Raw genomic sequence first — 230,686 nt, forward strand, 5'->3', positions numbered from 1 at the left:
TCACCGCGAACATCATTGAAAAAGGGATAGAGGCAGGCGAATTCGTCCCACGGTTCGATCCACAGGTCATTGCCAGATACATCATTTCCTATGTCGACGGCCTCGCCGTGGATCACGCCATCCTCGATTCCGAAAGCATAAAATTGAAAGAACAAACCGAATTACTGATCGAATACCTCAGATGGGGTTTGAATGTGAAAGACTGACCCTTCATCCTTCATCACGCTAAAGGCCCGTCCCTCGCTGCGCTGACGCATCAGCGCGCCGGGGGACGGGCCCTGTTTTTTCAGTGGTTCTTATGGTATGATGATGAACTTAAAGACATGCAGCAGATAAGGAGGAGGGAACGTATGAGCAAACCGAAGAAAAAAAGCGGCACGGGTCAAGGGACGGGCAAGAAAGGCTGGAATCGCTGGCAGGCGGGAGCCAATAAGGCAAAGAGCAACAAACCTTATAAGAGTAAAGGTGTCAAGCACGGAAATAAATCGGATGCAGAGAAATAAGTGCAGCTCGAACAACAGGCTGCAGCCAACTATTTTCAAAATGATTTGCTTTTAGCTTCATTACCTGTTAAGGTTAGGAAGAATTATTTTTGTTCGGTCTGTAAGGAATGAAAGTATTTAAACTTTTCGCCTTTGATATCTAACTTGAGCAACAATAGTAATAACATGTGGACTCGAATCCACGCAGGAGGAAACAATTATGCAACAAGGTACAGTAAAATGGTTTAACGCAGAAAAAGGTTTCGGTTTCATCGAAATCGAAGGTGGAGAAGATGTATTCGTACATTTCTCAGCTATCCAAGGCGAAGGATTTAAATCTTTAGACGAAGGTCAAAAAGTAACGTTTGACACTGAACAAGGTCAACGCGGACTTCAAGCGGCTAACGTAAACAAAGCGTAACAGCTTTAAACGAAGGACTCTCTCGCAGAGTCCTTTTTTTATGCGAATATTTTGTAATAAAAATTAAAATGAGGGTGTTATATGAATACGAAACGATTTGCCGATTTCGGACTTAGCGTGGAAATTACCAGGGCCTTAACGGAATTAGGGTATGAAACTCCGACTGAAGTGCAGTCAAAGGTACTGCCTGTGGCGTTGGAAAAGAAAGATCTTGTCGTGAAATCGCAAACCGGAAGCGGAAAGACGGCGTCATTCGGGATTCCGCTTTGTGAAATGGTGGAGTGGGAAGAGAACAAGCCACAGGCACTGGTTCTCACACCTACCCGCGAACTGGCGGTCCAGGTGAAAGAAGACATCACCAATATAGGAAGATTTAAGCGGATCAAAGCCGCTGCCGTATACGGGAAATCCCCTTTTCACCGTCAAAAGCTTGAATTGAACCAAAAAACGCACGTGGTCGCAGGTACACCCGGCCGTGTACTTGATCATATCGAAAAAGGGACATTTCCGCTGGACAAGCTGAACTATCTTGTCATCGATGAAGCGGACGAGATGCTCAACATGGGCTTTATCGAACAGGTTGAAGCGATCATTCAGGAACTCCCTGCCGATAGAGTTACATTGACATTCTCAGCCACGCTGCCGGAGGATGTCGAATCGCTCTGCCACAAATACATGAAAGACCCCGTGAACATCGAGGTGAAAGCCAAAGGCATCACCACTGATAAAATTGACCACTCTGTCATACAAGTGGAGGAGAAAGATAAGTTTTCACTGCTGACGGGTGTGACAACCGTTGAAAATCCGGATAGCTGCATCATTTTTTGCCGGACCAAAGAGAATGTGGATAAGGTCTGTGACGAGCTGTTTGATAAAGGATATCCTGTCGATAAGATTCATGGAGGAATGAATCAGGAAGCCCGTTTTGAGGTGATGGATGAATTTAAACGGGGAGAATTCCGTTACCTGGTCGCAACAGATGTGGCGGCAAGAGGGATTGATGTCGAGCGGATTTCACACGTTATCAATTATGATCTTCCACTTGAAAAAGAAAGCTACGTCCATCGAACCGGGAGAACCGGCAGGGCGGGGAACGCTGGAAAAGCGATCACGTTCATTACTCCTTATGAAGAAAAATTCCTGGAGGAGATTGAAGCGTATATTGGATTTACGATCGCGAAAGTTCAGGCGCCTTCAAAAGACGAGGTTGTGAGGGCGGCAAGTGCTTTTGAAGAAAAACTGAATCAAATGCCGGATATCAAATCGGATAAAAGCGAACGATTAAACAAAGAAATCATGAAGCTTTATTTCAATGGCGGGAAGAAAAAGAAGCTCAGGGCAGTAGACTTTGTCGGAACTATCGCCAAAATCGAAGGCGTGACCGCAGACGACATCGGCATCATCACCATCCAGGAAAACCTGACCTATGTCGATATCCTTAACGGAAAAGGTCCGCTCGTCCTCCAAGCCATGAAAATCACTACCGTTAAAGGGAAAAAACTAAAAGTCCACGAGGCAAGAAACTAAAGAAGCCCGTCCCGCGGCACGCTGACGCATTAACGCGCCAAGGGACGGGCTTTTGCATTTTGGCATTCAGGACAGTAGTAAAGTCTCCTGGAAGCAGCTTGTGTTTTTTCGATTTCGGTGCCGCATATAAAACATGATGTGCCTTCCCGGTTGAAAACCCAGTGACGATAGCTGGAGCGTTTGACTCCTTCAGCCTTCAATTTTTCTGCGAGCTTAAGATCATTTGTGATTCCTCCTGTCCGGTAAGATTGTTTCATCAATCGGATGATGGCTCCTGCAGCTTTTACAAGTTGTTCTTCACTGCAGTCAACAGGACGGAGCGAAGGATGGATACCTGCAGCAAATAGTATTTCAGATCTCAAATAATTCCCGATCCCTGCTGCAAAGCCTTGATCCAACAGAAGGATCGCCCACTTTCTTCTGAAAAACTTCTTATCTTTTATCCTCAGCAGCAGATCCCGAGCGGTAACCTTTTCACTCAAAATATCAGGGCCGACCTTCGCAATGAAAGGATGATCGCTGACCTCCTCGTCACGCAGCACTTCGATATCAGAAGCACTGTACAACAGTGCAGACTTCTTTTCATTATGTAACGCCAAGCGGAGCTGCCTGTTCGTTTTGGGGTAATTGTATACGTTTCTGACATACCATTTCCCATAAAGCTGATTATGAGAATAGATGGTGTAGCCATTATCGAAACGGATCAGCATAGCTTTCCCTTTGGTGTCGACCCTCGTCACAATAGCACCCTGCAAAATCTCCTCATAAGCCTGCAGTTCCGGAAAAGCAAAATAAACATCCGCCACCTGTTTGTGCTGAAGGGCACGTTCCACTTTATCGGCCGCCCTTCTGATTTCTGGACCTTCCGGCATGAATTCCCCTCCTTTTTAATATAGATGTTCCCTGATTAAACCCAATGTAATCCCTGAAGGCCCGTCCCTTGATTCAGTAACGCATTAACGCATCGAGGGACGGGCCTTTAAGACGATAAGACGGCAGTTTACACTAGTGGTACAATGGAGAAATAACAGCTTTCGAAGAAATAAACGATCACACGGAGATGAAACGATGAAAACAATAGCAATCGAACCAAGTTCGTATCTATATACTTTTACCTGGGAACCAAATGAGGAAGGCTTATGTGCATTGGAGAGGAGAGCTTTATTTGGTGTGGACTCCCAATCCGATATTCTTGAAAGCTCTTCTGAAATTGATCCAAGCAGAAGCCCGTTCATAAAAGAGAGGCTCGGCGTCGTCTGCGAGGGTGCCAGTTTAGAAGAACTAATAGAAGAAGTGAAAAAACTAGAGTCATTTGATGGCTTTAAAATCGTTTTTATACAAAATCCCGATCTCGAAAAAGTCGGCTTTAAAAAGCTGCGCAGCATCGAGAAGGAAGTCGGCCTTCATATGAAAGGCGAAGCGGAACTGGTCGACCCATCCATCTGGCTTGGCATCCTGAACACGGGTGAGAAATGGGTACTGGGGGAATACTCAAAAAACGAAGCGATCTGGTTAAAGCATCAGTGGAAGCCGAATAGTTACTCAACTGCCCTCGGCACACGCGTTGCAAGAGCAGTCGTGAACATTGCTGCCCCAAACCCGGAAGGCCTAAAGCTGATCGATCCATGCTGCGGCATCGGAACGGTACTTGTCGAGGCATTATCGATGGGAATCGATATCGTGGGGAGCGATCGTAACCCCCTGATTCTTTCAGGTGTAAGGGAGAACATCGCTCATTTCGGGCTCGAGGGCGAAGTGACATTGAGGGATATCCGCGAAGTGACCGGCCATTATGATGCAGCCATCATCGACCTTCCTTATAATCTATGTTCGGTGATCACAGTGGAGGAGCAGCTGGAAATGCTTCAAAGTGCAAGGGGCTTTGCTTCCAGGGTTGTCATCGTAACCGTCGAGGATGTCGATACGGTCATCAATGAAGCAGGCTTCACGATCACGGACCGGTGTGAGGTCACAAAAGGACGGTTTGTCCGTCAGGTTATCGTTTGCGAGTAGACCCCCTTGAAAAAGGGAGTACTGATAGAAATTACTAAAGGGTCCAAAGTTGAACTCCCTGAGTGATAAATGCTATATTGTTGCGAATAACATATATATGAATAGCTTTAGTTGTACGTTTGAGAAGATTGAATGAGGTGGCTGCACGTGCTTTATCCAACTCGAGTTGTCCAACCTCAGATAACACTTTAGTGCAAACCAAATAGTATGCGAAAGAGCTAATCATAAAACAGAGCATTTACTCAATCGAAGGGAGAATCACATGAATACTGATTGGGAAGCTGCAATCCATTCTCTCTCCCAGGTGACGGTTACTTCTAATCCCAACAATGAACCTGTCACCATCACGGGAGGGCATGATCGTCTTCGTTGTATCGGTGTGGGCACAGATGCAGCCGTTTTCCAGCATCTCGATGTCCCGCAATTTGCCTTTAAACTATATGCGGAAGAAAAAGCATCTAAAATAAAAATCGAAGAAAAAGTATACAGCATGATCGGGGATTCACCATACTTCTCCACATGCTATGCTGCCTATGATACATTCCTCGTCTTGAGTTATGAAGAAGGGATTACGCTTTTTGACTGCATCCTGCAAGGCGTCCACATACCGGAGCAGGTGGTGAAAGACGTTGAGGATGCACGGGAATATGTTCGGGAAAAGGGCTTGAATCCAAGGGACATTCACCTGAAAAATATCCTGATGAAAGAAGGCCGGGCCAAAATCATCGATGTCTCTGAATATGTGCTTCCCGGCAATGATTTTCGTTGGGAGCATTTAAAAAAGGGGTATGAGGACTATTACCATCTGATCGACGGGAAGGCAGTCCCGTTCTGGCTGGTCGAAACAGTCCGGAAATGGTATAACCAGTGGAATTCTTCATATGAGGAATTCATGAAAATTGTACTGAAATTTACTTCGTTCAGGAAAGAATGAAACATATATCAAGGCGCTTCACTGTTTTACAGTGGGGCGTCTTTTTCGTCATGCGGGACGGCGCGGGGAAATCCCAAAAATGATTGACGTTATAGCAACAGGTCAATCTTGCAGCATAATGATTTTTGGTAAATAGAGGATATGAACGTGGAATGGAGAAAGATTTAGGTATATAGAATCAGGGAGGGATTCGGTTGAATGGTTTTGATTATAAGCAATATGACGGGTTAGGTCTTGCAGAATTAGTGAAACAAAAAGAGGTTCATCCAAAGGAGCTGGTGGAGGAGGCGATAAACGCCGTTGAGTCACTCAACCCGGCATTGAATGCCGTTATCCATAAAATGTACGAACAGGCGAAAGATGCTGCCGCAACGGAGCTAAAGGGGACATTTGCCGGTGTACCGATGTTGTTGAAGGACATCACTCAGGAAATCAAAGGCGAGCCGATTACTGCCGGATCAAGAGCGTTTCAAAACTATCGCGCCAAAACGGATTCGGAATATGTGAAAAAATTGAGGAATGCTGGAGTGATTTTTCTCGGGCAGACCAATGTACCCGAGTTTGCCCTGGTGGCTGTCACCGAACCTGTTCACTACGGGGCAACAAAAAATCCATGGAACCACTTGCATACGCCAGGCGGTTCAAGTGGAGGATCTGCTGCTGCGGTGGCTTCAGGGATGGTCCCGATTGCAGGGGCCAATGATGGCGGGGGTTCCATTCGCATTCCTGCGGCGTATTGTGGTCTGTTTGGATTGAAGCCTACAAGGGGGAGGACGCCGGTCGGTCCTAGCTACGGAAGGTTTTGGCAGGGGGCGTCGGTTGAACATGTGTTGACTCGGTCGGTGCGGGACAGCGCAGCCATGCTTGAAGAATTAAAGACCTATGAAAAAGCTGCAGCTTACCACGCCCCTCCATATGAGGGGAGTTATGTACAGGCAGCAAAAACGCCCTTGAACAAAAAAATGAGAATCGCCTTCTCAACAACATCGCCGATCGGGACGAAAGTGGATCCGGAGTGTAAAGCTGCTGTCCTGAATACAGCAAAATGGTTAGAGGAGATGGGTCATGAAGTAGAAGAGATAGAGGCACCGGTGGACGGTCTGAAAATAGCAAAAAGTTACTTGACCATGTATTTCGGAGAGACGGCTGCTATGTTAGCTTCTCTCGAGGCTGTCCTTGGACGAAAAGCGTCTCCTGCCGATGTTGAGCCCACGACATGGCTCTTGGGGCTGCTAGGGAAAGCGACCTCTGCCGAAGAATTTGTCCTCGGCATCCGGGAATGGGACAAAGCGGCCTATCAGATGGAAATATTCCATGAAACCTATGATTATTATCTAACTCCAACAACTGCATTCCCCCCGGCAAAAATAGGGGATCTGGAACCAAGCTCCACCGAAAAGTTCATGATCAGCACCATCGGTAAATTGGGGCTAGGAGGGCTTTTAAAAAAGGTTGGAATCGTGGACGGCCTCGCTGAGAAGAACTTGATGCGCACACCGTTCACCCAGCTTGCCAATTTGACAGGACAGCCGGCCATGTCAATCCCGGTGCATCAAACGCCAGACGGCCTTCCCGTGGGCGTCCAAGTGACTGCCGCAAAAGGGCGTGAAGATTTGCTGTTGCAATTGGCGGGGGAGCTGGAGCGGACGGAACATTGGAAGGAAATCATTCCATGTTCTGCTGGAACTAAACGAAAATAATCCTCAAGCCCCCATTATTTCTGATAAACTAGTAATGTATTTTCTGGAAAAAATAGTAGTCAGGAGAGATGATGGTGGCGTCTTTATTTGAATTTGTAAAGGATTTTTCAATAGAATTAGCGGACCTTGCCTCACGCATTGAGGAGAAGATGTTTGATGAGCCTCAGGCTGCGTTGATGCAGGCCCGTTTATATAATGAAGAGATTGTGAAATTTATCAGTGAAGCAGAAGAGATCGAAACGGGTTACGGGCTGAAGCACTCAGAGCGCATACATAGATTATTTCGTGAGAATGCGATTGATGAAGAACTTTACATGAAGTTTGAGTGGATTCGAAAGAAAGGGAATAAAGCGGTGCATGAAGTGACGAAAGCAAATGTGACGGACATGCTCCAAGCCCATCGCTTTTTATATGATATCAGTGTTTGGTACATGCAGGTCTATGTGTCTCATACGTTTAAGGAACCCCTCTATAAAGTTCCGGTCCCTTCTCGTTCGAAAGCAGTGAATGTCGAGGAGTTGGAGGAGTTCATCAAACCTTATGTAGACCAGAAACTCGACAGCATGTGGTCAGAAATTCAACGACAGCTTGAAGAAGCAAGAGCCGAAAAGGAAGCAGATTCGATTGTCCCTGTTCAAAAAAAGAAACCAGTCCTACTGCTGCGCTTTGGAAGTGATACTCTTTCCATCCCTGAAGAGATTGTCAATACACCGGTCAATGAGCTTCCGATAACCGGATGCAAGTATCTGCTATCGGAATTGTCAAGAGTTGGAATGGATTCCCTGGAAAAACTTCCAGCTTCCCTCGACACTTTGCATATGAATTTGATCGGCATTGGTACACATTCAATGGAAAAGTTCTGGGAGCAGCTTATTCAAATGACTGGCACCGAACTTGTCCTTGTTGAGAAAAAGGCGGTCAATACGATTCAAATAAACAATGACGTGCATAGTGCTTTTACTGATGCGGGATTTGTATTAGTGAATAAAACAAAAAAAGCTGCAGAGTTTGAGCATAAGGTGAATAATGAAATTGTTTATCTGCTTCCAAATAAGCAAACGACGGTCGTACTGCATCCGGAAACGGCTGCCAGTCATTTTGACCTTCCTGAAAAACCAAGCTACAGTACTGCACTGAAACGCTTTCCTAAGAACCAGGAAAACAGGAAAACCCCAATCAGCTATGGTTATTCATTTAAGTTTGATGAAGCAGCAGATTTACGTGAATTATTGATGAATATCAGGAATCTCAAACAAATTAAATAAAATACAAATGTATTCGCTTGATTCCGGGCACGCTAAAGCAAGATTATAACCGGAATCAGGCGTTTTTTTATGAATTTCCTATCAAAATATGACACTTGTCATATCCAAGCTATGACACCTACTACTAAAAATATGTTTCTTCTTCCTATATAGTTGTTCTTACAACCCAACGAAAAGGGGATCTGGACAAATGACAAACCTTAAAACACTAAAAAAACAAGTAGCACCCTTTGAAAAAGGGACAACAAAAGAAAGTATTTGGCAGCTGATTAACACGGTGATTCCGTTTATTATCTTATGGGTTCTTGCCTATCAAAGTCTTTCCGTTTCTTATTGGTTAGCGCTGGTGCCTATGGTGATTGCGGCGGGATTCTTGACAAGGATCTTCATCATCTTCCATGATTGCACACACTATAACTTCTTCAAAAGCCGACGTACGAACCGGATTGTGGGGACTGCACTGGGTGTCATCACCGTGTTCCCGTTCGATCAATGGGGGCATGACCATACTGTTCACCATGCAACAAGCGGTAACTTGGATAAACGCGGGACCGGGGATATCTGGACGCTGACGGTAGATGAATATAAAGCTGCGCCTCTTAAATTGCGCCTTGCTTATCGTTTCTACCGTAACCCGATCGTCATGTTTGTATTAGGGCCGATATGGGTTTTCCTTATTAAAAATAGGTTTAACCGCAAAGGTGCAAGAAAGAAAGAACGTATGAATACGTATCTTGTAAATATTCTGATCGCTGCTGTCACTGTTCTTCTCTGTGTGACAGTAGGATGGCAGCAGTTCCTGATCGTACAGGGATCCATCTTCATGATCTCAGGTGCAGCCGGCATCTGGCTGTTCTACGTTCAGCATACATTTGAAGACTCTTATTTTGAAGAAGACAAAGAGTGGGAATATGTATTAGCCGCGGTAGAAGGGAGCTCTTACTATAAGCTTCCGAAATTGCTTCAATTCCTGACTGGAAACATCGGCTATCACCATATTCACCATCTAAGTCCGAGAGTGCCGAACTACAGACTTGAAGAGACTCACAACAGCATTCCTGAACTGCAGCATGTACCTACGATCACACTAGCTACAAGTTTGACATCCCTTCGTTTCCGCCTTTGGGACGAAGATCGAAAGAACTTTGTAAGTTTTAAAGACGTCAAGTCTTTAACGAAAACAAAGATCTCGACTGAAGCGAAGCCTGAACTATAAGATTACAATGACTCTCCTTCTCTAAAGGGGAGTCATCTTTGTAAACGCCGGGAATGAAGGAGAGACTTACATGATTCGAATTGTCATTGCAGAGGATCAAGAGTTGCTGCTGGGAGCGATTGCATCCCTTCTCGATTTAGAAGAGGATATGGAAGTAGTGGGTCTTGCGAAGAGAGAGAGAGAGAGAGAGAGAGAGAGAGAGAGAGAGAGAGAGAGAGAGAGAGAGAGAGAGAGAGAGAGAGAGAGAGAGAGAGAGAGAGAGAGAGAGAGAGAGAGAGAGAGAGAGAGAGAGAGAGAGAGAGAGAGAGAGAGAGAGAGAGAGAGAGAGAGAGAGAGAGAGAGAGAGAGAGAGAGAGAGAGAGAGAGAGAGAGAGAGAGAGAGAGAGAGAGAGAGAGAGAGAGAGAGAGAGAGAGAGAGAGAGAGAGAGAGAGAGAGAGAGAGAGAGAGAGAGAGAGAGAGAGAGAGAGAGAGAGAGAGAGAGAGAGAGAGAGAGAGAGAGAGAGAGAGAGAGAGAGAGAGAGAGAGAGAGAGAGAGAGAGAGAGAGAGAGAGAGAGAGAGAGAGAGAGAGAGAGAGAGATCTTTCTTCCGAAATTGCTTCAATTCCTGACTGGAAACATCGGCTATCACCATATTCACCATCTAAGTCCGAGAGTGCCGAACTACAGACTTGAAGAGACTCACAACAGCATTCCTGAACTGCAGCATGTACCTACGATCACACTAGCTACAAGTTTGACATCCCTTCGTTTCCGCCTTTGGGACGAAGATCGAAAGAACTTTGTAAGTTTTAAAGACGTCAAGTCTTTAACGAAAACAAAGATCTCGACTGAAGCGAAGCCTGAACTATAAGATTACAATGACTCTCCTTCTCTAAAGGGGAGTCATCTTTGTAAACGCCGGGAATGAAGGAGAGACTTACATGATTCGAATTGTCATTGCAGAGGATCAAGAGTTGCTGCTGGGAGCGATTGCATCCCTTCTCGATTTAGAAGAGGATATGGAAGTAGTGGGTCTTGCGAAGAATGGGGAAGAGGCTGTCTGGCTTGTGAATCAAATGAATCCCGATGTCTGTATCATGGACATGGAAATGCCAAAGAAGACCGGTATTGAAGCAGCGGAGGAATTGAAACACCTTGAATGCAAAGTGATCATCTTAACCACCTTCGCAAGGAACGGGTGTTATAAGCGTGTCATCGACGCGGGTATCAGGGGATACCTGTTGAAGGACAGTCCGGGTGAAGAGCTTGCCGGCTCGATTAGAAGCATCATGAATGGAATCAAAATCTATACCCCTGAACTGATGGATCAAGAGGATATTCCGGATACACAGGCTCCATTGACAGCAATGAAATCAGTCAAAACCTACTTCTCAACCCTAAAAGATAAAATGAAATTGCCAGCCGGATAAATAAAAGGCCCGTCCCGCACTGCTTTAACGCATTGCTGGACGGGCCATTTTTTATTTCGCCCTCCTGGCAAGACCTCTTTCGAATGCAGCAAGGTGATTCACTGACGCATTGCGCAGGTTCGTAAACACCAATCTGACATCAGCGGGCAGGTCATAGGTTAAAAACCTGTCATACATGGCGATATTTTCAATTTCTCCCTGAACGCCTTGGGCAAATGCTGCTTTTACCGAAGCCGGGGTTTGAATGAAAGACTGTGATACATCCGGAGGCAAAGGGATTCCGTACATGTTAAATAGTTGTACCAGTGCAGAAATATGCCTTAGCTCCGCTTCTTTAATTCGTTCGAATGTACGGATCGATCCGAATGTTCCAAGAATTGCATTGTATCTCGATTGAGCCAAATATTCATCTTGCATGGCATAAGTAAGCATTTCAGGCAAGGTGAGGGTAGGAGCGTTCAGGGCGCCCTTTGCCCCGTGATTTTCTGCCCCTTGCCTATTCCAATAAGAAAAGGAACTTGCGGAAATAGGTCCAAACTGGTAAGGGAATCTATCCATAAACAAACATCCTCCTGCTATTTCTCTTGTCACCTTATCGTATGTAAATGGTAGTCTGTAAAGTGCATATATCATCAGTATTCCATTCTAAAAAATTCCTTCCGTTGCAGGCGTTGAATGTTGCATTCATAATAGTATAAGAATTATACTGTCAGGAACATGATCGATGGATTAAGGAAATCAGGTCACGTTAAGCCTGCAAAAACCGGCAGGAACTGTCGGATACACCTATAAAATTCCTGCTATTCTATGAGTGTAAAGGAGGTCATTCACTTGGATTCACTTCAGAAAATGAATGAGGCTTTAACCTATGTTGAAGCGAATTTGTCGGATGAAATTGACTTGAAGGAAGTCGCTAAGCGTGCGGTTTGTTCCGAATACCACTTTCAGCGGATGTTTTCTTATTTGTCCGGCATCAGCCTGTCGGAATACATCAGGCGGAGAAGATTGACTCTGGCTGCTCAAGAGCTGAGAGATCATAATGTAAAAGTGATCGATGCTGCGGTTGCATTCGGATACCGTTCACCTGACTCATTTACGAGGGCCTTCAAAGAATTTCATGGGTGTACCCCGACAGAAGCAAGGGAAAACGGCAGTTCCCTTAAAGCCTTTCCAAAAGTGACCTTCCAATTAACCATAGATGGAGGGAAAGAAATGAATTATCGTATTGTAGAAAAGGAAGCCTTTCGCATTGCTGGAATAAAGAAAAGGGTTCCGATCATATTCAACGGGGTCAACCCGGAGATTGCTTCCATGTGGAAAAGTTTGAATGAGGGGATGATCAACGAGATGAAGAGCCTTTCTGATATTGAACCTTCCGGATTGATCAGTGCCTCGGTCAACTTCTCGGAAGGGAGGATGGAGGAAAAAGGGGAACTCGATCATTACATCGGTGCAGCCACCACAAAAGAATGTCCGGGACACTTTGAAAAGCTGGAGGTGCCGTCATTGACTTGGGCAGTATTTGAAGCCGTTGGACCATTCCCGGATACGCTTCAAAATGTGTGGGGACGCATCTACTCTGAGTGGTTTCCGTCTTCGAATTATGAACAGGCGGTGGGCCCTGAGATCCTCTGGAATGAGCATAAGGATGTCAGTTCACCTGATTTTAAAAGTAAGATCTGGATACCGATCCGGAAAAAATGATGGATGAAAAGAGAGCAGGATTCGACCCTGCTCTTTTTTCTATGCATTCAATGGCTTCAATTCATAATAATGGAGGATCTCGTTTACAGTGTGGAGGTCGTGAATCTTTTTATTCAGGCAAAATTGGATGATCAAATCAAATGTCTCACTCTCGGACAGGGAATATCCTGCTGTACTTAACAGATCTTCTGTGTTGTCCCTGTCTAGCTCAAGGGCGAGGGCAAGGGAGATCAGGGTGGATTTCTTAGGGTGATAGTCAGGATTTGAGCGGATCTTTGAGAAATGCCTGCGGTCCAATCCCGCCTTCTTATAAACCGTAGAATCGCTGACCCCTTTTTCATCAATGAATTGGAATAGTACCTGATTAAGCGTCGGCTTACGGTTGATGGTGATAAAATCCTCCAATTCATTGGGAACAAGCTCTTCCTTATAGATATTCTGTGGAGCTTCGAGGCAAAAGTCAATGCTGTTATGAAGATGAAGAGAAATGTATACTTCGATTTCATTTATCAATTCTTTTTGGAGCAAAGGAAAAGACCCCCTTTTGAAAATGTCGCTTTCCAGGCGACCAAATATTGGATGAATTTCATTATGATTATAGCATGAACCAACAGGGAGGAAGATGAAGATGAATAAGAATTTGACTGAAATTATTTTCTTGCTGGACAGAAGCGGGTCCATGGGGGGACTGGAAAGCGATACAATAGGGGGTTTCAATGCATTTATCGACAGGCAGTGCGGGAATGGGGATACGCGCCTTACAGCCGTACTTTTCGATGACCAGACAGAGATCCTTTGGAACGGTATCGATGCCAATCATGCCAGATTGACAGATGAGGAGTACTTTGTAAGAGGATGCACGGCATTGCTTGATGCCGTTGGTAAAACGATTTCGGAAGCAGGGAGAAGGCTGTCCCAGACGAATGACGGCGTGAAGCCCGGCAAGGTGATCTTTGTCATAACGACTGATGGAATGGAAAACGCCAGCCGGGAGTATACCTATGAGAAAGTAAAAGGGATGATCCAACATCAGAAGGAGAAATACAGCTGGGAATTCATCTTCATGGGTGCTAACATAGATGCAGCAGAAGAAGCGGAATCACTCGGTATTCATAAACAAGATGCATTCTCATTTGAGGCTTCCAATGAAGGTGTCGTGAAGATGTATGACATGGTTTGCGATGCGGTGTCAGAGAAAAGGATAGACTAAGGTGAGAAACGATTTGGAGAACCACTTGTACTGCAATGTAGATGAAGGAATTTGTGAATTTTTTAAAAATACCCCTTTACCTTCACGCGGCGTCAAGGTGTACAGTTATATTGTCAGGAGGTGAGATCATTGGAATATACCGTGAATAAGCTCGGAAAATTAGCGGGAGTCAGCACCAGGACCCTTCGGTATTACGATGAAATCGGGATCCTGAAGCCGGCCAGGATCAATTCATCCGGATACCGGATTTACGGGGAAGAGGAAGTCGATAAGCTGCAGCAAATCCTCTTTTACAAGGAACTTGGCGTTGAACTTCAACAAATAAAGGATATTCTTGAGGATCCCACTTTTGACGTATCAAGCGCATTGGCTGAACACCGCGATCAATTACTGTCAAAGAGAAAACAGCTCGATCTTCTGATAGCCAATGTCGATAAAACCATTGCCGTAAAGGAAGGGAGAACGACGATGTCTGATAAAGAAAAGTTTGAAGGGTTCAAGAAAGACATGATCGATGAAAATGAACGTAAATATGGAAAAGAAATAAGAGAGAAGTATGGCGGCGATACCGTTGACCAATCGAACGCCAAACTTCAAAATATGTCTCAGGCAGAGTATGAGAAAGCGAACAAACTCGCCGACGATATTCATAAAACGTTGGCAGAAGCCATCAAAACCGGGGATCCAGCAAGTGATGCTGCCCAGAAAGCAGCAGATCTGCACAAACAATGGATTTCCTTGTACTGGCCGCAATATAGCAAGGAAGCACACGCCGGCCTTGGAGATATGTATGTAGCGGATGAACGCTTCAAAGCCTACTATGATAAAGATCAGAACGGAGTGGCAGCATTCCTGAGAGACGCGATCTATATTTACACAGGCATGAAGAAATAGAGAAATAAGGGGGAAGTGCAAGGGCTCCTTGTAGTGCCCCTTTCAAATTAAAAGTCTGGGTTCCTATACCGATAAAATAATCGACCACATAGACAATAGAACTGAAGCTCTGAACAAAAGAGTCTATAAAATCGAAACAGATATTGAACGATTAAGCAGACAGTAAAGAACGCACTGCCGCATAACTTACTGTCTGCTATTTTTGTGAAATAAAATTCCTGCTGCATCCGGAAGATAAACTTCCACTATCCATTTAATGAATCGAAGGAAACTTGATTTTCACCATGAACGACTCATCCTTATGGATAAAATCCAAATAGCCTCCATGTTTCTTCACAACATCATCTATAATCATCGTCCCGAGCCCTTCATGATTCCCTGTTTTCGTCGTATGCCCCTGACTCACATAAAGTTTATCTAGGATGTGAGGCGGAATCACCAATGAGTCATTTTTACAGATCAATATGTACAATCCGCTTCTCTTATAGAATTGTAATGAGAGCCCTGCCTGCTTCCCTTTACTTTGCTGATACTCTTCACAGCCATCCAGGCTGTTTGACAAGAGATTTCCGAGAAGGCTAACGATATCCTTGTCTGATAACGGGAGAGTGGAAATAGGCGTATCAAGATCATAGATTATATCGATTCCCAACTTCCTTCCTTTTTTGTACATGGTATGAAGAATGCCGGCGACGCTGCCTTTTTCTCCTTTTATGGACAGGTTCGTTTCTTCATATCCGTCCACCAAATCATCCAGATATGTTTTTGCTTCTTTTACCTCGGAATGTTCCAGCATGAAATGAAGAGCTGAGATATGTTTGAGGAAGTCATGCCGTTCACTGCGGACCATCCTGAAGGTTTCATTCAGCTTTTTTTGTTCTTCTTCGAACTGCTTGACGGACTGAGTCAACCCGGAAATCTTTTTGGATCCAGCTAATCTAATAACTTCAAATCCTATAAAAATTGTAAAAAGGGCACCGTATATGGGTGCGGGTTCCGTCCCAAGATAAACAGCTGCGATGACACACTGCCAAATGAAAATACTGTAGTTCCACCGAGCACCCAGCCCCGATAGTGATACCCGGATGTTTCGATAAAGAAGAAATGTGACGGACAAGATAACGAGAATACTAATCAAATAATGAAGCTCGACCTGAAATCCCCTAACGAAAAAATGTAAATGAATAAAGCTGAATATGGCGAAATAAGTCCAATACCAAAGATTCTGATGCTTCAACGCTCTACCACCTTTTAAAAGTAATGTTGTTGCAGGTAGTCGACCTTTTCCTTTGTGATCATTGCTTGTGTCTCCATGCCTTCAAACCTGATGATGTACGAGTTCTTGGTATAGAGTGAAAAGTTCTTTACATAGTGGATATTGATGATGAATGAACGGTGAGAGCGGATGAAATCACGTTCCCTCAGCTCGCCTTCGAGTTCATTGAGTGTTAAGTATGTCTTGATTTCCCCGTCTTTTGTATGTATGGTGGTCGACCTTCCAGACCGTTCGATAAAGACGATATCTTTTTTCTGTACGATGTGGATGTCGTTTTTCTGTTTAAGATATAACCTTCCCTTCATTTCGGCTGATTTCGTTTTCTCTTTCAGCCGTTCAATCGAACCGATCAGCCGATCCTTCCCATAAGGCTTCATAATATAATCGTGAACATTCAGCTCGAACGCATGGACCGCGTACCCGCTGTTGGCGGTTACGAAGATAACGGAAATATTCAATGCATGGGAATGGATGATATCAGCCAGTTCATAACCGGAAAGATTCGGCATCTCGATGTCCGCGATCAACACGTCCACCGTTTCCCTTTTGATCTGTTCATAGGCTTCTTCCGCGGATGTCGTCGAAAAAATAATTTCAACTCCTGGCATCCCTGACACGATTCCATTCAATTTATCCAAATCAATCAGCCGGTCATCAACCAATCCAATCTTCATTTCATTCAGCCTTTCATGTACATAAAGATAAAATATTCCAATTAAGGATACATTTATCTTACCACGTTTTCAGCCGGATTTGACCTTTTCGCGACATGAAATGGAATATTCACGACAAAAGGGCAGATTCCTCCACAGATTGTTTGTAAGATAATGACAAGAATACAAAAACACGAGGTGGATGGAATGATTGAAATTCAAGAAGTGACAAAGCAGTTTAAAGATAAAAAGAATTATGTAACTGCACTGAAACACGTATCTTTTTCAGTGAAGGAAGGGGAGGTCGTCGGCCTGCTCGGGGAAAATGGCGCCGGGAAAACAACGCTGCTCCGAACGATTGCCACTCTCCTGACTCCGACTGAAGGAACGGTGACGGTTTCTGGATATGACACTGTCAAGAGCCCGAACGAGATCAAAAAGCAGATCGGTGTTTTATTTGGCGGTGAAACCGGTCTGTATGAACGGTTGACAGCACGTGAGAATCTGGAATACTTCGCAAGCTTATACGGGATGGGAAAACACGATACGAAGGTCAGGATCGATGAACTCGCTCGAATGCTCGGGATGAGGGACTATCTTGACCGGAAAGTGGGGGGCTTCTCAAAAGGGATGAGACAAAAAGTCGCCATCTCGAGGACGCTGATTCATAATCCGGATATCATCCTGTTCGATGAACCCACCACAGGGCTTGATATCACCTCTTCCAATGTATTCAGGCAGCTTGTTCATCAGCTGAAGAGGGAAGGGAGGACGATCATCTTCTCGAGTCACATCATGGAGGAAGTAGCGATGCTTTGCAGCAAGGTGGCGATGATTCATAAAGGGGAGCTCATCTATGATGGGGATATCGAAGAGCTCTATAAAAATGAAAAAAGCCGGGATTTGAATTATATCTTTATGAGTAAGCTTGTCAGGGGGAATGAGCACTATGCTTCGTAGAATCTATTTGAAAGAAATGAAAGACAGTTTCCGGGACAGGAGGACATTATTCCTGATCGTTCTCCTTCCGATTCTGATGATGAGCGGATTGACTTTTTTCTATGAAAATATGCTGAACGATGATAACGGTGAAACGTATACGCTGGCGGTCAATCAGGATGCCGACGAAGAAGTCCTTGCAAGACTCGCATCTTATGAAAGTGTAGAAATCGATAAAACGTCCGATCCCGCAAAGATGGTCAGTGACGGGGATGCCGTTGCTGCTATGATTGTAAGCCCGGATTTCATGGTGAGAGTGAATGGAGGCGAAAAGGCGGATGTTACTTTAATGGGAGACTCATTCAGTCAAAAGTCCTCAAGCTTACTCACCATCGTTACAAATGAGCTGACATCTCTTGAAAAGGAAGTCACTGCACAGCGGTTGGAAGCAGAGGGAACCGACATCTCCCTTATTCAGCCTTTTACCATCAATCAGGAAGAACTATCTGAAGATATCAGTGTGAACATGCTGGCATTACTTGTTCCGTTGATTCTGTCGATCGCCATTGGTATAGGGGCAAGTCCTTCTGCAGTGGAGTTTTTTGCAGGGGAAAAAGAGAAGAAGACGATGGAAGCCTTATTGATGACACCCGTCAATCGGTCGACCCTCGTGATGGCGAAGTGGCTGGCCATCTCAAGCTTGAGCACACTCATGGGCTTCATCACTTTACTGGTCATGATGGTAGAAATCACTTTATTCACAGAGAAATTGAAGAGCGCGATTTCATTCGGGGAGAATCTTTACTTGATTGCAGGTCTTTCTTTAATCGTCATCCTTGTTTATGCGGTCTTCAATTCTTCTCTTTTAATGATTACCAGCATCATGGGGAAAACCGTAAAAGAAGCACAAAGCTACTATACGCCGATTTCAATGCTGGCTATCTTTCCCGGTATGATCATCAGCAGCCTGGGAGTGAACGAACTAGAAATCCATCACTTTGCCATCCCGATTTTGAATCTATTCAGCCAGATGAAAGAGCTGCTGTTTGGAATTGTCGATTATCAGCATCTGGCGATCACGATTTCCAGCAACTTGATTGTAATGCTAGTGATCTTTGTCATCGGGCGGATTCTGTTTATGAAGGATAAGTGGGTCTTAAATTAAGGGTAGATCGGGGAGTGGTATCGCGGTTCACCTTATGGTCGGGAAAGGAAGGTCAGTATGAAAACAGGGACGAAAATAGCTCTTTTTACGGCACTATTCGTATTAGTCGGTTTTCCGATTATCTTCATCGTCATTTCCGTGTCGACTGGTGACTGGAAGTATCTATTATACAGTCTGCCTGGTTCGTTTACGGCAGGATTTACCGGTCTTATTTTGACTCTAAAGGAAATCAGGAAAGAGCGTGATAGTGCAGAGAGATAACTTTCGCTCTAAAAAACTTCTACTCTTTCCCTCTCCTTTTGTTATATAATCTTATAGAATTGAACTGTAAAATATATACAAAATCAACTGAAGAGGAGAAACTAAATGAAGTCGTCACCGGTATTAGGGAAAGAACGGATGATTACGCTCGATATCATCCGCGGTTTTGCATTATTTGGGATATTCCTGGTGAATATGCCGACGTTCCATTCACCCGATTTCATGAAATCGATGTATGGAATTCCTTTCGATTACAGTGGAGTCGACCATTGGATCGATGTGTTTTTTGCTTTGTTTGTCGACATGAAATTTTTCACGATCTTTTCTTTTCTGTTCGGGCTCGGATTTTATATTTTCATGACCAGAGCCGAGGAGAAGGGCCTCCGTATGAACAGGCTGTACCTGAGAAGGATCTTCGCCTTGTTGCTTTTCGGAGTGGCGCATCTGATTCTGCTTTGGTTCGGGGATATCCTTCATACGTATGCCGTCGCAGGTTTACTGCTTCTTTTCTTCTATAAAAGAAAGATCAAGACGATGATCATCTGGGCGTTCAGTCTCTTGTTTGTCATCAATGCATTATTCAGCCTGATGCTCCTGATTCCGGCAAGTTTTCTTGAAGAAACGGAATCAGCATCGGCCGCAAGCATGCTGTACGGCAGTATGGAAGATTATTTGCATGTGTATGAACATGGCAATTACATCGAGTGGGTATCCTACCGGCTTGGAACAGAAGTGCCTGCCATGCTGGCAAATCTGATTCCTGCCATGTTCCCGGTGCTCGCGATGTTCCTGTTCGGATTGGCAGCTGGAAAAGCCGGCATTTTCCGTGACGTGGAAAAGCATGTCTCGTTCATTAAGAAAGTCCGCACCCTTTCCCTCGTGATCAGTATTCCTTTGGTTGTCGTTCTGGCCATGTACATGACGAAGGTATGGAATCTAGGGGTGAAACAGGAATTTGTCGTACAGGTGTTCACAAGCTTGAGCGGGTTGACTCTATGCTTCTTTTACATTTCATCCCTCACGCTTTTGTTGAGAAAAGAGAAGTGGCAGCATACGCTTCGTCCACTTGGATACACTGGTCAGATGGCGCTGACCAATTATCTCATGCAGACGATTCTGTCAGTTGGACTATTTGTAGGGTTGGGTTTTTATGGAGATGTAAGCCTATGGCTTGGAACGGTGATTTGTCTTGTCATCTTCTCTCTCCAAATGGTTTTCAGCACATGGTGGCTGAAGAAATTCAGGTTCGGTCCATTCGAGTGGCTGTGGAGATCTTTCACGTACCTTCGATTCCAGCCGATGGCGAAACAAGATGAATCGGTAGATAATGGGAAAGAAAGAGCCGTTTAAACGGTGTACTGCAGGGAGTCGCTGATTATTTAAATGATTTCCTATCGTCCAAAACGAATTTCCGTAAAATAAAGTTTGCTATTTCATTCAATACCTGTTAGTCTAAGGGAGAATTATTTTTGTTCGGTCTGTAAGGAATGAAAGTATTTAAACTTTTCGCCTTTGATATCTAATTGAGCAATAATAGTAATAAATTGTGGAACGATCCACACAGGAGGAAACAATTATGCAACAAGGTACAGTAAAATGGTTTAACGCAGAAAAAGGTTTCGGTTTCATCGAAATCGAAGGTGGAGAAGATGTATTCGTACATTTCTCAGCTATCCAAGGCGAAGGTTTCAAAACTTTAGAAGAAGGTCAAACTGTTACATTTGACACTGAGCAAGGTCAACGTGGACTTCAAGCGACTAACGTCGTTAAAGCATAATAACTTTTGCTGGAAAAGGACTCTCATTCGAGGGTCCTTTTTTTATTTGCTAAAATATGACACCTTGTCAATACTGATGGAGTCTATATCATAGCCTCAGTGGTACACAATAATAAGAACAAATCAGGCTCAAGCCCTTTTTTTAAAAAAATAAATCAAAATGATTGACTATGATCGATTACAGTTGTAAACTCTAAGTATAAGTTGATTACAAGTGTAAACGAAATTGGAGGTGACACCCTTGCCCAATGAAGAAAAGCCGGAGATTACGGATTCCGAATGGGAAGTGATGCGGGTCGTATGGGCTCTTGAAGAAGTGACCAGCAAGGAAATCAGTAAAGTCCTTGAAGACAAAAGAGATTGGAAGCCGGCGACGACCAAGACGTTTATTGGGAGACTGGTCAAAAAAGGCATGCTTCATACAAAAAAGGTCGGCAACCGGTTTATCTACACCGCTGCTGTCAGTGAGGAAGAAAGTCTTAAAACATTGAAGGAAGGACTGTTTCATCATATTTGCAGCCGTGCAGTCGGCAAGATGATTGCCGATCTCATCGGAGATGCAACCCTTAGTCATGACGATATCGCGATGCTCGAGGAAGTTTTACAAACCAAGAAAAATGACGCTGTCGACGAGGTCGCATGCAATTGCGTCCCTGGCCAGTGCACCTGTAAGAAAGATCACGGCATGAACTGCCAGCATTAATAAAAGATTCTTTGAGTAATGATAGGTTCCATCAATCTAAACTGACATTTGGCTAGTTTGATTTTTAGCTAGTTCCAGCGGTTGATTGGAGTGGAAGACGAAGACTCCTGCGGGAGAAGTGGCCAATGTGAGACCCCGCAGGCAAAGCCGAGGAGGCTCACGGGTCACCCGCGGAAAGCGAAGTCTTCCACGGAAATCAACAGCGGTGTCCAAAATTCAACCAAAATTAAGGAGTGTTCAAACATGGAAAAAACATTATTAAAAGTAACAGGAATGACTTGTGGTAATTGCGTGAAGAAAGTAGAAACGACACTTTATGGACTGGATGGAGTGGAAAAAGCAAAAGTCGATCTTGAGAATGCATCGGCTAAAGTGAAGTATGACGAAACGAAGCAATCCCCCGAAAGCTTAAGCAAAGCAGTCACTGAAGCTGGATACGAATCAGAACCAATCAAATAAGAAAAGGTGGTCTCACACGATGACAGAAAAAACATTAAGCATCGAAGGGATGACATGTGCGTCGTGTTCGCAGGCAGTGGAAAAAGCGACCGGGAAACTGATGGGCGTTCAGGAAGCCAGTGTAAATCTGGCCACTGAAAAAATGAAGGTTAGATTTGATGAAAATCAAATCACGTTGAAAGAAATAAAGGACGCTGTGGATGATGCGGGCTATAAAGCCGTCACGGAAATGGAAAAGAAAACATTCACCGTCTCCGGCATGACCTGCGCTTCATGTGTACAGTCTGTTGAAAAGGCGACCGGAAAACTCCAGGGAGTGAAAGAATCAAACGTCAACATGGCAACGGAAAAAATGGTAATCGAATATGATCCGTCCATGGTCACAGTGTCCGACATCAGAAAAGCGGTATCCGATGCCGGATATGAAGCAGAGGAAGATGTCGATGCAGGCGATACGGTCGATGAGGACAGAGAAAAGAAAGAACAGCATATCAAGCATATGTGGAAACGTTTCTGGGTATCAGCTATCTTCACGGTTCCGCTTCTGCTCGTTTCAATGGGCCATATGTTCGGTATGCCGCTGCCGGATGCCATCGATCCGATGATGAACCCGACAGGATTTGCACTCATTCAGCTCGTCCTGACCATTCCTGTCATGGTGATGGGGAAGCCATTTTTCACTGTGGGATTCAAGACGCTGATCAAGCGGCATCCCAATATGGATTCCCTGGTGGCGCTGGGTACTAGTGCAGCTTTTGTATACAGCGTGATTGCCTCCATATTCATCGTACTTGGAAATGAAAGCTACGCGCAGGACCTCTATTATGAGTCCGCAGCGGTCATCCTGACACTCATTACATTGGGTAAATATTTCGAAGCCCTTTCAAAAGGGAAAACGTCCGAAGCGATCAAGAAGCTGATGGGGCTTGCCCCTAAAACAGCGACCGTCGTCAGGGACGGGAAAGAAGCTGAAATCTCGATTGAAGAAGTGGAAGTCGGCGACATCATCATTGTCAAACCCGGTGAAAAGCTGCCGGTAGATGGTGTAGTAGTGGAAGGGAAGACTTCCGTGGACGAATCGATGCTGACAGGTGAAAGCATCCCGGTTGAAAAAGAAGCCGGTGCATCTGTCATCGGGGCCAGTATCAATAAAAACGGAACGATTCGTTACGAAGCTACAAAGGTAGGAAAGGATACCGCCTTATCCCAGATCATCAAGCTCGTAGAGGAAGCACAGGGTTCCAAAGCCCCGATTGCAAAAATGGCGGACGTCATTTCCGGTTATTTCGTGCCAATCGTGATTGTGCTGGCGATCCTCTCAGGTTTCGCCTGGTACTTCGGCGGGGAATCAGGTCTCTTCGCATTCACCATCGCCATATCGATATTGGTCATCGCCTGCCCTTGCGCACTCGGACTTGCAACACCGACCGCGATCATGGTCGGTACCGGAAAGGGTGCTGAAAACGGCGTCTTGATCAAAAGCGGAGGAGCACTCGAAACGACGCATAAAATAGATACAATCGTGTTTGATAAAACGGGTACGATCACGGAAGGGAAGCCGGTCGTGACCGATATTGTGACGGTTGACGGCATCTCCGAAGAAGAACTCCTGATCCTTGCCGCTTCAGCAGAAAAAGGATCTGAGCATCCACTAGGTGAAGCGATCGTCAGGGCTGCGGAGGAAAAGGAACTTTCCCTTCTAAAAACAGAATTCTTTGACGCCATCACAGGTCAGGGACTCGAAGTGACGATCGATGGGAAAGACCTGCTGCTTGGTAACCGCAAACTCATGGAAGAAAATGATGTTGAGATGGGAGACTTGGAGGATACTTCAGACCGCCTGGCATCAGAAGGTAAAACGCCGATGTATATTGCGATCGAAGAAGAAATCGCAGGCATCATCGCGGTTGCAGACACGGTCAAGGAAACAAGCTTCAAAGCGATTGAAAAGCTTCATAAAATGGGTATCGAAGTTGCCATGATCACAGGAGACAACAAACGTACGGCAGAAGCAATCGCGGAACAGGTCGGAATCGACCGCGTCCTCAGTGAAGTGCTGCCTGAAGATAAAGCGAATGAAGTCAAAAAGCTTCAGGAAGAAGGCAGAAAAGTCGCCATGGTCGGTGACGGCATCAACGACGCACCTGCCCTTGCACAGGCCGATATCGGGATCGCCATCGGCTCCGGGACGGATGTGGCAATGGAATCAGCCGATATCGTCCTCATGAGAAGCGACCTGATGGATGTCCCCACGGCTGTCGAGCTAAGTAAAGCGACGATCCGGAACATCAAACAGAATCTATTCTGGGCATTCGCCTATAACATCCTGGGGATCCCGATTGCAATGGGCGTACTCTACCTATTCGGAGGGCCGCTTTTGAATCCGATGATCGCAGGTGCTGCGATGAGTTTCAGTTCCGTATCGGTATTGCTCAATGCCCTCCGTCTGAAAGGATTCAAACCATCCAGCACGTAAGGAGTGATGAAGACGATGAATAAGGACTTGATCTTGGAACTATATACACGGCCTACCTGCTCCGACTGCCAGGCTGCTAAAGAATATTTGGCGGAGCACAACATCGATTACGTTCATAAAGACGTCGCTGATGATGAATCAATAGAAGAAGAACTGAAAGAACTAGCCGGCTCCCGCATCGTCCCATCTTTTGCTTTTTATAAAAAAGGACTGCTTGGTAAGAAAAAGCTAGTGAAAAATTTGATCGGGTTTGAGAATAATAGGGAAGAAATTGAACAATTAGTAGCCGATATCAAGGAATGAGAGGTGGCCTCCAACTGGATTGGAGGCCATTTTTTTAATGGGGAGTTACTAATGCCATTCTGGGCTTCTATGCAAAATAGCTTCCTGCTGATGGAAGTGTCATTGGAATAGTGGAAATTCGACAAGAGGCACGTATTTTTAGGAAAGTGGCTTGAATTTCGAAAAAGTGGAACGTAAATTTTAAAAGTGGCACGTATATTTAGAAAGTGGAACGAATATATGGAAATCTGGCTTATAAATTAAACGAGAAGTGAATTGTACTGCGAAAACAAGCTTTAATTAACCTCAAAATGCCTTTATATGGCATACTGAAGACTAAAATACTGCAATTCAATCCTTACCAGGCGAATAAAGGAGCGATTTGCCCTCATTCAACAAGGTTATCTGCATCCGGACTCCACAACTCTTTTTCTCTTATTATGAAACTATTCTCCATACTCATCCGTATAAGTAGGTAGAACACACTAACGAGGAGGATCTCATGAAGAAATTACTTGGACTTGGATCAGCGGTACTTCTGACAATCGGACTGACTGCATGCGGAACGACAACGAGCGGAAAAGATGTGGAAGAAATCATCAATTCTTCTATTTCTGCGTCAGAAAAGCTGAAAAGCTTTCACGTGAAGATGGAGATGGAGCAGGATATCATTCCGGAGGCTGAGGATGCGGGAAAAGTGACACAGTCGTCCATTATTGAAATGGATTATGTGACGGATCCGCTCGGCATGTATCAGACGACAGAGATGACCATGATGGGGATGCCGATTGAAGCGGAAACCTATTTTACAGAAGAGGGGCTTTACACGAAGGATTCAATGAGTAAACAATGGCAGTCTGCACCGAAGGAACTGTCGGATTCCTTCGTGGAAATGAGCAAGAATCAAGCGGATGTAACTGAGCAGCTCAAGCAATTAAAGGAATATACCAAAGATGTGAAAGTAGAAGAAAAAGAGGATCATTACCTGATCTCTTTCTCAGCTTCCGGTGAAGAATATCAACGTTTAGTAGAAGAGACGGTAGAATCTACGATGCCAGAAGGAATCATGCCGAAAGAACTGCTGGAAGGCTTGAAAGTGAACAAATTGAGCTATACCTATGAAATCGACAAGAAGACATATCACCCCATGAATTTTACAGTCGATATGGATTTTAATATGGAGATCGAAGGCGAGAAGATACAATCACTTCAGAAGATGAAGGGAAGCTACTCGAAAATCAATGAGATTGATGAAATCAAAATTCCTGCGGACGTAAAAGAGAGTGCTGTTGAAATTGATGAGTCAGCATTGCAGAGTGAATAATGGCTGAATGGCGTGTGGAGATCCACACGCTATTTTTATAAAAAAATATATTTCGAAATCGAGAGTTCCAATTTGTGATACAACGATAAAGCTAGTACGATAGTCTTATAAATAGAAGTTATGAGAAGTTTGGCTGGTGCCTGGATTGAAGGTAAAGGCATCTTAATATGAAAAGAGGATGAATACAATGCTAAGAACTGAAAAATCAGGATGTAAACTGGGAATGGAACCAGCACAGGTAGTGGCCGCGATTGAACGATCACTCGCGATGATTCAATTCGACCCAAACGGGAACGTCTTATGGGCGAATGAGAATTTTGCCAATACCGTTGTATATAGAGTAGATGAGATGCCGGGGATGATGCACAGGCAATTCTGTACACCCGGTTTCGCAGAAAGCCGGGAGTATCAGCAGCTTTGGAGAAACCTGCGGAACGGAAAAAGTTTTCAGGAAAAGATTCAGCGTGTGACAAAACAGGGGAAACTCATATGGCTTGAAGCTACATACACCCCGGTTTATGATGATGGGGGGAAGGTCATCGGCGTGGTGAAAGTAGCAACGGACATAACAGAGCGTGAGAATGCTGCCTTCAAGGTGGCCTCTGGATTGCAGAAAATGTCTGCGGAGCTCAGTGAAAAAGCAGAAGCTGGGATAGCGAGAAGTGAAGAGGCAAGCCTTGCCATAGGAAGGCTCGTGAAGGAGTCAGAAGAAAATCTTGAAATCATGGAAACTCTTAAATCCCAGGCAAAATCGATCGAAAGCATTGTGAAAACGATCAGGGAAATCGCAACGCAAACGAATCTCCTGGCATTGAATGCAGCCATCGAAGCGGCCCGAGCAGGGGAGCATGGGAGAGGATTCAATGTTGTTGCCGGAGAAGTAAGGAAGCTTGCCACCCGGGTGCAGGACTCCATCGGGGAAGTCAATGCCCGTATCGAGGGGATCACTGGCGAAATCAACAAAATCAGCGAAGGCACGATCCGCTCGCAGTCAGGGATTTCAAACAACCAGGCCATCAATGAACAAGCAGTGGCGGCTTTTAAAGAGATCGGAAGTGCTGCCCGCCAGCTTGATCAGCAGGCAAAGGATTTTCAACATATCCTATAAACGTACAAAGGCCTGTCCTCCATCGCGTTAAAGCGATGAGGAACGGGCCTTTAGTACGTTCATGGGGTCTGGGACGGACCTTCATGTGTGGTCAGATGTTCCGTCTGATGTCATGACCCCTTGACGGATTTACGTTCGATGAGTTCTGTCGTCAATTTATAATTCGGATCCACTTTTTCCTTTGACAGCACCTGGAAGATCAAGTGTACGGCAAGGGCACCTGCTTCGTACTTTGGCTGGCGCATGGTGGTAAGCGGGGGAGAGACGTATTCTGAAAGCTGGATATCATCGAATCCGATGATGGAAATATCATCAGGGACAGAGAGTTTCTTTTCATTCAGCGCCTGTAGACCGCCTATCGCCATTTCGTCATTCGCATAGAAGATGGCTTGCGGGACATCCTTTTGGGCGATGATCATCTTCGTTGCCTGATAGCCGCCTTCCCTTGTGAATCCGCCTGATACCTTCCATTTTGAACGGTATTCGATTCCATGCTTTTCAAGTGCGGACTGATAGCCTTTGAATCTGAGTTCATTGTCGTGAGAGTTGTAAGGTCCGCTGACGTACGCGATTTCACGGCTGCCTTTTTCTATCAGGTGCTCGGTCGCCATGAATGCACCGTGCTCGTTATCGACTTCTATTTGGACGACGTGTTCACTTTGTACGCTGCGGTCAAGAACTACAATCGGGAAACCTTCCCGTGCAGAGTCAAGAATTGTTTTGTCATCGATGTTATGAGCAAGGATGATGACGCCGTCCACACGTTTTTCCCTCAGGAATTTTATGGCGGTGGATTGAGCACCTCCAATTGAACTGCAGGCGATGAGATCATATCCGTTCGTCGAAGCCACATCCTGAACGCCTTTGATCAGTTCGGAATAGTAAGGACCCGACAAGTCGCTCAGAATCAGTGCGATCGTATTCGTGCTTGTCCGTTTAAGGTCGGAAGCGAGTCCGTTTTTCTGGTAATTCAATTCTTTTGCTGCGGCCAATACTTTCTGCCGGGTTTCCTCGCTGACCTTTGTGCTGTTGTTCAGCGCGTAGGAAGCGGTGGATACCGCGACGCCGGAAAGTTTAGCTACGTCTTTTATGGTTGCCATGTGTTCACATCCTCTTAAATAGGGCAAACCCTTATCGTTATCGTTGTCTTATACGTTTCATTATACATTTATTGGTGTGGTTTGAAAGCGTTTTAGTTGCTGATCAAATATACAGTCGCCTCGTATGGGCGTAATTTTGTTAACTCAGAAGGACGGCTCGCTGTGCCGGAATAGTTGCTGATCAGTATTTCGCAATTCCCGTCATCAAGACCTGTTGGCAGTTTGAATTCCGGTTGATGCGCATTGAAATTCGTAATGACTAGAAGCGTTTCATTCCCCAGCTTTCTCGTATAGGCGAATATTTCAGAATGATCTTCCAAGATCAGTTCATACTCCCCATACACGATGATGTCGTGTTCTTTTCTTAAGCGAATCAATTTTTTATAGTGATGGAAGATGGAATCTTCATCTTTCAGCGCATCTTCAGCGTTAATGTTCTTGTGATTCTCATTTACTTCGAGCCATGGTGTTCCGGTTGTGAAACCGCCGTGAAGACTCGGATTCCATTGGAAAGGCGTACGTGCATTGTCCCTCCCTTTTACATGGATTGATTTCATGACGTCTTCGTGGGGAGTGCCTTCTGAAATCTTCTCGTTATAAAAATTGATTGTTTCGATATCGCGGTAGTCCCGGATATCATCGAATACAATATTGGTCATCCCGATTTCTTCACCTTGATAGATATAAGGGGTTCCCTGCATCATGTGAAGGATGGTGGCGAGCATCTTGGCCGATTCTACGCGGTATTCGCGGTCATCTCCCCATCTCGAAACGATTCTTGGCTGATCATGATTATTCCAATACAAACTGTTCCAGCCTTGTCCGAATAAATCCGTCTGCCACTTACTGAGTGTTTCTTTTAAATCGCGCAGATCTAGTGGTTTCAATGCCCATTTCCCTTTTCCATCCACTTCATCCAGTGACATATGCTGAAAGGTGAAGACCATATCAAGTTCGTCCCGCCCGTCACCAGTATACAACTTGGCCGTTTCCGGAGTGGCGGAAGGCGTTTCACCGACGGTTATGGTCGGATAGTTAGAGAGAACCTCTCTATTCATTTCCTGAAGATAATCATGAAGCTTTGGTCCATCAGTCAGAATCTTCTCATCGATCTCTTTTCCTATCAAATCGATGACATCCATCCGGAAGCCGCTCACTCCTTTATCGAGCCAAAAGTTCATCATGTTATAGAGATGATCGCGGACTTCCTTGTTGTGAAGGTTCAGATCGGGTTGCTTTTTACTGAAAAGATGGAAGTAGTACTCACCGGTCGCCTCATCATATTCCCAGGCTGGCCCGCTGAATACGGATGTGATATCACTTGGTGGACCGTCCTTGCTTTCCCTCCAAACATAATAGTCACGATACGGATTGTCCTTCGATTTCCGAGATTCGATGAACCAGGAATGTTCATCGGATGTATGGTTGATGACAAGGTCCATCATGATGCGGATGTCCCGTTTGCCTGCTTCTTCAATCAGCTTTACCATGTCTTCCATCGTACCGAAATCACTCATGATTTCATAGTAATCACTGATATCATAACCGTTATCGTCATTCGGTGATTGATATACTGGACTGAGCCAGATGATATCAATCCCTAAAAATGCGAGATAATCAAGCTTTTCAATGATACCGGGGATATCCCCAATTCCGTCTCCGTTGTGATCATTGAAACTGCGCGGATAGATTTGATACACCGTTGAGCGGTGCCACCATTTATTTTTCATATGACCTCCTGATATGCTTTGGCTTTTGGTTGACTGATGGGGGAGGGGAGTGAGGGTGGTAAGCCAGCGCGTGCCAGGCACAAAAACCTCTGATTGTGCCTGGCACAAACTAGTTCTGCGGTGCCAGGCACAAAAACCTCTGATTGTGCCTGGCACAAACTAGTTCTGCGGTGCCAGGCACAAAAACCTCTGATTGTGCCTGGCACAAACTAGTTCTGCGGTGCCAGGCACAAAAACCTCTGATTGTGCCTGGCACAAACTAGTTCTGCGGTGCCAGGCACAAAAACCTCTGATTGTGCCTGGCACAAACTAGTTCTGCGGTGCCAGGCACAAAAACCTCTGATTGTGCCAGACACAAACCAGTTCTGCGGTGCTAGGCACAAACAGGTGGGATCGAGCCAGGCTCAAATCCCCCGATCGAGCCAGGCTCAGAATACACCAAATGGTGCCAGGCTCATCTCAACGAAAAGAAGCCCGCCACCATCCCGAAAGTGTGTGTACCAGGTACAAATCAAGGCTGATGTACCAGGTACAACCTGTTGATTCTGTACCAGGTACAAATCCTAAAGCCTGTACCAGGTACACAAAACCTCAAACCCCCACAAACCAAATCCTTATTTAATCCCCGACATCGTAAATCCTTCCACAATATACTTCTGGAAGAAGGAGAAGATGATGATGATCGGTATTACCATGAATGCAGCTCCGGCCATCTGAAGGCCGAAGTTATTCGCATACTGCCCTTGTAACAATGAAAGCCCGACTGACAACGTATATAGGCTCTCATCATTCGCGATGATCAGCGGCCATAAGAAGCTGTTCCATGCTCCGATGAAGGTCAGGATCCCCTGGACGGCGAAGATCGGTTTCGCAATCGGTACGATCAATCGGAAGAAGATATAGAATTCCCCGGCGCCATCAAGACGTGCAGCCTCAATAAGATCTGTCGGAATCGTCGTCATGAACTGTCTGAACAGGAAGATGCTGAAAGCAGCTGCCAGTCCAGGCAATACGATCCCTGTCATCGTATTCGTAAGACCCATTTCATTCAAAATCAAGTAAACGGGAATCATCGTTACCTGTGCAGGGATCATCATAGTTGCCAGCACGATGTAAAAGATTTTTTCTCTTCCCTTAAATTGATACTTTGCAAATCCATAGCCGGCCATTGCATTGAAGAACAACCCGACAAAGGAGAAGAGGACAATGATTAAGGTATTGCGCAGATAGACGCCGAAGTTCATGCTTTCAAACAGATTGACGTAGTTTTCGAGCGTTGGATTCTCAGGAATCAGCGTAGGCGGTATCTGAAGCACTTCGCTTTCCGGCTTGAATGAGCTTGAGATCATCCAGATGAAGGGGACGGATACGATGATTCCGCCAAGGATCAGCAGGATGATCACAAAGAGCCGTTCCATTTTAAATGTTTTCATAGTTTCAACCCCGATACTGGTATATTTGATAACTTAGTATTCTGTATCAGATTTTCTTATCTTAAATTGAACCAATGTAATGACGATTATGAACACGAACAGGATGAATGAACCTGCAGCTGCGTAACCGAATTCACTGAACTGGAATCCGCGCTGATAGATGAACAGTGCCATGGAAATCGTTCCATCCAGCGGTCCGCCATTTGTCATGACGAATGGCTCTTCGAAGAATTGGAGCCAGCCGATCAGCGTCGTGACGGTTACGAAGAAGGTAGCATAGCGCAGTAATGGGATCGTGACATTCCACAGTACCTGCCAGCGATTGGCCCCGTCCATTTCTGCCGCTTCATAATACGATTTAGGGATGCCCTGAAGTGCAGCGAGAAAGATGATCATGTTGATCCCGATCCCCTTCCATACAGCTAAAACAATCAACGATAGCTTGGCGATCGTTGGCTCTCCTAACCAAGGAATTTTCTCGACATCCAGTAAAGATAGTAAGTAATTGAATAATCCATACTCCGTGTTATAAAGGAATCCCCAGATGACTGCCACTGCGATGATGTTCGTGATCGAAGGCATGTAATACACACCGCGGAAGACAGTGAACAGCTTGCTTGTCCCGTAATTAAGGAGAAGCGCAATCCCTAATGAGAAAACAATGACGAGGGGAACCCCGATGAGGACATAAAAAAACGTATTAAAAATCGATTTGTGAAACAGTTCATCCGAAACCAATGCAGAGTAGTTTTCCAGTCCGACGAAGTTCACGTTTGACCAATTGGCCAGTCCCGCCAAATCCAGATCCGTAAAGCTGATCAGGAAGGCCACTATGATTGGAACAATACTGAAGACAGCTAAAATGATAACTGCAGGAGCAATAAACACGTAAGGATGTTTATTTGATTTGAGGCTTTTTAATCCATTGCTCATGATATCCCACCTAACTAAACACCGCGTAAGGGTTATTTTAAAAATGGAGTTCAGGCAATCCTCGTTTAGAGGATTGCCTGTAACTCCAACTTACTTCCTTATAATAGCGAATGCTTTTCTAGTATTTAATCTATTCAACAATCTCATTTGCTTTTTTATTGAACTGCTCTAGTTCTTTATCGATATCTGCATCGCCGACAGTGATTCTTTCAATGGAAGAAAGGAATTCCTGAGCGATTTTTTCAAATTCTTTGATTTGCGGTGATGCTTTCGTGTTTTCAAGCTGTTTACCGAAAACAGATAGTAATGGATCTTCTTTCAGCTTAGGCTCTTCCCAAGCTTCTGTACGTGAAGGAAGTGTATTGGAAACTTCCAGCCATTCCATTTGTGTTTCCACTTTATTCATATATGAGATGAATTTGAGTGATTCATCGACATTTTCAGAGTTGTGGAAGATCGATAGGTTCGATCCACCCATGCTTGATGCATTTGTTTCTTTCTTCGGCATTTCTGCTACCGCCCATTTGCCTTCAAGGTCAGGTGCCTGGTCGTTGATGATGTTAATCATCCATGGACCACTGAAGAACATAGGTTTCGAACCGCTCTTGAATGCCTGTACGATATCGATTCCTTCAGCAGTCGGGCTTAATCCTTCTTTGAAGAAGCTTGCATAGTACTCGATCGCTCCCTTGAATTCAGGGCTGTCAAAATTCATTTTGTCCTTGCCTTCGAACTCGTATCCATTTTGCCAAGCAAAGATGAATGGAGTGATTTGGTCGTTGCGGTCGATATCAAGACCGTACATGTCGTCTCCGCGTGCGTTCAGCTTTTCAGCTGCATCTTTCAATTCATCCCATGTAGCAGGAGCTTTATCGTATCCGGCTTCTTTCAATAAATCTGTGCGATAGTAAAGGACGCGTGTATCGATGTACCAAGGGACACCGACTATTTTGTCGTCATACTTCATGGATGTAACAGAACCTTCGAAGAAATTCTCAGGTTTGAATTCAGGATAATCTTCTAAATATGGTTTCAGGTCAAGCAATGCTCCGGCATCTGCGAATTCAGGCACCCAGGTTGTCCCTAATTGAAGGACGTCCGGGCCGTTTCCAGAAGCGACTGCTGTCAGTAGTTTATCATGGGCGTTGCCCCAAGGGATTGCTTGTACTTTAACGGTGATGTCTTTGTTTTCTTCTTCAAATTTTGATGCCATTTCTTTCAGCTTTTTACCTTCTTCCCCCATTGCCCAGACGGTGATTTCTTTTTTACCGTCCTTTGATTCACCGCCGCCACCGCATGCTGCTAAAACAGTGGATAGTGCCATCATAGCGACTAATAAAAGTGTCCATGATTTCTTTCTCATTCTCCCATCTCCATTCTATTCTTATTGTTTTTTTAAAAAGTGGCCTGTTAAACGCCGCTATTGATTTCTGTGCAAGACTTCGCTTTCCGCGGGTGACCCGTGAGCCTCCTCGGTCGTACCTCCCTGCGGGGTCTCACATTAGTCACTTCTCCCGCAAGAGTCTTCGTCTTGCACTCCAATCAACCGCTGGAATTGCCCGAAATAAACATTGAACTTTAACATAGCCTTAAAAATAGTGAAGCGTTGCCTGAATGATTCCAAAAATGAAAATTTAGAAATCACTCAAACGTTATTGAAACGTTTCGATGACTATATTATAATCAAACATGAATCCGCTTTCAACCACTTTTTTAAAAATTGTGCATTGGTAAGATCCAATCCCTTTATTATGGCGTTGGAACATGCATAAACCCTTATTAATAGATGATTTTGGTAATTTTACGGGATGGAAGTCTTTGTTGACTATCAGCTGGATTACCCTTATAATTCGACTCAACTGTTAATTGAAACGTTTCACTAAATAAAAAAACGACACGATCAAATCCTAATCCTGGAGGTTCCAGTATGAATGAACACAATCTAACTTCATTAGTAAATGAAATGACATTGGATGAAAAAATTGCACAGCTGACTCAGCTCGCCACTCCATTTTTCAAAGGGGCAAGTGATGGAGGGCAGATCACCGGTCCGATGGCCGATATGGGAATCACCGATGACATGATCGAAAACACCGGATCGGTACTCGGAGCATCCGGAGCGAAAGAAGTGAAGAACATCCAGCGAAAACATATTGAAGATAACAGGTTGGGCATTCCTTTATTAGTGATGTCTGATATCGTGCACGGTTATAAGACGATTTTTCCTGTACCGCTGGCAATCGGCTGTTCCTGGGATATGGAATTGGCAGAGAAAAGTGCACAAATAGCGGCAAAAGAAGCATCGGCATCCGGTGTACATGTTACATTTGCCCCGATGGTCGATCTTGTCCGTGATCCTCGCTGGGGAAGAGTGATGGAATCGACAGGGGAGGATCCTTATTTAAATAGTCAGTTTGCGAGAGCATTTGTGCGAGGCTTCCAAGGAAATGACCTGACAAATGAAACGGATCGGGTCGCAGCCTGCGTGAAGCACTTCGCAGCATACGGGGCACCGGAAGGCGGGCGTGATTACAACACGGTCGACATGTCTGAACGGGAGCTTCGTGAAAATTATCTGCCTGCTTATGAAGCGGCGCTTGATGAAGGCTGCGAAATGGTAATGACGGCGTTCAATACCGTATTTGGAATCCCTGCAACAGGGAATAAGAAGCTGATGCGTTCAATTCTTCGTGAAGAAATGGGATTTGACGGCGTTCTGATTTCAGACTGGGGAGCAGTGAAGGAAATGATTCCTCACGGCGTTGCCGAGGATGAAAAGGAAGCTGCATTAAAGGCCCTTACAGCTGGAGTTGACATCGAAATGATGACCTCCACTTATGTAAAATACTTAAAAACATTGATCGATGAACAAGCAGTCGATGTGTCACTCATTGATGAAGCGGTTTTACGGATATTGACTCTGAAAGAGAAACTTGGACTATTTGAAAATCCATATCGCGGAGCGGATGAGGAGCTTGAGAAAGAGGTCGTCATGAGTGCTTCACACCGTGAAGCTGCGAGGGAACTGGCTGCTAAATCAGCAGTATTGCTGAAAAATGAAGGCGTTTTACCACTTAAGAAAGAACAGAAAATCGCACTGATCGGTCCTTTTGCAGAAAACGGGGACATCCTCGGACCGTGGTCGTGGCTTGGTTCAAAGGAAGACGCCGTAACGGTGAAGGAAGGATTTTTACAAAAAATCGATCCTTCTCAGCTGACCGTTGCAAAAGGCAGTGACACTGAAGCGATCACTGAGGAACAAATACAGGAAGCGCTGGAAGCGGCAAAAGACGCGGATGTGATCGTCCTCGCACTCGGCGAGGATTCGGAAATGAGCGGTGAAGCAGGCTGCCGCGCTGATATTAAACTCCTCGGGGCGCAGCTCGAATTGATCCAGCGCATCAAAGAGCTTGGCAAGCAGACCGTCTCTGTCTTATTCAACGGACGCCCGCTCGATCTTCACGGTGTGTGGGACGAAACGGATGCCGTACTCGAAGCATGGTATCCGGGAACGGAAGGCGGAGCGGCGGTGGCCGACATCTTATATGGAGACCAAAATCCATCCGGGCGACTGACGATGTCATTCCCCTACAGTTCAGGTCAGATTCCGGTTTACTATAATCACTTCAATACAGGACGTCCCAAAGGGGCGCCTGATGCACAGGAACGCTATGTATCGCAATACCTGGATATTCCGAACAGTCCTCTGTTTCCGTTCGGATTCGGTTTAAGTTATACAGAATTTACTTACAGCAGCATGACAATCTCGAGTGGAAAAATGACCTGCGATGATTCACTGGAGATCTCCGTTACAGTGACCAACACTGGAAGAGTTGCCGGTGAAGAGGTCGTTCAATTGTATGTGCGGGATGTTAGCGGGGAAGTGGTCCGTCCGCTGAAAGAACTAAAAGGTTTTGAAAAAATCAGCCTGCAGCCCGGAGAATCGAAGGAAGTGACCTTCACCCTTACAGAGGAAAAGCTGCGTTATCACCATTCCGATCTTTCGTTTACAAGCGATCCGGGAACATTCATCGCCTATATCGGTGGAAACAGTAAAGAAGTCATGGAGAAATCATTCACACTAGAAAAATAGAGAATCGAGGGGAAAGAAATGAATTCAAACGTTGTACTGACATCAGGAGAACTGACATTTACCTTTTTACCACGCGGCGACTTGTTTGCTGTTACTCATAAGAGCATCATGATCAACGGACTGTTCACCAATCCGATCGATGGTTCATTGAATAATCTATTTCTGCGAATCCACGGGACGGACGGGATCAAGTACGTACCGATGGTCGGGATAAAATCTGATAGCAAAGTGGAGTGGGCTGAATCACAAGTCAAGTGGAGCGGTTCCTTCGAAGGCGTTTCTTATGAAGTCATCTTCACGTTGACTGAGAAAGGGGTCTGGTTCTGGGATATCGCGGTCAACGGGAAAGAGGTTGAAGTTGATGTGATTTACGGACAGGACCTGGGTCTTGCAGATAAAGGAGCAGTCCGCTCCAACGAAGCCTACATGTCCCAGTATGTCGATCATCGTGTTTTTGAAAGTAATGAGAAAGGCTATGTCGTCTGCTCCAGGCAAAATCAGCCGCAGTCAAGCGGTTTCCCTTATATGCAGCAGGGATCCCTGGGGAAAGCAGAAGGCTATTCCACTGACGGCTTCCAATTCTTCGGATTATCCTATAAAGAAAGTGATGAGCCGGAAATTTTAACAAAAGAGACGCTGGCGAATGATGTGTATCAGTATGAATTCGCCTACACCGCTCTCAAGTCCCCGAAGGTCGTACTGCATGGGGAAGAGCGCTTTACGTTCTATGGGGTGTTCAAAGAAAATCATGCGGAAGCAATCGAAGCGTTGGAATATCAAGAAGACATTGCAGCGGCATGGGAAGAAGCCCGCGGGATCGTTTCCACATTCAGAGGTTCTGCTGAAACCGTTCGCTTAAAACCTGAAATCGGCAGGCCGCTGAACACTCTTTCGATGACCGAAAGCGAAGTGGAGGAACTGTTTGCAGAACGTCATAATCTGGAGCGTGAAGGTGACCGTCTGCTATCGTTCTTCACGGATACGCATGAGCATGTTGTTCTGAAAGAGAAGGAATTGATGGTGGAAAGACCTCACGGGCATATTTTGATGTCGGGTGAAAACCACCGCCTGAAGGAAAACACAATCACGACCACTTCATTCATGTACGGATTATTCAACTCGCAGCTCGTTGTCGGGAATACTTCTTTTAATAAATTGATGACAAACCAGCGCAGCCATTTGAACGTCATGAAGACATCAGGTCAGCGCATTTATGTAGAGGTGGACGGTGAGTACCGCTTACTGACGATGCCTTCGATGTTCGAGCTTGGCTTCAATTATGCACGCTGGTACTACAAGACAGAAGACGATACGATCATTGTGACGAATTATACCGTGGTCGATTCACCTGAAGTGCAGTTGAATGTAAAATCAGAGAATGGCAACGCCTATCGTTATCTCGTGACGAACCAGGTGACGATGAATAACAATGAATATGAAAGAGGATTCCACTTGAAGCAGGAAGGTGACGTTCTTACCATCACTGCCGATCGGGAATCGGACAGCAGTTCCACGTTCCCTCATTTATGTTACCGGATGAAAGTCGACGGTGCGACGGTCGAGGTCGGCCGAGAAGAGAAGCTTGCAGAAAATGTAGAAGAAGGTTCAGCTTCCCTGGTCGTGCTGGATGTCACAGCTTCTGCGGAATGGAATCTGACCGTACAAGGGCTTTTGAACGGTGAAGAAATTGAGTTTTCAAACCGCGACGTAAATGAAGAGATCGAGAAATACCGCGATTACTATAGAGGGGTCATGAACAGATTTAAGCTTTCACAAGGGGAAGGAATACCTGCGGAGCTTGAGAAAGTAAATGCGCTTGCATGGTGGTATACACACAACATGCTAGTTCATTACTCCGTTCCTCATGGGCTTGAGCAATATGGCGGTGCTGCCTGGGGTACGCGTGATGTGTGCCAGGGACCGACTGAATACTTCATGGCAACCCAGAATTATGAGTCGGTGAAAGAAATCATCAAGACCGTCTACTCCCATCAATACGAAGATGACGGCAACTGGCCGCAATGGTTCATGTTCGATAAATACTTCAAGTTCCAGCAGGACGAAAGCCACGGGGATATCATCGTCTGGCCGCTGAAAGTGGTAAGCGATTATATTGCCGCAACGAATGATTATGGGATTTTACAGGAAGAAATCCCGTATACAGAACGTGACGGTTTTGGATTCACAGAGGAGAAAGAAACACTGCTTCACCACATCAAGAAGGAACTTTCCTACATCAAGGATAACTTCCTGCATGATACGTTCTTATCTTCTTATGGCGACGGGGATTGGGATGATACCCTGCAGCCTGCGAATGCCAACCTGAAAAAATACATGGCGAGCAGCTGGACGGTTGCATTGACCTATCAAGTGGTCGTGAAGCTGGCCTCTGTGCTCGATGGGGTCTTTGAAGAAGAAGCTCAGGAATTCCGTGCCCTCGCGGAAGGTGTCCAGCAGGATTTCAATAAGTATATCCTGCAAGATGAGGTCATCCCTGGATTTGTGTACATGGAAGAAGCGGGCAAACCGGAATTCATGGTACACCCGACCGATACGAAAACAGGGATCCATTACCGCCTGCTGCCGATGAACCGGAGCATCATTTCAGAACTGTTCACACCTGAACAGGCAGCTTCACATTATGAATTAGTGAAGGAGCACTTATACTGTCCGGATGGTGTCCGGTTGATGAACCGTCCCGCCAAGTATGAAGGGGGAGTCAGCACGCATTTCAAGCGTGCCGAACAGGCATCGAACTTCGGACGTGAAATCGGCCTGCAATACGTCCATGCCCACATCCGATACGTGGAAGCGATGGCGAAGCTCGGCTACACGGATGAAGTGTGGAAAGGCTTGGAGATCATTAATCCTGTCGGACTGAAAGATGCCGTGCCAAACGCAGAAAGACGCCAGAGCAATGCATATTTCAGCTCTTCTGACGGGAAATTCAATACTCGCTATGAAGCACAGGAACGATTCGGTGAACTGCGCGACGGTTCCGTGCCGGTCAAAGGCGGCTGGAGAATCTATTCAAGCGGGCCGGGAATCTATATGAATCAGCTGATTTCAAACGCTCTCGGTGTTCGCCAGGAAGGTGAGGACCTTGTGATTGATCCGGTTCTCCCGGATCATCTCGACGGCATGACATTCGACTTCATGATCAACCACCGTCCGGTCACATTTGTCTATCATCTAGGAAACGGAGATGGTACACATGTTTCCATAAATGGACAGAAAGCCGCTGGCGAAACCGTCTCCAACCGATACAGAAGCGGGGGAGTGCGAGTGAAAAAAGAAGAACTCGAGCAGCTCCTGAAAGAAGACAGCAACCAGATTGATATCTACATCTAATAGCGTCATCCGCATAAAGGCCTGCCCTGAAGTTGAGGGGCAGGCTTTTTGGATTTCACAAGCTCTTTCGATAAAATAGATAACAACAGTATTTAATGAAAGAAGGTGAGTATTTGAATTCAATCCCGGATCATTTGCAAGGAGGACTCCATATTGTTTTTATCGGGTTCAATCCGAGCATCATGTCAGGAGAAACAGGACACCATTACGCCAATCCCACGAACCGGTTCTGGAAGATCCTCGATCAATCGGGTGTAACGCCCCGTTTATACAGGGCTGAGGAAGATGGGGACCTGATCAAGCTCGGATACGGAATGACGAATATCGTAGCACGTCCAACGAAAGATGCTTCCGAAATAACGAAGGACGAGTATGAAGAGGGGAGAATCATCCTGAAAGAGAAGCTTGAAACATATAGACCCCGCACAGCCTGTTTTGTCGGAAAGGGTGTCTATCAGCAGTTTGCCAAGAAAAAGAAGGTTCCATGGGGATGGCAGGAAGAATCGGTAGTCGATGGAGTCCGTGACTTTGTTGCTCCGTCATCGAGCGGACTTGTAAGGATGAAGGTAGAAGAGATTGCAGATATTTATAAAAAATTACTGATTGAGGCAAGGCCTGTTTAGGTCTATCCTTTCATCAAGTATCGTTTGATTTAACCCCCAGGCTTCTACTGGGGGTTCTTTTTGTCTTCATATCAGGTGGAAAAGGCATCACGCCCCATATGGCAGGCCCGTCCCTCGTTACTTTAATGCGTAGAAGCGAAAGACATTCCGATTTTTTTACATTCGTTCCTCAATCTGTGTTTAAGACATTTCCCACAAGGGAAGAGGACGGGAAAGTTGAACATTTTCAGCTGGATACTTCAGATATACAGGGTGTGAAAGAGATGATCGACATGCTAAAAAAAATTCCATCGGCTGCGAAAAGATACGCAAGGATGACGAAGCGCGAGAAGTGGAATGAGTTGTATTCAAACTTATGGATGACACCCATGATATATGCGATGCTCTCCCTCTTACTGGTCTTCATCACCATTTGGACAGACTTGGAAATGAATATCTATCAAGAAATGCCTTCTTTCCTAAGAGTCGATTACGGACTGACAAAGACGATCTTAAGTACATTGACGGCAGGCATCTTATCGCTGACAACCTTTACTTTTTACGGGGTCCTCGGTGCACTATCCACCTTTTCAAGTCAGTTCTCCCCAAGGATCCTTAAGAATTTCATGATGAATAGAGTGACTCAGAGAACATTAGGGATTTTCAGCGGCAGCTTCCTTTATGTGCTGTTTTGCTTATTTTTCATCAACGAAGATACCGCTCAGGCATACAGTTTGATCCCGTCAACTGCCGTATTGACCGCTCTGCTTACGATCAGCACGTTCGCGGTTTTCATCAATCATATCGTCACCTGGCTGCAAGTGACCAATCTAACGGAGCAGATCAAGCTTGAATCATTGGATATCATCGAAAGCTCGCTCGTCAATGAACTGAAGCCCCATAAAGCAAAGAATCCCGATGATGTAAAAATGCAGGTGCCTGGCGTTGAAGGGAATACGCTTAAGGCCGAACAGTCAGGTTATCTGCAGAAGATTGACTTCGCCGAGCTGATCAGGAAAGCCACTGAAGATGACCTGATCATCCGCTTGGAGAACCGCATAGGCAGCTTCGTCTTCCGGGCGACTCCCCTGTTGACATACTGGAAACCGTCTCCTGACTTTGAAATGGACGAAGGCAGCTACTTGCACATGTTTCAGGTCGGTAAGAATCAGACCGAACTTCAGGACATCGAATTCAGCATCAACAAATTTGTGGAAATCGCGATCCGGGCGCTCGGGAATGATGATCCCAAAACTGCGACAAATATTATTTATCAAATCGGTGACCTGCTCATCCAACTATCGGAAATGGAAGTATTCTCACCTTACCTCACAGACCGGGACGGAAATCTGCGCGTCATCATTAAAAATTTGACGTATGCCGACTATCTCTACCGGGGTTTTGCATCGATCAGGCACTACGCGAAACAGGACGCTGTCATAACAGGTGAACTGTTAACCGTACTGAATGCGATCGCGCATGCAATCGATGAAAAAGACCACCAGCAGGTCTGGGATTTCACTCAGTACACGGCCACTGGCTTCGACCATGACCTCCTATATGACCTCGACATCAATCGATTCAACGATGTCCTGAGAGAAATTGCAGAAACGACCGGGAATATGGACAGTTTTGAAGAACTGATGAAGAAAATTGAAAAATGAGCACTTGCTAAAGGCCCGTCCCTCAGGCGTTATTGCATGACGGGGGACGGGCCGCTTATTTTCTGTTATACTATGAAATAGTTTAAATATTTTGATTTTTGGTGGAGGGTGTACATTCGAGAGGTTTGGACTACATAGAGACCCTATCTGTTTTGGCATGCTTTGATTTCGGGCAAGTGCATTAAAAGATAAAGGGGTGCAAGTCTGTGGAGGAGTTTGCATGTTTTCGTGTACCGCAATCCATTTTTTACGGTCGAAAGGCTTTTGCGAATGTCGGCAGGGAAGCAGCTGAGCGTGGAGGAAAAGCTCTGATCGTAAGTGATGGGATCATGGAGGAACTGGGATATGTCAGTGAGTGCCGTCAGTACCTGCAGGAACAAGAGGTGGCAAGTGCTGTTTATCTCGGTGTTCATTCTGAACCGACAGATCAATATGTCTCAGAATCACTGGAGATGCTTGAAAAAGAAGGGTGTGATCTAATCGTGTCCCTCGGTGGGGGAAGCTGCATCGATACAGCCAAGGCGATCGCCGTTCTGGCGTCGAATGGCGGATATATCGGGGAATTTATGGGCGGCCGGCGAATCGCCGATAAACCGCCGATTCCTCATATTGCCATACCGACAACGGCGGGAACGGGTTCGGAAGCGACCGATGTGACCGTCATCACAAACACAGCAAATGACGTAAAGATGATGATCAAGCAGCCGGCGTTTATGCCGGATGTCGCCATTGTCGACCCGCTCCTGACCATTTCCTCGCCGAAAAGTGTCACGGCTGCGACGGGAGTGGATGCGTTAAGCCATGCAGTGGAAGCGTATCTGTCGAAAAATTCCCATCCAATGACCGATACGGCTGCTCTTTCAGCCATGGGGCTGATTGCAGACAATCTGCTAACGGCATATCATGATGGCGGAAATTTGGATGCCCGTGAGGCGATGAGCCTTGCTGCCATGCAGGCTGGAATGGCATTCTCAAATGCTTCGGTCTGTCTGGTTCATGGGATGTCGAGGCCGATCGGGGCATTATTCCATGTGCCGCACGGATATTCGAATGCGATGCTGCTGCCGGCAGTGCTCGAATTCAGCAAAGAACACTGCATTGACCGCCTCGCTGATGTTGGCCGCATTTTTGAAAAGGAAAACAGTCATCTGTCGAATGAAGAATGTGCTGAAATCGCAGTAGCATCGATCAAAAAGCTTTGTATGCAGCTGAACATCCCAAATCTGAAGGGATGGGGGATCGATGAAGAGGCGTTCAGTAGTGCAGTAAGCAAGATGACGGAGGATGCCTTCATCAGCGGCAGCCCTGCCAACAACCCGCGGGTGCCGGCAAGGGCGGAATTGGAGGCTTTGTATCATGCCTGCTACGATTATCAGTTTGCGTCAGAGGAAAAGGTGAAATGATAGACAAGCAGTTTAGCAGAAACAAGGAAGATCGGGACCGATATTCAGCAGAAAACAACTCTTGAAAGGGGAATTCATTCATGGCGACTGCAACGACGAACACATTGAAAAACTTTATTAACGGGAAATGGGTGGATGCAAAAACCGAACTCTATCAATCTGTACCCAATCCAGCCACAGGTGAAGAACTGGCACAGGTTCCAATTTCATCGAAACAGGACGTGGATGACGCGGTCATTACGGCAAAAGAAGCGTTCCAATCCTGGAGCAGGACGCCTGTACCTAAACGGGCCCGCATTCTTTTCAAATATCAGCAGCTTCTTGTTGAAAATTGGGACGAACTCGCAAAACTGATCACGGAGGAAAACGGGAAAAGTTTCAAAGAAGCATATGGTGAGGTGCAGCGCGGAATCGAATGTGTCGAGTTTGCCGCTGGTGCACCGACCCTGATGATGGGGAAGCAGCTTCCGGATATCGCGACGAATATCGAATCGGGCATGTACCGTTATCCTGTCGGCGTGGTCGGAGGCATCACCCCATTCAACTTCCCGATGATGGTGCCTTGCTGGATGTTCCCGCTGGCGATTGCGTGCGGTAACACATTTGTCCTGAAGCCTTCAGAGCGGACGCCGCTTCTTGCCAACCGTCTGGCGGAGCTTTTCCAGGAAGCAGGTCTACCTGACGGCGTGCTGAACATTGTACATGGTGCGCATGATGTGGTAAACGGCCTTCTTGAGCATAAGGATGTTCCGGCGATTTCCTTCGTAGGCTCGCAGCCGGTGGCTGAGTATATTTATAGAACGGCTGCCGGGAACGGCAAACGCGTTCAGGCACTTGCCGGAGCGAAGAATCATTCCATCGTGATGCCGAATGCCGATCTTGACTCTGCCGTGAAAGAAATTATCGCCGCAGCATACGGCTCTGCCGGCGAACGCTGCATGGCCTGCTCCGTGGTTGTGGCGGTAGGTGACGTTGCGGATACCCTGATCAAGAAACTGAACGAACAGGCTGATGCCATCAAAATCGGCAACGGAATGGATGAAGATGTGTTCCTCGGACCGGTGATCCGTGATGATCATAAAAAGAAAACCGAAGGCTATATCGAGAGCGGGGTCGAAGAAGGAGCGACGCTGGTACGTGATGGCCGTAATGATGAAGCATACAAGGATAACGGCTACTTCATCGGCCCGACCATTTTTGACAATGTCACGTCTTCCATGAAAATCTGGAAGGATGAAATCTTCGCACCGGTCTTGTCCGTTGTGCGTGTGGAAACCCTTGAAGATGCCATCAAACTGACGAATGAATCAGACTTTGGAAACGGAGCGTGCCTGTTCACGAAAGACGGAAGTGATGTCCGCTATTTCCGAGAATTCATCGAGGTCGGCATGCTCGGCGTCAACATCGGCGTCCCTGCACCGATGGCATTCTTTCCATTCTCCGGGTGGAAAAACTCCTTCTACGGAGATCTTCACGCGAACGGACCGGATGGAGTCGAATTCTACACAAGACGTAAGATGCTCACTGCACGTTGGTAAAAAAAGAAGGTCAGCCTCCTATCCCGATATCGGGAAAAGAGGCTGACCTTGCTATTTGTCTAAACCCAGGTAAACCAAGATTGAAAACCACTTCACCACCACTTTAGGAAACATTGTTATCTTCCCATCTTGTGAAGTGAATTGCTGGCTTGCGGTAACAGGAACCTTGAATTCCTTGGAAAGTTCCTTTACAACTGTTTTCAAGGTAATCGTTTTGCCTTTGTGCCTTGCCACAATATCATATCCATATGATTCTTTAAGCTTAATCCATATATCTTTTTCCAGTCGGTATAGGTGATAATAATTTAATACGCATCCGGAGGTTTTCAGTTCAAATACAATATTATCCCCATCCGTACAATGAATCGCGCTTTCACAGAATGCACAATGAATCGTTCCCACCTGGCCATAACGGGAACCCAAATGCTCATATAGGTGAGGAAGCTGCCGGTCGCAATTCACACAATAAATAGGAGTGATGGTAACATCCAAAGAAGGACTCTCAGCGCCGTTGCGGACAATCAGATTGATTTTTCCTTCATCCCATTTCGCTTGCCTGATTCCCATCCCGTTCATCTCCTCATCACAGTATCTTCATCATTATATACTAGTTTTATAACGACGGGGGAAGGACCTTCAAAATGGTCTTCCCACCACCGGTATTCTGTGATAAGATATTCATAACTTACAAGAAATGGAGGTTTTCCCTTTGATCTTAATCAGACTTCGATTCCGCGCTATGAACAGATAATTGAATATGTTCGGAGGCTCTGTCTGTGTGCAGAGTAAATGGAATTGGTCTGCCTATTTTTAAGGGAAACTTCATTTGACGGTGAAGAAGAGGGGACGAAGGACTCTTCTTTTTTTATGTCTTAAAAATAGAACTGAATAGTGGACTGAGAGAGTACCCACGGTTTCATTCCGGGTGGGTATTCTGATAGTCAGCCGGCCCCATGCAAGAAAGGAACGCGGACCGCTGTTTTCTTATGAAAATAGTTCTTCACGTGACCGGCTGAGGGAACCATTTACACCAAAACACAGGCAGCTGCCTGTGTTTTTTCAATATTACTAGAATGGGAAGTGAATTTGTATGATGGAAGAAAGATTAAAAGCCATCGCCCTGGGCGTCAACACAAAGGAACAGGGAGAAGATTTTGAATACAGCATGCTTGAATTGAAGGGACTTGCGGAAGCCCGTCACATCGATGTCATGGCAGAAATGACGCAGAACCTGCCGAAGAGGAATCATGTGCACTACATCGGAAAAGGAAAAATCGATGAGCTTCTGCCTCTGATCGAAGAAATGGAAGCCGATGTACTCATCGCAAACGATGAGCTTTCTCCTTCCCAAATCAGGGTCCTCGAAGAAAAACTCGATATCCGGGTGATGGACCGGACCATGCTGATCCTCGATATTTTCGCGGAGCGCGCCAAAACAAGAGAAGCCCAGCTTCAAGTAGAAGTGGCCCAGCTCCAATACATGCTGCCGAGGCTTGTTGGAAGACGGGAATCACTCGGACGCCAGGGCGGGGGATCGGGTCTCAAGAACAGGGGTGCCGGTGAAACGAAGCTGGAGCTCGACCGCCGACGCATCGAAGACAATATCACGGCACTGAACAAAGAACTTGAAGCGCTTGTCGAGCTACGTAAAACACAGCGGAAACAACGGAAAAAAAGCGGTCTTCCGATCGTATCGCTTGTCGGCTACACGAACGCCGGCAAATCAACGACAATGAATGCATTGATTGAAACATTCAATCCCGGCGAAAACAAGCAGGTGTTTGAAAAAGATATGCTGTTTGCCACATTGGATACATCCGTCAGGAACATCACCCTCCCTGACAACAAGGCATTCCTCTTGACCGACACAGTCGGTTTCGTCAACAAGCTGCCTCATCACCTCGTGAAGGCATTCCGCTCGACGCTTGAGGAAGTTGCAGAAGCAGATCTCATCATCCACGTCGTCGATTATTCCGATCCCCATCATGAAACTTTGATGAAGGTCACGAACGAAACGCTAGACGATATCGGGGTCGGTGGCATCCCGCTGATCTATGCCTATAACAAAGCGGAACTGATCGATGAAGAGATGGTCGGCCACGCCGTGAATGACAGGATCTATCTATCTGCAAAACAACGAAAAGGCATTGATGAGCTGATCGCCGTCATCACTAGTCATATTTTTAAGGATTATAAGAAATGTGACATGCTCATCCCGTTCAGCGAGGGTCAGCTGATCTCCTATTTCAATGAGCATGCCAACGTGCTTCATACCGAATACGAAGAAAATGGTACGAAGCTGACCGTGGAATGCAGAAGTGCGGATTATGAGAAGTATCGGGAGTATGTGGTTCAGTAATACAGCTACAAAGAGAAAAGGACTTTGCAGTAAATTGTAAAGTCCTTTTTTTATGAATGATGGCTGGATTTCTTATTAGCAGCTCCCAGCTTTTTTCTTATGATGTAAAAGTGAAAGAAATATTCCCCCACTGCAATCATCAAAGCAGAAATGAGTGCGGCAGGTGCTGCTATTCCGCCATCCAATCCTTCAAACCAAATCACCACTGAAAGGACGAGTATAAATGTCAAGGCGAGTTCGGCCGCAGAGGTGGTTAGATTGCTTGTTTTATGTAAGATTGCCATGTCCCCGGCACCATAAGAAATCGCACCCAGTAGAACTGCTACGATGGCAATGCTTTCTGCAGAGATACGAAAACCTAAACCCATTACGAGTGACAGAACTGCCAGTGTCATGATGCCTTTTATGGTGAATGCCTTTGCATGGTTCATTTGAATCTCCTCCTTGGAGGGTGAAGTATTCTTTCAGAGCTTTGTTTGTTTTTCCCGCCTTGCTGAAAGATAAACAAATATAAATACAAACCAATTATTAATCTATCAACCAAACATTGGGGAGGGAATCAATATGACTACACTAAAAGGAAAAACAGCCATCGTAACCGGAGCGAGCCGTTCAAGCGGAATAGGGACTGCCATCTGTCTAGAGCTTGCCGATGCAGGGGCAGACATCTTCTTCACGCACTGGACACCATTCGATGAAACAGAGGGGAGCGGACAGGAGAAGGAGTGGCCGGAGATATTAAAAGAGAAATTGATCAAGGCGGGGGTCCGTGCCGCCCATATAGAAGCCGATCTTGAAGATGATCAAACACCCCTGAGGATTCTTTGTGCCGTTAAGGAATCTCTCGGTACGCCTGACATCCTGGTTAACAATGCAACATACTGTGCCCCTTCCAATTTCCGTTCCATGACCACAGCCATTCTTGATAAGCACTATAATGTGAACAACCGCGGTACACTCATGCTTTCACTGGAATTTGCCAAAGAATTCGAGAAGGCGAATCCGGAAGGGGGAGAAGGACGGATCATCCATATGGTATCCGGGGGACCGGATCCCGACAATCTTGCTTATATCGCGACCAAAGGTGCGCTGAAAGCCATTACGCCTCCGCTTGCCACCGGACTTGCACCGCTTGGCATCACCGTTAATGCTGTAGACCCAGGTCCGACCGACTCGGGATGGATTGACGAAGAACTGGCAAAAGCTTTCCTTCCAATGTTCCCGATGGGACGTCTTGGTCTACCTGAGGATGCTGCGAAATTAATCCGCTTCCTTGCAAGCGGTGAATCGCAATGGGTGACAGGACAAGTCATTGAATCCAATGGCGGGTTCTTAGGGAAATAAATAAAAGAAAGCCTGCCGAGAGATTTCAGCAGGCTTTCTTTATGGGGAAATGTCGAATATAGCCCGGGAAATATGTTGAGAAAGTGTGAGTTTTGTCGGTTGTTGAATGTTTTTTATTAATAATAGTTCATCAAAAAAAGGGACAAAAACCCAACAGATACTAACCCCTAAACTACGTGAAATTATTTAAATTGACTTTTCACCTAAAACTACGCACGAAAATTGACTTCTCACCCCAAAAGTACCCAATCTATCTAAAATTCACACTAATCAATATTACAAATCTCAATCGAACAATTTTCACAACCGATTTCTTCCCTCAGATACTCCAAATCAAGTATTATAATTTTCCCACCATCTGAAGAGTATTCAATGACCTTCTTCTTTTTTAAGTCGCTCAGCATCCTGTTAATGCTTTCCCTTGTCGCTGCACAGAATTTTGCCAGTTCCTGATTCGTCAGATGGATGTCGAGTAGGATGCCATTCTCCACTTTCACTCCGTACGAATTGGAGATGCGGATCAACGTGGAATAAAGAGCTCCTTTTTTGCCGTGCATGACCAAGTCCCTGATTTTTGATTGGTTCTTTCTCAGATGGGTGGAGATCCATTTCATAAATTCAAAGGTCAGCGGCGCATCGTTGATCAGTGCCTTTTCAAGGTTATCTCTCTGAATGGCCAAGACTTCCCCGTCTTGAATGGCGATGGCACTTAACATGTAAGTAGCGTCATCGGAGAAGAGAGTCAGTTCCCCGATATAGTCGTCCTTTTTGCAAATGCGCATATTTAATTCCTTGCCTTCGAGGCTCAGCTTGCTAATTTGAAATATCCCGGATCTGATCAGGAACAATTCATCCGCTTTTTCCCCTTCCTGAAACAAGAATGAGCCTTTTTTTACCGCACGCGGGGTTCCGATTGACTGTAACAGGTAAGATAAATCCTCTGATACTGAGGAAAGATCACTTTTTCTATTCATGATATCCATCGTTGCACCACCCCTTAAAAAGTTAATTTCGAATCCGAATAGATACTTGAGAAAACATGTATCTCATATGTGACTTTTCAGTTTAAACGTACCACTTTAGTAATGTGTTTACAACAAGATTTTGGGAGTGGATTCGGAGGATAGATTTCTAAGAGTTTAGAAACGTTACATGACGTACTTTCTCTCAAGCTACTAACCAGCCCAGTCGGAACATATACATATCAAAGATATCAAACAACCAAGACAGCGGGAGGCTTCAGTATGAAAGGGGTAATTGAAGAAACAGCCAATAAAATGGTGGAAGAGCTTCGCAGAAGGCAAAATCCTGACGGTACCTGGTCGTTTTGTTTCGAAAACAGTCTGATAACGGATGCTTACATGATCATCTTGATCAGATCATTATATTTGATGGAAGATAAGCTCGTTTTACAGTTGGTCAACAGGCTTTTGAACATGCAGACGGAAGAAGGGACATGGAAAGTGTTCGAGGATGAGCGGGAAGGGAACCTATCGGCCACGATCGAGGCATATTTTGCATTGAGATTCAGCGGCCTCCTTGATGAAAAGGATCCCCGTCTGAAGAAAGCGGAACAATTCATCAAGGATAAAGGGGGACTGGAGGAGGCTCACACTCTTACGAAGCTTATGCTTGCGGCCCATGGACAGTATGAATGGCGGTATCTGATGCCCGTTCCGATTGAAGTACTGCTTATACCAAGGTCTTTTCCGATCAGCTTTTGGGATTTCAGCAGTTACGCAAGGGGGCATATCGTTCCGTTTTTATTACTGAGGGATGGGCGGTATCATTTGAAGACTTCACGTACGCCAAACATCCGGCATCTTTTTCTGCATGGAAGCCGTGACCAGGACAGCGAGAGCCGCGTGTTTCTCCTGGAAACATTGAAGGAAGGGGTCAAAGGGCTTGCCGGTCTGCCGGATTCGATCCGTTCCCAGGCACGGCAATTCGCACATGAATATATGCTGAAGCGGATTGAGTCGGATGGCACGTACTTAAGTTATTTCACGACTACTTTCTTTATGATTTATGCGTTGAAATCGATCGGATATAAAGAAGACTCACCAGTCATAAGAAATGCCCTGCATGGGTTAAAGGCGATGATTTGCCAAACCGAGAACGGGCCTCATGTCCAAAATTCCCCTTCGCTTGTCTGGGACACCGCTTTGATCAGTGATGCACTTCAAGAGTCGGGTGCTGGCTTTGAAGAGGGAACAATCGAAAGGTCTGTCGGTTACCTGTTAAAGCACCAGCATTATAAATACGGGGATTGGGCAATCGAGATTCCGACCGTGGCTCCAGGGGGATGGGGATTTTCGGAAAGTAATTCGATCCACCCTGACGTGGATGATACGACTGCTGCCTTGCGTGCTATCACGTACTCCGCCAGTGAAAATCCTGACATCAGGCAGGCTTGGGACAGGGGAATCAAATGGGTACTGGGAATGCAGAATCGTGACGGGGGATGGCCCGCTTTTGAAAAAAATAAGACGAAAGGGATCCTAGCTTCTTTCCCGATGGACGGGGCAGAAGCGGCGGCGATCGATCCTTCTACGGCAGATCTGACGGGCAGGACACTTGAATTCCTCGGCAGCAGGGCGGGTCTGACAAAGGATCATCCAAAAATGAAAAGAGGCATTGGGTGGTTAAAGCTGAGCCAGGAAGAAGACGGTTCATGGGCAGGCAGATGGGGAGTTCATTATATTTACGGTACTTGGGCAGCTGTCACCGGGATGAAGGCTGCAGGGGTTCCGTCAACGGACAAAAGTATCATGATGGCAAAGCGGTGGCTCGAAGGCATTCAAAGACGTGACGGTGGATGGGGGGAGTCGTGCTACAGTGATCAAAAAAACAAGTATGTCCCGCTTTCCTTCAGTACAGCCTCTCAGACAGCCTGGGCACTCGATGCTCTCATCAGTATATCCGACCGGCCGGACGATGCCATTGAAATAGGGATGAAAAAGCTTCTGGATCTCATCAACAATGATCAGCCTTCCCTGGCAGATGCCTACCCGACAGGTGCGGGCCTTAAGGGAAAGTTCTATATCCACTACCACAGCTACAAATGGATCTGGCCGCTTCTGACGATGAGCCACTACCTGAACAAATACGAATGAGGAAGCGCTTCAAATCGCTAAAGGACTTTCCCTTACTGCACTACCGTATGTAAAGCCCGTCCATCATCACGGCAGTGGAGTAAAGAGTTAGAATATTCTTTACTTATAAGTCATAACATCTTAAACTGTGGGTGGGAAGTAATTTTTTCCAAAATAAAAAAGGAGGAGATCAAGATGATTAAAATTTTCGATGGAGTTGCGAATGCAGGAAAAAAGTGTGAGGTTCGACATATTAAAACGTAGCGCAGGAGGATGTTATGAAAACAACGTTGGAAAAAGTAAGAATAGTAGAATATCATGAAGGACTTGCGAAAGGGATCGCGAAGATGTGGAACGAAAGCCGGGATAGCTGGGGCGGAGATTCCACTGTAACGACAGAGCAGGACGTCATAGACAAAGAGGGGAACTCTACGAATCTGCATTTATATCTGGCTATGATCGATGAAGAAGTGGTCGGGTACTGCGGTTTATCACAATACCGTGAAGATGAAGGAGCGCTGTATATCCCGCTCTTGAATGTCCACCCGAACTATCACGGTTTAAAAATCGGGAAGCAGCTTGTCCTGAAAGCCCTCGAAAAAACGATCGAACTGGGATGGCCCCGTCTCGACTTATTTACGTGGCCGGGCAACACCAAAGCTGTTCCTCTTTATAAAAAGTGTGGATTCTTCTGGGAAGATCGGGATGACACCACTCATTTGATGAACTTCATCCCGTCTGTATTACAAATCGACTGGCTGAAGCCGTTCTTTGAAAAACATGACTGGTATACGTCGAGCCAGCGTGTCATTGAAGTAAAGCCGGACGGGATCAAGGATAGTGAGCACACTTATTATGAATACAAATGGGAAGCAGGCGACGAGTTTGTCCGCGTCCAATTTGAACGGACAGGACGGGGAATCCGCCTGATTGAAACACAGGATCTGCTTGTAGAAATGAAACTGCCGGATTTTAAGCTTCTTGAAAAAGAAGAGCACACTGCCGCCTATCGTGTCGTGAATAAAACGGGTGCACCGGTCGAGGTGTCGCTGTGGGGCATGTCAACGGAAGTCGTGAATCATAGTTTCATAGGGAAGGAAACGGTGGGAGACGAGTGGACGGGTGAATATCCTGCGGTCCTCACTCTGCCTGAACGGGAGCCAAGCCCATGGAAAACACATCCGGTGGTGTCGGCAAACATCGAGGTCGACGGCAGGTTATTCCCTCTTAAAATGGGTGTCTTTCCAAAGCAGGCAGGTAAGCTGCATTTACGCGCCGTAAAAAAATGCTGGCTGCCGAACCAAAAAGCGATTCTTTATTTAGATATCGAAAGCCAGCTTAAAGATGATGCATTATGGACGATCAAGCTGCCTCGAAGCAAGGTTGTCAAATGGGAACAATCAGAAGTGACAGCTGAATTAAAAGGGAAACGCAGGGTTTCCGTGCCGATGAAGGCTGAGCTACTTAAAAATGGTTTTTATACTGAAGACGTCACGGTCGAAGTCAAGAAACAGGACGGAGAATGCTTCGAATTCCAATCAACGCTTACTCTAGCATTCCCGGGACTCGGCGCAAGGTTCGGAGGGGAAACCGAGGAGCACTGGGCAGCGTATAACGGCCCTTATTTTGTCGAGATTGAAAAGAGAAATCATTTCGTCAAGATCGGTTCACTGCATTCCAAACAAAACCCTGTGACACTTTTTACACCAAAACTGGGTAAGCCATTCAGCGAAGAGTTCTCAAAGAAAGAAGCAGCGTCGGTCGAGTATATTGAAACCCCCGAGGCCTTTGTTGTGAAGACCACTTTGGAATCGGAAGCTTTTTCATCGGTGATCCTGAATACGTACATGAAGATATATGGATCCGGAATCGTGGAAATCAAACATGAAGTCGTGAATAAATCCGACGAAACGAAAGAACGGCTCTATCTCATCCAGCCGCTGCCGATTGAATTCAAAGGGATGGCCATCCCGCAAAAAGAGGGAGTGGTCGTGGGTGATGAGGCTATGATGCCGTTCATGGATTATATCCGTGATAAGGAAATGTCAGAACGCTGGCTGTTCACCTCAGCTGCGAATGGGGAAACGAAGGGTATTGCTTGGCCTGAAGAGGCGCTGGGGAGAAAAAATGACTGGCATTTTGCGATTGAGTATAAAATCGACCATGTCCCATCTCAGGAGGAAGTATGCCTTGGTCCGATTCAGGTAGGAATCAATGCATCCCCATCCTGGAAAGAGTGGAGAGCATTCGTCCTCGGGGGAGAGTCCGGGGGCATGGAAGAGTGCCCGCTTTATTCCCTCGAAGCGTCTGATGGGAATCTGATTTCATCAGCCGGCCAGAAAGTGAGCTATTCATTCCGTTCCATGCTTACTCCATATCTGGAAGGGAAACTGACTTTTGAGAGTGAAGAACAAACGGTGACGAAAAAGGATGAAGTGACAGAAGTGAATGCAGAACTGCGTCACCGGACACCTGGGGTGAAGCGCTTAAGGGGTCAATTTCAATCACGAGGACAACGGGCATCACTCGAAACCGCTGCCCTGGTAACAGGAGATAAAGAAATCGGAATTGTCGAGAACGGTGATGGATGGACTGTAGACAATGGTGTGTTTGCCTTTAAGGCTGCTGCGGGCTATTATCCTGGAATCTATTCATTGGTTTATAAAAATAAAGAATTCCTTCACCATCAATATCCTGAACCGGGACCGAAAGCCTGGTGGAATCCATGGGGTGGAGGGGTGCGTTATACCTTCATGAATGTCAGTCCCTACTCGATGCTGAAGGAACCGACAACCGTTGAGCCTGTCACAAAGCAGGATGAGCACGGAAACAGCTGGAGCGGGCTTTCCATCACAACGGTATTCAAAGAGCATGAAACGATGAAGGGTGTCACACTCCGTCAATATGCCCTGACCCTTCCTGAAGTACCCGTTCTTGCCTTCTATTGCGAAATAGAGCAGGATTCCGGGCGTACGTTTACGGGAGAGTCACTGGACCTTGAGGCATTTTTCAAGCCGTGTGAAGCATTATCCTCCTGCTATGTGAAGCTGCCGACCCAAGGGAAATTCGATACGTATTATGCAGGAGTGGAAGAGTTTCTCCTTGGCGGCAGTCCATTCATCCACGCAGGTTCAGATGAACGGAAAGAAATGGCCATGCTCGTCTACCCTGATTCTTCAAAAATGACCGAGGTGTATATCAACCAGGAAGTGCTTGTAGCTGCCTCTTCTGAGGAATGGTCAGCTGCTTCAGGGGAATTTCTGAAGATCAAGCCGACCTTGATCGTCCTTGGTGAGGAAGACCTGTCCGGGTCATATAAGCAATTGAGAAAAATTTCATTCAAGTAACGGGGGTGCCCGCGTCGGATAACCGGGGCGGGCATTCTGACCTCGTTCACAAGAGAAACAAGATTCAGCAGACATTCTGCTGAGTTATTTATAGACAGTGGAGGAAGCAACCATGTCGTACAGTCAATATGGAAAGCTTTGTACGGAAGTGTATGATCTGACAAAAGAAGTCGGACAATCATTCAGTGGGGATTTAGAGTTTTATAAGGAAAAGTTAAAAGATTGCAATGGCAGGATATTGGAGGCGATGGTCGGCTCCGGCAGGGTCATCATCCCATTACTGGAAAGCGGTCTCAAGGTGGATGGAGTGGATGATTCAGAGAACATGCTGTCTTCATGCAGACACCGTCTTGAAGAGAGGGGGCTCCATGCGGAATTGTATGAATCCGACTTGCAGAGTCTGGACTTGCCGCATCGGTATGAATTCATCATCATCCCGGGCGGTTCCTTTTTATTGATCGATGATCGCAGTGAATCCATACAGGCTTTAAGGAAACTCCATGACCACCTTGAGCCTGGGGGAAGGCTCATCATGGATGTATTTCTGCCTGACGGACAATTTGAAACCGGGAAGGTGAATACATCCGTTTTCCCACTGCCGGACGGGGACACCATCACCATGGAGAGCAAGCTCGTCGAAGCGGATTTTTTTCATCAGCGCAAAGTGACCCACCTTAAATATGAAAAATGGAGAAACGGAAGTCTCATCGACACTGAACTCCAACGTTTTGCCCTTCGCTGGTATGGGGTCGAGGAGCTGAGGCTGATCCTGAAGGAAATCGGTTTCTCACAAATTGACATCTGTGCAGATTTCCATGAAGGCAGGCAGCCGACAGGAACAAACCAACAGATTGTCTATCAGGCTGTAAAGTAACATGTATTTGAAGGCCCGTCCCTCACTGCTTTAACGCGTTGGAGGGGCGGGCCTTTAAAAGGGGATGAAAGAATGGGAGTTGTGGAGAAGGAAGTAACTATTGAAGCGAAGTACGCGTTAGGGGGGACTCTCACTTTACCGGAAGGGTCATCAAGTAAGCATCCAGTAATAATCATGGTGCATGGAAGCGGACCCGTCGACCGGGACTCCAATGCAAAACGGATGCCGATGAATATTTTTAAAGAGCTTAGTGCCGTGGCGGCGGAAGAAGGCTTTGCTTCGCTGCGATATGACAAGCGGGGAGTGGGTGCGAGCGGAGGAGATTATCATGCAGCGGGTGTGTATGACTTGGTTGATGATTTGCAGGCAGTCATTGATTTTGCCAAACAGCAACCGGAAATCGATAGAGAGAGAATCATCCTCCTCGGTCATAGTGAAGGGACCATACTTACCCCGCTCATGAATGACCGCGATCCTGTCGCCGGCTTGATCCTGCTGGCTCCTTGTGCAGAGAAGCTTGCTGAGACGACGAAATGGCAGCGGGAAGAAATGGTGAACGAGATACGTTCAATGAAAGGATTTCAGGGCTGGCTTCTCAACGTGTTGAAAGTCGATCAGAAAATCATGAAGATGAACGAGCAGCTCACGGAAAAAATCCTCGGTACAGATGAAGCCGTCATTACCTATAAAGGAAAAAAAGTGAACGCAAAATGGAACAGGGAGCATGCTGATGTGGACGTATCCAAATCATTGATCCATGTCAGCTGTCCCGTCCTCGCTGTTTCGGGAACCAAAGACGTAAACGTAAAAATGGATGATGTCAAAAAAGCGTGCACGCTTGTAAAAGGTGAGTGTGAATCGCATCTATTAAAAGATCTCACCCATATCCTGAGAAAGACAGATACAGAATACTCCATGAGTAAAATCCTTAACGGCAACAAGAAATTGATGAAGAAACCCCTTGATGGGGAAGTAAAGGAGATCATCAGACAGTGGCTGGGTAAGTTTCAGCAATAACCAACCTTCAGGACTTATTCTTTTTACTGATTTTGTAGAATAAAAGGGTAACCGTGATGGAATAAATGAATAAAAAGTTTACAATGAAGAGTTCAAATGTGGAATCAAACATGGGTATTCTCCTTTTTAACAAAAATACCCAAACTGATATTGATTAAACATGAAAAAACCGGCGTGTTGGTCTCACGCCGGTTTTTTATTAACTTGCTTTTCTATTAGAATAGGACTGCATCTGTCCAGGTAAATACTCATTAAAGTAATGATTCGTTTCCTTTACGATTACCTTATAAAGAAGAAGCAGGGCGATCAGGTTCGGAATCATCATCAGTGCGTTTGACATGTCAGCGAATGCCCATACCAGCTCAAGGTTCGCCACGGCACCCATTCCTGTCGCCGCGACATAAATCAAGCGGTATGAAGCAACATAGCGATAGCCGGTAAGATATTCGAAGCATTTCTCCCCGTACATATACCAGCCGACGATCGTGGAGAAGCCAAAGAAAATAACCGAGAATGAGACGATATATTCCCCGGCAACTCCGAGGGCATGTCCGAATGCGGCACTCGTCAATGCTCCGCCATCAAGGTTAGCGGCATGCTGGACACCTGAGATGGCCCCGCCGGTTGGATCCCAGAAACCGGTGATAATCAATACCAGTCCGGTCATTGTACACACGATGATCGTGACGATGAACGTCCCGGTCATCGCAACCAGAGCCTGTTTAACTGGATGATCGGTTTTCGCATTCCCTGCAATCAGCGCGGCCGTACCAAGTCCGGCTTCATTCGAGAAGATTCCTCGTGAAACACCGCTGCGGATGGCTTCACTGATGACAATCCCGGCAAATCCGCCTGCAGCTGCAACAGGATTACATGCGTAATGGAAAATAAGTTTGAAAGCTGGAATGATCATGTCATAATTCAGCCCGATGATCAAAAGTGACCCGCCGATATACAGGAAGGCCATGATTGGTACGAAGAAAGAAGCCACCGTACTGATCCGTTGAATACCTCCAAAAATGATCAGTGCTGTAAGCACAGCAAGCACAATTCCGGTCACCCAATTATTGATTGAAAAGCTTGTCGTCATGACATCGGCAATCGTATTAGATTGTACGCTGTTCCCGATACCGAGGGCTGCGAATGCCCCGAAAAAGGCAAAAGCAACAGCGAGCCATTTCCACTTGCTGCCGAGTCCCTTTTCAACGTAATACATCGGTCCGCCCGAGTACTCACCGTTTTTATTCTTCACGCGGTATTTCATCGCAAGCAATGCTTCTGCATATTTCGTCGCCATGCCCAGGAGGCCGACGATCCACATCCAGAAGATCGCCCCGGGTCCCCCGATTGTCAAAGCGGTTGCCACACCGGCAATATTACCGTTTCCTATTGTGGCCGATAGAGCGGTCATCAACGTTTTAAAGTTGCTGATATCTCCTTCAGACGCTGAAGATTCCGATTTCGGTTCTTTTGTGAATGCAAGCTTAAAGGCATAAAATAATTTCTTGAATTGCAGCCCTTTAAGCATGATGGTTAAAAATAAGCCTGTCCCGAATAACAGTACTAAACTTGGTGTACCCCAAAGAAATGAATTGATCTTGTTTAGTACATCTAACATAAAATCCCCCTCATGATGTAAGCGTTTTCTGGTTGTGACCTCTACTATTATATATAGTACCACCCCCTGGCTGTCCAGTAATATGTGAAAGTTTGCCAGAGAATGAGTTTTTTGGACTACCCTTTAGTGGAGTGAGGGTCGGGCCTGGCACGCGGTGCTATCCTTGTGAGTTAAGAGGTGGTATACTCAAATCCGCCTTTTTCTGACAATCATCGACATGAGTATGATATACTAGCAACTATAAGAATAGTAAACTTACATATTAAAGGAGCAATAGCATGAGCTGGTATTTGAAAGTAATCAAGAACTATGTGAATTTTCGCGATAGAGCAAGACGGAAAGAGTACTGGATGTTCACTCTTGTCAACTTCCTTATTGCCATGGGAATCTTCGTGGTTGAAATGGTTGCGGGAATCGATGGATGGCTGTATGGACTGTATTCACTATTTGTGTTCCTGCCGTCACTTGCGGTATCCATCCGCCGCCTGCATGATACCGGAAGAAGCGGGTGGTGGATCCTCATCTCCCTCATCCCGTTAGTTGGAGCCATCGTGATCCTTGTATTCATGTGCTTAGAGGGCGAAAGCCAGTCCAACAAATGGGGACAGAACCCTAAATTTGGCGGAAGCTACCTATAAGGTAACAACCTGACACCCGGCGTACCTTTTACCAAGGTACGCCGGGTGTTCTTTTATGCTTTAACGCATCGAGGGACGGGCCTTTAGCTGCATAAAGTATAATCCCAGCAATTCCCACACATACTAGAGGTGGGTGATATAATGCGAGCGAAAAGCGATGAAACCGAAAAATACAGTGATGCCATTGATAGGATGCAAGAAGGATTAGAGGCAATGATCGAGCTGTACAATGATATGGAAGAGGACGCCCCTTTTATTGACTTGGAGGAGGAGGTCCTTAAGGATCTGGAGAAAGCGAAGCAGATTTATGGTGAAGAATATGTGAGTAAAAAAGTCAACACGATCCTGAAAGAGGTGTTGACCTGGCTGGATTTAGAGGAAGACAAGAAAAAGTAGGCTGCCTAAAATAGAGGTGAAGAGCTGTTGAAGGATTGAAAGAACCCCTGACACCAAAATGTGTCAGGGGTTTTCTGGTTTCTATTGCAAGACTGGTATGGGCTTTTTATAAGCCGACTGAAATATATTTGACTTCCAGATACTCTTCGATTCCATGATGTCCCCCTTCACGCCCGAGACCGCTCTGCTTGAAGCCGCCGAACGGAGCCTGAGGGGTGGAAGGGACGCCGTCATTCAGGCCGACGATTCCATACTCGAGTTGTTCGCAGATCTCGATGCCCTTCGTGATATTTTCTGTAAATACATAAGCGGCAAGTCCATAAATGGAGTCATTTGCACGTTCGATCGCTTCTTCCTGTGTCTTGAACGTGGAGATAGGTGCCAGCGGTCCGAATGTTTCATCCGTCATGCACAGCATGTCTTCACTCACATCGGTAAGGACGGTAGGCTCGAAGAACAACCCAGTGCCGGCTTTTCCTCCGACGGCCACCTTCGCTCCTTTGCTGACCGCGTCGTCAATATGCTTCTGGACCTTTTTGACTGCATCTTCATCGATGAGCGGTCCGATGTCGACGCCTTCTTCAAGTCCGTTTCCGACTTTCAGTTCTTTGACCTTTTTCACAAGCCTCTGTGTGAACTCTTCGGCTATATCCTCATGGACATATACACGGTTAGAGCATACGCATGTCTGCCCGGCGTTCCGGAATTTCGAGGCGATGACGCCTTCGACTGCTTTATTGATGTCACAGTCATCCATGACGATGGAAGGGGCGTGTCCGCCAAGCTCCAGGGAAACTTTCTTGATGGTATCCGCTGATCCTTTCATCAGCTGTCTGCCTACTTCTGTAGACCCGGTGAAGGTCAGCTTGCGCACGCGTGTGTCCTCGAACCATGCTTCACCGATAGATTTCGAATCACCGGTCACGACGTTGATGACGCCTTTCGGGATGCCCGCCTTTTCAGCAAGGGCCGCCATTTTCAACGCAGTCAATGGGGTAAGATTGGCAGGCTTGATGACGACGGTACAGCCAGTCGCCAGGGCAGGGGCCACTTTCCTTGTTATCATCGCAGCAGGGAAGTTCCAAGGTGTGATGACGGCTACCACTCCGACAGGCTGCTTCGACACAAATAAACGCTTATTTCGCTGTGTGGCCGGGATCTGTTCACCGTATACCCGTTTGCCTTCTTCCGCGTACCAGGAGATGAAGCCGTTGGCATATTGGATTTCACCAAGCGCTTCTTTCAATGGCTTACCCTGTTCCATCGTCATTGTCCGTGCAAGGTCTTCCTTATGTTCATTAATGAGGTCGTACCATTTTCGGATGAGCTCGCTTCTTTCATAGACAGAATGCTGTGACCAGTCGCGGAACGCATTGTAGGCAGCATCGACTGCACTAACCGCTTCACTTTTTCCGCCTTTGGAGATCGTGGCCACAACCTCTGAAGTCGCAGGGTTGGTCACTTCCACTTTAGGTAAGTTGCTTCCGATTTCTTCACCGTTGATGAGCATATTGTAGTGTTGCATGTTCAGCCTCCTCTTTCATGTTAAGAAATTCGCTTCATTTCATCTTCATCTAGATCTTTAGTGAATATTTTATCATTTTCTCCTTTGAAAAACTTCTTTCCATAGATGAGTACACAAAGAATGATCCCGACTGCAAAGCCCCAGGTTGCTCCTTTGGTGGCTAAAACTGCACCGATGATCCCTGCAATCCCAAGGTCTCTATGGCTGCGGGCTTCAAGGATGCCCACCCGGACACTGACGTATCCTTGGATTAATAGAGTGAGTGCCAATGCAATTCCAAGTATCGGTTCTACTAAACTCACGATCGGGAGCAATAGAAGACCTGTGTTTGTTCCCCATCTGAAGGATCCTGATCCTCCAAAGAGCGAATGCATCGCTTTTTTACCTTCTTTGAATCGTTCGATGACGACTACCTGCATGGCGGCCCACAGGGGACCTGCCATCGTAACATCAGGGCCAAGAATACTCATAATTGTATTCCGTCCTCCGAAAATCATATGAGCCCGGTTTGGGTTATAGTCTATTTTTTCATCCCTGCGAACATCATCCGCTTCTTCAATCAACGCCTTACTCTGCAGGACGTCACCGAATAAGACAATATATGCAGCTAATACAGTTGGCAGGGCAGACACAAATAACATGGCGGATGGGAACCCTACCCCAAATACAGTATATTCACTCCAAAGAGTACCGAAATCCGGATTGATCAGGCCCCATTCAATCGTCGGCCAAGGTGCTTCACCGAATAATGGAGCAATGATGACCGCTAAAATGATGATAGGAAAAATTCCGAGTTTCCCAATTAGTCCCCATAGTGCGCTTTTGTTTTTAAGTTGATTGAAATGCTGCGAGAAAATGATGTAGAATGCGATTCCTACAGCAATCGAGATGGTCCATGGGAAACTCTCGAAACGGCCCCCAACCTGGAAAACAGAAATGACTGCAGCGAAGCCTGCTCCCAAAATGACTCCGGATTTAATCGCCGGTGGTACAAACGATACAACTTTTTTTGCAAGGCCAGTCACTCCTAAGAATATGGAGAGGAGCCCGAGTGTAAGCTGGAAGGCGATCAGTGCGTGCACCCGTTCTTCACCTTCTGGAAACGTTGATACATAAGCCATGATCAAAGGGATGGCCGGTGTGATCCAACCCGGAACAACGGGATCGCCAAGTAAATGATGAGTTAAGTATAGAAGACCGTTCAATAACACGACGGCCAAAGCAACTTCAAATGGCATCCCGAGCAGTTCGATCATCAATGGAATGGCGGCTAAGTCGACAGCACACATGAGCAGTCCCTGTACATAGTCCGGCCATTCAAACTTATAATGGATAAATGGAAGTCTTAATTTGAATGGTCCCAATGGAATATACGGTGATTCCTCACCATGTTTACGGTTTTTCCACATATTATATACCCCTTTTCAACAATAGATATGACTCTTTTCTAATTTTTTCATCCCATCCTTCGGATAAAAACAGCTTAGTAGGCAGCTTGATAAATTTGTTTGATATCTTCTAGTGTCAGTTTGCGTGGATTATTGTTTAAGAGACGTTCAATCTTGCTTGCATCTTCAGCCATTTCCGGAATATCGCTTTCAGGAATGGAAAAGGCCCTCAATCCCGATGGAATATTCACTATGCTGCACAACCGTTTCAATGCATGAACAGTTTGTTCTGCAGCATCAGCGTCAGATAGGTGACTTACTTTTTCACCTAAAGCCGATCCGATATCCCGGAAGCGCTCCATGCAGGAGATCTTATTCCATTCCATCACATAAGGAAGGAGCAGGGCATTGCTCACACCGTGTGGAATATGGTAACGTCCCCCGAGTGGATAGGCGAGGGCATGGACAGCGCCAACTCCGGCATTTCCAAAAGCCATTCCGGCCATCAAGCTTGCGGTTGCCATGTTTTCGCGTGCCTCCAAATGGGACGGGTTGGCATATGCTTTCGGCAGATTTTCTGCAATCATTTTAATTGCATATATCGCAAGGGCATCAGTGATTGGCGATGCGTGCACCGAGATATAGGCCTCGATTGCATGGACAAGTGCATCAACACCGCTTGCCGCCGTCACAGAAGGCGGCATCGTCAAGGTCATCTCAGGTGCCACAATCGCAACATCAGGCAGCAGGTAATCACTGACGATTCCTTTTTTCAGTTGAGCCTCCTTATCAGAAAGGATGGAGATATTTGTTACTTCAGATCCTGTACCCGCCGTAGTGGGAAGAGCGATGATGGGTGCGCCTTTCTTCGGCACTAGGTCTGTCCCTATTAAATCCGTGAGATTTCCATCATAGCCTGCAAAAGCAGAAACACTTTTGGCGATGTCGATGGCACTGCCTCCTCCAATGGCAATCAGTCCATCGTGAGCTCCTTCCATGAACATATTTGTACAATCATGTACGACAGAAAATTCAGGTTCAGGCTTTACCCCGGTAAACATACCGAAAGAAAGCCCTTTCAAAAATGGGGTGATTTGATTCACGACGCCTGCTTTCTGTAAGATTTCGTCCGTCACAATAAGAGGATTTTCCATGCCCAGGCGTTGTATTTCTTTAGGTATTGCTTCTGTAGCCCCTTTACCGGTAATTAGTTTGTTAGCAATCTTAAAAGTTGATATTGTCATGATGACGAGCTCCTTTCTTGTTTATAAACTATTTCATAAACTCTTTGTAAAAAGTAATGCAAGTTCTGTGCCAACTTTCAGAAAAGTTAAAATAGTAGCTTGTTCCTGATTTATGTAGAGTGATGTTGAGTGTAAAATGAATCGAAAAAGGGAGACTTGATTAAAAATATAATCAAATCTCCCATTTTTTCATTTTCTGTACGATTGTTGATTGACTGACTTGTAAAGCCTCGGCTGCTTTGCGTGTTGTTTTATGTTTCTTCAATGCTCTTGTTATCAGATTTCTCTCTACATTGTCCACCGCTTCTTTTAATGGAATGATCTCCGTTTCATATGGGAAGTCTTTTTGCGTGTTGCTTGTCTCCGAGAGTTCATTAGGGAGATGTTCTGAATCAATGGTTCCGATAGGGGATGTGACAACTATGCGTTCAATGCAATTCTTTAATTCCCGGATATTTCCGGGCCATGAATATTCATGAAGAATATTCAATGCTTCAATACTTAATCTCTTGGTCATTCCATACTCATTATTAAATTCCTCAAGAAATTGCTCTGCGAGAGGGATGATTTCTTCTTGTCGATCTCGTAAGGAAGGTATTTCAATGGGCACTACGTTTAATCGATAATAAAGGTCCTCCCGAAACTCACCATTCTTTACGAGCTCTTTTATATTCTTGTGTGAGGCAGCAATGATTCGTACATTGATTTGTTTAAGTTTTGATGCTCCGATCGGGATGAAGGCCTGGTCTTCGATAACCTTGAGTAATTTCACTTGAAGCTCCAAAGGCAGGTCCCCGATTTCATCAAGGAATAAGGTGCCGTTATCCGCAATCTCAAGCAGCCCTTTTTTCCCTTTTGTGAGCGCTCCTGTGAATGCCCCTGGTTCATACCCGAATAGTTCCGCTTCGATTAGACTTGAGGGGAGGGCACTGCAATTCAGCTCCAAAAAGCTTCCAGAGGTACGGTCTGAGTGTTCATGAATATACTTCGCGATCATTGTTTTACCAACGCCTGTTTCACCTTGCAGGAGTACTTTTGCATCTGTTTTCGCCACCCGGTCAATGATGTCGAGAGTCATCTTCATTTTTTCACTATGATAGAATGATGAATTTGTTGTATCGTTCATAAAGGTTGCATTTGTGCTCTGTCTGAGATTCTTTAATTCTTGCAGCTCTTCAATCCGGAGCTTGAGTTTCAGAAGCTCAGTGATATCCCTTACGCTATTGATCACATAAAGAATCTCGTCTTTTTCATTAAAAATGGGTGTTCCCGAAACAATAATCTTTCGACCGTTATGAATGGTCTGCATCAGCGTTACGGGCTTTTTTTCTTTGATTACTTGGATGGAAGCAGATTTCGAAATATAGCCTTCCTTAATGATTTCCTCCATATGATAACCGATCAGCTGCTGGGGTTTCAGGTTTGTGATCCGTTCATACGCTTTATTTATTTTTACCGTAATCCCATAGCCGTCCGTAATGAATACCCCATCATAGAGGGAATTGATGATATCTGTGAAAATATCATTCTCAAGCAGCTCGCTATATTCATTCTTGACTCTTGACCTTGTTTGAGAGGTATGCCGGCCGGCTGAAAGCTTATGGATGATTTCTCCGACAGATTGATGCAATTGTACCTCCTGGAACATCTCCTTCATGTCATCAAGGGTTAAGACGCCAATCGCTTTACCTTCCTCATCATGAATCTCCAAATACTCTTCTTCGGAAGAAGAGAACAACTCAACAGCACGTTCTAAATCATCTGAAATTCCAATCCGCATGTTGAATACCTCCGAGTCCAAAACCATAATCTTTTTTTTTCATACTATCACACTTTAACGCAACGAGGGACGGGCCATTTACATACTAAAGGACCGTCCCTTCAATCATTCCCCGCTGCTGGTTGCAGCTGTCGCACCTGCGATTGCGGCAACGCTTGAGGACTGCTGGGCCTGGATGAGCGCTTCTATGGTCGTCGACAGGTTCGTCTGAAAGATGGATGAATTCTCGATTTGATCGCTGAGGTGAAGGGTGACGGCCATTATGAAGTTCATATCCTTCTGCCAGCGGATATCAGTGTTTAATGATTCTAGTATCTCCATTACGGCAGCGATATGATCGCTGCCGTTTGTTATAAAGGAAAGCATGGCAATCTGCGGATAGAACATCGATTTCGGCCGGATGCCTTCATCTTTTAACATATCGAAAATCTCTTTGCAGCGAGTCACCAATACATTTGAATCGACATCTTCATTAAGCGATAGAATGTGGCTCATCGTCTGGAGGTCATTTCCTTTGTGGAAACCCGACTGATTCAACTGTTCATAAAAATATTCAATTTGTTCGATCAGCATATCCGTATCCTGCGTTCTTCGGGCAAGCAGCATCGCAAGCGGATAGTCACTTTGTCCGGTCAAGAAAAAATGCTTCTTTCTCATTTTTTTATAGACTTCCATCGCACGTGATGAAGTCCCGTCACTTATTTCTTCCCCGCTGATTAATACCATTGCGGAAATATACGTATACGGACCCATTGTGAACCCTTCGTCCACAAGTGCTTTGTACGATTGAATAAAACTTTTGATTGATTTCTCCGGATGAAGGAACCGAGTGTCGAGCATGGCTGCAAACGTATATCGATGATGGGATTGAAGTGTGTTGAAGAACCCGAGTTCCTTTCTGATCCGTTCAGCGATTTCGTCAAGACGGACAGGGGCATATGTTTTATTGTTTGTCACATAGAGGGAGGCGATCATCATGATTGAACGGGCGTCCGACACCTTCCAGCGGAGACTTTTTTTCAATTTTGCATAAACGTCTTTATATATATCGGTTTTGTTCATATCATCACGTCCTATTGAGAAGTTGTTTGCTATACATACGATAGAAGAAATGGAAAAGTTTCGTTAAAGATAAATCATTTCCAATTTTTTCAATGGGGAACGGGAAGGAAATGATAGGGATAAGGCAGTTGGGTAAAGGAATCACGGAGGGTGTTGGCGAATAGTAGAAATGGGTTTTAACACAGGGGACGAGTTTTTGTATAAAAGGACTGCCTGAAGAAAGGGGAGAAGGAAATGGACTATAGAATTGTTGAGAGAGAGTCATTCAAAGTCATAGGAAAAGGAACGGAGATAAAAACATCAAACGGTGAAAATAATAAAGAGATTCCAACTTTCTGGAGTGAGGTGACGGCTAGCGGGGAGGGGGATGAGATTTGTCGTTATGCGGAAAATGGGGATTTAATGGGTGTGTGTATGGAATTCAATCATGCTAGTGAAACGTTCACTTATTTCATCGGAGCAGAAACAGCTGAAGAAAGCGAAAAATTTGATTCGATTGTCATTCCTGCAGCAACCTGGGCGGTTTTCACATCGGTCGGACCTATGCCGCATGCCATCCAGCAAGTCTGGCAGAAAATTTATTCCGAGTGGTTTCCTTCTACAGGATATGAGCATGCGGGAGTACCTGAATTCGAGCTGTATCCTCCAGGCAACGTTAATAGGGAAGATTATCGATGCGAAGTGTGGGTTGGGATTAAAAAGAAATAATGAACATAAACAGAAGCTTGCGGAATACCGAAAGCTTCTGTTTAGTTTACTTCAGCTTTTTAGAATATATAAGGGGGGCGTCCATCGTATCGCCATCTTGCCCGATTAATTCAATCAGGCCCACTTCCTCAATCCTGCCTTTAGTGAGGCCGATCCGGTCGACACAATAATGAAAGGCCTTCGATAATTGATCCGGCTCGAGCTTGTTGGCAAGCGTGCTGTGGGGAATCCACTGTTCGGGTTCATATAACTTATTTGCCTCCGTGTTGAACGTTTTAAAGTGTTTATGATGTTGTGTATGAAAGTCGAGCAGTTCCTTCGTGGCCGTGGGGGATAGAAAAAGAGTATTGTAATTCAAGAACGATCCTATGTGATTGAACGTGATGTCGAAGCTTTTTTTATCATCATAAAAAATGTCCATCTGCTTCATATAGTTTTCCTTGTCCAGCTCTTTATAGCTCGCCAGTGTAAGGTGAGGTCTCCCGTCCTGAACCTCATCGATGTAATACGATATCGACTCGTCACGTAATTCTTTCCATATATTTTTAATCAAGGTTTCTGTTTCTTCATCAAACAGAGCGGTAACCCAGAACATGTTGTAACCACCTTATCATCGTATTGCTGAAACAATTTCATCAGCTGTGTTACTTACAAGTTACCCTATAAAAGAATGGTTAAATCTTGTTCTTACTATTTACGGACAGACTTTCATAAAGTTTCAGAAAATCGACTTGACTGGGATAAAGACTACATGTTACTATTTAGTCACATATTACATGTGACCATTCGTTCACATAAGAGGGGATTTTCTTTTATGAATGAAGAGGAACTTTCCAGTCTGTTTAAGGCACTCGGCCATCCAATTAGAAGGGCCATCTTGGATATCCTGAAACAATCGCCTAAAACAACTGGTGAATTGAATGAACAATTCCCGGAGGTAACCCGCTACGCCATCATGAAGCACCTGAACATCCTGGAAGAAGGACATTTGGTACTGGTCAGACGGGAAGGGAAATATAGAAAAAACTATTTGAATGCTGTTCCGCTACAGGACATGCACCGCCGCTGGGTAGGAAAATACATGGAGGCTGACGCAAGCTCACTGCTGAATTTGCGTTCAATCGCCGAGAAGAGAAAAGGAGAGGAAAACATGAAAACAGAACAAAGCCGTGCATTCAAAATCGAGCAAGAAGTTAATATTAATGCTTCACGTAAAGAAGTATTTCAGGCACTGACAACCAATGCAGAGGATTGGTGGGAATTCAGGCTGGCACCAGAAGGGGAGACTTCAACGTTTACGTTCGAACCCTTCCCCGGCGGCCGATTCGTAGAGAAATGGGGCGACAATCAAGGTGCAGTCTGGGGTAATGTGTATTATGTCAATGCTCCTGAAGAAATCAGGATTGAAGGGCATTTAGGCATGCAGGGAGCTGTCAACAGTTCGTATACTTACCGTCTTGAAGAAAAGGACGGTGCTACGCTGCTTCGATTATCCCACACAGCTTCAGGTATCATTCAGGAAGATTGGGAAGAGAAACACACAGAAGGGTGGAAGTATCTTCTCGGCACCCGCTTAAAGAACTATGTAGAAAAAGTTTAACGATATGCGGAGGAATTAACATGGTCGATATTAAAACAGAAATCACCATTCAATGCCCGCTTGTAAAGGTATCATCGTATGCTTCCAATCCCGATTATGCCCCTGAATGGTATGATAACATCGATTCAGCGAAGTGGCTGACGGAAAAACCTTTGGCCCTTGATTCCCAAATCGCCTTTAAAGCTAAGTTTTTGGGAAGAGAGCTGGCATATGTCTATGAAATTGAAGAATATATCCCAGGTGAAAGATTGGTCATGAAAACGGCAAACGGCCCATTCCCGATGAAAACCACTTATACTTGGGAGGATCTTGGGGAAAATGGTACGAAGATGATGTTAAGAAATCAGGGGGAACCCAGTGGTTTTTCAAAAGTCTTCACCCCATTCATGTCAATGTTCATGAAAAAAGCAAATCAGAAAGATTTAAGGAAAATTAAACAAATACTCGAAAACTAATCATTATGCAGCTCCTTTCTTTTAAGAAGGGGGCTTTATATCTTTATTGTTCATTCATAAAGCCTGCAAATATTGTCCCGAACCACACAATACTATAAAATCTAACATAGGAACATTGATGGGGTGAGAATTGTTGAATTATAAACGTATTAAACCGCGTAAGATTTATGAGGAAGTGGCAGAGGCTCTGATCGATATGATCAAGTCAGGACAATTGAAGAGCGGGGACAAGCTTGAATCGGTTCAGCAGCTTGCTGAAAACTTTCAGGTTGGGCGTTCCGCTGTTCGCGAAGCATTAAGTGCGCTGCGTGCGATGGGATTAGTGGAAATGCACCAGGGTGAAGGAACGTATGTCCGTGAATTTGACAGCAAAATGCTGTCGCTTCCGGTTTACATAGCTGTATTGATGAAGAAAGATGATGTGAAGAATCTGCTTGAAGTGAGGCGGATCTTAGAAGTGGGAGCCGTTCTGGCGGCTGCTGAGAGAAGGACGGACGAGCAGCTCGCTGAAATAAAGGAAGCACTCGATCAAATGGAAGCTGCCAATGACCAGGAGCTGGGGGAAGAAGCTGATTTCCGCTTTCACATGGCCATTGCCAAGGCTTCTCAGAATGAACTGTTGATCGGGCTGATGAACAATGTGTCAGAAATGATGGTCACGACGATGCGTGAAACACGCAGATTGTGGCTTTACTCGGAAAAGTCGACACTTGATCGTCTGTGGAAAGACCATCAGCAAATCTACCAGGCCATCGAGACACAGGACGGAATGGAAGCCCAGAATGTGATGCTTCATCACCTGCAAAGCGTCGAAGAAGTCCTCATGAACTATTTCGAAGACATGAAAGAATAAGCTAGAAGGCCCGTCCCTTACTGCTTTAAAGCAATGAGGGACGGGCCTTCTTTATTTAGGTGAATCTTTATTTTTATAAAATTACAAAAATACCATTGTGATATGAAAGCGTTTTAATTATACTGTTATTTATGAAGCTGGTCATCTGATGACCTGTTAACTTGATATCTTAAATGATTTAACGCAATGAAGGGAGATGGAGGGAATGAGTATTGGTACGTTGGCGTGGATTGCCACTTTGCCTATTGTATCTGTATTTTTGTTCTTGGTTATTTTAAGGTGGCCGGCAAAAAAGGCGATGCCGGTATCACTGTTGATTACGATTATCATGGCGATGTTTGTATGGCAAGTGCCTGGAAACCAGGTAGCCGCTGCAAGTGTGAAAGGGATGGTGACGGCCCTTGAAGTAGGTGTGATCGTGTTTGGTGCGATCCTCTTATTGAACACGCTGAAAGAAAGCGGTGCCATTTTTACGATTCGAAAAGGGTTTACGAATATTTCACCGGACCGTCGGGTGCAGACCATCATCGTTTGCTGGCTGTTTGGATCGTTTCTTGAAGGTGCTGCAGGCTGGGGTGCGCCTGCAACAATCGTAGGGCCGCTGTTAGTGGCAATCGGGTTCCCGGCAATGGGAGCAGTCATGGTCGCGCTCATTCTTCAATCGACGCCTGTATCCTACGGGGCGGTCGGGACACCGATCCTGATTGGGGTAAACTCAGGGTTGAAGGACTCGCCGCTTGTTCAGAAGTACATCGCTGAGCAGGGAACCACGTTTGACGCTTACATAAATGGAATCGGAGGCCAGGTTGCGCTCATTCATGGAGTCATTGGGATCTTCATCCCGCTCTTTATGGTGACGATGCTGACGTATTTCTTTGGTAAAAATAAATCGATTACGGAAGGGCTTGCGATTTGGAAGTTTGCTATTTTTGCAGGATTGTCGTTTACGGTCCCATACGCATTGGTGGCCAATCTTCTCGGACCGGAATTTCCATCCCTCCTCGGCGGATTGATCGGACTTGCCATTGTTGTTCCCGCCGCGAAAAAAGGGTTGTTCATTCCTAAGAAGTCCTGGGATTTCGATAAAGAATCAAACTGGGACCCGGCCTGGACAGGAACGCTGCAAGTGGATGATTCCGATAAGTCGAAACAGAATGTGTCTTTTGTAAAAGCCTGGATGCCATATCTATTGGTAGCCGTATTGCTGGTTGGCACACGAGTCAGCTACCTTCCATTCTCAGGCTGGCTGCAATCATGGGTCATCAATCTGGAGACGCTGTTCGGCACAGAAATTACGGTAGCTTCAAAACCTTTGAACCTGCCTGGAACAATCTTCATTCTAGTCTCACTGCTATCCATATTCATTTATAAAATGAATATGAAAGAATACTCACGAGCAGTGAAGGATTCATTTAAAACGATTGTGAGTGCAATGGCCGCATTGATCTTTGCTGTACCAATGGTTCAGGTGTTTATCAATTCAGGTATCAATGCAGCGGACTACACAAGCATGCCGCTCGCGCTGGCAGAAGGGATTTCCAACATTTTCGGAAGCTACTGGCCGCTTGCCGCCCCGACCATTGGGGCAATCGGGGCGTTTGCTGCAGGCAGCAACACGGTCAGTAACATGATGTTCTCCCTGTTCCAGTTCGGAGTAGCGGACAATATCCTGGCAGCCCCGGCCACCATTGTCGCCCTGCAGGCAGTCGGAGGAGCAGCAGGCAATATGATTTGCGTCCATAACGTAGTGGCGGCTTCCTCTTCCGCAGGGCTGATCGGACGGGAAGGAAATTTGATCAGGAAAACCCTGATTCCAATGACATTCTACGTGATTTTCGCCGGAGCAATCGGATATGTCGTGATTAACGGCATCGGACTTAATATCGGTACGGTCATCCTTGGAATTGTGGCAGGATTCATCATCAGCCTTATTATCAAAGGTGAAAGAAAGAATAGAAGTGAAGATAAACAGATAAGAAAAACCGCATAACGAGAGAGCGAAGCAGGCCATTTGCATAAGTGGCCTGCTTGCGATTTTTCTATCGCAGGTAGAGTGATTCAAGTCATCTGATGACCTGTTGACTATTGGCGCAGATAGCTTTAAACTGATACTTAATAGAATAGACAGAAAAATTCCAAACATAAATTGATAGTATTCTACTAGAATTCGATTCTTTATCAAGGATGCTTTGAACCTAACGGAGTTTCTTCCGAAAGAAATGGGGAAAAATCATGAAAGTTTCATTATTTGTTACATGTTTAATCGACATTTTTCAAACGGACGTCGGCAGGGACACGGTTGAATTACTGGAGCGGCTCGGCTGCGAGGTGGATTTTCCCGAGAAACAGACTTGCTGCGGGCAGCCTGCATATAACAGCGGACATGTCGGGAAAGCAAAGGAATCCATGAAGCATATGATCACTGTATTTGAAGGATCGGATTATGTCGTCACTCCATCGGGTTCCTGCGGTGCGATGTTCAGGGAGTATCCACATGTGTTCAAGGGAGATCCGCAGTGGGAAGAGCGGGCGAAATCCCTGGCTGAAAAAACGTATGAATTGACTCAGTTCATTGTTGAAGTCCTGGGGGTCGAAGACGTTGGCGCAAGACTGGACGCCAAAGCAACCTATCATACTTCCTGTCATATGACCAGGCTGCTCGGTGTGACGGAAGCGCCTATGAAACTATTGAATCATGTTGACGGGCTAAAAATGAATCCGCTTCCACATAACTATAACTGCTGCGGATTCGGGGGGACATTTGCGGTCAAGATGTCTCCAATTTCCGAGCAGATGGTAGATGAAAAGGTTACGAGTGTGGAAGAGTCGGGAGCAGACATATTAATCGGAGCCGATTGCGGGTGCCTTATGAATATAGGCGGCCGGATCGACCGGAAAGGCAAGCCGATCAAGGTCATGCACATCGCATCGGTCTTGAACAGTCAATAATAAAGTGAAGGGGGAAGCAAAATGGCTATGAAAATAGGGGATAAACCCTTCAATGACAGAGTGTCGAGCGGGATAGCCGATACTTTCATGCGGGGGGCAGTCTCTTCCGCGCAGGCACGGTTACGAAGCGGGCGCCTGAATGCGGCAGAGGAACTTGGCAACTGGGAAGAATGGCGGAAGCTCGGTGAGGAAATCAGGTCCCACACCATCGAGAACCTCGATTATTATCTCGAGCTTTTAAGTGAGAACGTCGCAAAGCGCGGCGGTCATGTGTTCTTCGCAGAGACAGCTGAAGAAGCGAACGAATACATCACCGAAGTCGCCAAGAAAAAAGATGGGAAGAAAGTCGTCAAATCGAAATCCATGGTCACGGAAGAAATCAATATGAATGAAGCGCTTGAGAAAGCCGGCTGCGAGGTCATCGAATCCGACCTGGGCGAATGGATCCTGCAAGTGGATGATCATGATCCTCCTTCCCATATCGTCGCTCCGGCCCTTCATAAAAATAAAGAGCAAATCCGGGATGTGTTCAGAAACAAACTCGGATATGACAAAACGGAAAAGCCTGAAGAACTTGCATTATTTGCCCGAGAAAAATTGAGAGAAGAATTCCTGCAGGCAGATATCGGCATCACCGGATGTAACTTTGCCATTGCTGAATCCGGGACGATTTCACTCGTTACAAATGAAGGAAACGCACGGATGGTGACCACTGTCCCGAAGACGCAAATCACCGTCATGGGAATGGAACGGATCGTGCCTACATGGGAAGAGATGGAGGTCCTCGTCAGCCTCTTGACACGGGCGGCAGTCGGCCAAAAGCTGACGAGCTATATCACGGCCCTGACTGGACCGAAACAAGAAGGGGAAGTGGACGGTCCCGAAGAGTTTCATTTAGTGATTGTGGATAATGGACGTTCCAAGATCCTCGGTACCGCTTTTCAGTCGATCCTCCATTGTATCCGCTGTGCGGCATGTATCAACGTATGTCCTGTATACCGTCATGTAGGGGGTCATTCGTACGGATCGATCTATCCGGGACCTGTCGGGGCAGTATTGTCTCCGCTGCTTGGCGGATATGAGGAATATAAAGAGCTTCCTTATGCATCGACGCTATGCGCGGCATGTACAGAAGCATGCCCGGTGAAAATCCCGCTTCACGAGCATCTCCTGCTCCATCGCCAGGAGATCGTAGAACGTGAAGGCAAGGCACCCGTTTTTGAAAATCTATCGATGAAGGCCTTCAGTATGGGAACCGCTTCCCCGGCCATGTACAACATCGGCTCTAAACTTGCCCCGTCTTCACTGGCTGCTTTTACAAAGGGCGGAAGCATTTCAAAAGGCCCTGGCCCGCTAAAGAACTGGACGGATATCCGTGAATTCCCTGCACCTAAAAAAGAGCGTTTCAGGGACTGGTATAAGAAGAGAAGCAAAGAAGGTGGACAATCATGACGATCGGACAAATTCATAACCGTGGATCTTTTTTGGATAACCTGGCAAAAAACCTGGGACGGGAGCGTCGTTCAGAAGTTGTAAAACCTCAATGGCAGCACAATCCGCAATGGGAAGTATATAAGGGCTATTCACAGGATGAACTGGTCGAGGTATTGAAGAATCAATGCAAGCTGATTCACACGGAAGTGCATGAGACCGTGACGAGCGAGCTGTCCACATTGATTCCCCATCTCATCAAGCAATATGGCGGAAAATCCGTCGTCACATGGGACGATCCGCGTTTTGAGGAGGCAGGTCTAAAGGAAATTGGGGATGAAGACATCACCCATCACGTGTGGGACCCGGAAGGCGGAGAGGAAAACCTCTCATTTTCTGCAACCGCGGATGTCGGCATTACGTTCAGTGATACGACCCTCGCAGAATCCGGTACCGTTGTCCTTTACAGTGATAAGGGAAAAGGGCGAGCCGTCAGCCTGCTTCCTGTTGTATACATCGCCATCATCCCGAAGAGCACCATCGTCCCAAGAATGACTCAAGCAGCGAAACATATCCATGATAAGATCGAAAATGGAGAACAAGTAGCATCCTGTGTAAACTTCATTTCCGGTCCAAGCAACTCAGCCGATATTGAAATGAACCTGATTGTCGGTGTGCATGGGCCAGTCAAGGCGACTTATGTAATTGTGGATGATTTGTAATAAACTAAGCACCTGGCTTTATAATGAGCCAGGTGCTTGTTTGTATGCCAATCGGTTAAATTGATCTTTGTTTCAAATTGGGTCCAGCGGTTGATTGGAGTGCATGACGAAGACTCCTGCGGGAAGAGTAGCTAATGTGAGACCCCGCAGGGAGGTACGACCGAGGAGGCTCACGGGCTACCCGCGGAAAGCGAAGTCTTGCACGGAAATCAATAGCGGTATTAAGAGCCTATACTGAAATTGTTCGTCTTAATGTAGTGATTTTTAAGTTTTGTCCCACCCTCGTCTTTTTGTCCGCCAAGCTTATTCCTCCATAAAACACCAAAAATTTGTTACACTAACCTAGTTGCATAATCCATCTCATTTATTTAAATACATTAGAGAATACTAGAAGAAAGGGTATTGGAGGAAGCTATGACGAATCGAAATAAAGGAATCATACTCTTATTATTATCCGCATTCGGGTTTTCGATGATGGCCGCACTTGTGAAGCTTTCCGGGGACGTGCCGACGGTCCAGAAGACGTTCTTCAGGAATTTTGTTTCAGCCATCATCGCATTCGGATTTGTTAAATACTATGGTGAGCGTCTGTTTGGTAAAAAGGAAAACCAAAAATTGCTCTTGCTGCGCTCAAGTCTCGGAGCTGCCGGAATCGTATTGTTCTTCTATGCGATTGATCATCTCGTGCTGTCAGACGCAGATATGCTGAATAAACTCAGCCCGTTTCTAACAATTATTTTTGCATCGATATTCCTTAAAGAGAGAGCGCGGATGTTTCAGATTACAGCAATCATCATCGCGTTCATCGGGACACTGTTCATCATCAAACCATCATTTTCTTACGAAACGATTCCATATCTCGCTGGGCTCCTGTCAGCTGTTTTTGCCGCAGGTGCTTATACGGTGCTGAGAGTATTGGGCACGAGAGAAAAATTCTACACCGTCGTGTTTTATTTTTCCTTTTTCACTACGATGATCCTGCTGCCATTCGTGCTCGCTTTCTATGAGCCGATGAGCGTCAAGCAGTGGGTTTATCTGCTTGGTGCCGGTTTTTTTGCCACCATCGGACAGTTCGGAATCACCATTGCCTACAAGTTCGCCCCGGCAAAAGAAATCTCGATCTTCTTTTACTCAACCGTTGTATACTCCGCTCTCATAAGTATCTTCCTGTTTGGGCAGATACCTGATCTGTGGAGCATCATTGGCTATATCATCATCTTCGGAGCATCGCTCTACATGTTCTTAAAAAACAACAGGGAAGCATAAAGAAATGGCCCGTCCCCCGCATTAACACAGCGGGGGACGGGCCTTGTTTTGTACTCTAATTGCCATTTTTTGTGGATAACTTTCGTGGAGTGTTAGACTATAATGGAAATAAGAAAACTTTTCCAATAAAGGAGAGGGATCATGGTACTGCGTGAAACAGTTTTTTCCAAGTGGGCTGTCTTGCTATTAGGCTTTGTTTTGATGAGTAATGTTCTGTTATATCATCCAGTCATTCAAGAGGCATTGATGATTGAAATGGAGAGCGGACTCATCCTCGGTTCCCTGCTGGATATGGTCGTCGTTGCTCCCATTTTGATTTATGCAGCTTTTAGAGTGTCGAAGAAACAGGTTATCGGATTCATGATTGCGGGCCTCGTCCTGGCACGTTTTTTGATTCCAGAAGAATTTTTTGCTCCGTATACGATGCTGCTGTATGCAGGTGTTGGTTTCGAAGCCCTGCTGTTTCTGGCTGAATTGAGCCTGGTCGCCTACCTCCTGTGGAAAATTCCCTCGCTACGTGCTGAAATGAAGAGATCAGGGGAGGGAGCTGTCTTTTCAATGCTCCCTGCAGCTGAAACAACAGTTGGAAGCCATACTCTCATCCGAGTCATTGTGTCAGAAGCTCTGATGTTTTATTATATGATGTTTTCTTGGCGAAAAAAAGCGCCGGCTCATGATGGTTGTGTGACGATGCATAAGAAGACGAGTGCTCTGGCCATGAATATCATGGTCATCCATGCCATCGTCATTGAGTCGATCGGGCTGCACTGGTGGCTGCATTCAAAGTGGCCAGTCCTCTCAACTGTGTTATTACTCCTGAATGTTTATGGTGTGTTTCTGTTTCTGGCTGAGATTGCGGTGATGAGAATGCACCCCCTGGAAGTGAAGAACGGGAAGATGTATGTCACTCAAGGCTTGATGCAGCGAGTCGCCATCCCTCTGGATTTCATTGAAAAAGTGGAGTGGGGGGGCACACCGGGAGACAAGACGATGACGTTTATGTATAGGGACCTCGAACAAACAGAGCCGCAGGTGGTCCTCCACCTCAAAGAACCCGTGGATGCTACCATCTTTATGGGCAGGACACGATCTGTCGAAAGCATCGCATTGAAGGTGGATCATCCCGAAAAACTCAAACAGCTTCTGCCATGAACGTGAATCGCTGACGAGCAGTGCCTCACTCCTTGAAAGCGGAGAAGGGCGGGCTTCTAAAAATTTGGAATCCTAGAAAAAATTCATCTGCCGGTATCTTTTTTTATTCTATATCCGTTATTAGCATGAGAGGATATAAAGGAGTGAAGGAAAATGGTTCGTGAGTCTGTGAGGAAAGAAAGTGAAATGGAGCTACTGGAATTAAATGATCTTGTGGAAAAACTGCAGCATTACTGCATATTCCTGACCAAGAATAAGTGGGATGGGGAGGACTTATGTCAGGAATCCATCTGCAGAGCATTGAAACATTATCCGGATCAGGAAAAATGGAGCTCCCCGCTGTTGAAGAAAATGGCGTATCATGCCTGGGTCGATAAAATTCGCAAACAAAGTAAAGAGTTGCTTGGCGATGTACCTGAGCAGCGTGTGGAGCAAAAGCGTGAAGGGAATGACGGGACGTTAGAAAAATTGACAAACACCCTGACACCGAAGCAGCTCATCACGCTCGTTCTGAAAGAAGCTTTTCAATATAAAATCTCTGAAATCGCGGGCTTTTTAAATATGACGGATACCGCCGTTAAGGCCATCCTTAAACGGACGAGAGCCAGGCTTGAAACGCTATCTGAACATGATGAATCCAGTTCCAATCAGGAGTATTGGGAAGAAACCCATCAAGAAGATATGTTGATTTCCCTTCAGGAAAGCTTCATGACCCAGGATCCATCGCATTTGATCGAACAGCTCCCTGAATGGTTTTCAACACAGTCCGCTCCAAAAATGGTTTCATTCCCGTCGATTTCGCGGAGCTCTTCCTCTCCTTCAAGCGTCCTCTCAATGGCAGCATAAGCTAAGAGGAGGAATGAAAATGAGTACCATCCCATATGTGATCGAACAGTCAAGCAAAGGTGAACGTTCCTATGATATTTACTCAAGGTTATTAAAAGACAGAATCATCATGGTGAGTGATGAAATCAATGATCATATGGCCAACAGCATTGTGGCTCAGCTGTTATTTCTGGCTGCGGATGATCCTGAAAAGGATATATCCCTCTATATCAACAGTCCAGGCGGCTCTACATCGGCAGGATTCGCCATCTTTGACACCATGGAGTATATCAGCCCGGATGTGCGCACAATCTGCACAGGTATGGCAGCATCGTTCGGAGCAATGCTCTTACTCGCCGGAACCAAAGGGAAAAGATTCGCGCTCCCCAACAGTGAAATCATGATTCATCAACCGCTGGGAGGAGCAAGGGGCCAGGCCACAGATCTCGAAATTTCGGCAAAAAGGATATTGAAGCTGAGAGAACATATCAATGAAATCATTTCTGAAAAAACGGGGCAGCCCTTGGATAAAGTCTCCCTCGATACGGACCGGGATTATTTCATGAGTGCCCATGAAGCGAAGGAATACGGGATCATCGATGAAATCATTGAAAAGAAAAAATAGGAATATGCGTTTAGGGACAGGTGACTGTTCCTTTTTTTGTTGAGAAAAACCTGCCAATTCCAATTATTACATGTGTAATATATGGTAATATAAGTTAATGAAATGGAAACGAAAGGGGAGGTTTCGATGACACTTACCTTCTTGCTTTTACTTCTGGGAGTCATCGTATTGGCGATGGCCGGGACAAATCGAAAACTGTATGTAATGGGATGGATCAACTCCCTGAGGAAGTATTCGTGGTTCAGCAATCCTTGGCTTGTGGGATTGTTTTTATTCTGTGTGAACGTATTGTTATTTGGACTGACCGGTTTGATATTATTTGGGCTCTCCTTTTTGATGATCCCGTTTATTCACTTGTTCATCATGGTGGCAGCAGTGATCATCAGTATCCTCGTATGGAATTCAATCGCATCGTCCCGCAGCTGGCAAAAATGGGACCGGTTGAAGACAGGGGGGATCGGCAGCAGCTTTTATTTGATACTGACCATCTTTTTCAGCTACCAATGGGTATCGGTTGAGCCCCAGTTTTCGGGAGATGACACATTCATGGCTGCGCTTGGTTTCATGATCGGGATCGTCGTAACCGGTGTGGCATTCCTTACTTGCTTCAGTATGATCGTTTTTACAAAAAGCCAATTTGCGAATTAGTTTTGTGGTGCCTGGCTCAATTCCATTGGTTTGAGCCAGGCACATTTTAATTTCTTTCTTTCTGTTCCTCAATCCATTATCCTAAAAAGAAAATGCCATAAAAATGAGGGACCGCAGTGAAAACCATACATAGCGACATCATACAATTCAGGGGAAATCATTATGATTTCGGATATATGCAGGGAGAACGAATAAAGGATTCCATCACTGTAAGGAACAGGGACAACCAATGGAAGGTGAGGAAACCGCGTTTTTCGATTGATGTGAACGAAACGAAGGAAGTGATTACCCGTTTTGCTCCGGGGATTTGGGATGAACTGCTCGGGCTTCAGGAAGCGCTCGAATGGCCTATTGAAAAGGTATTAAAGGAATTTGGAGGCTATCGGGTGGATTATGTGCGTTCAGGCTGTTCGATTCTGACGGGAGAAAATTATCTAGTCAGAAACTATGATTATCATCCAAAAACGTACGAAGGAAGATATGTTTTTTATCAGCCAACGGATACCGGGTATGCGATGATCGGCCCGAGTCAAAGGGTGACTGGACGTATGGATGGCATGAACGAACATGGCCTTTCGGTAGGCTATAATTTCATGCATCGGAAGAATCCCGGTGATGGGTTCATATGCTGCATGATCGGCAGACTTGTACTTGAATCGGCTGCTTCAGTAGAGGAAGCGGTGGATCTCCTGAAGGAAATTCCCCACCGACATTCATTCAGTTATGTCGTCCATGATAAGAGCAGCCAAACATTCATCGTTGAAACCTCTCCCCGTGGGATTCAGGTAAGACAATCTAACACATGTACCAACCATTTCGAAATCATGAAAGAAGAAAATAGGAACCACCTGGTCGATTCAAAGCGAAGATTATCCGTGATGGAACAGGAAAGAGGGAAACGTGCCGGCATTGAAGATGCGTTCCGTCTCCTGAATGACAGTGACGGAGGAGTCTTTTCAGACCTTTACGGGAGCTGGGCAGGAACGATCCATACATCGGCTTATCTGCCAGAGGAGATGAAAGCTTGGTTTGCTCTGGGTGGTGATCGGGATCCGGTTGTATTTGATTTTGCAGATTGGCTGAAGGGCGAAGATGTTTATCTGGATAAAATAACAGGTGAAGTGGACACGGATATCCCGTTCGTACACATGGATGAAGGGGCGGACTGGTTTAAAAGGTAATCCAGTATTTGAGGGATTACTTTTTAAATGGATTTTTTAGGATTACATTGGATAAATCAAGCAAAATCATTTCCATTTCCATACTGATTATACCTTTATTATGAAGAGCTCTATTACTTTACTCTTAATTTGGTAAACGTGCCAAAATAGGCACATAGTTTTTGGATCCGCTGTCAGTATAATAGAACTATAAAGGTTGTTTTGCAGGAGGGTTGCCAATGGGTCAAAAGAAAAGGGTCTGGCTTGAAAAGTTAAGGAAAATAAAGGGTTTCAGCCAAGAAGAAATTGCGAATCTTGTTCACATAGACAGGTCTTACTATTCTAAAATTGAAAGCGGCGTCAGGATTCCAAGTGCAGCACTTGCAGAAGACCTGGCAGATTTGCTGAACTTTCACGTGTCCATTTTTGAATTAGAGGAAGGTCCGTTTTATTTTGCTTTACAAGATGCCCCGATGATCATTGCACACTTTAACCTTCATCTAGAATATACGTGGATTTTTAATCCCCATCCTGATTTCGATGCCGTTTCAGTCATCGGTATGAATGATGTGGCACTAAAAGATAATCCAGGAACCAGACAATTAATGGAATTGAAAAGAGAAGTCATTGCTGAGTGCAAGCCTCTCAGGAAAACGATTCTATTTCCAAGGTCTGACGGCTTTTATACCTATGATGTGTCGTGCCACCCTTTATTTAATGCGAAAGGGGAACTGATTGGAGGAAGTTCTGCATCCACTGAGCTTAGTAAAATGGAGAAAACTGCACTGTCGGACAGTAATCACTCATCTGAGAACCTCACATTAATGAAAGAATAGGGGTGATGGTGTGCTGGATTCTGTTTTGACGAACTTATTATTAAACTTTTTCTTTATCATAACCGGTCTTTTGGTTATCGTAATTTATTTCGATGTTAAAAAAAAGGTCCCGTCCAGGTTAATAGTCATACTCATCTCTGCTTTGACTATCTTATTATGTGTGTTGTTCAGTTCAAAGCTGGCATCAGGAGTATTTGTTGATTTAAGGCGGATACCGTTCTTTTTGGCGAGTCTGTATTTCGGACCATTGGTGTCCTTTGTACTTATGATTATCATCATCTTGTTGAGGGTAATTGTTATCGGGAATGAATTCATCCTTCTTGTCGCACTGAATTATTTTAGTGCATTTTTGATTTTAGCAAAGCTGTCAAAAGGTTTCCTGAGAGCAAGGAAAAAACTGAAGTTGATGTATACCGTGGGGCTTTGTTCACTCTTAACGTTCTATAATGTGTTATTTGGCTATTTGTACGAATCTGAAATCTCATTTTATGAGTATTCCTGCATCGTGCTCATACCGTTGGCCGCCACGATCGTTTCCGTAATCATGGCTGAGATGTTGTGCAAACTGATGACGATGAAAAGGTTATCCACCCAGAATGAGAAACTTCAGGTGGTCGGTCAACTCGCAGCCAGTATATCACATGAGGTCCGTAACCCGTTGACATCCTCAAAGGGTTTTTTACAGCTGGTGCGGGATGAAAAAGACCAAGTCAGTCAACAAAAGTTCATAGACCTCTCATTGAAAGGCATCGACCAGGCGAGTCATGTGATTGAAGAGTACCTTACATTCGCCAATTCAGCACCGGATAAGGTGGAGAAAATCGATGTGAAGGGATCCTTGGATGAACTGGTTGAGCTGATGGAGCCAATGGCTGCTTATCATGGCGTATTAATAAAACCTCAATTAACGGACGGTATTTTTGTGGAAGGGCAAATGCGCAGCTTCAAGCAATGCGTAATGAATATCATGAAGAACTCGATTGAATCGATGCCTGCTGGGGGAGAACTTGTACTAACTATGAAGCTTAAGGAAAAGCTGATTATTTCTATTTCCGATACAGGTTCCGGGATGAGCAGGGAGCAAGTTGATCGTTTTGGTGAACCCTTCTACACAACAAAAAATGAAGGAACGGGACTCGGCATTATGGCTGCGAGTATCATCGTCAAGTCCATGAAGGGGAACATACAGGTGAAAAGCAAATTGAACAGGGGGACAACGGTGTATTTGGAATTTAATGAAGTGACCAAGGTGTTCCAATAGAAAAAGGAATCCAGGCCTCTAGCCGGATTCCTTTTTTAGGAATTATATAAACTTCACAACATCATCAAACGGTCTGCGCGTCTTCGGAGCCGGATCATTTACCCGATATCCGAACGCACACATGACTGAAATGCTGAAATGACCGTCATCAAGCAAGCTTTCTTCAGCTAACAGATCATTCATTTTATTGATGTCAAACCCTTCGATCGGACAGGAGTCCACTCCGATCTGAGCGGCTGCCGTCATCATGTTTCCAAGAGCTAAATACGTCTGTTTACCTGCCCAATCAAATAATGGACGCTCCCCATCAAGAAGATCAAAGTCCACTTTTTGGAACTGTTCGATTTTCTCGAGGTATTTACTCATATGATCTTCCGGCATGTTTTTGACGTTTTTGAAATGATCGAGTAGATAGGCTGAATCATATCGCGTATCCAGTTTCGTACGTGCCAGAATGATGACAAAATGACTTGCCTCAGGCAGTTTGCCGTAAGCTCCCCATGCCGTGTTCTTTATTTTTTCTCGTAGGCCCGGATCCTTGATCACAAGGAATCTCCATGGCTCGAAGCCGAAGGAACTCGGAGACAAGCGCCCCGTTTCCATGATGAATCGGAAATCATCGTCCGTCACTTTTTTATTCGGATCAAATTGCTTTGTGGCATGCCTGGAATGATAGGCATCCAGGATTTCCTGCTTGAGTGCTTCTTTATCCCGCATGTAAACATTCGCTCCTTATTTGAAATAAAATCATTGACTCTTTAAAAATATCATAAGTTATCTGAGGATTCACATCATTTGATCGGGTGAATGGCTCTCGCCTGAAACCATTTCCTGTTTGTTTCGTATATAAGGTAATGGAAGGTGGGATGTTCATCATGGAATTCATCTTGGTCATCCTGATCGGTGTCGTACTGCTCTTTTTATTCAATTGGCTCATGGGCTATCGGAAAGGGCATATCCAAATCGATTTTGATGAACGGTATTTCAAGGAGAAAGAATATATTGAAGCCATCAGGGCGGAGCTTGAAAAACAAGGGAAAGATGTTCACTATCAAGGTAACCGCCGTTTTATCATAAATGGTAAACCATATCTGTTCATCGAGCGGAACATCAACATGGGCGGAGTCCCCATGCAAAGGACCATCCTTCAACCAATCAAGAAGTAAAGGTTCGTCCCTCGATGCTTTAAAGGGATGAAGGAAGGCAGGGAGATTTACATGAAAGAACATTATTTTGATGAGCTGCTGAATATAAAGACGGGGAAGGATCAAATGGGGATGCCGAGGTCGATTCATTATCACCGCTACGAACCGACTCCATACGGGGCCCTTCAGGACTTGTTTCAGGTGTACGAGTTAAAGAAGAGTGACCGTGTCGTGGATTTCGGGTGCGGGAAAGGACGCCTCAATTTCTTTATTCATTATTTATTCGGGTCCATTGTCATCGGAATTGAGATGAACCAAAAATTCTATCAGGAAGCGCTCGAGAACCGGGAGAATTATTTGAAAAAGAAGAAGGGCAAAAGGAGCGCAATCGAATTCCATTGCTGCCTCGCTGAGGAGTATGAAATCCATCCCGGCGACAATGTCTTCTATTTCTTTAATCCGTTTTCTGTACAGATTTTCATGAAAATCATCAATAACATTTTATATTCACTGGAATACTCTCCCCGCGACATCGAAATCGTCTTGTACTACAGCTCGGATGATTACGTGCATTATCTTGAAAACCATCCGCTGTTTGAATTGAAGAAGGAAATCAATCTTTCGGGGCAGTATGAGCATAATGTGTACGAGCGGTTTATGGTTTATGGGCTGGTTTATTGACTCAGCAGCTGATTTAGAGAGAATCAGCTGCTGAGTTTTTTTATTGTTTTCTCCACCCTATTCTGTTTATTTAGAAGCGTACTGTGGCTTCACGGAAGGGACGGCTTTATACAATCGCTGTAAGATCACCATTGAAACTGCCGTGACTCCAAGGTCCAGAGGCAGATAGGCCGCCATCCATCCCCAGGCGACTGTATAGCTGAAACCGCTCGGAGCTTCGGCCCAGAATGAAAGTGCGGCATACATGAAGTTCGTACCGATTATGTAATTCAACAACAAAGCAAGGATCCCCGCGCCAACAAATCCAGCGTACGTACGCTTTCGTTCCAGCACCATTCCTACAGCAAAAGCGACAGCGATGAAAGAAACTACAAAACCGAATGTGGGGCTCAATAAACTTGAAGGTCCTCCTTTGAACTGTGCAAAGACCGGAGCCCCGACCAGTCCGAGAACCAAGTAGACCGTCATTGCCTTAGCGCCTGTCCTGCTGCCGAGCATCCCTCCTGCCAGAATGGCAAACATCAATTGAAGCGTGACGGGGACACCGCCGATCATCAAAAACGGCGAAACATTCGCCCCGACAGCCATCAACGCGGCAAAAAGACCGCATAAGACAATTTCCTTTGTTTTACTCATGTCCATTTCATCCTTTCAAAAAGTGTGGTATGATACCTATTATCAAATATGTTAACTTAAAAGTAAATATAGTTAACATAAATAAAAAGGGGGAGAAGTGGTGAGTGGTTTTTTCATAACAGGAACTGACACGGAGATTGGCAAGACGATGATAACTGCCGTGTTAACCCGCTATTTTCTTGACAAGGGCGTCGACGTTTTTCCTTACAAACCTGTACAAAGCGGGGCAGAGTGGGATGGAGACAGACTGGTAGCACCAGATACCGTTTTTTATGAAAGGTTCGCGAACCGGCGATTTGGAGACGAAACCAATACATATCTGCTGAAAACACCAAGCTCTCCTCATTTGGCTGCGGCGATGGAAGGGGAGAAGATTGAGACTCAGCCTATAATCGATCAAACTCAGAAACTAATAAACTCTCATGAACTTATTTTTGTAGAAGGGGCAGGCGGATTAATCGTCCCTTTAAATGAGGAAGAAACGATGATCGACCTGATCGATCGACTGTCACTGCCTGTCATTCTTGTAGCAAGGGCGGGGCTTGGAACAATCAATCACACGGTTCTGTCGGTGATGGCGTTGAAACAGAGAAAGATTAAGATTGCAGGGATCATCCTTAATCGTGTAACACCCCATGAAATGCCTGAGATCGAAGAAGACAATAGAATAATGCTGGAGAAATTAACAGGCATTCCGATTGTGGGTTCCTTCCCATACATAAACGTAGATGAAATAGAAGAACTGAATGTAGAACAGATTCTGGATAAATGGAACATCAATGTTTTAGAGGAGGCAATGCAGCATGAATCAAGAAAAGCTTATTGAAAAAAGCAGTCAATATCTATGGCTGCCATTTACACAAATGAAAGATTATGATGCAGATCCATTAGTAATCGAAAGCGGAGAAGGAGTATACCTCCGTGATATTTACGGAAACGAGTACCTCGACGGTTATTCTTCACTATGGCTGAACGTACATGGACATAAAAATGAAGAAATCAATCAAGCCATCAAAGATCAGCTGGATAAAATCGCCCACTCCACCTTGCTTGGCGCGTCCAATATCCCATCGATCCTGTTGGCAGAAAAACTGATCGACCTTGCTCCTGAAAAATTGAAACGGGTATTCTATTCAGACAGCGGAGCGACTTCGGTCGAAATCGCGATCAAAATGGCCTATCAATATTGGCAGAACATCGGGAGACCGGAAAAACAGAAATTCATCACGCTTAAAAATGCCTACCATGGCGATACTGTCGGAGCGATCAGTGTGGGGAAAGTTGATATCTTCCACCGCGTCTATAAATCTCTCATGTTCCATTCCCTGGTTGCCCCGTTTCCCGATGTCTATCACCATCCTGAACTGGATGATGCGGATGAAATCCGTGATCAGTGCCTTCAAGAGCTGGAGTCGATCTTGGAAGAACATCATCATGAAATTGCCGGGATGACCGTTGAATCCCTCATCCAGGGAGCCGGCGGAATGAACATTATGCCAAAGGGCTATTTCAAAGGGGTAGAGCAGCTGTGCAAAAAATACAATGTCCTTCTGATCGTCGACGAAGTGGCGACCGGGTTTGGCAGGACAGGTAAAATGTTCGCGGTCGAGCATGAAGGTGTTCAGCCGGATATCATGACGATTGCCAAAGGGATCACAGGCGGATACCTCCCGATCGCAGCGACACTGACAACGGAAGAAATCTATGAAGCCTTTTACGATGACTATACGTCTTTAAAAACATTCTTCCACGGCCATTCCTACACAGGAAACCAGCTTGGCTGTGCGGCAGCCCTGGCCAACCTTGAAATTTATGAAAGGGACAATCTGGTCGGGAAGACTCAGGAGAAGACGGAAGTGATAGAAAATCTGCTCGAACCGTTAAAGAATCATCCCCACGTCGGGAGCATACGCCAGCTTGGGATGATCTGCGGAATCGAATTGGTATTGGACAAAGAAACGAAAAAGTCTTTTCTTTGGGAAGATAGGGTTGGATACCACACCACGCTCAAAATGAGGGAACTCGGCATGCTCACTCGTCCAATCGGGGACACAATCGTATTCATGCCTCCGCTTGCAGCGAGTGAAGAGGAGCTTGCGCAGATGGTGGAAATCATGAGTGAAGCGATTGAAATCACTACGAAGAAATACGCCGGGGAAAAAGCGGTCTGATTCTTTGGTGCGGGCAGGATTCGTTATTTTAGTGAGGGAAGTGTACCAGGTACAAAGTGAGTGCGGTGGTGTACCTGGTACAATTGGCTGGATTTGTGCCAGGCACAGAACGTTGGATTTGAGCCAGGAACAGAACCCCGAAATGGTGCCAGGCACAGAACCCCGGAATTGAGCCAGGCACAAAACCCCGAAATGGTGCCAGGCACAGAACCCTGAATTTGTGCCAGGCACAAAACCCCGAAATTGTGCCAGGCACAGAACCCTGAAATTGAGCCAGGCACAAAACCCCGAATTGTGCCTGGCACCATTAATCCGGCACACCCCTCAACATAAAAAAGACCACCCAACAAGGGCGGTCCACTATCATTCCTCAACAGCCTCCAGCAAATAGTCCACAATATGAACCGCCCGAATTCTTTCAGACAGTCCTTCTCTCTCGATTCCAAGCTTCATTTGCAGCAGGCATCCCGGGTTTGCCGTGACAATCGTCACCGCACGGGTGGCCACCGCGTGTTCCATCTTGTGATCGAGTATCTTCATGGACATTTCCGATTCGACGATATTGTAGATGCCGGCCGATCCACAGCAGTGGTCGGCTTGTTTCATTTCCGTATATTCTGCACCTTCAACGGATTGAAGGAGAAGGCGCGGCTCAACAAAGGTGCGCTGAACGTTCCGCAGATGACATGAATCCTGGTACGTAATTCTTTCCGCACCCGTCCGCAGCTTCACCTTTTTATGAAACTCAAGCTCTACTAAAATAGAGGAAATATCTTTGATTTTATGTTTGAACTGCACTGCCCGTTCTTTCCACTCCGGGTCGTCCTTCAGCAGATGGTCATAATCGACTAGAAATGCACCGCATCCGCCGGCATTGGTGATGATATAATCGGCACCAGCCTCTTCAAATGCTTCTATATTCCTTTTCGCCAATTCTTTGGCGGTGTCTTTTTCCCCGCTGTGGCCATGCAGGGCGCCGCAGCAAGTCTGCTGATCAGGGATCACGATGTCGCAGCCGGCCAGCTGCAGAAGCTTCGTCGTGGCGTTGTTGGTTTCCATAAACATCGTATCCATCAGGCAACCGGAGAAGAAAGCGACCTTTTTCTTCACTTCACCGATGGAGGATAGGGAAGTAGGGCGTTTCTTCATGTCTTTTAATCTGGGAACCTTTGGCAGCACCCTTTCCATCACGGCCATGCTTTCCGGGAACAGTTTCATGACGCCAGTGGCATGGGCGGCCTTCTGCATCCCTGAGCGCTGATAGATTCCGAGTAGATGAGTGACCATTCTCATTCTCCCAGGGTGGGGGAATAATCCTTCGAAGACGGTCTTCCTCAGTACGCGAACGGGAAGGGAATGCTTTTTATTCTGATTGATGATATCCCGTGCCTCTTCCAATAGATGTCCATAGTTTACGCCAGAAGGGCATACGGGCTCACATGCCCTGCATCCAAGGCAAAGATCAAGCGTCCTTTCCACATCTTCATCCGGTTCGATCACCCCGTCCACAACTGCCTTCATCAAAGCGATCCGGCCGCGCGGGGAGTGGGATTCCTTGAAGCCCGATTCGATATAGGTGGGGCATGAGGGCAGGCAGAATCCGCATCTCATACAATTCAAAAGCTCGTCCTGATCCATGCGGTCCTTGAACTCCTGCTGTATCTGTTTTCTTTCCTTGGTTGTCGTCATCGTGAAATCACCACGCGTTTTCTAGATTCTTTGGCAAATACTTTATTTGGATTCATGATATTATTCGGGTCGAACGACTGCTTGATCATTTTCATCGCGAGGATCCCCTCGGGTCCCAGCTTCCACTCAAGGTATGGTGCTTTCATCATCCCGACCCCATGTTCGCCAGTGATCGTGCCGCCGAGTTCGATGGCGTGGGCGAAGATTTCTTCAAACGCGGCTTCGACACGTTCCATTTCATCATGGTCCCTGGCATCCGTTGCGACGGTAGGGTGGAGGTTACCATCGCCGGCATGGCCGAACGTACAGATTTTCAAGTCGTGGCGATCTGCGATTTCATTGATCGCTTTGACCATTTTGGCAATTTCAGAACGGGGAACCGTCGCGTCTTCCAGGATGGTTGTCGGCTTCAGGCGTGCCAGCGCTGACAGGGCGGAACGGCGGGCGGTGCGAAGAGCTTCTGCTTCCACTTCTGTTGCTGCCAATTGGACGGATATCGCCTCGTTCTCCAGACAAATTTCTTCCATCCGCTTCATATCACGTGCCACCACTTCGGGAGATCCGTCCTGTTCGATCAGGAGAACTGCCTTTACGTCGGTAGGCAGTCCGATTTTCGCAAAGTCCTCGACGACTTCTAATGTCGGCTGGTCCAAAAACTCGAGAGTGGCAGGGATGATCCGGTTCGAAATGATGCTTGAAACGCTTTGCGCAGCCGCTTCGATATCCTGATAAAGGGCAAGCATGGTCTGTTTTGTTTCAGGCATGGGGACGAGCTTCAATGTTGCTTCCGTAATGACACACAGTGTCCCTTCAGAGCCGACGAACAAGCGGGTCAGGTCATAACCAGCGACGTCTTTTGCGAGTTTTCCTCCTGTCCGCACAATGTCACCATTAGGAAGTACGGCTTCCAATGCTAGGACATAATCCCGGGTGACACCATACTTCAATCCTCTTAACCCGCCGGAATTTTCATTGATGTTGCCGCCGATCGTTGATATTTTCATAGAGCTCGGGTCAGGAGGGTAAAACAGCCCTTTCGCTTCGACCTCATGGATCAGATCGAGCGTCACGACCCCCGGCTGAACAGTGACGGTCAAGTTCTCTTCATCGACCTCCATAATCCGGTTCATTTCTGTGAAAAGCAGGACCAGTCCGCCTTCCGTCGGGCAGGTGCCTGCGCATAGATTGGTGCCGGATCCCCTTGGGACGATGGGGACACGGTGCTCATTGCATAGTTTCACAATTTCGGAGACTTCCCCGGTGCTGCGCGGGACAATGACGGCATCGGGCATCGATTGGAAATTAGGCGTTGCATCATAGGAATAGACGAGTCTCTCAGCAGAGCTGTCGCGATAATTCTCTTCACCGACCAGATCAATGAATTGTTTTTTTAATGAGGATGAAATCATGGTTATACCGCCTTTACATAAGAATGATGTCTGTGTTGATGAAAGAAAGGACGACCCTTAAAAAATAAGAGGTCCGTCCCTTCTGATCTGGATTATTTGGAGGAATGAAAAGCTGACACTGCATCCCGCAAGTGTCCGGAATGCTTTTCGAGCAGCTGGATCACGTCATTCCCTTTCAGGCCGGTCATGATTTGCAGGATGGCCGCTTTCGTATTGTTGTTTTGTTCGGCAAGCGCAGTACTTGCTTCTTCGTCTGATGCGCCGGTGGCTGTCTTGACGATGTTTTCTGCCCGTTTGCGAAGTTTTTCATTCGTCATTTGTACATCGACCATGAGGTTGCCGTATACTTTTCCGATTTTGATCATGGAAGCAGTGGTCAGCATGTTCAGTACAAGCTTCTGTGCAGTGCCTGCCTTCATCCGGGTGGAACCGGTCACCACTTCAGGACCGACAATCGGTGCAATCGTATAGGCAGAGATTTTCTCCATTTCAGAGTCTTTGCTGCATACAACGGATACAGATGCAGCACCGATTTCGTTCGCATATTGCAGGGCTCCGATCGTATAAGGGGTCCTTCCGCTTGCCGCGATCCCGACTACGACATCTTTTTCAGTCAGTCCGATATCGACTAAATCCTGTCTGCCTTGTTCATTGTCATCTTCTGCACCTTCAATGGCTTCTGTCGTTGCTTCTTTACCGCCGGCAATGATTCCGATCACCATCTCGGGGTCCGTCCCGTATGTAGGCGGGCATTCAGAGGCATCGAGAATGCCGAGGCGTCCTGACGTTCCTGCACCAGTATAGATTAACCGGCCGCCTTCTTTGAAGGCTTGTACGATCCGATCGACCACTGAACTGATTGATGGGATTTCCTTTGCAATCGCATTCGGTACGAGGAGGTCTTCCTGATTGATGATCGAGATGATTTCTTCTGTTTCCATCAGATCAATGTTTAGTGTTTTGAGGTTCTGCTGCTCTGTATTTAGTTTCGTTAGATTCATTTCTTATCCCTCACTAGTAATTGGAATTTTCCTCCCGCTTTTATCTCATGGATGAGAGGGAGGTCTTCGTTTACGACTTTCGCGATGACATTGACCTTATCATCTTTCGGTAATTCTTTTTTGACAATCTGCATTTCACCGGAGTATCTCCCGTATAACTCGTTATCGACGGTGACCATTCCCACGCTGCGCCGGACTTGATTGGAGGGTTCGATGGTCTTACCGATCCCCGCATACGAACGGGATTCCACAGACCGGATGACATCTCGTGCGGGATCCATCCGATTGGTATGAATTCCGGTCAGGAGCCCTGAGTGATCAGCACCCGTAAGCAGTTCAATCCTTAAAGGAATGACGCCTTCATCGATCATGCTTAGTTTCTTCAGTGTTTCCTCCGTAGCAGAAGGATCGCCGATTAGAATTTTATCGGTGTACCCTGAGTGCTTCAATTGTGCTGCTGCAAGGGAAGGGGACACATTGCGATGCAGTTCAAGTGTCGGCAGTCCTGCAAAAATCGGACCGCGAAATATGTCATCTCCCGGCACAAAGGCCATTGTAGTGATCCCTTTCGATTTAAGCATGGTATTTCGTTGGATTAAAAAATCGAGATCCAGCCCTGTTTCAGGACGCGGGTAAAAATTATGCCAGGCTTCGACGTTTTCCACATTTAATCCTTTTTCAATCAGGCTGTCAAGCTCCGATTCGGAAACGGTACTGGCATTGATCCCTGTCTTCATCAGCTTCGAAAGTTTCACGATTTCGTCTGGGGTAAAGCCATAGTCCACCCTGATTCCTGCCAGTCCCCAATCGAGTAGATGGGGAAGCGTTCCCCAATCAAGTCCCAGGTGTCCCAGTGACGTAGGCGATACATCGGCCAACAGCTCCATATTATGCGTCTTCGCCAGACTCCCAAGTTCTTGAAGCAGGTGTTTATAGGTGTCTGGATCATCTTCAGGAATATGAAGGGAAGTGAAGATGGACCGAAATCCATACGCGGAGGTTTTCCTGATCCATTCCGCATTCTTTTCCCTGTGTTCTTCTTTTAGATAGATTGATATACCGAGCATGGTGAATTCTCACTCCTTACATGAAAAAACGTAAAGAAGGAGGAAGATCCTCCTTCTTTACTATTATATGAATCTACTTAAATATCCTTTGCCATTTCTTCCTTGAAGCCGAACATCCAAGTGAAGATGAAGCCGAATACATAGGCGATCAATACGCCGGCAAGATACAGAAGGATCTGACCGTCATCCATAAGGAAAGCAAGCGGGATACCGGATACACCGATTGCGATGGTTGCCGTTTTAAAGACTGCCTGGAAAGCTCCTCCGACGGCTGCACCCAGACATGCTGTGATGAACGGGCGACCAAGCGGAAGCGTTACACCGAAAATAAGCGGTTCGCCGATTCCAAGGATTCCAACAGGAAGTCCGCCCTTAATGACTTTTCTCAATCTTTGATTCTTCGTTTTGAAGTAAATCGCAAATGCAGCACCCACTTGACCTGCACCACCCATGGCAAGGATCGGAAGCAGCGGGTCATTACCGATTGTGTTGATCAGTTCCATATGCACTGGTGTAAGGCCTTGATGAAGCCCCGTAACAACCAGCGGAAGGAATGTCCCGGCAAGGATCAGTCCTGCAAAGAAACCGCCCATATCAATCAGGCCAAGTAAACCTTCAGTGATTAAATCTGAAATGAATCCTCCGACAGGCTGCAGGACGACCAGCGTCGCAAACCCTGTAATCAACAAGGACAGCGTCGGGGTAATGATGATATCCAAGGCAGAAGGCACCACTTTACGGATTCTCTTCTCAAGGAAAGCGATGAATACGGCAGCCAGCATAACGCCGATCAGACCGCCTCGCCCAGGGACGAGATCTTCACCGAATAATGTGATGTTGGCAAGACCAGGATTGATGATCAGGATACCTGCCGCCCCGCCGAGAGCAGGGGAGCCGCCAAATTCCTTCGCGGTATTGATACCGACGAACACTCCCAAGTAACCGAACAGACCCCATCCAATCAAGTTAAGGATTTCGATCAATGTCGATTCCGGGTTTACACCAGAACGAATGATGACGTTTGTGATTCCTGCGATCAATCCGGAGGCAACGATTGCCGGGATAAGTGGAATGAAGATACTGGCAATTTTTCTTAAAAATAATTTGAATGGAGTGGCATTCTTTTTCTTCAGGTCTGCTTTCGTCCGGTCGGCAAGTCCTTCAAAAGAAAAGTCCTCGACATCATCCTCGTCCACAGATGAAACAGATTTTCCGGTTAAGGCAGAAACTTCAGAAGCAACTTTCGTCACAATACCAGGTCCAAGGATGATCTGGATGGTTTCTGCTTCGACGACTCCTAATACCCCGTCTATTTTTTTGATGCCTGCTAAATCAACCTTGCTCTCATCGACCGGTTTGACACGAAGGCGCGTCATGCACGATTCCAGCGCGCCGATATTACTCGGACCGCCGAGAAGCTCGGTTATTTCTTTGGCCAATCTTTCTTCCTTCCGCATAAAATTCTCCCCTTTTTAATAAAAATGTGATAACAATTAATGAATTCGCTTACAGAGTATCATATCAACTATTAGTATAGATGTCTATACCATTTTAACTAAGAAAAGAACTCTAATGTTAGAATGGTAGAATAAAAAAAACTCACCCTGGGATCATCGTCCCATGGGTGAGTTTTTATCTTAACCGTTCAATATTCATTTTGTATTTATATTTGTCGCCGCGATATGTTGATTTCACCAGTTCAAAAGGTGCGCCATCATCCAGGAATGTCTCCCGCTGGATAAATAAAACAGGTTCTCCGATTTCTAGTTTCAAATGCTTGGCATCGTCTTCCGAGGCAGCGGCAGCCTCTATTGATTGGGAAGCATGGCCGAGCTTCAATCCGATTTCTTCCTCAACGTATCGATAGAGTGAGTGGGCCAGTATTTCCTGGCTGAGTCCCGGGATCAGCTTCACGGGAATGTAGGATGTTTCGATGGCCATTGGTTCTCCGCTCGCTAGACGGATCCGTTTGATTTTATAAACAAGGTCATCTTCCCCCAAGGAGAAATGATGAATCAATTCTTCTGTTGCGCTGGAAAGTTCGAAGTGGATGAGCTTGTTGCCAGGGACAAGACCGCGCCTTCTCATATCCTCACTGAATGATGTCAGTCCATGGAGGGACTGTTCAAACTTATTGTGAGAAACGTATGTACCGCTCCCTTTTTTCCGGTAGAGAAGGTTTTTGTTCACGAGGTTGGTTATCGCTTGGCGAACGGTCATGCGGCTGATGGTAAAGGATTCTGCAAGCTCTCTTTCAGAAGGGAGCACGTCCCCCGGTTTTAGCTCACCAGAATCGATCATTCCTTTTATATGTTCTTCTATTTGGTAATACAGAGGTAATGGAGACTTTTTATTGACCAATTTCATTGTCACCGTCCTGAAAAATGTAGTTGAATCACGTATGGAAGTTACAGAGTTGTTCGTAATCACAAACATCTTACCATTCAAAACTATATGATGTCTATACCAGTGTGGAGTGGGCTGTTAATTTTCTTAAGAATAATAAGAGGTTATTACGGATGAATAATAATTGGTATAGACAACTATAGCGTTAAGGTGGTAAAGTCACAGTAGAACATGTTTAAGCGGAAGGGGAGAAAACGATGAACAGCCCTGTGAACTATATCATTCGCAATCAGAAAATATATGCTGAAAATGGGATCATTGAAAATGGATTTATCAAGATAGAAAGTGGAATCATATCGGAAATCGGCGAAATGAGCGAGCTGCAGGACGATGGAGAGTCCGTTGGCGTTTCCCTGCCGCGGAACGCATCGGTCATCCCGGGCATGATCGATGTCCACATCCACGGTGTGAATGGTGCTGATACGATGGATGCGACGAAAGAGGCGTTGGACACGATGACCGCCACACTTCCAAAGGAAGGGACGACAAGCCTCCTCGCGACAACGATGACGGAGTCCAAAGAGAATATAGAAAAAGCGTTAATCAACACGGGCGAGTATATTCAGGCAGGGCAAGAAGCAGGTAAGGCAGAAATTCTTGGGATCCACCTGGAAGGTCCATTTATCAACAGCGGGAAAGCCGGGGCACAGCCGTTAGACCACATTGTCCCCCCATCTGTTGAGGTATTTCAAAAGTGGCAGACGGATTCGCTGAATCATATCAAGCTCGTTACTCTCGCTCCTGAAATGGATGAAGGACATGAATTGATTCGGCACCTGAAGGATAATGGGATTGTCGCTTCGGCCGGCCATTCCAATGCTACGTATGATGAAATGTCAGAAGCAATCGACAAAGGTGTTTGTCATGTGACGCATTTATTTAACCAGATGTCAGGTTTTCACCACCGTGAACCGGGGATTGTCGGAGCTGCGCTCAACCGCAAGGAATTGATGGTGGAACTGATTGCTGATGGCATTCATGTCAGACCGGAAGCAGTCGATATTGCCTTTCAGCAAATCACCGAGGAACGGATGATACTGATCACTGATTCCATGCGGGCCAAATGCCTGAAAAATGGTCAGTATGATCTAGGCGGGCAGATGGTGACCGTGAAAGACGGCATGGCGCTTCTAGATGAAGACACACTGGCAGGAAGTGTGCTTGAGATGAAAACGGCATTTCAAAATATCCAAAGATATACAGGCTGTTCGGTTCAGGAAGCCGTGAAAATCACTTCTGAAAACCCGGCCAAACAGCTGGGGGTTTTCGACAGGAAAGGAAGCATAGCTGCTGGAAAAGATGCCGATCTAGTGATCCTTGATGAACAGATGGACGTGTTCATGACCATTTGTAAAGGAAAAATCGCTTATGTAAGAGGAGATGGAGAAGCGTGAGAATCATAGAAGTGTCTGACTATAAACAAATGAGTGAAAAAGCGGCACAACATGTGATCGGGAAAGTCAGAAGCTTGGATTGTATGACACTTGGGCTTGCGACGGGAGGAACACCGCAAGGCCTTTACGGGGAACTCATAGAAGATCATCATGTGAACGGCACTTCCTACAAGGGTGTCAAAACCTTTAATCTGGACGAATACATCGGTCTATCGAAGAAGGATCCGAATAGCTATTTTCAATATATGTACACGAATCTTTTCTCACATATAGATATTTCCCCCGATAACACGCACATCCCATCGGGCACGGCAGCAGACCTTGGGGAGGAATGCGATCGCTATGAAAATATGATGGAAGAAGCAGGAGGCATCGACCTTCAAATCCTGGGTATCGGAGCAAATGGGCATATCGGGTTTAACGAACCCGGTACTTCCTTTCAATCAGGCACCCATATTGTGGAACTGACACCCTCGACCCGGGAAGCAAATGCCCGTTATTTTTCTTCGCTTGAAGAAGTACCGCGGAAGGCAATCACGATGGGCATCTCAAGCATTATGAAAAGCAGGGAAATCCTCCTTCTCGCTTCAGGGAAATCAAAACAGGAAGCATTGAAGAAACTGATGGAAAATGAAGTGAGCGAACACTTCCCGGCTTCCATTCTAAAGGAACATCCCAATGTAACGATCATTGCAGACACGGACGCCTTGAAATTGATTTAAGAGGCTGGGACAAAAGTGTTTTAACCTAAGTAAAACCCGAACTAATTTGTGGTATAAAAGACAAATTAGTTCGGGTTTTTAATTTGATCAAATGAACATTTAGATTTAGCTCTCTCTAGCGGTTGATTGGAGTGCAAGACGAAGACTCCTGCGGGAAGAGTAGCTTATCAGAAAAGCGGAAGGGCTTTGCTCAGAGGCGGGGGGCATAAGACGAACCGGCCACGAAGGCGTTCTTTGCCTTCTTGGTCGGTTTGGCTTATGACCTGTGCCTCTAAGCCCTGTAGCTAGACATGTGAGACCCCGCAGGCGAAGCCGAGGAGGCTCACGGGCTACCCGCGGAAAGCGAAGTCTTGCACGGAAATCATTAGCGGTATTAAGAGCCTACACTGAAATTGTTCGTCTTTATGTGGTAGTTTTTTAGTTTTGTCCCAGCCCCTTTTTATTTCCGTCAGGTGATAGTAAACGACTGGTGAATAGATTACTATAAAAGTAAGTTATTCACATCATAACTTGCTTTCATTTTGACCATAATGGAATCAGGTATTAAAAAGAGGTGAAGCAGTTTGTTCAACGACATTTCGATTAATGAATTATTGGAACTCTGCCAAGAAGACCTTGTTTTTGTCGATGTTCGTTCCCCCTCAGAATATGAAGATATGACAATACCGGGAAGCATCAATATCCCGGTCTTCGATGACGAAGAAAGAGCGGAGGTCGGAACACTTTACAAGCAAGTGAGTAAAGAGGCGGCCACAGACAGGGGCCTTGAAATTTTCTCAGCAAAGCTTCCTGCCTTTATAAAACAATTTAAAGAGCTGCCAGGTGAAAAAGTGGTCTTCTGCTGGCGCGGCGGAATGAGGAGTAAAGCAGCCGCAACGTTCCTGGATTTGATGGGAATCAAACCATACAGGATCCAAGGGGGAGTGCGCGCTTATCGTCATTGGGTGATGAAGCAGCTTGAATCTCTTGAAATGAAACCGAAAGCATATGTGCTGAATGGGGGAACCGGAACTGGGAAAACGGCTATCCTTCACGAGTTGAAAAACCAGGGACTGCCGATCCTTGATATTGAGGGACTGGCTGATCACCGCGGCTCAGTGTTCGGTGCTATCGGCATGTCCCCTGTTAATCAGAAGACATTCGATTCCCTTCTAATAAAAGAAGTGAAGGGACTTCAGCAAGCACCGTTTGTTATGTTCGAAGCTGAAAGTAAACGAATCGGAAAAATTCTGCTTCCTCCTTTCCTATTGAATAAAAAAGAGGAAGCCACCCACATCTTCATCGAACTGCCAATCGAGGAAAGAATCGCCCATATTCTGAAAGAATACAAGCTATATGAACATCACGAAGAATTTGTAGAAGCATTCAGAAAGATCAAACGCCGCATTCACAGCCCGGTCGCCAATACGATCGAAGAAGAACTGAAAAGGCTAAATTATGAAGCGGTACTGGAATTGCTTCTCGAATACTATTATGACCCAAGATATTTACATACAGCAGAAATGTATAGCGAAGACCAAAAAATCATCCTGAAGGTGAACACGATTGTAGAAGCGGTAGAAGCAGTAAAAGGTGTGGTTGCTGGCAGACAAAGACTTGTTACAAGTAACTGACACACGCGCACTATCCCTTAGCAGGTTCTTGTCGAAATATAGTCAATATTTCCCGGAAAATGTCGTGGTGAATATGCTTGCCTTTTCACATGTTGAAGAGGTAGTTTTTTTGTGAAGTTGACTTCAGCTGTTGATTGGAGTGCAAGACGAAGACTCCTGCGGGAAAAGCGAGACAGGTGAGACTTGTCCAGCTCCAGGGCTTAGAGGCACATGTCATAAGTCAACTCGTCCAAGAAGGCAAAGAACGCCTTCGTGGCCGATTCGCCTTATGCCACCCGCCTCTGGGCAAAGCCCCTCCGCTTTTCTTTTTGTCCAGCTGCGGGGCTTAGAGGCACATGTCATAAGTCAAACCGACCAAGAAGGCAAAGAACACCTTCGTGGTCGATTCTCCTTATGCCACCCGCCTAAGCCCCTCCGCTTTTCTTTTTGTCCAGCTCCAGCGGCTAGAGGCTCGAGACATAAGCCATGCCATCCAAAAAGGCAAATAGCGCCTTTATGGCTGCCCTGTCTTATGCTTTTCGCCTCTAAGCAAGCCGCCTCCGCTTTTCTAACCCGCAGGATCATAGCGACGAGGAGGCTCACCGGCCGCCCGCGGAAAGCGAAGTCTTGCACGGAATCGGGCAGCGGTGTTTAGCAGCGATACTTTATAAAAAACCATTGACCATGTAGTGCACTACATAGTTTATCATCGTAGTGAGAGGTGGCCAGAATGTACAAAGTTAGTGAGTTTTCAAAGATGACCGGACTAAGCAAAGAGACCCTCCGCTATTATGCTGATATTGGATTATTGGAGCCGGTTTATATCGATCCGAACAACAAATACCGATACTATGACAACGGTTCCTATCTTGTCGCGAGATTACTGGTGTATTTGAGGAGGTTCAATTTCAGCATTCAGGAAATGATGCGTGTAGTCAACGATGAGTCATTTGAAAATCTGGAAGGATTGATCAGGGAAAAGAAAAAAGCTTTAGAAGAAGAAGTGGCAAGACTGCAGGAAATCATAGAAGATATGGATGATTTCTTTGAACTTGGAATAGGAGAGGATATGGATGATTAAATGGCACGAAGAACGGGTCATTCCTGTGAACATCGAAGTGATCTGGGGCTTGTTCGAACTTGAAAACATTCAGCGCATCATGCCGAATGTAATTGAAAACAAGGTGTTGGAAAGAAAAGAAGGCGTGGTCGGGTCTAAGTATCAACAGAAATACAAAGAAGGGAAGCGGATCGAGACATATATAGTGGAAGATCTGGAATTTGAAAATTCGCCTGAAAGAAAACACAATAAAATCGGCTTCACATTGGCAAAAGCATTCGAAGTCGAAGCAAGCTTTACCCTTGTTAAACTAAATGAAGAAGAAACAAACTTCATCTACACCGGCCAGAACAAAGGGCTGAACTTCCTCGGAAAAGTCCTCCTCAAACTCGGCGGGGAGAAAAACAACAACAAAGTGGTCACTGACTTCATGGACCGGGTAGAAAGCGAAGCTCGATTGGAAAACAGCAAAAAATAACCTCATCTTCACTGGGGTTATTTTTTTATTTATAAACGTTTAATCAATACCAAAACCGGCTATATAATTTGAAATAAAAAACTCTGTTTCTTACTAAGAAACGTAAAGAATAACCATGGAATTTCGCCTCCCCAAAAAAATTTTTTGTAAGAAAAATTCACATAAAAATTCAAAAAAATTTATAACTATGTATCTCTAGGAAAACAGATTTTTGTAAACGATTTCTTTATTGAAATAGCAAGGTTTTAAAGTTTTTGAAAATTTAGTCAAATGATAAATTTTCCTCCTTATTTTCCTCACAATATTCCCCAAATAAAGGTGGTAAAAGGGCTAAAACCATTAACTAAATTTTTCGTTTTTTCTAAATTTCATGATATACTAACAAAAATTAAGAAAATTCGATTAAAAGATTTTATTATCTTTCAATAATAGTAGTTATGAAGAGGGGGACATTATGAATGAAAAATAATCTTCCTGTGGCGCAGGGGTTGTATGATCCGGCGCATGAACATGAAGCATGCGGTATTGGAATGATTGCCAATATAGATGGCAGAAAGTCACACAACATCGTTCAAAACGCGATTAATATCCTTTGTAACCTTGAACACCGCGGAGGACAATCCGCCGATACAAGCACTGGTGACGGTGCAGGTATCCTTACCCAAATTCCTCACAGATTTTTCAAAAAGCAATGTGAAAAAGAAGATATCCATTTACCTGGTGAAGGTGAATACGGAGTAGGTATGGTGTTCCTTCCAGAACATTATGACTCTCGGATGCAGAGTAAAGAATTATTTGAACGCATCATAGAAGAAGAAGGACAGAAGACGCTCGGATGGAGACCTGTACCGATCAATGATTCATTCGTTGGGAAAGTCGCTTCAAAATCGAAGCCGTTTATCCGGCAAGTGTTCATCGGTGCTTCTGATGACATGAAAACAAGGATGGACTTTGAAAGAAAGCTCTATGTCATCCGAAAACGAATCGAGAAAGAAACATCACAGATTGAGGAACTAAAGGATGTATACTTGTGCAGCTTATCTTCCACAACCATTGTATACAAAGGGATGCTCATTCCCGAACAGCTGGATTCCTTTTACATCGACCTCAATCACCCTGAGTTCCAATCCGCACTGGCACTGGTGCATTCCCGCTTCAGTACGAATACATTTCCAAGCTGGCAGCGATCACACCCTAACCGATATACCATCCACAATGGAGAATTTAATACATTAAGAGGAAACGTCAATTGGATGAGAGCGCGTGAACAGCTGTGCCACTCGTCTGCATTCAGTGAAGAAGATCTAGAGAAGATCCTTCCGGTCATCGATGAGACGGGCAGTGACTCATCCATGTTCGATAATGCATTTGAGTTTCTTCATCTGTCAGGAAGATCGCTTGCTCATACAGCAATGATGATGGTGCCGGAGCCTTGGGAAAATGATGATACCATCCATCCTAAGAAGAAGGATTTCTACGAATATCACAGCTGCCTGATGGAGCCGTGGGACGGACCGGCGGCACTTGTATTTACAGATGGTAAGCAAATCGGGGCATGCCTTGACCGTAACGGACTCCGGCCTGCAAGATACTATGTCACGAAGAATGGGATGATTGTCCTTGGATCTGAAGTAGGGGCACTCGATATCTTTGCTGATGATATCGTCTACAAAGATCGCCTTCAGCCCGGGAAAATGCTCCTGGTCGATTTGGAGAAAGGAAGAATGATCCCGGATGAAGAGATCAAACTCAGAGTGGCAAATGAGCAGCCGTATAGACATTGGCTGAACAATCACAAAAAAGAATTGAAGGATCTGCCTGAAGCACCATACGGATCAGAAATCTATACCTCTGAGGAAGTATTGGTCCAGCAGCAGGCATTTGGTTATACAACAGAGGAAATCAATAAAATCATCAAACCGATGGTGACGGATGGTAAAGATCCGGTAGGTTCGATGGGGTACGATTCTCCTCTTGCTGTCTTATCGAAAAAGCCGCAGCTTCTTTATAACTATTTCAAGCAGCTGTTTGCCCAGGTAACCAATCCACCGATCGATGCAATACGTGAACAGATCGTCACGTCTGTAGGCACAACGATCGGAGCGGAAGGAAACCTTGTCGATCCAGGTCCTGAAAGCTGCAGGCATATCCGCCTGGAGACGCCTGTCCTTACAACGGAAGAGCTGGAAAGACTGCGTTATCAGAACGAAGAAGGCTTCAAGGCGGTCACATTATCCACCTTGTTTAACGTAACGGAAGAAGAGGACCAGCTCGAAGGCGCACTGGATAAATTATTTGCCAGAGCCGACAGTGCCATCGAAGAGGGAGCCACCCTTCTAATCTTGTCTGACAGAGGGGTGACGAAAGAGCGTGCAGCCATCCCGGCCTTGCTTGCGGTTTCCGGTCTGCATCAGCACTTGATCCGTCAGCGAACACGAACCAAGGTCAGCCTGCTGGTTGAATCCGGAGAGCCAAGGGAAGTCCATCATTTCGCTACACTTCTCGGATATGGTGCGGAAGCCATCACTCCTTACTTGGCCTATGAATCCCTGCGTGACCTTGTCAATAAAGGGGAGCTTAAGCAAACGACACACAGAGAAGCAGTCAAGACATATGTGAAGGCTGCTACGGATGGAGTCATGAAGGTGCTCTCTAAAATGGGGATATCAACAATCCAGAGTTACCGAGGTGCCCAAATCTTTGAAGCGATTGGCATTCACAAGGAAGTAATCGATAAATACTTCACGCGCACTGCCTCAAGATTGGGCGGAATCAAACTCGATATCATTGAAAAAGAAGTGTTGATGAGACACCGTAAGGCATTTGTGCACAGAAAAGACACTAACCGTACGCTGGAATCCGGTGATGAATTTCAGTACCGTAAAAACGGTGAAGATCACCAATATAATCCAAGTACCATCCATACCCTGCAGCATGCATGCAGAACGAACAATTATGATACGTTCAAGACATATTCAAAAATGCTGACAGATGAGAAACAAAATCTGCAATCCCTGCGTGGACTGCTTACCTTCAAGGAAAGACAGCCGGTTCCGATCGAGGAAGTTGAATCGGTGGAAGAAATCTGTAAGAGATTCAAGACAGGTGCGATGTCATTCGGTTCAATCAGTCAGGAAGCCCATGAAGCTCTGGCGATTGCCATGAACCGCATCGGCGGGCGAAGCAACTCCGGTGAAGGCGGCGAGCATCCAAACCGTTTCACACGGGATGAAAATGGAGACCTTCGACGCAGTTCCATCAAGCAGGTTGCTTCCGGACGATTCGGTGTGACGAGCCACTACCTTGTCAATGCGGACGAAATCCAGATCAAAGTCGCTCAAGGTGCGAAGCCGGGGGAAGGCGGACATCTGCCTGGCAAGAAGGTTTATCCATGGGTGGCAGAGGTGCGCGGATCCACTCCTGGCGTGGAACTTATATCTCCTCCGCCTCACCATGACATCTATTCGATCGAGGATCTTGCAGAATTGATTCATAACTTAAAAAATGCAAACCCACAGGCACGTATCAGTGTGAAACTGGTATCGGCTGTCGGCGTTGGGACGATTGCTGCAGGTGTGGCAAAAGGCCGTGCCGATGTAGTGCTCATCTCAGGATACGACGGAGGAACAGGGGCTGCACCAAGAACAAGCTTGAAACATACCGGACTGCCTTGGGAAATCGGACTCGCAGAAGCCCATCAAACCCTGCTCTTAAACCGCCTGCGTGATCGTATTGTCGTCGAGACAGACGGGAAAATGATGACTGGCCGTGATGTGGTTGTAGCTTCCTTATTGGGAGCGGAAGAATTCGGTTTCTCGACTGCACCGCTTGTTGTCCTTGGCTGCGTCATGATGCGTGTGTGCCATATGAACACATGTCCTGTCGGCATTGCGACACAGGACCCTGAGCTTCGCAAGAAATACATGGGTGACCCCGAACATGTGGCAAACTTCATGCGATTTGTTGCACAGGAAGCGAGAGAGCTGATGGCAGAGCTTGGTTTCAGAACGATCAATGAAATGATCGGAAGGACCGATGTACTGGAAACAAATGAAGCAATCGACCATTGGAAAGCGAAAGGGCTTGATTTGTCCGCGCTTCTTTATCAGCCGGATGTACCTGAGAAAGTAAGCAGATACGCCGTCAGAAAACAGGATCATGAGCTTGAGAAGACATTCGATTACCAAGAGCTGATCCCGAGATGCCGCAAAGCGATCGAAAACAAGGAGCCGATCGAAGTCTCGACTGCCATCCGGAACATCAACCGTGTGACGGGTACGATGCTTGGAAGCGAAATAACGAAGCGCTACGGGGCTGAAGGACTTCCGGAAGACACAATCCGCCTGAAGTTTACGGGATCTGCAGGTCAAAGTTTTGGGGCGTATATCCCGAAAGGATTGACGTTACGCCTGGTAGGGGACGCGAATGACTTCGTAGGTAAAGGGTTGTCCGGAGGTAAAATCATCGTTCATCCTGACCCGACATCAACGTTCATCCCCGAACGCAATACAATCATCGGTAACGTATCATTTTACGGAGCTTCAGCTGGTGAAGCATACATCTATGGAATTGCCGGGGAACGTTTCTGCGTAAGGAACAGCGGTGCGAATGTAGTCGTGGAAGGTGTCGGTGACCATGGCTGTGAATACATGACTGGCGGAAAGGTTGTCATTCTTGGCCGCACAGGGCGGAATTTTGCTGCTGGAATGTCCGGCGGAACCGCTTATGTATTGGATGAAGACGGGTCGTTCACTTCCCGCTGCAATAGGGAGCTTGTCCTTCTGCAGCCATTATTCGACCCGGAAGAAACAAAGGAAGTCTATGACTTGATTCAAAACTATGTTAACTATACAAACAGTGCGAATGGTAAAAAGATATTGGCTAATTGGGATGCGTATGTATCCAAATTTGTACGAGTGATCCCGAAATCCTATCTGAAAATGAAAGAGCGAATTTCAGAACTGGAAGACAGTGGATTAGAGAAATACGAAGCTGAAATGACTGCCTTCGAAGAAAGTACAAAAATTTTAGAGCCGGCTAAATAAATAAAGCGGAAGCGCCTTGATCAGCCCCGACAAGCGTTGGAGGACCGACCGGTGAAGTCGTTCTTTGACTTCATTGGGCGGACCGAAACGTCTCGAGGGGCTAGCCGCCGGAGCTGGACAATTCTCAAAGTTGAATTTCTAATTTCCTATAAAAAAAGAAGGGGGATATGAATGGGAAAACCAACTGGTTTCATGGAATATAAGCGAAAACCACTAGATGAAAGGAGTCCTGCCGATCGTACAAAAGACTGGCATGACTATACGATTCCTCTTTCTGAGGAAGAGGTCAGGAAACAAGGAGCGCGCTGCATGGACTGCGGCGTTCCTACCTGCCAGTCCGGCATGGAACTTGAGGGGGTCACGACTGGCTGTCCTGTTTATCATTTGATTCCAGAGTGGAATGATCTGGTGTATCAAGGACAATGGAAGGAAGCATTGAAGCGGGAGCATGAAATGAATAACTTCCCGGAGTTCACAGGCTTTGCCTGCCCGGCACCTTGTGAAGGGGCATGTGTCCTTGGTATCAATGAACCTCCTGTCGCAATCCGAACGGTGGAAAGGTCCATTATCGAGAAAGGGTTTGAAGAAGGCTGGGTCGTTCCTCAGCCGCCTGAAATCCGTACTGGTAAAAGGGTGGCAGTGGTCGGCTCCGGTCCTGCCGGGTTAGCGGCCGCTGCCCAGCTCAACAAAGCAGGTCATCTGGTGACGGTATTTGAACGGAATGACCGCGTTGGCGGACTGTTGACCTATGGGATTCCTGAAATGAAACTTCCATATTCTATCGTTAAGCGACGTGTGGATATTCTTGAAAAAGAGGGCATCAAGTTTGTTACAAATACAGAAGTAGGAAAGGATATTTCCTCTTCAGAACTAAAAAGTGAATTTGATGCAGTCATCCTTTGTGGAGGTGCGACCGTTCATCGTAATTTAGAAGTTGAAGGAAGAAACTTAAAAGGCGTGCATTATGCAATGGATTTCCTTCATGCGAACACAAAAAGCTTATTGGATTCCAATTTTGAAGATGGAAACTACCTTTCTGCAGCAGGTAAAAACGTGATTGTCATCGGCGGTGGGGATACAGGTACTGATTGCCTGGCGACTTCCATCAGACATAACTGCAAGAGCCTGACACAATTCGATATCTATGCGAAAAAAGGAGCGATCCGCGATGAAGTGGGGAATCCTTGGCCGCAGTATCCGATCATCCATCGTGTGGAATACGGGCAGAAGGAAGCGGAAGAAGTATTCGGTCATGATCCGCGTGCCTATGCGGTCATGACGAAGAAATTCGTCGGCGATGAAGAAGGGCATATCAAAGAAGTTCACACGGTGAACGTTTCATTGAAGATTGATGAAAACGGCAATCGTATCCGTGAAGAGCTTCCAGGCACGGAAAAAGTATGGCCTGCTGACCTAGTGCTGCTTGCGATCGGCTTCAGCGGTCCTGAACAAGGCTTGTTGAAGGAGCTTGAAATCGAAACGAAAAGCAACTCGACTGTCGATGCCGAATATGATAAGTACATGACAAATGTCGAAGGCGTCTTTGCAGCCGGAGATATGCGCCGCGGTCAAAGTCTGATCGTCTGGGCGATCAACGAAGGACGCGGGGCGGCACGTGAATGCGACCGCTTCTTGATGGGAACAACTGAACTTCCATAAACTTATTGATAGACCTCCATGGGACCCTTTCCCTGGAGGTCTGTTTTTGTGTTCAGAAATGGTCGAAGTGAAGGGAGATTATATTTTTTATTGACAACAACACCCTGATTCTGTAAATTATTCTTAATTTACAGAATTGTCAAATTTGATTAGGTGATCACCTAATCAGTTGTGGAGGCTGTTGATGAATATAGACATTGCTTTTTCACCTTTTAATGAAATGATGGCGAGTATGCATGTGCTTAGTAATCCGGTTCACCATCCTTACAGGAAGAAATGGGCTGAAGAGGCGGCAGCGATGCTGCCTGGCTGGATGCTTGAGGAAATCCGCAGAGTGGGAGCCCTATCATATGATTGGTTTTATTTGATCAATATACGGAATGAATATGAATTGAATGAAAAAACACCGGAGGAAGCGATTGAATTTATTTGCAGCATGACGGACGATGCATTTGTATTCTATCTGTTGGGGGAGCAGTATTCGATGGCTGATATCAGGGCATGGAGAAGGGATCATCCCATGTCGCCATTGACGATTGAGCAGAAGGAGCTAGTTTCATACCCAGGGAAATGGAAAGAAAGACTTCATCATTTGTTCTATGAATATAACGAGAAACTGTTTGCACGGGAGTTATTTCGGATTCAACCATGGATAGCTAAAGCATCCTCTGTGTTCCAGCAAAAGCTTGATCACCACCTGCTGACGGCTTTAAATGAAGTACATCCGGATGTTTCTGTAGATTCAGAGAGTCTCAAGGTTCAAAAGGGAGAAACATATGAATTTCGTTTGAAGGAATATAGCAGGATCACCCTTCAGCCTTCTACCTTCATCACGCCTCACGTCATGCTTGGAGTCTATCCTGCAAGGATCTGTTTGGGGCTCCATGTCGCAGTGCCTGAAATGGAGGCAGGAGACGATGAGCCGCCAGATGATTTGATAGACTTGTTCAAAGCGTTGGGAGAAGCCAGCCGATTAAAGATTTTACGTGATGTATTGACCCACCCATACAGTACAAAGCAGCTGGCAGAAAAGCATCGGTTGGCGGATGCCACTGTTTCCAATCATATCAAGATTCTTCAAAGAGCGGGGCTGGTGAAGAGTGAGAGAAGGGGCTACTACATTTTTTATAGCGGAAACAGGAAAAGGATGGAGTCTTTAAGAGCCGATCTCAGCCAATTTATATCCCTTCCTTTATTAGAACAATTCATTTATGAGCCGGATCTGACATGAAGAGTATTTATATAGGTGCAAAGAAGGGTTTTTTTGAGTATGTGCTGACTTGTTTTGGAATCATTTTCTTACTTGCTTCACCCTCGCTGGTTACAGGGGTGAACAGCTTTGCCGGCTCTGTTTATACCATTGCAGAAGAAATCTCCAGGCCGGGAGAACTTTCTTATTATTCTCATTCTGAAACCAGATCTTTTCCGAAGATGCCGGAAGCACGCTCCGTAGTATTTCACCAGCAGATGACGGAAAAGCCGTTATTTCCGTACATGTTAGACCTTTATTCTTACAGCTTCCTCCTGTTGGCAGGCAGTCTGTTGATTGCAGTGGCGACGGCTTCTTCAGCAAGTGTGTTGGTATCATGCTGCAGCTCTTCAATAAGGAGATATGTCGTTAAGCTGGCGCAGGTTATGGAGGCTCTCCCTGATGTGTTTTTTATTTTCAGTATACAGTTAGCGTTAGTATGGATCTATAAGCAAACCGGCTGGGAAATTGCAGCAGCCTATTCCACGCCGCAGCATCGACTTTTCTTCCTTCCTCTATTTACATTGAGCATCGTCCCGGCCATCTATTTATTCCGGCTGCAGACGCTATTGATTGATGAAGAGAAGGAAAAGGAATATGTCTTATTTGCAAAGTCAAAAGGGCTCAGTAACGGGTATATCTCGTTACATCATCTGTTCAGGAATACAGTGATGGAAGCAATCGCACATGTGCCTGCACTGATTCTTCTCGTTTTCACGAACCTGATCGTATTGGAGTTGTTGTTTCATAGTGAAGGTGTCATGAGCTTCATCATAGGAGATCAGCCTGCCTCTTCACGCGCCTTCCTTATCATCATGCTCATGACACCTTTTTTTGCAGGCATAAAAGGAACTATACATTATCGGGCGAAATTCTATGGGAAAACGATTGGGGGCACTGGAAAATGATGAAGAAAGGAAGGATAAAATCCTATTATATGGGTTTGATCGTACTCATGGTCATACTGCTTCTCAGCTTTGGCTGGACGATCTTTCGGGAAGCACCTGAAGTGGAGAGGTTTATGTATGATGAGAATGGTGCATTGATTGATACGCCGCCATATCCGATTTCCAAGACTCACTGGCTGGGAGCTGATCGAGAAGGAAATGATCTCTTTCATTTAATCATTTCCGGTGCTAAATGGACCGTAATGTTTGCATTGTTGGTAACAGCGATAAGGGTACTGACTGCCGGTATTCTTGGATTGATGGCGAGGAGGATGGTCGCATCCGGGTGGATGACCGGATTTTTTCAAGCTTTTCATTATATCCCTCAGTCTCTTTTGGCCATCATTTGGCTGGCTCCCTATATTTTATATAATTTGAGAAGTACACCTCCTTTGTCATTCGGGGAGACAGTTGTTTTGCAACTCGTTGTACTGACGATTGTCGGTATTCCCACCCTTGTGAAGGTGGTCGCTGAAACGGCCGATCATATCCATACATTTGAATTTATGGAAAGTGCCCGAGTTCTCGGGGGAAATCGATGGCATATATCAAGAGTGCATGTCTTCCCTCATTTGTTTCCCCGGCTTTTGATTCTATTTGGAAGACAGTTTGTACAAGTGCTGACCCTCATTCTGCATCTCGCCATTTTTCATATTTTTATAGGAGGAACGAATATCCGGCCGGGGCAGGAGCACGATCAGTTCGTTGTCTACTATACCCCTGTGTTTGAATGGGCGGGCATCATCGGCACCCGCTATGAAGAGTTGTTGCTGGAGCCTGCCATTATTGCCTTTCCTGTCTTAGCTTACTCATTGTTGATTATGACGTTGAATATGGTGGTGAATGGGATGGAAGAGAACTTGAGGCCTAACGGAACAATAGTGGATAAATAACGGGAAATAGGCCTCCTTGGCATTCTGCTGATGAGGTTTTTGAACTCATTGAACTGATCAATGTATCGACATATTCACAAGGAAAAAACCAACCAACCCTTCAATTATTTTCCACAACTATTTTACTAAGTCATAAGTCTCTTTTCTCCGTTGTCCATTAAGGAGAAAATAAATGAAAGGGTTTCCATTGGTATATACAAATGATTCTAAACTGGTCCACTTTTGAATAGTTTCTACTAGAGGAGTTTTGTCCATAACCGGACTAAACCTCCAGCATCCAGAACGACAGGAAGTGATGTCACGACTATCCATGAGTGGGTCAAAGAGGAATCAACCGAGAACTGACAAGATAGGGGGAAAAGAAAATGATGAATTATTTACAAAGGATCGGACGGTCATTGATGCTGCCGGTTGCCGTCCTGCCGGCAGCGGCGATCCTGATGGGGATCGGCTATTGGATCGATCCGACAGGCTGGGGAGCAGATAGCCCCGTAGCGGCTTTCTTGATCAAGGCCGGTGCGTCTATCATTGATAATATGTCTGTTTTATTTGCTGTAGGTGTTGCCTTGGGTATGGCGAAAACAAAAGATGGGTCCGCTGCACTTAGTGGATTGGTCGCATTTCTGGTCATTACCACACTGCTGTCTACAAATGCAGTAGCATTGCTTCAAGGAGTGGATCCCGAAAGTGTGAACCCTGCATTTATTAAAATAGAAAATCAATTCGTCGGAATCCTCTCAGGACTAGTAGCAGCAAGCATGTATAACCGCTTCAGTCATGTGAAACTGCCGGATGCGCTTGCGTTCTTCAGCGGCAAACGATTAGTTCCGATCATGTCGGCTGTAGCGATGCTAGTCGTATCCGGAGTCATGCTATTTGTTTGGCCGGTCATTTATACTGCACTTGTGTCGTTTGGTAAAGAAATCAGTGCATTAAGCTTCACGGGAGCAGGTCTTTATGGGTTCTTCAACCGTCTTCTGATTCCGACCGGGCTTCACCATGCATTGAATTCCGTCTTCTGGTTCGATGTGGCTGGAATCAATGATATAGGGAACTTCTGGTCCGGCAATGGGGAGAAAGGTGTCACCGGGATGTATCAAGCTGGGTTCTTCCCAGTCATGATGTTCGGGCTTCCAGCAGCCGGGCTTGCCATGTATCATGCAGCGAAGCCAGCGAAGAAGAAGCAGGTCGCTTCACTCATGCTGGCCGCCGGTTTTGCTTCATTTTTTACAGGGGTGACAGAACCTCTTGAATTCGCATTTATGTTTGTAGCTCCAGCGCTTTATGTAGCACATGCCGCGCTGACCGGTTTATCCCTTGCCATTGCGTCATTCTTCCAATGGACAGCCGGGTTCGGCTTCAGTGCAGGTTTCGTCGACTTTTTACTCAGCTCGAGACTTCCACTTGCAAATATGCCATATATGCTCCTTTTACAAGGGATCGTTTTTGCGCTTATTTATTACTTCCTGTTCCGATTCCTGATTGCCAAGTTCAATCTGATGACACCGGGACGTGAAGAAGATGCAGAGGAGGGTGCCATCGCAGATCCCGTCTCCCAGAAAGACAAATTTGCGGCAATGGCAGCAGAGATTTATGCCGGTCTGGGCGGGGATATGAATGTCACATCCGTCGAAAACTGCATCACCCGCCTTCGTGTGGAAGTGAAAAATATGGATGCCGTCGATCAACAAAGAATCAAAGCGACCGGTGTTCCGGGAATCAAGGTCACAGGCTCGAACTCCATCCAAGTCGTCGTCGGCACATCCGTCCAATTTGTTGCTGATGAGGTTGAAAAGCTTCGGAATAAAAGTGCTTAAGAACTGAGAAATGACTTGATGAGAAGCAGCCTGGATATTATTTGAAGTTTTACGGAAATATGATTAATTAAAGTGACGGGCCATGCATAAGGGTCCGTCACTTTCTTATTGTATAAATCCCCTTACAAACCAGCTCAAATGGTCTATACTTTTAATTAGCAGATTATTCATGAAGAAGGTTTTACATATGACAGAGAAAAAAAGAAAAGAAGCCGACCTCTATCAGCCGATCCAAAAACATTTCACAAAACTCGGATACAAGGTGAACGGGGAAGTGAACGATTGCGATCTGACGGCAGTGAATGGGGAAGAACTGGTCATCGTTGAACTAAAGCTTTCATTGACAATCGATTTATTGATCCAGGCCGCAAAACGTCAGAGGCTGACCGACCTTGTCTATATCGCGATTCCTAAACCAAAACGGACCCGTTCAAGAAGATGGAACGACATATGCCACTTGGTAAAAAGACTGGAACTGGGATTGATTACAGTATCATTGACGAAAAGGCCGAAGATTGAATTTGTAGCACATCCCCAGCCGTTCGACCGTAAGAAAGTCATGACATACAGCAAACGGAAAAGGACTGCCCTGATAAAGGAAATTGAAGGTCGTAGTGCTGATTATAATACCGGCGGCAGCAATAAAACGAAAATCATGACGGCCTATAAAGAAAGCTGCATCCAAATCGCTTGCTGTCTTGAGAGATTTGGACCGCTTTCACCAAAAGCATTAAAAGAACTTGGGACCGGGGACAAAACGTCATCCATTTTGCAAAAGAACTATTATAAATGGTTCGAAAGGGTGCAGCGAGGTGTCTACCAACTGAATGAGACAGGCAAAAAAGAGTTGGAGGCTTATCCTGTATTGGTGGCTTACTATGAAGAGAAGATGAATGCCAGTCAGAATGGTGAATAGCAGTTAGTTTATGTTCATAAAAAAAGTCTGGGCTTTCATCTCATTATCAAGTGAGGTGGAAGCCCATTTTTTGTATATTTGATAAAAATACAAATTCACCAAAACTTTTTCGGCACTGGGATGTCTAATCAGTAGAGGGAAGGGGGGATTCCTGATGAGTGAGCTGGATCTCACCATGGTCAAGAAAGCAAAAAAGGGTGATGAGGATGCGTTGTATCAATTAATCCTGTCACATAAAGAACAGCTTTATCGAATGGCCATTTCATATTTAAAAAACGAAGATGACGCCATCGAGGCGATTCAGGAAACAACATACCGGGCTTATAAAGGAATCAAGAAACTGAGGAAGAATGAATACTTCACCACATGGCTGATTCGGATCCTGTTGAATTATTGCCACGATGAAAGCAAGAAAAAGAAACGTGTCATTTATAACGATCAGCTCCTTCACTCAATGGAAGCTCCGCCAAAGCGTTCCTCTCTTGAAACGGATGAAGCGATCCAATCTTTGAATCAGCCGTACAGGAACGTGATCATGCTCAAATATCTCCATGATCTAAAAATCAGTGAAATTGCCGAAATCCTTGAATGTCCAGAAGGTACTGTGAAAACATGGCTGCACAAAGGGCTGGGTCTGCTCCGCAGCCAGTTGAATGATAAGGAGGGTGACTTCCATGTATGAACACGAAGAAAAAAAGCTGTCGGAAGAGAAACAGAAGCTGGAGGAACAGTCAATGCCGCACCATCGATTGGATGAAGCGATCCTTTCGGGCATAGAAAAAGGAAAGCGTGCCTCGAGGAAGAATCAGGCTGCCCGTGCTTGGGCTGCGTCTGCAGCTGTGGTGTTGATCCTTGGAGTGTTTGCTGGGTCGCTTCGCATGTCAAATGACTTTGCGCGATTAGTGAGCGGCATGCCAGGTATGGATAAGATTGTAGAGCTGGTAAGAATGGACAAAGGATTATTATCAACGATCGAGAACGATTACCTTCAGAAGGCGGGGGGATCGGATGAACATAGGGGAATTACCGTCACACTAGACTCGTTTATCTTGGATGAAGAACAGCTTGTGTTGTTTTATTCCTTTGATTCAAAAGGCCGTACATTGGAGGAAGTACATTCTTCCAAAATAGATATTCAAACGAAAGAAGGGAATTCGATACCTTTCACTACTTTATCTTATGGAGGTGAAAACTTAAACGATAAAGAAGAGTTGTTTTCCTCAACCATCGGGCTCGAAAAACCCCTGAAAGAACGAAACTATGAGTTCGTCCTTCACTTGAAAGATGGGACAGATGAGATAAGCGGGGAATGGCGGATTCCTTTTACGATTGACCCAGGTAGGGTCGGGAAGACAAAAACCGTTCATGTAGACAAGACGTTTATTATAGAGGGGCAGAAAATACATGTAGGTCAAGTAAGAGTGGCTCCTACTCGAACAGCGGTTTCGTTCGAGTTCCCATCGTCGAATTCGATGAGGATATTCAATATCGAGGACTTGAGACTAGTGGATGAGAACGGAGATACATGGTCCAAAATTGCAAACGGTACAGTGTCCACTGGTGATTTCGATAAGATCACGTATTATCTTCAAAGCAATTACTTTGAGAATCCGGAACAATTATATCTCGCTTTCAATTCCATCAGGGCGCTTGATAAGGATCGATTAGAAGTGGTTGTCGATCCTGTAGAAGAAAAGATCATTGAGGCTCCTGATGAGCGGTTGGCTTCTGTAAAATTTCAAGATGACTTACTGATGTTCGCTTGGGATAAAGATTATGAACAGGCCAATCATATGAATGCTTTTAATTCCTACGTGGACGCTAACGGAACTAAACATGATCTGCAAAGATTCGTGAAGACGGGAGAAGATGAATTCGGATTTCCTTACTCCAAGAATGAAAGACTTTCCCCGATCACACTCGAACTCCAGGACTATCCATCCTGGATAAAAGGAAATGTCAAAATCCCTCTACAATAACGTAAAAGGCCTATGCCTCAACGATGTATATGCCTTTTCTGCCTTTTAATATGATGAGTAATTTCCCGTATACAGGATATCCTAATCCATAATAATGATTTCGATGAGGTGAACTCCTGTGCCTAATACACTGGAAGCATTGTTCGATTATTTGAAAACACGTTTTGATGACGAACCCAAACCTCGTCCGCATGTCGGTGAAGCCATGGGCTGCTGGATCTATTACACAGCCATTGCCGAAGAAATACCAATCCTTGAAGCAGCGTTGAATACAACGACGGATAAAGACCTGGTTGAACTCTTGAATGATACAAAAAAACTCGCTCTTCATCAAATGCAGACAATCGAAGAGTTTATGCTGAAAGAAGGAATCCCCCTGTCGGATACTTCTGAAAAGAAACCGGTGTCTGATCCAAATAGTGTTCCTCTCGGGGTAAAAGCAACAGACTCCGAGATTGCCAATCTGATTTCAGCGAAGATTGCAACAAACATCGTCATGTGCGCGACCAATAATAGCCAAAGTGTCCGGAATGATATCGGCTTGATGTGGATCCGATTCCAATCGGAGAAGTCTGTATTGGGAATGGAATTGAAAACAAAAATGAAAGAACGCGGCTGGCTGAAAGTGCCCCCTGCATACATCCCCCCGGGTGCCCCGGCTAAATAATCTGAATGCCTTTCTCTTATAAAGGGAAAGGTTTTTTATTAGCATTCCCCTTCAAATACGAACCATTTTCCTATAAAATAAAAAGAAAGAATTTTCGGAAAAAGGATGATCGTATGAAGAAAGCTTCAGCTATGAGAGACTTTCCATATCCATTCAAAGATCCAGTTTACCGCTATTCCAACAACTCCATTCCATTACCTACACCGAATTGCATTGAAGTGACTTCTACGTATAAAGAAGAAATGGGTCTGAAACGAACACTCCTCGCCAACCATCCAGATCGCTGTTTTCAATCCCTTCCCCATACTCTTCAATCTCAGTGGGAGGTTCTAAGCACGGTCATCGATCATTTGGTCACATACTATCCACAGCATTTTTCTATTGAGAAAAACAATCGGAACTGGACGTTTCATAACAATATTCTGAACGATACTCACACCTTCATATTTGGGGGCGAATCCAGCCTTCCTTATCAGCCGCTGGATTTTATCGGGAGGCACGTCCAGGAAGATCTGATCTTCATGATGCAAAGGGACGGTAACCTTTATCTGGACGCAGGTCAGCTGTGTTTTCCTGCAAATTGGTCGCTTGCATTTAATGCAGGTATGACGTTTAAAGAAATTCATAGACCGATCCCGGGTTTCAAAGAGGAAGGACTGGATGAGCGGATCCTTACCTTTTTGCTGAGGATGGAAGCTGGGGACCCGTGGGTACGCAGAAACTGGTCACTGATGGCGGGGAACCGTTTGGATACTTCACTCGAGACCTTTGATCAATGGGGTGTCGATAGAAGAAAGGTCACAAAAGACAATGCAGGGGAATTTGTTCACTTCAGAGTCGAAGTCCAAAAACTTTTCAGAATGCCGGGATCGAATGGGATTCTTTTTACCATTCATACTCACTTGCTGCCGCTTGAAGCATTCGCCTCGAATCCTGAATGGCTACATCAGTTTTATCAGATACTCGGGGAACTGCCTGAGTCCATCTCTGAGTACAAGGGGATCGAATTTTTTAAAGAACCGGTCCTGCATTACTTGAAGGCTAGAATGATAGAAAGTGGGTGAACCATGTTGGATGAAAATCATCACTTCACATTTATGCCCGGAAGAAGGAAGTATTTATTCTGCGGCGATAAACAAGGACTGAAAAAGATGCAGCCCCTCATTGAAAAAGTGAGCCAATATAATGTTCCGTTTGAAATGTGTGAAGTCGATTCTGCGGAATTAGCTTCATGGCTGAGCCGTCAAAAGATGGGAAGTTATCTATATGTATCAGTATCTTGGAACCGGTTACGGGAACTAAAGGTATTGGCAGAAGATATCGGCTTTACAGAGGAAGAAGCCCAGTACATAGGACACGGAGAGAGAATCGTGAGCATTTTTTGCTGCAGGTGCCATGGTTTGACACCGGTTCCGGTTTCCGCTCATTCGATACATTGTTCACATTGCCAGTTAATGCTTACCATTTCTGATCACTATTCCTCGCTACGGAATGCGTATCTGGGTTATGCTGCGAAGATATGAAAGGGTTGAAGGAAAATGAAAAGTCTCAATAGGATACCCGTTTCAGTTGCATCGATCAAACAAGAAAGCACAGGTGTAAAAGTGTTTGCACTCGCTCCGGAAGAAGGGGCGGTTTTACCTTTTTTCAGTAGCGGGTCTCATATTACCACCTATATCGAAACGGGGAAGGAAGTCATCGCCAGATCCTATTCGTTGACGAATCATGGTGAAAATCATGAGTACCGTATTGCCATCCGGTTGAATGAAAAGTCCAAAGGGGGATCAACCTACTGGCATAATCAAATAAAGGCAGGCGACACCTTATGGATCAGTCATCCCCGAAATTACTTTCCCCTGAGCTTCAAAGCCAAGCACCATGTTTTTTATGCAGGCGGTATCGGTATCACCCCGTTTCTCTCCATGATGAAGGAACTCGAAAAAAAAGGATCGAGCTTTGAACTCCACTACGCTACAAAAACAAGAGAGTCATGTGCTTTTTACTCCTATCTAAAAGAGAACTACCCATATCAATGTTCATTTTATTTCTCTGAGGAAAGAAGAAGGCTCAATAAAACAAGCCTGCTTCAGCACCCCATCGGTACGCATGTCTATTTCTGCGGGCCTCAGCAGTTTATCGATCATTTCAGGGATGAGGCAACGGAATATGGATACCCCTCTTCGAGTATTCATGTTGAGCGTTTTGCTGCACCGGAGATAAAGGAATCCCATCCTTTTAATGTGGAACTTACCTCAGGCAAGATCATTTCTGTTGGTAAAGGTCAAACTATGCTGGATGCCCTTCTTGAAGAGGGGATCAAAGCGCCATATTCTTGCCGGATTGGTCGATGCGGTACGTGTGAGGTGAAAGTACTTCGAGGTAAGGTTGACCATTATGATTCGTTTTTAAGTGATGAAGAGAGGAAAAGACATGGATCAATTCTTCCGTGTGTGTCCAGGGCTGGATCTAAGGGGTTAATACTTGATATAGAATAAATGAATACATAATTTTTGGTAGATTTTTGGTAGATAAAATGAGTGCGGATTTATCTTCCCATAATATGATATATTTATAAAATAGAAAATTCAGTATATTAGGAGTATTAGGATGAAGAAACTTCTAGAGGTACCACTCCAAATTAAAATACTGGGACTGGTCATTTCACTTTTACTGATCGTAATAGGGCTGCTTACTTGGATGTTTGCATATAGAGAATCCCAGGAGGACGTTGAGCAAGCGGAAAACTTGGCAATGCAAACCGCCAAGACACTTTCTTATATGCCAGTCATCCAGGATTCATTTCGGGAAAAGGAGCCAGTAGAAAACTTAAGTGCGGTTACGGAACAAATTCGCGATCAGGTTGACGCATCTGCTATCCTAATTGAAAACAGGGATGGACAGATTGTCAGTTTTGTAGGACAAGGAAGCGGTGGTGATGATAGTAAGGACCGTTACCGTGCGCTTGTGTATGGAAGTAATGACCTTATTCATTCTGGGAAAGGGAAGGATGAGGTATTAAAAGGGATCGTACCTGTCATGATCCGCTACGATAATTTTAAAAAAGTGGAAGGTACCGTAACAGTGGAATTTGATATGGAGACCATTCGTAATAAGATTGCGTACGAAATCCGTACGATGCTTGCCCTTTCCGGTATTGTCCTGATCCTGGGTGTTTTCGGGAGCCTTTTTTTAGCGAGAAGTATACGTAAGGATACATTTGGCTTGGAACCTTATCAGATAAGTGCCCTGTTCAGAGAAAGAAATGCGGTTCTTCAATCTGTCAGAGAAGGGATTTTGGCAATCGATCAACAAGGAATCATTACCATGATGAATCAATCTGCCCGGGAATTGCTGGATACTCAGGAAGCCGTTGAAGGAAAAATGGTGACTGAGGTTATTTCCTCTCAGGCAATGTCAGATATGCTCAATACTTCTCTTGAATTCTCTAACATTGAGCTTCAATATAAGGAAAAGATGATGATTGTAAATGCGCAGCCTCTTTTGGAAAATAAAGTGAAGGTAGGTACGGTTTTCAGTTTCAGAGACAGGACAGAAATAAAAAAAATGGTTGATGCCCTTTCGGAAGTCCAACAGTATTCGCAAGACTTAAGGGCTCAGACACATGAATTTAAAAACAAACTATATGTTCTTCTTGGGTTGATCCAATTGGGTAAACATGAAGAGGCGATTACATTCATCAAGGAAGAATCTGATCTGCAAGAATACCAATCTACCATCTTTTTTCAAAGCATTTTAGATGAGAAGGTTCAAGCCATTCTATTAGGGAAAATCGCGAAAGCATCGGAAAAGAAAATAGATTTTCAGATAGATGGTGAAAGTTCGCTTGCTCCACTTCCTGATTTCATAGGGTTTTCACCTCTTATCATCATACTTGGAAATTTGATCGATAATGCATTCGAAGCGGTAATCGATCAAAAGGTCAAGTTCGTTTCTTTTTTTGTGACCGATATTGGGAACGATATCATTTTTGAAATAGCGGACAGCGGAAGAGGGATATCAGGAGTTGATGACCAACTGATACTGCAAAAAGGAATTTCTACTAAAGGCGATCAACGTGGATACGGACTTGCAAATGTAAAAGAAGAACTATCCTTACTTGGGGGATCAATCGAATGGAATTCCCAAAAAGAAGAGGGGACAGTTTTCACCGTAATCTTACCGAAATCAAACGAACAAAAGGGGGATAGATATGATTAAAGTTGTAATAGCGGAAGATGACTTTCGAGTTGCACAAATACATGAAGAATTTTTGGCGAAAAACCACAGGATGGAATTGGTTGGTAAAGCGATGAATGCTAAAGAAACATTGGAAATTCTGCATGGAAAAAGTGTAGATTTGCTTTTGCTTGATGTGTATATGCCTGACCAATTGGGGACTGAATTATTGCATAGAATCAGGGCCGACTTTCCTTTTGTTGACATTATGATGATTACAGCTGCAAAAGATAAGTCATTTTTAGAAAAGGCACTTCGGTATGGAGTCGAACAGTACTTAATTAAACCGGTTACGTTGGAGAAATTTCAAGAGGCAATGAATGCATATATTCAAAAAAAAGTAACGCTTGATTCTGCTGGCGAGGTAAACCAGCAAATACTGGATCAATTCTTTGGTGGGGAAAAATCAAAGGAAGCTGAAAAAAGAAATGATCTTCCCCCAGGAATAGATTATTTAACTCTTCATAAAGTGACTGACATTTTGCAAAAAGAGAAAGAAGGAATAACCTCAGAAAGAGTCGGCGAAAAGATGGGGGCATCCAGGACGACCGCTCGCAGATATCTCGAATATTTGGTGGGAACAAAGGATGCCTCAGTAGAACACGTTTATGGGATTGTCGGCCGCCCTGAAAGAAGATATCGATTGAGTAATGAGAAGATAGTTTGATAGCAGGTCTGGCACAGGTTAAAGGCAATTTCCTTTAATCATATGTGGCAGACCTTATTAGTTTAAAAGAGGAGACCGTAAAGTAGATTTGTTGTGAACAAAATGAACAAAATACCCATAAATTTTTTAAAACACAATATTTTGAAAACGTTTACATAAAGACGTTCGGCAACTAGGATTAAATTAACGTATTTCACCTTTTTGACATGGGGATGATTCGGGTGAGTACAAACAACAAAAAGGGGTGCAGGAAAATATGAAAAAGTATGGATTATTAATGATTATCTGTGTAATGGTTTTGATGACTGCCTGCTCAAGCTCTGCTTCAGGAGGGAAGGAGTTTCCGTCAAAGAATATTGAAATCATTGCTCCAGCCTCTCCAGGAGGAGGATGGGATTTAACAGCTCGTTCGGTACAAAAGGTTTTACGTGACAATGACATTGTAGATAAAAACATCAATGTAATTAACAAACCGGGCGGCGGTGGCGAAGCGGGATGGAAATATCTCGAAACAAAAGACGCTCATTATCTGGCAATCAACTCAAGTTTAGTACTAACGAATAAATTACTGGGACAAAGTGATCTGTCTCATGAACAATTCACGCCGATTGCTACGTTGGCAACAGAATGGCAGGCGCTGGCAGTCCCGGTTGATTCAAAGTATGAATCTGCATCAGATTTATTGGAGCAGATGAAAAAAGATCCAAAATCAATCAAAATCGGGGTTGGTCCAGGACTCGGAAACGATGACCATCTATCATTAGTACAAGCTGCAAGTGAGAAGGGAATTGATCCTACTAAACTGGACTTTTTAGTATATGAAGGCGGAGGAGATGTAGTGACTGCTCTGCTTGGAGGGCATGTAGATGCTGTCACAACTTCTCTATCTGAAGTGAAAGAGCAGCATTTAGCAGGGAAACTGAAGATATTAGCGGTTTCTTCTGATAAACGATTGGAAGGACTTGATGATGTCCCTACTTGGACTGAAGAAGGTGTCGACATGGTATTCCCACATTGGAGAGGCATCATGGGACCTCCTGATATGACGGAAGAAGAAGTTGCATATTGGGATGAAAAAATCGGAGAAATGGTGAAAACAGATGAATGGAAGAAAATGCTTGAAAACAATGATTGGGATGACTTTTACAAGGACAGTAAAGAAACAAAGGAATTCATGAAGGAACAAGAGGAACTATATACAGAACTTGTGAATAGCTCAGGGTTAACGAATTAAACTAATACAGGATTGGAAGGTCGGGAGGAAGGCTGGCTTAGTCTTCTCCCGCCTTATGTTAGAAAGGAGGCTGAAGTGAATGAGAGCAATCAAACTGGGAATGCCGATCTTTTTAATCCTATTAAGCTTCTCTTTTTTAGTAGGTTCCATGAATTTACCCAAGGCAAATCTTGGGAACCCAAATGGTCCGCTTTATTTTCCAATTGGTTTAAGTGTGTTTATGCTGATATTCAGCATCTTCTATTTCTATCAGGAGTGGAGAAGTTTACATGTCCATAATGAGGAAATTAAGTTGTTACTTAAAGACAGAACACCTAGATTGATTGGACTGACAGTTTTATATGGAGGTATCTACGCTTTCATATTTGAACGGATAGGGTTCTTATTTTCTACGATTCTATTCTTGACAGCGTTATTATTCACGGTAAATGGAAGGAAAGTTTTTGTGAATCTGGCTGTAGCAATATGTTTTTCCTTTCTATCATGGTATGCATTCAGCGTTTTATTAGGAGTCAGTCTTCCTTAGGAGGTGAGTAAAATGGATTTAAGCAACTTTATGCAAGGATTAACGACTGCTTTAGAACCTATTAATATTATGTGGGTTGTAATCGGGGGATTTCTTGGAACGATAGTCGGAATGCTGCCTGGATTGGGTCCGGCAACTGCGGTAGCCGTATTAATCCCGATTACATTTGGGATGGAGCCCGTCAGTGCAATCATTTTAATGGCAGCCATCTATTATGGTGCGATGTACGGTGGGTCGAGGAGCTCGATTCTATTGAATACCCCGGGTGATGGATCGGCGATAGCGGCTACATTTGATGGATATCCAATGGCCCAGAAAGGTCAGGCAGGCCAGGCCATGGCCATCTCGGCAGTCGCATCGTTCATCGGCGGGATGATGGCTGTAATCGGGTTTATCTTCCTTGCCGAACCGCTGGCTAGTTTTGCATTGAAGTTTGGTCCTGCTGAATACTTTTTATTAATGCTGTTGACTCTCTCAGCCATTGTTGCTCTATCGGTGGGTAAAATGGTCAAAGGCTTTATCGCCATGTTTCTGGGGTTGATGCTCAGTACCGTTGGTATTGACACTCAAAGCGGAGTCTATCGTTTCACTTTCGGAAGTTCTCATTTAAGTGAAGGAATCGATTTCCTAATCGTCATTATCGGTGTATACGCAGTGGGGGAAGTACTTTACAACTATTTGACGATTGATCAAGTGAAAAAAGAGAAAAAGAAAGTCGGTAAGATCTGGTTTACAAAAGCGCAGTGGAGACGGTCATTATGGCCGATTCTGAGAAGCGGCCCGCTGGGATTCGTGGTTGGAGTCCTTCCAGGTGCCGGGGGATCGATTGCTTCTATGATCAGTTATTCGACAGAAAAGCAAATCTCCAAAAAGCCAGAGGAATTCGGCAAGGGTGCAGTGGAGGGGCTGGCGGCTCCGGAGTCTGCAAATAATGCTGCTTCAGTAGGTGCCATGATCCCGTTATTAACAATGGGCATCCCCGGGTCCGGGACTACAGCTGTCATGCTCGGAGCCCTTGTCATGCTTGGTATGAAGCCAGGTCCTTTATTATTTGAAAATGACCCGAATACTGTGTGGACATTGATCAACAGTATGTTCATTGGAAATATCGCGTTAGTTATAATTAATATCTTACTAGTTGGTCTATTAGTTAAGATTCTTGATACTCCTGCGAAAGTTTTATATCCGGTTATTGTGATTCTTGCTTTTATCGGAACCTACACACTCAGTTACAGTGCAGTGGACTTCTTTCTGTTATTAATTTTCGGAGTATTCGGTTTATTCCTGAAGGTGATGGACTTTCCTATCGCTCCGCTTGTACTGGCATTGATTGTCGGAGCTGATATGGAGCAGAACTTTAGGATGGCAGTACTCTCATCGAATGGAAGTCTGGGTATCTTCTTTGATACACCGATTGCAATTGGATTAACTGTATTAACTCTTTTATCCCTCTTTTATCCATTGCTTATTAAGGTCCTTAAAAAAAGGGGAAGAGATCCTGTTAACCCGATATCAAAAGATATGTAATGAATAGGAGGACAAATAGATGCCAAACCAAAAATCATTTGATTTAGTTGTAGTTGGGGCAGGTAACGCAGCTTTATGTGCAGCCATTTCAGCCCGCGAAGAAGGAGCGGAAGTGTTGGTTCTTGAAAAAGGTCCCAAGCATAAAAGAGGCGGAAATTCATTCTTTACGGATGGGGCGATCAGGGTGGCCTATCATCATTTAGATGATATCCGTAAAGTTGTAACCGATCTCTCGGATGAGGAAGCCGAAGCTATCGTCATGCCGGAGTACAATGAAGATGATTATTATCAAGATATCATGCGCGTTACGAAAGGAGAAAGTCAGCCTGACCTGGCAAAACAGCTGGTTGATCGTTCGTTTGAGACGCTGCTCTGGATGAAAGGGCATGGAGTGAAATTTGAACTTAACTATGATAATCAGTCCTATGAAAAGGATGGCAAACGACAATTCTGGGGAGGACTGCCGATTAAGACCGAAAATAAAGGTATTGGTTTAATGAAGCAGCTTTTTTCCCGTGCAGAGGAGCTGGGGATCGATATCTGGTATGAGACCGCTGCAGTTGAGCTATTAAAAAAAGGTGAAAAAATAAGCGGTGTCGTCGTCCAGCAGGGTGAAAATAGGATGACAGTGGAATCAACCGGGGTTGTTTTGGCTTGCGGGAGTTTTGAAGCAAATAAAAAGCTTCGAAATGAATATATCGGTAAAGAATGGGAAGCGGCAATCGTTCGCGGCACAGAATATAATACAGGTGATGGAATTTCAATGGCAGCAGCTGTTGGAGCAGAGAAGTTTGGTGAATATTCCGGGTGCCATTCAATCGGAACGGATTATCATGCACCAAAAGTTGGTGACTTCAATAAGCCGGGAGATATCTTTAAGAAACATTCCTATCCCCTTAGTATCATGTTGAATAATGAAGGAAAACGGTTTGTAGATGAAGGTGCAGACTTCCGGAATTATACGTACGCTAAGTACGGACGGGAAATTCTGAAACAGCCCGGTCATGTTGCTTATCAAATTTATGATTCCCAAGTACGTCCACTGCTAAGAAAGGAATATGATCTGGAAGAAGCGACCTATTATAAAGGCGGGACTTTGGAGGAACTGGTTAATCAGTTGTCAGTAAATAAAAAGCAATTTCTTCAAACAATCGAAGATTATAATGCGGCAGTACAAGATGGAGAATACAATCCAACTGAGAAAGATGGAAAGAAGACCGTTGGTATAACACCAGAAAAGACGAACTGGGCATTAAAGATTGAAGAAGGACCGTTCTATGCATTCCCGGTAACTTGCGGTATTACGTTTTCATTTGGCGGGTTGCGTGTTAATTCATTCGGAGAAGTTCTGAATAGAGATAATAAACCACTGTCCGGGCTTTTCGCTGCAGGAGAAATGGTTGGCGGAATCTTTTATCATAATTATCCTGGCGGCTCAGGATTGATGTCAGGTGCCGTGTATGGAAAATTGGCAGGTTCCGCTGCTGCTCGTTATGCACTTAGCAATAAGCAGGACTCAAAGATCATTAATTGAACTTGATTGGTTGAAAAGAAAGAAAGTCACCTGTTTTTCGGTGACTTTTTCCTTTGAGTGGTGAATGGGAGTAATGGAAATGAAAAAACAACTCTTACTGGTTATTTCAATCTTTTTATATGGTTTGTTTTTTTCACCTCTTTTTGATTGGGATGAAAAATGGAAGGCAATCGCTGCCCTCATCATCATACAGGTATTATGGATTGGCAAAGTCTTTCCGCTTGCCTTCAGCTCACTTTTGCTGATTTTACTTCTTTCATTTCACTTTTTCAGTTACGAACAAACATTGAGTTATTTTAGTTCGGGTATCGTTTGGCTCTTGTTTTCAACGTTTATTATCTCAACGGCATTTATTAATACAGGTCTTGCGGGCAGGGTTTCCCTCTATATGTTAAAACTCTCCAGGGGTTCCGGGAAGGCATTGATTTTCATCTCTTTTTTACTCATGGTTGTATTGTCTGTCCTTATCCCATCTAATGTAGGGAAAGGGAGCTTATTGTCCTCTGTTCTGGATAGTTTGATGAAAAGTTTAAGAAAAATAGGGGATGTCGGTTATTTAGGCAAATCCCTGTTCATAGGAGTTGCCTATCTAGCTGCGATTTCAGGTGCCTTTGTTGCCACTGGAGCCAGTTCTACTATTTATGCTTTCGGGATCATGAGTGAAGTTTCTCCCACTCTGAACTACTTAAAGTGGTTTGAACTATTTGGGATTCCTGTTTTTCTGTTTATTGTGATCCTATGGGGAATATTTTTAATTGTTTTTCCTCCAGAAAAAATAGACCGTAAGCTGTTATTAACGTTAATTGAGGGGAAGATTGATGAGTTGGGGCCAGTGAGCATCAATGAAAAGAAAATTATGTGTATAATCGCGGGAACCTTGATTTTATGGATTGCACAGCCTGTACATGGGTACTCAATTCCTCAAGTCGGCCTAATGGGTGCTTGCTTTACCGTGTTCCCTTTTGTGGGGGTATGGGATTGGGATGAAGCTAGAAAGTCAATAGATTGGGATTTGATGCTCTTTTTCGCTTCTACATTGATGGTATCAGGGATGTTAATTAGAACAGATACGATTGATTGGATGGCAGCTGGATTAAATGGTATCCTTTCGGGTCATCCACCTTGGGTTGTCATACTTGTCTTAATTATATGCACGAGTGTCATTCGAGTCGTATTCGTGAATATCTTAGGTTTTTTGACAATCATGCTCCCCCTAAGTGTGACGATTGGACATACGATTCCGGATTTATCACCTATGCATATTGCAATGCCGGTATTTCTTGCATGCGTACCTGGATTTTTCCTTGTTACCCAGTCACCTGTACACTTGATTAGCTTCTCATATGGCTATTTTACAGATAAGGACCTGCTACGAGTAGGGCTGGTTGCATCCATTGCATGGATAACCGTCATCTTATGCTCTGTATTTCTTTATTGGTAAGGCTGATACCAATCAAGATGTTAAAGAAGGTATGAACAGATATCTGTTCATACCCCATCCCTATTTAATCAAAGCCCGATTCTTTCTATGCTCCTTCCGCAGAACCGCAGTGTTAAATAACCTTTTTTCCTCCTCCGTTTCAGGAATCACTTTCGGTACAGGCTTTGGCTTCCCGTCTTCATCTACCGCAACCATGGTAAGGAATGATTCTGTCGTCAACGTCTTGATACCAGTCAATAGATTGGTAGAGTACACTTTTACATAAACCTCCATTGAAGTCCTTCCTGTAGAAGTCACAATCGCTTCGAGGCTCAGCGCGTCTCCAACAGTTGCAGAAGAAAGGAAATCAACCGAATCGATCGAAGCGGTGACCACCACGGAACTGGAATGCTTCATGGCTGACAGTGCCGCAATTTCATCAATGAAAGCCAATACCTTTCCTCCAAAGATCGTTTGCATGTGGTTCGTGTCCGGCGGCAGCACCAATTTTGTTTGGATCGTGCGTGAACGTTCAACTGGATAAGCTTGCTCCATCTTTTTTCATCTCCCCATAAGTCTTAAAATTAAAAATGCATCTCCTTTTTGAAAGAAGATGCAGCTATTCCAATCGAACGATTGGGATCCATTGAAATCTCGTTTGTCGTTCCATAAAGCGCAACACCCTCCTATCTCCCGTAGGAACTCTGTGTTCTTCCCGATTGGCAGGTCTCCTGGCTCAGCTTCGTCAACTTCTTATCCCTTCCCGTTCCGAAGACGAAACAGTGGGCTTCATAAGAAATCTCAGCCTTACAGTGGCGGGACCGCGCTGGATTCTCACCAGCTTCCCTTTTAAGAAGAGGGTCTACTGACATCCTCTTCACCAATGAGCAATAATGAAATTGTGAACGCTTTTATTCTACCATATTCGACGTCATTAACATTCATTTTGTCAGAAAAAAGAGAACCTGCTGACTTTTTTACCAATTTTATGAAACCTTTACAGATCCTCTCCCGTAGATAGTCATATAACCAGTTTAATAGCAGAAAAAATATTACTGCAAAAAAATAATAGGGGGTATGTAAGAATGGGTTCTTTAACTGTCATTGGTGTCATTATGATCCTTATTCCTGTATTGATCGTAGCGGCAATTGCGGGAATCGGGTATTATTTCTGGATGCGATTCCGTTACCGCACGGCAAAGTCCAATCAGGCCTTGATCATCACGGGTCCGAAACTCGGGGATCCAGAGAAAGAAACGAATATCTTTACCGATCAGGAAGGACGTTCCATGAAGATCATCAGGGGTGGAGGATACCGTCTGAGACGATTCCAGACCAGCACACCTGTCAATCTTACGTCTTTCCAATTGAAGCTGTCGACTCCGCGTGTCTATACAAACGGAGGGGTGCCGATCGTTGCCGATGCGGTAGCGATGGTCAAAGTGGCCGATACATTAAACGGGATTGCTAACTATGCGGAGCAGTTCCTTGGAAAAGATCAGAAAGAGATTGAAGATGAAATCATTGAGGTTTTAGGAAGTAATCTGCGTGCCATTTTATCCAAAATGACCGTTGAGGATATCAACAGCAACAGGGAGAAGTTTAACGCGGACGTATCTGAAATCGCCCAGAAACAGCTTGATTTGATGGGCTTCAAAATCACTTCTCTCGGATTGACTGACATACGTGATGCCGATGAAGAAAATGGATACTTAAAGAACCTGGGACGCCCGCGTATCGCGGAGGTCCGCAAGCAGGCTGAAATTGCCGAGGCAAACACTGAACGTGAAACGCGTATTCACCGCGCGCAGACGGACCAGGAAGCGAAGGAAGAAGAGTATAAGCGTCAAATTTCCATCGCTGAATCCAAAAAGGAAAAGGACATCAAGGATGCGGCATTCAAAGAAGAAACAGAGCGTGCCCGCGCGAAATCCGAGCAATCGTATGAACTTGAAAAAGCGAAGCTTGCGAAGGAAGTAAAAGAAGAAGAATTGACGCTGCAGTTCTTAGAGCGCGAGCGAGCGGTTAAACTCGAAGCGGAAGAATCGAAAGTGCGTCAAACGAAGGCAGATGCTGAATACTATGAAACGACTCGTAAAGCGGAAGCCGAAGCGCGCAAAGCAGAAATAGACGGAGAAGCAAAAGCGAAGATCCGCAGGGAAGAAGGATCTGCTGAAGCGGATGTCATCAGAGAGCGCGGTAAGGCAGAAGCGGAAGCACGTAAACTTCTGGCTGAAGCAATGGAAAAACACGGTGATGTCATCATTACTGAAAAGCTGATCGAAATGCTGCCTGTTTTTGCAGAAAAGATTGCACAGCCGTTAAACAATATCGATTCTGTGAAAATCATTGATTCCGGTAATGGGCAGGGTGTCCCGTCATTTGGTAAGAGCATTACAAGGACCATGCTGGATATGCAGGAACCATTGAAGGAAATGACCGGCATCGATGTAGGTGAATTATTGCGGTCATATGCAAATAGACGACCAGAGGCACCTTTACAGCCGGCGATTTCTGAATCAACGGCAGAAAAGGAGGCTGCGCCTGCTCTAGACAGCGATCATGAAGGTTCAAATGGTGGAGCGAAAGTAAAGACCAGTGAGGATAATGAAAAGTAAAATATCGTAAATAACAAGCCCGGTGCCCTGTTAATTAACGGAGCACCGGGCTTTCATCTATAAATTACTATTCTGCTTCAACTGAAATATGTCGGAAGCTCTCCACATCAAACAATCCAAGATCAGTGATTTTTAATGAAGGAATTACAGGTAAAGTCAGAAACGACAAGGTAAGGAAAGGATTGAATGTCCCTGTAAAACCTACTTCCGATAAGGCGGATTTTAACTTCATGAGTCCGTTGTAAACGGTACTCGAATCATGATTGGATAGTAATCCGGCGATGGGTAGTGAAAGCGAAGTGATCACTTTCCCATTTTGAACCACAACCAGCCCTCCGTTTATTTCGTTTAAAGATTGTATCGCTTTTAAGATATCCCCATCAGAGGTCCCGACAGCGACGATATTATGAGAGTCGTGAGCCACCGTAGTAGCGATTGCGCCTTCCTTGATCCCGAATCCTTTCACGATCCCTTTTCCGATATTACCGGTGTGTTTGTGCCTTTCGACTACACATATCTTAAGTTGGTCTTTTGTAACCGACGGGGAAAAGGAGCCATCATTCACCTCAATGGTTTCAACTGATTTTATCGTACGGAGCTGATTCGGTATAATTTCAATAATACAGGCTTTATCTGAATGATTAACCGGAATCACGAGATCCCCTTTTGAAATGGGGGGGATGTTTACTGTGTTGGTCAGTGAAGAATCCGGTCCAGGTGCGTGGATGTCCTCTCCTACATATGTTCCAGCCTTTGCCACCAGATTCCCGTTTTTATAGACTTCCGATATTTCAATGGAGTCCAGGTCATCCAAAAGCAGAAAGTCAGCGTCATATCCGGGAGCGATGGCACCTTTATTTGACAAACCAAAGCATTCAGCAGCATTGATCGTCGCCATTCCGATTGCGATAAGGGGATCGAGACCTTCCTGGATGGCCAGGCGTACATTGTAATCAATGCTGCCTTCCCCGATTAAATCATCGAGGTGCTTATCATCTGTACAGAATAAACACCGCCGGGCATTTCTCTCCGTAACGACCGATATGAGTGACGTTAAGTCTTTGGCAGCTGAACCTTCCCTGATCAAAAGATACATTCCGCGTTTCAGGCGTTCTTTTGCTTCTGAAGGGGTATGGCATTCATGATCTGTCGTAATTCCAGCAGATTTATAAATGTTGACTGCATCCGGGCCCAAACCAGCCAAGTGTCCGTCAATTTTCCCCTTTTTCTCAGAAGCCGCAACAATCTTATCGAGAATGGAATCCTTTCCGTTTTGAAGCGAAGGGAAATCCATCACTTCTGCCAGTCCCAATACCCGTTTATGGGAATAAAAAGAATCAAGGTCGCTGGCGGTCAGCTCTGCCCCTGAATTTTCAAAGGGAGTAGCAGGGACGCTGGATGGGAGCATGAAAAAAACATCCAACGGGATATCCTTTGAATTTTCAATCATAAATTCAATCCCTTTCTTGCCGGACACATTTGCAATTTCATGCGGGTCTGTAATGACTGTCGTCACTCCATGGGGTACAACCACTTTACAGAACTCTGCAGGGGTCACCATTGATGACTCGATATGAACGTGGCCATCGATGAAGGAGGGACAAATATAACGATTCCGGGCATCGATGATTTGATTCCCTTCGAATTCTCCAATCCCGACAATGACTCCTTCTGATATGGCAAGGTCACCTTCGATGATTTCCCCATTAAATACATCGATGATCTTCCCGTTTTTTATCACGATGTCCGCTGGTACTTCGTGATTCGCAGCAGCAATTCGTTTCTTTAAGGATTGTTTTTCGAGTTTCATATGATTATTCCCCCTTCAAATCTTCTACTATTTGATGTTTATTTTTATTATCGTGTTAAACACCACTGTCATTCCGTGTGCGAAATTCGCTTTCCGCAAATTCCCCCGCACATCCCAACAAAAATAAAAACCCTTGATAGACCAAGGGTTTGACATAAAAGAGGAATAATCATTGTGAAAAGGGCATAAAGAAGCTCTTTTTCCTCTCGTAGTCAAACCATTTACGGCAGTTTGGTAGAAACTTATGGACCATATTTCCAAGATTATACGAGTGCAAACATGCATTTAGTATTTAAATATTAGATAACATTCTATACGCACCGGTTCAAAGCTGTCAATGCTGATTTATAAAGAAAAAACCCTTTCAGGCTAAAAACTATTTTGCTGAATGAAGCAGCTATGAAACTGATGATGAGGAGGTGTAGGTAAACAAATTAGGCAGCCCCTGTAAACTAAAGTTTTTCCAAAAAAATCCTTTACACTGCCAGTAATTCATTTACTATTAAAGTATAGAGTTTTCTGAAAAAAAGACGTTGGGGGAAATCATGAGACTGAAAATAATCCATACAAATGACTTGCACAGTCACTTTGAAGCATTCTCGCAAGCTGTATCAATCATCAACGAAAATAAAGACGGGGAAACACTTGTCCTCGATGGAGGGGATTTAGCAGATTTCAAAAGCATAGAACTGCAGGGCACAAGGGGTATGGCTGCAATTGAACTTTTGGAATATGCCGGATATGACGCCTTGACGATCGGAAACAATGAAATGTTTAACGGGGTCGATACCCTTGAGCACATGGCATCCAACAGCCCTGTACCATTCATCAGCAATAATCTCCTTAAAAGGGACAGAACCAAGATCAATGGAGTTTGTTCAAGCATCATTATTGAGAAAAAGGGTATACGCATCCTCATTACGGGTGCATCTCCCGATATGCAGGATTTCAGTGATGGCCTTGGTGTACATATGACGGATTATAAAGAAGCAATAGAAAAAGAAATCGTAAGTCATGAAGGGAAGTTTGACATATGCATCCTTCTCAATCACCTCGGAACGTTTGTGGATGAAATTCTCGTGGAGGAATTAGAAGATGTTGATATCATTTTATCTGCCCATGACCATATAGTCTATCCACGGGCCAAAGTCGTGAACAATACGATTATGAACAGTGCCGGGTGCTATGGGGAATATGTCGGGATGATTGAAGTAGAAGTGACTGACGGCTGTGTGACACTACTGACTTCTGAGAATGCAGCCACAAAAGATGCTCAAAGGGACGAAGGAGTCTTGGCCATTTTAAATAGAAATAAAGAAAAAGCGATAGAAGTACTGAGCAAGCCGCTGTACACAATCGAAAAACCACTTTGGCATGATGTGTTAGAGGAAAACCCTTTGACCAACTTAATCGCCGATGGAGTAAGGGATATGCTGAAATGCGATATTGGTCTGATGAACAGCGGGATTGCGAATGCGGGGATCTTCGGATATGTATCGAATAAAAAATTGATTGAAGTTTGTCCTTCCCCATTGAATCCGACTTCATTCGAGATACTAGGAAAGGATTTACGGATAGCGCTTGAGCAATCGATGGATGCCGGTGTATGCATGAATGATGGAAGGGGACCGGGATTCAGGGGAAGATTCGTAGGGCGCCTGCACGTGTCGGGTGCAGAAATCGTTCATGATGGTAAGAGAGTCCATAAAGTTTTAATAGGAGGCGAGCCTCTGGATGAAGAAAACTGGTATACAGTCGCTTCTTCTGACTATCTGCAGCGCGGTTCCGGGTATCCATCCCTGGCCAACAATAGCAATGAGAAATATCTGGCAGAAGAAATCAAGGATGTAATCAGGATCTATGGTGAAAGAAGCGATTTCCTTATTAATGCTGGCGTTAACAGGTGGAGAGAGAAGGTCGATGTGACAATGTAAAGTAAGATACACACCGATTTAGGAAAGGAGAGATGTCGCGTGGAAACTGGTATGATATTCGCTTTTTCCATTGCCGTTGGTTCCCTTGGTGTAGCGATCAGTGCCTTGTCGATTGCAGGCAAACTTGAAAAGAGAGTAAAAGAATTAGAGAAAAGATAATGTGTTTATGAAAAGCGCTCAGAGTTCCTGGGCGCTTTTCAATTTTATGAGTCAGTTTCCTCAATATTACAGGTTTCTAGTAAAAAACTCCGGGGTATCATTTTAAAGAATACAAGTTTAGTAGTGGAGGAGTAATCCATATGATTAAACGCATCAGCTTAACGATAGGTTGGCTGCTCATCATAACAATGATCGTACTCGTCGGTGCTGCGAATTATGTGTACGACGTGGCCATTAACCGCAATGATGAAGCAATTAAGCTTTATGGCTCGGAGGAAGCGGTTGAAGCGGTCAGTGCCCTGGAAGAAGAACAGAAAAGATTGCAGGAGCTGAGAAGCTGGACAGAGAAACAGGATTTCGAAGAAGTGGAAATTCAAAGTGATGATGGTTTGACCCTGAGTGCACGTTATCTGAAAAACGAGGCTCCGATTGGCAAAACGGTGATATTGGCTCACGGCTATAAAGGAAATAACGAGCAATTGCCGGAAGTGACAAAATTTTATTATGAAAAGGGATACGACATATTAAAGCCTGACGCCAGAGGGCATGGAAAGAGCGGAGGCGAGTATATCGGCTATGGATGGCATGATCGCCAGGATCTGAGGAAATGGATTGATTATGTAATAGAAGAAAAGAATGAAAAGTTCATCTTTCTGCATGGTTTTTCAATGGGTGCATCTACCGTCCTGATGGCAAGTGGAGAAGACCTTCCGGGAGAAGTGAAAGGAATCATAGCAGACAGCGGATATACCTCAGTTGAAGAAGAATTGGCTCATCAATTGAAATACCTTTACAATCTGCCTTCTTTCCCGCTGATGGATATCACGAGCCTGGTCACTGAAATAAGGGCTGGATTTTCATTTGAGGAAGCTTCAGCGCTCGAACAGGTCAAGAAAAAGAAAAACAATCTGCCGCTCTTTATCATCCACGGTGATAAGGACGAACTCGTGCCATCTGAGATGGCAGAGCAGTTATATGAAAATACATCAGGTATGAAAGAGTTATGGATCATACCGGACGTTGGCCATACGCAAGGCTTTTTAGATGAGGAAGAAGAATACAAACGCAGGCTGATGGGATTCATAGAGGAAGCTATGAAACAATAAGTAAAAAAAGGGCAAGGAATAGTTTGATTCCTTGCCCTTTTTTTATTTTGTAAAAATAACTTGAATTCTGTTGAAAAATTCAGATTATTATGTATAATTGCATACATTATACAATTTTTCCCGGAGGAGGAGAGAAGGATGACAGTAAAAGATAAAGAGCTGCTTCATGAATTGAAAGAAGTGCTGAAAAGTCATCAAGTAACAACAAATGAAACGGTTCTCGAACAGCATGGGAAGGATGAATCCTATCATCACCCGTTCTCTCCTGATATCGTCGTGTACCCTGAGTGTGCAGCGGAAGTAAGCAAAATCGTTCAATTGGCAAAGTCTTATGACACTCCGATCATTCCATTTGGATTAGGTACCAGCCTTGAAGGTCACGTGATTCCATATAGCAATGGAATCAGTATTGATTTTTCCCAAATGAACAGGATCCTTGAAATAAGGGAGAAGGATTTCCTGGTCAGAGTGCAGCCGGGAGTGACCCGTTCCCAGTTGAATAAAGAATTAAAGAAATACGGATTATTTTTCTCAGTGGACCCCGGAGCAGATGCGACCCTGGGCGGTATGGCCGCCACGAACGCCAGTGGGACAACCTCCGTTAAATATGGCGTCATGAGAGATCAGGTGAGGGATTTGGAAGTGGTTCTTGCATCGGGCGAAATCATCCATACAGGAAACCTTGCCCAGAAATCTTCATCAGGCTATAACTTGAACAGTTTATTTGTAGGGTCTGAAGGGACGCTCGGGTGCTTTACTGAATTGACATTGAGAGTATATGGAATACCTGAATACATCCTGGCTGCAAGGGCCTCTTTCCCGCATATTGATGATGCTGTTGAAGCGGTTGTTTCCATTCTGCAGGCAGGAATCCCCGTTGCCAGGGTGGAGCTTGTCGATGAAGCTTCGATGAGGCAGGTGAACCTGTTCAGCGATACAGATTACATAGAAAAGCCAACCTTGTTTCTCGAGTTTCACGGAAATGAAGCCGGGCTGAAGCAGGATGTGGCATTCATGCAGGAAATCGTGTCAGACCATGGATGTGAAGAGGTTCATTTCGAGGAAGACCAGGCAGCCAGGAATAAGCTGTGGGATGCCCGTCATAATCTTGCATATGCATATGTCCATGGTAACCCAGGTAAAAAGATGATGGTATCCGATGTGTGCGTACCCATATCTGAGTTGTCCGGGGCCATTAAAAACGCCCGCGAAAAGCTTGATGAGCTGAATCTTACGGGAGGAATCCTGGGTCATGTAGGCGATGGGAATTATCATGCCCTCGTGATGCTCGACCTAAATGACCCTGAAGAATTAAGAAAAGCCGAGGCTTTTAATGAACAGATAGTAGAGTATGCCCTTGAGAGAAACGGAACGTGTACCGGAGAACACGGGGTAGGAGTAGGGAAAATGAAGTATCAGCAAAGGGAACATGGAGGAGCTCTCGAGGTCATGAAGAACATCAAGGCTGCCCTTGATCCCTCAGGACTCTTGAATCCTAATAAATTAATCCATACAACGAAGGAGGAAGTAGAATGAGACTATTAGAAACCATCAGCAATCTGGCAGGAAGGTATTTTGCCATCTGGGTCATTTTAGTGGCAGCGACCGCCTACTTCCTTCCTGCTCCGTTTTTGCCGTTAGGCAGCTACATCACGATCCTTCTCGGTGTCGTCATGTTCGGAATGGGGCTGACGCTCCAGCCGGTTGATTTCAAGCTCGTCCTTCAAAAACCGCTTCCTGTCATAACAGGGGTCCTTGCTCAATTCATCATCATGCCGCTAGGGGCATTCGCTATTGCGTATTTGATGGGGCTTCCGAATGAGCTCGCAGCAGGTTTGGTCCTGTTAGGGTCCGTTCCAGGTGGGACAGCTTCGAATGTCATGGTCTATCTAGCAAAAGGGAATCTGGCATTATCGGTTGCGATGACGTCGCTATCTACACTGCTTGCACCGTTGGCCACTCCTCTTATTTTATTGGCATTGGCCGGACAGTGGCTCCCGGTTGACCCCTATGCCATGTTCCTGTCAATCTTACAGGTGATCATCATACCGATCGCTTTCGGGTTAGTGATTCGAAGGGTGTTCCCGGGTACCGTGGAAAAAAGTTTAAATATAATTCCTTTGATTTCAGTAGCAGCGATTATCATTATTGTATCTGCGGTCGTTTCTGCCAACGTGGAGAATATCGCTACATCAGGTCTTATGGTATTTTCAGCCGTGATTCTGCATAATATCTTTGGCTTGGCGCTCGGGTATGGAACAGGCGTCATGATGAAGCTGGATGAAAGCAAACGGCGAGCTATTTCAATTGAAGTGGGTATGCAAAACTCGGGTCTTGGAGTGGCGCTTGCAACCGCCCATTTCGGTCCGCTGGCAGCACTTCCAAGTGTCATAGCGGCCGTCTGGCACAACATCTCAGGACCGATCATAGCAACTTACTGGAGTAAAAAAGAAGTAAAAGAGAATGAAAGGGCAGGAGATGAAAGAGGCTATGAACCTCATGCGTCGGTGAGATAATATACAAAGGTGGTACCGGCAATCCAGGTATCACCCTTGTTCTAGTGATAATATCCAGAACGTATTCCTTCTCAAAATCTCCTTGTTCTACCTGAACCCCTGCACCAAAACTATGAAAAATACTGGATGTTTTCACCAATTACGTACTTTTTCCGCATTTAAAGGTGTCAATAATAGAAGGATCTCCATTTACTAGAATAAAGGGCTTATCCAAGCCACTTCATTCATAAAGGAGAGATTTTCATGTGTGGATCAAAAGGTTTTAATGATGCGTGCTGTCCTTCGGGTCAAATTTTTCAGGAGCAGATTTGTGGGAACTTTTATGGCGGTACGGATGGTGAAACTGATGTAAGTGTTTGGCAGGCACCTGTAGGAGATTTTTTTGAAGGTACATTTGAGATTTTTAACTCCGCAAGCAGTCCTGGGGATGCTACAGGAACTGTAAATCCAGGGGGAGTTACAGTAGGACCAGTACCTCCTGGATTTTCTATAGCCCGGACTGTACTAAATCCAACTGATTTTACGATAACTGCTCCCGCAGGAGTTAACGGTAAGTTCTGCATTACACTTTATAAGCGCGTACTTGCTTAAGCTTTTAAGTTACTGAATTTAAGAGAAGGAAAAGACCAGATAGGATCTAATTTCATCCTATCTGGTCTTTTCTGTTAATATAGAGCTTTGTGGGTAATGTAAACGGGAAATGAAGAAAGATGCATTGCAAACATTTTAAAGATTCTAGTAGATTCTATGATAGGTCAAACGGCGAAGGGTAATGGATGTTTAAACAATACTCACCTTCACACGTATTTGCCCCTGCGCCGGCACAAATGATTTCCAATGTATCAAATCGCTGGACGGTGATGGATTGGCTATTGGGATTGCTTCCTGGCTGGTCAGGTATGGTCAGTGTACCAACTATCGCTCCTGCATCACCATTTAATCGAAGGTTTACAGTTAGAATATTTGCACATCCACCTTCATAACTAATAGTTACCGTTCCTGCTACTGGAAAAGGTGTGCCCATCTGACGGGACCTCCACACAAATCGATCGTCATTCGCTTGATTATTACAGACCAATTCGAAAAAACCGCAGAATTTATCAGTTAATATGGGTCTTACCACGTTTCCCCCATTTTCATCAGGACAACAGCCGCATTTCAAGGCCATATTGAAAAACCCCCTTTTTCATATTTTATGAGCTTGTACACTTTGGGGTTCTCCGTATTGCCCATTTTCCAGCGGAATTTTGGAAGAACACTGCCAAAACATCTTTATCTAATAGCGATTGGATACCGTATCTATTTCTATTTAATAGATCAGGGGAGAACTGACCAAGAGGGTTGGGGCCATATATTGAATGAAGGTGGTACCTGAACCAGGTACCACCTTCTTGCATTCTGCTACTACCAATAATATGTCTCATATGGAATCGAATCACCTATCATTTCTTCAACAACAAATACATAAAGTAAGGCGCCCCTATCAATGCTATCATGATCCCGGCAGGTACCCCGTCCGGTTCCAATATATTTCTGCCGATTGTGTCGGCAAGCATCAAGAGCCAGCCGCCAAGTAAAATGGCAACCGGTATGAACATCTGATTGCGGGGTCCGACTAAAGCTTTTGCCATATGAGGGGCCATTAACCCGATGAAGGCAATACCGCCTGTGACAGAAACAGCGGAAGCGGCCAAAGCCACAGCAACGATGAGCATGAGAAAACGTTCACGGTTGATCGAAATCCCCACTCCGATGGAGACAGGTTCACTCAAACCCAGCAGATTCAACATTTGAGACTTATAGAGTGTGAGCGGAATAAGGACTGCGAGCCAAGGGATAATCGCCCAAATGAACGGCCAGTCGGTTCCCCAGATGCTTCCTGCCAGCCATTTAGCAATGAAATCGACTTTTTGCCGCTCTGCAGCGGAGATCAGGATGATCATGAGCCCTGAGAAAGCCATCGAGAAACCGACTCCGACCAGCACAAGACGCACAGGCTGTATGCCGTTTCTTTTGCTATATGAGAACAAATAGATGAAGCAGGCTGTGATCAAAGCCCCAATGAATGCAACGATCGGAAGCAGGTAGGCAAAGGAAGCCGCATCGATTGGAAAAAATAAAAAGAAAATCGCAATCGAAACCCCGGCTCCTGAATTGATGCCGATGATACCCGGATCCGCTAAATCGTTACGGGTGATTCCCTGAAGGATCGAACCGGACAGGGCAAGGGCCATACCCGCAAGAACGGTAATGATGATCCGCGGGAGTCTGATAGAAAACAGGATGAATTCTTCTTTGAAGCTTCCATTCCCGAGAAGTGTGGGAATCAATCGATCATAAGAAACCGAAGAATACCCCAATCCAATACTTATAAAAGCAGTTACAAGAATTAATATCGACAGTACCATAATAAGCAATCTCTGTTTTTTTACTAAATCTGGATGTATCATCAGAACCCTTTCCCTCCTTTATGAACGATGAACAGGAAGAAAGGCAATCCCATCATTGCTACGATAGCTGCTACAGGAGTTTCGTAAGGTGCGTGTATAGTCCGCCCCAAAGTATCTGCAAGGAGCAGGAATGATGCTCCCAGAAGGGTGGACACAGGTATGATGAAACGGTAGTCAGTCCCCGTGATCACACGGACGATATGAGGGATCATCAGACCGATGAAGACCATATTCCCAACCAGTGCAACGGCGGCACCTGCCAATAAAATAATGACGACGAACAGAATCGTTTTGACGAAGGCCGTTCGCTGACCCAACCCCACGGCAACTTCTTCATTCAGGCTGAGGATGGTCAACTGTCTCGACAGGAATAGAGATACGATGATTCCGGCCGCAATGAACGGGACGATCACTTGCAGCTGCCCCCATGTTGTCCCGATCAAACCTCCGGCCGTCCACATGGATACATCTTTTGAAATCTTAAAGAATAGGCCCGTTCCTTCAGCTATTGCGAATAAAAAAGCAGAAACGGCTGCACCCGCCAATACAATCCGAAGAGGGGAGAAACCGCCTTTTTTCAAGGAGCTGATTCCGAAAACCATAAGAGCTCCGGCACCTGCCCCGATAAAACAGGCAATCATGATCCCAAGGGAAGTGACAGAAGGGATGAAGGCAAGGGTGATGGCAAGTGCGGCGTTTGCTCCGGCAGTCAACCCCAGGAGTCCAGGGTCTGCAAGTGGATTCCTCGTCATTCCCTGCATGATGGCCCCTGATACAGATAAGGCTGCACCTACAAAGATGGCAGCGACTGCACGGGGAAAACGGATTTCCTGAAGAATGGTTGCTTTTTCACTCTTATCAAAAGAAGAAAAAGCAAACCAAACGTCTTTCACAGTGGTATCCGCAGCCCCGAAAACCATTGAAATGAGGAAGCAGGCAGCAAAGATCACCACTGAAGCTATTAGTTTTGCTGTAAATGGAATATATCGTTGATTCGAAGTGGTCATTTTCAATCATCATCTCTTTTTTGGAGTATAAAGGAAGAGGAATTCTTATGTTAAGAATTCCTCTTTTATAAAATTAAAGAATGTAAATTTTAATCAGAGAATTGTCCAGCTCCGGCGCCTAGCCCCTCGAGGTCATAAGCTAAATGGTCCATGAAGGAAAAGAACGCCTTCCCGGCCCATTTAGCTTATGCTTGTCGGGGTTGAGCAAGCCGCCTCCGCTTTTCTATTGTCCAGCTGCAGGGCTTAGAGGCACATGTCATAAGCCAAATCGACCAAGAAGGCAAAGAACGCCTTCCTGTCCGATTCGTCTTATGCCACCCGCCTCTGAGCAAAGCCCTTCCGCTTTTCTTAATTGCCCAGGAATTTTTCTTTAAAGAAGTCAAGCTGATAATCCAGTGTTAGTGGATCGTTGAAATAGAATTCCATCATATTTACTTCGAATACCTGGTTGTTCTTCACGGCAGGGATGTTTTTATACGTTTCCGTTTCCATGAATGAATTATCCGCTTTCGGGTCTTTGCTCAGAATGACATAATCACCTGCAAATTCAGGAAGGACTTCTGTTGAAAGGGCAAAGTATCCAGGTTCCAGCGCTTCCTCTTTCACTTTATCAGGCATATTCAAGTTCATTTCCTGATAAAGGATCTCTGTGCCGCGTCCCCAGTTGTTTCCGTAAACGTAAAGCTGCTTGTTGAAGCTTTCAATGACTGAAACGGTCTTATCTTCACCGATTTTCGCTTTGATGTCATCGCCAGCCGTTTGGGCACGATTTTTGAAGTCATCTACCCAGGCTTGTGCTTCTTTTTCTTTGTTTAATAGTTTACCAATTTCGATGTGCTGCGTAAGATAGTCTACTTTTCCATATGTAAACGTAACAGTAGGGGCGATTTCTTTTAGTTTGTCGACGTTTTTGATATTGGATAAGCCTATGATCAGGTCGGGTTCAAGCTCAATGATTTTCTCCAGACTTTCATCCGTTACTTCTTCTGCGTCTTTTAAATCATCTTCCCAGCGAGGGTTCATCTTGGACCATGAATCAACCCCAACGAGGTTGACATCAAGCGCCATAACATTTCCTGCAAAAGAGGAAAGGACGACGACACGCTTCGGGTCTGCAGGAACTTCAACAGGTCCGTTTTCTGATTCGTATGTGATGGTTTCTTTATCTTTTGACTCTTTTCCTTCTTCTTTCTCAGACGTAGAGCCGTTGCCGCATGCACTAACCAATAGCACCAACAGCAGTGTGAATGGAAGCATCCATTTTTTCATATTGATCTTCTCCTTTGAGTAAATTGTATGTGATACACATTGGCTTATTTGTTCGAGGGTCTCTACCGATCGCAGCGTCAATTTGGAATACTTTCTTAAGGACGTCATGTGTGATGACTTCTTCGCAATCACCGGCCTTGACGATTTCCCCTTCTTTCAGGGCGACGATGTAGTCCGCGAAGCGTGCAGCCTGATTCAGGTCATGAAGCACCATGACGATCGTGCGTTCCTGTTCGATATTCAGCTTTTGGAGGAGCTCGAGTACTTCGAGCTGGTGAGCCATATCGAGATATGTAGTAGGTTCATCAAGGAAGATGATATCTGTTTCCTGTGCAAGGGCCATGGCAATCCACACACGCTGTCTCTGCCCGCCGGATAAAGCATCTACTTGACGGTACTTAAAATCGGCAGTACCTGTCACTTCAAGTGCCCAATTGATGACTTCGTAATCTTTCTTGGACAGACGGCCCATGCCTTTTTGATGGGGGAAGCGTCCGTAGGAAACCAATTCTCCGACTGTCAATCCACTGGCACTTTCAGGTGTCTGGGGAAGGATCGCCATTTTCTTTGCTAATTCCTTCGTATTCCCTTTGGATATATTTTCACCATCGAGCAGCACACTCCCGGATTGATGGGAGATGATACGGGTAATCGCTTTCAGCAAAGTCGATTTGCCGCAGCCATTCGACCCGATGATCGTGGTGATTTTTTTATCAGGGATCTGGACGCTGAGATCTTTCACAATCAGGTGGTCACCATAGCCAATGTTTAATTCATCTGTATAGAGGCGAACCATTTTAAACCCTCCGTTTATATTGAGATTGAATGATAACGATTCTCATTCTCGAACAAATTCATACTATAATGCTTTTTTACTAATGTCAATACAATTTTTCATTGCCACTTCCAATGAAAAGAGGTAGTATGTAATTGAGAATGATAATCAATAACGATTGATTTCAGGGAGTGAACGGGTATGAAAGACTACGATTTATATGATGTCACCATCATCGGAGGAGGTCCTGCAGGGCTATACTCTGCTTTTTACAGCGGTCTGAGGGAAATGAAAACAAAAATCATCGAGTATCAGCCGATGTTAGGCGGAAAAGTACATGTATATCCTGAGAAAATGATTTGGGATGTAGGGGGGCTCACACCTACACCGGGGGCTGAGCTGATCAAACAGCTCGTTCAGCAGGGGGTGACCTTTGATCCTAAGGTAGTCCTTAATGAGAAAGTCGAGAGCATTACGCGTAATGAGGAAGGCTTATTCATTTTAGAAGGGTCTTCGGGACAAAAGCATTACTCCAAAACCGTGATCGTGGCAGTGGGGAGCGGGATCATCAACCCTCAGAAACTCGATATCGACGGGGCAGAGCGGTTCGAAATTTCCAATCTCCATTATACGGTGAAATCATTGAGGAGTTTCAAAGACAAGACTGTCATCATTTCCGGCGGGGGGAATTCTGCTGTCGACTGGGCAAATGAATTGGAGCCGGTTGCGAAAAAGGTGTACGTTACCTATCGCAAGGAGGCACTGAACGGTCATGAAGCACAATGTGCCCAGTTGATGAATAGCTCTGCTACCTGTATATTCCATACGTCCATCACTAAGCTGATGGCGGGGGAGGATCACGAGAGCATTGAAAAGGTTCAGCTGACGAATCACCAGACCGGTGATGTTTCTTACCTTGATATTGATGAAGTGATCATCAATCACGGATATGAAATTGATGGTTCGCTGTTGAAAAACAGCACCCTTGACATCAAGATGGTGAGTGACTTTTATATTGAAGGCAACTCTGTCAGCGAGTCTTCGATAGATGGTCTTTATGCTGCAGGAGATATCCTGATGCATGAAGGAAAAGTCAATTTAATCGCGGGGGCTTTCCAGGATGCAGCAAATGCGGTCAACAAGGCCAAGAAATTCATCCAGCCTGAAGCGGACCGAATCGCGATGGTCTCTTCTCATAATGAGGTATTCAAAAAACGAAATAAAGAGCTGGTCAAACAGATGATGAAATAAACTTAAAGCCCTCTCCTATGTTAAGAGGGCTTTATTTGTATAAATAAATCCTAATTTGATCCTGCTTATCTATGGTAGCCAGCAAAACGTCATGAACGGAAGTATTATAGGAAATTCTCAGCTGATTATTCAGCCAGGATTCATCTTTATTTAAATGCTGTAATTCGCCATAATTGATCTTTCCTTCTTCAATAATTGGAATAGGCAGATCAAAAGGTTTATGAGATGGCGCGAAATCCTTGAGTGTGACCGGCTGATGCTCACTCTTTTGGAAAATGGAGATTTCTCCGCCAGGTTCCCATAGAGCCAGGGCTACTTTATGTACCTCTTCGGTCTGCTGTTTTCTTAATTCTGATAGGAGGCTGTCGAGCGGAATTCTAGCCTTCTTCAGGTTATGATAATTGATTGTTCCGTTTTCAATCAGTGGGAGGGGAGAAGGATCAAGCATTTTTTTGATGAACGTAAACTTCAAACTGATAAAAACGCCAATGAGATATAACGAAACTAATGTACCCATGGTAATCATTGACCCTTTTAATCCAAGTCCTTCATCTGACAATGGGTGAGCCATGATATTCCCTAATAGCAATGCCATAACAAAATCAAGGAATCGTAACTGAGAGATGGACCGCTGTCCCATCAATTTAGCGATGATCACTAAAAAGAAAAACCCTACTACAGCTCTCAACATCCATTGGACAGCTGTTAATGACTCCTGGCTAGCGAAAAAATCCATAGCAAACCCACCCTTAGCAATTCATTGCTGATAAACTACGATATAGTCTTTCCACAAGTAAATATTTTCATAAGTTCTATCAAGGCGTATAAAAAAAGATGCCCTAAAGGCATCTTTTTCAAGTCATTAATTTGCTTGGCGCAGTCTTTCTTCTTCTTCTTGAACTCCCGATTGTCGACGGTTTACAAGGTAACCGATCAATAAGACGGCAGCAGTCAGACCAATCGTAATGGCATACGTGACCGGACCATGATGAATATCAAGAAGTTCGAGGAATTGATGATCCCTGACAATCATTTCACCAGCTGTATAAGCCAGGATACCTGCACCTAAATAGGCAATCCAGCGGTACTTCTCAAGAACTTTTACAATCGCTTTTGAACCGAAGATCATGATTGGGATGGAAATGAATACACCGAGTGCAATCATCCCGATATGACCATGAGCAGCACCTGCTACGGCTACTACATTATCAAGGCTCATGACAGCATCGGCAAGGATGATGGTCGTAATCGCCTGTTTCATGCCGGTGTGAGACTTAATATTGGCTTCTCCTTCTTCCTCAACAAGCACCTTATAAGCAATCCATAAAAGCAGGACGCCCCCGATTAAATGCACATAAGGAATCTTTAATAAGTAAACGATGATCGCAGCAAAGAAAATACGTAAAATGACTGCTCCCGCCGTTCCCCAGAAGATGGCTTTGTTTTGGAGCTCTTTCGGCAGCCCCCTTGTCGCCATTGCGATGACAATCGCATTATCACCAGAAAGGATGATATCTATTGCAATTATTTTTAATAGAGCAATGATCGCTCCTGAAGAAATGGCCAGTCCCAGTGGAAATAGAAAATCCATCGTGGTTCCTCCTTGTATCTTGTAATCTGCTAAATAAAACACAACTTAATCAGTTTAACATAAAAGAATAATGAAAGAAGGAAGTTTTTGAGAAAGGAAGGGTCTACTGTCAGCCGGATATTGAAATCAGGAGTTTTAGATGTCCCTGAAGTGGTTAAATGAAAAGAAACACGAATCGATCAAGGAGGAACGTTCAGTTTTGGGTAATCTATTAGTATTTGGAGCCATAATATTTATTCTCGTTAACTTACTCTATTTCTTTAAAAATAAAGAATTCAAATACAGTTACTTCAGTACGAAAATGTTTTACAAACTATTCTTTGTGCTGATGGGCGTGGGTTTTTCATTTGCCGTCCTTTATTATGGCCTCGGCATGAGCGAGACTGTGTTGCGATACAGTGTACCTGACGGGAAGCCCGTCCCGCACAGGTTCTCGAACTATCTATATTTCAGCGGGGTAACGATTCTATCAGTCGGATATGGAGACTTTCTCCCGGTTGGTCATCTTCGCTTCTTTGCACTTATCGAAGCAGCCATAGGCCTGCTTCTCCCATCAGCCTACTTTATGAGGATGCTGAATTCGAAAGTCGACAAATAAATGAAGGCCCGTCCACTGCATTAAAGCAATGAAGGACGGGCCTTAAAATACGTCAGCTGCGGATAGGTCCCCTTTGGCCTGTCCGCTCCATAAAACTAGCAATCATGATCATGCCTCTTATTACAAAGAATCTTCAACGAGATATATGCTAATATTGAAGCAAGAATCAATTCAGGTACTAGCACGTACCACAACATAAATTCGGAGATGATACCTGCAGCTTCAGGCTGTCTTGCGATCCCTTCGACTGCATACCCACCGGCTAGTCCAATCCCATAGCCAATACCCCCAAAACCTAACAGGGCGATACCCGCACCGATACAACAATAAAGCCACTTAGAGAAGTCATTCATATTTCCACCTCCTTCGCACCTATAGAATTACTATATTCAGTACAAAGAAAATGGTATAGGTGAATGAATCTATTATTCGGTCTTTTTGCTTAAACCCAAGTTGTTTATAAAGGGGATTTTACTAGAAAAGAATGCCCCTGGTGAATATAAAAAAACATACCCATGGCACAAAGGGCCATGGGTATGTTCTTTACTATCTCAATACTGCTAAACCTGACTGAATTCTGCAATTCACCACAAATTAGGCTTAACGACCATAAACCAAAGCATGGCAAGCAAAAGGGTAAGGTATGTCAGAATGGTTCTTTTCAGCTTATCTATCAATGGCCCGTGTTCTACTTGATTGTCCTCAAACTTTCTGAGCGTCGGTGAAAAAGCACGTGCCAGGAAGAATAGTGAACAAAACATGATAAAAAGGGTCATGAGGATCCACGGGGTACCCCACGTCCAAGGTCCCATTAAAACCAAAAGAACGCCTGAACCCACCAGCACATGTCCTGCATGTTTGGATAATCGCACAGTAAAACGGAATGTATCCAAATAAGGAGTCAATTCTTCTCCTGAAGCTAACCGGAGCTTCTTAATCAACGGAAGCAAAATAAAAAACGGACCAATCGAAGCCACTACACTCAGTACGTGCAAATAAATAATGAACCGATAAAATAAATCCATTTCCATGTCCTATTCGTTTACGACACTGAATTCATGCACCCATACCCGCATGTTTGGATGCCATGGCATTCCTGGATGATAAGAGAGAATAGTTTCTTTATATTCTTCAACAGTTTGGAAGCCTTCCTGGCGGGCATGATCGTCTGTCAATTCCCCGAGGGATTGGGAATATACATGATCCACTATGTATTTTTTGCCTTTAAGTTCCATGATTTCCCCCACATCGGCATATCGGCCGTTGCGCCGTGTTGCCGTCTTCTTACCTTGAAGTACCAATTCCACATCGCTTTCCTTCGTTACGAGGCGCTCGATGCTGCATGTTTTAGGCGGTAATTCTTGTTTATTCATCATCAACCGCTCCTTTCGCTCTTTACTATAGCACATATACAGAGGGATAGAAGTCTCGCATGACAGAAAAAATATCTCAGGTCAAAAGGACTCATCTTCTCATTCTTTACAAAAATTTGGTGGTTCACCGTAGTAAAGAAGTAAAAGGGGTGATATGATGAAATGAAACAAATGCAGGAATTAAAATCCAAAGAAAAGGTCTTGAGTGCATTGAAAAAGTGGCAGACATACTTAGTATTGGTGTTCATCATGATGATTTGGGGATTCAATGTACCGGCTTTGAAAACGCTGGTGACAGAATTCACCCCTGTAACGATCACGTCACTACGGATCTTTACCGCCGGTCTCACGGTATTTATCATCTTGGGAATCATGAAACAAGTACGAAAACCAACCAGGCGGGAGAGCGTCTTCATCATTGGCGGCGGGCTGCTGAATGTAGTGAGCCATCATTATTTTCTCTCTGTGGGTCTGACACAGACCACTTCCACCAATGGGGGGCTCATTTTGGGCACCGGTCCATTGCTGACGGCACTGCTTGCTTCCATTCTTCTTAGGAATCGGCCAACTGTCATTAAGCTGATCGGATTTATACTTGGCGGAATGGGAGTATCGATTATTGTGTTATCAGGAGGGAAAGGCATCGGAAGTCTGAACAGCGGAGACGCGATGGTATTCATTTCGATCTTTTCACAGGCACTCAGTTTCATCATCATCAGCCGGGCAGCTAAGACTCTCGACCCTCGATTACTGACAGGGTATATGCTTGTGTTCGGCTCAATTATATTATTCTTCATCGGGTTGATAACCGAGCCTGAGGGACTGACACAGCTTGATCATGCTTCAATGGGGATCTGGGTGTTGTTTTTGGCTTCAGCCATGCTCGCGACTGCGGTCGGACATATGCTGTATAATCAGTCGATCGGCCGGCTCGGGGCAGCGGAAACCTCTATCTTCCTCAACCTCAATACGTTCTTCTCGTTGGTAGGGGCAGCAATATTCTTGGGTGAAACCATCACATCACAGCATCTATTGGGTCTCCTATTCATCATTCTCGGAGTCGTGTGCGGTGCAGGTACCCTGGAAGAACTCATCATCAAGCGAAAAAGACAAAGATTTTATGCAAAACAACAGAAGCACCATATGTAATGAATGTCCATCCACGAAGCAGTGGGTGGGCTTTTTATTTGTTGAAAAAATAGAGGATTTTTCCTTAGGAGTAAAGAATTATATAATCATTTATAGTATAGTGATAAAGTCATCTGCCTTTTAGCCTAATGGATTCTGTGGTAAGGCACTAATGTCACGCGAGAATAAAATCCAAGGACGAAGGACACATTATACATACGATTACGGAGGTGTTGAGTGATGGATAATAAACCATTTCACTACGATGGAAGCAACCACGTGGCGAGCGGGGCACCAACTGAAAATGAGCCATTCGAATTGACTGAAGAAATGAGAAAAAATATTGCGGCCAACCCATTTGGAGCGGTTGCAGAGGATGAGTAGAAAGAAGGGTGTTGTCAGAAATGGCAGCATCTTTTTTTATGGAATGAAAGGATTGAGCACAAATGATGTTTAACGCCGCCATTCTCCATTCTGCGAATAGAATTTTGATTTCTTCACAAAATGAATAAGAAAACAAATTGAATGATGAGGAAGGATCAAATATGACAAAAGTATTATACATCACCGCTCATCCACATGATGACACCATGTCCTTTAGTATGGCGGCGGCAAAAGCTTTCATCGACACATATAAAGGAGCTAATCCGGATCATGAGGTCATAAATATCGACTTATATAAGGAACATATCCCCCATATTGATGCCGATGTGTTCAGCGGCTGGGGAAAACTTCAGTCGGGTAAAGGATTTGAAGAATTGACCCAGGATGAAAAACAGAAAGTACAGCGTTTGAACGAGCTTTCCGATCAGTTCACGACAGGGGACAAATATGTATTCGTCACCCCTATGTGGAATTTTTCTTTCCCTCCGCTCATGAAGGCATACATTGATTCTGTGGCGGTTGCCGGGAAAAGCTTCAAGTACACGGTCGAGGGTCCTGTAGGGCTCTTAACTGATAAAAAGGCTCTTCATATCCAGGCTCGTGGGGGAATTTATTCCGAAGGACCTGCTGCTTCGATGGAAATGGGTCACCGTTATCTGGAAATCATCATGCAGTTTTTCGGTGTGCCGTCGTTTCAGGGATTATTTGTGGAAGGGCATGCAGCCATGCCCGACAAAGCGGATGAAATCAAAGCCGATGCTATTGCACGGGCAAAGGATTTAGCACATACTTTCTAAGTGAAGCGCCAGGCCCTTTTTGTAAAGGGCCTGGCGCTTTGATTATACGATGGTAGGCTTATTCATTTCGCCTGCCTTTGGTTCAGGTACAAATGCAAGAATGATCAGACCGACGATGAAGAGGATGACCAAACTGAACACCCCGCTGCTTGAATCCCCAGTAACCTGCGCGGTCACACCGACAAGGAGAGGACCCAGGATGGAGGCAAATTTACCGAAAATATTATAGAATCCGAAGAACTCATTGGAGTTTTTCTTAGGGATCAGTTTCGCAAAGTAAGCCCGGCTGAGTGCCTGAATACCACCCTGTGAAGAAGCGACGAGCATCGCGAGGATCCAGAAATCCAAAGTCGTTTCAAGGAAATAGGCATAAATACAAACGATGATATAAATGCAGATTCCTACATAAAGCATCTTTTTCCCCGTGAATCGTTCTGCAAGGCGGCCGTAAAGAATCGCGAATGGGCCTGCAACCACCTGGGTGACGAACAGGATGATCAAGAGGTTGGTTGCCGTGATGCCGAGGTCCGTCCCATATGCTGTAGACATCGTGATAATCGTTCCGACTCCATCAATATAGAAGAAGTAGGCAAGAAGAAATAAGAAGAGGGCACGATACTGCCTGATTTCTTTAAGCGTTTTGCCTAATCGCTTGAAACTGTTCACCACCAGCTTCTGTTCCCTTTCAATAAAGTAGCGCTGGTGAACATTTTTGATAAGGGGAATTGAGAACACTCCCCACCAGATGGCAGTGATGATAAAGGCGATTTTACTGGCTACAGTGGTTGAAAGCGGCAGGACGTTATTTTGAGAAAGTACAATGATTGCAATACTGATGATGAAAGGGATGGTACTCCCGATATAACCGAAACCGAATCCTCTTGAAGACACTTTGTTCATTCGTTCCTCTGTTGTCACATCTGTCAGGAAAGCATCGTAGAAAACGTTGGAGCCTGCCGAACCAATGGCGGCAACGGTATAGAAGATAAGAAGCAGGAGCCATTGATCACTTGGAACAAAAGCGAGAATCGCAGTAAAGATGACCCCCAGCGCAAAGAAAAAGGTAAAGAATTTCTTCTTATAGCCCTGATAATCGGCAATCGTGCCTAAGATTGGACTCAGCATCGCCAGGATGAACGTAGCGATTGCAACGGTATATCCTAAATAGGCAGTGGAATCGGCTGCACTGACACCGGCATTCGTGGCTGCTGCTTTATAAAATAATGGAAAAACTGCTGTTGAAATAATGATCGAATAGGCTGAATTGGCCCAGTCATAAAAGATCCAGCTGCTTTCTTCCTTGGAAAATCGCTTCATCATTCTATTCCTCCCCAGGAACATAATCACTTTTTAAAAATCTATTCATCTATGAGCTCTTGAAGTACTTTCCCGTCTGTGTTTCCTAAGTTGAGACCGAGCAGTCTCGCGAATGTAGTGCCTTCGTCGACAAGGTGCATTCCATGAAGCTCTTTATGAGGGGCGATGCCTTTACCTGCGGCCATGAAGATCGTCGTATATGTGTCTTTTTTTGGAGAGTAACCGTGCGAGCCCCAAGTGTAGCGTTTTTCCCTCACGTCTTCCGGGGTGATGGTGTGGATAAAATCACCGTCAAGCTTATCTTTGAAGTAATAACCAAGTTCCGCTTCCAGCATAAAGGCACATGAGTCGTCGGCTCCCATTTTTCCAGCTTCTTCACCGGTGTAGATCTGTTGAATCCCGTTCGAAGGAGTTTCAGACAGTTCATAAAGAAGGTTCTCAACCTCTTTCATGACAGAGGAATCTTTTACATACACGTACGCAGAACCGTCACAGCCTTTACAGTAAGCCCGCCAATTTTTTACCCGGCCCCGATGATCAAGGGATATGAAGCCTTTTTCCTTGAATACTGTATTTAATTGGACGGCCTTTGTTTCATCGAGTGCACTATGATCTCCGAGTGCGACGACAGCAGAGTTTTCGTATATGCCTGCTTCCTTCAGGGCCCCGATGATTTTACCGAGCCGTTTGTCGTGACGGCGGATGGCGGCATGGGCTTCCTCTGACGAAAAACCATGATAATGTCTTTGGGTATCAAGGTCGGTAAAGTGAACAAGCAGTAGATGCGGCTTTTTCTCTTTAATCGTTGCAACCGTCGATTCCAAGACGAAATCATCAAGCTCAGGCTGGTTGAGCCCCTTTCTGATATGCCCGAAGCGGCGGTTCATGTTTAATTGGTAAAGAGGTGTTCCGTTAAAGAGGGAAACAACGATTTGGTTATGCCAGGAGCGGTTGGCAAAGATCTCAGGCATGTTGTAATCGATATCCGCTTTTGCAGTAACGGGCCACAACAGTGCTGCAGTCGTCAACCCGGCCTTCTTGGCTTCGTCATATAGGGTGGTCCCCTTTACATGGCGCCGATGCCAGTACCAGTCGGGTGACACCCTGCCAGGCTGGATGAATGTATTATTTATGATGCCGTGCCGGTTTGGGAAATTTCCGGTCACGATTGTGGCATGACATGGATAGGTGACAGATGGATAAATCGTTTCGACGTTTTTGCAGAGAGATCCTTTTGACAGCAGTTCGTTGAAGTGGGGGAGATCCTTCAGTATGGAATGATCCTGTGATGATAAACAGTCAAATGAAATGACGATCAGGTGCTCAGTAAGACGAGTCATAAAGTCCTCCATCACGATTGATAAGTTTGTACTATATACCTATTAATATAGCAGAACATTCAGAATAAAAATATGCTTTCTTTGCAGAGCGGGAAAGAGATTGCCGGACAAGCCAACGAAAAAGTGGAAAAAAATGCGGAAGGACGGGAAACCTTCGTATTGCATCTGGGGTTATCGTCCCGGGAAAAAGGGTAATGAACATTGATAAAATCAATAAAGCATTATAAGATGGCATAGGGCAATTAAATCAGGTTATTATTTTTCATTTAGCCAAGCCCTGTGCAATCGAATTGACTGGCAATTTTTATCCCTGGGAGTGTAGCTGTACATTGGTCGGTTTATTGATTTTAATCATGGTCGTTTTTTTTATATATTCCATCTTAAGTACAGTCATCATTCGATGGCTGAATGTGAAGATCTCAAGAAGGGTCCCTCATGAACATACCATCGCATTAACGTTCGACGACGGCCCTCATCCCTTCTATACCCGTGCTCTATTGGATTTACTGAAAAAACACGGTGTCAAGGCAACCTTCTTTGTTGTAGGTGAGAATGCAGAGCGGAACCCGGAATTGATCAAAAGGATGCAGGCTGAGGGTCATGCATTGGGTCTTCACCATTATCGGCATGTATCAAGCTGGTTCTTAAGTCCAATTGGATTAAAGAATCAGCTTGAGAGGACGAATGCAGTATTGAAACGGATAACCGGCGATGAGACATATTTATACCGTCCTCCCTGGGGACATCTGAACCTGTTTTCATTATGGTTCACCAAGCGTTACCGCATTGTCATATGGTCTCATATATTTAAGGATTGGAAAGTGAAGGAGTGCAAGGAACACTTGCTTCACCGCTTGAAACATGCAGACTCTGAAGGGGCTGTGTTCGTTCTTCATGACAACGGGGCAATGCTTGGTGCAGATGAGGAAGCCCCAAGGTATATGTTAGAAAGTCTAGAGACATTCATTGAAGATGCACTTAACAGAAATATCCGGTTTATTACCTTGGATGATGCATCTTAGTAAGGAGTCTTGGCATGGGCAGCGAACAAATCATTCATTATATACAGGAGTACAGCTATTTTATTATTTTTCTTTTCTTATTCTTTGGGATTGTGGGGATTCCATCTCCTGAAGAATCACTGCTGTTCTTGATCGGAGTTTTAGCAGCACATGGACAATTATCCATGTCATGGGCCATCCTGTTTTCATTCCTTGGAACTTTTGCGGGGATGGTCAGCGGATACTACGCCGGAAAGTTTGTGGGGTATCCTATCATTCATAAATATGGAAAATGGATTGGAATCTCGGAAGAAAAGGCAGAGACATTTGAGGCACAGTTCACAAAAAACTCATCGAAAATGCTGATCATCGGGTTTTTTATGCCTGGATTGCGTCAGGTCGCTCCTTATCTCTCTGGAATATTTTCAATTAATATAGTAAGATATCTGGTTATTTCAGGTGCGGGCTCACTTCTTTGGACCATCTCTTACATTGTGTTGGGATGGGGATTGGGAAGCTCGTTTCCGATTAATCCGAATTATGTTCCTTATTTAGGAATCGGGCTTTTGGTCATTTTCGTAGTGACTTCATTGGCACGCTATGTAAGGAAGAAGAGGAAAGCGAGGGGAAAGATTTGAAAATCATCCTTTTGTCGATGTTCAGTGTACCGACTGGACATGTCAAAGTAGCAGAAGTAATTCAGCAGAAGATCAAAGACAACCATCCGGATGCAGAAGTAAAGATTGTTGATTTCCTATCTTTCTCGAATCAGCTGCTGGAAAATGCGGTGTCTCAGTTTTACTTGAAGTGGATCAAGGCATTTCCGGAAAGTTATAAACGGTTTTATGCGCAGTTGATGATGAGCGATGACTATACGGGAATGTTGAAGAGTCTTTCCATGTTCTCCATCTATTTTGAAATGAAGCTGAAACGTTTAGTGGAAGAAGAAAATCCATCCCATATCATTTGTACCCATTCATTTCCGTCAAGGATCCTGGGGAAGCTGAAGAAAAAATCTCCCTCTTTCATTCCAAAAACGGTGAATGTATATACCGATTTCTTTATTAATGGCGTATGGGATAAAGAGAATATCGATTTCCATATGGTACCGAGCGGTGAAACGAGACAGGAATTAATCGAAGAACACGCCGTTCCATCAGATCGAATCTTTTCCACAGGGGTGCCTGTTTCAGATATCTTCAAAGATGGAAAGACAAGGGGTCCAAAAGTAAAGTCGGATCATAAACATCTTCTGGTTGCCGGAGGGAATAATGGATTATGCGTGCTACAGGAATTCATGATGAATCCTTCCCCGGCTCAACAGTTTACGTACACTGTGCTTTGCGGACACAATAAGAAATTGTTCGAAATGCTTGAGGGTAAACCGAACATAAAGCCATTAATGTATATTGATGACCGTGAAGAACTGAATGCGATTTACGATTCAGTGGATGCAATCATTACAAAACCCGGTGGTGTCACGATAACGGAAGTATTAAATAAACGGATACCGATCTTCATCCATGATTATTTACCGGGTCAGGAAGAAGTCAATCTGGAATTCCTGAAAGAAAAAAAATTGGTCTATTTATTAAATAATGATCATCCACTTGAAATCATCTCTAGTATTCTTAATGATAAACGGGAAATGAATGATCATCTTGTAAGACTGCACCACTATCTTTCTACCATCTCAACCAGTGTCGATGAAAGCTTGTACACACTGATGAAAAAAAATCGGGAAGACCTGTTGATCCATACATCTATGAAACAAGCAAACGTTTCAAAAACAATACTGAATTAAGTATATGGCCCGTCCATTGCTGCTTTTAAGCAGCGATGGACGGGCCTGTTCTCATGATGAAAGCCGGGACAGGATCTCCCGGCTTGGTTCAATGGTGTGAATTAACTTTTCACAGTCTTACCTACTTTACTGCCATCCTTAACATCAAAGGAACCGGAGTACTCAACCGTTTCGATTTCACAATTTTCCCCGATCGTTACATTCTTTCCTCTTACCAGTTTTGCCTTCGTGTTCTCAAGATAGATTTCGTCACCTTCGATTAAATCGGAGCGAAGGTGGTCATCGCGCTGCATGAAGAAGTTCACGACCTGCTTGAATAATTTAGCAGAATGCTCGTTTTTCACTTCAATGATTTCTCCGCCAATTTCCTTGATGGAAGATTCATGGCTTATTCTTATGTCGACTTTATCGGCACTGAGGAGGCCGTCGATTGTCACCGATCCCCTTGAAGTAAAAGTCTCCACTTCACAATCCTTCTCCACTTTGAGTGATCCGTGTGATTTAATCTTTCCACCGTGCAGCTTTCCTTCAATCTTTGTTGCTCCGCTCGAACTGAAGTCCTTGCATGTAAGGTTCTCACTGATTCTGCTTGATCCGCTCACAGACATTTCAGAAGCCGTGACAGAACCTTCAATTTTTGTGCTTCCACTGATGCTGATCTCTTTGGCGCTGATGTTACCTGAGATTTTTGAAGAACCGCTGCATTTAAACTCTTCGGACGTAATATCCCCATTTATTTTTCCTGAACCTGAGATTTTAAGGTCCATACATTCTATATCGCCTTGTATCGTTCCGCTGCCGCTTATTTTTACACTATTGAATTGACCGCCTCCAGACGTACCGGACCCGCTGATTTTTAAGTCATGTAATTTCTTCTTCTCAACTGTACTCATCCTGTATTCCTCCCATTTATCAATTGATTTCACTTGTTAAATTGATTTTTACTTCTTCAACTATCTGGAGTAAATCAAGCTTTGCAATCGTCTCGGCTGTCTGATCAATATAGGTGGTGGACTGAAGCGGGATCAACATCCAAATGACAGTATCTTGTTTCCGCAGCCCTCTCAGTTCGAATGAGGGACTGTTAAATGCCTCAAAGTTTTCTTGTAAAAAAAGAAACAATGTCTTTAAATCCTCTTCTTGACTCCAACGTGACCGTACGTTTTCAATAATGAACATATTCAGGATGTCTGGAAACTCAATTGCAGTCACATCTTTTAGAAGGGGGGTGCAGAACGAAATGATGTCAGATTGCAGAATCTTCTGCAGCCGTAATGAATCTAATGTGACTTCTATTTTCGATGGATTAGGTGAAAAGAAATCGGATAATTCATCCAGGGAGTGGGTATCCTTCAATTCTTTCACTTTTGCAATCCTTGCCAGCATCTTTTTTCTCGGAAAGAAGGTTTCCTGGCCGGTAAAACTGGACTTCTTAATAAACCAATCTTCAGGAATGATATTCTTGCGCTTCCAGCGATAGAGCTGCCCGTAAGAAATGCCTGTCAATTCCAGAACTTCTTTTTTAGATATAAGATCGCCATCCAAGTGATCATCACCTCGGTTATCTTTGTAACAAAACATTGTTACGTTACTTTATATGTACTATAGCAGAACAATGTTACGTTTGTAAATGATCATTTCCAATTTTTTTCAGACAGACAGAACGAGAAGGCCCGTCCCGCACTGATTTAATGCAATGCTGGACAGGCCCTGAATTATTTATTCGGTCGTTTGTTTTCAGGCTGCTTCAGCCAGTAGCGGAGCCCTTTTCCGGCAAGGGGTTCATCGTTATAGCGCGGGATGATGTGAAAGTGGCTGTGGAAGATGAATTGATTGGATACTTTTCCTGCATTCCAGCCGAGCGTATAACCGTCTGCCCCGAATGTTTCATCAAGGTAGGTTTTTGCTTTTTGCAGCAGTTCATATGTATCGTTCCATTCTTCTTTAGTCAGTGCGAAAGCATCCCGTTGATGTTTCTTGGGGACGATGACACCGCATCCTTCCAGCACGTCCTGCTGAAGATTGTGCTGAAGGAAATAACATGTATCATTTTCGAAAATGATGTTTTGTTCGGGATCTTCATGCGGATGGCAGAAGGGGCATGTTTCTTCGTAGTTCATGCATGACACTCCTAATTGTTGGAATTTTTTGCTTTTTAGAGTATAGCATGGATTTGTCGTGTGGAGAACTGATTTTTCGGCATTGTTTTGAAAGTGATTGTGCTAGGAAAATCGGGTTGCGGACGAAAAATATGATTTGCGGACAAAGAAATACGGAAGAAACATTCAATTTACGGACAGATATTTGGATTTACGGACAAAAATTCTTGAATTACCGACAATTCTACAAAATACGACACTTTCGGAAGGGATCCTAAACATAAGATTTCAGCCCATTGAGCATCCAAATTATGTTTACATCCAAAGGATAAGGGTAGAAAACCAACAGAGAAATTACATAGCAAATGAAAGGGATGAGAGAATGAGGAATGAGAAGAAGAGCAGCGTGAACGGTAACAGTAAAAATGAACAGCTTGAAGAGTATCGTGTGGATGACAGCGGAAAGCATCTGACGACCAATCAGGGATTGAAGGTTTCAGAAGATGAATTTTCTTTAAAAGCAGGTGAACGCGGTCCGACTTTGATGGAAGATTTCCACTTCCGTGAAAAGATGACTCATTTCGACCATGAGCGCATTCCGGAGCGGATTGTCCATGCCAGGGGATTTGCTGCCCACGGTGAGTTCGAAGTTTATGAGTCGATGAAAGAATATACGAAAGCTGGATTTTTACAGGATCCTTCTAAGAAAACACCCGTCTTCGTCCGCTTTTCAACGGTAGCAGGGAGCAGGGGGTCTGCCGAGACAGTCCGTGACGCCCGTGGTTTTGCAACAAAATTCTACACAGAAGAAGGCAACTATGATTTGGTAGGGAATAATATCCCTGTTTTCTTCATTCAGGATGCCATCAAGTTCCCGGACCTCATCCATGCCGTGAAACCGGAGCCTCATAATGAGATGCCGCAGGCTGCCTCCGCCCATGATACGTTCTGGGATTTTGTCGCCAATAACCAGGAGTCCGCCCATATGGTCATGTGGGCCATGTCAGATCGCGCAATACCACGCAGCTTGCGCATGATGGAAGGGTTCGGGGTACACACATTCCGATTCGTAAATGAGGAAGGACAAGCACATTTCGTAAAGTTCCACTGGAAGCCGGTTCTCGGGACGCATTCCCTCGTCTGGGATGAAGCACAGAAAATAAACGGGAAGGACCCTGATTTCCACCGCCGTGATTTATATGAGTCAATCGAAAACGGGGATTATCCTGAATTTGAACTGGGAGTCCAGCTTATCAAAGAAGAAGACGAATTCAATTTCGACTTTGATGTGCTTGATCCAACAAAGCTTTGGCCTGAAGAAGAAGTCCCTGTGAAGATCATCGGGAAAATGACACTGAATCGAAATGTGGACAATGTATTCGCAGAAACCGAACAGGCGGCTTTCCATCCTGGTTCTGTCGTTCCGGGCATCGACTTTTCAAATGATCCGTTGTTACAGGGACGGTTATTCTCTTATACGGATACACAGCTAATCCGTCTTGGCGGACCGAACTTCCATGAGCTGCCGGTCAACCGTCCTGTCTGTCCATTCCATAACAACCAGCGTGACGGATACGGCCGCCATACAATCAATAAGGGTCAGGTGAGCTACCATAAAAATTCACTAGCCAATAACACCCCTGCCCCTGCAAGTGAGGAGGAAGGCGGGTACACCCATTACCAGGAGAAAATGGAAGGGCGCAAAGTCCGTGCCAGAAGTGAAAGCTTCAAAGATCACTTCTCTCAAGCCACCCTTTTCTGGAACAGTATGAGTGAACCAGAAAAGGAACACATCATCAATGCTTTCAGCTTTGAACTTGGAAAAGTAATGAACAAATCCGTTCGCCAGCAGGTTGTTGATATGTTCGCGCATGTCAGTCTGGATCTGGCCAAAGGATTTGCAGAAGCAATCGGTGCCAAGGTACCAGAAGGACCGGGTTCTGGTGTAACCAAATCCTCTCCTGCCCTGAGTCAGGAAAATACAATCAAACAGCCCCATACGCGTAAAGTAGGGGTGATTGTAAGCAGCCAGTTTGACGGTGCCGAAGTGATGAAAGTCATCGACCTATTAAAGGAAGATGGCCTGAAGCCGGAAATCATAAGCAATAAGCTTGGCGTGTTAAAAGGTGCAGGGGGAGAGGAACTTGAAGTCGACCATACCTTCTTGACGTGTGATTCAGTCCTGTTTGACAGTTTATACGTGGCAGGCGGCAAGGATATTGATAAGAAATTCAAAGAGGATACTTCCTATTTTGTAAAAGAAGCCTTTGCCCACTTTAAGCCGATCGGAGCTACTCATGAAGGAGCTCATCTGCTGGAAGAAATCGGAGTCAATAACGCTTCAGGAGTTGTGACAGGCGAAGATATGAAAACATTCAGCTCTGAATTCATCAATGCTGTTACCGCACACCGCCACTGGGATCGCAAACTGGTATAGGAAAAAGTAGAAAAAGGAAACTGTCGATTGAGGCAGTTTCCTTTTTCATTATAGACTGTTAAAGCTAATTGATTCTTAAAATCAGTTCGAGCAGCCGGGAGGAAATCAAAGGGTGTGTTGAGCAGGACCTCTACCTTCGTGAGCGTCTTTACATAAAATTCCACAAGCGAAAAGCTTGAAAGTCAAAAAAGGTCAAATTATAATGAGGTTAGAAGGTCAAAGAAAGTCAAAGTCACATTCGATTCATTTGACCTTAAAAATAATAACTATACATTACCAATATATTTAACTATCCATAAGGAGGTAATACTGTATGAAATGTCAAGTATGTCAACAAAATCATGCAACAGTGGAAGTTTACAGAAGAGTCAACAACCATAAGACAAGAATGCAGTTGTGTTCAGATTGTTTTCAACAACAACAGTCCAAAATGCCTTCCGGTTTGAATGGAGGATTTCCGTTTGACGAATTGTTAAAAGGGATGAATATGGGCGGATATCAACCACAAGCCTTCGGTGCGCAGCCACAAGGTCCAGAGACACAGACTGGCGGCGGAAGCGGAGGGAATGGCATTCTCGATCAATTCGGACGAAATGTAACCCATGCCGCGAAAGCTGGCCTTATCGACCCTGTCATCGGCAGGGATAAAGAAGTAGAGCGTGTAATAGAAATTCTGAACCGACGCAATAAAAACAATCCGGTTCTGATCGGGGAGCCTGGTGTCGGTAAAACGGCGATTGCGGAAGGGCTCGCACTGAAAATTGCAGCGGAAGATGTTCCATCAAAGCTTCTGAATAAAGAAGTGTATGTGGTGGACGTAGCTTCATTGACTGCCGGTACCGGGGTTCGCGGGTCCTTTGAAGAAAGATTGAAGGCAATCATCGGTGAGCTTCAAAGCCGTAAGAATGTCATGTTATTTATAGATGAAATTCACCAGCTAGTTGGTGCTGGGTCTGCAGAAGGTTCAATGGATGCAGGAAACATCTTAAAGCCTGCACTGGCTCGTGGAGAGTTGCAGGTAATCGGTGCGACGACGCTGAAAGAGTATCGCCAAATCGAAAAAGATGCGGCTCTTGAACGTCGATTCCAGCCGGTGATGGTGAAAGAGCCAACGCCTGAAGAGGCAGTTGACATCTTAAAAGGTTTACGTGATAAGTATGAGAACTACCATGGTGTAACGTTCACCGATGAAACCATCGAGGCTTGCGTGAAGCTATCTCACCGTTACATCCAGGATCGTTTCTTACCTGATAAAGCAATCGATTTAATGGATGAGGCAGGGTCTAAAATGAACCTCCAGTCAGAAGGGAAGGACACATCAGCCCTTCATCAGAAGTTGAATGATGTGAAAGCAAAAAAGGATCTTGCAACGAAGGAAGAGCGCTACGAGGAAGCGGCTAAGCTCCGTGATCAGGAAAAAGAAATCGAGGAGCAGCTTCAAAAAGGCGATTCAAAGAAAAAATCAACGGTAGAGCCGGAGCTTATTCAATCAATCATCGAAGCGAAGACGGGCATTCCTGTAGGAAAGCTTCAAAGCGATGACAAGAAACGCATGAAAGAGCTCGAATCAAATCTCTCAAACAAAGTGATTGGTCAGGAAGAAGCTGTGAAGAAGGTAGCGAAAGCCATTAGACGGAGCCGTGCAGGATTAAAGGCAAAGCACCGTCCGATTGGCACATTCTTATTCGTAGGACCGACGGGTGTCGGTAAAACGGAACTAACGAAAACGCTCGCTGAAGAATTATTCGGGTCCAAGGAAAGTATGTTCCGTTTAGATATGAGTGAATACATGGAGAAACATTCAGTGTCTAAACTGATTGGTTCACCTCCAGGATATGTCGGGCACGAAGAGTCAGGACAGCTGACTGAAAAGGTAAGAAGAAATCCTTATTCCATCATTCTGCTGGATGAAATTGAGAAAGCTCATCCTGATGTACAGCATATGTTCCTTCAAATCCTTGAAGATGGACGATTAACTGATAGTCAGGGCAGGACCGTAAGCTTTAAAGACACTGTGATCATCATGACAAGTAATGCAGGTGTCACAGATAAGAAGGAAGCGGTCGTAGGATTTGATACAGGCGGCACTGATGCAGTGAAGGAAACAACTATCCTGCAGTCATTGGGAGCTTACTTCAAGCCTGAATTCCTGAACCGTTTTGACAGTATCATTGAATTTCAATCACTCGAAAAAGAAGAGCTCCTTCAAATCCTCGATCTGATGATCAATGATCTGCAAGCAGAGCTTAACGATCAAAAGATTACAGTGACCGTCGAGAAAGAAGCAAAGGATAAGCTGGTTGAATTAGGCTTTCATCCTGAATTTGGAGCTCGCCCGCTGCGCCGTGTGATCCAGGAACAGGTGGAAGATAGAATTGCAGATTTACTTCTCGACGAAGAAGGCGTTAAAGAAATAACAGTGAAAGTGGAAAATGACGAAATCGTTGTTAGATAAATAGTAAAGGGAGCATCTATTTATCGGATGCTCCCTTTTTTGTGATCTTTAACTATTTTGCCCGGAGATCACGCTCTATTTCTAATTATTTGAACTCATTGGATGTGAGTACCCGGTCAATCGCCTGTGCGACTCCGTGATCGGTATGGATGCCCGTTACCCAATCGGCCGCTTTCTTCACTTTTTCCTGTGCGTTCCCCATCGCCACGCCAAAGCCTGATTCCCTGATCATGGCGATATCGTTCATACTGTCGCCGACAGCCATTACTTCTTCCATGGAGAGATCGAGCCATTCGCATACCTTTACAAGAGCTGCGGCTTTGTTCACGCCGGCTGGATTGATTTCGATATTTGTCGGACTGGAGTTGGTGATTTCAAGTTTTTTATTCTCCATCAATTCATCCATCACCACTTTACGGACTTCTTCTTCTTTGATATCGAAGCCAAACTTTAACCAGTCATAAGCATCTATCTCCTGATCAAAGGGGTTGTGGGTATTGAATATCCCCTGGGTGGTGGAGGACCAGAAATAGATATCATGTTCTTCCTTCAGCGACCAGAGCATTTTCACAAGTTCCCTGTCAAGTGGCGTACTGTCGACCAGATTATATTCATGATCGTAAATTTCCCCCCCATTGACAGTGATCAAATAGGAAGAACGTCCAAGTTGATCTGAGATTTCCCTGCAATTACGAAGAGAACGTCCTGTACTTAATACAACATGAATTCCCTTTTCCTTTGCCCTTTGGATGGCTTTTTCATTCTCACGAGATACCTCTCCTTCGTGATTGACAAGCGTTCCATCCATATCAAGAGCAATCAGTTTTATCGTCATTTCTACCATCACGTCCTCTCTTTAGCTAATCTTTAGTTTAATATAAAAGAATAGATTATAGTAGGAAAGAGGCTTTGAAAAGTTCGGCTGACCAGCATCTTTCGTTTCATCCCCTATTACTATTTCATATAATCAGGGAGACTAAACATATTAGTGGTAAAGGAGTCATTTTAATTGAAAAGTTTTACAGAAAGAGCCATAACCATAATAGAAAATATCCCTAATGGAAAAGTCATGACATACGGTCAAATTGCCAAATACGCAGGTAGTCCAAGAGGAGCAAGGCAGGTGGTGAGAATTCTACATTCGATGAGCGGTAAGTTTCAGCTTCCCTGGCACCGGGTGATCAACAGCAAAGGAGAAATCGGCTTTCAAGACGAAGTACAATTTAAACGGCAAAAAACATTCCTTGAATCAGAAGGAGTATTCGTGAACAATAGAGGTAAAATTGATCTGGAATACTATCAATATCATCCAGAAGTTCCACCTGAAGAATATGAATGATTCAATTTGTTTAAGGAAAACGTGAAATCGCATACGGAATTACGGTATAATTTACCTATTATATAAAATGTGAGGAAAGATACAGATATGATAAGTGATTTAGTAATAAACATTTCGCTGTTAATGTCTTTCACGTTTGTTTGGCATCAGTTATTCAGGAAAAAGAGGCTGACCGTCACATCGCCGGTCCACATAAAAGTACTGGATGGCATTCTAGCCGGATTTCTCGGGATTATCCTTATGCATTACAGCATCGGAGTAAATGATATGACGATTCTTGATTTAAGGCATATCCCTGTTATTCTTGTAGCGTTCTATGGCGGCTTCTTACCGACAATCATTTCCGCTGTTGTCATCATCGCAGGACGTTTCTTCATCGCGGTGAATTTCTCCTCTTACGTGGCATTATTCATGATGCTTGCCATTGCGATTGGATCAGGGTTGATTGTACGGTACATGAAAGGAAGTCCTTGGAAAAGGTGGACTGTTCTTCTGCTATACAGCCAATTGATTTTTTCGATCGCTCTTTACATCGTTGTGGACAAGTATGCAGAAGTGTTGGATTTTGCATTATTCCATATTCTCAGTACATTGATCGGCGGCTATTTGACCTTGTATTTTGTCGATTACATCAGAAAGACAAGCGAGCGTTATTATCAATATAAAGAAAATGCACAAAGGGATGCTTTGACTGGTCTTTATAATGTCCGTTCGTTTGACAGCCATTATAATCGCATGATCAAAGAAGCGATCGAGGAGAAGGAAACGTGCGCCATCTGTCTGATCGATGTTGATCATTTTAAACAGATCAATGATACGTATGGCCATACTGCAGGTGACGAAGTGTTAAAACAGCTTGCTGAATTATTAAGCAGATTAACCAGGGCTGGTGACATTTTGTCACGGAACGGGGGAGAGGAATTTTCCTTGCTGCTTCCTAAATGTACGGTGGAACAAGCAAAAGAAATTGCTGGAAGGGTCAGGGAGGCTGTATATGAGCATCGTTTTCTACTGCCGGATCAGACGAAGCTCCAGCTGTCTGTATCCGTGGGCGTTTCTGCTTTTAATCCAGTCTCTGAAGATCACGACTCTCTCTTTCAGGAGGCTGATGAAGCTTTATACAAAGCCAAGCAAAACGGCCGGAACATCGTATGTACGAGCTGGGAGTGTTCCTATAGATGATGGAAGCGTTACTTCTTTGGAGAAGCAACGCTTTTTTTAGTAGGTTCTATCGATTTTTCACTTTATTCAACCACTTTCTCTGCTTCAGTCCCGTGATGAGATAGCCTGATAAACCTATTAATGACAGGGCAGCCCCCCCTTGCCAAACGACCTCTGCCTCATATTGATACCCTAAGAAGAAGCCGACCGTGCCAAGGATGAAAAGTGTAAAGGCGTGTTTCTTGTGATTTTCATACAGCTTGAATTGGAACAAATGATTCTGGTGGTCATCCTTCTGTTGAATCAATTGCCCGGGAATACCGATAAGCTGACGTACTTTTTGAACACTCTGGAATAGAGGTTGAGACGAAATCCATTTAAGCAGGAGCTCCCATTTGCTCAGATTTGTGCTTTTAACCCAATCCAGGAACGCAGGTTTCATGACGTCGAGAGTCTCTTTTTCCGGACACAACGTATAGACGAGCCCCTCGATTGTGGCAAATGAACGGCCAAGAAAAATAAAGCGGGTCGGAACCTGGATTGGTAAAGATTTCATCATTTCATTCATTTCTTTTTTCACAGCAATCAGATCCATTTGTTTGAATTGCTCCATATCGATGGTCACAAATTCCTCCAGCAGTCTCTCGATGCCCTTAAGGCTCGCTTCCGGTAACAAGAAGTCCAATTGTGAAAGAGCTTCCGCTGCTTTCTGGTAATCCTTCAAAAGGATTCCTTCCAGTAATTGTTGGAAATATACAGAATCACGTTTAGAAATGTCTCCGACCATCCCGAAGTCTAATAAAACGAATGTGCCGTCAGGCTGGATGAGGATGTTTCCTGCATGCGGGTCTGCATGGAAGGTACCAGCTTCCAGCCATTGCGGCAGGAACAAACGGAATAATCGCTGTCCAAGTTCCTCGCCATCCAATCCAAAACGGGCGATCTCAGACGTATCGTTAAGACGGACACCATCCACCCATTCCATGACCAGTACTTTATCAGTGCAAAGTTCCGGATGAACTCCCGGTATTTTTACACCTGTATGTTCTTTGAATCTCTCTTTGAAGGCGATGGCCGTCTTCATTTCTTTATAAAAATCAAGTTCCTGTTCGATGACTTGCTTAAGTTCCTGATACAATTTCTTAAAATCGATAAACCCTTTTGGTATCGGAGCAAAATGTCTAACGAACCACAGTATGATGGCAAGAGATCTGAAATCGGTCTTCACCAAGTCAGGAATTTCCGGACGCTGAACCTTGACTGCCACTGGAGTTCCATCCATCAGCCGAGCCTTATACACTTCGCCAATGGATGCAGAGGCAACCGCTTCACGCTCAATGGATTTCAGGTTCGTATTGACAGCTGATTTCCACTCCGATTCAAGCACCTTCTCTATATCTTCCCATGGAGAAGGGGGAACATGGTCGACTAGGTCTTTAATCTGATCAACAAAACGTTTCGGAAGCATGTCTTCGCGTATACTCATCAGCTGCCCAACCTTGATCAGGACACCGTTCAATTCAAATAACGTTTGCTTGAATTCCTGGCCGATCCTCTCCCACAGCCGCTCCTTTTCTGCTTCCGGTTTCCTCCGGAGCTCATACCAATACACCCTGATCACGATGGAGACTGCCAGCGAGACAATCTTCCACATCCTCCAAAGCTTTCTATTCGATTTCATACATTTCAACCCCCGTCAGGCAGTTTATATCGATTAAATACTATCTTCATTTCAAGTTTACTATATTTATTCTTAGATTATCTGAAAATCCTGCAGCAGGAAAGGGAATATGTGGTAATATTTATTCAATATCTGTAGGTGATAAGAGATGAAGGGGTGAATGCAATGTTTATTAAAGTATATGAATATCATATCAAGCCGGACAAAGAACAAGAGTATTTAAGAATCCAGAAAAAAGCGGCAGATATCTACAGCCGTCATATTGACTCCCATTCCCTGCACCTTAAAAGTATGCACGAACCTTCAAAGTGGATGGAAATTACACGTTATAGAAATGAAGAAGAATACAAAAGAAGCATAGAGTTGATCAATCAATATGATGATATCCAACGTTTATTCGAAGAGTTTCAATCCCTCCTTCTTTCTGAAAGATGCGAGATCAGGGAGGAAGATTTCACTGTGGTGAAAGAGAGGAATACATTTAATAGAAAGGGTGACAAGGCTTGACTTTAAGAATGAAACATGAAGAAAGAGATGCGAACTTGATCGATGAACGGAATCATTTAAAGAAAGCCATAAAGAAGGACTTGATAAGTGACGACAATGTATTGGCTTTTTTTTACGGAGGATCGATGGCGAAGGGGAATCACGATCGTTTTTCTGATTTGGATTTAAGAATCGTCGTAAAAGATGAAGTCTATGAAGCTTACAGAAGGAATAAGAAAGAAAGGGCAATGTGCTGGGGAGACGTCTTATATTTTGAAGATTTCCCTTGGGCGAAGCATACAGTGGCCCACTATAAAAGTTTTGTAAAGGTGGATGCTTTTTACTACAAGAAAGAAGACCTCAAACCTTCTCATTACATGAGGGAAGAGGCACATATCGCATATGATCCATACGATATAGTTCAGGGAGTCAAAGAACAATCACAACATTTCCATTATAAAGTAAGCATCGGTGAATTCGAGGTATGGAGGAGCAAATTCTTTGCTCATATGCATGAAGTGTATAGAAGGTCGAAAAGGGGAGAACTATACTATGCTCTCCATTCATTGGATATGATGAGATGGAGCGTTGCTGCGGGCTGGGATATGGTGAATGACAGGCAGCCCAATGCCCCGGGGGAGTGGTCAAAATATGAAGGGGAGCGCTCTCAGTTTGATCAGTCGGAGCAGGAACTTTTAGCAGGCTGGGACGCTGGGCGTGATCCTGAAATGATGTTTGAGGTGATGAAGCAGATCGTACCGGAATTCAATCGGATTCATAGCCGGCTGTGTGAAAAGCTCGGTGAAGATGAACGGACGGAGTGGGTGAATGAGATTGTGGGGCTGGTGTTGTAGCTGTCCCTGGCAGGTGAGTGGGGTTGATCAGGGAAACTGATGAAACGGCTCTCGATTTTAATTAACGTTCTGGTTATTTTTTTAAATTAAATCCTTCCATAACTCATCCCAAGAACCATTAAATTCTTTCCATTGACCGTTCTCTAAAATCTCTAAAACTTCACCTTTTCCCGATATAAATTCAATTGTCTTATCGTCGTCTTTGTATATGATTATCGGCACCTTAACTTTGATTGAATTAATGTTAGGGTGCTTCCTTAAAAATATTTCATAATCAGAAGCATCATCAGCACCTTTTCTTACTTTATCACCTATCAATGAATATTCTTTTGAACCCTCTAATTTTTTAGCCAAATTCCTTTGTTGATGCAAAGTCTCGAATATTTCTTCAAACGTTAAGACTTTTGTTTCGGTTGTAACTTTTTTATTATTGTTGAATGAATAAAGTTTAATATGAGCCACTATCGTCGTTATATTTGCCGATATGACGATTAGAATGACCACACCCAATAGGATACTCATTTTTTTCAAAGATTTGTCCCCCTCTTTTTCTCAGGCTTGCTTCATCTCTCCTGTGAATCCTAAATTAACTATCCTGCTCTGTATTTGAAGAACTGAATTCCAAAAAAACATTACCTATATTTTACCATATAATTCTATAATTACTTGTGTTTTACGGAATGGACTACAGTTACATGTTAAATAACAAGTAAAATACCAGCTTGATTCAAACGAAGACGAATTCCATTGTTCAGCATCCCTTCTAAAGTTTGACAGCTTTATGAACTGTGCCAATGTCTATTGCATAAACAGGGGGGGAGGAGTATATTATAAGTGTAAGGTAAATGTGAAACATTTCACAAACGAAGATTTATCAATCAGCTGATTCATCGATTTTATTATCCCATAACTTGTGAAGTATTTCACAATATTTAACAAGGAGATGAACCATCATGAAATGGTGGCATAATGAAAAAGTTAGCGTGGTTTGGACAGTATTTAGAATTTGGCTGGGCATCAAATGGTTTGAGGCAGGCTGGCATAAGGTGAACGATGGTTTTGATGCAAGCGGCTTTTTACAAGGAGCAATTACGAAGGCAACAGGCGAGCATCCGGCTGTTCAGGGCTGGTATGCAGCATTTCTGAAAGATTTCGCTGTACCGAACGTAGAGTTGTTCAATTTCCTGATTCCTTGGGGGGAAGTACTGGTCGGACTCGGTTTGATTACAGGATTAATGACAATACCAGCTTTACTTGCCGGTGCATTCATGAACCTGAACTTCCTGATGGCGGGTACAGTAAGCACTAATCCAATTCTTCTTACAGTGGCAGTAATCCTTCTTTTCACAGGTAGAGGTGCTTACTTCTGGGGTGCTGATCATTGGATCATGCCTTATTTGAAACAGAATCTTCTCCACAAAAAAGACCATCATAAAAAAGCGATAGTCGTTTGAATGAGAAACTCTCTTAGGGGAGAGTAGGAAAGTTTAAAGCCACCCGGTCCTATAAACACCGGGTGGCTCTTTTGAATTCCTCAGGTCCAATTCTTTAACCATGAGGGGGACTGCTATTGGTTTTTCTTCACACGTGCACGCTGGTTCGCAGCGTTTGCGCGAGCCTGTGCTTCCATATCAGCCTGGTCGGCAAGTTCTCTTGAGAACTCTTCGTCAACACCGTCTGACTTTAATGCAGCTGGTGTCTGTGGCAAGCTGTTCAGGTTTTTATCGTGCTTTTTATGTCCTCGTGATCTGCCCAATACGAACATCCCCTTTTTCATTAGGTTAAAAAACAAAGGTACAAGACTCTCCAGATGTGAGCTTGTACCTTTATTTTTAATCAAAAGGGGGATTTTTAGTTAGGTAATATTTGCTTACGTATGCCGTTTAGGGCTGAATCCAGCAGCACGGTCTGCCCTTTTGAATTCTTTTGAGTACGTAACCTCTTGCATGCTTGAAAGTTTTGATTTGTCTTTGTCTTTTTTGCGCTTATTATCCATTCTATGTACTTCCCTTCTTTTCAAGATTTAGTATCATTTTTACCTTGAAAAGGAGGGGGCATACCTATCTCGAATGATAAATATTCACTAATGCGTTTAGGAGTTCGGCATATTTAAATTGAAAACCGTTTTCCGAAAGGACGCTAGGCAGCACTTTTTGACCTTCTAAAACGAGCTGGCTCATTTCACCCATCGCGATTTTTAAAGCGAAGGGAGGTACCGGCATCCAATGGGGTCTCCCTAATACACTGCTCAAGATGATCCCGAATTCCTTCATTCTGACAGGAGTCGGGGCAGTGACGTTTACAGGACCTGAGATTGCTTCGTTTTCAGAAGAGAAACGTATGGCCCTTGCAACATCGTCAATATGGACCCATGACATCCACTGATTACCGGGTAAAACGGTTCCTCCTACAAACAATTTATAGGGCAGGGCGATTCGTGGAAGCGCTCCATCATCTTCTCCAAGAATGATGCCAAAACGCGTGTAGACTACCCGAAAGCCGGCTTTTTCAGCTTTTTCTGCTTCGTTTTCCCATATTTGAACGGTTTCTCCCAGGAAATCATGTGCCTTCTCATGAGAAGCTTCCGTATACGTATTTTCGGTTGAAGAGGGGTAGAATCCGATAGCACTTGCATTGATTAAACATGAGGGTGCCGGTGACAGGTTTTTCATGATATTGATGACTTCCTGTGTCGACGAAATGCGGCTGTTGATGATCCGCTTCTTCCGTTCGTCAGTCCATCTGCCACTGTTAATGGATTCACCCGCAAGATTGATGAAAACATCGGTTCCTTCGAGTGCTTCGAGTGGATCCGCATCTTCTGTCATCCATTTAACATAGGTAACTCCAGAGCGGTTTTCGTATTTATCAGGGCTCCGTGTCAGGATCACGACTTCATGTTGGTGGTCCAATAGCTCCTGAGTCACTGCCTGCCCGACAAAGCCTGTTCCTCCAGTAATGGCAAATTTCATGGTCATCCCTCCAGTTATAGTTATTATTTTACCTATTTGCAGAATAAAAAACATAATCGGATGTGTTACATTAGTAAGGAGGTGGAAAATATGGGTGTCATTACGAAGATTACGAAACAAGTGAAAAACGATGAACGCTACAATTTATTCATAGATGGAAAGTACGCATTCAGTGTTGATGAAGTGGTGCTCGCCAAGTTCGGGCTTCGAAAAGGACTTGAAGTCGACGAACTTGAGGTTTCGGAAATGCAATATGAAGATGATGTAAAAAAAGCGTTAAATAAGGCGATCCATTTTTTGTCATACCGAATGAGGACAGAGAAAGAAATCCGGGATCATTTGAAGGACAATGAATTGGAAGAAGGCATCATCGGGGAAGTCATTCATAAACTAAAGGATATGAAGTATATCAATGATTTAGAATTTGCACATGCCTTTACAGGAACCCAAATCAATACATCCGACAAAGGACCAAGCTGGATACGCGGGGAATTATCCAGAAAAGGTGTCGACGATCCATTGATAGAAGAAGCTCTGGAAGCTTTTTCATTTGATATGCAAATCGATAAAGCGGTTGCGATAGCAGAGAAACTGATGAAGAAGTACCGCAAAGACTCCTTTATGATTGCAAAACAGAAAATCGAACAGAATCTGCAGCGTAAAGGATATCCTGGGGCGGTCATGAAACTCGTATGGGAGACGGTCGATACCGAACGGGATTCGGATGAACAATGGGATGCCCTTTATCATCAGGGAAAGAAAGCGCACAGAAGGCTGTCTTCTAAATATGCGGGCTATGAATATGAACAGAAAATGAAGCAGACTCTGTATCGAAAAGGGTTTCCGGTAGAAAAAATCGAACGTCTTCTGGATGAATTGAAGGAAGAAGGTTGAAATTAGACGGTTTAGATGAATGGGGGAAATGGGGATGGAAATTGCTGCGGTCATCTTTACGGGTATTATGCTGTCACTTCTGATCGGGACGGAAAAACGATTCAAGTTGATTGCAGGGGCTATAGTTGCAGCGACGGGGCTACTATTCTTAATCGGTGAGATTATAATCAAACTGCGTACCGATTTTTATTCTTTGGGAAAGCTTGAATGGAGGAATCAGGGGCATGCAGAAACACTAGGTGAATGGGTTGTGCCTTTCTTTTTCATAGGAATTCTGATGTTCTTAATTCTGTTAAATATTCGCTGCATCCTGAAGTATAAGAAACAAACTGAAGGTCCCCGATGGGTGTGGATCGTACTGCTGATCCTTATCGATCTATCGGCTGTTGTTATCGTTCCATTGTTGATATTTTTCGTGGCTTTTATGTTTTTTCCTTTTGCTCCATAGAATCGGATGTAAAAAGAGGCTGGGACAAAACTAAAAAACTACCGCATAAAGACGAACAATTCCAGTGTAGGCTCTTAATACCGCTAATGATTTCCGTGCAAGACTTCGCTTTCCGCGGGTAGCCCGTGAGCCTCCTCGGCTTCGCCTGCGGGAAGAAAAGCGGAAGGGCTTTGTTCAGAGGCGGGTGGCATAAGACGAATCGGCCTGGAAGGCGCTCTTTGCCTTCTTGGTCGGTTTGGCTTATGTCATGTGCCTCTAAGCCCTGGAGCTGGACACGTCTCACATCAGCTACTCTTCCCCTCAGGAGTCTTCGTATTGCACTCCAATCAACCGCTAGAAAGAGCTAAATCTAAATGTCCATTTGTTGAAATAAAAACCCGAACTAATTTGTCTTTTATACCACAAATTAGTTCGGGTTTTTCTTAGGCTAAAACACTTTTGTCCCAGCCTCTTTTTGTATCATTTTTTTGATTCGATTACGATTTCGTCGCTGGACTTATATTGTTCTATGATGATTTCCGCCACTTCCAGAGGGGAGCGCAAGCGTGAACGGTCGCTTATATGATCGGTCTCATCCCAGAACGGCGTGTCCATGCCGCCCATGTAAGCATTGACGACCCTTAGGCCCGAATCTTCATATTCCTTCTGCAGACTCTCTCCGAAGCCTCTCAGTGCAAACTTGCTTGCGACGTATAGTGATTCATTCTTCTTACCTCTTAAGCCTGCTGTGGAAATGATATTGAGAATGGTGGCATTCCCCTTTTCCAATTGCGGCATAAGGGCCTTCGTTAAGCGGATGGGACCGAGGACATTGGTTTCAAACATGGCTTCAAGTTCTTCATCCATCGCTTCCGTCAATGGCCCAAAGTAGCCCACTCCAGCGTTATGTATCAATAATTCAATATCATCCTGAAGCAGTTCTGTTGAGCAGACCTGTTCGATATCGATTCTTGATCGCACATCAAGAACTGCATACGACACTTCGCCGCCTGATTGCTTTATTTCATTTGCAGCTTCTTCCAGCTTTTCTTTTGTACGTCCCAACAAAACGATGTGATATTCATTTGAAAGCATCTTGCCTAGTACTTTTCCGAGGCCGGTGCCTCCACCTGTAATGATCGCTTTTTTCATGATGAATCGTCCTTTCTGATCTAAAGTAGCCTGTTTTCAAAATTTCCCTGCACAACAGCATAATGAATCCAGCCTATCCACTTTCCTTATTGTATCATTTTATCTATACTAATCAGTAGTAGGGGTGATGAGAACATGGAACAGCAAGAAAGAAGATACAGTGAGATGGCACAGCATGAATTGCAACAGGAAATCGCAAACCTGAAGGAAAAAGCCAGAAAAGCTGAACAGCTGGGTATCGTGAATGAGTTCGCTGTACTCGAACGCAAAGCGTTGATGGCCCAAGCTTATCTGATGAACCCGGATGATTATAAACCAGGCGCTATTTACCCGATTGAAGGGGATCCAGGTGTATTCTTTAAAGTAGACTACCTGAACGGCGTGTTCGCATGGGGATACCGTCTTGGCGGCGATGGAAAGGAAGAAGCATTGCCGATTTCCCTCCTGAAGCCTGACAAAAAATAAAACCAAGGTCCGTCCTCTGCCGCTTTGAAGCGATGAGTGACGGACCTTGGCAGGTTTATGAGCGCTTGCGTGTTTCAGCTTCCAGAATGATCATATTCTGTGTTTGTGTGGTTTGTCCATTTGCCTGTGAATGAGCATGTTTCGGGTTGTAGAATGCTTTAGTAAATGGACTGCTATACTGATTTCGGTAGAAATTATTTTTCATGTTTGCCATCGTGACTACCCCCTAAAAATAACTTTCGTTAAATCGAGTCTTGCTTTCTTTTTCCTGAAGACGCCATACGTTCTTGAGGATGGGTATTGATGGTGCCATTTGCCCTTTTAGATGCATATTCAGCTTTCGCTCTTGGTTCTCCTTCGAATTTATTATTGTTCATATTGGGGAACCCGGTTGTTTTATTACGCATAATCTGCCTCCTAAAAGGTTTTATTCTTTCATACCGTGAAAAAGCAAAGCCTGCCACTAAGCTTAACCACGTACTAATAGTATGGATGTAACGCTGTACTTTATCATAAAAACAAATGGAAAAGGAGGAGACAAAATGGAGTCTACATTCCATGAACTTACAGAATTATTATTGGAGAAGAATGGTGAACTTTCATATGAGAGGGCAAGAACCTGGGTCGAGCTTGTGTGGGAAGATTTTGAAACCACATATGCCAAAGCAGGCTACGAATACCAGGGGAAAGAAATGACCGAGAGAGTGGTGCGCCAATGGATCACGAACTACGGTTCCCGCATCCATGAATTCGCAGCACGAAATCCAAAATACAAACACTTGCTTCATCATAAAGAAAGCAATGAAGACGATGGTTTAGTGCATTAAATTAGTGAGGGACTGGCCTTAGTATGCTTATGGCCAGTCCCTCGGTGTGTTAATCGATTAAAATATCGATATCGACTTTTTTACGCAATTTTTCTTCGCTGAATACCCACCCGGTGTAGGAGCTTACAATGGTAAAGTCTTTGTCGAGCTGAACGAGTGCGACGAATGGATAATGGCCGTTATTTCGATAACGGAGGTCGATGAAGCGAACCTCGAAATGGTCGTCGTATTCGTCCACTTCCCAGCGGTAAACTGGAGAAAAGGAGAGGAACGCCGACAGGTTCTTATCTTTTTTTGCCGCTTGAATGACCGGCAGTTCGGGTACGGGAATTCGTTTGAATTCGTCAAAAATCGTGATCGAACGCCTAAACGCCCTGGCGACATAATATTTGTCCTTCGTGACTACCGCCAGCCTCCATTGGAAAAAACGCATGGTAGGGGAGACGATGATCTTCTCGGCTTCCGGTATCCTTCTTTTAACTGCGTTCTTAACTGCTTTTTGAACCTGAAACCTCAGTACATAATAGGCGAAAATGACAATGTACATCACCAGGAACGTCTGTCCAGGCGGGAAGCCGAATCCCCATAGGATCAAGCCGATCACATGGATGATGAAAATAGGCAGGTCAAATGTGTTTATCACACCCAAAGCGACCCATTTCGACGAAATCGGCCTAAGTGCCTGGGTGCCGTAAGCGTTAAATATGTCGACAAATACATGCAGGAAAACGGCTGTAAATGTCCAAATCCATAAGTGAAGCAGATTTGCCTCAGGAAAAAATGGATAGATACACCCAACTATGAGCAGAGGCCACAGCAGGACAGCCGGGATGCTGTGGGTGATTCCCCGGTGGTGGCGTATATATACTGCATTATTTCGCAATTTGAGAACAGTATCAATGTCAGGGATCTGAGAACCGATGACTGCAGCTATGAGGACACTCGTAGAAGTTGCGCTGCTTTCAGCAACAGCGGGATCAAGCGTGGCTAATCCCCCCAGAGCAAACCCCATAACGATATGAGTACCTGTATCCAAAAAAAGTCCTCCCTTGGCTGAATTCGTTTGTTTTCGTTGCACTTCATGATATGGTTAAAAGGAGCTTATTTCAAATGAAAAAATCATTACACATTTATCTTGAATATGAAATTAAGCAGAGTGTCCACCATAAGTACCGTCAGATCATGAAAAATATCATTCATTCACTGCCTCAGTATGACGCCATGAACATCCGCTGGGAAAAATCCGATGCTGATTCCAATCGTTACATCGAAACATTCGTCGTCCCGACAGAGGCGCATTATTATGCCCTGAAGCGTTTACGAACGTCACGCCGTCATTTATTATTTGGTTTATTGGATGATTGTATATGCGGCGGATTGAAAGAAATGAAATGCATCGGGCTGAAAAAAAGTTCATAATACATTATTTATTCCCTAATCATCGCAACATCTAACATCTTTGGAGGTACAAATTGAAAGAAGAAACATTAAGACATTTAGAGACCATTGACCGTGAGGAGTTTCAGAAAGATTTAATCTCCTGGTTTTCAAGGGAGCAGCGTGACCTGCCGTGGAGAAAGGATCGTGATCCATACAAGGTATGGGTATCGGAAATCATGCTTCAGCAGACCAGAGTCGATACTGTTATTCCTTATTTTAACCGATTCCTTGATAAATTTCCTACAATTGATGCCCTTGCCCTTGCCGATGAGGAAGAAGTACTGAAGGCATGGGAAGGCCTCGGATATTATTCCCGGGTCAGAAATCTGCAATCGGCAGTAAAGGAAGTCCACGAAAAGTATGAGGGGATCGTGCCCGATACGCCTAAGGAAATCTCCTCCCTGAAAGGAGTCGGGCCATATACTGCAGGAGCCATCCTCAGCATCGCCTATGGTAAGCCGGAGCCTGCTGTGGACGGAAATGTCATGAGGGTGTTCTCAAGGATCCTCTCGATCTGGCTTGATATAGCCAAGCCTGCGTCAAGGAAAGTGTTCGAGGAAGCCGTAAGATCCCTTATTTCAAAAGAAAACCCATCTTATTTCAATCAGGCTTTAATGGAACTTGGAGCTTTGATATGTACACCAACCTCTCCTTCCTGCCTGCTATGTCCAGTCCGTGAACATTGTCAGGCTTTTCATGAAGGGGTGCAGACAGAACTTCCCATTAAATCAAAAAAGAAGGCGGCACGAAAGTTGAATATGTCCGCAGCTGTCCTTTTTACGGAAGATGACCGGGTCGTGATCCATAAACGCCCAAATACCGGCCTGCTGGCGAATCTTTGGGAGTTCCCCAATTTCGAGGTGACAACGACAAGAAGCGGCCGGAAGCAGCTGGAAGAACGATTGGAAGCCGATTACGGTGTGGCTGCCTCTTTAAAAGCGGGAGTCATTACAAAAATCCAACATGTATTTTCACATATCATCTGGGATATAGAAGTATATGCCGGAAGCGTGGAAAGTAACGCATTGAAAGATTCAGAACTGATGGCCGTGACTGAGGAAGAATTGGAGAAATACGCCTTCCCTGTTTCCCACCAAAAGATCTGGAAAGAAGCAAAACAAGTTGTAAAGATTTGATTCAAGGCCCGTCCCTGACTTTAAAGAAGTCAGGGACGGGCCTTGATCATATCAATCGTATATTGTTTTCGTTCCATGTGTATAATCCGCTTCCCCGCGGCTTAATCCGCCCCTGTTTTCAATCTCTTCGACGATTTCACGATGAATGGTTTGTCCTTCTGTGTTTAAATAGGGTACTATTTGTTGTAGTGAATGATGAAAGTAGGCAAGCTCACTTTTCTTCCATTCACTTTTGGGGAGCATGGACAGCTCCGTCATATCCCGACCTACATACATTCGATCAGACCTCCCGTTATTTCATGTACACTACATTAGTTTTCAGTAATTGGAGGCTGATTATGCTTTAAAAAATCAATTGCTTATTATGGAAAAAAGAATTGAAAGGATGATTGTGAATGAGTGAAAAAGTAGCATTAGTAACAGGAAGCAGCCGGGGGCTTGGAAGAGAAATCGCAATACAACTTGCACAGCAGGGATACGATATCGTTGTGAACTATGCACGCAGCAAAAAAGGAGCCCTCGAAACGGCTGAGGCAGTAGAGAAATTAGGCCGTAAAGCATTTGTTGTCCGTGCCAACGTAGGTGATGTGGAAAAAATCAAAGCGATGTTCGAACAGATCAAAGAAGAATTCGGACGGCTTGATGTACTTGTCAGCAACGCGGCTTCAGGAGTACTAAGACCTGTGATGGAGCTTGAAGAGTCACACTGGGACTGGACGATGAACATCAACAGTAAAGCTTTATTATTCTGTGCCCAGGAAGCGGCGAAACTGATGGATAAAGGCGGAAAGATCGTCAGCATCAGCTCGCTTGGATCGATTCGTTACCTTGATAATTACACGACCGTCGGTGTTTCAAAAGCAGCGGTCGAAGCACTGACACGTTACTTGGCAGTAGAGCTTGCTCCAAGAAATATCATCGTAAATGCGGTTTCAGGAGGGGCGATTGATACGGATGCCCTGAAACATTTCCCTAATCGTGAAGAGCTTCTGGAAGACGCTCGTAAAAATACTCCTGCAGGACGAATGGTGGAAATCGAAGACCTTGTGAAGTCTGTATTATTCCTTGTCTCTGACGATTCATCGATGATAAGGGGGCAAACGATCATCGTTGACGGCGGGCGTTCACTGCTCGTTTAATGCCTTTTTTATGGAATGTTTTTCCGTATATTTTTTGGATAGTCTCCCTCGCGCCTGGTTATCTTAATTAGCGTGGAGGTGATTACAATGGCAAAACAACCAAACAAAACTCAAGCTGGAACTAGCGTTCAACACGTTAAACAACAAAACGCTCAACCTGGAGCTGCTCAGCAACAATACGGTACTGAGTTCGCTTCTGAAACAAACGCTCAAGAGGTGCGTCAACAAAACGCTCAATCTCAAGCTAAAAAAGGTCAAAACTCTGGTCAACAACAATAATTGCTTTGATCAGACTGCACCCGCTGTCCCAGCGGGTGCTTTTTCATGTTGAAAATCCAGGAAAGGGCCTTAAACGAGCTGAAGACCCTTCCCTGGATCTTTAAAGTGGTAAAGGAAGTTGGTCGACAAAAGTGGTGGTATTGTGACAGATGTTGTCAAAGGGTTTGGGGAGTGGAAAGAGAATGTTTAAGAGAGCTTGTTTAGAAGGGATGGTAGGTTTGATGCAGCAAAGGTTTAATCAGTTGGTATCCGAACAGTTGGCGACGATGGATAAACTGTTGTTTCTTCAGGCAGAGATAGAGCGCTGTCAGAAGCTTGAAGAGGAACTTATAGAATTGCAGGAGATGACCAAGGTCCACTCATTAAAAAGTGAAATCACAAAAAAGAAAAGAGAGCTTAAAGAAATCCACAGGATATTTCAGGAACAGACTGAGGATGTCATCCGTTCCTATCAGAAAGAATATAATGAAGTGACATCATAATGATAAGCAAGAAATCAGGCTGTCTTTAAAGGTGAATTTCTTTAAAGACAGCCCTTTTGTTTTAAATTTGCGGTGGAAACGTTATAATAATAGAATAAACACTTATATATACATGGAATTTGTTAGGAAAGAAGGGGATACAATGGCTGTTCCCACTGAAGGGCGATCTGTACAAATACATAGTTATAAGCATGATGGAAATATCCACAGGATATGGAATGAGACGACTGTTTTGAAAGGGACAAGTAATGTTATCATCGGTGGAAACGACCGGACACTTGTAACGGAATCAGACGGAAGAACATGGATGACGCGGGAACCTGCGATCTGCTATTTTCATTCTGAGCTATGGTTCAACATTATTTGTATGATCCGTGAGGACGGGATTTATTATTATTGTAATTTAAGTTCACCATTCGTATACGATCATGAAGCAATCAAGTACATTGATTATGACTTGGATATTAAAGTGTTTCCTGATATGACGTATACCTTGCTTGATGAGGATGAATATGAGGCTCATCGGAAATTGTACGGTTACCCGGATGTGATCGATCACATCCTGAAGAGAAATGTAGACAAGCTTGTACGGTGGATTCGGCAAAGGAAAGGTCCTTTTGCACCTGACTTCATTGACATCTGGTATGAACGCTACCTGACACATAGGGGGTAACCAACCTGAACAACTGTATAGTTTATGAAGGGCTGACCCAATAAGGAGCCTCCTTTTCTCTTCCTGCACAGGCATCTGGAGAAAAGGAACAACTTGTTCCTGTTGGGTCATCCCTTTTTAATGGAGGCTGTTTTCGCACTACAGTTTAAATATACGAAAACGGCACGTCATTCGCTCTTACTTGGAAAGGAGTAATAATTTGGATAGTATCAAACGTTACCTGCAATTTGTAAAGCCTTACCGCTGGCAGATTATAGGTACACTTATCATAGGTATCATTAAGTTTGCAATTCCCCTGCTGATCCCGATTCTGATTAAATACGTCATCGATGATATTGTGGGGAATGGGAACATAACAACTCAAGAAAAAACAAGTAATTTACTTACGATCATGGGCGTCATGCTTGTGCTCTTTCTAATCATCAGGCCGCCAGTCGAGTATTACAGACAATACTTCGCACAATGGACAGGGAATAAGATCCTATTTGATCTAAGGGATACGCTATTCTCTCACATTCAAAAACTGAGCTTTAAATATTATTCCAATACCCGCGCAGGTGAAGTGATATCGAGGGTGATCAATGATGTCGAGCAGACGAAGAACTTTGTTATCACTGGTCTTATGAATCTATGGCTGGATGCAGCGACTATCATCATTGCGCTTGCCATTATGTTTACGATGGACGTGACATTGACACTGGTTTCACTGATCGCGTTTCCGTTCTATGCCTTATCCGTACGTTATTTCTTTGGGAGACTTAGGGGGTTGACCAGGGAGCGTTCCCAGGCGCTTGCAGAAGTTCAGAGTCATCTGCATGAAAGAGTGCAGGGGATGTCTGTTATCAAGAGTTTTGCAGTGGAAGACTATGAACAAAAGGAATTTGAAGGGCAGAACAAAAACTTCTTAACCAAAGCATTAAAACAAACGAGCTGGAATGCGAAAGCTTTTGCGGTCGTGAATACCATTACGGATATTTCTCCATTAATCATCATCGGTTATGCAGGTCTTCAAGTTATACAAGAAGATCTGACAATTGGTACCATGGCTGCATTCATTGCCTACATTGACCGGCTGTATAGTCCTTTAAGAAGGCTCGTGAACTCATCGACCACCTTGACCCAATCGATCGCATCCATGGACAGGGTCTTCGAGTTCATGGATGAAAAGTATGATGTGGATGATGAGCCTGGTGCTGTTCCATGCCGGAATGTAAAAGGGGATATCACGTTCAAGAATGTGTCCTTTCAATATGATCCTGAGGAAGAAGAGGTACTGAGGAATCTCAATTTGGATATCCGATCAGGGGAAACAGTAGCACTGGTGGGAATGAGCGGAGGAGGTAAATCCTCTCTTGTCAGCCTGATTCCACGCTTCTACGATGTAACCAAGGGAGAAATTCAATTAGACGGTACGGACATCAGAAGATTTGAGGTCAGATCCCTAAGAGATAAAATCGGAATGGTCCTTCAGGATAATATTCTTTTCAGTGAATCCGTGAAAATGAATATTAAATTCGGCAACCCGGAAGCAACTGATGAAGAGGTCATAAAGGCTGCCAAAGCAGCGAATGCCCACGATTTCATCATGAAGCTGCCTCAGGGGTATGACACACGCGTAGGGGAAAGAGGTGTAAAGCTTTCCGGCGGGCAGAAGCAAAGAGTCGCAATCGCCCGGGTATTCCTTAAGAACCCTCCTATCCTCATTCTGGATGAAGCTACATCTGCCCTGGACCTCGAGAGTGAGCATCTGATCCAGGAAGCATTGGAGGTTCTGGCGAAAGACCGGACCACATTCATAGTAGCCCATCGTTTATCGACGATCACCCATGCAGACAGGATCATTCATATGGAGCATGGTGAAATCACTGAGATGGGGACTCATCAGGAATTAATGGAAAGACAGGGACATTATTATAAGCTTTTCCAGGTTCAGCAACTGGATCAATGATAGAAGGGCCCGTCCCTCACTTTTTAGTGAGGGACGGGCCCTTCCTTTATTACAGGTAAAATAGTCCTGATTATTGTAATTGGAACACTCATGATTTCCCATAAATTATATGATGGATTCTTTACTTTGATAAAAAGTATAGGAGGAATGAAACGGGTTTTTGGACATATATTGAAATGGATTAGGCAACATAGACGAAAAAATCGTTTCGGAAGAAAATTCTGAAAATAGATTGCAACATTTGTAACATCTTGTATAATAAGAAACAGATGAAAATTTAGAAAAGTATCACAATTGAGAAAAGAGAGAATTGTCTTAAGGGGAGGATTTGAATGAGTCAAGCACGTCCTTTACTAACTGTAGAAGATTTAAGGACCTCCTTTTTTACAGATGACGGAGAAGTTCCTGCAGTCGATGGCGTTAGTTTTCATGTGAATGAAGGCGAGATTCTGGGAGTGGTCGGGGAAAGCGGATGCGGCAAGAGTGTAACCTCGCTTTCCATTATGGGACTCGTGCCCAGCCCTCCGGGAAAAATAACAGGCGGTAAAATCCTTTATAAGGATGAAGACCTGACGAAAGTTTCAGAAAAGAGAATGAGAGATATTCGGGGCAATGACATAGCTATGATCTTCCAGGAACCGATGACATCGTTAAACCCTGTTTTTACAATAGGAGATCAATTGACCGAAGCAATTCGCATACATACGAAGGCGACAAAGAAAGAAGCGAGAGATAAAGCAGTAGAAATAATGAGAATGGTGGGACTGCCGCGGGCAGATGAACTGATCAAGGAGTACCCGCATCAGTTATCAGGTGGAATGAGGCAAAGGGTCATGATTGCGATGGCAATGGTCTGCGACCCGCAGGTGCTGATTGCCGATGAACCTACGACAGCACTTGATGTAACCATCCAGGCCCAGATTTTAAAACTGATGAAAAAGCTAAATAAGGAACTGAATACAGCTGTACTGCTCATCACTCACGATTTAGGAGTAGTTGCAGAAACGTGCGAGAGAATCGTCGTGATGTACTCAGGAAAAGTGGTTGAAGAAGGTACAGTGGAGGAAATCTTCAAAAATCCACAGCACCCTTACACTAAAGGACTTATCCAGTCCGTACCCGATATGCGTGTAAAACAGCAGCGCCTTCACTCGATTCAGGGAAGTGTCCCTAAGCCGGGGTCTATCAAAAGAGGCTGCAGGTTTGCAGCCCGATGCGATTTTGCGTTTGACCGCTGTCTGATTGAAACGCCGGAACTATATGAAACAACACCAGGACATTGCACAAGGTGCTTCCTGTTCGATGAAGCAGAGGAGGGAGTTTATGACGGAACCATTGCTAAAGGTTGAAAATCTTAAGAAACATTTCCCCATTACCGGAGGAGTTCTTGGACGACCTGTCAGCTCGGTGAAAGCTGTGGATGGAGTCTCTTTTACAGTCAATAAAGGAGAAACCTTGGGGATCGTGGGAGAAAGCGGATGCGGTAAATCCACTACCGGCCGGATGCTGATGAGGCTGATTGATCCATCCGAAGGACGGGTCACTTTCGAAGACCGCGAGCTTACGAGTCTATCAAACTCTGAAATGAGAAAAATCCGCAGGGAAATCCAAATGGTCTTCCAGGATCCATACGCTTCTTTGAATCCGAGGCATACCGTGGAAAAAATTTTGGAAGAGCCGCTCAAGGTCCATGGGATGGGCTCGGCAAAGGAACGTAAAAAGAGAGTGCATGAACTCTTGAACATAGTAGGTTTGAGCAGTTATCACGCGAAACGCTATCCGCATCAATTCAGCGGCGGACAAAGACAGCGGATCGGGATTGCCCGGGCACTCATGACAAAACCGAAACTGATTATAGCAGATGAACCTGTCTCTGCATTGGACGTATCCATCCAGTCACAGGTTTTAAATCTGATGCAGGATCTGCAAAAAGAGTTCGAACTCACCTATATCTTCATTGCTCATGATTTGGGTGTAGTTAGACATATAAGCGACAGAGTGGGCGTTATGTATTTAGGGAAAATGGTAGAGCTGAGTGATAGTGAAAGTTTATATGAAAAGCCATTGCACCCTTATACCCAGGCTCTTCTCTCGGCGGTCCCGATCCCCGATCCGGACTTTAAGAGAGAAACACAGCTGTTGCAGGGAGATATCCCGAGTCCTTCCAATCCGCCAAGCGGATGTACCTTCCATACCCGCTGCCCTCTCGCAACGGATGTATGTAAACAGAAGGTGCCGGAATTCAAGGAACACCAACCAGGGCATTATGTAGCTTGCCATCTATATTAGGCGGCAAGCCTCATAAGTATATAAACATTATTCAGGAGGGGATTTCATTGAGGAAGAAAGGCTGGTCAATTTTAATGCTGCTAATCTTAGTCCTATCATCCGTATTATACGGATGCGGAGGCTCTGAAGGTTCTTCAGGCGAAGGCAGCGACAGTAAAGATAGCGGAGATCCTAAAGTGTTGATCTTCGGACGCGGGGGAGACTCAGTTGCTCTAGACCCGGCGGCCGTTACTGACGGTGAATCATTTAAGGTAACAAAGAATATTTTTGAAACGTTAGTGGAATTTGGCGAGCAGGATACTGAAGTAAATCCTGGACTTGCTGAAGAGTGGAAGGTTTCAGATGATGGTTTAACGTATACATTCACTTTGCGTGAAGGAGTCAAGTTCCAAGACGGTACAGACTTTAATGCTGATGCTGTTGTGAAAAACTTCGAGCGCTGGATGAATGGGAATGAAGACTCATTCTATTACTACAAATCTATGTTTGGCGGATTTAAAGGTGATGAAGGACACGTTATCAAAGAAGTAAAAGCTGTAGATGATAAGACAGTCGAATTTATGTTAAAGCGCCCTCAAGCGCCATTCTTAAAGAATATCGCAATGAGTCCATTTGCGATCGTAAGTCCTAAAGCGCTTGACGAGCTTGGAGATAAGCTTGGTGAAGCTCCAACAGATGCCGGAACGGGACCATTCAAGTTCAAAGAGTGGAAGCGTAACGACAAGATTGTCCTTGTGAAAAATGAAAACTACTGGCAAAAAGATTATCCGAAGCTGGATCAAGTTGTATTTAAATCCATCCCAGAAAACTCTGCACGTCTTAACGCATTGGTTTCCGGGGAAATCGATCTTGCTGATGGTGTGAATCCTAGTGATGCTGCTCAAGTAGAAAGCAATGACCAACTGCAGTTATTCGAACGTCCATCTATGAACGTCGGGTACCTTGGTTTAACTTCTACTCGTAAACCATTTGACGACCCTAAAGTACGTCAAGCGATCAACCACGCTATCAATAAGCAGGAAATCGTTGACGCATTCTTCGAAGGAAGAGCGGAAGTAGCAAAGAATCCAATGCCTCCGGTAATCGGCGGTTATAACGACGCTATCGAAGGCTATGAGTATAATCCGGAAAAAGCAAAAGAACTTCTTGCAGAAGCAGGACACAAAGATGGTTTCGAAATGGAACTATGGGCAATGCCTGTTCCTCGTCCATATATGCCGGACGGACAAAAAGTGGCTGAAGCCATCCAGGCGGACCTTGCCGAAGTTGGCATTAAAGCAAAAATCGTATCTTACGAGTGGGCAACTTATCTGGAAAAAGCTCGTAAAGGTGAAGCTGACGCGTTCTTACTAGGATGGACTGGTGATAACGGTGACGCCGATAACTTCTTATATGTACTTCTTGACAAAGACAACATCGGAAGCAACAACTACACGTATTACAGCAATGACGAGCTTCATGAAAACCTGATCGCTGCACAGTCTGAAACAGATGAAGCAAAGCGTGAAGAACTATACAAACAAGCTCAAGAAATCATCCATGCGGATGCTCCGTGGGTTCCTTTAGCTCACTCCACACCATTATTGGCTGGAAGTGCAGCACTTAAGAACTTCAAGCCGCATCCAACAGGTTCTGACTTCTTAGGCGCAGTTGATATCGAACAATAATACGTAACACAAAGGGGAGATGTCATTGATTTCTCCCTTTTGGTACATAGAAAAGCGGAAGGGCTTTGAAGAGAGGCGGGTGGCATAAGGCGAATCGGCCACGAAGGCGTTCATTGCCTTCTTGGACGATTTGACTTATGACATGTGCCTCTAAGCCCTGGAGCTGGACAGAAGAAAAGCGGAAGGGCTTTGCTCAGCCCTGACAATAGAAAGTAGTGGATACACCATCAAACGTGTATCCACTCTTATGAGTAAATGTTAAAAGAACTAGCTTCTTAGATTAAGAATCTCCATTAAGAGGGGTGAACAAGATGTTTCAATACACCATTCGAAGATTACTTCAGTTGATACCTGTATTACTGGGTATGACCCTGATCGTATTTTTTATCATCCGGGCAATACCGGGGGACCCGGCCCAGGTGATCTTAGGCCAGCAGGCCACAAAAGAAGCGATTGAGGCACTTCGGGCACAATTGGGTCTGGACAACCCATGGTATGTCCAATATTTCAACTACCTTGGCGGCTTATTTACAGGTGATTTAGGTGAGTCATTGCGTACAAAAGTAGAAGTTTCTCAAGAAATTTGGCCTTATCTGGCAGCTACTTTTGAACTGGCGTTGGTGGCCATCGTGATTGCTGTTGTCATCGGTGTAAATGCGGGTATTATCAGTGCGTGGTTCCAAAACTCGTGGTTTGACTACACGGCAATGATCCTGGCCTTGGTTGGGGTATCACTGCCAATCTTCTGGTTAGGTTTAATGGAACAGTGGATTTTTGGAATCCAGCTTGACTGGCTGCCTACAACCGGCAGGGAGAATATTCGAAATCCGATTGATTCCATCACTAACCTGTATATTATCGATACGATCATTCAAGGGCGCTTCGATCAACTGGGAGAAGTTATTAAGCATTTGATTTTACCTGGGATTGCTCTTGCTACGATTCCCATGGCGATCATTGCACGTATGACCAGATCCAGTATGCTTGAAGTCATGCGTTCTGACTACATTCGTACAGCCCGTGCAAAAGGATTGAAAATGTTTTGGGTCGTGTACAAGCATTCACTTAAGAATGCCATTATACCAGTTTTGACAGTCATAGGTTTGCAGATGGGGCTGTTATTGGGGGGAGCCATTCTTACTGAAACGATTTTTGGATGGCCGGGAATTGGCCGTTATATTTATGAAGCGATAGGTTATCGTGATTATCCGGTAATCCAATCCGGGATTCTGGTAGTGGCTACAATTTTCGTAACGATTAACTTAATTGTAGATTTACTATACGCTGCCGTCGATCCGCGAATTAAATATAACTAACATCAATAGAAGAAAGAGGTGAACTCTGATGGCAGAAATCGCAGAACCGCAAAAGGAATTAAATCCAGGACTAGAAGAGGAAACGGTATCTCCCTGGAAGGAAGCATGGAAAAGCTTTGTTAAAAATAAAATCGCGCTTGTCGGTTTTTGTATCGTATTATTCTTCGTACTTCTAGCTGTTTTGGCTCCGGTCATTGCCCCGCAGGGAATCAATGAACAGGACTTATCAAAAAGGCTGCAGGCACCATCTTCAGAGAATTGGCTGGGAACCGATGACTTCGGCCGTGATATCTTGTCGAGGATCATCCATGGGGCAAGAATTTCATTAACGGTCGGATTCTTCGCTGTAGTCGGATCTGCTGTGGTAGGTAGTCTGCTCGGAATCGTTGCAGGTTATTATGGAAGATGGGTGGACACGATCATCTCGCGTATCTTTGATATTATGCTTGCATTCCCAAGTATCCTTCTGGCGATTGCAGTAGTGGCGGCCCTTGGGCCATCATTGAGAAACGCATTGATTGCCATTGCCATCATCAACATTCCGAATTTCGGACGTCTGATTCGATCGAGAGTGTTGAGTGTTAAGCAGGAAGAGTATGTCATGGCTGCCAAAGCCATCGGGATGAAGGACAGCCGAATTCTATTCAGTCATGTCCTTCCGAATAGTATGGCACCTATCATCGTACAAGGAACGCTTGCCATTGCCACAGCCATCATTGAAGCTGCTGCACTTGGATTCTTAGGGCTTGGTGCACAGGCACCGCAGCCGGAATGGGGGAAAATGCTTGCAGACGCACGTACCTTCATGCTGCAGGCACCATGGACCATGGTCTTCCCTGGGCTGGCAATCATGTTGACAGTACTAGGTTTCAACCTGATGGGTGACGGGCTGCGTGATGCGCTCGATCCGAAAATGAAAAACTAAAGATTCTATCAAAAAACAGTTTATTTCCATCGTTGCAGTTCTTTCACTGCACAGGGAGATAAGCTGTTTTTTGTTATATCCTAAGTGTTCATTTTTACTCTCCTATACAATTCAGCTTATCTTTATCTATTATAGACATCTATTACATTATATTTCTAAAATTTTAAATTCTTATTGAGATTAATTCTCAATTCCTCTATACTTATACAATATAAATATTGAGAATCATTATCGTTTAATTACTGCATTGAGAGGAGTCACATCATATGAAAAGGCCATGGAAAGTAATTTCTGCTTCGGTACTGGCTTCAACTTTAGTACTGGCAGGCTGTATAAATGATAAAGAGGAGGCTTCGAATACGGAAGGAGCAGCTTCTGAAGAAACAAAAAAGAGTGAAAAAAGTGCGAGTAAAGTAAGTGTATCCGATTATACATTTGATACAGCAGGCAATATGTTTGCTTATGCAGAATTCGAATTGTCTGGGGAGCCGCTTGCTGAAAACCTCGGGTTAGACTTAGATATCTTAGATATAAATAAATTGGATCAGCCTACAAAGTTCGATTATACTGCAGGGGTTGAATCATACGAGTATTCCGAGGAAGCGATGTATGAAGTGGTGGAAAAATCCGGTCTGGGACTTCACTTGATCAATGGTCCTGCCGTGGAAACTCTTGAGAACGGCAATTCCGCTGAAGAGAAGCTTGGAAACCGCTTTTATGAATTAGCCGATGCTGTCGGTTATTCAAGGGACGAAATCTTCTCGAATATGTTCCCTACATTCATTGAATATTCCTCAGGGGATCCTCACTACAAAGAAGAAGTGAACACGAGCGAATATGCGTCAAATGACGACGGAAGTTATGTTCCAGTCTATCAAGTAAACTTCGAAACTCTTAGATGGGACCGCAATAAAATGGAGAAAACGCTTGTGCCATCCGCATACGGCGCTACTTTTTTAAAGCAGGCACTTTGGGCCGGGGACTTTATGGGAGGATTCCATACGGTTGATGGGGATGAAGAGCTTGCCGGTGAAACGCCTAAGGATGATGACGACAAGAATGTGGCACTTGGTGTGAGTTCTGCAGATGGATTCCAAGGGGCGATCCTGACAGAGGAAATTTGGAATAAAGTGAACTACATATCTAATGAATTGTTTGTAAATGGAGCAGAGGGCAAATTATCTTCTGCAGGCATCGGAAGTCAATATGATCCATCAGATGGATTTGTTTATCTTCCTCACAGTATCGAAGTAACCGAAGGAGGCGCAGAACAAGCTCCTGGCGCCAAGGCTTTATCAGTAATGGATTCCCGCAGTCTACTTCAGGATCAATGGCTCATGCTTTGGCCAAGTTCAGAGTTCTTTGGGATGACAGATCAGCGGGAAAGCAATCCAAATAAGACGCCTTCTTTCCAAGCGCTATTTGACGGGGCACCGTATCCTTCTGCACCAAAAGAAAACATTGATGGGAGTGCAGGGAATGACGTTAAAGGAACTGACCCATTCACTGCAAACTACAATGTGATGCTTCATGTCTTTAAGAATATGGATGCGATGCATTTTAACAATGATAAAGGTGTTTTTGTAACAGAACATGACGGCAAAAAACAAGGAACGTATATGGATACATTCCAAGCGGGTTACACAATGGAATCTATGAGAATCTTCCAGCGTGCAATCGACGGACTTCCGGTGGGCTATGCATCTGGTGAATCTGCTGAAGGTCTAAAGACAAAAGAAGGTAAACGTGCACTGGAGATGATTGAAAAACAAGCGGATTTCATCATCGACAATCTTGTAATGGATTCGGGACTTGTGGCAAATGGCTATGACATTGAAAAAGGTGCCGATGAAGAAGTGACATTGGATGCTCAACTAGGTGCAATCAGAGGATTGACTGCTGCTTATTTAGCAACTGATGATGAAAAGTATCGTGAAGCGGGGCGTTCCATTTATAAAGCAATGGACGAAAAATTATGGAATAAAGAATTGAAAGCATATGAAACATCAGAAGGGAAAATGAACTATACTCCATTTACAGCAGGAGCCCTTTCTGCAACGTTCCGTACTGCTTTACTGAACTTAAGCAACAACGGCTCGGATTCTGAAACCCCAAAGAGCCTGGAAATTGAAACAATCACATCCCGTTACACAGATTTTTATGATACTGTCATTGATGGACCATCCCTGGATGAAGGGATGCAAGCAAGTGAATTCTGGGATACCGGAGATTACTATGACAGCAAGAATTCCTCTGGAAACACAGATGGTGACAATGTTCCACAGGTTCAGGCAGGGCATGGTAAGCACGGAATTTCCCCGATTTTACTGCCTGTTACAGTAGAAAAAAGATAAAGAAGGGATTCTATGAAAAAAATAATAGGTTATGTAACAGCGTTTCTCATAGCAGGAACGCTTGTTGCATGTTCCGTAGACGTCATGGGAGATAGTCCCAGTTTTGATACGACGAGAAAAAGTGCAGTGAACAGCAGCAATATTCTCAAGAATAAAGAAGGCACCAAACTGTATGTCGCGAATTTGGATGCCAATACCGTTTCTATAGTAGATGCAAAAACAAAAAAAGTAGAAAATGAGGTTTCTGTCGGAAAAGAGCCGGTTCAGCTTGCCTTGTCTCCGGATGAAGACAGGCTCTATGTATCTTGTCGCTATGAAAATAAAGTCGATGTTATTTCAACGGATAAAGCCGAAGTGATAGATTCGTATAAAGTTGGCTCGGAGCCTTTTGGCCTTATTACAAGCCAGGACGGCAAAACACTGTATGTTTCAAACTTCCGTGAAAGTACACTGATGACCGTGGATGTCGAGGAAGGGGAAGTGACGAAAACCATTCCCGTTCATGACCGTCCGAGAACCCTTGCCCTGACAGCAAGCGGCAACAAACTCTACATTCCTCATTACTTAAACGGTGAGATTTCGGTTTTTGATACATCCAGGGAAAAGGTGGTCAAAACGATCAAATTGGCAGATTCCCCTGATGTTTCAAATCCTAAGGCAAGCCAGGGAATACCGAACACGCTTGAACAATTTGTCATTGCACCTGATGGTAAAACAGCCTGGGTTCCTCACTTGGTAACGAATGTAGATACAAAGATACATTTTGAAGAAACCATTTTCCCTGCTGTCTCTGTCATCGATCTAGAGAAGGATCAAGAAATAGTGGATGAGAGAAAAGAGCTCTTCGAAGAGATCAATGTGCAGGATTCAAAGAATGAAACGATCATTGTGTCCAATCCGTATGATGTTGCGTTCCAAAAAGATGGTTCAAAGGCATACGTCGTTATGTCAGGGAGTGAAGATCTAGTCGTATTCGACTTGAAGCGCGGAGGAAATGCCACCCAGATCCTTAGAAGAATAAAAGGGGACAACCCGCGAGGAGTGGTACTTAGCAAGGATGGTGAAACCTTATTCGTTCATAATGCTATGACCCATGATGTAGCTTCAATCAGTTCAGGGGGATCTTCTACACATTCAAGAGCGAAAATGGAGGGCGGCAATATCCGTTTGATCAAAAACGACCCGCTTGATCCACAGATCCGCAGAGGGAAAACGATCTTTAACAGTGCGAATAGTGATGAGTTTGCCGCGGATATAACAGGGAACAATTGGATGAGCTGTGTATCTTGCCACAGTGATGGTGAAGTCAATGGATTGACCCTGATGGCAGGGAAGGGTCCCCGCAATGTTCCGACCAATACAAGAGCATCTGAAACAGGGGTGTTTCTGTGGGATGGAAGCCGGGATGACTTCACTGACTATCTGTTGACTGTCCAGGATGAAATGGGCGGCATGATGAAATATAAGCCCGGAGAAGAGCTGCCGCCAGAAGTCGAGGCGATGTACGATGATTTATTTGCCTATCTTAAGGATCCATCCTCACTTCCGGTACCGGAAAGCCCTTATAAAGTGGACGGGAAATTGACAAGCTCAGCCAAGGAAGGAAAGGCTTTATTTGAAGGAAAAGCCTCATGTATTTCCTGTCACAGCGGAAATCAATTCACGGATAGCGTAAAAGCAGTTGATGAAGACGGAAATCTCACAACTGACAATACAACCTACCTTCATGATATCGGCACTGCCAACAACCTTGACATTTCTTCGGAAGGAGATGCCAGAGCAGATATGACCAATCCGCGTGATGGAAAAAGCTTTGATACACCAAGTTTGGTTGGGGTATGGGCAACTGCCCCGTATCTTCATGATGGCAGTGCCAAAACGATAGAAGAATCAATCAAGCGTCACCAATATGAAGAGAATTCTGGCCTCAGTGAAATAGAGATTTCAAAGATTGCCGATTATGTAAGGTCTCTTGATTAATTTATGAAAAAAGCTTGCAGGGATAACGTTAACCCTGCAAGCTTTTTTATCTTATTCCTCCTCCTCACCGATCTCGACTTCATTCTCATCCGTATGATAAGACTGAAAACTCGTAATCAGCTTTTCCAAGTGCTCCAGATGCTCATCATATAAAAAGATGGCTGAGAAGATATGAAGCATATGGAAGTTTTGAACATTGTCGTTTTCACTGTTGTTTTGAATTTCAGCAAGCATTCTCTTCAATAGCTCTTTTCGGTGAAGACATACATCCTGATATGCTTCTGAATCCGTCTGAGGATGCATCTTCCCAATGAATTTCAATAATAGCTGTTCATGATAAGTAAGAAGGCAGTCAAGCTGTCCTTTGATGCTGTTCTTCAATTCATCCGGCAATTGAAGGATTTCATTTTCATAACGGTTTATCCGTTTTAGAATATCAAAACTCCTGTTTGCCGATGAAATCATCTGTCTATATATGACCAGCTTTCGGCTTTTTGAGATGGAATTCTTTTTAAAATAATCCCTTTCTTCTTTATAGAGAAGATAAAGCTGGTCCACCTTGATCAATTTTTCTTTCATGCGTTCCAAGTCCTTTTTAAGTAAATGGAACTCAGTGGCATGCCTCATGCTCAATCTGATCCACTTCAGGATCTCTTCGCTTGAATCCGAAATCCGGTGATATAGTTTTGTTTCATATTTTGGCGGCAGAAAGACCAGATTCACGAGAAATGAGGAAAATACCCCAATCATGATCGTTGAAAAACGTATAAATGCAAACTGGATAAATGCCTGATCAGTGACTTCCATAATGGCAATCAAGGTCACTAATGCAAGACCGATCGTATTTTCAAGTTTTAATTTAAGTATGATGGCAATGGCTATGATCGCTGCAAGTCCAACGACGAGCGGATTGCTGCCGAATAAAAGTACGAATAATACAGCTGTCCCGGCACCGATCAGGTTTGCCTGGATTTGTTCGATGATGGATAAATAAGAGCGGTAAATGGTCGGCTGTACAGCAAATATCGCTGCGATCCCTGCAAATACAGGAGACGGCAAACCTAACAATTGTGAAACAAGTAATGCAATGACAATCGCAATTCCCGTTTTAAGGATGCGGGCACCAAGTTTCATGAAAACAGGTCCTTTCTTGAATGACTTTTTGATAAACAATACTGTACTATACAGGCAATTTCAAGCAATATCAATAGGCATTTGAAAATAGTTTTATACAAATTTATTACCTTTTTCGACAGGGGTTAAACGGGGGATTAATCTATAGGGAATGGGAGGGCTTACACAATATTAGGTAATATCCCGCTTAAAATCCGCAGTTGTTTTCCGTGGAAGACTTCGCTTTCCGCGGAGAGTTGGGAGGGGGGGAGTGTTTGTTGTGAGATTTTTTTGGGTATTTTTGGTAAGTGACGGAATTATTCGTAAAACTCGAAGATTTATGGTTGGATTTCAAAGATTTCGGCCTGAAAACGAAAGATTAAGTCGAGGTTTCGAAAGATTAACGGCCAGAATTAAAAGATTACCCAAAAACTATCATACTCGCAGCCTCGAAACAAAGTTTATCCTCCTCAACGTGCCCTATGCGCGTTAGAAAAGCGGAGGCGGTTTGCTCAAGCCCCGACAAGCATAATTAGGGTGGGCGAATTCAGCTGAAATCCATTCACATTATTAAAAGGTTGCAGTAGTATTTTAAAAAAACCTCCATTATTAAATAAAAAATCCCCCGCTTCAATTATGAAGGAGGGATTTTTTTATAATATATTATAGCTGTGCAAATGCTTTATCGACTGCTTCTAGTGTTACGTTGATATCTTCTTCTGTATGTTCAGTCGTCAAGAACCATGCTTCGTATTTAGATGGGGCAAGGTTTATTCCCTGGTTCAGCATGAGTTTGAAGAACTTGGCGAACATTTCTCCGTCTGTCGCTTCTGCTTGCTCGTAGTTTTCGACTTTCTCTTTCGTGAAGTAAAGAGTTAGCGCACCTTTCAACCGGTTGACTGAAATCGGCGTGTTATGTTTTTCGGCTGCAGCCAGGATGCCTTCTTCAAGCTTACGGCCAAGTTCATCCAGTTTCTCGTATACGCCATCTTGTTTAAGAACTTCGAGACAGGCGATTCCAGAAAGGATGGAAGCAGGATTTCCAGCCATCGTACCAGCCTGATAGGCAGGTCCCAGCGGCGCTACCTGTTCCATGATCTCCTGCTTACCGCCGTATGCACCGATAGGAAGGCCACCGCCAATGATTTTGCCAAGCGCGGTCAGGTCAGGTTTGACCTTTAACATGTCCTGAGCGCCGCCGTACATAAAGCGGAAGGCAGTGATCACTTCATCATAAATGACGAGGCTTCCGGCGCTGTGTGCAATTTCATTCACCTGCTCCAGAAATCCTTCTTTCGGTTCAACGATCCCGAAATTACCGACGATCGGCTCAACTAGTACACCCGCAATTTGATCTCCCCATTTTTCCATTGCTTCCTTAAACGGTTCAATGTCATTGAAAGGGACAGTGATTACTTCCTGTGCGATACTTTTCGGGACGCCTGCAGAGTCCGGTGTTCCCAGGGTGGAAGGGCCAGATCCTGCTGCTACAAGCACTAAATCAGAGTGCCCGTGATAACAGCCTGCGAATTTGATGATCTTGTCCTTGCCAGTGTATGCGCGTGCGACACGGATCGTCGTCATGACGGCTTCAGTACCTGAGTTGACGAAACGCACCTTATCCATATATGGCATCGCTTCTTTGATCATTTTGGCAAACTTCACCTCATGGCGGGTAGGGGTTCCATAAAGTACCCCGTTCTCAGCCGCTTTTTTGATTGCTTCTGTAATATGAGGGTGAGCGTGACCAGTGATGATCGGACCGTATGCTGCCAGATAGTCGATGTATTTATTCCCGTCAACATCCCAGAAATATGCGCCTTGCCCCCTTTCCATCGCAACGGGAGAGCCACCTCCTACTGCTTTATAAGAGCGGGATGGGCTGTTTACTCCGCCGACGATATGTTCCAATGCTTCTTTATGTAATGATTCTGATTGAGTGAAATTCATTGGCTTACCTCCTGGATCATTCCTATATGTCTACTTACCTTTTCTATTGTAGTATGCATGAGAGCTTTTTAGCAAATTGAACACAAACCGTTGAAGGACGGACAAAGAATACGGAATGATTGGTAAATACTGAGCGTACATATACAAAGACAAGCCTGGAAAGAGGGATTAGACATGATATATGTGATTGCCTTTATGATCCTTATTTGTATGACCATGAGTTTGAGATCCTTATTTTATCCGTCCAAATGGAAGGTTCAATATGTATCATTTCACCACTTTTTCTTTTTAGGGATGTGCTATGTAACAATTATGCTCGGGTTTGGACTGCTTTTTGCCTTATTGGAGCTTGAGGGTATACAAATACTGGTCGAAAACGGGGAGCCGATTTCCGGAGACTTTTTTGATCATATCTTTACAACGATGTATTTCAGCGGCATTACCCTGTTTTCTGTCGGATATGGGGATGTGACTCCCATAGGGATCGGCAGGGGGATCGCGCTCATTGAATCCTGGCTCGGCTACACGATTCCCGCTGCGTTCGTTGTTAAATCGTTTATGAATTATGAAAAGTAATCCCTTATGATTTGAGTTTTTCCTTCCTATTGGGTACGCTAACGATACAAACAAAATGGAGGGGATCAGCAAATGACAGTTGAAACAGGTCAAAAAGCGCCAGAATTTGAATTGACTGCAAGTAATGGAGAAAAGGTAAAGCTGTCTGATTACAGAGGCAAGCATGTGGTGCTTTATTTTTACCCGAAAGATATGACTCCAGGGTGCACGACTGAAGCGTGTGATTTCAGAGATCAGCATGAAAACTTTGAAAAGCTTGATGCTGTGATCCTTGGAGTGAGTCCTGACCCAGTCGAGAAACATGAAAAGTTCGTGGACAAGCACGGCCTGCCGTTCCTGCTATTGGTGGATGAGGACCATAAAGTGGCTGAAGAGTATGGGGTTTGGAAGCTTAAGAAAAACTTCGGTAAAGAGTATATGGGAATCGAACGTTCCACTTTTATTATTGATAAAGATGGAAACCTGACGAAAGAGTGGAGAAAGGTCAGGGTGAAGGGGCATGTCGAAGAAGCTCTAGAATATATAGAAGAAAATCTTTCGTAAGCCTATTTTCAAGCCTAATTTGTAAAGCATGAGGCTTTTGTCCATTCACATTCAAGGAAGGGACATATAGTAAGAGTAGGGCAACCTCCTCAAATAAGTCAGTCTCATCCGTGTAAAGGGCCGATATTTATCGGTCCTCTTTTTTTATGGGTTAAAGTGAATTATGATAAACTATCTTCAACAGGGATGGGAGGTAAAACAATGAAGGTGGTTGTAACATTTCAGCCAAAGGAAGAGTTCGTGACCGATTTACGCGAACACTTTCCTGAGGTTGAATTTTCGTTTTACAAAAAGATTCATGAAGCTGAACACGCACTACCCCATGCAGAGATCATCGTCACGATGGGCGAGGACTTGACCGACAGACATATAGAACTTTCACAGAGCCTGAAGTGGATTATGGTGACATCTGCGGGACTTGAAAAAATGCCTTTTGAAGCAATCAGGAGGAAAGGGATCCTCGTCACCAATGCAAGGGGAATACATAAGATTCCTATGGCAGAATTCACTTTGGGGTTGATGCTTCAGTATGCCAAACAGCTGAAATCGGTTCTGAAGCAAGAGGAGGAAGGAGTATGGAGCAGAAGACTTCCGACCTCCGAATTGAATGGAGCCTCCCTGCTGGTTTTGGGGGCAGGCGCAATCGGGAGTGAAATAGCACGGTTAGGAAAAGCGTTTAACATGAAGACGGCAGGGGTGAACTCATCTGGAAAAAAAGCGGAACACTTCGACCAAATGTTTACCCTCGGGAATTTTGAAGGATTCCTGCCTCAGGCGGACTATATCGTTGCTGTTCTTCCGAGCACGGAGAAAACAACATATATTCTTCAAACTGAGCATTTTGTGAAGATGAAGGATACAGCCGTATTCATTAATATTGGTCGAGGAGATCTTGTAGAAGAAACAATCCTTCTCGATGCTGCAAGAACCGAGAAGGTTGCTCATATATTTCTTGACGTGTTCGAACAGGAACCACTGCCTGCGGATCATCCATTCTGGCAGGAAAATAGGATTTCAGTAACACCGCATTTATCGAGTATCACAAAAATGTATATGCCGAGAGCACTTGATATTTTTAAAAAGAATCTAATAGCATATAGTAATAAAAGTGAAGAGTTAATAAATGTGATCGACTCAGAGAGGGGATATTAATATGAAGATTTATACGAAGTCAGGAGATAAAGGGACAACTTCACTTGTATACGGTTCACGCGTTTCCAAAAAAGATCAAAGGGTGGAAGCCTATGGAACATGTGATGAAGCGAATTCAATGATCGGTCTCGGGTTAAGCTATTTAAAAGCAGAGTACTTTGATGGGAAGGAACAGTTTGAAGGTTTCTTTCACAAAATCCAGACTGTCCTGTTTCATGTGGGTGCGGAACTTGCTACACCGCCCGGAAAAGAAGTGAAGTGGAAACTTGAAGATACGAATATCAAAGAACTCGAGGAACAGATCGACTTTCTTGATGGAACATTGACTCCTCTAAGTAATTTCATCCTCCCAGGCGGCCATCCTGCCGGCGCTGCGTTACATACTGCCCGTACGATTGTGAGAAGAGCAGAACGTGAAGCGGTAGGAATTGGAGAGGAAGTAAATCCTTTAGTCCTTTCCTATTTGAACAGGCTTTCCGATTTCTTATTTGTAGCGGCACGGTATATTAATCAACAGCTGGGGGAGCAAGAGAGAAACTTACACCAGTAATAGCTGAAAGATTGACAAAAGGCACACGGGATTAGTACACTATTTATAAAGATTATAAAATAATAATTCTTATGAAAAGAGGTGCATGACGATGTCTGAAGAAGGACAATTAAAAGAAGCGATTTCAACATTGAAAGAAACTGGAGTCCGTATCACGCCTCAACGTCATGCGATTTTAGAGTATCTAATTGATTCAATGGCTCATCCTACAGCTGATGACATATATAAAGCACTTGAGGGTAAATTCCCCAATATGAGTGTGGCTACGGTATACAACAACCTACGAGTGTTCCGCGAAGTCGGTCTGGTAAAAGAATTGACTTACGGTGATGCTTCTAGTCGTTTTGACTTTGTAACCACAGATCACTACCATGTCATTTGCGATGGGTGCGGCAAAATCGTAGACTTCCATTATCCCGGATTGGATGAAGTGGAACAATTGGCTTCTCACGTAACGGGATTTAAAGTGAACAATCACCGTATGGAGATTTACGGTACATGTACGGATTGCTCCTCAAAAGAAACTCATTGAAGAATGGTTCTCACAGAGAACCATTCTTTTTTCTATTGCCCTTGTCATCTCCGACCAGTCACGTTAGAAAAAGGGCAAAACAAAAAGACCGCCAACCCGGCAGGTCTTTGTTTGATTTTAACTACTTCTTTTTATTATACTCTTCATTAAATTCTTCGCCCTCTAAGTCAGGGTCCAGAGTCAGCGGTTCATTACAATACATGCACATGTCTACACGGCCCAGGACCTTTGTAACCTTGCCGCAATTCGGACATGTGACCTGGACTGCCTTTGTCGATAACATCCCGATCCAAAAGTAGACGACTGTACTTCCGATAATTCCAAGGAAACCGAGCAGCATAAAGATCGTCATGACCCATGGATGCTCTTTAAAATATATACCTACATACATGATGATAAATCCGATGAAAATCAAGCTTAAAGCAAATGTACGGATTTTATTGATCTTACTGGAATAATTCTTCGCCATGATTGTCCCTCCTAGAAAAATACTATACCATATTTGATGGAGTGAGTGGATAGGAAAACCATTTGTCGAAAAATGACTATATTAAGAGAAGGAAATCCTGTTTCAATGTCGAAATAGTTACCAACCAATGATTGATGTGGAGGAGTTTTTTATGGAAGACATTTTACGCCCGATTTACCAGGAACGTACCAGCCACCCGAATACATTAGGTGTCTTATTAATAGAGCAGAGCAAGAAATCCAGTCCTGTAACAGATACATTCGATATCGTGTTATTTCTTATTGTAAAAGAATCAGAAGATCCGGTATTTGTTAAACACTATACCTATAAAGAGCACAAGGCCGCCTTACATATTGTCACAGAGCAAAAGCTAAAGGAGTGGATCCTGCTCGGTTCCAATCGAAAGGTAATCGATTGGTTGTTCAATGGGAAAGTTTTATTCGATCGCAATGAATACGTACAGAACCTTAAAACCGAACTGAGGGATTTCCCGTTTTATGGCAGGAAAATCAAAATGGGGATGGAATTCGGGAAGTTGATTCGCCGATATATGGATGGAAAAGTATTCTTTGAATCTAAGCATTACCTTGACGCCTATAATCATATCGTCCATTCCCTGCACCATTTGGCAAGGCTTGCTGTCATCGAAAATGGATTTCATCCGGAAGTGACTGTCTGGAATCAGGTGAAGCAAATCGAACCTGAGATTTACAAGTTATATGAAGAACTCGTCACAAGCGAAGAAGAAATCGATAAAAGACTTGAACTATTATTCTTAGCCAGCGAGTTTCTGATCCATTCTAGAACCAAGGTGGCCTCAGAGCATTTGATTAATATACTGGAACAAAAAGAACAGTGGAGTTTTCAGGAGCTTCTTAACCATGAAGAAGCCAAACATTACTCCGTTGATCTTGGCATGCTGATCGAATATTTAACGGATAAAGGCTTCGTTGAAATAGTAGATGTAGAAACAAAAGGGAAAGGTGTATACCACCGGTATTATCGAGCTCCAAAAAAACTATAGTAAAATATCATTTTTTTGTTGACTTCAATTAGGAACCTTGATATATTAGTACATGTCGCTGCTGAACGACAAACGAGTCCGGTCAGTGGCGACAAGAAAAAATAAAAAAGTTGTTGACACCGAGTACATAACTTGATAAGATGAAAAGGTCGCTTCAAACGGAGCGCAACAACAAATTGAACCTTGAAAACTGAACAAAACAAGACAATACGTCAACGTTAATTCTAGATTTACCGCAACGAGTAATCGTTGCAAAAAAGAGCTATTCAAACTTTTATCGGAGAGTTTGATCCTGGCTCAGGACGAACGCTGGCGGCGTGCCTAATACATGCAAGTCGAGCGGATCAAAGGGAGCTTGCTCCCTGAGATCAGCGGCGGACGGGTGAGTAACACGTGGGTAACCTGCCTGTAAGACTGGGATAACTCCGGGAAACCGGGGCTAATACCGGATAACTCAGTTCCTCGCATGAGGGACTGTTGAAAGGTGGCTTTTAGCTACCACTTACAGATGGACCCGCGGCGCATTAGCTAGTTGGTGAGGTAACGGCTCACCAAGGCGACGATGCGTAGCCGACCTGAGAGGGTGATCGGCCACACTGGGACTGAGACACGGCCCAGACTCCTACGGGAGGCAGCAGTAGGGAATCTTCCGCAATGGACGAAAGTCTGACGGAGCAACGCCGCGTGAGTGAAGAAGGTTTTCGGATCGTAAAACTCTGTTGTTAGGGAAGAACAAGTGCCGTTCGAATAGGGCGGCACCTTGACGGTACCTAACCAGAAAGCCACGGCTAACTACGTGCCAGCAGCCGCGGTAATACGTAGGTGGCAAGCGTTGTCCGGAATTATTGGGCGTAAAGCGCGCGCAGGTGGTTTCTTAAGTCTGATGTGAAAGCCCACGGCTCAACCGTGGAGGGTCATTGGAAACTGGGGAACTTGAGTGCAGAAGAGGAAAGTGGAATTCCAAGTGTAGCGGTGAAATGCGTAGATATTTGGAGGAACACCAGTGGCGAAGGCGACTTTCTGGTCTGTAACTGACACTGAGGCGCGAAAGCGTGGGGAGCAAACAGGATTAGATACCCTGGTAGTCCACGCCGTAAACGATGAGTGCTAAGTGTTAGAGGGTTTCCGCCCTTTAGTGCTGCAGCTAACGCATTAAGCACTCCGCCTGGGGAGTACGGTCGCAAGACTGAAACTCAAAGGAATTGACGGGGGCCCGCACAAGCGGTGGAGCATGTGGTTTAATTCGAAGCAACGCGAAGAACCTTACCAGGTCTTGACATCCTCTGACAACCCTAGAGATAGGGCTTTCCCCTTCGGGGGACAGAGTGACAGGTGGTGCATGGTTGTCGTCAGCTCGTGTCGTGAGATGTTGGGTTAAGTCCCGCAACGAGCGCAACCCTTGATCTTAGTTGCCAGCATTCAGTTGGGCACTCTAAGATGACTGCCGGTGACAAACCGGAGGAAGGTGGGGATGACGTCAAATCATCATGCCCCTTATGACCTGGGCTACACACGTGCTACAATGGACGGTACAAAGGGCAGCGAGACCGCGAGGTTTAGCCAATCCCATAAAACCGTTCTCAGTTCGGATTGCAGGCTGCAACTCGCCTGCATGAAGCTGGAATCGCTAGTAATCGCGGATCAGCATGCCGCGGTGAATACGTTCCCGGGCCTTGTACACACCGCCCGTCACACCACGAGAGTTTGTAACACCCGAAGTCGGTGAGGTAACCTTTTGGAGCCAGCCGCCTAAGGTGGGACAGATGATTGGGGTGAAGTCGTAACAAGGTAGCCGTATCGGAAGGTGCGGCTGGATCACCTCCTTTCTAAGGAATATATATGAAACGTTTGACAGTCGAAGTTTTGTTCAGTTTTGATGGTTTAATTACTATCAAAACCTTTTGTCTCTTACGAGACGAAATGAATTTGTTCTTTGAAAACTAGATAAAGATTTATTGATAGTCAAGAAATTACCGAGTATCGCCATTTTAGGTTTTAAACCTTATGTAACAACCAATTCGGTTAAGTTATGAAGGGCGCACGGTGGATGCCTTGGCACTAGGAGCCGATGAAGGACGGGACTAACACCGATATGCTTCGGGGAGCTGTAAGTGAGCTTTGATCCGGAGATTTCCGAATGGGGGAACCCATTGTTCGTAATGGAACAATATCCATATTTGAATACATAGAGTATGGAAGGCAGACCCAGGGAACTGAAACATCTAAGTACCTGGAGGAAGAGAAAGCAAATGCGATTCCCTGAGTAGCGGCGAGCGAAACGGGATGTAGCCCAAACCAAGAGGCTTGCCTCTTGGGGTTGTAGGACACTCTATACGGAGTTACAAAGGAACGGAGTAGACGAAGAAGTCTGGAAAGGCTCGTCAAAGAAGGTAACAACCCTGTAGTTGAAACTTCGTTCCCTCTTGAGTGGATCCTGAGTACGGCGGGACACGTGAAATCCCGTCGGAAGCTGGGAGGACCATCTCCCAAGGCTAAATACTACCTAGTGACCGATAGTGAACCAGTACCGTGAGGGAAAGGTGAAAAGCACCCCGGAAGGGGAGTGAAAGAGAACCTGAAACCGTGTGCCTACAAGTAGTCAGAGCCCGTTAACGGGTGATGGCGTGCCTTTTGTAGAATGAACCGGCGAGTTACGATCCCATGCAAGGTTAAGTCGATGAGACGGAGCCGCAGCGAAAGCGAGTCTGAATAGGGCGAATGAGTATGTGGTCGTAGACCCGAAACCAGGTGATCTACCCATGTCCAGGATGAAGTCCAGGTAACACTGGATGGAGGTCCGAACCCACGCACGTTGAAAAGTGCGGGGATGAGGTGTGGGTAGCGGAGAAATTCCAATCGAACTTGGAGATAGCTGGTTCTCTCCGAAATAGCTTTAGGGCTAGCCTCATGTGTAAGAGTCTTGGAGGTAGAGCACTGTTTGGACTAGGGGCCCTCATCGGGTTACCGAATTCAGACAAACTCCGAATGCCAAAGACTTATCCATGGGAGTCAGACTGCGAGTGATAAGATCCGTAGTCGAAAGGGAAACAGCCCAGACCACCAGCTAAGGTCCCAAAGTATACGTTAAGTGGAAAAGGATGTGGAGTTGCTTAGACAACCAGGATGTTGGCTTAGAAGCAGCCACCATTTAAAGAGTGCGTAATAGCTCACTGGTCGAGTGACTCTGCGCCGAAAATGTACCGGGGCTAAACGTATCACCGAAGCTGTGGATTGACACCTTTTGGTGTCAGTGGTAGGAGAGCGTTCTAAGGACAGTGAAGTCAGACCGTAAGGACTGGTGGAGTGCTTAGAAGTGAGAATGCCGGTATGAGTAGCGAAAGATGGGTGAGAATCCCATCCACCGAATGCCTAAGGTTTCCTGAGGAAGGCTCGTCCGCTCAGGGTTAGTCGGGACCTAAGTCGAGGCCGATAGGCGTAGACGATGGACAACAGGTTGATATTCCTGTACCACCTCTTTTCCGTTTGAGCAATGGGGGGACGCAGGAGGATAGGGTAAGCGCACTGCTGGATATGTGCGTCTAAGCAGTTAGGCTGATGATGAGGCAAATCCCATCATCGCGAAATGAGCTGTGATAGCGAGCGAATTATAGTAGCGAAGTTCCTGATTCCACACTGCCAAGAAAAGCCTCTAGCGAGGAAAAAGGTGCCCGTACCGCAAACCGACACAGGTAGGCGAGGAGAGAATCCTAAGGTGAGCGAGAGAACTCTCGTTAAGGAACTCGGCAAAATGACCCCGTAACTTCGGGAGAAGGGGTGCTCTTTGAGGTGCATAGCCTCGAAGAGCCGCAGTGAATAGGCCCAGGCGACTGTTTAGCAAAAACACAGGTCTCTGCGAAGCCGTAAGGCGAAGTATAGGGGCTGACGCCTGCCCGGTGCTGGAAGGTTAAGAGGAGTGCTTAGCGCAAGCGAAGGTGCGAATCGAAGCCCCAGTAAACGGCGGCCGTAACTATAACGGTCCTAAGGTAGCGAAATTCCTTGTCGGGTAAGTTCCGACCCGCACGAAAGGCGTAACGATCTGGGCACTGTCTCAACGAGAGACTCGGTGAAATTATAGTACCTGTGAAGATGCAGGTTACCCGCGACAGGACGGAAAGACCCCGTGGAGCTTTACTGTAGCCTGATATTGAATTTTGGTACAGCTTGTACAGGATAGGTAGGAGCCTTGGAAGCCGGAGCGCCAGCTTCGGTGGAGGCGTTGGTGGGATACTACCCTGGCTGTATTGAAATTCTAACCCGCGCCCCTTATCGGGGTGGGAGACAGTGTCAGGTGGGCAGTTTGACTGGGGCGGTCGCCTCCTAAAGAGTAACGGAGGCGCCCAAAGGTTCCCTCAGAATGGTTGGAAATCATTCGCAGAGTGTAAAGGCACAAGGGAGCTTGACTGCGAGACCTACAAGTCGAGCAGGGACGAAAGTCGGGCTTAGTGATCCGGTGGTTCCGCATGGAAGGGCCATCGCTCAACGGATAAAAGCTACCCCGGGGATAACAGGCTTATCTCCCCCAAGAGTCCACATCGACGGGGAGGTTTGGCACCTCGATGTCGGCTCATCGCATCCTGGGGCTGTAGTCGGTCCCAAGGGTTGGGCTGTTCGCCCATTAAAGCGGTACGCGAGCTGGGTTCAGAACGTCGTGAGACAGTTCGGTCCCTATCCGTCGTGGGCGCAGGAAATTTGAGAGGAGCTGTCCTTAGTACGAGAGGACCGGGATGGACGCACCGCTGGTGTACCAGTTGTCTTGCCAAAGGCATCGCTGGGTAGCTATGTGCGGAAGGGATAAGTGCTGAAAGCATCTAAGCATGAAGCCCCCCTCGAGATGAGATTTCCCATCACTTTATGTGAGTAAGATCCCTAGAAGATGACTAGGTAGATAGGTCAGAGGTGGAAGCATGGTGACATGTGGAGCTGACTGATACTAATCGATCGAGGACTTAACCACAAAGAGTCATTTTAAATGAACACAACGGCAATACCGGTATTCTTGACATCAATCCTTTATCTAGTTTTCAGGGAATAAATTTCTCTTAAAAAGTACAAAAAAAGTCTTGAAAAATCTTTGAAAGACGATATAATAGTACTTGTCCCTAAAAAAGACATCATAAATTTGTCTGGTGATTATGGCGAAGAGGTCACACCCGTTCCCATGCCGAACACGGAAGTTAAGCTCTTCAGCGCCGATGGTAGTTGGGGGATCTCCCCCTGTGAGAGTAGGACATCGCCAGGCACATCGTTCCGCAGTAGCTCAGTGGTAGAGCTATCGGCTGTTAACCGATCGGTCGCAAGTTCGAATCTTGCCTGCGGAGCCATATGGAGAGCTGTCCGAGTGGTCGAAGGAGCACGATTGGAAATCGTGTAGACGGTCAACGCTGTCTCAAGGGTTCAAATCCCTTGCTCTCCGCCATAACATACTTATATGGCCCGTTGGTCAAGCGGTTAAGACACCGCCCTTTCACGGCGGTAACACGGGTTCGAATCCCGTACGGGTCACCAAAGAAGTTTTTTCGCCTAAGCGAAAAGAACTCACCATACAAATTGGAGGATTAGCTCAGCTGGGAGAGCATCTGCCTTACAAGCAGAGGGTCGGCGGTTCGATCCCGTCATCCTCCACCATAGCTTTTTCACGAAGCATAAAGTAGTGAAAATACCTTTCCTTACTTTAAGGAAAACGCTTTAAGAAGATTTTATATCGTCGCGGGGTGGAGCAGTTCGGTAGCTCGTCGGGCTCATAACCCGAAGGTCGCAGGTTCAAATCCTGTCCCCGCAATACCATTGGTCTGGTAGTTCAGTTGGTTAGAATGCCTGCCTGTCACGCAGGAGGTCGCGGGTTCGAGTCCCGTCCAGACCGCCATTTTATTTGAATAGTTAGAAGTAATAAACAAAAAATACGGCTCAGTAGCTCAGTTGGTAGAGCACGGTGAATAAGCTTCACCGAGTAAACATCAGCGTACAGCTCGAGCAGCAACTTGAATAATCCTTCTGAGAGCTGGACGATGGACAATCGGATACTCAGATTAGGAACGAAAATAATATTATGGCTCAGTAGCTCAGTTGGTAGAGCAATGGACTGAAAATCCATGTGTCGGCGGTTCGATTCCGTCCTGAGCCACCATGTTTTTTTACGAAGCATAGCGGAGTAAAACAAACGTCTTTAATGTTTACCATGTATACAATGATAAGTTTATTAGCCGAAACTTGATCATCATTTTACGTGCCGGTGTAGCTCAACTGGTAGAGCAACTGACTTGTAATCAGTAGGTTGGGGGTTCAAGTCCTCTTGCCGGCACCACTCAACAGATGGAGGGGTAGCGAAGTGGCTAAACGCGGCGGACTGTAAATCCGCTCCTTCGGGTTCGGCAGTTCGAATCTGCCCCCCTCCACCATGATTTTTTACGAAGCGTCAGCGGAGTAAAATAATCTTCTTTAACCTTTGAGCAGCGAAGCGGAGCATTATGCTTATATGCGAAGAGTAAGAAAAAACAAATTTTCATAGGGGCATAGTTTAACGGTAGAACGAAGGTCTCCAAAACCTTTGGTGTGGGTTCGATTCCTACTGCCCCTGCCAATACGATTATGGCGATTGTGGCGAAGTGGTTAACGCACCGGATTGTGGTTCCGGCATTCGTGGGTTCGATTCCCATCAGTCGCCCCATAATTGTCACACTAACAATATAGTGACATATACTATCAGTGGGCTATAGCCAAGCGGTAAGGCATCGCACTTTGACTGCGACATGCGTTGGTTCGAATCCAGCTAGCCCAGTAGTATTGCGGAAGTAGTTCAGTGGTAGAACACCACCTTGCCAAGGTGGGGGTCGCGGGTTCGAATCCCGTCTTCCGCTCCATTCATATGGCGCCATAGCCAAGTGGTAAGGCAGAGGTCTGCAAAACCTTTATCACCGGTTCAAATCCGGTTGGCGCCTCCATATGAATGCCGGTGTGGCGGAATAGGCAGACGCGCACGACTCAAAATCGTGTTCCTCACGGAGTGCCGGTTCGACCCCGGCCACCGGTACCATTGCGGGTGTAGTTTAATGGTAAAACCTCAGCCTTCCAAGCTGATGTCGTGGGTTCGATTCCCATCACCCGCTCCAATCATACATACTTAAGACTTTCTCTTGATGAGGGAGTCTTTTTTGTTTTTAAGGAAAGGAGCTGAAGGATAATGGTTCGAGGATCATGCTTTGTATCTGAAAAATGGAGTAGATAGATCTTGCTTTAATTGGAATGATTCTAAGTTGTACAATTATCGTGAATTCGGAACAAATAATGAGAAATTGGTGCAATTATTTGGAACCCGGTGCAATTAATGAAACATTGGATCAATTTTTTAGTAATTGGGCCAATTAATTTTGAGGAGTCTCCCTGTTCCGCCCTATACGAGTATCCACGGAAGGAAAAAGCATCAGAACGTCTTCTGACCTCCTCTAAAGGCAATTTTTGAGCCATTTCAACCTCATCCTCAGCTTAATATGCCCCTAAACAATCCTCTTCATAAAACCTGCATCACCAACTAAATAAAACTCCTCTATCAAAATGGGAAGTACCGCAATCACTTCCTCATCTTATTAACTCCTAGAATTTTTCTACAATATTCCTCCTACCATAATACTCAATGTTAAGTGGTTAAAAAATGACAAGATAGAGCCACTCCACCATATAGTCAAAATAGTGCACCTTCTTTGTCAATTTTGTTGACCTATTTAAAATAGCATTCCCTTTATACTATAAGAAAGCGGTTACATAACAAAGGGGTGGTGATGCGTGTGGAACCAAAGATAAAGACTGGACCGGTAAGTACCCAAGCACAGATCAAGGCAGTGTCAAAGAGAAAGTTTAAATATAAGAGCTTATTGACGTACGCTGCCTTTGTAGGACCTGCATTACTCTTCTTCCTAGTGATTCAGATTCTGCCCTTTTTAATGGGAGTCTATTATTCTTTCACTTCCTGGAATGGAGTCAGTTCTGTTGTAGAGTGGGTAGGCTTTGACAATTATAAGCAGATTTTCACGAATGACAAAACGTTCTTTAATTCTTTCATGTTTACGACGAAATTTATGTTTGCTGCTGTTATCATCAGTAATTTAATCGGTTTTGGATTTGCTTTACTATTAAATGCGGCACTCAAAACACGTAATATCCTGAGAACGGTGTTTTTTATTCCGAATGTCATCGGCGGGTTATTATTAGGTTTCATCTGGCAGTTCATCTTTGTTAAAGGATTTGCATCTGTCGGGAATATGACGGATATTGCATTCTTTAAAATGCCATGGCTTGGTGATGAGAAGACGGCATTCTGGGGGATTGTCATCGTATTTGCCTGGCAGATCAGCGGTTATATGATGGTCATCTACGTAGCAGCCTTGCAAGGGGTGGATAACTCCCTATTAGAAGCTGCCAAGATGGACGGTGCATCAAATTGGACGCTGCTGACAAAGATCATTATTCCTTTGATTCTTCCGGCATTCACGATTTGTTTCTTCCTTACGATCTCGATGGCATTCAAGATCTTTGATTTGAATATCTCGTTGACAGGCGGAGGGCCATTCAATTCGACTCAGTCTGTAGCGATTAATATTTACCAGGAAGCATTCCAGAATAACCGTTACGGCCTTGGAACGGCGAAATCTATTTTATTCTTTGTGGTCGTGGCAATCTTTACAACGTTCCAGGTAATGCTGACGAAGAAGAAGGAGGTTGAGGCTTAATGGGCAATCGCTATACGAAGAAGACATTTGTACTTGAAATTATCGGGATTGCACTTGGTCTCATCTTCTTGATTCCTTTTTACTTTGTTTTTATCAATTCTGTAAAGCCGTTTGCAGCCATCCTCATTGATGCTGCAGCATGGCCTGAGCAATTTATGTTTTCGAATTATGCCAAGGTATGGGAGATCATTAACTTCCCAAGGGCATTCTGGAATTCACTTGTCATCACTGTGGCAAGCAATATTGGGTTGGTCATCATCAGTTCGATGGCTGCATGGAAGATGGTCCGGACTCCGGGCAAGTTCAGTAAGATCCTGTTTGTTATTTTTGTATCAGCGATGGTCATTCCGTTTCAGACAGTGATGATCCCTCTGATGAAACTCGGAGGAGCATTGAATCTGACAAATAGCATTCCCGGGCTGATCATCATGTACTTCGGATTTGGAGTACCACTATCCCTGTTCTTATTTCATGGTTTTGTAAAAACAGTGCCTGTTGAAATCGAGGAATCAGCAATGATTGACGGATGCAGCCAGTTTGGCGTGTTTTGGAGAATTGTATTTCCTCTCCTGAAGCCGATCACTGTTACAGTCATCATTTTGAATACTCTTTGGATATGGAATGATTATCTGCTGCCGCTCCTTGTTTTACAGGACTCTGAGCTGCGGACGATTCCACTTGCTGCAAGTTCATTCTTTGCACAGTATACAAAGCAGTGGGATATGGGACTTGCGGCATTGGTGCTTGGCATTGCACCGATCATCGTATTCTTCCTGTTCTTGCAGAAACATATCATTAAAGGGATTGCTTCAGGTTCCATCAAGTAGATATAAAGGTTCTGTCATTCATGCAGGACTTTATATACAATAAAATTATATCCAGGGAGGTCAAACCAATTATGAAACGCATTCTTTTACTTCTTACATCTTTCGTTCTTGTATTTGGTATCATCGCAGGTTGTTCTTCAAAAGAATCGTCATCAGGAGGCGACGGTGATTCCAAGTCAGGTGATGATGTAGTCACTCTTAACTTGTTCCAATTTAAAGTGGAAATTGCTGATCAGCTTCAAGAGATGATCAAGGAATTCGAAGCAGAACATCCAAACATCAAGGTGAAACTTGAAACTGTTGGAGGCGGTGCTGATTACGGTGCTGCACTTAAAGCGAAGTTTGCTTCCGGGGAAGAGCCGGACATCTTCAATAACGGTGGTTTTAAAGAATTAGAACTTTGGCAGGAGAAGTTAGCGGATCTTTCAGGTGAGCCATGGGTGGAGCATGTTCTGCCTATCGGTAAAGTTCCAATGACAGCTGAAGACGGCAAGCTTTATGGTATGCCGGTCAACCTTGAAGGGTACGGATTTGTGTACAATAAAGATCTGTTTGAAAAAGCAGGCATCAAAGAAGCTCCAAAGACAATTGATGAATTGAAAGACGCTTCCAAGAAGCTTGAAAAAGCAGGAATCACTCCATTCTCGGCTGGATACGGAGAATGGTGGGTAATCGGTCAGCATTTACTGAACATTCCTTTCGCTCAGCAGGATGATCCTGAAGCCTTCATCGCAGGATTATACGATGGTTCTGAAAAGATCGTAGGTAATGAAAAGTTCAAGCAGTTCAAGGAAGTACTAGATACTGAGCTTAAATATGCAAATGATAATCCTCTAACAACTGATTACAACACGCAGGTAACGCTTTTCGCTTCTGGTGAAACAGCGATGCTTCAGCAAGGTAACTGGACAGAAAATATGATTACTGAAATCAACCCTGACATGAATATGGGCTTCCTGCCGATTGCATTGAACAATGAAGAAAGTGCAAACAGTCTTCCAGTCGGTGTACCGAATAACTGGGTATTAAACAAAAACTCTGAGCACCTTGAAGAAGCAAAAACATTCTTGAACTGGATGGTTTCCTCTGAAACAGGAAAACGTTATATCACAGAAGAATTTGCGTTCATCCCGGCATTCGATAACATCGAGCCTGCAGGACTTGGTGACCTTGGTACGTCCATTCTTGACTACTCTAAAGAAGAGAAAACAATCCCTTGGACTTGGTTCAAATGGCCGGATGGAGCAAACAAAGAATTTGCTGCTGCCATCCAGGAATATGCTGCAGGAAAAATCGACTATGATACTTTACTGGAGAGATTCCAGCAATCTTGGGATAACTTAAAGTAAAACAGAATAAACGGAAGCATGTCTGAAAAGGCATGCTTTCTGTTTATTCTATAAGTACTTTACGGGAGCTACGACCAGGAGGCTCACGGGTCACCCGCGGAAAGCGAAGTCTTACACGGAAATCAACAGCGGTGTTCAAAGACAAATATTTCATTATTTTGAAAAAACACTTCATGTATGTACAAGCAGGTATTATACTAGGGGTAAGCAAAATGTGGAGGTACCTTTCCTCATGTTAAAGAACAGTATCCGGAATAAGCTGATTGTGCTCCTGATGATTACCACCATTGTCCCTTTTGGCAGCTCCATTGTGATTACATATTTGTACACGAAGAATTCGATAGAAGATCAGGTGGTTGCAGAGAGCAGGAATTTGCTATATCAGGGGAAAATAAATTTAGAGAGTTATATAAATGAATTAAATGATTTGACCCTATCGCTCTATAATAACCCTGATTTTATAAACTACATGAGAAACCCGAGTCAGGGGAATGATTACCTGACGATTGGAATTGTGAAGAACGTTGTGCAAACGATTTTATACACTGCAGACACAATCAATGGGGTGAGGATTTCGTTTGAGGGAGAGGACAGAGTCATCTCAGCTACAAAACGTTCTAATGTCGTTTTTTCAAGTGTAAAGGACGAGACAAATCAAGGAGCCTTCCTTAGAGCCGAGCGCAGTCCATACAATATGTATATTGAACCGACATTTCCCCAGCAGGAGAGTGAAATCAAGCGTTCGAGAAATATCATAACGGTTCACAGGGCATTCAGGAATATCCCTGATGATGAGGTTCTTGCCTACATATCCCTTGAGATATCCCCGGAGAAGATCATTGATTTGAGCAGAAATTTATATACGGCCGAGACAGAAGAGTTTTATCTTCTGACTCCTCAGGGAGATATGATATACAGCTCTGACCTTGATGTTTCGGATGATCAGAATAACCAGAAATGGATCAAACGCATTGTGGAGGGAAAAGAGGTTGCGGGGACGCTTGAATGGAAAGAAGATCAGTTCAATGGAGTGATCATGTATGATCAGCTGCCGGTATCAGCGGGGGGATGGATCCTTGCGAAGCGGGTCAGTTATTCGAACCTTTACGAAAGCGCCTTCAGTGTTGCGAAGATCAACATTCTATTTGGAATCCTTGGATTGACGCTGGTCGTCCTTGCCACACTGTTCGTATCTTTCAAAATCACGTCGCCGATCCGTATCCTTCTAAAGAATATTCAACAAGTGGAAAAAGGGAATATGAATGTACAGTTCCCGTCATTTGGTTCAGATGAAATCGGTTTGCTGGGATTCAGATTTAACCAGATGATCGAACGGATCAATACGTTGATCAATCGTGAATACAAGCTTGAGCTTGAGAATAAGAACAATCAATTAAAAGTCCTGCAGTCACAAATAAACCCTCACTTTCTATACAATGCACTTCAATCCATCGGTACGGTTGCTTTAAAGAATAAAGTGCCGCAAGTATACACCCTCATAACATATCTCTCGAAGATCATGAGGTATGGAATGAATATGGAAGAAGATATGGTGCCGCTGGATAAAGAAATCAATTATACAAAGGCATTCCTTCTTCTGCAAAAGGAGCGATTCGGGGAGAATCTCGATTACACGATAAAAGTGGATGAACAGGTAATGGATGTTTCGGTACCGAAGATGATCCTCCAGCCGATCATTGAAAACTACTTCAAGCATGGTTTCGATATCCGTGATGGGGTCGGCAGAATCGAACTGGTTTGTACGAGTGAAGATGATCATCTCGTCATCACCGTCTGGGACAACGGCGTAGGCGTGACAAAAGAACGATTAGACGAAGTATATGAACATTTCAAAGCTGCTGCTTTAAATAAAATCGGTGATGCCACGAACATTGGATTGAAGAATGTATATGTACGCTTGAAGCTTTATTACGGTGGTAACGCAGCTTTACTCCTTGAAAATCCTGAAGAAGGAGGTTTTAAGGTTACCATGAAGCTGCCAATAAAGATGGAAGGTGAAGCGAATGAAAGCAATCATCATTGACGACGAAAAACATGTGCGCGAAGGGTTACTTTTATTAGCTGAGTGGAATCAATATGGGATTCATACCATCCTAGAGGCAGAGGATGGAGAGCAGGCAAAAAAGCTGATCGAAGAGCACCGGCCGGAAATTATTTTTACGGATATGAGGATGCCGAAGCTTGATGGAATCAGTCTCTTAAAGTGGCTGCATTCTTCCAATATCAAAAGCAAGACAATTGTAGTGAGCGGGTATGATGATTTTGAGTATATGAGAAATGCGATCTTTTATAAAAGCTTTGATTATATCCTTAAGCCGATTGAACCGGATGTCTTGAATGACACATTGGAAAAAGCGGTCAATGAGTGGAAGGAGCAGGCTCGTTCGAGAAAGTACCTGGTGGAAGAAAGCAGAGTAATAAATGAGGTGAGGCCGCTTTATTGGGACCGTCTGTTTTCCAATCTATGCAATGCTGAAATCATTCCGGAAGAAGCGGAAGAGAAGATTGTAAATGAATTTGGTGTTGTATTCAGCAAACTGAAAAAGACTGCTGCACTCATTCCAATCAAGCCAATCGTCATGAAATCATTTCAAGGGGATAAAGACCTTGCCTTCTTTACGTTGACGAATATTTGCAATGAAGTGCTTAGAAAACAAAATGCCGGGGTTTGCTTCAGGAATATCCATAAAGATGAAGAACTCGTCATTCTCTTTTGGAACGATAAGAACGTAACGTTTTTGCTGGATGAACTTTATTCGCTGATTTATCAGTTCAGCAAAATCTGCATCACGATCTCTTTAGGGGAAACGTCATTGAACATGCAGGAAGCTTATGCATCTTCCTTGGAAGTGTATTTGAAGCATGATTTAAGAAAGCAGGATAAGATCATTACTTCCGGTGGACAATCTAAACCCCTTCTGCACCTGCTCGACTATTCAAATGACCTGAAATGGACGATTCGTACGGGGAGTCCTGCAGGAGTGGAATCCTTACTTCAGCAAATCTTTCAGGCTTTGGAAAGCAGGCATACGCTTTCACTGGAGCAAATTGAGATTTGGGAGAATCAATTTGAACTGCTTCGGAATAATTGGTTGAAAGAGTATGAGATTGAGAGTTCATTTTCTTTTTACCGCGGTGTGGATTATTGGAGTGAAGAAGGGGCATTTTCACTGCAAAAATTCAAAGAAGAAAAGAGGAAAGAATTCAATGAACTGGTCGAAACCTTAACAACGAAGAAGTTTCAGAAAGAAAAAAACAATATGCAGGGAATCGAAGAGTATTTGCAGCAGCATTATCAGGAGGATGTCACCCTGCAGGAAATATCAGATACATTTTTCCTGAGCAGAGAATACATTTCAAGGAAATTCAAACAGGAATACAGCCTGACAATCACGGATTATTTAACGAATATCCGGATGGAAAAAGCTATGAAGCTATTAGAAAATCCATATCTCAAAATATATGAAGTAGCATATGGCGTAGGATATGGAAATGAAAAATACTTCAGCAAAGTATTCAAGAAACAAGTCGGGATTTCTCCCAATGAATTCAGGCAGTCACTTTTAAAACATAACTGATGGAGGTCAAATCATGGTAAACGTTACAGTATGGAATGAAAATCGTCATGAACAGAAAAGCGAAAAGGTGCGCGAGGTATATCCTGAAGGAATCCATGGAACGATTGCATCTTTCCTGGGGGAGGAATCCTTCAGCGTCAGAACCGCGACTTTGGATGAAGAACAACACGGGCTGACAGATGAGGTCTTAGATTCAACGGATGTCCTCCTTTGGTGGGGGCACATCGCTCATGATGAGGTCTCGGATGAAGTAGTGGAAAAAGTGAAACAGCGTGTACTTGACGGCATGGGGCTGATCGTCCTCCATTCCGGTCATTTCTCAAAAATCTTCAAAGAGCTGATGGGGACATCCTGTGATTTGAAGTGGCGTGAAGCCGATGAAAAAGAACGTATCTGGATAGTCGATCCGAGTCACCCAATCACTGCAGGTCTGGGGGAATACATCGAACTTGAAAGAGAAGAGATGTATGGGGAGCATTTTGACATACCGGCACCTGATCAATTGGTGATGGTGAGCTGGTTTGAAGGGGGCGAAGTGTTCAGGAGCGGATGTACGTATCAGCGCGGGAACGGGAAGATCTTTTACTTCCGGCCGGGACATGAAACATACCCTACTTATTACAACAGGGAAGTCCAGAAAGTGATTATCAATGCAGTGGAATGGGCAAAGCCGACAGAACGCAACAGACCCGTATACGGGAATGCAAAACCGCTGGAAGAAATTAAAGGAGCTAACTAAAGGAGGAAGTAACATGAGCAAATTAAAAATTGGTGTCATCGGTTGTGGAAGTATCGCCCAGCATCGTCATCTGCCTGAATATGCAAGCAACAAAGACGTGGAGATCGTTGCGGTGTGTGACATAGTGGAAGAACGTGTCAAAAAGACGGCGGAAAAATACGGAGCTGAAGCTTATACAAGCTATAAAGAACTCCTTTCAAATCATGAAGTGGAAGCAGTAAGTGTGTGTACGCCGAATTACTTACATGCGCCGATTTCGATTGCCGCACTGAATGCAGGTAAACATGTACTATGTGAGAAGCCGATGGCGACATCGACTGAAGAAGCGGAGAACATGATTGCAGCAGCTGAAAAAAGCGGCAGGAAACTGATGATTGCTCATAATCAGCGCTTTGTTCCATCCCATCAAAAAGCAAAAGAACTGATCGAAAAAGGTGAAGCCGGCAAGATTTACAGTTTCCGCTCTGCATTCGGTCACGGTGGACCTGAAGGGTGGAGTGCCGATGGTAAAGACAGCTGGTTCTTTAAGAAAGAAGAAGCGTTCATCGGTGCGATGGGAGATCTCGGTGTACATAAGACCGATTTGCTCCGCTATGTGCTTGGCGAAGAGTTCGTCGAAGTGGGGGCATTCGTGGAAACGAGTGCTAAGGAAAATGCCGATGTGGACGATACAGCGGTATGTGTGCTGAAAACAGAAAGCGGGACGATCGGGACCCTTGCAGCGAGCTGGTCTTACGTGTCAAAAGAAGACAACTCAACGATTATTTACGGGGAGAAAGCGATTCTCCGATTGGAGGATGATCCGGTTCATTCGTTGGTTGTTCAATACGCCACCGGTGAAGTGGTCAGATATGAGCTTGGCGGCATCCAGACGAATGAAGACGGCGGCCAGACGAATTCACGTGTGATCGATCAGTTTGTACAGTCCATCCTCGGGGACACGGAACCGCCTGTAAGCGGAAATGAAGGAATGAAGTCCCTGCAAGTTGTATTATCTGCGCTTGAGTCAAATGAAACGAAAACAATCGTAAAACTGTAATCTGAGGTGAATGCAGCATGTCAAAGCTTCGAATGGGGATGATTGGGGTCGGCGGTATCGCCCAAAGCCGTCATATCCCTACTTTTAAAAAACTGTCAGAAACGGTCGCGCTCGAAGCGGTCAGTGATATTAACACATTGACGGCTCAAACCGTGGCCGATGAATTCAATATACCGAGAGTATTCAGCGACTACAGGGACATGTTCGGGCATGTCGATGCCGTCACGATCTGTACCCCGAATAAATTTCATGCTGAAATTACAATAGCGGCCCTTAAAGCGGGTCTCCATGTATTCTGTGAAAAACCGATGGCGATGACGCCTGAAGAATGCCAGGCGATGATCGATGCTGCGGATGAATCGGGAAAAGTACTCGCAATTGCTTATCACTACCGATTCATGAAAGATTCCCGTGCTGCGAAACGATTCATCACAGCTAACGAAATCGGCGAGCCGATCGTTGCAAGGGCAAGGGCAATCCGCAGACGGAAGGTGCCGGGCTGGGGCGTATTCACGAACAAGGATCTGCAGGGAGGGGGAAGTCTCATCGATTACGGCTGCCACTTCCTGGACCTGGCACTCTGGCTGCTCGGGAATCCGAAACCTGTAGAAGTGACTGGGACTGCCTATAACAAGCTGAGCAGAATGCCGGGAGAAGTCAACCAATGGGGAGACTTCGACCGTGAAAACTTTGAGGTCGATGACCATGTGACGGCTTATATCAAGTTTGATAACGGTGCATCGATGCTTTTTGAAACATCCTGGTCCGCCAATGTAAAAAGCGATGAGGAAAGCTTGAGCATATCCGGTGAAACGGGTGGTGTCGATCTATTCCCCCTTCACATCAATCAAATGAAGCATGGAATGCTTTTGAACAGCGAAGCTGACTGGATTCCCGGTGAAGATGATCCCAGTCTTCCACAAGCCGAAAATTTCATCAACAGCTGTCTCGGGCTTGAAGAGCTGATTGTAAAACCGGAAGAAGCCATGGCTGTTTCCGTGATCGTAGATGCGATTTATAAAAGCAGTGAAACACGTAAAAGCATCACATTGAAATAGGAGGAAGCACAGATGAAATTAGGTGTATTTACAGTATTATTTTCTCAGAAGAATCTTGATGAAATGCTTGATTATGTAAAAGAAGCAGGCTTGAATGCGGTCGAAATCGGAACCGGCGGCTATCCGGGAAATGCTCATTGCGATCTCGATGCCCTTTTGGAAAGTGAAGAAAAACGAAATGAATACCTGCAAAAAGTGACTTCGCGCGGCCTTGAAATCAGTGCCTTCAGCTGTCACGGCAACCCAATCTCTCCGGATGCAGCATTTGCTGAAGAATCGCATGCAGCTCTTGAGAAGACGATCAAGCTTGCCGGTTTGATGAACGTGCCTGTTGTAAACTGCTTCTCGGGAACAGCCGGAGATCATGAAGGTGCCAAGCATCCTAACTGGCCGGTCTCGCCTTGGCCGAATGAATACGGGGACATCTTGAAATGGCAATGGGAAGAGAAGTTGATTCCTTATTGGAAAAAGATGGGACAGCTTGCTGAGGAACATGGTGTCAAAATCGGCCTCGAGCTGCACGGAGGGTTCCTTGTCCACACGCCGTACACGCTGTTAAAGCTTCGCGAGGAAACATGTGACGCAATCGGTGCCAACCTCGATCCAAGTCACCTATGGTGGCAGGGCATCGACCCGGTGGCTGCAATCAAGATCCTTGGAAAAGAAAATGCGATCCATCACTTCCATGCAAAGGATACGTATATCGATCAGGATAACGTCAACATGTATGGTTTGACTGATATGCAGCCTTATGGAAACATCCAGACCCGTGCATGGTCGTTCCGTTCGGTCGGATGCGGTCACAGCCTTCAGGAATGGTCCGACATGATGAGTGCGCTGCGTACTTTCGGCTACGATTATGTGGTGAGTATTGAACATGAAGATCCAATCATGTCGATCGAGGAAGGATTCGGGCGTGCAGTCAAGAATCTAAAATCGATCCTGATCGAGGAACAGCCTTCGGATATGTGGTGGGTGTAGAAGTATATATTTTGGAGAGTGGGGCCCCGGCTTAGGTTTGGGGCTTTTTATTGTGCAGGGATGGAAGGGAGGTTTTTTTGTGGCGTTGGAATGAGGGGCGGGTCTTCAATGGTATTTACATAATTTGGTAAGTGACGGAATTATTTCGATTTCTCAAAGATTATTGGTGAATTCTCGAAGATTAAGGCCCAAATTCGAAAGAATAACAGCCTTTTTTCGAAGATTAATTGGTAAAATTAAAAGATACACGATTTAATCAGCACCTAATGCTCAATAATATATGATATAGGTCATCATAAAAGCCGTTAACCCTACGACATTTATCTAAATGACGCTTCCAGCAGCGTAAATACAACTCACCCATAAAAAATAACCCGAAACCCATCATTATGGGATCCGGGTTAAACATGATATTCTATTTCTGTATGGGATCCGGGTTAAACATGATATTCTATTTCTGTATGGGATCCGGGTTAAGCATGATTCTATTTCTGCAAAACTCAGTCCCAATTCATCCTCCAACCACTTCATAACTACCTTCTCCACCATGGATCCCGATAAACATATCCATCAGAGATTTCGTCAGCTTCTCACCTTCTGCAGCAGGGAGGGAAGGCTTCATGAAAATGATTTGTACAGCGTTGCTCGTTCCATTTCCCACAGGGGCACGGTTGGAATCGACGAAGGGACTGCCGAAAGGACCTTCCTCATCGGCTGCAATGATCAAATTCTCCAATGAGTTTTCCCTTCCGTTCAGTCCGGTGTAAGTTTCTCCCGAATGCCCGATCCTCAACTCGATATCATTCCCTTTGAGCTGATCCAGATCATAGATGCCGATCGGCACCTCATATTGTAAAGAGAAGAAGTTATTCAGATCGATTGCCGAGTTGATGGTGGAAAGATAATTCTGCTTTTTCACGCGACGGTAAAGGGCTTCAGCCGAATGACGGTAGCGGTTCGGGTCTTTACCGGTTTTCTTGAATACTTCCCGCCACTCTCTCACCCCAGAGATGTCCGTCACATTTTTTTCCTGAAGATCGAAGAAGATGGACTCCTGAAATAACTGAAGCCTGCCTTTCAGCATTTGAGGGGATTCCCCCACTTCGATATCATGGTAATGAATAACGCCGATCTTAAAGTCGGGAATCATTGAAGTAATTGAAGAATTGATTGTCATTTCCATTATTTTTCCTCCACATTTCGTTTGAAATAGTTTATCATAATACTCGGTTGTAATCATTTTTAACGTATTCAAGAGTTAGTATATAGATGGAAAGGAGGCGGCTGCTTTGGATTTTGATCAATTGAAAAAGGATATCATCGACTACAGTAAAGAAATCGGAATTGATAAAATCGGCTTTACAACAGCCGATACATTCTCCGAAATGAAAAACAGGCTTCTTCGCCAGGAGATGCTTGGATATCAATCAGGTTTTGAAGAAAAGGACATCGAGAAACGGGTCGATCCCTCTCTGATATTCGACGGGCCAAAATCGATCATCGCCATTGCCCTTGCCTACCCATCCAGAATGAAGGATGCCCCGCAAAGCAAACGGGGTGAAAGACGGGGCATTTTCTGCAGGGCTTCATGGGGGACCGATTATCATGATGTGCTGCGGGATCGTCTTGTTAAATTAGAGGAATATATTGTTTCACGTATTCCACAGGCACGTTTTAAATCGATGGTGGACACAGGTGAACTTGTTGACCGTGCGGTTGCTGAGCGTGCGGGCATCGGCTGGAGCGGTAAAAATTGTTCCATCATCACTCCTGAGTTTGGTTCATATGTGTATCTGGGTGAAATGGTGACAAACCTGCCATTTGAACCTGACGAACCGATGGAGGATCAATGCGGGACATGCAATAAATGCGTGGACGTCTGCCCGACCGGTGCATTGATTGATGGAGGCCAACTGGATGCGCAGAAATGCATTGCATTTTTGACACAGACAAAAGGTTTCCTCGCCGATGAGTACCGGGTGAAGCTCGGAAATCGTTTATACGGATGTGATACGTGTCAAACAGTCTGTCCTGAAAATAAAGGGAAGGACTTTCATTTTCATGAAGAAATGGAGCCTGACCCGGAAATTGCAAAGCCATTGCTGAAACCGCTCCTCACGATCAGCAACCGGGAATTTAAGGAGAAGTATGGGCATGTATCTGGTTCATGGAGAGGCAAAAAGCCCATTCAGCGGAATGCAATCATAGCACTCGCTCATTACAAGGACGAGACAGCGATTGAAGATCTGATTGAAGTAATGGAAAACGATGTGCGGCCAGTGATTCGGGGGACTTCTGCCTGGGCACTGGGAAAAATCGGTGGCAGCGAAGCAGAAAAAGCATTATTGAAACAGAAAACAATTGAAAAAGACGAAGACGTGCTCAATGAAATCGAGAAAGGTCTTCGGCTGCTGGCTGCAGACGCGGGATAAGGATAAATCCATTTTGTATTGGATTTATCCTTTTTTGTTGTGAACAGAGTGTTTCCCTCATAGACATGAAAAGAGGAGGGAAGGCGATGATCAGAAAACTTCTGATGGATCATATCAATCATGTGATCAGTGAATATACAACCCGGGGTCAGACCCGCTTTCAGCATGACAAAGTAAAAAGGAAAAAAGAATCCTGTGAGAAGCGGCATGCCGAAATCGTCAAAGTGGAAGCGGCCGGAAAAGTGAATGATATACAGAAGATGCCCGATGATACCCAGGCAGTCCTCTATGATGTTCATTATAAATACTTAGTGAAACAAGGCTCGTTTCTATATTTAGAAGAAGAAGTTGAAAATCGGAGAGCGGTCTATTATGACGGCAGACTATATAACGATGGTGAAATTCCTTCTGTAGTTGACGCCACAAGCACGAAGGTAGAGTATTCTAACGGAAGCAGTGAGGAAAGGCTTTCGTATCGATATGATAGATTGAAGGCTGTTCAATACGCAGAGAAATGGTGGAACACGTTCAACCCTGCATATCGGAAGTTTGAGAATGACTGCACGAATTATATTTCACAGTGCCTTCATGCAGGGAATGCGCCGATGAGAGGATTCCCATCACAGGGGCAGGGCTGGTGGATGCAGAATAACAGCTGGAGCTATAGCTGGACGGTAGCGAATGCCATGAGGCTGCATCTTCCTGCGTCAACCGTCGGACTTCGTGCAAGAGAAGTGGAAGGTCCGCATAAGCTGAAGCTGGGTGATGTCATTTGCTATGATTTCGAAGGGGACGGCCGCTTCGACCATACGACGATTGTGACAGGAATAGATGCTGATGGGATGCCTTTGGTGAATGCACACACCTTCAACAGCAGGATGAGATATTGGAAGTATGAAGACTCGACTGCCTATACCCCGAATATAAAGTATAAGTTTTATACGGTTGTTGATGATCGATAAGTATTGTCCTCTCATAGATAAATGGTATAATGTCACATAGAGTTTTATGAATGAGGTGACATACATGGGAGTACATGTTGTATTATATCAACCAGAAATTCCAGCAAATACAGGAAATATTGCGAGGACGTGTGCAGCGACTGATACGACCCTGCATTTGATCCGTCCACTGGGTTTTTCCACGGACGATAAAATGCTGAAGAGGGCAGGTCTTGACTATTGGCAGTTTGTTAACATCGTGTATTATGATTCACTCGATGAATTCTTTGAGAAAAACGAAGGCGGAGAATTTTTCTACCTGACTAAATACGGAAAAACTCCGCATTCACATTTTGATTACAGCGTAGAGGAGAAAGACTATTACTTTATATTCGGCAGGGAAACAACAGGTCTGCCGGATGATGTGATCCAAAATAATCTGGACCGAGCACTTCGGATCCCGATGAATGAGAATGTCCGTTCATTGAACCTTTCCAATACGGCAGCCATTTTAATCTACGAAGCGCTCAGACAGCGTAACTATCCAGGGCTTCATCGAGAATTGCCGAAGTAATAAAGAAGGAATGAGAATCATATGATTTTCATTCCTTTTTTCATTTGGCTTATACTATAGGAAAAGCGAATGAAAAGGAGAAATACATAATGAACCAGACGATTGAAACCATCTTGAATCACCGTTCAATTCGAAATTTTAAAAACGAACCATTGACTGGCGAACAGATTCGTACCATTGTTCAAAGTGCACAGGCAGCAAGTACTTCGAGTTATATCCAGGCGTACACCATCATCGGAGTGAAGGATCCCGTTAAAAAGAAAAAACTTGCCGAATTAGCGGGGAATCAAAACTATGTTGAAGAAAATGGACACTTCTTCGTGTTCTGCGCTGACTTGCATCGTCACGAGAATATTGGTAAATGGGAGAACGCTGATGTGATTCCTTCTTTGGAAAGCACGGAAAAATTCATGGTCGCACTCATCGATGCTTCATTGGCAGCCCAGAACGCTTCGATTGCAGCCGAATCAATGGGGATGGGCATCTGCTACATAGGAGGAATCAGGAACGACTTGGAAGCAGTGAGTGAAGTCCTCCAACTTCCGCATCGCGTCATTCCGTTATTCGGACTGGCTGTGGGATATCCGGAAGCTGATACAGACGTCAAACCGCGACTTCCGCTGAATGCCGTGTATCATGAGGATGCCTATATGTCTGATGAAGCAGGGATGAAGGCGGAATTGGACCACTATGATGAAACGATTTCTGCCTACTATCATGAGCGTACAGGCGGCAAACGATCCGACCGCTGGACTGAACAGATGGCGAAAATGCTGTCCGGGAAGAAGAGGATGTATATGAAGGAATTTGTTGAGGGGCGTGGGTTTGATAAGCGGTAATCTGTGATTCAGGGTTGTGGACTCCGCCGGTACTTTAGCTGAGGGATGTCTTCTGAAAAGGGGTTTTGATAATAAAAAGTTGTTTTTGATAATAAAATGGTCTTTTTTGATAATATATCTAGATTTTTAATAATAAACAGTCCCTTTTTGATAATATATCAAGTTTAACCCGGTTCGTTGTAACTAAAATGTATGTTTTATCATTAATTCTTGCTGTTTAAGTGGAAAAAAGCCAAAACACCCCGGAAAGCAATTGCTTTCCGGGGTGTTTTCGCAACTATTAGTTTGAACCTGGCTTGTCGTTATATCCAGCAGTGAAGATTGCTGTCAAGAACGCCGCAGTAACACCTAAAATCATGATAGTACCCATAGTTGGTAACCTCCAGTTTCATATTCCACAGTCTGTCTTTAGTATAGCCTATTTTATCAAAGTTGTGAATGAAAGCGGAATAATTTTGTGACAAATTCATTAACTTCCATTGCGGATGTCATCCATATGGGCTGATGCAGCCTGCAATAGATGGGAGGAACCAGGTGTAAATCCAGACGTCATGTTTAAGGAAAAACGAACGAAATACATCTTCTTAACATGTTAGAGTGAACAAGCGCATAGAGTATATTAATCGTCTCTCATTAAGCGACAGGGGGAGGTCCATATGGATATTTTAAAAAAAGTTGAACATTACCGCGAAGAAGAAGTAAAACTGAAATGGGAAGGGACGTTTGCTCAGTATCTTGAGTTATTGAAGGAGAAGCCTTGGATTGGTCAGTCGGCTCACTCTAGAGTCTATAATATGATCAAGGATGCTGGAGTCGAAGAAGTAGATGGGAAACGACGATATAAATTCTTCAGCAATCAATTATTTGGCTTGGAAGAGGCGCTTGAAAGACTTGTGGAAGAGTATTTTCATCCTGCTGCTAAACGATTAGACGTGAGAAAGAGAATCCTTTTGTTGATGGGGCCGGTCAGTGGAGGTAAATCGACGCTTGTGGCCATGCTGAAACGCGGTTTGGAACAGTATTCACGCACAGATCGTGGAGCCATTTTTGCCATAAAAGGCTGTCCGATGCATGAGGATCCGCTTCATTTGATTCCACAGCATTTGCGTGAGGATTTCCATCAGGAATACGGAATCCGGATTGAAGGAAATCTTTCACCGTTAACGACGATGAGGCTTGAAAAAGAGTACCAGGGCAGAATTGAAGATGTCCAGGTAGAAAGAGTCTTTTTCTCAGAAGATAAACGTGTCGGAATCGGAACATTCAGTCCATCCGATCCGAAGTCACAGGATATTGCGGATTTGACGGGAAGCATCGACTTCTCGACGATCGCCGAATATGGTTCGGAATCCGATCCTCGTGCTTACCGTTTTGACGGCGAGCTGAACAAAGCGAACCGCGGCTTGATGGAATTCCAGGAGATGCTGAAATGTGATGAGAAGTTCTTATGGCATTTATTATCTCTCACGCAGGAAGGAAATTTCAAAGCCGGACGATTTGCGCTGATCTCGGCAGATGAGTTGATTGTAGCGCATACGAATGAAACGGAGTACCGCTCTTTTATTTCCAATAAGAAAAATGAGGCATTGCACTCGCGTATTATCGTAATGCCGGTTCCATATAATCTGAAAGTGACACAGGAAGAGAAGATTTATGAAAAGATGATCGGGGAAAGTGATGTATCCAATGTGCATGTTGCGCCTCATACACTGCGTGTCGCAGCGATGTTCACCATCTTGACCCGTATGAAAGAACCGAAGCGGGGCGACATCGATCTGATCAAGAAGATGCGCCTGTATGACGGAGAAAGTGTGGAAGGCTTCAACTCAGCCGATGTGGATGAAATGAAGAAAGAGTACCAGGATGAGGGGATGAGCGGTATCGATCCGCGTTATGTGATTAATCGGATTTCATCTACGATCATTCGTAAAGAGATACCGACCATTAACGCGCTTGATGTTCTCAGGGCCCTTAAGGAAGGACTCGACCAGCATCCATCGATCACAAATGAGCTGCGCGAAAGATATTTGAATTTCATTTCGCTTGCCCGTAAAGAATATGATGATATCGCGAAAAAAGAAGTCCAAAAAGCCTTTGTGTATTCATACGAAGAGTCGGCTAAGACGCTTATGGATAATTATCTGGATAATGTAGAAGCCTATTGCAACAAAGCAAAACTGCATGATCCATTGACAGGTGAAGAAATCAATCCTGATGAAAAACTGATGCGCTCGATTGAAGAACAGATCGGCATTTCTGAAAATGCCAAGAAAGCTTTTCGTGAAGAGATTCTTATCCGTATTTCCGCTTATGCCCGTAAAGGGAAGAGGTTTGATTACAACTCTCATGACCGCCTTCGTGAAGCGATCCAGAAGAAGCTGTTTGCCGACCTGAAGGATGTTGTAAAGATCACGACATCTACAAAAACGCCGGATGAACAACAGCTTAAGAAGGTCAACGAAGTAGTAGCCCGCCTTATTGATGAGCATGGTTATAATTCTACTTCTGCAAATGAACTGCTGCGTTATGTAGGAAGCTTGTTGAATCGTTAATAGGTCGATGCCAAGAACGGGATGTGATACACATTCCGTTCTTTTTACGGTTTACTAATGGGAAGAGAGGGGAAATGTAATAGTAATAAAAAGAGGTGATGACATGATGAAAAAGAAACATGACCCTGATAAAAACGTTGAACTGGATAAAAACTATGAGCCTGAAAATGGCTCGATGGCACACGATATGGAAGAGATGGAGCAGCTCGGAAAGCAGATGGACAGGCTCCGTACGAATGAGGAATTGAAAGAAGATAAAAAGCAGCCTGATCCCGTTCAATATAAAGAAAGGGATAAAAAATGAAAATATTGACGGAAAAATCAGAATATAATACTCTATAGATAGAGAGAGCCGGGCCCATATCTCATATGAAAGTGGGTGAAGGGGATGTCTTCTAAATCTCAGCCTCGAGAAGAAGCAGAACCTTTTAACGGAAGCATGGCCTCCAATATGGAGGAATTGGTCAAGCTAGGCAAGCAAATGGATAAGCTGCGTTCCAGCGGAGAATTAAAGAACCACAATCGTGTCCAAGATCCGGCTCAATATGAGGAAGAGTAGTAATCAGGTGAATTCACCTGGTTTTTTTTTGCTCTGTTTGATTATGAATCATCTATTGCTGCCGGTGAAAAATAGCAGGAATCACCAGGGGGAATCAACTGCTGGTAAAAAACACAGCCTGAGTAGAAGTCCCTGGCAGATTTATAGACCAATAAATAGTAAAAACAATCAGATTCACAAATATGTCATACAGATTCTTCTGCCAAACTTACATATTGTCATGCATATCTGTATACATATCATAGTATTCATTTCACGAAAAAAAACAGGCTCGTCCAATTTTAAAAAGAACGTTTAATTGTCGAAATTATTTGTAAATTTATCAATACTTCTGCATAGGATAGAGTAATCCCCGATTCATTCCTTTTAGGGGGAAGACAGTAGATTAGGCAGTCAACATAGTGTATGCAGCTTAGAGGAAAAGTGTGAAATAATTTAAGGAGGGGAATAGTTTGAGTCAAATCGATAATCATCAGTTTGTCATTTCCAAGGAAGATTGGGCCCTCCACCGCAAAGGTCACGATGATCAGCAAAGACATCAAGAGAAAGTACAGGATGCGATAAGAAATAATTTACCTGATCTGATCACTGAAGAAAACATCATTATGTCCAATGGCCGTGATGTCGTCAAAATCCCGATTCGCTCTTTAGATGAATATAAAATCCGATACAACTATGATAAAAATAAACATGCAGGGCAAGGAGACGGCGACAGTCAAGTTGGAGATGTAATTGCGAGAGATGGCTCTCAACAGCAGAAAGGTCCCGGAAAAGGTCAAGGAGCAGGAGATAAAGCAGGCGAAGATTATTATGAAGCAGAAGTGTCTCTCATGGAAATTGAAGAGGCATTATTTAGTCAGTTGGAACTTCCGAACCTGAGAAAGAAAGAGCAGGATGTCCAAACAGTGGAACACATTGAATTCAATGATATTCGTAAAACGGGACTTATGGGAAATATCGATAAGAAGAAAACGATGATGTCTGCATTTAAGAGGAATGCCATGAAAGGAGCACCGAGCTTTCATCCGATCATATCTGAAGATCTGAAGTTCAGAACGTGGAACGAAGTATTAAAGCCTGAATCCAAAGCCGTCGTGTTAGCGATGATGGATACAAGCGGAAGTATGGGTGTATGGGAGAAGTATATGGCAAGAAGCTTCTTCTTCTGGATGACACGGTTCTTAAGAACTAAATATGAGACTGTTGAAATTGAATTCATCGCTCACCATACTGAAGCAAAAGTCGTTTCGGAAGAACATTTCTTCTCAAAGGGAGAGAGCGGAGGGACGATTTGTTCATCTGCTTATCGTAAAGCGCTCGAATTGATTGATGAGAAATACAATCCGACACGATACAATATTTACCCGTTCCATTTCTCTGACGGTGACAATTTAACGTCAGACAATGTACGCTGTGTTAAGCTTGTTGAAGAATTAATGAAGGTATCCAGCATGTTTGGATACGGTGAAGTAAACCAGTATAACCGTCACTCAACCCTCATGTCCGCTTATAAAAACATCAAGAATGAAGACTTCCGTTACTATATCCTCAAGCAAAAAGCCGATGTATTCCATGCCATGAGAAGCTTCTTCAAGAAAGAAGAAGAAAAAGCATATGCGTGATAAAAACCAGCCGATCAAGGCTGGTTTTTTCTGTTTTTCCGAAATGTGCCATTACCATTAAAAAATAGTACGCTTTCAAAGAGGTTTGGTGCTAAAATAAAGAGACATGTGTTTCTTAAAAAATATTTGCTGTTTTCTAAACGATCGTTGTCTTCGCACGTTGTTTAACAAGTCTGGATGGAGCGGGTGCACGTGCTTTTTTCGAACTCAAGCTTACACTTTCTTTAAAGGGTATCTTGAGTTAATACAACAACGTTTTCGAACAGCGCCTAAATAATTTGATATGGTGAGGTTTAGAATGACACACGAATCTACGCAAATACTTGAACTGAAAGAGGAAATTGCTCAACTAAAAAAACAACTGGCAGAGTCTGAGGAATTAATTAAAGATATCTCAGCACCGATCATCCCTTCCATCGTTCCTGAAACCATTCTTGTCCCGATAACAGGCCGGCTTTCTCCTGAGCGTTTCGAGATGATCATCACCAGAATCCTGAATGTTTCTTATCAAGAAGACATCCATACTATCATCATAGATTTCTCGGCCATTTCAGAAAAAGAAATCTGTGAATTGGACGTATTCGGCACATATATCGATAATATGGCAAAAGCCATTTCATTGATGGGGGTAGAAGTTATCTTTGTCGGTTTTACGCCTTCTCTTACGCAGATCATCGTCCATTCTGGTTTACAGCAGATCTTGGAAGTGAAAAGCTTCCTTACATTCAGAACCGCTCTTCAATATTTAATGCAGCAAAGAGGGATACAGTTTCAGAATATCCAAGAATAATAGACCAGCCTTAATGGGTTGGTTTTTTTTATTGGGTTTTGATAATTCTTGCAAACTTGAATGCCAGCTGATCTTTTTTATAAAGGAATCCCCGCCTGAAAAGGCGAATATATGAAGAGGGAAATGAATGAAGAAAGAGGGGGTATTGGCATTATGGAATATATCTACATACTGAAACTGATTCCGAGATTACATAAAGAAGAAAATTGGACTGGGGAAGATGAAAAGGTCGTTGCAGACCATTTTAAGAGGTTGAAGGAATATAGGGATCGCGGTGTGGTGATCTTGGCGGGAAGAACATTGAATGAAGAAGAAAATGCATTTGGAATCGTCGTATTCCAAGCGGAAAACGAAGCTGCAGCAGAGGAATTCATGAGGGAAGATCCGTCTGTTAAGGAAGGTATCATGACGGCGGAGCTATTTCCATACCGAGTAGCTTTGTTGAAGGAATCATAGTAGATAAGGAGAATAATTGATGGAAAAATGGATAGAAAACCTGTTTAATGACGCGCTCCTGGAAACAGCGGCAAAGAGATTCGGTTGTGACGCTTCCCGTGCAAAGAAGCTTGGAGATTTTGAAAACTACGTATATGAAGTGTATAAGGAAGAGGCACCATACATATTAAGGTTGACCCATAGTTCACACCGTTCTAAAAAAGATGTCGAAGCCGAACTCAGGTGGGTGAATTATCTGCATGAGAATGGGGTGAACGTGTCGCTGGTGAACCAATCAGAGGACGGGAGACTGGTTGAGGTATTGGAAGCGGGAGACACCTGCTTTTATGTGTGCTTATTTGATAAAGCTCCCGGTAAGCCCGTGAGCATTAAGGATGATCTTTTTGATGAAGAACTGTTTAAAAAATGGGGAAAGATCACCGGCAACATGCATCGGGTCACAAAGGATTATAAAGCTTCAGAATATGTAAGGGAACGCTGGGATGAAGATGATATCATGCAGTATTCCAAATATCTGCCCTCAGATGATGCGGTCATTATCGAAAAAGCAGAGCGAAATAAAAAGAAGCTTCAGGCACTTGAGGAGTCTGCTGAACACTTCGGAGTTATCCACTCTGATATTCATCCAGGCAACTTTTTTTATCATGATGGGGAAATTCATGTGTTTGATTTTGATGACAGCATGCAGTTTTTCTTCTTGAGTGATATTGCGATTCCACTTTATTATTCTGTGTGGTGGAAGCTCGGAAAGGAAAAGCTCGAGGTACGTTCTGCATTTGGAGAAACCTTTTTATCGGCGTTTTTGAGTGGATATTTGGAGGAATATCCGCTGGAAGAGAACTGGATTGATCATATGCCTTCATTTTTATTATTAAGGGATCTGACTCTTTATACGGTTTTCCACAAAAAATGGGATTTGAACAATTTATCTGAGGTCGAAGAGTCGTTACTCACAGGTTTGAAAGAAAGGCTGATGAGCGATGAACCTATCGTCAGTCTTGATTACAAGGCGATTCTAAGGGATGTAAAAGGTTAAAGAACAGATAGGTGAATGAGGACCCTGGCGAAGCTTGCGCTCAGCAGGGTCTTTTTTACGGGGTTGAAAAAGTTTGATATGATTCTAAAGATGATAGTCAAAGACAGAGGTGAACCATTATGGGGAAAACGATTGGATTTATTGGATGCGGAAATATGGCACAGGCCATTTTAGGCGGAATACTGAAGGCAGGGATTGTGGATAAACATGCAGTCATGACCAGCGCAAAATCAGAAGCAACACGAAAGAAAGTGGCAGAAGAATTTCATGTTGAATGTACAAGCGATAACTTGGCTGTTGCCGCATTCTCGGATATTCTGTTCCTTTCCATTAAACCGGATCAGTATAAACAGATCATTTCAGAAGTGAAAGATAGAGTGAAAGAAGATGTGATTGTCGTGACGATTGCTGCCGGAATCACGCTGGAATGGATGGAAGCTCAATTTGGTAAAAGGATAAAGCTCGTCCGCACGATGCCGAATACACCTTCATTGGTGGGGGAAGGCATGACGGCGTACTGTGTCAATCAACACTTAACAGATGAGGAATTGGAAGAGGCTTCAGTCAT

At 44.6% G+C, this 230,686-nt stretch carries 210 protein-coding genes, 16 tRNA genes, 3 rRNA genes, 1 pseudogene and 2 riboswitches (2 of these 232 cut by a window edge); of the genes and pseudogenes, 170 read left to right on the forward strand and 60 right to left on the reverse strand.

Features of this window, described 5'->3' with window-relative positions; all coding sequences use genetic code 11:
* The 4 genes from ACUXV2_RS03320 to ACUXV2_RS03335 all read left to right on the forward strand — a co-directional run.
* Window positions 1-206: the end of a TetR/AcrR family transcriptional regulator gene (locus ACUXV2_RS03320; protein WP_446245648.1), read on the forward strand. The gene continues 415 nt to the left of window position 1, outside the view; the window shows 206 of its 621 coding nt (coding positions 416-621); its start codon lies off the left edge, out of view; it ends in the stop codon at window positions 204-206.
* Window positions 207-350: 144 nt separating this feature from the next.
* Window positions 351-503, forward strand: coding sequence for a DUF3934 family protein (locus tag ACUXV2_RS03325; protein WP_074439936.1), 153 nt, complete (start codon window positions 351-353; stop codon window positions 501-503).
* Between the two features lie 199 nt (window positions 504-702).
* Window positions 703-903 (forward strand): cold-shock protein, encoded by a 201-nt coding sequence (locus ACUXV2_RS03330; protein ID WP_032086164.1) that lies wholly within the window; start codon window positions 703-705, stop codon window positions 901-903.
* Window positions 904-984: 81 nt separating this feature from the next.
* Window positions 985-2,430, forward strand: a complete 1,446-nt coding sequence (locus ACUXV2_RS03335; RefSeq protein WP_446245649.1) for a DEAD/DEAH box helicase — start codon at window positions 985-987, stop codon at window positions 2,428-2,430.
* A 29-nt stretch (window positions 2,431-2,459) separates the two neighbouring features.
* On the opposite strand, the gene nei is transcribed toward ACUXV2_RS03335, so the two are convergent.
* Window positions 2,460-3,302, reverse strand: coding sequence for an endonuclease VIII (gene nei / locus ACUXV2_RS03340; RefSeq protein WP_446245650.1), 843 nt, complete (start codon window positions 3,300-3,302; stop codon window positions 2,460-2,462).
* A 196-nt stretch (window positions 3,303-3,498) separates the two neighbouring features.
* On the opposite strand from nei, the gene ACUXV2_RS03345 reads away from it, so the two are divergent.
* From ACUXV2_RS03345 to ACUXV2_RS03380, 8 genes and pseudogenes are all read left to right on the forward strand, one after another.
* Window positions 3,499-4,443, forward strand: coding sequence for a TRM11 family SAM-dependent methyltransferase (locus ACUXV2_RS03345; RefSeq protein WP_446245651.1), 945 nt, complete (start codon window positions 3,499-3,501; stop codon window positions 4,441-4,443).
* 262 nt (window positions 4,444-4,705) lie between these two features.
* Window positions 4,706-5,377, forward strand: a complete 672-nt coding sequence (locus tag ACUXV2_RS03350; protein WP_446245652.1) for a serine/threonine protein kinase — start codon at window positions 4,706-4,708, stop codon at window positions 5,375-5,377.
* A 194-nt stretch (window positions 5,378-5,571) separates the two neighbouring features.
* Window positions 5,572-7,077: an amidase family protein gene (locus tag ACUXV2_RS03355; RefSeq protein WP_446245653.1), complete on the forward strand. Its 1,506-nt coding sequence runs from the start codon at window positions 5,572-5,574 to the stop codon at window positions 7,075-7,077.
* A 74-nt stretch (window positions 7,078-7,151) separates the two neighbouring features.
* A complete protein-coding gene (locus tag ACUXV2_RS03360) occupies window positions 7,152-8,342 on the forward strand; it encodes a DUF4145 domain-containing protein (RefSeq protein ID WP_446245654.1) in 1,191 nt (396 codons plus the stop codon).
* 190 nt (window positions 8,343-8,532) lie between these two features.
* Entirely contained in the window at window positions 8,533-9,558 is a 1,026-nt protein-coding gene (locus tag ACUXV2_RS03365; RefSeq protein WP_446245655.1) for a fatty acid desaturase, read from the forward strand.
* Between the two features lie 70 nt (window positions 9,559-9,628).
* Complete coding sequence (locus tag ACUXV2_RS03370) at window positions 9,629-10,231, forward strand: hypothetical protein (RefSeq protein ID WP_446245656.1); 603 nt, start codon at window positions 9,629-9,631, stop codon at window positions 10,229-10,231.
* A pseudogene (locus ACUXV2_RS03375) lies at window positions 10,143-10,409 on the forward strand (fatty acid desaturase); the annotation flags it as partial. The gene ACUXV2_RS03370 and the pseudogene ACUXV2_RS03375, both read left to right, overlap by 89 nt.
* Before the next feature lie 70 nt (window positions 10,410-10,479).
* Entirely contained in the window at window positions 10,480-10,968 is a 489-nt protein-coding gene (locus tag ACUXV2_RS03380) for a response regulator (protein ID WP_446245657.1), read from the forward strand.
* Between the two features lie 51 nt (window positions 10,969-11,019).
* On the opposite strand, the gene ACUXV2_RS03385 is transcribed toward ACUXV2_RS03380, so the two are convergent.
* A complete protein-coding gene (locus ACUXV2_RS03385) occupies window positions 11,020-11,526 on the reverse strand; it encodes a ferritin-like domain-containing protein (protein WP_446245658.1) in 507 nt (168 codons plus the stop codon).
* Window positions 11,527-11,799: 273 nt separating this feature from the next.
* Here ACUXV2_RS03385 and ACUXV2_RS03390 point away from each other — a divergent pair, with 273 nt between their 5' ends.
* Complete coding sequence (locus ACUXV2_RS03390) at window positions 11,800-12,672, forward strand: AraC family transcriptional regulator (protein WP_446245659.1); 873 nt, start codon at window positions 11,800-11,802, stop codon at window positions 12,670-12,672.
* Between the two features lie 39 nt (window positions 12,673-12,711).
* Here the strand turns inward: ACUXV2_RS03390 and ACUXV2_RS03395 are convergent, their stop codons facing one another.
* Window positions 12,712-13,200, reverse strand: coding sequence for a hypothetical protein (locus ACUXV2_RS03395; RefSeq protein WP_446245660.1), 489 nt, complete (start codon window positions 13,198-13,200; stop codon window positions 12,712-12,714).
* A gap of 100 nt (window positions 13,201-13,300) precedes the next feature.
* On the opposite strand from ACUXV2_RS03395, the gene ACUXV2_RS03400 reads away from it, so the two are divergent.
* Window positions 13,301-13,882: a vWA domain-containing protein gene (locus tag ACUXV2_RS03400; RefSeq protein WP_446245661.1), complete on the forward strand. Its 582-nt coding sequence runs from the start codon at window positions 13,301-13,303 to the stop codon at window positions 13,880-13,882.
* Between the two features lie 129 nt (window positions 13,883-14,011).
* Window positions 14,012-14,776, forward strand: a complete 765-nt coding sequence (locus ACUXV2_RS03405; protein WP_446245662.1) for a MerR family transcriptional regulator — start codon at window positions 14,012-14,014, stop codon at window positions 14,774-14,776.
* A gap of 253 nt (window positions 14,777-15,029) precedes the next feature.
* Here ACUXV2_RS03405 and ACUXV2_RS03410 read toward each other — a convergent pair whose 3' ends face one another.
* Both ACUXV2_RS03410 and ACUXV2_RS03415 read right to left on the reverse strand, forming a co-directional pair.
* Complete coding sequence (locus ACUXV2_RS03410) at window positions 15,030-16,013, reverse strand: GHKL domain-containing protein (RefSeq protein WP_446245663.1); 984 nt, start codon at window positions 16,011-16,013, stop codon at window positions 15,030-15,032.
* A gap of 14 nt (window positions 16,014-16,027) precedes the next feature.
* Complete coding sequence (locus ACUXV2_RS03415) at window positions 16,028-16,726, reverse strand: LytR/AlgR family response regulator transcription factor (RefSeq protein ID WP_446245664.1); 699 nt, start codon at window positions 16,724-16,726, stop codon at window positions 16,028-16,030.
* Window positions 16,727-16,912: 186 nt separating this feature from the next.
* Between ACUXV2_RS03415 and ACUXV2_RS03420 the strand changes: the two genes are divergently transcribed.
* From ACUXV2_RS03420 to ACUXV2_RS03470, 11 genes are all read left to right on the forward strand, one after another.
* Window positions 16,913-17,665, forward strand: coding sequence for an ABC transporter ATP-binding protein (locus tag ACUXV2_RS03420; RefSeq protein WP_446245665.1), 753 nt, complete (start codon window positions 16,913-16,915; stop codon window positions 17,663-17,665).
* Window positions 17,655-18,809 carry an ABC transporter permease gene (locus ACUXV2_RS03425; RefSeq protein ID WP_446245666.1) on the forward strand — a complete coding sequence of 385 codons (1,155 nt, stop codon included), beginning with the start codon at window positions 17,655-17,657 and terminating at the stop codon, window positions 18,807-18,809. The genes ACUXV2_RS03420 and ACUXV2_RS03425 overlap by 11 nt, the downstream gene beginning before the upstream one ends.
* A gap of 57 nt (window positions 18,810-18,866) precedes the next feature.
* A complete protein-coding gene (locus tag ACUXV2_RS03430; protein WP_446245667.1) occupies window positions 18,867-19,070 on the forward strand; it encodes a hypothetical protein in 204 nt (67 codons plus the stop codon).
* Window positions 19,071-19,175: 105 nt separating this feature from the next.
* The gene (locus tag ACUXV2_RS03435; RefSeq protein WP_446245668.1) at window positions 19,176-20,420 is read left to right on the forward strand and encodes a DUF418 domain-containing protein; all 1,245 of its coding nucleotides are present in this window, start codon (window positions 19,176-19,178) and stop codon (window positions 20,418-20,420) included.
* Window positions 20,421-20,646: 226 nt separating this feature from the next.
* The gene (locus ACUXV2_RS03440) at window positions 20,647-20,847 is read left to right on the forward strand and encodes a cold-shock protein (protein ID WP_446245669.1); all 201 of its coding nucleotides are present in this window, start codon (window positions 20,647-20,649) and stop codon (window positions 20,845-20,847) included.
* A gap of 241 nt (window positions 20,848-21,088) precedes the next feature.
* The gene (locus tag ACUXV2_RS03445; protein WP_446245670.1) at window positions 21,089-21,550 is read left to right on the forward strand and encodes a CopY/TcrY family copper transport repressor; all 462 of its coding nucleotides are present in this window, start codon (window positions 21,089-21,091) and stop codon (window positions 21,548-21,550) included.
* Between the two features lie 243 nt (window positions 21,551-21,793).
* On the forward strand, window positions 21,794-22,009 hold the full coding sequence (locus ACUXV2_RS03450) for a heavy-metal-associated domain-containing protein (RefSeq protein WP_446245671.1): 216 nt from the start codon (window positions 21,794-21,796) through the stop codon (window positions 22,007-22,009).
* Between the two features lie 19 nt (window positions 22,010-22,028).
* Window positions 22,029-24,485, forward strand: coding sequence for a heavy metal translocating P-type ATPase (locus ACUXV2_RS03455; protein ID WP_446245672.1), 2,457 nt, complete (start codon window positions 22,029-22,031; stop codon window positions 24,483-24,485).
* Between the two features lie 15 nt (window positions 24,486-24,500).
* Window positions 24,501-24,788, forward strand: coding sequence for a glutaredoxin family protein (locus tag ACUXV2_RS03460; RefSeq protein ID WP_446245673.1), 288 nt, complete (start codon window positions 24,501-24,503; stop codon window positions 24,786-24,788).
* Between the two features lie 481 nt (window positions 24,789-25,269).
* Window positions 25,270-26,091, forward strand: a complete 822-nt coding sequence (locus ACUXV2_RS03465; protein WP_446245674.1) for a DUF6612 family protein — start codon at window positions 25,270-25,272, stop codon at window positions 26,089-26,091.
* Window positions 26,092-26,278: 187 nt separating this feature from the next.
* A complete protein-coding gene (locus ACUXV2_RS03470; protein ID WP_446245675.1) occupies window positions 26,279-27,199 on the forward strand; it encodes a methyl-accepting chemotaxis protein in 921 nt (306 codons plus the stop codon).
* 110 nt (window positions 27,200-27,309) lie between these two features.
* Here the strand turns inward: ACUXV2_RS03470 and ACUXV2_RS03475 are convergent, their stop codons facing one another.
* The 5 genes from ACUXV2_RS03475 to ACUXV2_RS03495 all read right to left on the reverse strand — a co-directional run bounded on the left by ACUXV2_RS03475 (window position 27,310) and on the right by ACUXV2_RS03495 (window position 33,758).
* Entirely contained in the window at window positions 27,310-28,299 is a 990-nt protein-coding gene (locus ACUXV2_RS03475; protein ID WP_446245676.1) for a LacI family DNA-binding transcriptional regulator, read from the reverse strand.
* A 92-nt stretch (window positions 28,300-28,391) separates the two neighbouring features.
* Complete coding sequence (locus tag ACUXV2_RS03480; protein WP_446245677.1) at window positions 28,392-30,029, reverse strand: glycoside hydrolase family 13 protein; 1,638 nt, start codon at window positions 30,027-30,029, stop codon at window positions 28,392-28,394.
* 614 nt (window positions 30,030-30,643) lie between these two features.
* Window positions 30,644-31,462: a carbohydrate ABC transporter permease gene (locus tag ACUXV2_RS03485; protein ID WP_446245678.1), complete on the reverse strand. Its 819-nt coding sequence runs from the start codon at window positions 31,460-31,462 to the stop codon at window positions 30,644-30,646.
* A 33-nt stretch (window positions 31,463-31,495) separates the two neighbouring features.
* Window positions 31,496-32,395: a carbohydrate ABC transporter permease gene (locus ACUXV2_RS03490; RefSeq protein WP_446245679.1), complete on the reverse strand. Its 900-nt coding sequence runs from the start codon at window positions 32,393-32,395 to the stop codon at window positions 31,496-31,498.
* A gap of 130 nt (window positions 32,396-32,525) precedes the next feature.
* A complete protein-coding gene (locus ACUXV2_RS03495; protein WP_446245680.1) occupies window positions 32,526-33,758 on the reverse strand; it encodes a sugar ABC transporter substrate-binding protein in 1,233 nt (410 codons plus the stop codon).
* A gap of 564 nt (window positions 33,759-34,322) precedes the next feature.
* On the opposite strand from ACUXV2_RS03495, the gene bglX reads away from it, so the two are divergent.
* From bglX to ACUXV2_RS03525, 6 genes are all read left to right on the forward strand, one after another.
* Complete coding sequence (gene bglX / locus ACUXV2_RS03500) at window positions 34,323-36,488, forward strand: beta-glucosidase BglX (protein ID WP_446245681.1); 2,166 nt, start codon at window positions 34,323-34,325, stop codon at window positions 36,486-36,488.
* Between the two features lie 18 nt (window positions 36,489-36,506).
* A complete protein-coding gene (locus ACUXV2_RS03505) occupies window positions 36,507-39,839 on the forward strand; it encodes a GH36-type glycosyl hydrolase domain-containing protein (protein ID WP_446245682.1) in 3,333 nt (1,110 codons plus the stop codon).
* A 113-nt stretch (window positions 39,840-39,952) separates the two neighbouring features.
* Window positions 39,953-40,462 carry a mismatch-specific DNA-glycosylase gene (locus ACUXV2_RS03510; protein WP_446245683.1) on the forward strand — a complete coding sequence of 170 codons (510 nt, stop codon included), beginning with the start codon at window positions 39,953-39,955 and terminating at the stop codon, window positions 40,460-40,462.
* A gap of 272 nt (window positions 40,463-40,734) precedes the next feature.
* The gene (locus ACUXV2_RS03515) at window positions 40,735-42,105 is read left to right on the forward strand and encodes a DUF2254 domain-containing protein (RefSeq protein ID WP_446245684.1); all 1,371 of its coding nucleotides are present in this window, start codon (window positions 40,735-40,737) and stop codon (window positions 42,103-42,105) included.
* A 206-nt stretch (window positions 42,106-42,311) separates the two neighbouring features.
* Window positions 42,312-43,508, forward strand: coding sequence for an iron-containing alcohol dehydrogenase (locus ACUXV2_RS03520; protein ID WP_446245685.1), 1,197 nt, complete (start codon window positions 42,312-42,314; stop codon window positions 43,506-43,508).
* Window positions 43,509-43,588: 80 nt separating this feature from the next.
* Window positions 43,589-45,046, forward strand: a complete 1,458-nt coding sequence (locus ACUXV2_RS03525; protein WP_446245686.1) for a CoA-acylating methylmalonate-semialdehyde dehydrogenase — start codon at window positions 43,589-43,591, stop codon at window positions 45,044-45,046.
* 51 nt (window positions 45,047-45,097) lie between these two features.
* Here ACUXV2_RS03525 and ACUXV2_RS03530 read toward each other — a convergent pair whose 3' ends face one another.
* Window positions 45,098-45,613, reverse strand: coding sequence for a hypothetical protein (locus ACUXV2_RS03530; protein WP_446245687.1), 516 nt, complete (start codon window positions 45,611-45,613; stop codon window positions 45,098-45,100).
* Between the two features lie 526 nt (window positions 45,614-46,139).
* Here ACUXV2_RS03530 and hflX point away from each other — a divergent pair.
* Entirely contained in the window at window positions 46,140-47,405 is a 1,266-nt protein-coding gene (gene hflX, locus ACUXV2_RS03535) for a GTPase HflX (protein WP_446246995.1), read from the forward strand.
* 50 nt (window positions 47,406-47,455) lie between these two features.
* Here the strand turns inward: hflX and ACUXV2_RS03540 are convergent, their stop codons facing one another.
* Window positions 47,456-47,836 (reverse strand): DUF2512 family protein, encoded by a 381-nt coding sequence (locus ACUXV2_RS03540; RefSeq protein WP_446245688.1) that lies wholly within the window; start codon window positions 47,834-47,836, stop codon window positions 47,456-47,458.
* Window positions 47,837-47,969: 133 nt separating this feature from the next.
* Here ACUXV2_RS03540 and ACUXV2_RS03545 point away from each other — a divergent pair, with 133 nt between their 5' ends.
* Entirely contained in the window at window positions 47,970-48,749 is a 780-nt protein-coding gene (locus ACUXV2_RS03545; RefSeq protein WP_446245689.1) for an SDR family oxidoreductase, read from the forward strand.
* A gap of 266 nt (window positions 48,750-49,015) precedes the next feature.
* Here the strand turns inward: ACUXV2_RS03545 and ACUXV2_RS03550 are convergent, their stop codons facing one another.
* Entirely contained in the window at window positions 49,016-49,732 is a 717-nt protein-coding gene (locus ACUXV2_RS03550) for a Crp/Fnr family transcriptional regulator (protein WP_446245690.1), read from the reverse strand.
* A 261-nt stretch (window positions 49,733-49,993) separates the two neighbouring features.
* Here ACUXV2_RS03550 and shc point away from each other — a divergent pair, with 261 nt between their 5' ends.
* The 4 genes from shc (at window position 49,994) to ACUXV2_RS03570 (ending at window position 57,082) form a co-directional block, all read left to right on the forward strand.
* Window positions 49,994-51,865: a squalene--hopene cyclase gene (shc, locus tag ACUXV2_RS03555; protein ID WP_446245691.1), complete on the forward strand. Its 1,872-nt coding sequence runs from the start codon at window positions 49,994-49,996 to the stop codon at window positions 51,863-51,865.
* A gap of 257 nt (window positions 51,866-52,122) precedes the next feature.
* Complete coding sequence (locus ACUXV2_RS03560; RefSeq protein WP_446245692.1) at window positions 52,123-55,191, forward strand: GNAT family N-acetyltransferase; 3,069 nt, start codon at window positions 52,123-52,125, stop codon at window positions 55,189-55,191.
* Between the two features lie 112 nt (window positions 55,192-55,303).
* A complete protein-coding gene (locus tag ACUXV2_RS03565; protein ID WP_446245693.1) occupies window positions 55,304-56,065 on the forward strand; it encodes a class I SAM-dependent methyltransferase in 762 nt (253 codons plus the stop codon).
* Between the two features lie 72 nt (window positions 56,066-56,137).
* Window positions 56,138-57,082: an alpha/beta hydrolase gene (locus tag ACUXV2_RS03570; protein ID WP_446245694.1), complete on the forward strand. Its 945-nt coding sequence runs from the start codon at window positions 56,138-56,140 to the stop codon at window positions 57,080-57,082.
* Between the two features lie 199 nt (window positions 57,083-57,281).
* Here the strand turns inward: ACUXV2_RS03570 and ACUXV2_RS03575 are convergent, their stop codons facing one another.
* Complete coding sequence (locus ACUXV2_RS03575) at window positions 57,282-58,700, reverse strand: alanine/glycine:cation symporter family protein (protein WP_446245695.1); 1,419 nt, start codon at window positions 58,698-58,700, stop codon at window positions 57,282-57,284.
* Window positions 58,701-58,978: 278 nt separating this feature from the next.
* On the opposite strand from ACUXV2_RS03575, the gene ACUXV2_RS03580 reads away from it, so the two are divergent.
* Window positions 58,979-59,338 (forward strand): DUF805 domain-containing protein, encoded by a 360-nt coding sequence (locus ACUXV2_RS03580; protein WP_446245696.1) that lies wholly within the window; start codon window positions 58,979-58,981, stop codon window positions 59,336-59,338.
* A gap of 141 nt (window positions 59,339-59,479) precedes the next feature.
* On the forward strand, window positions 59,480-59,734 hold the full coding sequence (locus ACUXV2_RS03585; protein WP_446245697.1) for an atypical membrane-integrating protein (Mistic protein): 255 nt from the start codon (window positions 59,480-59,482) through the stop codon (window positions 59,732-59,734).
* A gap of 106 nt (window positions 59,735-59,840) precedes the next feature.
* Here the strand turns inward: ACUXV2_RS03585 and ACUXV2_RS03590 are convergent, their stop codons facing one another.
* The 5 genes from ACUXV2_RS03590 to ACUXV2_RS03610 all read right to left on the reverse strand — a co-directional run bounded on the left by ACUXV2_RS03590 (window position 59,841) and on the right by ACUXV2_RS03610 (window position 66,733).
* Complete coding sequence (locus ACUXV2_RS03590; RefSeq protein WP_446245698.1) at window positions 59,841-61,259, reverse strand: NAD-dependent succinate-semialdehyde dehydrogenase; 1,419 nt, start codon at window positions 61,257-61,259, stop codon at window positions 59,841-59,843.
* 20 nt (window positions 61,260-61,279) lie between these two features.
* On the reverse strand, window positions 61,280-62,668 hold the full coding sequence (locus ACUXV2_RS03595) for a hypothetical protein (protein ID WP_446245699.1): 1,389 nt from the start codon (window positions 62,666-62,668) through the stop codon (window positions 61,280-61,282).
* 74 nt (window positions 62,669-62,742) lie between these two features.
* Entirely contained in the window at window positions 62,743-63,891 is a 1,149-nt protein-coding gene (locus tag ACUXV2_RS03600) for an iron-containing alcohol dehydrogenase (protein WP_446245700.1), read from the reverse strand.
* A 172-nt stretch (window positions 63,892-64,063) separates the two neighbouring features.
* Window positions 64,064-65,671 carry a sigma-54 interaction domain-containing protein gene (locus ACUXV2_RS03605; protein ID WP_446245701.1) on the reverse strand — a complete coding sequence of 536 codons (1,608 nt, stop codon included), beginning with the start codon at window positions 65,669-65,671 and terminating at the stop codon, window positions 64,064-64,066.
* Window positions 65,672-65,776: 105 nt separating this feature from the next.
* Entirely contained in the window at window positions 65,777-66,733 is a 957-nt protein-coding gene (locus tag ACUXV2_RS03610) for a DUF4003 family protein (protein ID WP_446245702.1), read from the reverse strand.
* 234 nt (window positions 66,734-66,967) lie between these two features.
* Here ACUXV2_RS03610 and ACUXV2_RS03615 point away from each other — a divergent pair, with 234 nt between their 5' ends.
* Window positions 66,968-67,441: a GyrI-like domain-containing protein gene (locus tag ACUXV2_RS03615; RefSeq protein WP_446245703.1), complete on the forward strand. Its 474-nt coding sequence runs from the start codon at window positions 66,968-66,970 to the stop codon at window positions 67,439-67,441.
* Between the two features lie 46 nt (window positions 67,442-67,487).
* Here the strand turns inward: ACUXV2_RS03615 and ACUXV2_RS03620 are convergent, their stop codons facing one another.
* Complete coding sequence (locus tag ACUXV2_RS03620) at window positions 67,488-68,036, reverse strand: 2'-5' RNA ligase family protein (RefSeq protein ID WP_446245704.1); 549 nt, start codon at window positions 68,034-68,036, stop codon at window positions 67,488-67,490.
* Window positions 68,037-68,255: 219 nt separating this feature from the next.
* On the opposite strand from ACUXV2_RS03620, the gene ACUXV2_RS03625 reads away from it, so the two are divergent.
* The 15 genes from ACUXV2_RS03625 (at window position 68,256) to ACUXV2_RS03695 (ending at window position 83,224) form a co-directional block, all read left to right on the forward strand.
* Complete coding sequence (locus ACUXV2_RS03625) at window positions 68,256-69,041, forward strand: SRPBCC domain-containing protein (RefSeq protein WP_446245705.1); 786 nt, start codon at window positions 68,256-68,258, stop codon at window positions 69,039-69,041.
* A 20-nt stretch (window positions 69,042-69,061) separates the two neighbouring features.
* On the forward strand, window positions 69,062-69,496 hold the full coding sequence (locus ACUXV2_RS03630) for an SRPBCC family protein (RefSeq protein WP_446245706.1): 435 nt from the start codon (window positions 69,062-69,064) through the stop codon (window positions 69,494-69,496).
* 133 nt (window positions 69,497-69,629) lie between these two features.
* Window positions 69,630-70,349 carry a FadR/GntR family transcriptional regulator gene (locus ACUXV2_RS03635; protein WP_446245707.1) on the forward strand — a complete coding sequence of 240 codons (720 nt, stop codon included), beginning with the start codon at window positions 69,630-69,632 and terminating at the stop codon, window positions 70,347-70,349.
* 205 nt (window positions 70,350-70,554) lie between these two features.
* Window positions 70,555-72,339 (forward strand): L-lactate permease, encoded by a 1,785-nt coding sequence (locus ACUXV2_RS03640; protein WP_446245708.1) that lies wholly within the window; start codon window positions 70,555-70,557, stop codon window positions 72,337-72,339.
* A gap of 242 nt (window positions 72,340-72,581) precedes the next feature.
* Window positions 72,582-73,298, forward strand: a complete 717-nt coding sequence (locus ACUXV2_RS03645; RefSeq protein WP_446245709.1) for a (Fe-S)-binding protein — start codon at window positions 72,582-72,584, stop codon at window positions 73,296-73,298.
* 21 nt (window positions 73,299-73,319) lie between these two features.
* Entirely contained in the window at window positions 73,320-74,750 is a 1,431-nt protein-coding gene (locus tag ACUXV2_RS03650; protein WP_446245710.1) for a LutB/LldF family L-lactate oxidation iron-sulfur protein, read from the forward strand.
* Window positions 74,747-75,451 carry a LutC/YkgG family protein gene (locus tag ACUXV2_RS03655; protein ID WP_446245711.1) on the forward strand — a complete coding sequence of 235 codons (705 nt, stop codon included), beginning with the start codon at window positions 74,747-74,749 and terminating at the stop codon, window positions 75,449-75,451. Before ACUXV2_RS03650 ends, ACUXV2_RS03655 begins: the two co-directional genes overlap by 4 nt.
* Window positions 75,452-75,865: 414 nt before the next feature.
* Window positions 75,866-76,717: a DMT family transporter gene (locus ACUXV2_RS03660; RefSeq protein WP_446245712.1), complete on the forward strand. Its 852-nt coding sequence runs from the start codon at window positions 75,866-75,868 to the stop codon at window positions 76,715-76,717.
* A 141-nt stretch (window positions 76,718-76,858) separates the two neighbouring features.
* Window positions 76,859-77,869 carry a hypothetical protein gene (locus ACUXV2_RS03665; RefSeq protein WP_446245713.1) on the forward strand — a complete coding sequence of 337 codons (1,011 nt, stop codon included), beginning with the start codon at window positions 76,859-76,861 and terminating at the stop codon, window positions 77,867-77,869.
* A 153-nt stretch (window positions 77,870-78,022) separates the two neighbouring features.
* Window positions 78,023-78,715: a sigma factor-like helix-turn-helix DNA-binding protein gene (locus ACUXV2_RS03670; protein ID WP_446245714.1), complete on the forward strand. Its 693-nt coding sequence runs from the start codon at window positions 78,023-78,025 to the stop codon at window positions 78,713-78,715.
* Window positions 78,716-78,734: 19 nt separating this feature from the next.
* Window positions 78,735-79,319: an ATP-dependent Clp endopeptidase proteolytic subunit ClpP gene (gene clpP / locus ACUXV2_RS03675; RefSeq protein ID WP_446245715.1), complete on the forward strand. Its 585-nt coding sequence runs from the start codon at window positions 78,735-78,737 to the stop codon at window positions 79,317-79,319.
* Between the two features lie 126 nt (window positions 79,320-79,445).
* On the forward strand, window positions 79,446-79,967 hold the full coding sequence (locus ACUXV2_RS03680) for a hypothetical protein (protein ID WP_446245716.1): 522 nt from the start codon (window positions 79,446-79,448) through the stop codon (window positions 79,965-79,967).
* Between the two features lie 116 nt (window positions 79,968-80,083).
* Window positions 80,084-81,148, forward strand: a complete 1,065-nt coding sequence (locus ACUXV2_RS03685) for a C45 family autoproteolytic acyltransferase/hydolase (protein WP_446245717.1) — start codon at window positions 80,084-80,086, stop codon at window positions 81,146-81,148.
* A gap of 218 nt (window positions 81,149-81,366) precedes the next feature.
* Window positions 81,367-81,963: a helix-turn-helix transcriptional regulator gene (locus ACUXV2_RS03690; protein WP_446245718.1), complete on the forward strand. Its 597-nt coding sequence runs from the start codon at window positions 81,367-81,369 to the stop codon at window positions 81,961-81,963.
* A 10-nt stretch (window positions 81,964-81,973) separates the two neighbouring features.
* Window positions 81,974-83,224 carry an ATP-binding protein gene (locus ACUXV2_RS03695; protein WP_446245719.1) on the forward strand — a complete coding sequence of 417 codons (1,251 nt, stop codon included), beginning with the start codon at window positions 81,974-81,976 and terminating at the stop codon, window positions 83,222-83,224.
* Between the two features lie 42 nt (window positions 83,225-83,266).
* Here ACUXV2_RS03695 and ACUXV2_RS03700 read toward each other — a convergent pair whose 3' ends face one another.
* Window positions 83,267-83,941, reverse strand: coding sequence for an NAD(P)H-dependent oxidoreductase (locus ACUXV2_RS03700; RefSeq protein ID WP_446245720.1), 675 nt, complete (start codon window positions 83,939-83,941; stop codon window positions 83,267-83,269).
* Between the two features lie 158 nt (window positions 83,942-84,099).
* Here ACUXV2_RS03700 and ACUXV2_RS03705 point away from each other — a divergent pair, with 158 nt between their 5' ends.
* Together ACUXV2_RS03705 and ACUXV2_RS03710 are read left to right on the forward strand one after the other, a co-directional pair.
* Window positions 84,100-84,390 carry a hypothetical protein gene (locus tag ACUXV2_RS03705; RefSeq protein ID WP_446245721.1) on the forward strand — a complete coding sequence of 97 codons (291 nt, stop codon included), beginning with the start codon at window positions 84,100-84,102 and terminating at the stop codon, window positions 84,388-84,390.
* A gap of 51 nt (window positions 84,391-84,441) precedes the next feature.
* Entirely contained in the window at window positions 84,442-85,050 is a 609-nt protein-coding gene (locus ACUXV2_RS03710; protein ID WP_446245722.1) for a methyltransferase, read from the forward strand.
* A gap of 66 nt (window positions 85,051-85,116) precedes the next feature.
* Here ACUXV2_RS03710 and ACUXV2_RS03715 read toward each other — a convergent pair whose 3' ends face one another.
* Window positions 85,117-85,692 (reverse strand): biotin transporter BioY, encoded by a 576-nt coding sequence (locus ACUXV2_RS03715; RefSeq protein WP_446245723.1) that lies wholly within the window; start codon window positions 85,690-85,692, stop codon window positions 85,117-85,119.
* 94 nt (window positions 85,693-85,786) lie between these two features.
* On the opposite strand from ACUXV2_RS03715, the gene bioD reads away from it, so the two are divergent.
* Together bioD and bioA are read left to right on the forward strand one after the other, a co-directional pair.
* Entirely contained in the window at window positions 85,787-86,512 is a 726-nt protein-coding gene (bioD, locus tag ACUXV2_RS03720) for a dethiobiotin synthase (RefSeq protein ID WP_446245724.1), read from the forward strand.
* A complete protein-coding gene (gene bioA / locus ACUXV2_RS03725; RefSeq protein WP_446245725.1) occupies window positions 86,490-87,857 on the forward strand; it encodes an adenosylmethionine--8-amino-7-oxononanoate transaminase in 1,368 nt (455 codons plus the stop codon). Before bioD ends, bioA begins: the two co-directional genes overlap by 23 nt.
* 363 nt (window positions 87,858-88,220) lie before the next feature.
* Here the strand turns inward: bioA and ACUXV2_RS03730 are convergent, their stop codons facing one another.
* The 6 genes from ACUXV2_RS03730 to ACUXV2_RS03755 form a co-directional block, all read right to left on the reverse strand.
* Window positions 88,221-89,546 (reverse strand): (Fe-S)-binding protein, encoded by a 1,326-nt coding sequence (locus ACUXV2_RS03730; RefSeq protein ID WP_446245726.1) that lies wholly within the window; start codon window positions 89,544-89,546, stop codon window positions 88,221-88,223.
* Complete coding sequence (gene glcD, locus ACUXV2_RS03735) at window positions 89,543-90,955, reverse strand: glycolate oxidase subunit GlcD (RefSeq protein ID WP_446245727.1); 1,413 nt, start codon at window positions 90,953-90,955, stop codon at window positions 89,543-89,545. Before glcD ends, ACUXV2_RS03730 begins: the two co-directional genes overlap by 4 nt.
* A 92-nt stretch (window positions 90,956-91,047) precedes the next feature.
* Window positions 91,048-91,956 carry an N-acetylmuramic acid 6-phosphate etherase gene (gene murQ / locus ACUXV2_RS03740; protein WP_446245728.1) on the reverse strand — a complete coding sequence of 303 codons (909 nt, stop codon included), beginning with the start codon at window positions 91,954-91,956 and terminating at the stop codon, window positions 91,048-91,050.
* Window positions 91,953-93,023, reverse strand: coding sequence for a DUF871 domain-containing protein (locus ACUXV2_RS03745; RefSeq protein ID WP_446245729.1), 1,071 nt, complete (start codon window positions 93,021-93,023; stop codon window positions 91,953-91,955). The genes murQ and ACUXV2_RS03745 overlap by 4 nt, the downstream gene beginning before the upstream one ends.
* A gap of 77 nt (window positions 93,024-93,100) precedes the next feature.
* Complete coding sequence (locus ACUXV2_RS03750; protein WP_446245730.1) at window positions 93,101-94,480, reverse strand: PTS transporter subunit EIIC; 1,380 nt, start codon at window positions 94,478-94,480, stop codon at window positions 93,101-93,103.
* Window positions 94,481-94,655: 175 nt separating this feature from the next.
* Window positions 94,656-95,384 carry a GntR family transcriptional regulator gene (locus ACUXV2_RS03755; protein WP_446246996.1) on the reverse strand — a complete coding sequence of 243 codons (729 nt, stop codon included), beginning with the start codon at window positions 95,382-95,384 and terminating at the stop codon, window positions 94,656-94,658.
* A 242-nt stretch (window positions 95,385-95,626) separates the two neighbouring features.
* On the opposite strand from ACUXV2_RS03755, the gene nagA reads away from it, so the two are divergent.
* The 25 genes from nagA (at window position 95,627) to ACUXV2_RS03880 (ending at window position 127,012) form a co-directional block, all read left to right on the forward strand.
* Complete coding sequence (gene nagA, locus ACUXV2_RS03760) at window positions 95,627-96,823, forward strand: N-acetylglucosamine-6-phosphate deacetylase (protein ID WP_446245731.1); 1,197 nt, start codon at window positions 95,627-95,629, stop codon at window positions 96,821-96,823.
* On the forward strand, window positions 96,820-97,545 hold the full coding sequence (gene nagB, locus ACUXV2_RS03765; RefSeq protein WP_446245732.1) for a glucosamine-6-phosphate deaminase: 726 nt from the start codon (window positions 96,820-96,822) through the stop codon (window positions 97,543-97,545). Before nagA ends, nagB begins: the two co-directional genes overlap by 4 nt.
* Window positions 97,546-98,108: 563 nt before the next feature.
* On the forward strand, window positions 98,109-99,158 hold the full coding sequence (mnmH, locus tag ACUXV2_RS03770; protein WP_446245733.1) for a tRNA 2-selenouridine(34) synthase MnmH: 1,050 nt from the start codon (window positions 98,109-98,111) through the stop codon (window positions 99,156-99,158).
* A gap of 709 nt (window positions 99,159-99,867) precedes the next feature.
* Complete coding sequence (locus ACUXV2_RS03775) at window positions 99,868-100,218, forward strand: MerR family transcriptional regulator (RefSeq protein ID WP_446245734.1); 351 nt, start codon at window positions 99,868-99,870, stop codon at window positions 100,216-100,218.
* Window positions 100,211-100,675 (forward strand): SRPBCC family protein, encoded by a 465-nt coding sequence (locus tag ACUXV2_RS03780; protein ID WP_446245735.1) that lies wholly within the window; start codon window positions 100,211-100,213, stop codon window positions 100,673-100,675. Before ACUXV2_RS03775 ends, ACUXV2_RS03780 begins: the two co-directional genes overlap by 8 nt.
* 458 nt (window positions 100,676-101,133) lie before the next feature.
* Window positions 101,134-105,720: a glutamate synthase large subunit gene (gene gltB / locus ACUXV2_RS03785; protein WP_446245736.1), complete on the forward strand. Its 4,587-nt coding sequence runs from the start codon at window positions 101,134-101,136 to the stop codon at window positions 105,718-105,720.
* Window positions 105,721-105,891: 171 nt separating this feature from the next.
* Window positions 105,892-107,379 (forward strand): glutamate synthase subunit beta, encoded by a 1,488-nt coding sequence (locus tag ACUXV2_RS03790; protein WP_446245737.1) that lies wholly within the window; start codon window positions 105,892-105,894, stop codon window positions 107,377-107,379.
* Window positions 107,380-107,563: 184 nt separating this feature from the next.
* Window positions 107,564-108,610: a metalloregulator ArsR/SmtB family transcription factor gene (locus tag ACUXV2_RS03795; RefSeq protein WP_446245738.1), complete on the forward strand. Its 1,047-nt coding sequence runs from the start codon at window positions 107,564-107,566 to the stop codon at window positions 108,608-108,610.
* Window positions 108,607-109,536, forward strand: a complete 930-nt coding sequence (locus ACUXV2_RS03800; RefSeq protein ID WP_446245739.1) for an ABC transporter permease subunit — start codon at window positions 108,607-108,609, stop codon at window positions 109,534-109,536. Before ACUXV2_RS03795 ends, ACUXV2_RS03800 begins: the two co-directional genes overlap by 4 nt.
* A complete protein-coding gene (locus ACUXV2_RS03805; protein WP_446245740.1) occupies window positions 109,533-110,468 on the forward strand; it encodes an ABC transporter permease subunit in 936 nt (311 codons plus the stop codon). Before ACUXV2_RS03800 ends, ACUXV2_RS03805 begins: the two co-directional genes overlap by 4 nt.
* A 365-nt stretch (window positions 110,469-110,833) precedes the next feature.
* Window positions 110,834-112,285 carry an N-acetylglucosamine-specific PTS transporter subunit IIBC gene (gene nagE / locus ACUXV2_RS03810; RefSeq protein WP_446245741.1) on the forward strand — a complete coding sequence of 484 codons (1,452 nt, stop codon included), beginning with the start codon at window positions 110,834-110,836 and terminating at the stop codon, window positions 112,283-112,285.
* A gap of 187 nt (window positions 112,286-112,472) precedes the next feature.
* On the forward strand, window positions 112,473-113,201 hold the full coding sequence (locus ACUXV2_RS03815) for a DUF2161 domain-containing phosphodiesterase (RefSeq protein WP_446245742.1): 729 nt from the start codon (window positions 112,473-112,475) through the stop codon (window positions 113,199-113,201).
* A gap of 154 nt (window positions 113,202-113,355) precedes the next feature.
* Window positions 113,356-113,883 carry a sigma-70 family RNA polymerase sigma factor gene (locus ACUXV2_RS03820; protein WP_446245743.1) on the forward strand — a complete coding sequence of 176 codons (528 nt, stop codon included), beginning with the start codon at window positions 113,356-113,358 and terminating at the stop codon, window positions 113,881-113,883.
* Entirely contained in the window at window positions 113,876-115,180 is a 1,305-nt protein-coding gene (locus ACUXV2_RS03825; RefSeq protein ID WP_446245744.1) for a DUF4179 domain-containing protein, read from the forward strand. The genes ACUXV2_RS03820 and ACUXV2_RS03825 overlap by 8 nt, the downstream gene beginning before the upstream one ends.
* 118 nt (window positions 115,181-115,298) lie before the next feature.
* Complete coding sequence (locus tag ACUXV2_RS03830; protein ID WP_446245745.1) at window positions 115,299-115,847, forward strand: DUF3231 family protein; 549 nt, start codon at window positions 115,299-115,301, stop codon at window positions 115,845-115,847.
* A gap of 113 nt (window positions 115,848-115,960) precedes the next feature.
* Window positions 115,961-116,911, forward strand: a complete 951-nt coding sequence (locus ACUXV2_RS03835; RefSeq protein ID WP_446245746.1) for a heme-dependent oxidative N-demethylase family protein — start codon at window positions 115,961-115,963, stop codon at window positions 116,909-116,911.
* A 3-nt stretch (window positions 116,912-116,914) separates the two neighbouring features.
* Complete coding sequence (locus ACUXV2_RS03840) at window positions 116,915-117,370, forward strand: hypothetical protein (RefSeq protein ID WP_446245747.1); 456 nt, start codon at window positions 116,915-116,917, stop codon at window positions 117,368-117,370.
* A 15-nt stretch (window positions 117,371-117,385) separates the two neighbouring features.
* Complete coding sequence (locus tag ACUXV2_RS03845) at window positions 117,386-118,342, forward strand: PDR/VanB family oxidoreductase (protein WP_446245748.1); 957 nt, start codon at window positions 117,386-117,388, stop codon at window positions 118,340-118,342.
* Window positions 118,343-118,454: 112 nt separating this feature from the next.
* Window positions 118,455-120,065, forward strand: a complete 1,611-nt coding sequence (locus ACUXV2_RS03850) for a sensor histidine kinase (RefSeq protein WP_446245749.1) — start codon at window positions 118,455-118,457, stop codon at window positions 120,063-120,065.
* A complete protein-coding gene (locus tag ACUXV2_RS03855) occupies window positions 120,058-120,750 on the forward strand; it encodes a response regulator (protein ID WP_446245750.1) in 693 nt (230 codons plus the stop codon). The genes ACUXV2_RS03850 and ACUXV2_RS03855 overlap by 8 nt, the downstream gene beginning before the upstream one ends.
* 256 nt (window positions 120,751-121,006) lie before the next feature.
* Entirely contained in the window at window positions 121,007-121,984 is a 978-nt protein-coding gene (locus ACUXV2_RS03860) for a tripartite tricarboxylate transporter substrate binding protein (protein ID WP_446245751.1), read from the forward strand.
* A 79-nt stretch (window positions 121,985-122,063) separates the two neighbouring features.
* Entirely contained in the window at window positions 122,064-122,510 is a 447-nt protein-coding gene (locus ACUXV2_RS03865) for a tripartite tricarboxylate transporter TctB family protein (protein ID WP_446245752.1), read from the forward strand.
* 12 nt (window positions 122,511-122,522) lie between these two features.
* Window positions 122,523-124,037, forward strand: coding sequence for a tripartite tricarboxylate transporter permease (locus ACUXV2_RS03870; RefSeq protein ID WP_446245753.1), 1,515 nt, complete (start codon window positions 122,523-122,525; stop codon window positions 124,035-124,037).
* Window positions 124,038-124,056: 19 nt separating this feature from the next.
* Window positions 124,057-125,571, forward strand: coding sequence for an FAD-dependent tricarballylate dehydrogenase TcuA (tcuA, locus tag ACUXV2_RS03875; RefSeq protein ID WP_446245754.1), 1,515 nt, complete (start codon window positions 124,057-124,059; stop codon window positions 125,569-125,571).
* Between the two features lie 79 nt (window positions 125,572-125,650).
* Window positions 125,651-127,012, forward strand: a complete 1,362-nt coding sequence (locus tag ACUXV2_RS03880) for an SLC13 family permease (RefSeq protein ID WP_446245755.1) — start codon at window positions 125,651-125,653, stop codon at window positions 127,010-127,012.
* Between the two features lie 60 nt (window positions 127,013-127,072).
* Here the strand turns inward: ACUXV2_RS03880 and ACUXV2_RS03885 are convergent, their stop codons facing one another.
* The gene (locus tag ACUXV2_RS03885) at window positions 127,073-127,546 is read right to left on the reverse strand and encodes an acyl-CoA thioesterase (protein WP_446245756.1); all 474 of its coding nucleotides are present in this window, start codon (window positions 127,544-127,546) and stop codon (window positions 127,073-127,075) included.
* A gap of 149 nt (window positions 127,547-127,695) precedes the next feature.
* Window positions 127,696-127,891: riboswitch (cobalamin riboswitch) on the reverse strand.
* Between the two features lie 185 nt (window positions 127,892-128,076).
* On the opposite strand from ACUXV2_RS03885, the gene ACUXV2_RS03890 reads away from it, so the two are divergent.
* Window positions 128,077-129,609 carry a flotillin family protein gene (locus ACUXV2_RS03890; RefSeq protein WP_446245757.1) on the forward strand — a complete coding sequence of 511 codons (1,533 nt, stop codon included), beginning with the start codon at window positions 128,077-128,079 and terminating at the stop codon, window positions 129,607-129,609.
* A gap of 67 nt (window positions 129,610-129,676) precedes the next feature.
* Here ACUXV2_RS03890 and ade read toward each other — a convergent pair whose 3' ends face one another.
* On the reverse strand, window positions 129,677-131,419 hold the full coding sequence (ade, locus tag ACUXV2_RS03895; RefSeq protein WP_446245758.1) for an adenine deaminase: 1,743 nt from the start codon (window positions 131,417-131,419) through the stop codon (window positions 129,677-129,679).
* Window positions 131,420-131,608: 189 nt separating this feature from the next.
* Window positions 131,609-131,710: riboswitch (purine riboswitch) on the reverse strand.
* A gap of 254 nt (window positions 131,711-131,964) precedes the next feature.
* On the opposite strand from ade, the gene ACUXV2_RS03900 reads away from it, so the two are divergent.
* From ACUXV2_RS03900 to ACUXV2_RS03920, 5 genes are all read left to right on the forward strand, one after another.
* Complete coding sequence (locus ACUXV2_RS03900; RefSeq protein WP_446245759.1) at window positions 131,965-133,353, forward strand: bifunctional metallophosphatase/5'-nucleotidase; 1,389 nt, start codon at window positions 131,965-131,967, stop codon at window positions 133,351-133,353.
* A 299-nt stretch (window positions 133,354-133,652) separates the two neighbouring features.
* A complete protein-coding gene (locus ACUXV2_RS03905; RefSeq protein WP_446245760.1) occupies window positions 133,653-134,618 on the forward strand; it encodes an alpha/beta hydrolase in 966 nt (321 codons plus the stop codon).
* 138 nt (window positions 134,619-134,756) lie between these two features.
* Window positions 134,757-136,154 (forward strand): FAD-binding oxidoreductase, encoded by a 1,398-nt coding sequence (locus tag ACUXV2_RS03910; RefSeq protein WP_446245761.1) that lies wholly within the window; start codon window positions 134,757-134,759, stop codon window positions 136,152-136,154.
* On the forward strand, window positions 136,151-137,134 hold the full coding sequence (locus ACUXV2_RS03915) for a bile acid:sodium symporter family protein (protein WP_446245762.1): 984 nt from the start codon (window positions 136,151-136,153) through the stop codon (window positions 137,132-137,134). Before ACUXV2_RS03910 ends, ACUXV2_RS03915 begins: the two co-directional genes overlap by 4 nt.
* A gap of 243 nt (window positions 137,135-137,377) precedes the next feature.
* Entirely contained in the window at window positions 137,378-137,725 is a 348-nt protein-coding gene (locus tag ACUXV2_RS03920) for an S-Ena type endospore appendage (protein ID WP_446245763.1), read from the forward strand.
* A gap of 154 nt (window positions 137,726-137,879) precedes the next feature.
* Here ACUXV2_RS03920 and ACUXV2_RS03925 read toward each other — a convergent pair whose 3' ends face one another.
* The 5 genes from ACUXV2_RS03925 to ACUXV2_RS03945 form a co-directional block, all read right to left on the reverse strand.
* On the reverse strand, window positions 137,880-138,302 hold the full coding sequence (locus ACUXV2_RS03925) for a DUF3992 domain-containing protein (RefSeq protein WP_446245764.1): 423 nt from the start codon (window positions 138,300-138,302) through the stop codon (window positions 137,880-137,882).
* A 274-nt stretch (window positions 138,303-138,576) separates the two neighbouring features.
* Window positions 138,577-139,584 (reverse strand): FecCD family ABC transporter permease, encoded by a 1,008-nt coding sequence (locus ACUXV2_RS03930; protein ID WP_446245765.1) that lies wholly within the window; start codon window positions 139,582-139,584, stop codon window positions 138,577-138,579.
* On the reverse strand, window positions 139,584-140,591 hold the full coding sequence (locus ACUXV2_RS03935; protein ID WP_446246997.1) for a FecCD family ABC transporter permease: 1,008 nt from the start codon (window positions 140,589-140,591) through the stop codon (window positions 139,584-139,586). Before ACUXV2_RS03935 ends, ACUXV2_RS03930 begins: the two co-directional genes overlap by 1 nt.
* A gap of 348 nt (window positions 140,592-140,939) precedes the next feature.
* Entirely contained in the window at window positions 140,940-141,860 is a 921-nt protein-coding gene (locus ACUXV2_RS03940; RefSeq protein ID WP_446245766.1) for an iron-hydroxamate ABC transporter substrate-binding protein, read from the reverse strand.
* Window positions 141,811-142,656 (reverse strand): ABC transporter ATP-binding protein, encoded by an 846-nt coding sequence (locus tag ACUXV2_RS03945; protein WP_446245767.1) that lies wholly within the window; start codon window positions 142,654-142,656, stop codon window positions 141,811-141,813. The genes ACUXV2_RS03940 and ACUXV2_RS03945 overlap by 50 nt, the downstream gene beginning before the upstream one ends.
* Before the next feature lie 180 nt (window positions 142,657-142,836).
* Here ACUXV2_RS03945 and ACUXV2_RS03950 point away from each other — a divergent pair, with 180 nt between their 5' ends.
* Complete coding sequence (locus tag ACUXV2_RS03950; protein WP_446245768.1) at window positions 142,837-143,886, forward strand: NAD(P)/FAD-dependent oxidoreductase; 1,050 nt, start codon at window positions 142,837-142,839, stop codon at window positions 143,884-143,886.
* Between the two features lie 31 nt (window positions 143,887-143,917).
* Here the strand turns inward: ACUXV2_RS03950 and ACUXV2_RS03955 are convergent, their stop codons facing one another.
* Window positions 143,918-144,622, reverse strand: a complete 705-nt coding sequence (locus tag ACUXV2_RS03955) for a DUF421 domain-containing protein (protein ID WP_446245769.1) — start codon at window positions 144,620-144,622, stop codon at window positions 143,918-143,920.
* Window positions 144,623-144,748: 126 nt separating this feature from the next.
* Complete coding sequence (locus tag ACUXV2_RS03960) at window positions 144,749-145,477, reverse strand: TerC family protein (RefSeq protein WP_446245770.1); 729 nt, start codon at window positions 145,475-145,477, stop codon at window positions 144,749-144,751.
* 139 nt (window positions 145,478-145,616) lie between these two features.
* Between ACUXV2_RS03960 and ACUXV2_RS03965 the strand changes: the two genes are divergently transcribed.
* The gene (locus ACUXV2_RS03965) at window positions 145,617-146,075 is read left to right on the forward strand and encodes an ion channel (protein WP_446245771.1); all 459 of its coding nucleotides are present in this window, start codon (window positions 145,617-145,619) and stop codon (window positions 146,073-146,075) included.
* 95 nt (window positions 146,076-146,170) lie between these two features.
* Here the strand turns inward: ACUXV2_RS03965 and ACUXV2_RS03970 are convergent, their stop codons facing one another.
* The 3 genes from ACUXV2_RS03970 to ACUXV2_RS03980 all read right to left on the reverse strand — a co-directional run bounded on the left by ACUXV2_RS03970 (window position 146,171) and on the right by ACUXV2_RS03980 (window position 147,451).
* Complete coding sequence (locus tag ACUXV2_RS03970; protein ID WP_446245772.1) at window positions 146,171-146,428, reverse strand: F0F1 ATP synthase subunit C; 258 nt, start codon at window positions 146,426-146,428, stop codon at window positions 146,171-146,173.
* Window positions 146,429-146,659: 231 nt separating this feature from the next.
* Entirely contained in the window at window positions 146,660-147,100 is a 441-nt protein-coding gene (locus tag ACUXV2_RS03975; RefSeq protein ID WP_446245773.1) for a hypothetical protein, read from the reverse strand.
* Window positions 147,101-147,109: 9 nt separating this feature from the next.
* Window positions 147,110-147,451 (reverse strand): ASCH domain-containing protein, encoded by a 342-nt coding sequence (locus tag ACUXV2_RS03980; RefSeq protein WP_446245774.1) that lies wholly within the window; start codon window positions 147,449-147,451, stop codon window positions 147,110-147,112.
* A 159-nt stretch (window positions 147,452-147,610) separates the two neighbouring features.
* Here ACUXV2_RS03980 and ACUXV2_RS03985 point away from each other — a divergent pair, with 159 nt between their 5' ends.
* The 3 genes from ACUXV2_RS03985 to ACUXV2_RS03995 all read left to right on the forward strand — a co-directional run bounded on the left by ACUXV2_RS03985 (window position 147,611) and on the right by ACUXV2_RS03995 (window position 149,757).
* A complete protein-coding gene (locus ACUXV2_RS03985) occupies window positions 147,611-148,597 on the forward strand; it encodes a DMT family transporter (RefSeq protein WP_446245775.1) in 987 nt (328 codons plus the stop codon).
* Window positions 148,598-148,816: 219 nt separating this feature from the next.
* Complete coding sequence (locus tag ACUXV2_RS03990) at window positions 148,817-148,960, forward strand: hypothetical protein (protein ID WP_446245776.1); 144 nt, start codon at window positions 148,817-148,819, stop codon at window positions 148,958-148,960.
* Between the two features lie 161 nt (window positions 148,961-149,121).
* Window positions 149,122-149,757, forward strand: coding sequence for an FMN-dependent NADH-azoreductase (locus ACUXV2_RS03995; protein WP_446245777.1), 636 nt, complete (start codon window positions 149,122-149,124; stop codon window positions 149,755-149,757).
* A 42-nt stretch (window positions 149,758-149,799) separates the two neighbouring features.
* On the opposite strand, the gene ACUXV2_RS04000 is transcribed toward ACUXV2_RS03995, so the two are convergent.
* Both ACUXV2_RS04000 and ACUXV2_RS04005 read right to left on the reverse strand, forming a co-directional pair.
* A complete protein-coding gene (locus ACUXV2_RS04000) occupies window positions 149,800-151,077 on the reverse strand; it encodes an MFS transporter (RefSeq protein WP_446245778.1) in 1,278 nt (425 codons plus the stop codon).
* A 38-nt stretch (window positions 151,078-151,115) separates the two neighbouring features.
* On the reverse strand, window positions 151,116-152,414 hold the full coding sequence (locus ACUXV2_RS04005) for an alkaline phosphatase family protein (RefSeq protein ID WP_446245779.1): 1,299 nt from the start codon (window positions 152,412-152,414) through the stop codon (window positions 151,116-151,118).
* Between the two features lie 329 nt (window positions 152,415-152,743).
* Here ACUXV2_RS04005 and ACUXV2_RS04010 point away from each other — a divergent pair, with 329 nt between their 5' ends.
* From ACUXV2_RS04010 to ACUXV2_RS04020, 3 genes are read left to right on the forward strand one after another with little or no spacing between them, the layout of a single operon-like run.
* Window positions 152,744-153,436 (forward strand): polysaccharide deacetylase family protein, encoded by a 693-nt coding sequence (locus ACUXV2_RS04010; protein ID WP_446245780.1) that lies wholly within the window; start codon window positions 152,744-152,746, stop codon window positions 153,434-153,436.
* Between the two features lie 14 nt (window positions 153,437-153,450).
* Window positions 153,451-154,053: a DedA family protein gene (locus ACUXV2_RS04015; RefSeq protein WP_446245781.1), complete on the forward strand. Its 603-nt coding sequence runs from the start codon at window positions 153,451-153,453 to the stop codon at window positions 154,051-154,053.
* Window positions 154,050-155,219 (forward strand): MGDG synthase family glycosyltransferase, encoded by a 1,170-nt coding sequence (locus ACUXV2_RS04020; protein WP_446245782.1) that lies wholly within the window; start codon window positions 154,050-154,052, stop codon window positions 155,217-155,219. Before ACUXV2_RS04015 ends, ACUXV2_RS04020 begins: the two co-directional genes overlap by 4 nt.
* Window positions 155,220-155,320: 101 nt before the next feature.
* Here the strand turns inward: ACUXV2_RS04020 and ACUXV2_RS04025 are convergent, their stop codons facing one another.
* The 3 genes from ACUXV2_RS04025 to ACUXV2_RS04035 form a co-directional block, all read right to left on the reverse strand.
* Window positions 155,321-156,112: a polymer-forming cytoskeletal protein gene (locus ACUXV2_RS04025; protein ID WP_446245783.1), complete on the reverse strand. Its 792-nt coding sequence runs from the start codon at window positions 156,110-156,112 to the stop codon at window positions 155,321-155,323.
* A gap of 19 nt (window positions 156,113-156,131) precedes the next feature.
* Window positions 156,132-156,764, reverse strand: coding sequence for a DUF4004 family protein (locus ACUXV2_RS04030; RefSeq protein WP_446245784.1), 633 nt, complete (start codon window positions 156,762-156,764; stop codon window positions 156,132-156,134).
* 170 nt (window positions 156,765-156,934) lie between these two features.
* Window positions 156,935-157,339: an HIT family protein gene (locus ACUXV2_RS04035; RefSeq protein WP_446245785.1), complete on the reverse strand. Its 405-nt coding sequence runs from the start codon at window positions 157,337-157,339 to the stop codon at window positions 156,935-156,937.
* A 361-nt stretch (window positions 157,340-157,700) separates the two neighbouring features.
* Between ACUXV2_RS04035 and ACUXV2_RS04040 the strand changes: the two genes are divergently transcribed.
* Together ACUXV2_RS04040 and ACUXV2_RS04045 are read left to right on the forward strand one after the other, a co-directional pair.
* Window positions 157,701-159,755 carry a catalase gene (locus ACUXV2_RS04040; RefSeq protein WP_446245786.1) on the forward strand — a complete coding sequence of 685 codons (2,055 nt, stop codon included), beginning with the start codon at window positions 157,701-157,703 and terminating at the stop codon, window positions 159,753-159,755.
* A gap of 313 nt (window positions 159,756-160,068) precedes the next feature.
* Window positions 160,069-162,210: an AAA family ATPase gene (locus tag ACUXV2_RS04045; RefSeq protein WP_446245787.1), complete on the forward strand. Its 2,142-nt coding sequence runs from the start codon at window positions 160,069-160,071 to the stop codon at window positions 162,208-162,210.
* 85 nt (window positions 162,211-162,295) lie between these two features.
* On the opposite strand, the gene ACUXV2_RS04050 is transcribed toward ACUXV2_RS04045, so the two are convergent.
* Complete coding sequence (locus ACUXV2_RS04050; RefSeq protein ID WP_446245788.1) at window positions 162,296-163,054, reverse strand: Cof-type HAD-IIB family hydrolase; 759 nt, start codon at window positions 163,052-163,054, stop codon at window positions 162,296-162,298.
* A gap of 165 nt (window positions 163,055-163,219) precedes the next feature.
* Between ACUXV2_RS04050 and ACUXV2_RS04055 the strand changes: the two genes are divergently transcribed.
* Window positions 163,220-163,549: an MGMT family protein gene (locus ACUXV2_RS04055; protein WP_446245789.1), complete on the forward strand. Its 330-nt coding sequence runs from the start codon at window positions 163,220-163,222 to the stop codon at window positions 163,547-163,549.
* Window positions 163,550-163,636: 87 nt separating this feature from the next.
* Complete coding sequence (locus tag ACUXV2_RS04060; RefSeq protein WP_446245790.1) at window positions 163,637-164,731, forward strand: diguanylate cyclase; 1,095 nt, start codon at window positions 163,637-163,639, stop codon at window positions 164,729-164,731.
* 46 nt (window positions 164,732-164,777) lie between these two features.
* On the opposite strand, the gene ACUXV2_RS04065 is transcribed toward ACUXV2_RS04060, so the two are convergent.
* Window positions 164,778-166,391, reverse strand: a complete 1,614-nt coding sequence (locus ACUXV2_RS04065) for an ABC1 kinase family protein (RefSeq protein WP_446245791.1) — start codon at window positions 166,389-166,391, stop codon at window positions 164,778-164,780.
* A 165-nt stretch (window positions 166,392-166,556) separates the two neighbouring features.
* Between ACUXV2_RS04065 and ACUXV2_RS04070 the strand changes: the two genes are divergently transcribed.
* Both ACUXV2_RS04070 and ACUXV2_RS04075 read left to right on the forward strand, forming a co-directional pair.
* A complete protein-coding gene (locus tag ACUXV2_RS04070; RefSeq protein ID WP_446245792.1) occupies window positions 166,557-166,898 on the forward strand; it encodes a hypothetical protein in 342 nt (113 codons plus the stop codon).
* A complete protein-coding gene (locus ACUXV2_RS04075) occupies window positions 166,895-167,731 on the forward strand; it encodes a nucleotidyltransferase domain-containing protein (protein ID WP_446245793.1) in 837 nt (278 codons plus the stop codon). Before ACUXV2_RS04070 ends, ACUXV2_RS04075 begins: the two co-directional genes overlap by 4 nt.
* A gap of 81 nt (window positions 167,732-167,812) precedes the next feature.
* Here ACUXV2_RS04075 and ACUXV2_RS04080 read toward each other — a convergent pair whose 3' ends face one another.
* Window positions 167,813-168,262, reverse strand: coding sequence for a hypothetical protein (locus ACUXV2_RS04080; RefSeq protein WP_446245794.1), 450 nt, complete (start codon window positions 168,260-168,262; stop codon window positions 167,813-167,815).
* Between the two features lie 422 nt (window positions 168,263-168,684).
* Between ACUXV2_RS04080 and ACUXV2_RS04085 the strand changes: the two genes are divergently transcribed.
* Window positions 168,685-169,185 carry a DoxX family protein gene (locus tag ACUXV2_RS04085; protein ID WP_446245795.1) on the forward strand — a complete coding sequence of 167 codons (501 nt, stop codon included), beginning with the start codon at window positions 168,685-168,687 and terminating at the stop codon, window positions 169,183-169,185.
* Window positions 169,186-169,298: 113 nt separating this feature from the next.
* On the opposite strand, the gene ACUXV2_RS04090 is transcribed toward ACUXV2_RS04085, so the two are convergent.
* The 3 genes from ACUXV2_RS04090 to ACUXV2_RS04100 all read right to left on the reverse strand — a co-directional run bounded on the left by ACUXV2_RS04090 (window position 169,299) and on the right by ACUXV2_RS04100 (window position 170,703).
* Entirely contained in the window at window positions 169,299-169,487 is a 189-nt protein-coding gene (locus ACUXV2_RS04090) for a YfhD family protein (RefSeq protein ID WP_175987943.1), read from the reverse strand.
* 114 nt (window positions 169,488-169,601) lie between these two features.
* Entirely contained in the window at window positions 169,602-169,727 is a 126-nt protein-coding gene (locus ACUXV2_RS04095; RefSeq protein ID WP_446245796.1) for a YfhE family protein, read from the reverse strand.
* Between the two features lie 64 nt (window positions 169,728-169,791).
* Entirely contained in the window at window positions 169,792-170,703 is a 912-nt protein-coding gene (locus ACUXV2_RS04100; RefSeq protein WP_446245797.1) for a TIGR01777 family oxidoreductase, read from the reverse strand.
* 90 nt (window positions 170,704-170,793) lie between these two features.
* Here ACUXV2_RS04100 and recX point away from each other — a divergent pair, with 90 nt between their 5' ends.
* Together recX and ACUXV2_RS04110 are read left to right on the forward strand one after the other, a co-directional pair.
* Window positions 170,794-171,597: a recombination regulator RecX gene (recX, locus tag ACUXV2_RS04105; RefSeq protein ID WP_446245798.1), complete on the forward strand. Its 804-nt coding sequence runs from the start codon at window positions 170,794-170,796 to the stop codon at window positions 171,595-171,597.
* Window positions 171,598-171,631: 34 nt separating this feature from the next.
* Window positions 171,632-172,045, forward strand: a complete 414-nt coding sequence (locus ACUXV2_RS04110; protein WP_446245799.1) for a hypothetical protein — start codon at window positions 171,632-171,634, stop codon at window positions 172,043-172,045.
* Between the two features lie 459 nt (window positions 172,046-172,504).
* Here ACUXV2_RS04110 and ACUXV2_RS04115 read toward each other — a convergent pair whose 3' ends face one another.
* The gene (locus ACUXV2_RS04115) at window positions 172,505-173,176 is read right to left on the reverse strand and encodes an SDR family NAD(P)-dependent oxidoreductase (RefSeq protein ID WP_446245800.1); all 672 of its coding nucleotides are present in this window, start codon (window positions 173,174-173,176) and stop codon (window positions 172,505-172,507) included.
* A 135-nt stretch (window positions 173,177-173,311) separates the two neighbouring features.
* Between ACUXV2_RS04115 and ACUXV2_RS04120 the strand changes: the two genes are divergently transcribed.
* Window positions 173,312-173,641 carry a YfhH family protein gene (locus tag ACUXV2_RS04120; protein WP_446245801.1) on the forward strand — a complete coding sequence of 110 codons (330 nt, stop codon included), beginning with the start codon at window positions 173,312-173,314 and terminating at the stop codon, window positions 173,639-173,641.
* Between the two features lie 55 nt (window positions 173,642-173,696).
* On the opposite strand, the gene ACUXV2_RS04125 is transcribed toward ACUXV2_RS04120, so the two are convergent.
* Both ACUXV2_RS04125 and ACUXV2_RS04130 read right to left on the reverse strand, forming a co-directional pair.
* A complete protein-coding gene (locus ACUXV2_RS04125; RefSeq protein ID WP_446245802.1) occupies window positions 173,697-173,855 on the reverse strand; it encodes a YpzG family protein in 159 nt (52 codons plus the stop codon).
* Window positions 173,856-173,883: 28 nt separating this feature from the next.
* Window positions 173,884-174,048, reverse strand: coding sequence for a small, acid-soluble spore protein K (locus ACUXV2_RS04130; RefSeq protein ID WP_032086301.1), 165 nt, complete (start codon window positions 174,046-174,048; stop codon window positions 173,884-173,886).
* 135 nt (window positions 174,049-174,183) lie between these two features.
* Here ACUXV2_RS04130 and ACUXV2_RS04135 point away from each other — a divergent pair, with 135 nt between their 5' ends.
* On the forward strand, window positions 174,184-174,468 hold the full coding sequence (locus ACUXV2_RS04135; RefSeq protein ID WP_446245803.1) for a YfhJ family protein: 285 nt from the start codon (window positions 174,184-174,186) through the stop codon (window positions 174,466-174,468).
* A 49-nt stretch (window positions 174,469-174,517) separates the two neighbouring features.
* On the opposite strand, the gene ACUXV2_RS04140 is transcribed toward ACUXV2_RS04135, so the two are convergent.
* Window positions 174,518-175,504 carry a metal-dependent hydrolase gene (locus ACUXV2_RS04140; protein ID WP_446245804.1) on the reverse strand — a complete coding sequence of 329 codons (987 nt, stop codon included), beginning with the start codon at window positions 175,502-175,504 and terminating at the stop codon, window positions 174,518-174,520.
* A 74-nt stretch (window positions 175,505-175,578) separates the two neighbouring features.
* Between ACUXV2_RS04140 and ACUXV2_RS04145 the strand changes: the two genes are divergently transcribed.
* Both ACUXV2_RS04145 and mutY read left to right on the forward strand, forming a co-directional pair.
* Window positions 175,579-175,887: a hypothetical protein gene (locus ACUXV2_RS04145; RefSeq protein WP_446245805.1), complete on the forward strand. Its 309-nt coding sequence runs from the start codon at window positions 175,579-175,581 to the stop codon at window positions 175,885-175,887.
* 53 nt (window positions 175,888-175,940) lie between these two features.
* A complete protein-coding gene (gene mutY / locus ACUXV2_RS04150) occupies window positions 175,941-177,044 on the forward strand; it encodes an A/G-specific adenine glycosylase (protein WP_446245806.1) in 1,104 nt (367 codons plus the stop codon).
* A 51-nt stretch (window positions 177,045-177,095) separates the two neighbouring features.
* Here the strand turns inward: mutY and ACUXV2_RS04155 are convergent, their stop codons facing one another.
* A complete protein-coding gene (locus ACUXV2_RS04155; protein WP_446245807.1) occupies window positions 177,096-177,320 on the reverse strand; it encodes a hypothetical protein in 225 nt (74 codons plus the stop codon).
* A gap of 119 nt (window positions 177,321-177,439) precedes the next feature.
* On the opposite strand from ACUXV2_RS04155, the gene fabL reads away from it, so the two are divergent.
* The 12 genes from fabL (at window position 177,440) to ACUXV2_RS04215 (ending at window position 192,096) form a co-directional block, all read left to right on the forward strand.
* A complete protein-coding gene (fabL, locus tag ACUXV2_RS04160; RefSeq protein WP_446245808.1) occupies window positions 177,440-178,183 on the forward strand; it encodes an enoyl-[acyl-carrier-protein] reductase FabL in 744 nt (247 codons plus the stop codon).
* Between the two features lie 87 nt (window positions 178,184-178,270).
* Window positions 178,271-178,462 carry a gamma-type small acid-soluble spore protein gene (locus ACUXV2_RS04165; RefSeq protein WP_446245809.1) on the forward strand — a complete coding sequence of 64 codons (192 nt, stop codon included), beginning with the start codon at window positions 178,271-178,273 and terminating at the stop codon, window positions 178,460-178,462.
* 182 nt (window positions 178,463-178,644) lie between these two features.
* On the forward strand, window positions 178,645-178,944 hold the full coding sequence (locus ACUXV2_RS04170; protein WP_446245810.1) for a YgaB family protein: 300 nt from the start codon (window positions 178,645-178,647) through the stop codon (window positions 178,942-178,944).
* Between the two features lie 142 nt (window positions 178,945-179,086).
* Entirely contained in the window at window positions 179,087-179,617 is a 531-nt protein-coding gene (gene ntdP / locus ACUXV2_RS04175) for a nucleoside tri-diphosphate phosphatase (RefSeq protein ID WP_446245811.1), read from the forward strand.
* 199 nt (window positions 179,618-179,816) lie between these two features.
* A complete protein-coding gene (locus tag ACUXV2_RS04180; RefSeq protein ID WP_446245812.1) occupies window positions 179,817-181,565 on the forward strand; it encodes an ABC transporter ATP-binding protein in 1,749 nt (582 codons plus the stop codon).
* A gap of 332 nt (window positions 181,566-181,897) precedes the next feature.
* Window positions 181,898-182,914 (forward strand): ABC transporter ATP-binding protein, encoded by a 1,017-nt coding sequence (locus ACUXV2_RS04185; protein ID WP_446245813.1) that lies wholly within the window; start codon window positions 181,898-181,900, stop codon window positions 182,912-182,914.
* A complete protein-coding gene (locus ACUXV2_RS04190) occupies window positions 182,889-183,854 on the forward strand; it encodes an ABC transporter ATP-binding protein (RefSeq protein WP_446245814.1) in 966 nt (321 codons plus the stop codon). Before ACUXV2_RS04185 ends, ACUXV2_RS04190 begins: the two co-directional genes overlap by 26 nt.
* A gap of 74 nt (window positions 183,855-183,928) precedes the next feature.
* Window positions 183,929-185,521, forward strand: a complete 1,593-nt coding sequence (locus tag ACUXV2_RS04195) for an ABC transporter substrate-binding protein (protein ID WP_446246998.1) — start codon at window positions 183,929-183,931, stop codon at window positions 185,519-185,521.
* Between the two features lie 311 nt (window positions 185,522-185,832).
* Entirely contained in the window at window positions 185,833-186,837 is a 1,005-nt protein-coding gene (locus ACUXV2_RS04200) for an ABC transporter permease (protein ID WP_446245815.1), read from the forward strand.
* 28 nt (window positions 186,838-186,865) lie between these two features.
* Window positions 186,866-187,762: an ABC transporter permease gene (locus ACUXV2_RS04205; protein ID WP_446245816.1), complete on the forward strand. Its 897-nt coding sequence runs from the start codon at window positions 186,866-186,868 to the stop codon at window positions 187,760-187,762.
* 266 nt (window positions 187,763-188,028) lie between these two features.
* Window positions 188,029-190,116 carry a hypothetical protein gene (locus ACUXV2_RS04210; RefSeq protein WP_446245817.1) on the forward strand — a complete coding sequence of 696 codons (2,088 nt, stop codon included), beginning with the start codon at window positions 188,029-188,031 and terminating at the stop codon, window positions 190,114-190,116.
* A 12-nt stretch (window positions 190,117-190,128) separates the two neighbouring features.
* Entirely contained in the window at window positions 190,129-192,096 is a 1,968-nt protein-coding gene (locus ACUXV2_RS04215) for a c-type cytochrome (RefSeq protein WP_446245818.1), read from the forward strand.
* A gap of 51 nt (window positions 192,097-192,147) precedes the next feature.
* Here the strand turns inward: ACUXV2_RS04215 and ACUXV2_RS04220 are convergent, their stop codons facing one another.
* Both ACUXV2_RS04220 and ACUXV2_RS04225 read right to left on the reverse strand, forming a co-directional pair.
* Window positions 192,148-193,230: an FUSC family protein gene (locus ACUXV2_RS04220; protein ID WP_446245819.1), complete on the reverse strand. Its 1,083-nt coding sequence runs from the start codon at window positions 193,228-193,230 to the stop codon at window positions 192,148-192,150.
* Window positions 193,231-193,872: 642 nt separating this feature from the next.
* Window positions 193,873-195,159 carry a glutamate-1-semialdehyde 2,1-aminomutase gene (locus tag ACUXV2_RS04225; RefSeq protein ID WP_446245820.1) on the reverse strand — a complete coding sequence of 429 codons (1,287 nt, stop codon included), beginning with the start codon at window positions 195,157-195,159 and terminating at the stop codon, window positions 193,873-193,875.
* Window positions 195,160-195,333: 174 nt separating this feature from the next.
* Between ACUXV2_RS04225 and ACUXV2_RS04230 the strand changes: the two genes are divergently transcribed.
* The 5 genes from ACUXV2_RS04230 (at window position 195,334) to perR (ending at window position 198,512) form a co-directional block, all read left to right on the forward strand.
* Window positions 195,334-195,735, forward strand: coding sequence for an ion channel (locus ACUXV2_RS04230; RefSeq protein ID WP_446245821.1), 402 nt, complete (start codon window positions 195,334-195,336; stop codon window positions 195,733-195,735).
* A gap of 72 nt (window positions 195,736-195,807) precedes the next feature.
* Window positions 195,808-196,278 carry a thioredoxin-dependent thiol peroxidase gene (gene bcp / locus ACUXV2_RS04235; protein ID WP_446245822.1) on the forward strand — a complete coding sequence of 157 codons (471 nt, stop codon included), beginning with the start codon at window positions 195,808-195,810 and terminating at the stop codon, window positions 196,276-196,278.
* Between the two features lie 201 nt (window positions 196,279-196,479).
* Window positions 196,480-197,430 (forward strand): D-2-hydroxyacid dehydrogenase, encoded by a 951-nt coding sequence (locus tag ACUXV2_RS04240; RefSeq protein WP_446245823.1) that lies wholly within the window; start codon window positions 196,480-196,482, stop codon window positions 197,428-197,430.
* A 1-nt stretch (window position 197,431) separates the two neighbouring features.
* Window positions 197,432-197,980: a cob(I)yrinic acid a,c-diamide adenosyltransferase gene (locus ACUXV2_RS04245; protein WP_446245824.1), complete on the forward strand. Its 549-nt coding sequence runs from the start codon at window positions 197,432-197,434 to the stop codon at window positions 197,978-197,980.
* Window positions 197,981-198,071: 91 nt separating this feature from the next.
* A complete protein-coding gene (perR, locus tag ACUXV2_RS04250) occupies window positions 198,072-198,512 on the forward strand; it encodes a peroxide-responsive transcriptional repressor PerR (protein WP_446245825.1) in 441 nt (146 codons plus the stop codon).
* Window positions 198,513-198,633: 121 nt separating this feature from the next.
* Here the strand turns inward: perR and ACUXV2_RS04255 are convergent, their stop codons facing one another.
* Window positions 198,634-198,981, reverse strand: coding sequence for a YgzB family protein (locus ACUXV2_RS04255; RefSeq protein ID WP_446245826.1), 348 nt, complete (start codon window positions 198,979-198,981; stop codon window positions 198,634-198,636).
* A gap of 151 nt (window positions 198,982-199,132) precedes the next feature.
* On the opposite strand from ACUXV2_RS04255, the gene ACUXV2_RS04260 reads away from it, so the two are divergent.
* The 29 genes from ACUXV2_RS04260 to ACUXV2_RS04400 all read left to right on the forward strand — a co-directional run bounded on the left by ACUXV2_RS04260 (window position 199,133) and on the right by ACUXV2_RS04400 (window position 218,317).
* Window positions 199,133-200,005, forward strand: a complete 873-nt coding sequence (locus tag ACUXV2_RS04260) for a nucleotidyltransferase-like protein (protein WP_446245827.1) — start codon at window positions 199,133-199,135, stop codon at window positions 200,003-200,005.
* Between the two features lie 274 nt (window positions 200,006-200,279).
* Window positions 200,280-201,831, forward strand: a 16S ribosomal RNA gene (locus tag ACUXV2_RS04265).
* A 194-nt stretch (window positions 201,832-202,025) separates the two neighbouring features.
* Window positions 202,026-204,959, forward strand: a 23S ribosomal RNA gene (locus tag ACUXV2_RS04270).
* A 168-nt stretch (window positions 204,960-205,127) separates the two neighbouring features.
* A 5S ribosomal RNA gene (rrf, locus tag ACUXV2_RS04275) occupies window positions 205,128-205,244 on the forward strand.
* Together the 16S, 23S and 5S rRNA genes with 16 tRNA genes alongside form the textbook arrangement of a ribosomal RNA operon.
* A 7-nt stretch (window positions 205,245-205,251) precedes the next feature.
* A tRNA-Asn gene (locus ACUXV2_RS04280) sits at window positions 205,252-205,326 on the forward strand.
* Between the two features lie 3 nt (window positions 205,327-205,329).
* A tRNA-Ser gene (locus ACUXV2_RS04285) sits at window positions 205,330-205,421 on the forward strand.
* 14 nt (window positions 205,422-205,435) lie between these two features.
* A tRNA-Glu gene (locus tag ACUXV2_RS04290) sits at window positions 205,436-205,510 on the forward strand.
* A 44-nt stretch (window positions 205,511-205,554) separates the two neighbouring features.
* Window positions 205,555-205,630, forward strand: a tRNA-Val gene (locus ACUXV2_RS04295).
* 80 nt (window positions 205,631-205,710) lie between these two features.
* A tRNA-Met gene (locus ACUXV2_RS04300) sits at window positions 205,711-205,784 on the forward strand.
* A gap of 7 nt (window positions 205,785-205,791) precedes the next feature.
* Window positions 205,792-205,868: transfer RNA gene (locus tag ACUXV2_RS04305), tRNA-Asp, on the forward strand.
* 185 nt (window positions 205,869-206,053) lie between these two features.
* Window positions 206,054-206,129, forward strand: a tRNA-Phe gene (locus ACUXV2_RS04310).
* Between the two features lie 101 nt (window positions 206,130-206,230).
* A tRNA-Thr gene (locus ACUXV2_RS04315) sits at window positions 206,231-206,306 on the forward strand.
* 10 nt (window positions 206,307-206,316) lie between these two features.
* A tRNA-Tyr gene (locus ACUXV2_RS04320) sits at window positions 206,317-206,400 on the forward strand.
* Between the two features lie 108 nt (window positions 206,401-206,508).
* Window positions 206,509-206,582 (forward strand) — tRNA-Trp (locus ACUXV2_RS04325).
* Window positions 206,583-206,593: 11 nt separating this feature from the next.
* Window positions 206,594-206,669: transfer RNA gene (locus tag ACUXV2_RS04330), tRNA-His, on the forward strand.
* 39 nt (window positions 206,670-206,708) lie between these two features.
* Window positions 206,709-206,780 (forward strand) — tRNA-Gln (locus tag ACUXV2_RS04335).
* A 7-nt stretch (window positions 206,781-206,787) separates the two neighbouring features.
* A tRNA-Gly gene (locus ACUXV2_RS04340) sits at window positions 206,788-206,862 on the forward strand.
* A 7-nt stretch (window positions 206,863-206,869) separates the two neighbouring features.
* Window positions 206,870-206,943 (forward strand) — tRNA-Cys (locus tag ACUXV2_RS04345).
* 7 nt (window positions 206,944-206,950) lie between these two features.
* Window positions 206,951-207,035, forward strand: a tRNA-Leu gene (locus ACUXV2_RS04350).
* A gap of 2 nt (window positions 207,036-207,037) precedes the next feature.
* Window positions 207,038-207,111: transfer RNA gene (locus tag ACUXV2_RS04355), tRNA-Gly, on the forward strand.
* Window positions 207,112-207,783: 672 nt separating this feature from the next.
* The gene (locus ACUXV2_RS04360; protein WP_446245828.1) at window positions 207,784-208,725 is read left to right on the forward strand and encodes a carbohydrate ABC transporter permease; all 942 of its coding nucleotides are present in this window, start codon (window positions 207,784-207,786) and stop codon (window positions 208,723-208,725) included.
* Window positions 208,725-209,552: a carbohydrate ABC transporter permease gene (locus tag ACUXV2_RS04365; RefSeq protein WP_446245829.1), complete on the forward strand. Its 828-nt coding sequence runs from the start codon at window positions 208,725-208,727 to the stop codon at window positions 209,550-209,552. The genes ACUXV2_RS04360 and ACUXV2_RS04365 overlap by 1 nt, the downstream gene beginning before the upstream one ends.
* 71 nt (window positions 209,553-209,623) lie before the next feature.
* Window positions 209,624-210,901 (forward strand): ABC transporter substrate-binding protein, encoded by a 1,278-nt coding sequence (locus ACUXV2_RS04370; protein ID WP_446245830.1) that lies wholly within the window; start codon window positions 209,624-209,626, stop codon window positions 210,899-210,901.
* 232 nt (window positions 210,902-211,133) lie between these two features.
* On the forward strand, window positions 211,134-212,945 hold the full coding sequence (locus tag ACUXV2_RS04375) for a sensor histidine kinase (protein WP_446245831.1): 1,812 nt from the start codon (window positions 211,134-211,136) through the stop codon (window positions 212,943-212,945).
* Window positions 212,926-214,500, forward strand: a complete 1,575-nt coding sequence (locus tag ACUXV2_RS04380; RefSeq protein WP_446245832.1) for a response regulator transcription factor — start codon at window positions 212,926-212,928, stop codon at window positions 214,498-214,500. The genes ACUXV2_RS04375 and ACUXV2_RS04380 overlap by 20 nt, the downstream gene beginning before the upstream one ends.
* Before the next feature lie 13 nt (window positions 214,501-214,513).
* Window positions 214,514-215,239, forward strand: a complete 726-nt coding sequence (locus ACUXV2_RS04385) for a ThuA domain-containing protein (protein WP_446245833.1) — start codon at window positions 214,514-214,516, stop codon at window positions 215,237-215,239.
* Window positions 215,240-215,252: 13 nt separating this feature from the next.
* Window positions 215,253-216,278, forward strand: a complete 1,026-nt coding sequence (locus tag ACUXV2_RS04390) for a Gfo/Idh/MocA family protein (protein WP_446245834.1) — start codon at window positions 215,253-215,255, stop codon at window positions 216,276-216,278.
* Between the two features lie 17 nt (window positions 216,279-216,295).
* Window positions 216,296-217,336 (forward strand): Gfo/Idh/MocA family protein, encoded by a 1,041-nt coding sequence (locus ACUXV2_RS04395; protein WP_446245835.1) that lies wholly within the window; start codon window positions 216,296-216,298, stop codon window positions 217,334-217,336.
* A 12-nt stretch (window positions 217,337-217,348) separates the two neighbouring features.
* Window positions 217,349-218,317, forward strand: coding sequence for a sugar phosphate isomerase/epimerase family protein (locus ACUXV2_RS04400; RefSeq protein WP_446245836.1), 969 nt, complete (start codon window positions 217,349-217,351; stop codon window positions 218,315-218,317).
* Between the two features lie 511 nt (window positions 218,318-218,828).
* On the opposite strand, the gene ACUXV2_RS04405 is transcribed toward ACUXV2_RS04400, so the two are convergent.
* Window positions 218,829-219,500 (reverse strand): B3/B4 domain-containing protein, encoded by a 672-nt coding sequence (locus tag ACUXV2_RS04405; RefSeq protein ID WP_446245837.1) that lies wholly within the window; start codon window positions 219,498-219,500, stop codon window positions 218,829-218,831.
* 106 nt (window positions 219,501-219,606) lie between these two features.
* Between ACUXV2_RS04405 and queG the strand changes: the two genes are divergently transcribed.
* From queG to proC, 12 genes are all read left to right on the forward strand, one after another.
* On the forward strand, window positions 219,607-220,749 hold the full coding sequence (queG, locus tag ACUXV2_RS04410) for a tRNA epoxyqueuosine(34) reductase QueG (RefSeq protein ID WP_446245838.1): 1,143 nt from the start codon (window positions 219,607-219,609) through the stop codon (window positions 220,747-220,749).
* An 89-nt stretch (window positions 220,750-220,838) separates the two neighbouring features.
* A complete protein-coding gene (locus tag ACUXV2_RS04415) occupies window positions 220,839-221,711 on the forward strand; it encodes an amidase domain-containing protein (RefSeq protein WP_446246999.1) in 873 nt (290 codons plus the stop codon).
* Window positions 221,712-221,775: 64 nt separating this feature from the next.
* Window positions 221,776-222,264: a tRNA (uridine(34)/cytosine(34)/5-carboxymethylaminomethyluridine(34)-2'-O)-methyltransferase TrmL gene (gene trmL, locus ACUXV2_RS04420; RefSeq protein WP_446245839.1), complete on the forward strand. Its 489-nt coding sequence runs from the start codon at window positions 221,776-221,778 to the stop codon at window positions 222,262-222,264.
* An 89-nt stretch (window positions 222,265-222,353) separates the two neighbouring features.
* Complete coding sequence (gene nfsA, locus ACUXV2_RS04425; protein WP_446245840.1) at window positions 222,354-223,103, forward strand: oxygen-insensitive NADPH nitroreductase; 750 nt, start codon at window positions 222,354-222,356, stop codon at window positions 223,101-223,103.
* A 656-nt stretch (window positions 223,104-223,759) separates the two neighbouring features.
* Window positions 223,760-225,655, forward strand: coding sequence for a PrkA family serine protein kinase (locus tag ACUXV2_RS04430; RefSeq protein WP_446245841.1), 1,896 nt, complete (start codon window positions 223,760-223,762; stop codon window positions 225,653-225,655).
* A 103-nt stretch (window positions 225,656-225,758) separates the two neighbouring features.
* On the forward strand, window positions 225,759-225,959 hold the full coding sequence (locus tag ACUXV2_RS04435) for a hypothetical protein (protein ID WP_446245842.1): 201 nt from the start codon (window positions 225,759-225,761) through the stop codon (window positions 225,957-225,959).
* A gap of 84 nt (window positions 225,960-226,043) precedes the next feature.
* On the forward strand, window positions 226,044-226,214 hold the full coding sequence (locus ACUXV2_RS04440) for a multidrug ABC transporter ATPase (protein WP_446245843.1): 171 nt from the start codon (window positions 226,044-226,046) through the stop codon (window positions 226,212-226,214).
* A gap of 452 nt (window positions 226,215-226,666) precedes the next feature.
* On the forward strand, window positions 226,667-227,836 hold the full coding sequence (gene yhbH / locus ACUXV2_RS04445) for a sporulation protein YhbH (protein ID WP_446245844.1): 1,170 nt from the start codon (window positions 226,667-226,669) through the stop codon (window positions 227,834-227,836).
* A 298-nt stretch (window positions 227,837-228,134) separates the two neighbouring features.
* On the forward strand, window positions 228,135-228,626 hold the full coding sequence (locus ACUXV2_RS04450; protein ID WP_446245845.1) for an STAS domain-containing protein: 492 nt from the start codon (window positions 228,135-228,137) through the stop codon (window positions 228,624-228,626).
* 153 nt (window positions 228,627-228,779) lie between these two features.
* A complete protein-coding gene (locus tag ACUXV2_RS04455; protein WP_446245846.1) occupies window positions 228,780-229,082 on the forward strand; it encodes a YciI family protein in 303 nt (100 codons plus the stop codon).
* A 19-nt stretch (window positions 229,083-229,101) separates the two neighbouring features.
* The gene (locus ACUXV2_RS04460) at window positions 229,102-230,118 is read left to right on the forward strand and encodes a phosphotransferase enzyme family protein (protein WP_446245847.1); all 1,017 of its coding nucleotides are present in this window, start codon (window positions 229,102-229,104) and stop codon (window positions 230,116-230,118) included.
* A gap of 119 nt (window positions 230,119-230,237) precedes the next feature.
* Window positions 230,238-230,686 carry the 5' portion of a pyrroline-5-carboxylate reductase gene (proC, locus tag ACUXV2_RS04465; protein ID WP_446245848.1) on the forward strand. The gene runs 358 nt beyond the window's last position, so the window shows 449 of its 807 coding nt (coding positions 1-449); it begins with the start codon at window positions 230,238-230,240; its stop codon lies beyond the right edge, outside the window.

The sequence above is a fragment of the Rossellomorea sp. NS-SX7 genome (assembly GCF_052828565.1).

Coding starts and splice junctions, on each gene's coding strand:
- ACUXV2_RS04380 (WP_446245832.1), top strand. CDS start 212,926: ATGAAAGCAATCATCATTGACGACGAAAAACATGTGCGCGAAGGGTTA.
- ACUXV2_RS03540 (WP_446245688.1), bottom strand. CDS start 47,836: ATGAACCATGCAAAGGCATTCACCATAAAAGGCATCATGACACTGGCA.
- fabL (WP_446245808.1), top strand. CDS start 177,440: ATGAGTGAAAAAGTAGCATTAGTAACAGGAAGCAGCCGGGGGCTTGGA.
- ACUXV2_RS03505 (WP_446245682.1), top strand. CDS start 36,507: ATGAATTCAAACGTTGTACTGACATCAGGAGAACTGACATTTACCTTT.
- ACUXV2_RS03440 (WP_446245669.1), top strand. CDS start 20,647: ATGCAACAAGGTACAGTAAAATGGTTTAACGCAGAAAAAGGTTTCGGT.
- ACUXV2_RS04220 (WP_446245819.1), bottom strand. CDS start 193,230: ATGAAACTTGGTGCCCGCATCCTTAAAACGGGAATTGCGATTGTCATT.
- ACUXV2_RS04185 (WP_446245813.1), top strand. CDS start 181,898: ATGAGTCAAGCACGTCCTTTACTAACTGTAGAAGATTTAAGGACCTCC.
- ACUXV2_RS03955 (WP_446245769.1), bottom strand. CDS start 144,622: ATGGATTTTTTCGCTAGCCAGGAGTCATTAACAGCTGTCCAATGGATG.
- ACUXV2_RS04005 (WP_446245779.1), bottom strand. CDS start 152,414: ATGACTCGTCTTACTGAGCACCTGATCGTCATTTCATTTGACTGTTTA.
- bioA (WP_446245725.1), top strand. CDS start 86,490: ATGAATCAAGAAAAGCTTATTGAAAAAAGCAGTCAATATCTATGGCTG.
- ACUXV2_RS03610 (WP_446245702.1), bottom strand. CDS start 66,733: ATGAACAAAACCGATATATATAAAGACGTTTATGCAAAATTGAAAAAA.
- ACUXV2_RS03930 (WP_446245765.1), bottom strand. CDS start 139,584: ATGATACATCCAGATTTAGTAAAAAAACAGAGATTGCTTATTATGGTA.
- ACUXV2_RS04230 (WP_446245821.1), top strand. CDS start 195,334: ATGATATATGTGATTGCCTTTATGATCCTTATTTGTATGACCATGAGT.
- ACUXV2_RS03715 (WP_446245723.1), bottom strand. CDS start 85,692: ATGGACATGAGTAAAACAAAGGAAATTGTCTTATGCGGTCTTTTTGCC.
- ACUXV2_RS03575 (WP_446245695.1), bottom strand. CDS start 58,700: ATGTTAGATGTACTAAACAAGATCAATTCATTTCTTTGGGGTACACCA.
- ACUXV2_RS03545 (WP_446245689.1), top strand. CDS start 47,970: ATGACTACACTAAAAGGAAAAACAGCCATCGTAACCGGAGCGAGCCGT.
- ACUXV2_RS03495 (WP_446245680.1), bottom strand. CDS start 33,758: ATGAGAAAGAAATCATGGACACTTTTATTAGTCGCTATGATGGCACTA.
- ACUXV2_RS03880 (WP_446245755.1), top strand. CDS start 125,651: ATGAAAAAACAACTCTTACTGGTTATTTCAATCTTTTTATATGGTTTG.
- ACUXV2_RS03570 (WP_446245694.1), top strand. CDS start 56,138: ATGGGAGTTGTGGAGAAGGAAGTAACTATTGAAGCGAAGTACGCGTTA.
- ACUXV2_RS03700 (WP_446245720.1), bottom strand. CDS start 83,941: ATGCGGGATAAAGAAGCACTCAAGCAGGAAATCCTGGATGCCTATCAT.
- ACUXV2_RS03690 (WP_446245718.1), top strand. CDS start 81,367: ATGGGTCAAAAGAAAAGGGTCTGGCTTGAAAAGTTAAGGAAAATAAAG.
- ACUXV2_RS03335 (WP_446245649.1), top strand. CDS start 985: ATGAATACGAAACGATTTGCCGATTTCGGACTTAGCGTGGAAATTACC.
- ACUXV2_RS03975 (WP_446245773.1), bottom strand. CDS start 147,100: ATGGATTTATTTTATCGGTTCATTATTTATTTGCACGTACTGAGTGTA.
- ACUXV2_RS04060 (WP_446245790.1), top strand. CDS start 163,637: ATGATAAGTGATTTAGTAATAAACATTTCGCTGTTAATGTCTTTCACG.
- recX (WP_446245798.1), top strand. CDS start 170,794: ATGGGTGTCATTACGAAGATTACGAAACAAGTGAAAAACGATGAACGC.
- ACUXV2_RS03910 (WP_446245761.1), top strand. CDS start 134,757: ATGACAGTAAAAGATAAAGAGCTGCTTCATGAATTGAAAGAAGTGCTG.
- ACUXV2_RS03430 (WP_446245667.1), top strand. CDS start 18,867: ATGAAAACAGGGACGAAAATAGCTCTTTTTACGGCACTATTCGTATTA.
- ACUXV2_RS03325 (WP_074439936.1), top strand. CDS start 351: ATGAGCAAACCGAAGAAAAAAAGCGGCACGGGTCAAGGGACGGGCAAG.
- ACUXV2_RS03850 (WP_446245749.1), top strand. CDS start 118,455: ATGAAGAAACTTCTAGAGGTACCACTCCAAATTAAAATACTGGGACTG.
- ACUXV2_RS04245 (WP_446245824.1), top strand. CDS start 197,432: ATGAAGATTTATACGAAGTCAGGAGATAAAGGGACAACTTCACTTGTA.
- ACUXV2_RS04205 (WP_446245816.1), top strand. CDS start 186,866: ATGGCAGAAATCGCAGAACCGCAAAAGGAATTAAATCCAGGACTAGAA.
- ACUXV2_RS04430 (WP_446245841.1), top strand. CDS start 223,760: ATGGATATTTTAAAAAAAGTTGAACATTACCGCGAAGAAGAAGTAAAA.
- ACUXV2_RS03705 (WP_446245721.1), top strand. CDS start 84,100: ATGGAATTCATCTTGGTCATCCTGATCGGTGTCGTACTGCTCTTTTTA.
- ACUXV2_RS03400 (WP_446245661.1), top strand. CDS start 13,301: ATGAATAAGAATTTGACTGAAATTATTTTCTTGCTGGACAGAAGCGGG.
- ACUXV2_RS03905 (WP_446245760.1), top strand. CDS start 133,653: ATGATTAAACGCATCAGCTTAACGATAGGTTGGCTGCTCATCATAACA.
- ACUXV2_RS03600 (WP_446245700.1), bottom strand. CDS start 63,891: ATGACAATATCAACTTTTAAGATTGCTAACAAACTAATTACCGGTAAA.
- ACUXV2_RS03680 (WP_446245716.1), top strand. CDS start 79,446: ATGACACTTACCTTCTTGCTTTTACTTCTGGGAGTCATCGTATTGGCG.
- ACUXV2_RS04255 (WP_446245826.1), bottom strand. CDS start 198,981: ATGGCGAAGAATTATTCCAGTAAGATCAATAAAATCCGTACATTTGCT.
- ACUXV2_RS03580 (WP_446245696.1), top strand. CDS start 58,979: ATGAGCTGGTATTTGAAAGTAATCAAGAACTATGTGAATTTTCGCGAT.
- ACUXV2_RS03890 (WP_446245757.1), top strand. CDS start 128,077: ATGGGTTCTTTAACTGTCATTGGTGTCATTATGATCCTTATTCCTGTA.
- ACUXV2_RS04225 (WP_446245820.1), bottom strand. CDS start 195,159: ATGAATTTCACTCAATCAGAATCATTACATAAAGAAGCATTGGAACAT.
- ACUXV2_RS03870 (WP_446245753.1), top strand. CDS start 122,523: ATGGATTTAAGCAACTTTATGCAAGGATTAACGACTGCTTTAGAACCT.
- ACUXV2_RS04170 (WP_446245810.1), top strand. CDS start 178,645: ATGTTTAAGAGAGCTTGTTTAGAAGGGATGGTAGGTTTGATGCAGCAA.
- ACUXV2_RS03525 (WP_446245686.1), top strand. CDS start 43,589: ATGGCGACTGCAACGACGAACACATTGAAAAACTTTATTAACGGGAAA.
- perR (WP_446245825.1), top strand. CDS start 198,072: ATGTCTGAAGAAGGACAATTAAAAGAAGCGATTTCAACATTGAAAGAA.
- ACUXV2_RS04035 (WP_446245785.1), bottom strand. CDS start 157,339: ATGAACTACGAAGAAACATGCCCCTTCTGCCATCCGCATGAAGATCCC.
- ACUXV2_RS03710 (WP_446245722.1), top strand. CDS start 84,442: ATGAAAGAACATTATTTTGATGAGCTGCTGAATATAAAGACGGGGAAG.
- ACUXV2_RS04130 (WP_032086301.1), bottom strand. CDS start 174,048: ATGCGTAATAAAACAACCGGGTTCCCCAATATGAACAATAATAAATTC.
- ACUXV2_RS03935 (WP_446246997.1), bottom strand. CDS start 140,591: ATGACCACTTCGAATCAACGATATATTCCATTTACAGCAAAACTAATA.
- ACUXV2_RS03560 (WP_446245692.1), top strand. CDS start 52,123: ATGAAAACAACGTTGGAAAAAGTAAGAATAGTAGAATATCATGAAGGA.
- ACUXV2_RS03670 (WP_446245714.1), top strand. CDS start 78,023: ATGGTTCGTGAGTCTGTGAGGAAAGAAAGTGAAATGGAGCTACTGGAA.
- ACUXV2_RS03425 (WP_446245666.1), top strand. CDS start 17,655: ATGCTTCGTAGAATCTATTTGAAAGAAATGAAAGACAGTTTCCGGGAC.
- ACUXV2_RS03585 (WP_446245697.1), top strand. CDS start 59,480: ATGCGAGCGAAAAGCGATGAAACCGAAAAATACAGTGATGCCATTGAT.
- ACUXV2_RS03345 (WP_446245651.1), top strand. CDS start 3,499: ATGAAAACAATAGCAATCGAACCAAGTTCGTATCTATATACTTTTACC.
- ACUXV2_RS03950 (WP_446245768.1), top strand. CDS start 142,837: ATGAAAGACTACGATTTATATGATGTCACCATCATCGGAGGAGGTCCT.
- ACUXV2_RS03470 (WP_446245675.1), top strand. CDS start 26,279: ATGCTAAGAACTGAAAAATCAGGATGTAAACTGGGAATGGAACCAGCA.
- ACUXV2_RS03745 (WP_446245729.1), bottom strand. CDS start 93,023: ATGCTCGGTATATCAATCTATCTAAAAGAAGAACACAGGGAAAAGAAT.
- nfsA (WP_446245840.1), top strand. CDS start 222,354: ATGAACCAGACGATTGAAACCATCTTGAATCACCGTTCAATTCGAAAT.
- ntdP (WP_446245811.1), top strand. CDS start 179,087: ATGGCTGTTCCCACTGAAGGGCGATCTGTACAAATACATAGTTATAAG.
- trmL (WP_446245839.1), top strand. CDS start 221,776: ATGGGAGTACATGTTGTATTATATCAACCAGAAATTCCAGCAAATACA.
- ACUXV2_RS03460 (WP_446245673.1), top strand. CDS start 24,501: ATGAATAAGGACTTGATCTTGGAACTATATACACGGCCTACCTGCTCC.
- ACUXV2_RS04120 (WP_446245801.1), top strand. CDS start 173,312: ATGGAACAGCAAGAAAGAAGATACAGTGAGATGGCACAGCATGAATTG.
- ACUXV2_RS04385 (WP_446245833.1), top strand. CDS start 214,514: ATGGTAAACGTTACAGTATGGAATGAAAATCGTCATGAACAGAAAAGC.
- ACUXV2_RS03380 (WP_446245657.1), top strand. CDS start 10,480: ATGATTCGAATTGTCATTGCAGAGGATCAAGAGTTGCTGCTGGGAGCG.
- ACUXV2_RS03455 (WP_446245672.1), top strand. CDS start 22,029: ATGACAGAAAAAACATTAAGCATCGAAGGGATGACATGTGCGTCGTGT.
- ACUXV2_RS03550 (WP_446245690.1), bottom strand. CDS start 49,732: ATGGATATCATGAATAGAAAAAGTGATCTTTCCTCAGTATCAGAGGAT.
- nei (WP_446245650.1), bottom strand. CDS start 3,302: ATGCCGGAAGGTCCAGAAATCAGAAGGGCGGCCGATAAAGTGGAACGT.
- ACUXV2_RS03915 (WP_446245762.1), top strand. CDS start 136,151: ATGAGACTATTAGAAACCATCAGCAATCTGGCAGGAAGGTATTTTGCC.
- ACUXV2_RS03995 (WP_446245777.1), top strand. CDS start 149,122: ATGACAAAAGTATTATACATCACCGCTCATCCACATGATGACACCATG.
- ACUXV2_RS03515 (WP_446245684.1), top strand. CDS start 40,735: ATGCTAAAAAAAATTCCATCGGCTGCGAAAAGATACGCAAGGATGACG.
- ACUXV2_RS04135 (WP_446245803.1), top strand. CDS start 174,184: ATGGAGTCTACATTCCATGAACTTACAGAATTATTATTGGAGAAGAAT.
- ade (WP_446245758.1), bottom strand. CDS start 131,419: ATGAAACTCGAAAAACAATCCTTAAAGAAACGAATTGCTGCTGCGAAT.
- ACUXV2_RS03775 (WP_446245734.1), top strand. CDS start 99,868: ATGTACAAAGTTAGTGAGTTTTCAAAGATGACCGGACTAAGCAAAGAG.
- ACUXV2_RS03660 (WP_446245712.1), top strand. CDS start 75,866: ATGACGAATCGAAATAAAGGAATCATACTCTTATTATTATCCGCATTC.
- ACUXV2_RS04195 (WP_446246998.1), top strand. CDS start 183,929: ATGCTGCTAATCTTAGTCCTATCATCCGTATTATACGGATGCGGAGGC.
- ACUXV2_RS04095 (WP_446245796.1), bottom strand. CDS start 169,727: ATGGATAATAAGCGCAAAAAAGACAAAGACAAATCAAAACTTTCAAGC.
- ACUXV2_RS04435 (WP_446245842.1), top strand. CDS start 225,759: ATGATGAAAAAGAAACATGACCCTGATAAAAACGTTGAACTGGATAAA.
- ACUXV2_RS03480 (WP_446245677.1), bottom strand. CDS start 30,029: ATGAAAAATAAATGGTGGCACCGCTCAACGGTGTATCAAATCTATCCG.
- ACUXV2_RS03615 (WP_446245703.1), top strand. CDS start 66,968: ATGGACTATAGAATTGTTGAGAGAGAGTCATTCAAAGTCATAGGAAAA.
- ACUXV2_RS03980 (WP_446245774.1), bottom strand. CDS start 147,451: ATGATGAATAAACAAGAATTACCGCCTAAAACATGCAGCATCGAGCGC.
- ACUXV2_RS03865 (WP_446245752.1), top strand. CDS start 122,064: ATGAGAGCAATCAAACTGGGAATGCCGATCTTTTTAATCCTATTAAGC.
- ACUXV2_RS03780 (WP_446245735.1), top strand. CDS start 100,211: ATGATTAAATGGCACGAAGAACGGGTCATTCCTGTGAACATCGAAGTG.
- ACUXV2_RS03970 (WP_446245772.1), bottom strand. CDS start 146,428: ATGAATGACTTCTCTAAGTGGCTTTATTGTTGTATCGGTGCGGGTATC.
- ACUXV2_RS04400 (WP_446245836.1), top strand. CDS start 217,349: ATGAAATTAGGTGTATTTACAGTATTATTTTCTCAGAAGAATCTTGAT.
- ACUXV2_RS04260 (WP_446245827.1), top strand. CDS start 199,133: ATGGAAGACATTTTACGCCCGATTTACCAGGAACGTACCAGCCACCCG.
- ACUXV2_RS03825 (WP_446245744.1), top strand. CDS start 113,876: ATGTATGAACACGAAGAAAAAAAGCTGTCGGAAGAGAAACAGAAGCTG.
- ACUXV2_RS03435 (WP_446245668.1), top strand. CDS start 19,176: ATGAAGTCGTCACCGGTATTAGGGAAAGAACGGATGATTACGCTCGAT.
- ACUXV2_RS03820 (WP_446245743.1), top strand. CDS start 113,356: ATGAGTGAGCTGGATCTCACCATGGTCAAGAAAGCAAAAAAGGGTGAT.
- ACUXV2_RS03590 (WP_446245698.1), bottom strand. CDS start 61,259: ATGCAACACTACAATATGCTCATCAACGGTGAAGAAATCGGAAGCAAC.
- ACUXV2_RS03790 (WP_446245737.1), top strand. CDS start 105,892: ATGGGAAAACCAACTGGTTTCATGGAATATAAGCGAAAACCACTAGAT.
- ACUXV2_RS03960 (WP_446245770.1), bottom strand. CDS start 145,477: ATGGATTTTCTATTTCCACTGGGACTGGCCATTTCTTCAGGAGCGATC.
- ACUXV2_RS03630 (WP_446245706.1), top strand. CDS start 69,062: ATGGTCGATATTAAAACAGAAATCACCATTCAATGCCCGCTTGTAAAG.
- bcp (WP_446245822.1), top strand. CDS start 195,808: ATGACAGTTGAAACAGGTCAAAAAGCGCCAGAATTTGAATTGACTGCA.
- ACUXV2_RS04165 (WP_446245809.1), top strand. CDS start 178,271: ATGGCAAAACAACCAAACAAAACTCAAGCTGGAACTAGCGTTCAACAC.
- ACUXV2_RS03920 (WP_446245763.1), top strand. CDS start 137,378: ATGTGTGGATCAAAAGGTTTTAATGATGCGTGCTGTCCTTCGGGTCAA.
- ACUXV2_RS03835 (WP_446245746.1), top strand. CDS start 115,961: ATGAAGAAAGCTTCAGCTATGAGAGACTTTCCATATCCATTCAAAGAT.
- ACUXV2_RS03465 (WP_446245674.1), top strand. CDS start 25,270: ATGAAGAAATTACTTGGACTTGGATCAGCGGTACTTCTGACAATCGGA.
- ACUXV2_RS03350 (WP_446245652.1), top strand. CDS start 4,706: ATGAATACTGATTGGGAAGCTGCAATCCATTCTCTCTCCCAGGTGACG.
- ACUXV2_RS04065 (WP_446245791.1), bottom strand. CDS start 166,391: ATGAAATCGAATAGAAAGCTTTGGAGGATGTGGAAGATTGTCTCGCTG.
- ACUXV2_RS03815 (WP_446245742.1), top strand. CDS start 112,473: ATGACAGAGAAAAAAAGAAAAGAAGCCGACCTCTATCAGCCGATCCAA.
- ACUXV2_RS03650 (WP_446245710.1), top strand. CDS start 73,320: ATGGCTATGAAAATAGGGGATAAACCCTTCAATGACAGAGTGTCGAGC.
- ACUXV2_RS04200 (WP_446245815.1), top strand. CDS start 185,833: ATGTTTCAATACACCATTCGAAGATTACTTCAGTTGATACCTGTATTA.
- glcD (WP_446245727.1), bottom strand. CDS start 90,955: ATGATTTCATCCTCATTAAAAAAACAATTCATTGATCTGGTCGGTGAA.
- ACUXV2_RS04215 (WP_446245818.1), top strand. CDS start 190,129: ATGAAAAAAATAATAGGTTATGTAACAGCGTTTCTCATAGCAGGAACG.
- ACUXV2_RS03730 (WP_446245726.1), bottom strand. CDS start 89,546: ATGACGACAACCAAGGAAAGAAAACAGATACAGCAGGAGTTCAAGGAC.
- ACUXV2_RS04015 (WP_446245781.1), top strand. CDS start 153,451: ATGGGCAGCGAACAAATCATTCATTATATACAGGAGTACAGCTATTTT.
- ACUXV2_RS03990 (WP_446245776.1), top strand. CDS start 148,817: ATGGATAATAAACCATTTCACTACGATGGAAGCAACCACGTGGCGAGC.
- ACUXV2_RS03805 (WP_446245740.1), top strand. CDS start 109,533: ATGATGAAGAAAGGAAGGATAAAATCCTATTATATGGGTTTGATCGTA.
- ACUXV2_RS03885 (WP_446245756.1), bottom strand. CDS start 127,546: ATGGAGCAAGCTTATCCAGTTGAACGTTCACGCACGATCCAAACAAAA.
- ACUXV2_RS03845 (WP_446245748.1), top strand. CDS start 117,386: ATGAAAAGTCTCAATAGGATACCCGTTTCAGTTGCATCGATCAAACAA.
- nagA (WP_446245731.1), top strand. CDS start 95,627: ATGAACAGCCCTGTGAACTATATCATTCGCAATCAGAAAATATATGCT.
- ACUXV2_RS03370 (WP_446245656.1), top strand. CDS start 9,629: ATGATTCGAATTGTCATTGCAGAGGATCAAGAGTTGCTGCTGGGAGCG.
- ACUXV2_RS04045 (WP_446245787.1), top strand. CDS start 160,069: ATGAAATGTCAAGTATGTCAACAAAATCATGCAACAGTGGAAGTTTAC.
- ACUXV2_RS03475 (WP_446245676.1), bottom strand. CDS start 28,299: ATGGCAACCATAAAAGACGTAGCTAAACTTTCCGGCGTCGCGGTATCC.
- ACUXV2_RS04375 (WP_446245831.1), top strand. CDS start 211,134: ATGTTAAAGAACAGTATCCGGAATAAGCTGATTGTGCTCCTGATGATT.
- ACUXV2_RS03645 (WP_446245709.1), top strand. CDS start 72,582: ATGAAAGTTTCATTATTTGTTACATGTTTAATCGACATTTTTCAAACG.
- ACUXV2_RS03565 (WP_446245693.1), top strand. CDS start 55,304: ATGTCGTACAGTCAATATGGAAAGCTTTGTACGGAAGTGTATGATCTG.
- ACUXV2_RS04365 (WP_446245829.1), top strand. CDS start 208,725: ATGGGCAATCGCTATACGAAGAAGACATTTGTACTTGAAATTATCGGG.
- ACUXV2_RS03620 (WP_446245704.1), bottom strand. CDS start 68,036: ATGTTCTGGGTTACCGCTCTGTTTGATGAAGAAACAGAAACCTTGATT.
- ACUXV2_RS04450 (WP_446245845.1), top strand. CDS start 228,135: ATGACACACGAATCTACGCAAATACTTGAACTGAAAGAGGAAATTGCT.
- ACUXV2_RS04100 (WP_446245797.1), bottom strand. CDS start 170,703: ATGAAATTTGCCATTACTGGAGGAACAGGCTTTGTCGGGCAGGCAGTG.
- ACUXV2_RS04000 (WP_446245778.1), bottom strand. CDS start 151,077: ATGATGAAGCGATTTTCCAAGGAAGAAAGCAGCTGGATCTTTTATGAC.
- ACUXV2_RS04395 (WP_446245835.1), top strand. CDS start 216,296: ATGTCAAAGCTTCGAATGGGGATGATTGGGGTCGGCGGTATCGCCCAA.
- ACUXV2_RS04050 (WP_446245788.1), bottom strand. CDS start 163,054: ATGGTAGAAATGACGATAAAACTGATTGCTCTTGATATGGATGGAACG.
- ACUXV2_RS03800 (WP_446245739.1), top strand. CDS start 108,607: ATGAAGAGTATTTATATAGGTGCAAAGAAGGGTTTTTTTGAGTATGTG.
- ACUXV2_RS04370 (WP_446245830.1), top strand. CDS start 209,624: ATGAAACGCATTCTTTTACTTCTTACATCTTTCGTTCTTGTATTTGGT.
- ACUXV2_RS04440 (WP_446245843.1), top strand. CDS start 226,044: ATGTCTTCTAAATCTCAGCCTCGAGAAGAAGCAGAACCTTTTAACGGA.
- ACUXV2_RS04455 (WP_446245846.1), top strand. CDS start 228,780: ATGGAATATATCTACATACTGAAACTGATTCCGAGATTACATAAAGAA.
- clpP (WP_446245715.1), top strand. CDS start 78,735: ATGAGTACCATCCCATATGTGATCGAACAGTCAAGCAAAGGTGAACGT.
- bglX (WP_446245681.1), top strand. CDS start 34,323: ATGAATGAACACAATCTAACTTCATTAGTAAATGAAATGACATTGGAT.
- ACUXV2_RS03655 (WP_446245711.1), top strand. CDS start 74,747: ATGACGATCGGACAAATTCATAACCGTGGATCTTTTTTGGATAACCTG.
- ACUXV2_RS03945 (WP_446245767.1), bottom strand. CDS start 142,656: ATGGTTCGCCTCTATACAGATGAATTAAACATTGGCTATGGTGACCAC.
- ACUXV2_RS03450 (WP_446245671.1), top strand. CDS start 21,794: ATGGAAAAAACATTATTAAAAGTAACAGGAATGACTTGTGGTAATTGC.
- ACUXV2_RS03840 (WP_446245747.1), top strand. CDS start 116,915: ATGTTGGATGAAAATCATCACTTCACATTTATGCCCGGAAGAAGGAAG.
- ACUXV2_RS03965 (WP_446245771.1), top strand. CDS start 145,617: ATGTCCCTGAAGTGGTTAAATGAAAAGAAACACGAATCGATCAAGGAG.
- ACUXV2_RS04125 (WP_446245802.1), bottom strand. CDS start 173,855: ATGGCAAACATGAAAAATAATTTCTACCGAAATCAGTATAGCAGTCCA.
- shc (WP_446245691.1), top strand. CDS start 49,994: ATGAAAGGGGTAATTGAAGAAACAGCCAATAAAATGGTGGAAGAGCTT.
- ACUXV2_RS03595 (WP_446245699.1), bottom strand. CDS start 62,668: ATGTGGAAAAACCGTAAACATGGTGAGGAATCACCGTATATTCCATTG.
- ACUXV2_RS03665 (WP_446245713.1), top strand. CDS start 76,859: ATGGTACTGCGTGAAACAGTTTTTTCCAAGTGGGCTGTCTTGCTATTA.
- ACUXV2_RS03640 (WP_446245708.1), top strand. CDS start 70,555: ATGAGTATTGGTACGTTGGCGTGGATTGCCACTTTGCCTATTGTATCT.
- tcuA (WP_446245754.1), top strand. CDS start 124,057: ATGCCAAACCAAAAATCATTTGATTTAGTTGTAGTTGGGGCAGGTAAC.
- ACUXV2_RS03985 (WP_446245775.1), top strand. CDS start 147,611: ATGAAACAAATGCAGGAATTAAAATCCAAAGAAAAGGTCTTGAGTGCA.
- ACUXV2_RS03330 (WP_032086164.1), top strand. CDS start 703: ATGCAACAAGGTACAGTAAAATGGTTTAACGCAGAAAAAGGTTTCGGT.
- ACUXV2_RS03625 (WP_446245705.1), top strand. CDS start 68,256: ATGAATGAAGAGGAACTTTCCAGTCTGTTTAAGGCACTCGGCCATCCA.
- ACUXV2_RS03605 (WP_446245701.1), bottom strand. CDS start 65,671: ATGCGGATTGGAATTTCAGATGATTTAGAACGTGCTGTTGAGTTGTTC.
- ACUXV2_RS03925 (WP_446245764.1), bottom strand. CDS start 138,302: ATGGCCTTGAAATGCGGCTGTTGTCCTGATGAAAATGGGGGAAACGTG.
- ACUXV2_RS03530 (WP_446245687.1), bottom strand. CDS start 45,613: ATGGGAATCAGGCAAGCGAAATGGGATGAAGGAAAAATCAATCTGATT.
- ACUXV2_RS04110 (WP_446245799.1), top strand. CDS start 171,632: ATGGAAATTGCTGCGGTCATCTTTACGGGTATTATGCTGTCACTTCTG.
- ACUXV2_RS03385 (WP_446245658.1), bottom strand. CDS start 11,526: ATGGATAGATTCCCTTACCAGTTTGGACCTATTTCCGCAAGTTCCTTT.
- ACUXV2_RS03420 (WP_446245665.1), top strand. CDS start 16,913: ATGATTGAAATTCAAGAAGTGACAAAGCAGTTTAAAGATAAAAAGAAT.
- ACUXV2_RS04390 (WP_446245834.1), top strand. CDS start 215,253: ATGAGCAAATTAAAAATTGGTGTCATCGGTTGTGGAAGTATCGCCCAG.
- ACUXV2_RS04145 (WP_446245805.1), top strand. CDS start 175,579: ATGAAAAAATCATTACACATTTATCTTGAATATGAAATTAAGCAGAGT.
- ACUXV2_RS04085 (WP_446245795.1), top strand. CDS start 168,685: ATGAAATGGTGGCATAATGAAAAAGTTAGCGTGGTTTGGACAGTATTT.
- ACUXV2_RS03855 (WP_446245750.1), top strand. CDS start 120,058: ATGATTAAAGTTGTAATAGCGGAAGATGACTTTCGAGTTGCACAAATA.
- ACUXV2_RS03860 (WP_446245751.1), top strand. CDS start 121,007: ATGAAAAAGTATGGATTATTAATGATTATCTGTGTAATGGTTTTGATG.
- hflX (WP_446246995.1), top strand. CDS start 46,140: ATGGAAGAAAGATTAAAAGCCATCGCCCTGGGCGTCAACACAAAGGAA.
- ACUXV2_RS04155 (WP_446245807.1), bottom strand. CDS start 177,320: ATGTATGTAGGTCGGGATATGACGGAGCTGTCCATGCTCCCCAAAAGT.
- ACUXV2_RS04460 (WP_446245847.1), top strand. CDS start 229,102: ATGGAAAAATGGATAGAAAACCTGTTTAATGACGCGCTCCTGGAAACA.
- murQ (WP_446245728.1), bottom strand. CDS start 91,956: ATGAATCTAACGAAACTAAATACAGAGCAGCAGAACCTCAAAACACTA.
- ACUXV2_RS03365 (WP_446245655.1), top strand. CDS start 8,533: ATGACAAACCTTAAAACACTAAAAAAACAAGTAGCACCCTTTGAAAAA.
- ACUXV2_RS04240 (WP_446245823.1), top strand. CDS start 196,480: ATGAAGGTGGTTGTAACATTTCAGCCAAAGGAAGAGTTCGTGACCGAT.
- ACUXV2_RS03940 (WP_446245766.1), bottom strand. CDS start 141,860: ATGAAAAAATGGATGCTTCCATTCACACTGCTGTTGGTGCTATTGGTT.
- ACUXV2_RS04190 (WP_446245814.1), top strand. CDS start 182,889: ATGACGGAACCATTGCTAAAGGTTGAAAATCTTAAGAAACATTTCCCC.
- gltB (WP_446245736.1), top strand. CDS start 101,134: ATGAAAAATAATCTTCCTGTGGCGCAGGGGTTGTATGATCCGGCGCAT.
- nagE (WP_446245741.1), top strand. CDS start 110,834: ATGATGAATTATTTACAAAGGATCGGACGGTCATTGATGCTGCCGGTT.
- ACUXV2_RS03795 (WP_446245738.1), top strand. CDS start 107,564: ATGAATATAGACATTGCTTTTTCACCTTTTAATGAAATGATGGCGAGT.
- ACUXV2_RS03415 (WP_446245664.1), bottom strand. CDS start 16,726: ATGAAGATTGGATTGGTTGATGACCGGCTGATTGATTTGGATAAATTG.
- ACUXV2_RS03750 (WP_446245730.1), bottom strand. CDS start 94,480: ATGCGGAAGGAAGAAAGATTGGCCAAAGAAATAACCGAGCTTCTCGGC.
- ACUXV2_RS03900 (WP_446245759.1), top strand. CDS start 131,965: ATGAGACTGAAAATAATCCATACAAATGACTTGCACAGTCACTTTGAA.
- ACUXV2_RS03490 (WP_446245679.1), bottom strand. CDS start 32,395: ATGAGCAATGGATTAAAAAGCCTCAAATCAAATAAACATCCTTACGTG.
- ACUXV2_RS04025 (WP_446245783.1), bottom strand. CDS start 156,112: ATGAGTACAGTTGAGAAGAAGAAATTACATGACTTAAAAATCAGCGGG.
- ACUXV2_RS04040 (WP_446245786.1), top strand. CDS start 157,701: ATGAGGAATGAGAAGAAGAGCAGCGTGAACGGTAACAGTAAAAATGAA.
- ACUXV2_RS04115 (WP_446245800.1), bottom strand. CDS start 173,176: ATGAAAAAAGCGATCATTACAGGTGGAGGCACCGGCCTCGGAAAAGTA.
- ACUXV2_RS04210 (WP_446245817.1), top strand. CDS start 188,029: ATGAAAAGGCCATGGAAAGTAATTTCTGCTTCGGTACTGGCTTCAACT.
- ACUXV2_RS04405 (WP_446245837.1), bottom strand. CDS start 219,500: ATGGAAATGACAATCAATTCTTCAATTACTTCAATGATTCCCGACTTT.
- ACUXV2_RS04070 (WP_446245792.1), top strand. CDS start 166,557: ATGTTTATTAAAGTATATGAATATCATATCAAGCCGGACAAAGAACAA.
- ACUXV2_RS03485 (WP_446245678.1), bottom strand. CDS start 31,462: ATGAAAACATTTAAAATGGAACGGCTCTTTGTGATCATCCTGCTGATC.